The organism is Parabacteroides leei, from assembly GCF_023369805.1.
Lineage (GTDB): Bacteria > Bacteroidota > Bacteroidia > Bacteroidales > Tannerellaceae > Parabacteroides > Parabacteroides leei.
The window spans coordinates 807,402-975,538 of the sequence record NZ_JAMBQG010000001.1; the positions used below are offsets into that span (position 1 = coordinate 807,402).

121 protein-coding genes and 1 pseudogene (1 of these 122 only partly in view) are annotated in these 168,137 nt (G+C 45.5%); 97 read left to right on the forward strand and 25 right to left on the reverse strand.

From position 1 onward, the window contains the following. From traK to M1P97_RS03270, 11 genes are all read left to right on the forward strand, one after another. Positions 1–121: the 3' portion of a conjugative transposon protein TraK gene (gene traK / locus M1P97_RS03220; protein ID WP_221656207.1), read on the forward strand. 503 nt of this gene lie to the left of the window's left edge; the window shows 121 of its 624 coding nt (coding positions 504–624); the start codon falls outside the window, past its left edge; the stop codon is at positions 119–121. 4 nt (positions 122–125) lie between these two features. Continuing rightward, positions 126–428, forward strand: a complete 303-nt coding sequence (locus M1P97_RS03225; RefSeq protein WP_221656208.1) for a TraL conjugative transposon family protein — start codon at positions 126–128, stop codon at positions 426–428. Further along, entirely contained in the window at positions 403–1,737 is a 1,335-nt protein-coding gene (gene traM, locus M1P97_RS03230) for a conjugative transposon protein TraM (protein ID WP_221656209.1), read from the forward strand. The genes M1P97_RS03225 and traM overlap by 26 nt, the downstream gene beginning before the upstream one ends. Before the next feature lie 73 nt (positions 1,738–1,810). After that, positions 1,811–2,746, forward strand: a complete 936-nt coding sequence (gene traN, locus M1P97_RS03235) for a conjugative transposon protein TraN (protein ID WP_221656210.1) — start codon at positions 1,811–1,813, stop codon at positions 2,744–2,746. Between the two features lie 2 nt (positions 2,747–2,748). After that, the gene (locus M1P97_RS03240) at positions 2,749–3,333 is read left to right on the forward strand and encodes a conjugal transfer protein TraO (protein ID WP_225638097.1); all 585 of its coding nucleotides are present in this window, start codon (positions 2,749–2,751) and stop codon (positions 3,331–3,333) included. 13 nt (positions 3,334–3,346) lie between these two features. Beyond that, positions 3,347–3,799 (forward strand): DUF3872 domain-containing protein, encoded by a 453-nt coding sequence (locus M1P97_RS03245; protein WP_249388350.1) that lies wholly within the window; start codon positions 3,347–3,349, stop codon positions 3,797–3,799. Between the two features lie 62 nt (positions 3,800–3,861). Continuing rightward, a complete protein-coding gene (locus tag M1P97_RS03250; protein WP_221656213.1) occupies positions 3,862–4,455 on the forward strand; it encodes a M23 family metallopeptidase in 594 nt (197 codons plus the stop codon). 8 nt (positions 4,456–4,463) lie between these two features. After that, entirely contained in the window at positions 4,464–4,925 is a 462-nt protein-coding gene (locus tag M1P97_RS03255) for a PH domain-containing protein (RefSeq protein WP_221656214.1), read from the forward strand. A gap of 25 nt (positions 4,926–4,950) precedes the next feature. Then, the gene (locus M1P97_RS03260; protein WP_221656215.1) at positions 4,951–6,159 is read left to right on the forward strand and encodes a DUF6047 family protein; all 1,209 of its coding nucleotides are present in this window, start codon (positions 4,951–4,953) and stop codon (positions 6,157–6,159) included. Positions 6,160–6,538: 379 nt separating this feature from the next. Then, positions 6,539–6,964 carry a hypothetical protein gene (locus M1P97_RS03265; RefSeq protein ID WP_225638100.1) on the forward strand — a complete coding sequence of 142 codons (426 nt, stop codon included), beginning with the start codon at positions 6,539–6,541 and terminating at the stop codon, positions 6,962–6,964. Between the two features lie 91 nt (positions 6,965–7,055). Continuing rightward, positions 7,056–8,759, forward strand: a complete 1,704-nt coding sequence (locus M1P97_RS03270; RefSeq protein WP_221656216.1) for a hypothetical protein — start codon at positions 7,056–7,058, stop codon at positions 8,757–8,759. 21 nt (positions 8,760–8,780) lie between these two features. Here M1P97_RS03270 and M1P97_RS03275 read toward each other — a convergent pair whose 3' ends face one another. From M1P97_RS03275 to M1P97_RS03315, 9 genes are all read right to left on the reverse strand, one after another. Further along, complete coding sequence (locus M1P97_RS03275; protein ID WP_221656217.1) at positions 8,781–9,998, reverse strand: hypothetical protein; 1,218 nt, start codon at positions 9,996–9,998, stop codon at positions 8,781–8,783. 149 nt (positions 9,999–10,147) lie between these two features. Further along, positions 10,148–10,312 carry a hypothetical protein gene (locus M1P97_RS03280; protein ID WP_221656218.1) on the reverse strand — a complete coding sequence of 55 codons (165 nt, stop codon included), beginning with the start codon at positions 10,310–10,312 and terminating at the stop codon, positions 10,148–10,150. Positions 10,313–10,315: 3 nt separating this feature from the next. Continuing rightward, positions 10,316–10,795 carry a DUF7258 domain-containing protein gene (locus tag M1P97_RS03285; RefSeq protein ID WP_221656219.1) on the reverse strand — a complete coding sequence of 160 codons (480 nt, stop codon included), beginning with the start codon at positions 10,793–10,795 and terminating at the stop codon, positions 10,316–10,318. Between the two features lie 12 nt (positions 10,796–10,807). Then, positions 10,808–11,125, reverse strand: a complete 318-nt coding sequence (locus tag M1P97_RS03290) for a hypothetical protein (protein ID WP_221656220.1) — start codon at positions 11,123–11,125, stop codon at positions 10,808–10,810. A 39-nt stretch (positions 11,126–11,164) separates the two neighbouring features. Then, positions 11,165–11,836, reverse strand: a complete 672-nt coding sequence (locus tag M1P97_RS03295; protein WP_221656221.1) for a hypothetical protein — start codon at positions 11,834–11,836, stop codon at positions 11,165–11,167. 29 nt (positions 11,837–11,865) lie between these two features. Next, on the reverse strand, positions 11,866–13,161 hold the full coding sequence (locus M1P97_RS03300) for a PcfJ domain-containing protein (protein WP_221656222.1): 1,296 nt from the start codon (positions 13,159–13,161) through the stop codon (positions 11,866–11,868). A 4-nt stretch (positions 13,162–13,165) separates the two neighbouring features. After that, complete coding sequence (locus M1P97_RS03305) at positions 13,166–13,591, reverse strand: PcfK-like family protein (RefSeq protein ID WP_249388351.1); 426 nt, start codon at positions 13,589–13,591, stop codon at positions 13,166–13,168. 47 nt (positions 13,592–13,638) lie between these two features. Then, positions 13,639–14,268, reverse strand: a complete 630-nt coding sequence (locus tag M1P97_RS03310) for a hypothetical protein (RefSeq protein WP_221656590.1) — start codon at positions 14,266–14,268, stop codon at positions 13,639–13,641. Positions 14,269–14,287: 19 nt separating this feature from the next. Then, entirely contained in the window at positions 14,288–14,527 is a 240-nt protein-coding gene (locus M1P97_RS03315; protein ID WP_249388352.1) for a hypothetical protein, read from the reverse strand. A 453-nt stretch (positions 14,528–14,980) separates the two neighbouring features. Here M1P97_RS03315 and M1P97_RS03320 point away from each other — a divergent pair, with 453 nt between their 5' ends. Together M1P97_RS03320 and M1P97_RS03325 are read left to right on the forward strand one after the other, a co-directional pair. Continuing rightward, on the forward strand, positions 14,981–15,274 hold the full coding sequence (locus M1P97_RS03320) for a helix-turn-helix domain-containing protein (RefSeq protein ID WP_221656588.1): 294 nt from the start codon (positions 14,981–14,983) through the stop codon (positions 15,272–15,274). After that, positions 15,271–15,582: a helix-turn-helix domain-containing protein gene (locus tag M1P97_RS03325; protein ID WP_221656587.1), complete on the forward strand. Its 312-nt coding sequence runs from the start codon at positions 15,271–15,273 to the stop codon at positions 15,580–15,582. The genes M1P97_RS03320 and M1P97_RS03325 overlap by 4 nt, the downstream gene beginning before the upstream one ends. 56 nt (positions 15,583–15,638) lie before the next feature. Here the strand turns inward: M1P97_RS03325 and M1P97_RS03330 are convergent, their stop codons facing one another. Genes M1P97_RS03330 through M1P97_RS03340 form a run of 3 tightly spaced genes read right to left on the reverse strand, consistent with a single transcriptional unit; the run spans position 15,639 to position 18,582 of the window. Beyond that, positions 15,639–15,992 carry a protein-tyrosine kinase gene (locus M1P97_RS03330; RefSeq protein WP_221656586.1) on the reverse strand — a complete coding sequence of 118 codons (354 nt, stop codon included), beginning with the start codon at positions 15,990–15,992 and terminating at the stop codon, positions 15,639–15,641. A 2-nt stretch (positions 15,993–15,994) separates the two neighbouring features. Next, the gene (locus tag M1P97_RS03335) at positions 15,995–17,347 is read right to left on the reverse strand and encodes a site-specific integrase (protein WP_221656585.1); all 1,353 of its coding nucleotides are present in this window, start codon (positions 17,345–17,347) and stop codon (positions 15,995–15,997) included. Positions 17,348–17,358: 11 nt separating this feature from the next. Beyond that, positions 17,359–18,582: a site-specific integrase gene (locus M1P97_RS03340; protein WP_221656584.1), complete on the reverse strand. Its 1,224-nt coding sequence runs from the start codon at positions 18,580–18,582 to the stop codon at positions 17,359–17,361. Positions 18,583–18,985: 403 nt separating this feature from the next. Between M1P97_RS03340 and M1P97_RS03345 the strand changes: the two genes are divergently transcribed. The 5 genes from M1P97_RS03345 (at position 18,986) to M1P97_RS03365 (ending at position 22,239) form a co-directional block, all read left to right on the forward strand. After that, the gene (locus M1P97_RS03345) at positions 18,986–19,321 is read left to right on the forward strand and encodes an HU family DNA-binding protein (protein WP_317242255.1); all 336 of its coding nucleotides are present in this window, start codon (positions 18,986–18,988) and stop codon (positions 19,319–19,321) included. Between the two features lie 200 nt (positions 19,322–19,521). Further along, positions 19,522–19,692, forward strand: coding sequence for a hypothetical protein (locus M1P97_RS03350; protein WP_249388354.1), 171 nt, complete (start codon positions 19,522–19,524; stop codon positions 19,690–19,692). A gap of 37 nt (positions 19,693–19,729) precedes the next feature. Continuing rightward, positions 19,730–20,587 carry a hypothetical protein gene (locus tag M1P97_RS03355; RefSeq protein ID WP_249388355.1) on the forward strand — a complete coding sequence of 286 codons (858 nt, stop codon included), beginning with the start codon at positions 19,730–19,732 and terminating at the stop codon, positions 20,585–20,587. A gap of 145 nt (positions 20,588–20,732) precedes the next feature. After that, positions 20,733–21,524 carry a hypothetical protein gene (locus M1P97_RS03360; RefSeq protein WP_249388356.1) on the forward strand — a complete coding sequence of 264 codons (792 nt, stop codon included), beginning with the start codon at positions 20,733–20,735 and terminating at the stop codon, positions 21,522–21,524. A gap of 13 nt (positions 21,525–21,537) precedes the next feature. Next, positions 21,538–22,239 carry an Ig-like domain-containing protein gene (locus tag M1P97_RS03365; RefSeq protein ID WP_249388357.1) on the forward strand — a complete coding sequence of 234 codons (702 nt, stop codon included), beginning with the start codon at positions 21,538–21,540 and terminating at the stop codon, positions 22,237–22,239. A gap of 241 nt (positions 22,240–22,480) precedes the next feature. Here M1P97_RS03365 and M1P97_RS03370 read toward each other — a convergent pair whose 3' ends face one another. Beyond that, positions 22,481–23,356: an aldose 1-epimerase family protein gene (locus tag M1P97_RS03370; RefSeq protein ID WP_249388358.1), complete on the reverse strand. Its 876-nt coding sequence runs from the start codon at positions 23,354–23,356 to the stop codon at positions 22,481–22,483. A gap of 137 nt (positions 23,357–23,493) precedes the next feature. Between M1P97_RS03370 and porU the strand changes: the two genes are divergently transcribed. From porU to M1P97_RS03385, 3 genes are read left to right on the forward strand one after another with little or no spacing between them, the layout of a single operon-like run. After that, positions 23,494–26,982 carry a type IX secretion system sortase PorU gene (gene porU / locus M1P97_RS03375; protein WP_249388359.1) on the forward strand — a complete coding sequence of 1,163 codons (3,489 nt, stop codon included), beginning with the start codon at positions 23,494–23,496 and terminating at the stop codon, positions 26,980–26,982. Positions 26,983–27,015: 33 nt separating this feature from the next. Further along, positions 27,016–28,005, forward strand: a complete 990-nt coding sequence (gene mgrA, locus M1P97_RS03380) for an L-glyceraldehyde 3-phosphate reductase (RefSeq protein WP_249388360.1) — start codon at positions 27,016–27,018, stop codon at positions 28,003–28,005. Further along, the gene (locus tag M1P97_RS03385) at positions 28,002–30,875 is read left to right on the forward strand and encodes a PD-(D/E)XK nuclease family protein (RefSeq protein WP_249388361.1); all 2,874 of its coding nucleotides are present in this window, start codon (positions 28,002–28,004) and stop codon (positions 30,873–30,875) included. The genes mgrA and M1P97_RS03385 overlap by 4 nt, the downstream gene beginning before the upstream one ends. Here M1P97_RS03385 and M1P97_RS03390 read toward each other — a convergent pair whose 3' ends face one another. The 7 genes from M1P97_RS03390 to M1P97_RS03420 form a co-directional block, all read right to left on the reverse strand. After that, positions 30,876–31,592, reverse strand: a complete 717-nt coding sequence (locus tag M1P97_RS03390) for a porin family protein (RefSeq protein ID WP_195374257.1) — start codon at positions 31,590–31,592, stop codon at positions 30,876–30,878. 5 nt (positions 31,593–31,597) lie between these two features. Continuing rightward, entirely contained in the window at positions 31,598–32,164 is a 567-nt protein-coding gene (locus tag M1P97_RS03395) for a flavin reductase family protein (RefSeq protein ID WP_195374256.1), read from the reverse strand. A gap of 5 nt (positions 32,165–32,169) precedes the next feature. Beyond that, entirely contained in the window at positions 32,170–32,634 is a 465-nt protein-coding gene (gene pyrI, locus M1P97_RS03400; protein ID WP_129733176.1) for an aspartate carbamoyltransferase regulatory subunit, read from the reverse strand. Between the two features lie 14 nt (positions 32,635–32,648). Then, on the reverse strand, positions 32,649–33,563 hold the full coding sequence (pyrB, locus tag M1P97_RS03405; RefSeq protein WP_075557845.1) for an aspartate carbamoyltransferase: 915 nt from the start codon (positions 33,561–33,563) through the stop codon (positions 32,649–32,651). 68 nt (positions 33,564–33,631) lie between these two features. Next, on the reverse strand, positions 33,632–35,326 hold the full coding sequence (locus M1P97_RS03410; protein WP_249388362.1) for an alkaline phosphatase: 1,695 nt from the start codon (positions 35,324–35,326) through the stop codon (positions 33,632–33,634). Between the two features lie 20 nt (positions 35,327–35,346). Further along, the gene (locus M1P97_RS03415; protein WP_249388363.1) at positions 35,347–36,522 is read right to left on the reverse strand and encodes a M24 family metallopeptidase; all 1,176 of its coding nucleotides are present in this window, start codon (positions 36,520–36,522) and stop codon (positions 35,347–35,349) included. Positions 36,523–36,600: 78 nt separating this feature from the next. Then, positions 36,601–38,892 (reverse strand): ATP-binding cassette domain-containing protein, encoded by a 2,292-nt coding sequence (locus tag M1P97_RS03420; RefSeq protein WP_249388364.1) that lies wholly within the window; start codon positions 38,890–38,892, stop codon positions 36,601–36,603. Between the two features lie 100 nt (positions 38,893–38,992). Between M1P97_RS03420 and M1P97_RS03425 the strand changes: the two genes are divergently transcribed. Continuing rightward, on the forward strand, positions 38,993–39,472 hold the full coding sequence (locus M1P97_RS03425; RefSeq protein WP_195374253.1) for a DUF456 domain-containing protein: 480 nt from the start codon (positions 38,993–38,995) through the stop codon (positions 39,470–39,472). A gap of 43 nt (positions 39,473–39,515) precedes the next feature. Here M1P97_RS03425 and M1P97_RS03430 read toward each other — a convergent pair whose 3' ends face one another. Beyond that, positions 39,516–40,022 carry a bacterioferritin gene (locus tag M1P97_RS03430; RefSeq protein ID WP_129733180.1) on the reverse strand — a complete coding sequence of 169 codons (507 nt, stop codon included), beginning with the start codon at positions 40,020–40,022 and terminating at the stop codon, positions 39,516–39,518. A gap of 143 nt (positions 40,023–40,165) precedes the next feature. Here M1P97_RS03430 and M1P97_RS03435 point away from each other — a divergent pair, with 143 nt between their 5' ends. The 6 genes from M1P97_RS03435 (at position 40,166) to M1P97_RS03460 (ending at position 50,079) form a co-directional block, all read left to right on the forward strand. Beyond that, positions 40,166–40,507 carry a hypothetical protein gene (locus M1P97_RS03435; protein ID WP_249388365.1) on the forward strand — a complete coding sequence of 114 codons (342 nt, stop codon included), beginning with the start codon at positions 40,166–40,168 and terminating at the stop codon, positions 40,505–40,507. Positions 40,508–40,552: 45 nt separating this feature from the next. Beyond that, a complete protein-coding gene (locus M1P97_RS03440; protein WP_195374251.1) occupies positions 40,553–42,745 on the forward strand; it encodes a DUF4838 domain-containing protein in 2,193 nt (730 codons plus the stop codon). A gap of 191 nt (positions 42,746–42,936) precedes the next feature. Beyond that, the gene (locus tag M1P97_RS03445; RefSeq protein ID WP_249388366.1) at positions 42,937–44,658 is read left to right on the forward strand and encodes a phosphoethanolamine transferase; all 1,722 of its coding nucleotides are present in this window, start codon (positions 42,937–42,939) and stop codon (positions 44,656–44,658) included. A gap of 30 nt (positions 44,659–44,688) precedes the next feature. Then, on the forward strand, positions 44,689–47,190 hold the full coding sequence (locus M1P97_RS03450) for a hybrid sensor histidine kinase/response regulator (RefSeq protein ID WP_249388367.1): 2,502 nt from the start codon (positions 44,689–44,691) through the stop codon (positions 47,188–47,190). Positions 47,191–47,533: 343 nt separating this feature from the next. Beyond that, entirely contained in the window at positions 47,534–48,709 is a 1,176-nt protein-coding gene (locus M1P97_RS03455) for a DUF418 domain-containing protein (RefSeq protein ID WP_249388368.1), read from the forward strand. 50 nt (positions 48,710–48,759) lie between these two features. Next, entirely contained in the window at positions 48,760–50,079 is a 1,320-nt protein-coding gene (locus M1P97_RS03460) for a sigma-54-dependent transcriptional regulator (protein WP_249388369.1), read from the forward strand. Here the strand turns inward: M1P97_RS03460 and M1P97_RS03465 are convergent. Then, on the reverse strand, positions 50,076–50,540 hold the full coding sequence (locus tag M1P97_RS03465; protein ID WP_249388370.1) for a TspO/MBR family protein: 465 nt from the start codon (positions 50,538–50,540) through the stop codon (positions 50,076–50,078). The genes M1P97_RS03460 and M1P97_RS03465 overlap by 4 nt on opposite strands. 262 nt (positions 50,541–50,802) lie before the next feature. Here M1P97_RS03465 and M1P97_RS03470 point away from each other — a divergent pair, with 262 nt between their 5' ends. The 56 genes and pseudogenes from M1P97_RS03470 to M1P97_RS03745 all read left to right on the forward strand — a co-directional run bounded on the left by M1P97_RS03470 (position 50,803) and on the right by M1P97_RS03745 (position 146,713). Next, complete coding sequence (locus M1P97_RS03470) at positions 50,803–54,219, forward strand: glycoside hydrolase family 2 protein (RefSeq protein WP_249388371.1); 3,417 nt, start codon at positions 50,803–50,805, stop codon at positions 54,217–54,219. 661 nt (positions 54,220–54,880) lie between these two features. Further along, on the forward strand, positions 54,881–55,795 hold the full coding sequence (locus M1P97_RS03475) for a tyrosine-type recombinase/integrase (protein ID WP_249388372.1): 915 nt from the start codon (positions 54,881–54,883) through the stop codon (positions 55,793–55,795). A 472-nt stretch (positions 55,796–56,267) separates the two neighbouring features. Next, positions 56,268–57,680, forward strand: coding sequence for a DUF3575 domain-containing protein (locus tag M1P97_RS03480; protein ID WP_229058447.1), 1,413 nt, complete (start codon positions 56,268–56,270; stop codon positions 57,678–57,680). Between the two features lie 13 nt (positions 57,681–57,693). Continuing rightward, positions 57,694–58,608: a DUF5119 domain-containing protein gene (locus tag M1P97_RS03485; RefSeq protein WP_249388373.1), complete on the forward strand. Its 915-nt coding sequence runs from the start codon at positions 57,694–57,696 to the stop codon at positions 58,606–58,608. Positions 58,609–58,644: 36 nt separating this feature from the next. Next, on the forward strand, positions 58,645–59,568 hold the full coding sequence (locus tag M1P97_RS03490) for a fimbrillin family protein (protein ID WP_249388374.1): 924 nt from the start codon (positions 58,645–58,647) through the stop codon (positions 59,566–59,568). A 35-nt stretch (positions 59,569–59,603) separates the two neighbouring features. After that, positions 59,604–60,527 (forward strand): fimbrillin family protein, encoded by a 924-nt coding sequence (locus M1P97_RS03495; protein ID WP_249388375.1) that lies wholly within the window; start codon positions 59,604–59,606, stop codon positions 60,525–60,527. A gap of 32 nt (positions 60,528–60,559) precedes the next feature. Next, positions 60,560–61,540 (forward strand): fimbrillin family protein, encoded by a 981-nt coding sequence (locus M1P97_RS03500; protein WP_249388376.1) that lies wholly within the window; start codon positions 60,560–60,562, stop codon positions 61,538–61,540. 29 nt (positions 61,541–61,569) lie between these two features. Then, entirely contained in the window at positions 61,570–62,544 is a 975-nt protein-coding gene (locus tag M1P97_RS03505) for a fimbrillin family protein (protein WP_249388377.1), read from the forward strand. A 55-nt stretch (positions 62,545–62,599) separates the two neighbouring features. Beyond that, positions 62,600–64,024 (forward strand): fimbrillin family protein, encoded by a 1,425-nt coding sequence (locus tag M1P97_RS03510; protein ID WP_195372279.1) that lies wholly within the window; start codon positions 62,600–62,602, stop codon positions 64,022–64,024. 7 nt (positions 64,025–64,031) lie between these two features. Next, on the forward strand, positions 64,032–65,189 hold the full coding sequence (locus M1P97_RS03515) for a fimbrillin family protein (protein WP_249388378.1): 1,158 nt from the start codon (positions 64,032–64,034) through the stop codon (positions 65,187–65,189). A 12-nt stretch (positions 65,190–65,201) separates the two neighbouring features. Further along, positions 65,202–66,341 carry a fimbrillin family protein gene (locus M1P97_RS03520; RefSeq protein WP_249388379.1) on the forward strand — a complete coding sequence of 380 codons (1,140 nt, stop codon included), beginning with the start codon at positions 65,202–65,204 and terminating at the stop codon, positions 66,339–66,341. 71 nt (positions 66,342–66,412) lie between these two features. Further along, on the forward strand, positions 66,413–67,495 hold the full coding sequence (locus M1P97_RS03525; RefSeq protein ID WP_249388380.1) for a fimbrillin family protein: 1,083 nt from the start codon (positions 66,413–66,415) through the stop codon (positions 67,493–67,495). A 54-nt stretch (positions 67,496–67,549) separates the two neighbouring features. Continuing rightward, positions 67,550–68,632: a fimbrillin family protein gene (locus tag M1P97_RS03530; RefSeq protein WP_249388381.1), complete on the forward strand. Its 1,083-nt coding sequence runs from the start codon at positions 67,550–67,552 to the stop codon at positions 68,630–68,632. Positions 68,633–68,654: 22 nt separating this feature from the next. Then, entirely contained in the window at positions 68,655–69,671 is a 1,017-nt protein-coding gene (locus tag M1P97_RS03535) for a BF2992 family fimbrillin-A clan protein (RefSeq protein ID WP_249388382.1), read from the forward strand. A 28-nt stretch (positions 69,672–69,699) separates the two neighbouring features. After that, positions 69,700–70,878: an OmpA family protein gene (locus tag M1P97_RS03540; RefSeq protein WP_249388383.1), complete on the forward strand. Its 1,179-nt coding sequence runs from the start codon at positions 69,700–69,702 to the stop codon at positions 70,876–70,878. Between the two features lie 33 nt (positions 70,879–70,911). After that, positions 70,912–73,080 carry a BACON domain-containing protein gene (locus tag M1P97_RS03545; protein ID WP_249388384.1) on the forward strand — a complete coding sequence of 723 codons (2,169 nt, stop codon included), beginning with the start codon at positions 70,912–70,914 and terminating at the stop codon, positions 73,078–73,080. Between the two features lie 20 nt (positions 73,081–73,100). Further along, a complete protein-coding gene (locus tag M1P97_RS03550) occupies positions 73,101–75,218 on the forward strand; it encodes a DUF4906 domain-containing protein (protein ID WP_249388385.1) in 2,118 nt (705 codons plus the stop codon). Between the two features lie 9 nt (positions 75,219–75,227). Further along, the gene (locus M1P97_RS03555) at positions 75,228–77,528 is read left to right on the forward strand and encodes a BACON domain-containing protein (protein WP_249388386.1); all 2,301 of its coding nucleotides are present in this window, start codon (positions 75,228–75,230) and stop codon (positions 77,526–77,528) included. Between the two features lie 53 nt (positions 77,529–77,581). Next, the gene (locus M1P97_RS03560) at positions 77,582–77,857 is read left to right on the forward strand and encodes an HU family DNA-binding protein (protein WP_195372266.1); all 276 of its coding nucleotides are present in this window, start codon (positions 77,582–77,584) and stop codon (positions 77,855–77,857) included. 128 nt (positions 77,858–77,985) lie between these two features. Further along, positions 77,986–78,375 (forward strand): hypothetical protein, encoded by a 390-nt coding sequence (locus M1P97_RS03565; protein ID WP_249388387.1) that lies wholly within the window; start codon positions 77,986–77,988, stop codon positions 78,373–78,375. Positions 78,376–78,669: 294 nt separating this feature from the next. Then, a complete protein-coding gene (locus M1P97_RS03570) occupies positions 78,670–79,107 on the forward strand; it encodes an HU family DNA-binding protein (protein ID WP_195372265.1) in 438 nt (145 codons plus the stop codon). Between the two features lie 53 nt (positions 79,108–79,160). Next, the gene (locus tag M1P97_RS03575; RefSeq protein WP_195372264.1) at positions 79,161–79,376 is read left to right on the forward strand and encodes a hypothetical protein; all 216 of its coding nucleotides are present in this window, start codon (positions 79,161–79,163) and stop codon (positions 79,374–79,376) included. Next, positions 79,360–79,560, forward strand: a complete 201-nt coding sequence (locus tag M1P97_RS03580) for a hypothetical protein (RefSeq protein ID WP_229058444.1) — start codon at positions 79,360–79,362, stop codon at positions 79,558–79,560. The genes M1P97_RS03575 and M1P97_RS03580 overlap by 17 nt, the downstream gene beginning before the upstream one ends. Before the next feature lie 72 nt (positions 79,561–79,632). Beyond that, the gene (locus M1P97_RS03585; RefSeq protein ID WP_249388388.1) at positions 79,633–81,780 is read left to right on the forward strand and encodes a TIM-barrel domain-containing protein; all 2,148 of its coding nucleotides are present in this window, start codon (positions 79,633–79,635) and stop codon (positions 81,778–81,780) included. A gap of 55 nt (positions 81,781–81,835) precedes the next feature. Next, positions 81,836–85,000, forward strand: a complete 3,165-nt coding sequence (locus M1P97_RS03590; RefSeq protein WP_195372263.1) for a glycoside hydrolase family 2 protein — start codon at positions 81,836–81,838, stop codon at positions 84,998–85,000. 167 nt (positions 85,001–85,167) lie between these two features. Further along, positions 85,168–88,548, forward strand: a complete 3,381-nt coding sequence (locus M1P97_RS03595) for an endo-alpha-N-acetylgalactosaminidase family protein (RefSeq protein WP_249388389.1) — start codon at positions 85,168–85,170, stop codon at positions 88,546–88,548. A 21-nt stretch (positions 88,549–88,569) separates the two neighbouring features. Beyond that, on the forward strand, positions 88,570–90,864 hold the full coding sequence (locus tag M1P97_RS03600; RefSeq protein ID WP_249388390.1) for a glycosyl hydrolase family 95 catalytic domain-containing protein: 2,295 nt from the start codon (positions 88,570–88,572) through the stop codon (positions 90,862–90,864). Positions 90,865–91,065: 201 nt separating this feature from the next. Further along, positions 91,066–92,451, forward strand: a complete 1,386-nt coding sequence (locus M1P97_RS03605) for an alpha-L-fucosidase (protein WP_249388391.1) — start codon at positions 91,066–91,068, stop codon at positions 92,449–92,451. Between the two features lie 131 nt (positions 92,452–92,582). After that, on the forward strand, positions 92,583–94,925 hold the full coding sequence (locus M1P97_RS03610) for a glycoside hydrolase family 3 N-terminal domain-containing protein (RefSeq protein WP_249388392.1): 2,343 nt from the start codon (positions 92,583–92,585) through the stop codon (positions 94,923–94,925). 363 nt (positions 94,926–95,288) lie between these two features. Continuing rightward, positions 95,289–97,694 (forward strand): glycoside hydrolase family 95 protein, encoded by a 2,406-nt coding sequence (locus tag M1P97_RS03615; RefSeq protein WP_249388393.1) that lies wholly within the window; start codon positions 95,289–95,291, stop codon positions 97,692–97,694. 105 nt (positions 97,695–97,799) lie between these two features. Further along, positions 97,800–97,877: pseudogene (locus M1P97_RS03620) on the forward strand (RagB/SusD family nutrient uptake outer membrane protein); the annotation flags it as partial. A 394-nt stretch (positions 97,878–98,271) separates the two neighbouring features. Then, positions 98,272–101,457, forward strand: coding sequence for a SusC/RagA family TonB-linked outer membrane protein (locus M1P97_RS03625; RefSeq protein WP_249388394.1), 3,186 nt, complete (start codon positions 98,272–98,274; stop codon positions 101,455–101,457). A 19-nt stretch (positions 101,458–101,476) separates the two neighbouring features. Continuing rightward, entirely contained in the window at positions 101,477–103,471 is a 1,995-nt protein-coding gene (locus tag M1P97_RS03630) for a RagB/SusD family nutrient uptake outer membrane protein (protein ID WP_195372257.1), read from the forward strand. Between the two features lie 262 nt (positions 103,472–103,733). Further along, positions 103,734–106,643 carry a glycoside hydrolase family 2 TIM barrel-domain containing protein gene (locus M1P97_RS03635; protein WP_249388395.1) on the forward strand — a complete coding sequence of 970 codons (2,910 nt, stop codon included), beginning with the start codon at positions 103,734–103,736 and terminating at the stop codon, positions 106,641–106,643. 389 nt (positions 106,644–107,032) lie between these two features. Then, positions 107,033–109,255 (forward strand): alpha-N-acetylglucosaminidase, encoded by a 2,223-nt coding sequence (locus tag M1P97_RS03640; protein ID WP_195372255.1) that lies wholly within the window; start codon positions 107,033–107,035, stop codon positions 109,253–109,255. Then, positions 109,236–111,923, forward strand: coding sequence for a glycoside hydrolase domain-containing protein (locus M1P97_RS03645; protein WP_195372254.1), 2,688 nt, complete (start codon positions 109,236–109,238; stop codon positions 111,921–111,923). The genes M1P97_RS03640 and M1P97_RS03645 overlap by 20 nt, the downstream gene beginning before the upstream one ends. Before the next feature lie 143 nt (positions 111,924–112,066). Beyond that, on the forward strand, positions 112,067–112,930 hold the full coding sequence (locus M1P97_RS03650; RefSeq protein WP_195372253.1) for an AraC family transcriptional regulator: 864 nt from the start codon (positions 112,067–112,069) through the stop codon (positions 112,928–112,930). 144 nt (positions 112,931–113,074) lie between these two features. Then, positions 113,075–113,767: an RraA family protein gene (locus tag M1P97_RS03655; RefSeq protein ID WP_195372252.1), complete on the forward strand. Its 693-nt coding sequence runs from the start codon at positions 113,075–113,077 to the stop codon at positions 113,765–113,767. A gap of 16 nt (positions 113,768–113,783) precedes the next feature. Further along, entirely contained in the window at positions 113,784–114,953 is a 1,170-nt protein-coding gene (locus M1P97_RS03660) for a mandelate racemase/muconate lactonizing enzyme family protein (RefSeq protein WP_195372251.1), read from the forward strand. Positions 114,954–114,957: 4 nt separating this feature from the next. After that, the gene (locus M1P97_RS03665; RefSeq protein WP_195372250.1) at positions 114,958–115,749 is read left to right on the forward strand and encodes an SDR family NAD(P)-dependent oxidoreductase; all 792 of its coding nucleotides are present in this window, start codon (positions 114,958–114,960) and stop codon (positions 115,747–115,749) included. Between the two features lie 115 nt (positions 115,750–115,864). Then, positions 115,865–117,418, forward strand: coding sequence for a sodium/sugar symporter (locus tag M1P97_RS03670; RefSeq protein WP_195372249.1), 1,554 nt, complete (start codon positions 115,865–115,867; stop codon positions 117,416–117,418). Positions 117,419–117,437: 19 nt separating this feature from the next. Next, positions 117,438–120,416 (forward strand): glycoside hydrolase family 2 TIM barrel-domain containing protein, encoded by a 2,979-nt coding sequence (locus tag M1P97_RS03675; protein ID WP_249388396.1) that lies wholly within the window; start codon positions 117,438–117,440, stop codon positions 120,414–120,416. A gap of 169 nt (positions 120,417–120,585) precedes the next feature. After that, positions 120,586–121,884, forward strand: coding sequence for a GH36-type glycosyl hydrolase domain-containing protein (locus M1P97_RS03680; RefSeq protein ID WP_195372247.1), 1,299 nt, complete (start codon positions 120,586–120,588; stop codon positions 121,882–121,884). A gap of 4 nt (positions 121,885–121,888) precedes the next feature. Beyond that, a complete protein-coding gene (locus M1P97_RS03685) occupies positions 121,889–123,637 on the forward strand; it encodes a class I mannose-6-phosphate isomerase (RefSeq protein ID WP_249388397.1) in 1,749 nt (582 codons plus the stop codon). 62 nt (positions 123,638–123,699) lie between these two features. Then, on the forward strand, positions 123,700–124,791 hold the full coding sequence (locus M1P97_RS03690) for an ROK family protein (RefSeq protein ID WP_249388428.1): 1,092 nt from the start codon (positions 123,700–123,702) through the stop codon (positions 124,789–124,791). Between the two features lie 11 nt (positions 124,792–124,802). Further along, on the forward strand, positions 124,803–127,163 hold the full coding sequence (locus M1P97_RS03695) for a GH92 family glycosyl hydrolase (protein ID WP_249388398.1): 2,361 nt from the start codon (positions 124,803–124,805) through the stop codon (positions 127,161–127,163). Positions 127,164–127,326: 163 nt separating this feature from the next. Continuing rightward, the gene (locus M1P97_RS03700) at positions 127,327–128,472 is read left to right on the forward strand and encodes an MFS transporter (protein WP_249388399.1); all 1,146 of its coding nucleotides are present in this window, start codon (positions 127,327–127,329) and stop codon (positions 128,470–128,472) included. Between the two features lie 6 nt (positions 128,473–128,478). Then, complete coding sequence (locus tag M1P97_RS03705; protein ID WP_249388400.1) at positions 128,479–131,376, forward strand: glycoside hydrolase family 38 N-terminal domain-containing protein; 2,898 nt, start codon at positions 128,479–128,481, stop codon at positions 131,374–131,376. Between the two features lie 339 nt (positions 131,377–131,715). Beyond that, a complete protein-coding gene (locus tag M1P97_RS03710; protein WP_249388401.1) occupies positions 131,716–132,279 on the forward strand; it encodes an RNA polymerase sigma-70 factor in 564 nt (187 codons plus the stop codon). Between the two features lie 68 nt (positions 132,280–132,347). Further along, entirely contained in the window at positions 132,348–133,328 is a 981-nt protein-coding gene (locus M1P97_RS03715; RefSeq protein ID WP_195372241.1) for a FecR family protein, read from the forward strand. 192 nt (positions 133,329–133,520) lie between these two features. Further along, a complete protein-coding gene (locus M1P97_RS03720) occupies positions 133,521–136,895 on the forward strand; it encodes a TonB-dependent receptor (RefSeq protein ID WP_249388402.1) in 3,375 nt (1,124 codons plus the stop codon). 14 nt (positions 136,896–136,909) lie between these two features. After that, a complete protein-coding gene (locus M1P97_RS03725) occupies positions 136,910–138,838 on the forward strand; it encodes a RagB/SusD family nutrient uptake outer membrane protein (protein WP_195372239.1) in 1,929 nt (642 codons plus the stop codon). 19 nt (positions 138,839–138,857) lie between these two features. Then, entirely contained in the window at positions 138,858–139,583 is a 726-nt protein-coding gene (locus tag M1P97_RS03730) for a DUF3823 domain-containing protein (RefSeq protein ID WP_195372238.1), read from the forward strand. Between the two features lie 91 nt (positions 139,584–139,674). Continuing rightward, positions 139,675–141,915, forward strand: coding sequence for a hypothetical protein (locus M1P97_RS03735; protein WP_249388403.1), 2,241 nt, complete (start codon positions 139,675–139,677; stop codon positions 141,913–141,915). A gap of 160 nt (positions 141,916–142,075) precedes the next feature. Then, positions 142,076–144,424, forward strand: coding sequence for a GH92 family glycosyl hydrolase (locus tag M1P97_RS03740; protein ID WP_195372236.1), 2,349 nt, complete (start codon positions 142,076–142,078; stop codon positions 144,422–144,424). A gap of 12 nt (positions 144,425–144,436) precedes the next feature. Then, positions 144,437–146,713: a GH92 family glycosyl hydrolase gene (locus M1P97_RS03745; protein WP_249388404.1), complete on the forward strand. Its 2,277-nt coding sequence runs from the start codon at positions 144,437–144,439 to the stop codon at positions 146,711–146,713. Positions 146,714–146,796: 83 nt separating this feature from the next. Here the strand turns inward: M1P97_RS03745 and M1P97_RS03750 are convergent, their stop codons facing one another. Next, a complete protein-coding gene (locus M1P97_RS03750; protein ID WP_249388405.1) occupies positions 146,797–149,379 on the reverse strand; it encodes a hybrid sensor histidine kinase/response regulator in 2,583 nt (860 codons plus the stop codon). Positions 149,380–149,485: 106 nt separating this feature from the next. Beyond that, on the reverse strand, positions 149,486–150,808 hold the full coding sequence (locus M1P97_RS03755) for a Gfo/Idh/MocA family protein (protein ID WP_195372233.1): 1,323 nt from the start codon (positions 150,806–150,808) through the stop codon (positions 149,486–149,488). A gap of 86 nt (positions 150,809–150,894) precedes the next feature. Between M1P97_RS03755 and M1P97_RS03760 the strand changes: the two genes are divergently transcribed. Further along, complete coding sequence (locus M1P97_RS03760; protein ID WP_195372232.1) at positions 150,895–151,389, forward strand: UpxY family transcription antiterminator; 495 nt, start codon at positions 150,895–150,897, stop codon at positions 151,387–151,389. Positions 151,390–151,485: 96 nt separating this feature from the next. Here M1P97_RS03760 and M1P97_RS03765 read toward each other — a convergent pair whose 3' ends face one another. Next, positions 151,486–153,168, reverse strand: coding sequence for an AAA family ATPase (locus M1P97_RS03765; RefSeq protein ID WP_249388406.1), 1,683 nt, complete (start codon positions 153,166–153,168; stop codon positions 151,486–151,488). Between the two features lie 191 nt (positions 153,169–153,359). Here M1P97_RS03765 and M1P97_RS03770 point away from each other — a divergent pair, with 191 nt between their 5' ends. The 12 genes from M1P97_RS03770 to M1P97_RS03825 all read left to right on the forward strand — a co-directional run. Further along, positions 153,360–154,274 (forward strand): tyrosine-type recombinase/integrase, encoded by a 915-nt coding sequence (locus M1P97_RS03770; protein ID WP_249388407.1) that lies wholly within the window; start codon positions 153,360–153,362, stop codon positions 154,272–154,274. 500 nt (positions 154,275–154,774) lie between these two features. Continuing rightward, complete coding sequence (locus tag M1P97_RS03775) at positions 154,775–156,157, forward strand: DUF3575 domain-containing protein (protein WP_249388408.1); 1,383 nt, start codon at positions 154,775–154,777, stop codon at positions 156,155–156,157. 15 nt (positions 156,158–156,172) lie between these two features. Continuing rightward, a complete protein-coding gene (locus tag M1P97_RS03780) occupies positions 156,173–157,081 on the forward strand; it encodes a DUF5119 domain-containing protein (protein ID WP_249388409.1) in 909 nt (302 codons plus the stop codon). A 26-nt stretch (positions 157,082–157,107) separates the two neighbouring features. After that, positions 157,108–158,028: a fimbrillin family protein gene (locus M1P97_RS03785; RefSeq protein ID WP_195372228.1), complete on the forward strand. Its 921-nt coding sequence runs from the start codon at positions 157,108–157,110 to the stop codon at positions 158,026–158,028. 34 nt (positions 158,029–158,062) lie between these two features. Next, complete coding sequence (locus tag M1P97_RS03790) at positions 158,063–158,977, forward strand: fimbrillin family protein (protein ID WP_249388410.1); 915 nt, start codon at positions 158,063–158,065, stop codon at positions 158,975–158,977. 29 nt (positions 158,978–159,006) lie between these two features. Next, positions 159,007–159,957 carry a fimbrillin family protein gene (locus M1P97_RS03795; protein ID WP_249388411.1) on the forward strand — a complete coding sequence of 317 codons (951 nt, stop codon included), beginning with the start codon at positions 159,007–159,009 and terminating at the stop codon, positions 159,955–159,957. A gap of 21 nt (positions 159,958–159,978) precedes the next feature. Continuing rightward, positions 159,979–160,920: a fimbrillin family protein gene (locus M1P97_RS03800; protein WP_249388412.1), complete on the forward strand. Its 942-nt coding sequence runs from the start codon at positions 159,979–159,981 to the stop codon at positions 160,918–160,920. A 46-nt stretch (positions 160,921–160,966) separates the two neighbouring features. Next, positions 160,967–162,283: a fimbrillin family protein gene (locus M1P97_RS03805; protein WP_249388413.1), complete on the forward strand. Its 1,317-nt coding sequence runs from the start codon at positions 160,967–160,969 to the stop codon at positions 162,281–162,283. Between the two features lie 24 nt (positions 162,284–162,307). Continuing rightward, a complete protein-coding gene (locus M1P97_RS03810; protein ID WP_249388414.1) occupies positions 162,308–163,435 on the forward strand; it encodes a fimbrillin family protein in 1,128 nt (375 codons plus the stop codon). 70 nt (positions 163,436–163,505) lie between these two features. After that, positions 163,506–164,666, forward strand: a complete 1,161-nt coding sequence (locus M1P97_RS03815) for a BF2992 family fimbrillin-A clan protein (protein ID WP_249388415.1) — start codon at positions 163,506–163,508, stop codon at positions 164,664–164,666. 149 nt (positions 164,667–164,815) lie between these two features. Continuing rightward, positions 164,816–165,853, forward strand: a complete 1,038-nt coding sequence (locus tag M1P97_RS03820; protein ID WP_195372221.1) for a PDDEXK nuclease domain-containing protein — start codon at positions 164,816–164,818, stop codon at positions 165,851–165,853. Positions 165,854–166,002: 149 nt separating this feature from the next. After that, a partial coding sequence (locus tag M1P97_RS03825; RefSeq protein WP_249388416.1) for a BACON domain-containing protein occupies positions 166,003–168,137 on the forward strand: 2,135 nt, incomplete at its 3' end.

Consider the following 168,137-nt stretch of genomic DNA (forward strand, 5'->3'; position numbering starts at 1 on the left):
TTCGCTCGTCACCCGATGCAACCTGATTAATTCCGTCCGCTCGGATAACAACCCGCACGGGTTTACAATGGAAAAGTTTGAGATTGTCGAAAACCGCGATGTGCGGACATTAGCCAGGTAAGAGTATGGTACGCAAGAAAATAAAAGCCTTCGGGGAGTGGTTGGAAGACCACCTGAGGCGGCTGTGCGGGGAAATTACCCCGGACAAGCGGATAATAGTCATCCTGACGATGTTTCTGCTCTTTACGGGGCTTTCCCTCTACTTCACCATTTCCTCCATTTACCGCTTCGGTAAGGGGAAAGGGGAACGGATGCAAATTCAGCATATCGAGCGGCTGGAACTGGAACTCCGGCAGAAACAGAGCCAGTTGGACAGTGTAAAACAAATAAACGATTTTAATTATGAATACGACAGAGAAACAGAATAAGCCTGCGGCGGAGAAAGAGAAAAAACAGCTCACGCCCCAGCAAATACAGAAGCGGAAGAAAATGGTCATTTTCCCGCTGCTGTTCCTGCTGTTCACAGCTTCCATGTGGCTCATCTTCGCCCCATCCGGGGAGGACAAAGAGCAACAGCAGGAAGGTTTCAATACCGAACTGCCCACACCCAAACAGAACGGTATCGTGGGCGACAAGATCGACGCTTACACGCAGGAAGCCATGCAGAGTAAACAACAGGAAAAAATGCGGTCTTTGCAGGATTTCGCCTTCTCCCTGGGTGAAGATGAAACCGAAAGACAATCCGCATCGGCTTCCCAAACAGTGGAGTATTACGAGAAACCGGAACCCTCCGGAGGCGTTGACACCCGTGGTAACAACGCTTTCCGGTCTTCCGTCGCTGCATACGAGAATGTAAACAAGCAGCTGGGCAGTTTTTATGAGGAACCGGCCGCGAAGGAAGCGGACGAACAGGCCCGGCTGGCAATGGAGCAGCGCATCGGGGAACTGGAACGCCGGTTGGAGGAAGAACAGCAGCGCAAGTCCGCAGAGGAAGACCAACTGGCGATGATTGAGAAGTCCTACGCCATTGCCGCCCGGTATATGGGTAGCGGACAGCAAAACGCTGCTACCGATGCCCAGGCGGCGCAGGCCGCTGCCACTTCCGGCAATCGTAAGGCTGCCGTGCAGCCTGTTCGCCAGGTGCGCCGTAATGTGGTGTCATTGCTGGCGGCACCTATGCCCGATTCGGTTTTCATGCAGGAGTTTGTGAAGCCCCGTAATTGGGGATTCCACACGGCTGCCGGGAATGAGGATGTGAAGGAGAAAAACAGCATCCGGGCGTGTGTCTATCAGACGGTAACCATTACCGACGGTCAGGAGGTCGGGCTACGGCTGTTGGAACCGATGATGGCCGGAACGACCCTGATTCCCGCCAATACGGTGATAAACGGGTCGGCGCGGATCAGCGGTGAACGGATGGGTATTGCTGTCAGTGCCGTACAGTATGCCGGAAATGTGATACCCGTAGAACTGATGGTTTTCGACCTCGATGGCGGGGAGGGCATTTTCGTTCCCGGCTCGGAGGAAATTAATGCCGTCAAAGAGATAGCCGCCAATATGGGTTCGGGTATGGGAAGCAGCATCACCATTACGGACGATGCCGGTTCCCAGCTGCTGGCCGACCTGGGGCGAAGTGCCATACAGGGTGCATCGCAGTATGTCAGTAAGAAAATGCGGACGGTCAAGATAACCCTGAAAGCCGGTTATCAGGTATTGCTTCTTCCTCCCATGAAATAATAAGACCACTAAAAATTCAAAGTTAAATCCGGTTCCGGGCCTATCCACCCGGTGCCATAAAAAACAATCAAGTATGAAAAAGATTTTTTTAGCACTCGCTTTGGTTGGGTGCATCTTTACAGCCAACGCACAGGAAACCGAAAGCGTTACATTTTCCTCAAAGGGCGACTACTTCGACGGGCTGACCCGTCCGCTCACTTTCAACCGCATGATACCGCCCTACGCGCTGGAGGTTACGTTCTCCAAGACGGTGCATATCATTTTCCCGGCAGCCATCCGCTATGTGGATTTAGGCTCGGCAGATCTGCTGGCGGCGAAAGCCGACGGCACGGAAAACGTACTGAGGGTGAAAGCCGCCCTGCGGGATTTCAGCCGCGAGAGCAATCTGGCGGTCATCACCGAAGACGGTGCCTACTACACCTTTAATGTTCGCTATGCCGATGAACCCCGCAAGCTGTCTATCGAGATGACCGATTTTCTGCACGATGGTGAAGCTGTGAACCGCCCGAACAACGCGATGGAAATATATATGAAAGAACTCGGGCAGGAATCGCCCCTGCTGGTGAAACTGATTATGAGGTCGATTTATAAGAACAACAAACGGGAGATTAAGCATATTGGCTGCAAACGTTTCGGCATCCAGCACCTCTTAAAAGGCATTTACTCGCATAACGAGTTGCTCTATTTCCATACAGAATTGAAAAACTCGTCCAACGTGCCTTTCGACGTAGATCATATCACCTTTAAAATCGTGGATAAAAAGGTAGCCAAGCGCACCGCCATTCAGGAACAGGTAATCTGGCCGATCCGGGCACATAATTACATGATGATCGTGGGCGGCAAAAAGAGTGAACGCACGGTGTTCACCCTGCCCAAGTTCACGATACCGGACGATAAGCACCTGGTTGTGGAACTGTACGAAAAAGAAGGCGGGCGACACCAAACCTTTACGGTAGAAAACGCCGACCTGGTTCGTGCCAAAGTGATTAACGAACTAAAAGCGAGATAACAATGAGAAGGGCAGTATTATTTATAGCGGCGGCGTTGTGCTTTGTCTTTGCGGACAAGGCGCACGCCCAGCGTGCCCTGCCGGGGATGCGGGGACTGGAAATACGTGGCGGTATGGTGGATGGTTTTCACTCGTCCGGCAGCCGTAACGAATTGGGTTATTACTTCGGTGCCGGTATGGCGACCTACACGAAGAACGCCAATAAATGGGTGTTCGGCGCGGAGTACCTGAACCGGTATTATCCCTATAAGGATGGGCGCATCCCTGTGGTACAGTTTACAGGGGAAGGAGGCTACTACTATAAGTTTATGGCCGACGGCTCCAAAACCTTTTTCTTCTATCTGGGCGCTTCGGCGATGGCCGGATATGAAACGGTGAATTGGGGCGACAATCTATTGTATGACGGCTCTACGATACAGAATAAAGATAAGTTCCTGTACGGCGGAGCAATCACGCTTCAGGTCGATGTCTATCTGACCGATAAAGTGATCCTCTTACTGACGGGGCGGGAACGTATCCTATGGGGTACGACTACCGGCCATTTTCATACACAGTTCGGTATCGGGCTGAAATTTATGATACATTAAAAACAACTTTGCAATGAAAAAGATAGGTTTTAAAAAGATACTTGCACTGACGGCGTGGCTGGCGGCCATCATCCTGATGTTCGTTGCCTGTTCCGAAGACCTGGATGTAAAACAGGCATATACATTCGACCTGGAAACGATGCCGGTACAGAAAAAGATTACTGCCGGACAAACGGCGGAAATCCGCTGTACGCTGGTGCGGGAGGGGCAGTACAGCGATGTGAAATTCACAATCCGCTATTTTCAGTCCGACGGCAATGGGGAGCTTCGCATGGACGACGGGATGCTTTTTACCCCGAATGACCGCTATCCGCTCGACAGGACGGAGTTCAGGCTGTATTACACCTCGCTCGGTACGGATCAACAGACGATAGATGTCTATATTGAGGATAGCTTCGGGCAAGTAGCAAAAAAGACGTTCAGCTGGCAGAATGACAGCGGGGACGATGATGAAGACGGGGAATAAAACTCACAGCGCAGGCGGGCGTCCGGTATATACCGGATGCCTGCTTCACTGAAAACCTAATTATGAAATTCATCATAATGTCCATCATCGTTTTGATGCACCTGCCCGTATGGGGCCAGCCGGGTAAATCACCCAAGAGGGAACAGGCGGTCGAGCAATGCACGGAAACTGTTTACACGATAACAGGGTTTAAGCGGATAGCGGATTCGCTACAAATGTCCGTCGGAGAATTATCGGACTATCCCGTTATTTTTCCGGTGAAGAAACCGGTAATCTCATCGGGTTTCGGGATACGTAAACATCCTGTTTACAAGGTACGGATGTTCCACACGGGGATTGATATTACCCAAGTGAAAGGTACTCCGGTATATGCCACGGGGAACGGCGTCGTAACCCGGAAGGGGTATAATACAGGGTACGGATATTATATAGAAATCCGGCACGCATGCGGTTTCCGTTCGTTCTATGCCCACCTGAGTAAAACGATGGTAAATACGGGCGATCCGGTAAGTATCATGCAGCAGATTGGCTGTGTAGGCGATACCGGAGTAACAACGGGCAGCCACCTGCATTACGAAGTAAGGAAAGGTAAAGGTTTCCTGAATCCTGCCGGCTGGTGCTGCTGTCTGTTAGAATTGTTAAATAACGACTTATAAAAATCAACGTGAAATTCCTTGCAACCTATTTTCAACCGGGAGAGGAAATAATATACAGGGCCAGCATCCACTTTCTTCTCTTTTGGGAGCCGTTATGCCTGCTGGCTATCGGCGGGTTTATCCTCTACGGGGTTTCTTCCCCGGTAATGAAATGGCTCGGTATAACCGTGCTGTTCCTGGGATTGGTTTCACTGGTACAACGAATCTTTATTAAGATTGATTCCTTGTTCATTGTTACCAATTACCGGGTGATACTAAAAACGGGCGTTATCAGCCGCCGGGTACGGGAGCTGGTACATACAAAGGTAGAGGGGCTTATAGTTACGCAGAGCGTAGCGGGCAGGCTCTTTGGGTACGGCACGTTGCTCGTTACCACCGGAGGCGCAATCAATACTTACCATTTCGTTGCCGATCCGATGCGTTTCAAAATGGAAGTTAATTCCGCGATTGAAGCCTGCCGGAGCAGATAAAATAACAAACATTAATAAGTTAAAGATGAAAACACAAGAAAATAAGAATTTCGATCCTTACCGGATAATAAAACCGGGCGATCTTTATATGATGCTTTCCCCCGAAGGGAAAGTCAAGAGTGTGATGGAGGGTGACATCATGTATGAAAACTTCCATGAGTTCATATACGATGCAGTTTATTATCTCCAAAAAGGAAGGGACGCACCTTACCTGAATGATTTTTTCCTTCATTACCGCTTTAAGGACAGTAGGGATGTTCCATATTGGAAAAGGGGAGATAGTGATGAAGCACATCATCAAAGGGTATTTGATACGATAAAAGATCAGGGCTTGAAACCTCATCAGGCTATACGCTTGTATCCGGCCATGTATTGTTACGAAAACGGGTTAAACCCGTTGTTTCAGGAAAATTCGCAGAAAGAATTGGAAAAACAGCCTGCATACCAGCACGCCGTGTTAAGGTATTCCAATTTCGGGGAAAGGATGGACTACCCAACCTACCACGGGATTGAAACGGATAAAGGGGTGGTTCTGTTCGATGGGACACAGCAGGGTGAAGAGTTGCAACAGAAATATATTGATTTCCATGCTGCCAATTACTTTGATGCCCGGCTGGATATTACACTCCTCAATAAATTGGATGTAATCCCGGATGCGCAGCAGTTGGGCAAAGTGAATCCGGATCTGGGTGCGTTGTATGCCGATGGGCCGGAGCCTTTCGGGATGCTCCCGGCTTCCGCATATTGCGACAGGAACGATTTCAGGGCTGTGTGCGTCAATAATGAATATAACATGGCTCCGGAAAATGAGCAATTTATCCGGTTTGCCGGATTGGATGCCGATATTATTCCACTCCCAACCGATACCTATGATATAAGCGCCCTTTTGTGGTTGTCCGACCCGAAATGCCATGATCCGGAGATTGCAGATGATTTTCCGAATTTCTTTTCCTATCACGACCGTTTCGACCCGCTGGATGAGAGGTTCCGGGATGCACCGGATGAAGCTGGGCGCAATGAGGTGATGAATCAGGTCAGGAAATTGGCAGGGGAGATACTCAAAGAGGATTTTCCGAATATCCGAAAACAGAATACCCCGGCGGATAATAAACTGCAAACAGGGAAAACGGAAAAAGAGGAAATGATGCAAAAGAAAACACCACCGCCTAAAATTTCCACGCCGCCCAAAAAGCAGTTTACGCCACCCCAAAAGAAAGGTGGCCTGAAAATGTAGAGTTGGATGGTACTTGAAATGAAGTATTTTGGTTCAAAATACGCAGACCGGTATAGCCGGATAACACATAGGGTCAGGATTCTATGTAAAAACCGGAATTAATTCCTATCTTTGCAAATGGGTATCGGGTTATAATATCCAATACTCCGGAAGCGGGAAAGAACAGCATATAAGGGGCTTTAGAAAACAGCCAATTGACAAAAGTCCACCCAAGTATGATAGTTCTCTTTTGCCTTATTCGTGTATATGAGCAAAATCATATATCGAAAGGGCGTAAGATTACAGACTATCAGTGGACATGGGCGCTGGCTGTGCCTCTAAAGCCGATATGTCAGTAACTCTTGCGCCCGATTTCGTTTATTGATTTAGAGCTACGAATATGGAAACAACAGAAAAATTATCAGACAACATTTTCGGTGCGCTTACCCGCTCCGAAGTCGCGGAGAAATTGGCTCCGGCCATTCGCTTGCATGGCATTGAGGTGCAGAATGACTGCTTTGTATTTCCCGGTATTTCTCCCACGGTGGGCATATCCGAATCACAGTTGCCGGGGCCGGATGCTCCGGGAGTTATACGTTTTGAGGATATAGCTTCTATCACTCCTTTTAGCGCCCGTATCGAGGTTCTGTTATTTTCGGGAGAACTCTATACTTTTTCCATAACGGATACTGTCAGAACGCATATAAATACCTATAAAAGCGGTGCGACATCTGTTCCTCCTAAACATGAAACGACGGCGAAAGTTATTGCGGATAATATCTGGGATGGGCTGGAGAAAACGCTGTCTTCAGGGAAAGATAAATAAGCAAGTGCCGGTAACTTATTGAAAAACACCTGACAGAATATTTCGTCAGGTGTTTTTTTATGGGTATTTTTGCAGAAAATTATGCAGGCATATGAAACAGTTTATCAGATTAGAATATAGTGATTGTTTTCCAGAAAATCCACAAGAAATATCTAATTACTTACAAGGAATTTCTCGACATGACCTATTACGGCTATGTGCTTTGTTTCTTACTCGAAAAAGCGAGACTGTATATGACTATTTATCAAGTTATTTCACTAAAGAGAATAATGAATACATAAACCAGCTATGGAGAAACTTAGAAAATAGCAAGGATAATATTGATCATTATGCTATTACTAACATAGAAAGTTCTTTACGACTTTATGAATATGTTTTTGACAATATAAATGCAGTTGAGACTACATTGTCAGAGCCTGAAATAGAAATGAATGTATTTAAGGCTTATCTGTTGTTCAATGCACAAATAAATTCAGGGGATAATACAGCAAGTGAAAGCACAAAACATATTCAAGAAGGTAGAGCTAAGGCATTATTGTTAGCTCAAATGTTCCAATACTTTGATATTACAAATTATCGGTTTAGGCAGGAATTATATGTCCAGACAGTGAAAGCCATTTATCTTTATGAGTTTTTATCTTCAAATGAGAAGACACAGTTGTTATATGAAAAATATTTGGAATATTATAACTGTGCTGATTGGCAGGAATTTATGCAGTTTATGACTTCTTTTGCTTATATCTATTGGGGAAGAGATGATGACCAAACATATGTCAATTTGCTTGTTGATCCATCAGATAAGGAGTATGACAAAAAATGTGAGTTTATAGAAAAACTTGTTATAGATGCGGGTATAGAGGATATGGACTTCAGGATATTGCGAAGTCATCCTATTTATAAAGAAAGTAGAGGGAATTATTATTTTGTATATGGATATTTTCTGTTAGAACTAATATACAAAGGGGTATATTTCAAATTAAATGAGTTGAACGCTAAATTACCAAAGAACCAGCAAATAAAGGGATTTCGATCTTTTTATTGTGATTATTTTTCAGAGCAAACCCTCTTGTACAATGTTTTGAAAGATGTATATGGCAAAAAATATATTCAAATGCCAGGCGACTATATAAAAAATGAATTTGGTATTATTGCAGAGCCTGATTACTATATTCGTAACGGAAATAAAATCTTCCTATTTGAATCAAAAGATATACTTATCCCATCAGAAACTAAAGTTTCCAATGATTATGAAAATATTTCGAGCGAACTAAAGAAACGATTATACTATGAAGAAAAAAGGAATGGTGGAATTGATAATAAAGCAGTGCTTCAATTATTAAATAACACGCAAAAGATACTCAGAAAAACTGCGGAATGGGATCAAGGTTATAAAGAAAAAAATATCAGAATATACCCAATTATCATTCTACATGATAATATCTATAATTGTCCGGGTATAAATGATCTGGTGAGGATGTGGTTTGAGGAAGAGTTAGAAAAAATGAGAGAGGAATATGATGTTTCCCGTATAGAAAATATAACTATCATAAATATAGATGTATTTATAGTTTATAAAGACTTACTCCAAAAATCAGAAGGTTCTTTAGACAAGATGATTTCTTCTTATCACAAATATGTGTCCGAGGATATAGCGAAAAAAGCCCGTACACAAGAAGAGGCAATAAAGATGTATAAAGATCGAATAATATCCTTTGAGTATTATCTATCAACGAAGTACTCTCCCGATTACAAAAGAATGTTTATGCAGGTTGCTAAAACCTATATAAAAGAGTAATGATTGAAACGGTATTTGTTTTCATTTCATTTTATTAACTATTACATTCTTGATTATTTTACTATCGAAATAGTCCTTAATTGTAATAAGTTTGTCTGTTGTTATTCCAAGATCATACACAAATCTTTCTTCGATAAGCTCTGGAGCAGGATTAACAATTATTACTTCGGGCATCGTTATTCTTGATGAAAATGCTTTTTTGAAAAGTTCGCTACTTCTCAAATCCGTTTTTGGGAATGAATAACCAATTACAAAAATCTTATCCGCTTCAATGAGTTGTTTTTCCGCCTCATCCCATAGGTTAGTGAATAGATTCCCATAAAAATCATACTTTTTATCTCTTACTGGCGGAATAATCAATGGCATAGAGATTACACCTGAGTCATCAGATACCCCTTCTCTCATAAAAGGATTTTTAGGTCGCATCCTTGTTATTAGAAAACCTTTGGGTGCGGCACGTCCTTCTGTTTGCAAATTAGGAGGATAATATCCGTAAGAAAACGGTTCATATCCATCCATATATCTTCCAGCATAAGTTGAATATGGATTTTGGGTGCTTTCATAAACAAAAAAATTATCAGCACTAAGTGCTTGCATAGGGATTTCTTTTCCATTTTCAAAAGTAACATAGCTGGTTAGCCAGTTGCTTGACCCATGTAGTTTAAGCAATCTCGGCATCTGAATACTTTTGATGTTTGTGTTCATCCATTTATCACGATAAACTCCAAGCGGTTTAACGTAATAACCGGTATCGCAATTCCAGCTCGTAACTTCCATCAAAGCACGATCCATTAAAGTATCCCAGTTGAAAGTGATTATAGCATCGTCATTAGTAACCAATTTAGCTAAGTCCAAATGCGTTTGAGAAATTGGCCCATTTTGAATCTGGTTTATACCTGCAATAAATAAGAAAATAAGTTCATAATAAGCACCTAAGGTTACTTGCTCTTCGACTGACTTATTATTTTTATTGGCTTTTATAATATCATAAGCTTTTATTTGTATTTCTGAGTGCAAGTTCTCAATATCTTCATTAAAATCAAATAAATCAAGATGATCTAACCCATCACGCAAATTGAGATAATATAATAATTTAGTCTTTAATGCCCAAGGGTCAAAATTTATCGGCAACTTTGAATATGTAGAGAAAAAGTCATTTGCGATAGGCATACGTTGTCCCGTTGGGGATGAGTTATACGATTTTGAAGCACCGGCTCCTAATAAAAATACATTTTTCATATCGTGATGATTTTTAGAGCCAAAGATAAGCATAAATGACATGAGATGAATATTGTTACATCTTATTCTTTAGGGCTTTTTGTTACTTTTTCTCCCGCTCAGTTTCTGGCTCATGGAAAAAGTAACGGGCGGAAAAACCGCCCGTCCCGTTATTCGTTTCGTCCACAAAAAACCGGTACATACCATTGGTCGCTGTAATTCTCTCCCAGCAGACTGAAAAATCCGGTCAGTTTGCTGTCTTGGGCGTATTTTTTGGCTTCCAATATGGTCGGAAACTCGCCCAGCTTCCGAAAGCCGATAAATAGTTTATACATGGCTCAAATAGTATTTTCGATAGAAAGAATAGGGGTATTTTTGCGTAGCCATTCCTCAATATGCGCCATATTGTATTCAGAGGTGATTACTGCCATATCGTAGGCAACCAGCGTAAAACGACTGCTTTCATAGCTGTCTATCCATTCTTTCAGATTGACTGCGCCCCAACTCTTATAATCACGGGCAAACATCCTGTCAATTTCAGCTATGCTCTTTGTAAACCTTACCCGCAGGGTTTGGTATCTGTCGTCGATTATTTCAAGGTGGCGGAGTGACCCGAAGTCATCACACAGGCGGGCGAATGCCCAGCCGTCCTTGTAAGATTGGTTTCCCCATTGGTGGGGTTCGTCATAGCGTACCCTTACTTCCGCAGTATGTTCCCCGACCTTAATTTCCTCGATAGTTCCCGTTACCATAAGTCCCGTGAAGATGCACTTGCACCGTTTGCCGATTAATTCTTCGCTGACGTCTTTTGCTTTCATGTCCGTTGATTTTTAGATTAATATTGCTTTTGTCCTGTCCCTGTTTGCCCAAAATGCGCCATTACAGAAATAGGTATAGCCGTTGTACCAATTTGCCCGTCTTTTGATATTAGTGCCTTCCGGCGGTCGAATTTCGATGGAGGTGGTTTCCATGTTATGTCCGATAGTGATTATCAACTCGCAGTTGCGCCATATCTCAAAGTGGGTTCTGAAACCGTGCTTGCCCTCGACAAGCATTACAGCCTCTTTCACGGCATCCTGTACCTCCGAATCACATTCGGGAAGCGGTGTTATTTCCCTGCCCATATATCCGTTATATATAATTTTCATACTGTTAGTTGTTATGGGCGGCTGTCGCCGCCCCGATTTTTAGAGTTCGTTATCCAATAGCCTTTCCTCAATATCATCATAGATGTTGTTAAAACGGTCTTGGTATTCTTCATAAAAAGAGCCGTTTTCGTCACACATATCCTCACGGTCTTTACCGTATTCCTGTTCCAACTGCAAGTCTGCCAGTTCGCAGATGATTTCCATTTGCAGGGAGTGGGCATCGTCCGAATCAAGCGTTATAATGCCTTTGCGGTGTTTCCAATATTGGTGAATATTGTCTTTATCCGACCGCTGTATCTTGTTCCAAAACATCCGGTAATGGTAGTCTGTCGCCGTTTGGCTGTCTATGCCCGAAATGACGGCTTTGGTTTGGGTGGGCATATATTCCCACCATTGGTCGGCATCCTTGTACCATTGGTGTACATTACCGTGTAGCGAGTTGTCTTTTAATGCGTACACATTTTGAGTATGCAGGTAAGTTCCCACATTCCTTTTCCAACACAACCGCAACCAATCCTCATTGGTGAATTTTTCTAATTGGTTGTGTTTTTCAATGGCTTCGTCCACGTTGGCAACGTATATCAGTTTCCCTCTGTTATTCAGCGTATTTGCCAAATAGTAGGCGTACCTATCTGCATCGCAATGATGCAGGAAGTTCGTTCCCCTTACGGCATAGCCGTTTTCCGTTTTTACAATTCTACACTTTTTCATGTCGTTATAATTTATTGGTGATTACTGTCTTATGCTGCCAGCCTTCCTGCGATAAGCGGCATATTGCTGTTTACAAGGTTTACAATTTGCTCATGGTAGGGAGTAACGTTGTTACAGGCTCCACGGCATTGAATTACGCGCAGTTGGGATATGGAAACCTCTACGGTTTCGGTTTTCCTGCCGTCCACCATTGCCGAAAGTATCAGCGAATCCGCTTTTGAGTGGTAACTGCCTACGCAGTGGTGCATCGCTTTACCCTCTAAAATAATCTCTGCCACGCTCTCAAGCACTCGGACGGTGATTTGCCCATCGGTAAACAACAGTCCGAAAAACCGTGCTTTGGCTTTCAGGAATCCGGCTTCCTTTTCCCTGTTTTTGGCTATGATTTCTTGTTCCTCAATCTTCGCTTTTTTCTGCATATAGCGGTCATGTTCGGCACGGAGGTCTGACGGGCATACATACTTGGCGTTATGGAGGTCTTTGCCAAAAAAGCGCAGGAAATCAATATAATCGCACCATAATCCTGCATCTTTGATTTTGTAACCGTTGCGGATGCAGATACGGGCAGACGGCCAGTAACTATCCATCGGTCTTTTGCTTTTGTTCATTATCTCCGATAGCAGGCTTGTATATCCCGTTTTAAAGAGGGTTTCCGCACGGTTGTCGGATAGCAGGGTGCAAAACAGGTTCATCGGTCTTTGTCCGTAGAATCCCTTTTTATAGCCTGTTCGTTTGAGTTCGGGGATAAGTTTCTGACGGGGATAGATTACGCCCGTGGAAATCTGCTCATATACATTCACGTAAAATTTATTATTGGCGTTCTCGTTACGCAGTTCCAGCGGAGTGCCGAATATCCACGAATCTATGTAGCAATTACCCATTGTCTGCCGAAGCCGTGCGAATGTGCAATGCTTTTTTCCGCTTGGGTCAATCCACCGTTGCATCACCTCCGAATGGTCGTATTTGGCGGTTTCCCCGACCTTTGCCGAATAGAGGAACATGACGGTACGCAATACCTGATACCCCTTGTGTGCTGTGAAAATGGTCATATAGTAACGGCTTTCAAATTTCCGTTTCTTAGTCGTTTCTACCTTTAGCTTGGTATGGCAGTTCGGGCAATGGCAGTCCGTCAGAATGGAAACTAAATATCCTGCGCCCTGCCATGAATGACCGCACTCGGTACAGGTTATTACTCCTTTCTCGGTGCGGTGCCCGATAGGTTCGATAATATTCCTGTAACCCCATTCTATCTGCCTGTTAGTGAGTTTGGGCAAAGTCTTGCTTGCCTCTACCACTTGCTGTTGGAATTTATTTTGCGGTTTCATGGCTTCAGAAATTAAATAGATTGGGTATGTTGGCTTCGGGTTGCTTGGCTTTCGGCTTGCTCTTGCCCTGCTTCATCTTGGCGTAGGCTTCGTCCTGTGCTTTCTGAATAGCTTTTTGCCGTGCCTGTGCCTTTTCTTCCTCGGTCAGAACAATGGTGTGATTAACTACCACCTGACACGTTATCGGCTTACCCGCATCAATGTCTTCCTCATCGTAATAATGAAGTGCCATCGAATAGATTTCATCGTCCGTGAAGCCGTTTATACCGCTTTTCTGCACGGTGTTGAGTATGTAGTTCACGCACTCGTCTATGTTCTTTTTCGGGTTGGCGAATACGGGTGCGAACAGTTCATCTTCCTGCGCCCTCTGCTCCAGATAGTTCTGAATGGTCGCTTTGAAATAATCGGTTGCTTTATTTTCGGTTCTCATCGTCTTGGGATTTTGTGGGGCGGATTGGCTCCGCCCCATATTGATGACTATTTTATTTCAGTGAATTTTGTATAACCCTCCAATGCAATGTCAATTACCTGTTTTGTAAGGTCGTTGTAGTAGGTTGTCCCGCTGTGGATAATCCGGTGTATGATTTGAATTTCCTGCTCTGTCATTCGGGATTTATTGCCACAAAACGGGCATCGTGCAATCGTGGTTAATTGGTTGTCTACGATTCTCTGCTGTACGATTTCAAGTACAAAGTATCCCTTTACGTTTTGTAAGTCCTGAAAAGGCATTTCGTTTTTTTCGTCTCCCGGACAGGGAAAGTTCATGCCGAATGAATAGCCGGATGTATGTTCGTGGCGTATGTAGAAATTACTATGTCCTATTGACAATTCGCCCTCGTTAAACAGATACCGTGGAATTGCTATTTGAAACCCTCGCTCAAAATCTTCGTAACTTCCAAACAGTTCTTCGTGATTCTCATCCGGGAAGGGGAAGCGGTATCGGAAAGGGTACTTTGGATTGAGGTAATCCGCAGGTTGCAAATTTCCGGGTTGATACGTTGCCCTCGGCAGTTCCTTTTTCAGTTGGTCGTATGTGGTATAATAGAGGTTCTCGCAACAACCTAAACCAACGCTCCCGTACTTAATATGTCCAATGTTTTCGCTCATGGCTTTGAATTTTAATTGATTAGAAAATGTGAGTAATAAGGAAATAGAAAAAGCCAATCAGGCAGATAAGAGATACAAGGCAGGAAGCAATGCTTTTCAGGATATTCCAACAGAAAACCACGCCCAAAACCACCCATATAAAGTCCACCCCCCACAGGTAAAACCCTGCTACGGTCGCCACTATCTTTGCTCCCAATTTTATGCTGGATGGAAGGTTGATAGATTCTCGTTTCCAATTATTTTTTTCTGCTGTTCTCATAACGTCTGACTTTTTTTTTATGCCGTGACGGAGCCGGTGTGATGAGTTCTGTTTCAGAAGCATGGAAGATAAGGGGTTAGCACACGCAAATTTTTTGTGAGAAATACGCAACGTCGGAACGATGTCGGAAGATTTTTTGCCAAAAATTTTCGGGTGCGTGAACCCCTGATATATCTTCGCTTCTGGCAACAGAACTCATCATATTACAACCGGCTCTTTAAGGCATAAGAAAATGAGGAAGACGTTATATCAGAGAACAGTAGAAAAATTACGCACAGTGATTTTATACGGGAATTAAAATCACTGCGGACACTAAGCTATGGAAGTGATCGACTGTTTGGCTGCCCGAAGCCGACAGTATAAGGACAGAGGCATCCGCTAAAGAATGAAGCGGGAAATAGATGCTCCAGACTTCTTATATTTGCTTTCCGGGAATGGCCAAAATGTAGAAGTATGGAATTGATAAGCATAAGTGTAAAGGTTTTCAACGCATTGGCCGAGCGTATGAAAACAATCGAAGCGAAGGCCGAAACATTGTGCCGCAGGCAGGATGATCTGGGGCTGAAGAAATGGCTGGATCATCAGGAGGTTTGCCAGATTTTAGGAATCAGCAAACGCACCCTGCAATATTACAGGGAAAAAGGGTTGCTGCCGTGTAGTCAAATCCGGCATAAGATATTCTATAAGCCGGAAGATGTGCAGAAACTGCTGGAAATGTCGCACCATCCAATTATCGCAACGCCATGAACAGCTATTTAATAGACAAGCAGGAACCGTGCGTGGCCGACTTTTTCCGCCGTATGGAAAAGACAATTAAAATGCTCGATAAATTGGATAACGGCAACAGACGCACCTTTAACGGACAGCGTTTTCTGACCGATAAAGAGTTGTCGGATATTTTGAAGATCAGCCGCCGGACGTTACAGGAATACCGTTCCGCAGGCAGGATACCTTATTACCTGATTTGCGGAAAGGTGATTTACAAGGAATCGGAGATACAACAATTCCTGGAGGACGGACGAAAACAATGCCTCGATGAAATGGAATTACTCTAAACGAAAGAACGGCCCCAATCTGTGATGGAGCCGTTCTTTGTTTTGATAGGGCGGAGTTAATTCAGCATAGCCTCCATGCCCGGAATTTTCCAGATTACAAGCGGATTTACCGCCTGTTCGATTATCCACTGACGGTACTGTTCGGCTTTGAGGGATTTAAGCCGGAAAGCCAGTGCCGTTATCATTTCCAGATTATAGAGTGTTCTGCCGCCGCCGGCAGTAGCTTCATGGAAGCATACTTTTTCTTCTCTCAAAACTCCGTTTTTAAGTATCGAGCGGATATTGCTGTTTACGGCTGATACGAACACGCCGAAAAGGTCGGCGATCTGGTGCTGGGTAAGCCATACGGTTCCCTGCCGGGGGCGAATGGTTACACGCCCTTTTTCTATGGTAATTGATTCGTTATTCATATTTATAGATTGTTTGATTGTTCTACTTGCTTGTTTTTTCTTGCTCCGGGATAACGGATAGCCGCCCGGAGCGTTTCATCTTCGTACAAAGTAATCTTTTTTGATTGGGATGCGGTTCTTTTCCTGAGCTGTTTCATATCCTCGTCCACTTTCCGGTCGGTTACTTTGGCGTATATCTGCGTGGTAGTTATATTCTTATGTCCCATCATCCGGCTAACGGTTTCGATGGGAACACCCTGAGAGAGCGTGATATGCGTTCCGAAATTATGCCGGGCCTTGTGAAAGGTGATGTGGCCCGTACCGCATATCCCGGCGATCTCGCATAGCAGTTTGCCCATATAACCACGGCCGTAAACATGAAATATGTGCTTGTCTTTTTTCTGCGGGCGGTATTTCTCCATAATTTGCAGCGGGATTTCCAGCAGGCGGATACGGGAATCCGTGCCGGTCTTCTGCCTTTTAATCTCAATCCACAGGCTGCCGTCCGCTGCCTGTACGATATGCTCGTCGGACAGCCTGGTAAGGTCGGCGTGACACAATCCTGTGAATGTCGAAAAAACAAACATATCACGGGCAAGGCATAAATTAGGTCTGTTAAAGCGGTGCCGCATCAGTTTCTCCAGGTCTTCCAGTTTGAGGTGACGGCTCTTTAACGGCGGCAGTTCGGGAAAGAGCTTCATGTAGGGATCGCGCCGGAGCGTTCCCTGATTAAAAGCCCGCTTGGTGATCTTTTTGAAGTTATACAGATGCTGGTGAACCGTTTTCTGCTGTAATCCCCGGTCTGTCCTTAAAAAGAGGTCGTAAGCCTCGTAAAAGTTCAGGTCGAGGCTGCGCAGGCTTACATCATCGGCATCGTATTGTTTCCGTATGAAGGCAAGAAGGTGGTTATACGATACTACATATATGTCGTATGCTTCTTTCTTGCGATCAACACCTACGCGCTTTTTAAATTCCTCGTTATGTTCCTCAAATAGTTTCATCAGCGTAACAGGCTTTTGGGCTACGCCTTTGAGCGCATTTTTCACAAGTTCCGCCGTGACGAAACCCTGGCTTTCCAATATCCGGTTATAATGACCGTTAATCTTTCCGGTAAGCAGGCCGATAGCCTTGTTTACCTCCAGCGCGTTACGGCTCTTTCCGGCGGCCCTGCCTCCGCTTTCGCCTTCTCCGGGCTCCCAGATAGCGGGATTAACCGAAACTTTTGTCCCTATCTGTTCATTTTCACCGTCGATACTCAGGCGGCAAAGTAACTGGCACATACCATCCCTACGGATTTTAGTGCGGTTGATATAGAATAAAATCGCAAACGTACTGCGTTTTTTCTTTTTTGTATTTTCTTTATTTACTGTGTTCATAATCTTCAATTTTAAAGTGCAAATTTGAATCGCCCTGTAATCCTTTTTTCGAGTGCTTTCATATCCTCGTCGATCTTCTCGTTCGTGATTTTCGCGTAAATCTGTGTCGTCGAAATCTGGCTGTGCCCGAGCATACGGCTCACCGTTTCGATGGGAACGCCTTGCGAGAGCGTAATTTCGGAAGCGTAGGTATGGCGTCCGCAATGGAATGTCAGCCGGCGGTTGATACCGCAGGTGTGGGCAATAATTTTTAATTCCCTGTTTATTTCCGAATTACTGTACATGGGAATCAACCGGCCTCCGGCCGCAGTATCCCTGTATCGTTCAAGGATTTGCAGCGGGAGTTCGAGCAGGGGTATCTCGTAGTCCATCCCTGTTTTCTCCCGGCTCGTTTTTATCCAGACTACCTTATCCTCCGCTATGAAAATATCCTCGTTCGTCAGCTTCCGCATATCGCTGTACGGAATGCCGGTATAGCATGAAAAGAGGAACAGATCGCGGATAAGGTAATGTTTCGGGCAGGTAAGCGGGGTTGTCATTAGTTTATCCAACTCTTTGCGGATAAGGTATTTTTGCTTGTGCCTGGGGCGCTCCGGCTCATAGTCTGCAAAGGGATTCTTGGTGATGATACCTTCGACAATGGCGTTCCCGACAATCGTGTTCAGGCGGGTGGTAAGCAATATGATCGTACCCGGTGCCAGTCCGCAGTCTATTTTCAGATAGAGGTCGAATTTATCAATAAACGACCTGTCCAACGCCGTGAAAGGTATATCCGAAAGTTTGTATTTGACTTCCAGAAATTTGGTAAGGTGGGCCAGGGCGTGCCAGTAGCCTTTCTCTGAACCTTTTTTACGGTTTACACCGATACGCTTGTCGAAATTCTCATTATGGGTACGGAAATAATCGAGCAACGTTTCCTGACCGTATGCCATACCCAGCAGGAGGGTTTTTACGTTTTCCGCCGTTACTTTTTCGTTGACGGCTGACAGCTCTTTGTAATGGGAAAGGGCGGAGGCACGGATGGCATCCAGCCGTTGATTGATCTCGTTGGCGATCTGGCTTTTCCCTGTGGCACGGCCCGACTGCCACAGGGATAGCGGCACGTTCGTTTTGGTGCTGAATGTGGTTTCGGAGTATTTTCCGATACTCAGTATTGCCATAAGGGGACATCTGCCGTCCTCTTTGATTTCGTTCTTTTTCAGGTAGAACGACACCTTTAACTCTTGCTGTTTCATAACTCTAATCATTAATGCAAATTTACCTGATATAGAGCTATTTGAAGGTATGCAGTATTCCGCCGCAGGGAGAATAAAACTCATATTTCCTGTTCAAAAGGCATCTTTTCCTCTCTGCTGGAAAAAATTGCGTACCTTTGGACGGAACTAAGAGCAAAAACGAGTGTTCTTTGGGGGTCTGGGCTTTATTCGCCATGTTGCCGGAGGTATTTTACGCCATAAAAGGCAACTCAAAAAGGCAACGGACAAGTCAGAAATCTTTGGCTTAACCATGCTATATTCTGCTATTTTACTTCCGGGCAGAATGAAGCGAGATACGGCGAACATTTCTAATTTCCAGCCACTTACTTTATCCACTTAGTTTTGCCAAAGTTTTCGGAAGTTTCTTTATCTTTGTGAGCAAATCGCATTGATATCGGGTGTTAACAAAGGTATGGTTAGGGCAACCTTGTATGGGTTAGTTTCTTCCATGAAAACCTTCATTCAACAGGGACACACTGTGCAGGTGGAAGGATTTGGGAGTTTTATCCCGTCTTTTAATGCTAGGAGTAGCCTTGTTGAAAAGGATGCAAATGCTGAGTCTATCCGAAAGATGAAGTTGCGTTTTGTTCCGTGTGCGGAACTGCGTGAAATGATGGAGCGGGTGAGAATGGATTTCAATGACAAAGATAGTACTAACGATACTAACACATCAACTCCTCCTTCCGGAGGTGAAGATGACAGACCGGTAATCGAATAGTTCACGATGTTATTTTAAAAGTTACTCCTTGGGTCGATATTTTTCGACTCAGGGAGTTTTATTTTTTAGGGAAGCCTTGGGAATAAAGAAAAAGTCCATATCTTTGTCTTGTTCCCACGCCGATTTAATGGGTGGGAGCAGACATATATTTGAAAGGCGTTTATTGACGTCTTGTCTTCACCGTTTCAAACTTCGCAACTTTGAAAAATGTACAGGGAGACAGGGCAACGGTAGATGTCTGCGTAGGTTGTATCGTGATGTTTTGTGTGCCATTGGTACATGAATATTGTTACATACGTATCGGCGTGGGCTTCAACGTTGCTTATCCTTGTACATGGGCAATGCGAAGGCCTGAAACGGGGGATAAGTGACAGACGAATCCCGCGCTTTTTTTGTATATGCTGGTTTATGGGAAAAGGAAACTTTTTATTAACCTATTTAAATATAAATCAGATGAATACAAAAAAATTCATTATTCTATGTATGTGGCTAATGGCTACATGTTTAGTGCAGGCACAGATGCCGCAAGCAATCAGTTATCAAGCAGTAGCCCGCGATGCACAGGGTAAAGTCGTTGCCGGAAAACCAGTCGGCATCCAAGTAGAAATCCTGAAAGGTTCGCCCTCTGGTACTGTCGTTTTCTCTGAAATCCATAAACCAACGAGTAGCCAAACCGGAACCGTCAATCTTCTGATCGGTCAGGGAACAAGTAAAACCGGAACTTTTTCTTCTATCGATTGGGGAACAGGTACTTATTATTTACAATTAAGTATGGACTTGAATGGTGGAAGCAATTATGAAAAAGTTTCAACCACACAGATGTTGCCGGTACCGTATGCGTTGTATGCTCGTTATGCCGAAAGAGCAGGTATAGCTGAGAATGGTGGAAGTAGTGGTAGTTCTTCTGAAAATGTGAAATTTGTTTTGATAAAGGATGATGATAATGACGATGATAATTGGTTGCATAATATTTTGTTAGGGAATGAGGTAGAAGGTCACTCTTCTGATTCTTATCCATTTGAGTTAAATTTTAGTATTGTTTATTTGAATGGAATCAATCAAGAATTGAATGCTGTCATTGAAGGATTGTCAGATGAACTGATTCATTTAGATGGAACATCTCCTTCCTCTTCAATGGGACGATTCTGTAGTTTTAGAAGTGAATATAAGAGTATTTCGGAAGGTAAGTATGATCTCAAATTATTGATAAAGAATAAAGAGGGAGTGATAATAAAGGAGTATCCTTTTGTTTTAAATATGAAATAAATGTCTGTTATTATTTATAATATTATTTCCCCTATTTCCCCTTTAAATCCAAACTTTTGATGATATTTTTTATTTTCGGGAGGAAAATGGAGGAAGAGTTTAATTGTAAACACATAAGCAGATAATAATATAATCCGAACACAATATGAAAACATTATTTTTATTAGTAGTAAATCTTTTATTTACTACAGTCGCAGTTTTGCAGGCACAGGACAAGATGCCGCAAGCTGTTAGTTACCAGGCTGTGGTACGTGATGCACAGGGTAAAGTCGTTGCCGGAAAACCGGTCGGCATCCAAGTAGAAATCCTGAAAGGTTCGCCCTCTGGTACTGTCGTTTTCTCTGAAATCCATAAACCAACGAGTAGCCAAACCGGAACCGTCAATCTTCTGATCGGTCAGGGAACAAGTAAAACCGGAACTTTTTCTTCTATCGATTGGGGAACAGGTACTTATTATTTACAATTAAGTATGGACTTGAATGGTGGAAGCAATTATGAAAAAGTTTCAACCACACAGATGTTGCCGGTACCGTATGCGTTGTATGCTCGTTATGCAGAAAAAGCAGGTGTCACAGAGAATGGAGGGAGTGGAAATATAGGTAGTACAAACACAATTAAATTTACTTTTGTGGTAAATGATGATGATGTAGAAGAAGATCTTTATCCTTTATTTTCAGGTGAATTGATAAAAAGCAGCAATGATATACTCCTCAGATTTACTCTATTATATCTGGATGGAGTTGATCAGGAACTTACTGTTTCAATAGATGGCTTAACTCCCGAAAAGAATGAAGTTGGGAAATCGAGTTGTGTAGGACGTATGTTTTATTTGACTTATAATAATGTTTCTGACGGAAATTATATATTAGTTGTTCGTGATAAAAATAATAATATGGTAAAAGAATATCCTTTTACCTTTAAAATGTTAAATAAATAATACGAAATATGTTATGAGAAAATATCTGTTTTTATTTATAATATCATTTTCTCTGTTTTCCCTTCAAGGCCAAACTCTTGATGGCTACTTTTCTTTTCAGGGAGAAGAAACTGCTACATCAAACACCCAGTTGACAGCTATCGGTGGCCAACCCTTTGAAGGAACAACAGTTGAAGGGCCGTTATCTTATGGTTTTATTGAGGTGGTTTCCACTGCTAACGAATATACGAACGTCTTAGCTCTTTCTTTAGAAAAAGACCGGGTTTCTACGGAGGTTGGAGAACAGTTGCAGTTGAAGGCAGTCTTTTCTCCTTCAGAAGTGGATAACCCGATACTCAATTGGTATTCGTCAGACCTTTCGGTAGTAACAATAAAGGATGGGGTTATTTCCGCATTACAAAAAGGGAAAGCTATTGTGACGGTGGTTTCTGCGAACGGTGTTTTTACAGATCAGTGCGAGGTGACAGTCAAGTCTGATCCAACCTCAATAGAAAAGATGAATAGCGGTGATCGTGTTTACCCAACTATTACGAAGGATTATCTTTATTTGGATTTACAACAAGTACAGGTGATTTATATCATAAATGTAGCTGGACAAATCTGCGCGAAAATTCCGTGTCAGGTTGGACAGAATACTATCTCGATGCAGGTATATCCTGCGGGTATTTATTTTATCCGTATGGATAATGAAGTGGTAAAAGTCGTCAAACAGTAAAGACGTATGGTCTAATCATTCCAAACATGCTGCAAAAACAATGTTTTGCAGCATGTTTTTTTGTTAAACTATATTAAGTGAATGAGAAAAGCAAGTGAAATGTTATGCTGTATAACATAAAATCTCTATATTTGCACTGTGTTTTTCATGGTATTAGATTTAAGGTTAACAATGAAGATTGGCTGTCCGTGATGGATAGCCTTTTTTTTGCTCTATTAGACCAATCTGTCATCCGTTAAATTCAATGAATCTCCACCAGATAGCTTGCATTGAATGTCTCTCCCGGTTGTAGATGTTGCATCCAGTCTCTGTCCTTGTATTCACCGGTATAATTTACCCGATCGCAACGACCATACCAAGGTTCGATGCAGACAAAAGGTGCATTTTTCGCAGGTGGCGACCATAGGCCGACTACGGGGGCAGTGAAATAGACAGTGAGGTAGGAGCTACCATTCTGGTTGAGCAAATCGACTCGTTTCACCTGACTGTTTTCGAGTACCAAAGCATCTTTGTCGAAAGTCTGTGTATCCAGTGGCAACAGCCCTTCTTTATCCAATGGCAATGGATATTCCTGATTTCCTATGCAGCCTTTTTCCTGAATTAGTTTATACTTTAGTCTTTCTGTGCGGTCGAAGGCAAAGAAACCGCGTTTTTCACTGTTTTCATTATAACTGGGGTAATAGAATGCAGGATGTGCTCCGATTTGGAAGTGCAGTTCTTCGCTACCGATATTTTTCACAACCCATACGATTTCTATCTGATTACCGGCCAGGCGGTAACCGATTTCGAGATAGAACGGGAATGGGTATAGTTTTAGCGTGTCTTCATTTTCAGTCAGTTTAAAACGAAGTTCCGTTTCGGTTTCTTTTATCAGTTCGAAATCTTTGTCGCGGGCAAAACCATGTTGCGAAAGCGGATAAGTGATGCCATTGTGTCGGTATTCATTATTCCATAGACTGCCGACAATAGGGAACAAAACCGGTGAATGGCGTTTCCAGAATGCCGGATCGGCTTGCCAGAGATATTCTTTTCCTGTGGCGTTGGCGACAATGCTGCTTAACTCCGCACCGTGGGGAGATACCTGGATGGTTAGTAAGTCGTTTGATAATGTTTTCATATTCTGATAATTTTTGTATCGTTTTCAAGACAAGCAAAGTTAGTAAACTTCTTTTGGGAATTCCCGGCTGTTTTATAATAAAACAAAACGGGAAGCGTTAAAAGATCATTGAATAGTTGAAAAATATGGTATTACACATGAAAGGATTGTTAGCGAAAAGCTGTTTTGTCTGTCTGTTTTGTTTTTGCCTGTCGTTCTCTTTACCTGCAAAAGAGAGGTATACCCAAAACTCGGTATTAAGTAGTGGAAGCTGGGTGAAGATAGCGATCGATAAAGATGGAATCTACAAATTGACGGATGCCGAACTGAAGAATATGGGTTTTTCCGATCCTTCGAAAGTGGCTGTGTTCGGATATGGCGGTTGGCCGTTAGATGAAGATTTCTCGAAACCTCATATAGATGATCTGCCTGCTGTTCCGGTGTTAAGAAAAGACGGTTACTTGCTTTTTTATGGACGGGGAACCAGAAAGTGGGAGTATAAGAATGAACAGTATACCACCGGTCAAAGTGGAAGAAAGACCTTTGTTCATACAAATAATCCTTATTCTGAGTATGGATATTATTTTCTTACTTCTTCTCAGAATGTGAAAGAAATGGAGACCCTGAAATCTGAGTCGAAAGATGCAGTGGAAGGGTTTGATACTTTTGATGATTATCTTTTGCATGAAAAGGATTTGGTTTCTCTTAATACTTCGGGGCGTGACCTTTTTGGAGAATCGTTAATGTCACCGATATCGGTGCCTTTCAATAGTATTGAAGGTATAATACAGGAAGATGCTGTGGTGGAATGCCGGTTAATTGCCAGAGCAGATGTGGCTAAAAATTTTACTCTTTTGATAGGGGATGAAGATGTAGTGAAAGGAGCTGTACCAAGCGTAGGTTCAAATTTTTATCATCAGAAATTTGTTTCTTATATAAAAGCTAAGTCAGCCAAAGCGTATGGTTTTTGGACAGGAAAGAAAGACAAGAATTTTACTATCAAAGTAAACTATTCTGAAAGAAATAATAAAACAGCATTTCTGGATTACATTCGTGTACATCTGAAGAGAGAACTTCAAACTTATAATGAACCGACTTTTTTCCGTAATGTTTCGTCGATAGGACATAAGTCCCGTTTTACAATAAAGAATGCCAACTCAAATACGATTGTGTGGGATGTCACGGACGCATTAAATCCGAAAGTGATGGAGACGGAGTTGAGCGGAACGAATTTGTCATTTGTAATTCCTAAAGCAAATCAGCTAAGAGAGTTTGTTGTTATTCAGTTAGACAAAACGATCCCGTCTGTTTCTGCCAAAGAGGCACAGCAGGTGCTTAATCAGAATCTGCATGGATCTGAACAGGTCGATATGGTGATTATCTCCCCTTTGGCTTTTAAAAGTGAAGCGGAAAGATTGCAAAAAGCGCATGAAGAGAAAGATGGTTTGATTATCCGGATATTTACTCCGGAGGAGATCTATAATGAATTTTCAAGTGGAACACCGGATGCTACGGCTTATCGACGTCTGATGAAAATGTTTTACGACCGGAGTAAAGACAACATAAAAACTCCTAAATATCTTCTGCTTTTTGGGGACGGTTCGTTTGATAACCGGTTCCTGACGAAAGATTGGAAGGATGTGAATGAAAATGAAAGAAATAATATGTTGCTTACCTATCAAACGACCGAGTCATTGGATATGTATTCGTATCCGGCAGATGATTATTTCGGTTTTTTGGAAGATAATAGTGAAAATGCTATTTATAACTATAATAGTAATACGGATCAATACCCAACATCGACTGCTACATTGAATATTGGCATTGGACGTTTTCCGGTCCGTACCCGAAAACAAGCAACACAGGTTGTCGATAAGATTATTTCTTATATGAATAACTCAGATTTAGGCATGTGGAAGAATAATTTGTGCTTTATTGCCGATGATGGTAGTAATGCTGATAAATATGATACTGTTCATCAAGTCGATACGGAACAATTGACAATTACGTTGGAAGAGAATAAGAACTCCAAGGGATATATTGCTAATAAAATCTATTTCGATACCTTTAAAAAAGATCTGGGAGGTGGTGGCAAATATCCGGAAGTGGAAGAGAGGATTATGGAGAAACTGAGAAATGGTATGTTTCTCCTCAACTATGTTGGTCACGGAAATACGGAGAGCTTGAGTGACGAGTTGGTGATAAAGCATAACGATATTTTGAAATATACCTATAAGCATTTGCCTCTATGGATCACTGCGACCTGTGACTTTTGTCGTTTTGATGCTGTTGCAACCTCTGCCGGAGAGGATGTGTTTTTAAGGGAAAAGAGTGGAGGCATTGCTTTGTTTACTACTTCCCGTGTTGCTTTTACTGATATTAATAAGGCGATTAACAGCCAGTTTATGGATCTGTTATTTAGTAAGGAAAATAGTCCACATCTTACATTAGGCGATGTAATGAGACAAACAAAGTCGGAAAATTATTGGGGAAATGGTCGCAAACTAGGCTTCTGCTTGATCGGTGATCCGGCATTGAAGCTGTCTTATCCGAAGCATCGTGTTCAGGTTACGACAATTAACGGTTCGGCGATAGAAAAAGATACGGTTGTTTTTAATGCAAATGCTTGGGTGACCGTGGAGGGGAATATTATAGATACGAAAGGAAGTCTTGTATCCGATTTTAATGGAGAATTGCGTACAAAGATCCTGGATGGCTACCGAAGAGATTCCACATTGGGAAATAATCCTTATAAAAATAAGATCTATTATCATGATTACTTTAATACAGTTTTTGAAGGAGGCGGTTCTGTAAAAGACGGTAAGTTCAAATTCACCTTTAAAGTACCAAAGGACATTTCCTATTCAGCGAAAACTTGCGGCAAAATGAGTTTATACGCTTTTGACGAGACTTCGGGTGAGGATGCACAGGGTTATTTTAATAAATTCCTTGCCAATGGGACGAAAGATGATCCGGATAATGATACGCAAGGTCCTGAAATACGATCCTTGTTTCTGAATGATTCTACTTTTGTGAGTGGGAATCAGGTAAATAATACCCCTTATTTCTATGCAAAGCTCTGGGACAAAAGCGGTATAAATGTGACAGGTAGTAGTATCGGACATGATATAACACTCAATATCGATAATAATCCGGCGACGAACTATACGTTAAACCGGTACTATGAATTTGTTCCAGACTCGGAAAGAGAAGGCATTGTTCGGTTTGCTGTTCCGGCATTGAAACCGGGTTTACATGAAGCCGAATTTAAGGTTTGGGATATAATGAACAATCCTACGACTTATACTTTCCAATTCGAAGTAGTGGAAGGCTTGAAACCATTCCTCACCCGTCTGATTGCAACTCCGACCCCGGCCAAAGGTAACGTGAAGTTCCATCTTTCACACAACCGGCCTGAGACACAGATGAAGGTCGGCATCATGGTCTATGATATTAGCGGACGTTTGCACTGGAAGCATGAAGAAACAGGATCGTCCGAATTGTTCAAAGACTATGTGATCGATTGGGATTTGAGAAATAATGCAGGTTCGCATGTACGCCCCGGCATTTATTTATACCGTGCTGCTATCAGCACCAATCATTCGAAAGAAGCAACTGAGACGGAGAAAATGATTATTTTATGGTGATTTTATCTACATTTGTAGGAAATAAAACAAACCATGGAAAGTATATACAAGGCAAATGAAGACAGATACAACGGAATGATGTATCGTCGTTGCGGCCGTAGCGGGATACTGCTGCCGGCTATTTCACTGGGGTTATGGCATAACTTCGGAAGTGTGGACGTATTCAGCAACTTTATCAGGATCGCCCATACCGCTTTCGACAATGGGATCACCCATTTTGATTTGGCTAATAATTACGGACCCGTCTACGGATCGGCGGAAGAGAACTTCGGCAGGATATTGAAAAAAGGTCTCGGTGTCTATCGTGACGAGCTCCTTATCTCGACCAAAGCCGGTTACGATATGTGGCCCGGCCCGTATGGAAACTGGGGAAGCCGCAAATATCTGATGGCAAGTCTCGACCAGAGCCTGAAACGTATGGGCCTCGATTATGTGGATATTTTCTATTCACACCGCCCTGATCCGGAAACCCCTCTGGAAGAAACGATGGGGGCACTGGCCGATATCGTCCGTCAGGGGAAGGCCTTGTATGTCGGCATCTCGAATTATAATGCAGAGCAGACTGCGAAAGCCCTCGCGATATTGAAAGAACATCGTGTGCCCTGCCTGATCCACCAGGCGCGCTACTCCCTGTTCGACCGTTGGACAGAACCCGACCTGTTCCCTTTACTGAAAGAAGAAGGAGTCGGAATGATCGCCTTTTCACCTTTGGCACAAGGTCTGCTTACCAATAAATACCTGCATGGAATACCAGAAAACTCCAGGGCAGCCAAATCGACGGGACACTTGCAACGTGAGCAGGTAACGGAAGAAAAAATAAACAAGATCCGCCGGTTGAACGAGCTGGCGATGGAACGTGGGCAGACATTGGCGGAAATGGCTTTGGCCTGGTTGCTGAAAGACGACCGCGTAACCAGCGTACTTGTCGGAGCCAGTTCCGTGGATCAGTTGCTCGATAATCTGAAAGCATTGGAAAATATCAGTTTTACAGCGGAAGAGCAAGAAAGGATTGAAAGAATATGAAACCATTCTTATACCAGATAGCTTCTATCTTCTATCAGCAATACGGTGCGGAAGTCAGCAAGCTGGCTTTTGTGTTTCCCAACCGCCGAACGGGACTTTTCTTTCAGAAATATCTTTCGGAGGTAGCCGAGAAACCACTTTTCTCGCCAACCATCCTCACGATCAACGACCTGTTCGTGCAGCTAAGCGGTAAGCAGACAGCCGACCGTATCAATATGCTGTTCACGCTCTACGATATATATATCCGGCACAGCGGATCGACGGAGACGTTCGACGAGTTTCTCTATTGGGGCGAAATGCTGCTCAACGATTTCGACGATGTAGATAAGTATATGGCCGATGCCCGTATGCTCTTCACCAATGTAACCGACCTGCGGGAGATAGAGAATGATTTCAGTTTCCTCGACGAAGATCAGATTGCCGCCATCCGGACGTTCTGGTCTTCCTTCTATCCCAAAGGGGATACGCCCAACCAGGAAGAATTTCTTGCCGTATGGAAAATCCTGTACGACCTGTATAACGACCTGAAAACCGCCCTCGCCGCCGAAGGCAAAGGCTACGAAGGCATGATCTTCCGTGAGGTGGTCGAGCAGATGGAAAACAATAACTGTTGCGATCTGCCTTATACAAAGGTGGTCTTTGTAGGACTGAACGCCCTTTCTGCTGCAGAGGAACGTTTCCTCTTGCAGTTGCAGAAAAGAGAGATCGCCGATTTCTACTGGGATTATGCCTCTGCCAAAGTGACCGACCCCAATAACAAAGCCTCTTATTTCGTGGAGCGCAACCTCCGGAACTTCCCTTCGAAATATCCGCTTCCCAAAGAAGAAGAGGTAAACACAAATATCGAAGTGATCGGTATTCCTTCGGGTATCGGCCAGGCCAAACAGGTATATTCCTTATTGAACGAACTTTGCAAAGAAGATGAAATGAGCCCCGAGGAGGCATTGCGTACTGCTGTTATCCTGCCGGACGAACATTTGCTTATCCCTGTGCTCAATGCAATTCCCGAGCAAATCCGCCGTATCAATGTAACGATGGGGTATCCGCTGGCCGGTACGCCCGTGGCTTCACTGATGGAATATATTCTGGCACTGCAAAAGAATGTCCGTTACGTAGACCGGCAGCCGGTGTTTTATTTCCGTGATGTATTGCCTATACTGAATCACCGGTATATCAGTACCACGAACCCGGAGACCGTCTCTTCCCTGATCAGGGATATAGCCGAAAACAATAAGATATATATTACTACAGCCGATCTGGGTAAAACAGCTCTTCTTTCTGTCCTGTTCACGCCGGTAACGGATGTTGAAACCTTCTCCGATTACCTGATCGGCGTATTGCAGGAGTTGAATAAGGTAATGTATACCCTTTCCAACGAAGAGGATGAAGACGCCACCCAGCGGACCAATGATATCGAACAGGAATTTATCTTCCATTATTTCACGACAGTGAACCGTATGAAGGAGATCATGCAGGACACCGGTATTGAAATGAAGATCGACACCTATTTCCGCCTGCTGAAACGCGTGACCGATACGATCACGATCCCTTTCCGGGGTGAACCGCTTTCCGGCCTGCAGATCATGGGAGTACTGGAAACCCGTGCACTCGATTTCGACCGCCTGATCATCCTCTCTATGAATGAAGGGATCTTCCCGTTGCGGAAGGCGGCCAATTCGTTTATCCCGTATAACCTGCGCCGTGGGTTCGGATTACCTACCTACGAGCATCAGGACAGTGTTTGGGCTTATCACTTTTATCGCCTGATCTATCGGGCAAGCCATGTCAGCCTGTTATATGATACCCGGAGTAACGGATTGCAGACGGGGGAGGTGAGCCGTTTCGTTCATCAGCTACATTATCATTATGAACAGCCGATGCATGATAAATTGGTTGTCTATAATGTCTCGTCCGCTAAGACTCCGGCCTTACAGGTGCAAAAGACCGATGAGGTGATGGCGCGTCTGGCTGCATTCCGTAAGGGCGGTGTACGTGCCATTTCCGCCAGCGCCGTAAATACCTATCTGGATTGTCCGCTTAAGTTCTATTTCTCGGTCGTTGAAGGCATCCGTGAAGAAGAGGAGGTGAGCGAAACGATCGAAAGTAATGTCTTCGGTAGTATCCTGCACAAGGTGATGGAAGAATTATATGAACCTTTTTGTGGAAAGATGGTGACAGCCGATTTACTGAAAGCTATCAAAAAAGATACTCCGGTACTGACCGGCGCCATTGCACGTGCATTCGCTGAGGTCTTTTTCAAGACAGACGTGGTGCGTCCGCTGACTGGTCAAAACTTCCTGATCGGCGAGATGATCCGCAAGTATGTGGAAAAGATACTGGAGCGCGACAGCAAATTGACTCCGTTCAAATATATCGAATCCGAAAGAAAGATCAACTGCCTCTTTACCTTGAGCGACCGGTCGGAAATCCAGTTAAAGGGATTTATCGACCGTATCGACGAGGTACGGGATGCGATCCGTATCATCGACTACAAGAGCGGTAGCGGAACTTCTACGTTTACAACCGTAGAAAGCCTGTTCGATATGGAAGAGAAAGACCGGGCTAAAGCTGTGATGCAGGTCTTCATGTATTCTTTGATGTATGGTGAAGTCCCGGCAGGGAAAATACTTCAACCGGGAATCTATTATATGCGTACGCTTTTCTCGGACTCGTTCGATGCCGCTGTAAGCCGTCGTATAGAAAGAAACAGATCGGAACGGGTAACCGACTTTTCTGAATATTCGGCTGCTTTCGAAACCGGTTTGCGCGGTTGCCTGGATGAAATATTCGGCCGCGAGAAACCATTCGTGCAGACCCCGACAGAAAAAGCCTGTGCCTGGTGTCCTTTCAAGGATATATGCGGAAAATAATCAGAAAAGAAATCCCAGTGAGAAACTAATCATATTGGTACGCTTGTCGATCGAAATATTTCGTTCGACAGGCAATTGTGATGATTGGTCTTTGAAGTCGGATTCGATCTGGTTGATCCCGAACTCGTAGGTAAACTCAAAGAACAGACGCCAGATGCTTACGCCCAAGCCGGCGGCAATGCCTATGCCGAAAGGGGTATTGTCATTGATATATTCATTGGTAAGTTCGGAGAAGTGGGTCGTGTAGCGTAACTTATAATTGTATCTCAATTTTGGACCGACCATCATACTGAGAGCATACGGGCCCTCTTTCACCAGATAATATCCGATCATAACCGGAAGTTCCAAAGAAGTAGACTTGAGTTTAAGCTGGTCATTTCCGGAATTCTTGCCTGCTATGGTAGCGGTACTTTCTGTTTCCGGTAGTGAGAAAAAGATATCGCCTTCTGTCCGATACCAGGACAGATCGGGCTGGATAAAAAAACGGTCGATGTTGATCCTGCAAAAGATAGAAGCCTGGTAACCTACCTTATATTGTAACCGGATGTTCTCGGCTTCAACATCATCGATCCTGAGCGAGTTCACGATCGGGAAAGTTGAATTGACGCCGACTTTAGCTCCGAAATTAAAAGCTTTATCCTCGATCTGGATAAACTTTTGTGCCTGGACGGAGATACCGGCAAAAGACATAAACAACAGAAGGAAGATCTTTTTCATAATACTTATTTTTTCTTTTTCACCGACCAGCCGAACTTACCGACAAAGTCCCCCAGTCCGTAATATTTTCCATGCGAGTAGGCCAACAGGTCGGCACGTTGCATGTCGAATGCCCCTGTTTGCGGGTCCAGATACCGGTCGTCTGCCTGCACATTCAGTACGTCGGCGATAAACATATCGTGGCTGCCCAGGGCAATTACTTCTTTCACCCGGCATTCGATACAGAGAGGAGCCTCTTCTATGGTAGGACAATTGATCAGGGTCGCTTTGCCCGGTGTAAGTCCCATTTCCTCAAATTTATGATGGTCTTTTCCCGAGTTCACACCACACCAGTCGGTAGCATAAGCCAGTTCGCGTGTGGTCAGGTTGATAACAAATTCCATATTCTTTTTCAGAACAGGATAAGAGTGACGTTCGGGACGTACGGATATATAACACATGGGTGGATTGGTACAAATCGTGCCAACCCACGCCACAGTAATGATATTGTATTCTGAAGGTTCGCTACCACAACTAACCATTACTGCCGGTAATGGATAGATCATGGTACCGGGCTTCCAGTTCTGCTTCATATTATTTATTTAATAATGATATCTTCTTTGTTGATCTTACGTTCGCAATAATGACATTTGATCGTGCCTTTTTCCTTGTCGATTACCTCGAAACGACTTGGCATCGGTTCGTTATTGGTGATACATTTCGGATTGTTACATTTTACCAGTCCAACCAGTTCGTCCGGCAAAGTGACCGTTTTCTTTTCTACAACCTCGTAATCACGGATAATGTTCAGGATCACTTTAGGAGCGATCAGGGCGATACGGTTGATCTCATCTTCTTCAAAGAATTTATCGGAGATCTTGATCACACCTTTACAACCCATTTTATTGCTGTGGAAATTGTTTCCGATCGTGATTGTGTTATCCATATTTTCAAGTCCCAGTAACTTGGCTACTTTAAATAATTGGCTGGGGGGGATATGGTCGATAGCAGTTCCGTTCTCTAAAGCGGCTACCTGCAATTCTTTTTTCTTTTCTGCTGACATAACGATTATCAGAATTAAATATTGATACCTAAAACTTCACAAATAATAGCCTGGCGGGCAAACAATCCGTTGCGTGCCTGCTGGATGTAGTAGGCCTTCGGATTATCGTCTACATCATAGGCGATTTCGTTGACGCGGGGTAGCGGGTGAAGTATGCGAAGGTTTTCACGACTATTTTCCAGCATCTTGTTACGCAGGATATATACATTCTTAACCCGTTCGTATTCTTCCAAATCGGTGAAACGTTCGCGTTGTACGCGTGTCATGTAAAGAATATCTGTCTGGTTGATCACTTCTTCATCGAAGGTGGTATGTTCGTAATATTTGATACCGTGTTCGTCGCAGAAGTTCTTGTATTCGTCCGGCATGCGAAGTTCGTCCGGCGCCACGAAATGAAAAGTAGGATTGAAGTGCGACATGCCGACGATCAGTGAGTGTACCGTACGGCCGTATTTCAGGTCGCCTACCATCGTAATATTGAGATCGGTCAGTTTTCCTTGTGTCTTTTGGATCGAATAGAGATCGAGCATCGTCTGCGAGGGATGCTGGTTGGCTCCGTCTCCTGCATTGATGATTGGAATATCTGTTACTTCCGATGCGTAGCGGGCTGCCCCTTCCAGATGATGTCTCATGATGATGAGGTCTACATAGTTGCTTACCATCAGGATCGTATCTTTCAGCGTTTCGCCTTTTGAAGAGCTTGTGGTCGAAGCATCCTGAAATCCGACAACCCGTCCGCCCAGGCGGTTAACAGCTGTTTCAAAGCTCAATCGCGTACGGGTAGAAGGTTCAAAAAACAGGGTCGCAGCCACTTTCCCTTCCAGTAACTTTCGGTTCGGGTTCTCCTCAAACTTCCTGGCGTTATCCAGAATACGAAGAATGTCCTCTTTGGTACATTGATCGATAGAAACTAAACTTTTACTTTTCATTTTGTGTATAATCTTCTTTTATGCAAAAGTATAAAAAAAGCGGAGACTGAATAGCCTCCGCTTCGTTTTTATTTAAGATATTCAACCAGCTTTTCCGGAAGGTAGAATGTATTGTTCTTATCGACGTAGACAACGACTGAATTGAGCCGGATTTCTTCCTGGCCTTTTTTGCCGATTGTTATGATATTACTGAACGGTGTAATGTTCAATTGTTTCTTTTTATTCTTTACAACCAGTGTCGGTGAACCTTTTTCTTCTTTGGCCGGAATGATCTCGCATTTGTAGTCTTCGAACACTTCTGTATGGGGGGCGAAGTTCTCTGCTGTCAGTTCGTCCAATTTGTCGCGATCCATGCCGAACAGGGCGCACAGGTAGGCATTCAGTTCGATATTGGTATGCATACCGATCGGCAGGCTGGCTTTGTCGGGGTGGTAGGCTGCCAGGAAAACATCTTCACCGGTATGGCCGCCGGTTGTAAATCCGAAGCAGGTTTTTGATGTAAGCAGTTTCGACATGAAAGAGGTCAGCGAACCACTGTACAGTGATCCTTTACCTTCTGTTGCACGTTCGCTTTCAGGGATCGGGCTGTTTTTGTAGTCTTTGCAATGGTTCAGGGCGTCCAGTTCTTCGGCTGTCAGTTCAAATCCGGCATATTTGCGGAAGATGTTCTGTACTTCTGAATTAGGTTCGCTGTTTACTTTTTTAGCAAAACCTTCTGCTGTCAGTTTATAGAGGGAGAATTGATGGAACAACTGATCCTTTGTTAATTTGTCGTAGCCAGGGCAACTGTAGCTACCGATGCTGATGCCGCTGTTTCCGTGGTCTGGAACCATGATAACGGCTGTTTCACCATTCTGGCGGGCAAACTCGAGTGCAGCACCGCAGGCACGGTCGTAAGCCAGCATATCCGTAGCCATGCCGACAGGGTCGTTTGCGTGAGCGGCCCAGTCTACTTTGCTACCTTCTACCATCAGGAAGAAGCCTTCCGGATTTTTGGACAGCTTTTTGATGGCGATACGGGTCATTTCTTCCAATGAAGGCTGTTGAGCCGGGTCGCGGTCGAGGTCGTAAGCCATTTCGCGGTCAGCGAACAAAGCCCACATATTATTGCCGTTATAGTTGCGCATGCCGTTGATGTCGTTTTTGAATACACCGTATCCGTTACCTTTCAGATAGGCTTCACTTTCTTCCGGAAGGAGGGAAGCGCCGCCGCCGATCACTACGTTCAGATCGTTATGAGCCATCTGCGGAGCGATCCATTCGTATTTGCCACGGTTGTAGCTATGAGCGGAACAGTCTGCCGGAGTAGCGTGAGGAAATTCGCAGGTGAAAACAAGACCGGTCGATTTGCCTTGTGTCATTTTTGCGGCTTCCAATACAGTTGTAAGTGGCTGGAAAGCACGTTTGGGATCAGTAGGATAGATATCGTTGTTTCCGTCATTTTCCGGATAAGTAGATACATAACCGGTGCGGCTCGGATAACCTGTCATATAGCAGGAAGTAGTCGGAGCAGAGTCACCGATCGGAGCGTTCGAAGAGTGCGTACGTACAGTACCGCACAGATACGGGTCCAGATTCAGGTTGGGTTTGTCAGGGTTGGTGTACCATTGCAACCAGCGTGCCATAGAAACGGTAGCCAGTGAAGTTCCGTCCGGTATGAGAAGGATAATGTTCTTGACCGGTTTTACATTTTCTACATCTGCAGCTTTTGCCGGCATAATGATGAATGCCAGTAGAAGCAGAAAAGTAATCGTCTTTTTCATGTGCTTTTATTGTTTATTAATTAATGTAATTGAATGATCTCTTCTTCGAAATGAGTCAGTTTTTCGATGCCTGTATCCGTAACCAGAAAACTGTTTTCGATACCGACGGCTCCTACCCCCGGAATGACGAATTTAGGTTCGAGGGCGAATACCATATTCGGTTGCAGTTCTTCTTTGGAGCGGGGTGTCAGTACCGGAAGCTCGTTGATCTGGATGCCGATGCCGTGTCCGACAAATTTGGCTTGTTGTTTGGTCCCCATAAAGTTACCAGCAAATCCTTCTTTCCCTGCGATACCGGTTGCGATGTTATATAATTCCGAACAAACGACACCCGGACGGGCAACATTTTCTATTTCGTTTTGTATCGTTAATGAAGTCTGGTGCGCACGATAAGCCTCTTCCGTTAGTTTACCGACCGAGAAAACGCGGGTCATGTCGGTCATATAAGGCGTATAATTACCTGCCATATCCACCATGATGGCTGTCCCCTCTTTCAGGATCGTACCGTTGGCTCCGAGCGGGCAGGAAGCGTCCATGCCGCTGCCTCCCAGGGCGAAGTCGAAAGGAGAAGGGGCTTCGGCGTTCTCACCTGCCAGGATACTTCCCATAAAGATATCCATGTTGGCTCCGAAAGCGCGGAAGATTCCGATCGAACCGTTCTGGCGCATACGTCTTTCTATTTCATACTGAAATTCGAGATCTGTCATTCCCGGACGGAAACATTCGGTAACTTCCGAGTATGTCTTGGCGTGCTTTTCGGCAGAGATGCGGAACTGCGAGATTTCCCACGGCGTTTTGATCTCGCGCAAGGTTCTCATCAGGGCGGTCGCATTGCCTGTTTCTTTCGGGTTGAATATGGATTCCAGGCGGATATAATCGTTGTAGGTTAGCTCGTCGGCTTCCAGCAGCAACTTTTCCGGCATCTTAATGCCACGGGCGGCAAATATCTCGGCTATTTGTTCCGGCTTGCGGATATATTCGATGTGATCGTCATTCAATCCGTTCGGGCGTTTGACGAAAAACCAGGGAGCTCCTTCTGCGGGCAGATAGAAATATCCGCTGAAAATCCGTCCGGTTGTATAATACAGGTTAACATCTACACTAAGCAGGCAGGCATCTGCATGTTGTATTTGCATTGCCTGTTGTATACGACCCCATTTGAGTTGCAGGTCGTCGATCAGTTCTTTTTGTATCATCTCCAACTTTTATTTTTATGTGGCTTCAAAGGTATTAAAATCTACCGGGAAAAGGAAGATTCGGTTATTAAATCTTGATTAAGATTTCCTGTTTCCCGGCAATTCCGCTTTCAGATAATTAGCTGTAATGGAAGATGGGTAAGAGAGCATTTGCTGTGGTGTTCCTTGAAAAATAAGTTTTCCGCCCATTTCTCCGCCTCCCGGGCCCAATTCGATCACATAGTCGGCAGCTTTCAGTACATCCAGGTTGTGCTCTACCAGGAAGATCGTATTGCCTTGCTCTACCATGGAACCGAACAGCTCGATAATGTGCCGGATATCTTTCACATGCAGACCGTCGGTCGGCTCGTCCAGTACGTATATTTTGCCCCGGCTGTCGAGGTACGATGCCAGCTTTACACGTTGCAGTTCTCCTCCGGATAATGTAGAAAGGGATTGGTTCAGATGCAGATACCCCAATCCGACCTGCATGAGTGGCAGCAGCTTCTTTTCAATAATAGTCCCGGCAAAGCGGAGGGATGCTTTCCGCACGGTTAAATCCATGGCTTCGGCTATATTGATACCTTCCACTTCATATTGCAAGGCTTCCGGCGAGTAACGTAAACCACCGCATGCTTCACAAACCGTTTCTATCGCATCCATAAAAGCCATATCCGATACGATTACCCCTTTCCCTCCGCAGACAGGGCAACCGCCTTTCCCATTGAAAGAGAATGTGCTTAAGCCGGCACCACTCTTTTGTGCGAAAATCTTTCGGATGTCATCCGCTACTCCCAGATAGGTAGCAGGCGTCGAACGCAGGCTAATACCGATATTCTTCTGGCTGATATAGATAACCTCTTCCGGGCAGGCTTTACGGAAACATTCCATCAGGGAACTTTTTCCCGACCCGGCAACTCCGGCGATGACGCTCAGAACTCCCATCGGAAGTTTGATGGTCAGGTCTTTTAGGTTATGTTCGTTGGCATGTTCGAGTGTGAACCAGCCTGACGGTTGCCGGAGATTTTGCTTTAACGGTACTTTTTCGGCTATCATCTTTCCGGTCTGTGTGCCGCTTTTCAGCAAACCTTCGTAATCTCCTTCGTACAGGATATTGCCGCCATCCATTCCTGAACCCGGCCCCATGTCGACGATATGATCGGCTATTTGTATCATTTCCTTGTGATGTTCGACAAGAAGAACGGTGTTGCCGTGGTCGCGCAGTTTGCGGACAGATGCTTTCAATAGGTGAATGTCGTGGCTATGCAGTCCGACACTCGGTTCGTCCAGGATGTAAAGCATGTCGCACAGCGACGAGTTGATGTATTTGGCAATTTTGCACCGTTGCGCTTCCCCGCCCGAGAGAGTTCCCATGCTCCGGTCTAGTGTCAGGTAACTCAGTCCGATCTCTACCAACGCCGCTAGCCGTCCGCTGATAGATTGTTTTATATCGTAGGCGATAGGATCTTGTATGGTGTTTAACCATTCGATAATATCAGGGATGGCCATCCGGGTGACTTCGGCTATATTTTTCCCGTTGATGCGGCAAGACAATACGGTCTGGTTGAGGCGCGTCCCTCCGCAATCCGGACAGACTCCCATTGTCAGCATGGGGTCGAGCAGTTTCTGGTGAACCTTACCCTCCTCCGAATTGATAATGCTTCGGTACATACGGACAACGAGCCCCTCATATTTGGCTGTCTTGGGCCAGTTTGCCGGTGCGTTTTTCAGCTTGATACTTGGAGAATACAGGAATAGTTCCAACTCTTCCGGCGAGTAATCTTTTATTTTCTTGTCGAGGTCGAACAGCCCTGTATTGGCATAACGTATCCAGCGCCATTCACCGGGCTTGAATGCTACATAATTGATCACTCCGTCTTCATTCAGTGATTTGTTGAAATCGACCAACTTGTGTATATCCAACTCCCTGATCTCGCCGAGCCCGTCACACCGGGTACATCTGCCCTGCGGATGGTTGAAAGAAAAAGTGTCTGAATAGCCGACAAACGGTTTCCCGACACGTGAGAACAACAATCTCAATAAAGAGTAGGTATCCGTGTAAGTTCCAACGGTAGAACGTGCATTGGGCGCAGGTTTTCGCTGGTCGATTACGATGGCTACCGGCAGATGTTCTATCTTATCCACATGCGGACGTCCGTATTTGGGCAGATACTGCTGGACAAAGCTCGGAAAGGTCTCGTTCAGTTCCCTCCGTGATTTGGCGGCAATCGTATCGAGTACCAACGACGATTTCCCGGAGCCGGAGACTCCAGTGAAAATACTGATCTGTTTCTTCGGGATATTCAGTGAAACATGTTTCAGATTATTTTCGTGTGCACCTTCTATAATAATATATTCTTCTTCAGAACTGTTTATATCATTCGTCATCATCTGTATTCATTCTGTATCGACTCGCAAATATCGGGTGAAAAATCCTCACAACAAAATACTTTTCATATCTTTGACCGGATTCTGGTTTAATAAATTACGAATGGATATCTTTTTAATTGTTATTGGGGCTATTTGCCTGCTGGTCGGATTTGCCGGATGTTTTTTGCCGGTCTTACCGGGACCACCTTTGTCTTATCTGGGACTTCTGTTACTCCACTTTACGGACAAAGTACAGTTTACGGTTACGCAACTGGCCGTTTGGGGCGTTTTAGTTGTCGTTGTACAGTTGCTGGATTATATAACTCCGGTACTGGGTTCCAAATATGGCGGCGGCAGTAAATGGGGAAGCTGGGGGTGTGTGATCGGGACGATTGCCGGTATATTTATTTTTCCTCCCTGGGGCATCCTGTTCGGCCCGTTTGCAGGAGCCGTGATCGGCGAATTGCTAGGTGGCAAAAAGTCATTCGAAGCTTTTAAGGCGGGGATAGGTGCATTTGCCGGATTCCTGCTTAGTGTGGTTGCGAAGATATCGCTTTGCGGATATTTCGTCTACTGCTTTATAAAAGCACTGATTGTATAAATAAAGAGAGGTTCATTCAAACCTCTCTTTATTTTTTCTATAATTATTCGGCAGGAGTTCCACCGGAAGAAATGATCTTGCTGCGTTCGATTGACTGCAAAGCCAGATAATTCGCTCCGAAGTTTTCCATGTTTTCAATTTCTGTTTCGAACTGGTCCAGATGGCCTTCTTCTTCGATAACCAAGCCTTCGAAAACTTTCTTGGTGGCAGAGTCTGCATGTTGAGCACATTCGTTTGCCCATGCATTGTAATCGTCTACACTTCCGGTTTCCATCTGAGCTGCTTTTTCAAGCATTGCTTTTACATCGTGAATTTTTTCTACGGGGGCTGAACATTTCATTTCTACTTCACCTTTCAGGAACAGGATACGTTCTGCCAGACGTTCCACATGCATCATTTCTGTGATGGCTGTGCGTTTGAAAAGGCTTGACAACAGGTCGTATCCCATGTCATCCAAGCGAAAATGAAAATACATGTACTGGTTAACAGCTGTCATTTCATCGGCTACTGCTTTATTCAGCAGTTCAATACTTTTCTCTCTTTTAATCATAATGCGTTAATTTAAAATTCGATTATAATAAATTGCCCTTGTTTTAATGGCTGTAAAGTTAATAGATTTATTAATATTATTTAGAAAGGGGGGAAAGAATATTCGTTATCTTTGTATAGACAAAATCAATAAAAAAAGATAGAATGACAAAGATACAGGAATTTCTGGCTGCGTTGCCGGAAGACAAAAAGGCCTTATTCGTTCCGGTGTTCGGTAATGTGGACAAGTTTTATACTGTTGTATATCTCGTTACTCGTAACGAGCATATAACAGATCAGGAAAAACCGGAGCGTTATGAAGACCGCCTGCAGGTGATCCGGCAGGTAAAAAGTAAATTGGAAGCATTGGTTTCTTCTTATGGACTGGCCGGGGAAGAGATTGTAGCCGATATTGCCAGCGACTATTTTGAAGATTATGTAAATTACAAGGAACCGGAGTTCGATATCACGAACGAAGAGTTTATAGGCATCATACAAAAGCTGTAAATTCCGGTATTATAATACTTACTTATATTCTAAACAAATTCAATTATGAGAATCTTAAATCTATGTACATTATCTCTTTTATTGATAACGCCTTGCCTGAATGCCCAGGTGACGGTAGTAAAAGACAGTAAACCTGTTTCACGTATTCTGGTGGAAAAAGGCGGTGAGGTCGATAACGATGCCGCACTTCTTCTACAGGATTTTGTGAAACGGATAAGCGGTGCCACGTTGCCGGTATTCAACGATAAGACTCCCCGCAAAGGTGATATCGTGATCGGTGGAAAAGATGTGTCCGGCCTGACGGAAGACGGATTCCGTCTGCAGACCGATAATGGTATTGTATATATCAGTAGCGGTGGTGATAAAGGTTCCGTTTATGGAGTGGTCACTCTTTTGGAAGACTATCTGGGGGTTGCTTATTATGGAGCAAATGCTTATACGCTGACGGAAAATCCGACCGTCGTGATCCCGGAATTGAACAGGGCCGAGAATCCGGCATTCCGTTACCGCCAAAGCCAATGTTATGCGATACATGAAGATCCGGTTTATAAACAATGGTTTCGTTTCGAAGAACCTTCCGAAGTATTTGCCGGTGGCTTATGGGTGCATACTTTCGACCGGATCCTGCCATCCGATGAATACGGTACATCCCATCCGGAATATTATTCCTTCATTAATGGCGAACGCCGTCCCGGAAAAGCCAGCCAGTGGTGTCTGACCAATCCTGAAGTATTTGAACTGGTATCCTGGAAGGTCGATTCGATCTTTAAGGCCAACCCTGGAAAGAGTATGATCTCTATCAGTCAGAACGACGGTAACTATACGAATTGCAGTTGCCCGGAATGTAAAGCGCTGGACGAGCAGGAGGGAGGCCCTTCCGGCAGCCTGATCCATTTCCTGAATAAGCTGGCTGCCCGTTTTCCGGATAAGGAGTTTTCCACCTTGGCTTATCTGTATACTATGCATCCCCCAAAGCATGTTAAACCTTTGCCGAATGTCAATATTATGCTTTGTGATATCGATTGCGATCGCGAGGTTCCCCTTACCGATAATGCTTCGGGTCGGGATTTTATGAAGGCGATGGAAGGTTGGTCCGCCATCAGTAATAATATATTTGTATGGGATTATGGTATTAATTTTGACAATTACGTATCTCCGTTCCCGAATTTCCCGATCCTGCAAAAAAATATCCAACTGTTCAAGGAGCACCATGCAACCATGCACTTCTCGCAGATCGGAGGATCAAAAGGAGGCGATTTCCCGGAAATGCGTGCCTATATGGTCAGCAAGCTGATGTGGAACCCTTATCAGAATGCCGATTCATTGATGCGTGCGTTTATGGATGGCTATTACGGAGCGGCATCGCCTTATATTTACCAATATGAGAAATTGTTGGAAGGGGGACTGCTTGCCAGCAAACAACGTCTCTGGATATACGACTCTCCGGTTACACATAAAGATGGCATGTTGAATGCCAATTGCCGCAAGCGTTATAACCAATTGTTCGACCAGGCTGAACAGGCTGTGATGGCCGATCCTGTTTTGCTGAAACGTGTACAGATATCCCGTCTGCCTCTGCAATATGCGGAGTTGGAGATCGCGCGGGCCGAAGGCAATCACGATCTGAATGAGATCAAAGCCAAGCTGACCCTGTTTGATGAACGTACCCGCGAATTCGGGATACCGACATTGAATGAACGTAAAAACTCACCTGCCGATTATTGTCGGTTATATGCTGAACGCTATCTGCCCGGTAAAGAAAAGAACCTGGCAAAAGGAGCTAAGGTGATCTGGATACAGGAACCGACGGGTAAATATAAGGCTTTGGGAGAAACAGCTCTGACCGACGAGCTGTTTGGCGGTACAACTTTTGTGGAAAGTTGGGTAGGATGGGAAGGTATGGACGGTGCCTTTATTCTTGATTTGGGGAAGGATACCTTGTTCAGCTCGATAGAAAGCGATTTTCTCCACCAACTGGGACAATGGATATTGCTGCCTGAAAAAGTTACTTATTCAATCTCTTCCGACAACAATACCTGGCAGCCGTTCGGTGAGAAGAACTTGCCGGAAGACCGTTCCGTACAAGTGAAATTTGTCGGTGTGAAATGTGATAAACCTTCACCTGTATCCGGTCGGTATATAAAGGTCGAGATTGTAGGTACTAAAATATGTCCGTCCTGGCATTATGGTGTCGGATATCCGTCCTGGTTCTTCCTGGATGAGGTTACAGTACATTAAGTCAATGTATCTTTTATTAATCTTGGGATGAAACTTTATTGAAATATAGACTTAATATCAATGAAATAACTTTTTTTGTATCAGGTTAGCATGACTATGTGCTGAATAACACCTACTTTTGTGGTTCGCCCGGTGATTAATCCGGGCGGCAAATAAAAGAATAGTTGTTTTTTGGTATATACACTACATTGATGAGTTATTTTATAAAGTTGAGGGATTGGTTTACTTCCCAGAAGCACTTATTGTTTCTGTTTGCATTATTGTTTATCATTCCTAATTGTGTATTGTTTTTTACGGAGCCTTTGCCAATAACGGTGGGGATTGCTTCTTTAATTCTGCCGTATGCCTTTTGGGTGGCTTTGCTTCTGCTGGCGCGTAAACCAGGAATAGTAGTCTGGTGCCTGTTACCTAAAGTTATTCTGGATGGCGGCCAGCTGGTCCTTCTCCATCTTTTTGGTGAATCGGTCATTGCTGTGGATATGTTTTTGAACCTGACCAGTTCGACAGCCTCTGAAGCCAGCGAGCTACTGGGGAATATCTTTCTGGTCATTATAGGAGTCTTTTTCTTTTATACATTACCCACGCTATTATTGGCTACCTGGTCTATCCGGCTGAAAGAAAAGCTGACCGGTGATTTTCGCAGGAAATGGGCGATAAGGAGCCTCGCCGTTTTCGCATTGGGGATTATTCTGTGCCTGCTTGCTCCGATACAGGGACATAACGTCTCCTTGAAAGATGATTTTTATCCGGGAAATGCACTTTATAACCTTTTCTTCGCGATCAATAAAGCGGAGAAGAACAGCAACTACCATATTACTTCGGCCGATTTTACCTTTAATGCCACGAAGCCGGTACAGGCCGACGGCAAGCGGGAGATTTATGTATTGGTAGTGGGCGAAACTTCGCGTGCTATGGAATGGAGTTTATACGGTTACGAACGCAAAACGACTCCCCGGATGGAGAAGCTGGACGGGTTGGTGCACTTCACCGATGTTGTCACCCAATCTAATAATACACATAAGAGTGTTCCTATTATCCTGTCGGCTGCCAGTGCGGAGGACTACGGCGTTATTTACGACGAAAAAAGTATCGTAACCGCTTTTAAGGAAGCCGGTTTCCATACGGTTGTGATTGCCAATCAGAACCTCAATACTTCGATGATCGGTGCATTCTACCGCGAAGCCGATACCTTTATCGATATGAGCCAGTTCAAGACAGGATCTTCCTATCTGACATCTTTGCATGATGGCGCACTGCTTCCTTACCTGCAAAAAGAGTTGGATAAAACGGACGGTAATCTTTTCTTTGTGATCCATACATACGGGTCGCATTTCAATTATCATGAACGTTACCCGAAGGAATTTGCATTCTATACACCCGATAAGGCGGAGGGAATCCGTGCCGCTTACAAGACGCAGTTACGTAATGCATACGATAATTCGATCCATTATACCGACTATGTCCTGGGAGAGATCACCGATATGCTTGCTAAAACGAATGCCTGTGTGTCGATGCTTTACCTGAGTGATCACGGCGAAGATATTTTTGACGACAGCCGGGCCCGTTACTTGCATGCATCGCCCATTCCGACCTATTATCAGTTGCATATACCTTATATAATATGGTTTTCGGAAGCGTATCGTGCCGCCTACCCGGAGAAGTATCAAATAGCTATGTCCCATAGTACTTTACCTGTCAGCACGAACAGCGTGTTCCATACAGTGCTCGATATTGCCGGAGTGTGCACTCCGGTAGTCGATTCGACACTGGCTGTGTCGAATGCCGCCTTTACGGTCCGCGACCGCATGTACCTTGGAGATCATGACGATCCAGTTCCTTTCTGGAAGATCGGATTAAAGAATGCCGACTTTGTTATGTTGGATAAATGGGGTATTGTTTACGATAAAGATTGATATTCCGTTACAAACATTTATCTTTGTTCCGTGGCTGAACAAAGTGGACATATAACTCTCAAAGTGATCATAGGATATCTGCTATTGGTAACAATTGCAGTATGTTCGGTTATCTATATCTATCAGATCGTGGAACAGGTGGCAGGTGAAGAAGAACCTGACAGCAAAGCCCGTCAGAAAGTTTATCTTGTGACGAATACTTTATCTCTTCTTTACGAAAGCGAAGCGATGGGGCAACTTATTGGCATGCCTCAAAATGATGTAGCCCACTTTAACAGAACTCTGAATAAGGCGCATCGCAACATGGATTCTTTACGGGTACTGATTACAGATTCCGTCCAGTTGCTGAAGATCGACACGATCGATATGCTACTCAGGCGGAAACGACTGAATACAAAACGCTTGCTCGAAACATGGAAAGAAACTAATGTAGAACATTTGTATACGGTCAATATAGAAAAGGTCATAGCTGAACAGGATACGATTATCGAACAGAAGGAGATCAAAGAACATGTCGTTATCAAGCAGGATACTGTTTTATCTCCTAAGAAAACCAAAGGTTTTTTCCGTCGTCTGGCCGATGCTTTTTCACCGGGTAAGGCAGACACCAGTATTATTGTCAATACCACCCGCCAGGTCGTGACCGATACTTTGGTAACGGCCTACAATCCTTCCGATACAATTGTAAGTGTCCTGAAAAGCTTGCAGGACAGTGTAGCCGGACAACGTAAGTTACTGGTTGAACAGTTGCTCGACCGTGCGGCTAACCTACGTTATAATAATAGTGTCATAACCAGCAAAATCAACCAGATTCTGCGTGATATAGAAGAAGAGGAAGTGAATGTATCGATTGAGCGTATGCAGAACAAACAGGAACTGCTGCGTGATACATCCAGATCGATTGCCGGTATTGCCATTGTTGCGGTTGTTGTACTGATCATCTTCATATTCATGATCACGCGGGATATATCGAAAAGTAAGTACTACCGGATGCAGTTGGAAAAGGCCAAGCAATATGCGGAGGACCTGCTCCACAGCCGGGAGAAGATGATGCTGACGATCAGTCATGATATCCGTGCCCCGCTCTCGTCTATCATCGGTTATATAGACCTGTTGATGAGAAGGCATCCCGACGAAAGGCAGCAATATTATCTGGAAAACATGTCCGGATCGGCTGGGCATATCCTTTCTCTGGTGAACGACTTATTGGATTTCCATCGTCTTGAATCCGGACAGATGGAGATACAGCAGATACCATTTAGCGTGTCGACTTTGTTCAATGAGATCTATACCAGTTTCCGCCCGATAGCCGAAGCGAAGTCGCTGGAATTTGTCTTGAACCTGAAAGAGGAGGGTAGCGATAAGTTGTATGTCAGCGATCCTATCCGTATTCGCCAGGTGGTAGGCAACCTGCTGTCGAATGCCATCAAGTTTACCCGCGAAGGAAGGGTTGTGATGGTTGTCTCCGTCAATGTCCTTATCGGCAACAGCGCGCAGTTGAATGTGATTGTGAGCGATTCCGGTCCCGGTATCCCGGAGGAAGAGCAGGAGCGTATTTTTGGTGAATTTACCCGTCTCTCCGTAAGCGAAAAGGCGGAAGGGTTCGGTCTGGGGTTATCCATCACCCGAAAGATGACAGTCTTGATGGGTGGTTCTCTTTCGCTAAAGAGCATTGTCGGCAAAGGGTGTGATTTTACGATCGAGCTTCCGATGACCGTGGCAGATGTGCAGGTGCTTCCTGCTGCCGAAGAATCGGTAGCCAAACTTGTAACACCCGTATTTTCCGGACGCGATATTTACTGCCTGCTGGTGGACGACGACCCGTTGCAACTGGCCCTTACAGAAGAATATTTGCGCCAGAACCATGTGGAAGTGATAAGCTGTACCGATCCGTTTGCCGTAACCGGTTTATTGGAGAAAAATACGTTCGATGTTATTATTACGGATATACAGATGCCCGGAATGGATGGTTTCCAACTGCTTGCGCAGATACGTTCTTCCTATATGCAGGGGATGGATAAGATCCCGGTAATCGCCCTTTCTGCCAGTGTGGAAAATGAGCACGATCATTATCTGGAATCCGGTTTTACAGGCTTTTTGAACAAACCTTTTACGGCTCGCCAGCTGATTACGTTATTGAATAAGTTGCTTTCGACAAAAATAGAAGTGACGACAGAGTTTAAATTCGATTCGCTTACAGCGTTTGCCGGCGAAGACAAGGATGCGTCCAATTCCATATTATCTACTTTCATCTATGAGACAGGAAAGAGCAATGATTTGTTGGAAGCCAGTTTGAATGAAGGCAACCGGGAGCAATCGGCAAGACTTTCCCATAAAATGGTCCCGTTGTTTACCATGTTGGGAGCAACCTCCCTGGTCGAAAAGCTAAGATCGATAGAAAAAAATGCACAGTCCATGGCGGAGGAAGAGTGGAGAAACCAGCTTTCCGAAGTAATCGCCGAAATAAAAAATATCATAGCCCAGGCTACCAGCCTGATACAGACCTTCCCCCTGTGTCAAAACGGGGTATGAAATTGTGGATTTTTTCTACAATTGTGTCCTCTTTTCTACAACTATATTGTTTTAATATTCCTGTTTGTTAGAACATTTTATCTTCCTTTTCTGTTAAGTTATAAGAGTTTATGAAATCAACGAAGCTCTTTTGCAGACTTTGGCATGAATTTCGTACTCCTATTATCAGAATCGTAAGTGGACGTTTCTACATTTAAACCGTTTAAAGCAAAAAAGATTATTTCTGAGTATTCTATTAAGTCTGCAAAACAAAAAAAGCATCTGTTGGGGGTGCTTTTTTTGTTTGGTGTAAGTTTGTTTGCTAAATTTGCGCTCATTAATAAAAAAAGACCAATAGAATACCATGGAGGATGAAATGCCACTCAAGCCGGCACGCATTGAAGTAGTCGACGCACTACGAGGTTTTGCCGTTATGGCAATTATGTTTTTACATAATATCGAACATTTTAATTTCTACGAATTCCCGGAAGCTACTTCCGAGTTCATGAAGTCGCTAAACACGAATGTCTGGGATACGCTGTTTTTCCTTTTCAGCGGAAAAGCGTATGCGATCTTTTCCCTCTTATTCGGTTTTAGCTTTTTCATTCAATATAACAACCAGGCCAAAAAAGGAAAAGACTTCCGCTTGCGTTTCCTGTGGCGATTGTTCCTGCTTTTCCTGATCGGCTGTTTCAACGGTGCATTTTTCCCCGGAGATATCCTTGTCTTGTATGCTATAGTAGGTGTTGTTCTTATCCCGGTCTGCCGGTGGAGCGACAGGGCTGTATTGATAACGGCTATTATATTGATGCTTCAGCCTGTAGAGTGGGCAAAGTTTTTCTATGCGATGAATAATCCGGAGTATGTGGCTACGCCGGGGCAATGGCTGGTACATCATAAAAATATGTATCCCTTTCTGAGCCAGCCCGATTTCTGGGCAATGGTGAAGTCGAATCTGTGGGATGGACAGCTTTTCAGCCTGTTGTGGGGATGGAGCCATGGCCGTTTCTTCCAGACAGCTTCCCTTTTCCTTATAGGTATGTTGATCGGGCGTCGCCGGCTGTTTGTCCATTTATCGGAGAACCGTAAATTCTGGCTTCGTACGTTGCTGATCGGATTTGTTTGTTTTATTCCTCTTTATTATCTGACGGCTGCTTTACCGGAACTGTTAACAAATAAGAGTATGTTGTCTCCAATGAATACGATCGTTTCCTCTTTCCGTAATTTCTCATTCATGTGTGTACTGGTCGCCCTCTTTGTCTTCCTGTGGCAACGGGTATCCGGTCATAAAGTATTATCTATTCTGGTACCTTATGGAAAGATGAGTCTGACTAACTATTTGAGCCAGTCTGTTATAGGGACATTTATCTATTTCGGCTATGGCCTGTCGCTGTACAATGTGTTGGGAGTCGCAGCTAGTTTCGGAGTCGGCATCTTGCTGTTTGTCCTTCAACTGGGATTTTGTCATTGGTGGTTAAAGAATCATAAACAGGGGCCGTTCGAAGGGGCCTGGCGTAAAGCGACCTGGATTTGTTCCTGATTTATACTTAAAATATATATCTTTGCCTACGGTTTAAATATAATTTAAGTATGCCATCAGTTCTTATAGTTGAAGATGATATAACTTTTTCTTTGATGCTCACGACCTGGTTAGGGAAGAAAGGCTTTGAGGTTAAGGCATTAAGCTCGGTTTCGGAGGCAAAGCGCCAGATTGAGAGTGCCAGCTACGACCTGATCTTGTCGGATCTGCGTTTGCCGGACGGTGATGGGATCGACTTATTGAAATGGGTAAAGGAAAAATACAACTCTTTACCTCTGATCATGATGACGAGCTATGCGGAGATACAGACCGCTGTGCAGGCCATCAAATTGGGGGCATCCGATTATATAGCCAAGCCGCTGAATCCGGAAGAGTTGCTGGGTAAGATCCGTGAGGTAGTAAAAGCACCTGCGGCGGAACATCCGGTTGCAAAAAAATCATCGGAAGGAAACACTTATATTGAGGGACAGAGCCTTGCTGCCCGTCAGTTGTTCGATCATGTCCGTCTGGTAGCTCCGACGGATATGTCCGTACTAATCACCGGGGCGAGCGGAACAGGTAAAGAATATATAGCCCGCCGTATTCACGAATTAAGTAACCGTAGTAAAGCTTCGTTTATCGCTGTCGATTGCGGGGCGATTCCTAAAGATCTGGCGGCTTCAGAGTTTTTCGGTCATGTGAAGGGATCATTTACCGGCGCAATAGATAATAAGACCGGTGCTTTTGTTGCTGCTCATGGAGGAACGATCTTCCTGGATGAAATCGGTAACCTGACCTATGAGGTGCAGGTGCAGTTACTTCGTGCCTTGCAGGAGCGCAAGGTCAAACCGATCGGTAGTAATGAGGAGATCGCCATTAACGTCCGGTTGATTTCGGCCACGAACGAAAATCTTCGTACTGCTATTGAAAAAGGAGATTTCCGGGAAGACCTCTATCATCGTATCAATGAGTTTACCATCCGTATTCCGGATCTGAAAGAGCGGAAAGAAGATTTGTTGCTTTTTGCTAATAATTTCCTCGATCAGGCGAATGCGGAACTTCAGAAAGACATTATCGGTTTCGACGGCGAGACGATCCGTCTCTTCCAGTCGTATTCATGGCCGGGTAACCTGCGCCAGATGAAAAACGTCATCAAGTATGCTACCCTTTTGGCTACCGGCCGGTATATCACCCGCCGCGAACTTCCCGAAGAGTTGACGGAAGCTCCGGAGAGGGACATCCGTATCCTTCTGAAGGACGAAACCCACGAATGTGAATTGATCAAACGAGCCCTTCAGGAATCCAACAACAACAAAACCCGCGCCGCCCAACTGTTGGGCATAGACCGGAAGACGCTTTATAATAAGTTGAAGTTGTATAATTTGGATTAATTATACATCAGCACATACCCATTCAGATAGGTAGCGAATAGTAGCCATATTACATAGGGGATGAATAAAAGAGAGCTTACCTTGTTTACGGGGTAACTCTTTAGGGTGTAGTTGATAACGAATATATCGAGCAATAGGATGTTGATGAATCCGATAAGCGGATTCTGGAAATAGAAGAAGCCGATGCTCCATGTAAAGTTGAAGAACAACTGCATGATGAATACTTTCACAAAGAATTGCTTTTGTTCTATTGCTGAATTAATGATCAGTCCGATCGAGATGCCCATACATAAATAAATGATACTCCAGGCTATTGGAAAGACGATATTAGGAGGGGTGAGTGCCGGCTTGATTAAAGTCGGATACCAGTTCTTTATTGCGTCAGCCTGAAAGTAGCTGGCAGTAAGCCCTATAAAGAAACAAACCAGAATAGGGATAATGATGGATAATACTTTTCTCATGATCGTTTGCTTTTCTTATGGTATAACAAAGTGCGAAACCTCTTTGTTGTCGGAAAACATCTGGAAGGTTAAAGTAGAAAACAATCCTCCTGAAATAACTTTAACAGGCAGATATGAAGTTGTATCTGACAGAGGAAGTTCCGTTTTGTCTACTTTTCTTTTCTATTTGTTCCCTACGTTTTTTCAATCAGTTATCTTCTTATAAGAAAGGATTCACCGGAAGTTCGTAATATTGCAGTAGAATAAATTAAATGGAAACAGAATGAATAACCTTGAACGATCCAGGCATAGAAAGCCTGTTCTGAGTACTCTGATCTTGTTGCTTTGTATTGTAACGATGAGTGCCCAAACGACTAAGCTACACCAGGTAGCAACAAATAATTGTGGTGTGGACGGTAAACAGCCGTTTTTGGTAAAAGGCGATAACTATACGATGCCTGACGGGATAGACGGAAGCGTAGCGGCAAAGACCTGCAATTTCGGTGGAACCGTTGTCTATGCTTTCGACCGGATGGATATACAGGCGGATTATCAACTGGAAGTCGTTTATCTGGCTGACAGCGAACGCCGTCAACGGATCGTTGCCGATGGAAATGAGGTACAGGCTCCTGTTACCCTTGAAGCCGGAAAGGAACAACGTTATAAGATCGACCTGCCGAAGAAAGCATTTGCCTACGGTCAGCTGGTACTGATATTCGATGTATTGAAAGGGCCGAATGCTATTGTGTCGGAGTTGAACCTCTATTCTTCAAACCCGAAGAAACCGATCCCGTTCGAAGGTGAACAGAAAAAAGCTTTGGTAAATACCCAAACGTATGAAATAGACATGAATGTGAATGCGGAAGAGCATCTGCCTGTATATACTGCGATACCTTATAGTGTCCCGGGCGTGTATAATCCGGTACTTTCACTGAACGGTTCCTGGCTGTTCAACCCGGCCCCGAAGGCAGACTTTTATACCCGTAAGGCGGATGAAGACTGGAAGTCGATCGTGGTTCCCGGACAATGGTCGATGCAGGGTTTTGAAGTGGATTCTGCCGGCTTTGGCGGTTATCAGACAACGTTTACGTTGCCTGCAGACTGGAGTGGCAAACAGGTGAAACTGCGTTTCGACGGTGTATCCAGCGAATGCGTGGTCTGGTTAAATGGAAAAGAGATAGGAGCTCATATGGGAGGTATGACTGCGTTTGAACTGGATGCGACCGCCGCTTTGCAACAGGGCGAAAACAGATTAGCACTGAAAGTCCGTAGCGAATCGCTGGCCGATATGCTGGGTAGCCTGACGCAGTATGCCGCTCACCAGATCGGAGGGATAACCCGCAAGGTCACTCTTTTTGCCGTACCCGATATACATATTTCCGATCTGCGTATCGTGACCGACCTCGACGATCAGTATAAAGACGCAGAGTTAAAAGTTTACCTGGCCGTTACAAATGCCGGAAAGAAAACCGGTAAGGATGTGGCTGCACGCTTGTCTATCACCGGACTGCCCGTCGTACTGGATCAGGTAATTCCGCAACTGGCCCCGGGCGAAACCTGGACGGGTTGGCTGACAGGGAAGGTTAGTGACCCGCGGAAATGGGATAACGAACATCCTAATTTGTATACGATGAAAGTGGAACTGGGTTCTGCCGATGCTACAACGGAACAGATTGAGAAACGTTTTGGCTTCCGCGAAGTGGAAGTAAAAGGCAACCTGTTGCTCGTCAACGGAAAGGCTGTTAAACTGAGAGGTGTCTGCCACCACGAAGCCCATCCGCTGACCGGACGTGTACTGACCCCTGAGCTGGAACAGAAAGACGTGGAACTCTATCGCGCTGCAAACTGCAACTTTATCCGCACCTCGCATTATCCTCCCTGTGAAGAACTGTTGGAGTATTGCGACGAACTGGGAATGTTTGTCGAGGTGGAAGCTCCCGTTTGCTGGATAGGCCATCACGCCAATGAAACCTGGAAAGGACTCGATTATCAGGATAGTAAATATTATCCGTATGTATTGCAGTCGAATATGGAAACGATCCAGTTTTATCGCAATCATCCGTCTATTCTTTTCTGGTCGATGGCAAACGAATCTTACTGGAACAAGGAATTCGCACAGGTGGAAGTCTATGTAAAAAAGGCCGATCCCACTCGTCCGCATACTTTTCACGATCAGGCATACGGTGGTTTCAACAACCAGGGAAGCACGGCACCGATAGCGAATATCCATTATCCGGGCCCCAACGGTTATAAAGTCGCTGCCAAAAGCGAACGTCCGATGGTGTATGGCGAATATTGTCACTTGAATGTATATAACCGAAGTGAATTGGTGACAGACCCCGGTATACGTAGCGACTGGGCATTGGCATTGTCGCCGACATGGGATAATATGTATAAGACCCCTGGTGTATTGGGAGGTTCTATCTGGTCGGGCATCGATGATATATTCCAGTTACCGAACGGGGATGCCGTAGGATACGGCCCTTGGGGACCGATCGACGGCTGGCGTCGCCCGAAACCTGAATATTATGATATGAAGAAGATATACAGCCCGATCCGCGTGCATACGGAAAAACTATCTCCGGCCCGTGAACTGATTGTCGATTTGGAAAACCGGTATACTTATACCGATTTCAACGAGTTGAAGATCAACTGGAAGTATGGTGAGGAACAAGGTGTATCCTTTGCTTCGATCGCTCCCGGACAGTTGGGACGGATACAAATTCCGATAGAAACCCCGGATAAGGCAAACGAACTTTATCTGTCGTTTACAGACCCGCGTGGTTTCATAGCCGACGAATATATTATTCCGGTAGGTAAGCAGGTGCAAAACGAGTTACCCGAATTATTGCCGGTAGCCACTCAGTTGAAGAAAAGAGCCGATAAATATTATATTACCGGTAAGAACTTTACCTGTGAGGTGAGCCGTACAACCGGACAGGTCCTTTCTTTAAAACGCGGCAAACAGGAAATACTGAACGGTGGTCCGTGGTTAATGGCTCTGCCATTGAATGGTGGCGGTTGTTATCCGAATCATAATGCCAATACTCCTTTGTTTAACGATATTTGTACGGAATGGAATGTTGTTGAAATTGATGCGAAAAAAGTAGCTGATGATGTCGTTATTTCCGTAAAAGGCAGCTATAAAGAATTTGAAGGTAGCTATACCCTGCATATAAATGCAAGTGGGGAGCTTGCCGTAACGTATTCGTTCAATGCGTTGGCAGACGTCAATCCCCGCCAATGGGGGCTGGTTTTTGAGGCTCCTATTTCTTTTAATAAGACTTTCTGGCGGCGCGATGGGTTGTGGAGTGTATATCCGGAAGACCATATCAGTCGTCCGGTGGGAGAGGCCGACTTGTTTTATTCAGGCCTGCCGTCGCATATCGATCCGAGAGTAGAACCGGCCTGGTCGTGGAGTATGGATTATAATGAGCTGGGAAGTAACGATTTCCGTTCTACCCGCCGGAATATATGGTATGCCGGCCTTGTCTCCCCGGATGGAAATAAGGTGACTACTATTTCCAACGGACAGCAACACTGGCGTTCATGGTTAGAAAAAGACCGTATCCGTTTCCTTATTGCCGATTTTGTAACCGCCGGTAACGAAATGTTTCTGGACAGTTATTATGCCCCTTTCAGGAAACCCTTGAAAACGGGAGATAGGATTGAAGGAACGATAAGACTGCATGTGGAGTGATTATTGATTAGTCACGAAGTTCTATCAAATTGTCATTTTGTCAATAATCCCCTGATTTCTTGGCTCTGTACGTGAGCGTAGAGGTTAGGGGATTGTTATATCCGTCTGAGCCGGAGTTAAGAAATAGCGGATTGAGTATGTTTGTTGTTTTATAGTAACGTTTGGCAAGAGGGAGAAAAGATCATTGTAATGATTATCGGATGTGTGATAGTTAAGACGGCTAATCGGTTTCGATATGTCAGTCGGATAATGCCGGTTCGGAAAGGACTTCCAGCGTGTTGATTAGATGATTTTGTCGTTTCGGGAGGTTGTTTTTTGTGGTTCAGACCTTTTGGGGAGGCGTGTTAAAAAAATGATTACAATGATTTGCTGATTTTATTGTGATAAGTGTCGGGAGTCATTGCAATGGTTTATTCAAACTATTGTGATGATTTAAAAAATGATTGTGATGAATTTTAGGAAAGAATGAATTTGGGTGGAAAAAAGGCCATGTATAGAGCTTAAACGCCTTGTCGGAGGTGAATTACTGTTGCCTAAAATTATAAAATTAGGACTTTATGAAAGATAAAAGCCGTTTTTTGTTGTCTTTTTTGTAATCTGAGGTGAATAACTTTTATTCCCTGCAATTGTTATATCTTTGTTTTTTTTAATTTGAAATGATATGAAAAACAAAGTGTTTTGTGATGAAATGAAGCTGCAGGAAGAGGAAAAACGTTCTGAGGGTAACGAGAGCACGGCCGATCTGTATCGGGCTGTGCGGAACCATTTCAAAAGCTTTAATGGCGGTCGGGAACTCTCTTTGAAAGCAGTAACCCCTGTTATGGTACATAATTTTCAGGACTGGCTACGTAAGAAAGGGCTGCGGGTGAATAGTGTGAACAGCTATCTTAGCAATCTTCGTGCGATGTATAACCGTGCCTGTTTGGGTTGGAAAGGGCGGCCGAGCGAGTCACCGTTTGTGGGTATCTGTTTAAAGCGGGAGGATACGCAAAAGCGGGCCGTACCGGTCGACGTGATCAAAAATATCGCTTCGCTGGATTTGAAGGATGAGCCGGAGAAACAGTTGGCTGCCGATATGGCGTTGTTTTCTTTTATGGCTTGCGGTATGCCTTTTGTGGATATCGTGCATCTGACACAGGATAACCTGATTGAAGGCGGTAAAGTACTGTCGTATCGCCGTCAGAAAACGAATGTATTGATCCAGATGGAGGTTTCTCCGGGTATGCAGTTGCTGGTCGACCGTTACAGCCGTACCGATGCACCGTATCTTTTTCCCGTTTTGCAGGAAGGCGCCACGCACGAACAGTATAAATACTGTCTTGCGACCGAAAATCGTCACTTGGATCAGATTCGTCTCGAACTGGGATTGGTGGATCCGTTAACTACTTATGTCTTCCGCCATGCGTGGGCTTCTGAGGCTTACCACCGTGGAATACCGATTGCTATCATTAGCCAAGCCCTCGGACATTCTTCTGAAAAGATGACGAGTATTTATCTTACTGCTTTTGATGCTGATAAAGTAGGAGAGGCTAATAGTTTAGTAACCAGTGGTATAGAGGATATACTCCGAGCGTGAGAGATAACCTTATTTATGTAATAAGGTAAAATGCCCTTTTTCATCTCATATACAGTCCTTTAGATCATGTATAAATAATAAAATGTGATAAAAGACTCCACAAACATAGAAAGAATGCGAATGAAAAACAAGGAGTTGTTATTCTTTTGATAAAATAAACATATTTATTTAACATAAATTTGCATAATAGCCTGTTTTTAACTAATCCGATGGATATTTTCCTGTAGTGATACATGAGACGGGGTGGGGCTGCCATCTCTTTAATATCCATTGGGAAAAAAACATTTTCATTGCTGTCTGTTTTTCCCCGAAAAGACCTTTAAAAGACTTCAATCCTCTCTTATTTGTGACTTGAAAATGACAAAATCCCCTCTTTAAAGAAGTTGTTTTTTGCCTTAATTCCTTATTACATAAATAAGGGTAAGGGAAATAAGTAACAATGATAATTAAACTGAGTGGTAGTATGCATGATATGAAACAACGAAAATCCGGAAGGATAGTAAAGACTGTACTTTGTGTGTTTATACTTTGTAGCTTGTTTATGCCGGGAGCAAATGCCCAGACAACCAGATCTTATACGAAAGCGGAGTCGTTTCTGTTTTCTTTCGTTGAAGAGAAGGATCTGTTTCTGGTCGATTACGGTGATAATGCCTATTATCTTCAACATATGAATGAATCGCTGACAGCTTCCCGTACTAAACTGCTGGGAGGAGAATATCATCTGTTGATCGTAGCTCATGTAAGTTCGTATAATAATACTGACGAAACCGTAATCAATGAAGCTTCCCTTCGTGCCAGCCGTATACGGGCTTATCTTAAGTCAAAGCTGAATATCCCTCACGAATGTATTGCTTTCTATATAGACCGTAGTGGCGATTACCTAGACCAGGTGCATGTCTATCAGGTACATGCTCCGCTGCCGTGGTTTGCCAATCAGGAAATCAGCTGCAGTGAAAGCAGTTATCCGAATGCTGTTGCTGCTGCCGTGAACCGTTATGGAGCTGTGCCTTTTGTGAATCTATATTCGCGGGGTAGCTCTGGTGGTTATGAGCGTAAAGTTTACGTAATAACCGATCCGTTGTTCGATCGTTCCGAATTGGAAGATTACCGGCTGGCTACTGTAGAAACGGGGCAGGTCATAACAACGGCACGTCGGGTACAGAGAGAAATTGCCAGGCAAGATCCGCCGGAAGAAGAATCGTTTATAGAAGAAGAAGCTGCTCCGGTAGTTGTAAAACGAAAGTCAACCCCGGAAAAGAAAACGTTGCAAAAGACAAAGAAACCGGTGTCGGGTTTGATGGAGCAAGGACTGGCTATAAAGACAAATCTGCTTCCCTGGGCAACGGTGGCGCCTTCCATGTTATTGGGAGTAGGCGATGAACAAATAGTTACCGGGGCGTTTATGCCGAACCTGGAGGTGGAATATTATTTTGGCAGACGTTGGTCGGTGGCACTGGCCGGTATGTATGCAGACTTTGCATATAAAGATAAAACGAAAGATCATTGGGCGATATCGTCTGTTACTCTCTCTCCAAAGGTCTGGCCGTTGGCGGTCGACGAATATCGCTGGTTGAATACCGGGTTGTTCTTCCAATATGGAGATTTTGACGTAAGAGGAGATCTTATCAGTAAAGCTCCGGATAATTTGTATGGTCGTACGGGGCGGTTTATCTCATTGGGGGCGTCGGTGGGTTGCCTGATCCCGCTTGGTGCCGGTTTTTGTACGGAAGCGAGCCTGTCGGCCGGTTACCGCTCTGTTTATGATGGAAAGAAATACCGTTATGATAATGCAGATGCAAAGAACTATCTTGAAACGCGCTTTTCGTCTACAGGCTTTATGCTTGGTTTCAATATCAGTTTAGTATATCGTTTTCAAACCAGATAAGGAGAAAGCTAAGATGAAAAAACAGCAATATATAAAATGTATAAAGGTCGTGGCAATCGTATGTATAGTCCTTTTGCCGGCTTGTACTTATCGCCTGACCGACGAAGACTGGGCGAAGAATGGAAAAATCCGCTTGTCGCTGAACTGGCAGGATAAAGATCATCCCTCTGTTATGACTTATTATTTTTATAAAGACGGTGCAGATCGTCCGATCATTCGTCAGGGACAATCATCGGGGTACGAAGGGACGTTGCCTTCCGGCAACTATGGGATAGTGGTTTGTGCTGCGGATGATAAGAGTGTATTGCTTGAGATGAACAAAGGATATGAAAACTCCTGCGGAATAGCCCGTCAGGTATCTGCCATGAAATCATCGGATATACAGGTCGCACAACCCGGCTATTTGTACGGAACGGGGGATGAACTTTCCAACATAGGAGGGTTCAGGGCGGTAACAAAGGAACTGTTTCCGGTAAGCCTGGTCAGAATATTAGAACTTAATATTAAAATAACAGGTGGGGGAGAGGACCGGATAGAGAGTTTGACAGGCCTATTAACCGGGATTTCTTCTGAAATCCATATCCCTACCGGAAAACTCTTGTTTGACAAGCCGGCTTCCATGGCTTTTGGAACACAGCCGGGTGCAACAGGGGTTTACAACTCTTCCCTCAACCTGTTTGGAGTATCCGGAGTAGATGAAGGCAGCTATACCGATGTCGATATCTATCTTACACTGAAAACATCTGATGATAAGGAGATTACTTCGTTTACGAATATAACGGAAGTTATTAACGATGCTTTTGAAGCGACACTGGCTGTTCGTATTGTTCTCGATCTCGAAATAGCATACGATGAGATTAACGGTATGGTCGTTACCAACGTTGGCTGGAAAGAAGGGACAGGCGAAGTAGATGCTCCCGGCAATTGATAGGTAATAAAGAATATATATATAATGTATAGGGGAATGGATTTTAGATATGGGATGTTGCGTAGCATGATGTTGCTTTACCTGTTGGGGGGGGCGGCCGGATGCTCGGATGACAATGACTCCGGACAGGTGGATGTTAACCGGCCTGAAAGTAAAAAAGAGCTGATACTTCATTCTTATGCTGAAAGCTTGTCAGGAGAAGTATCGGTTTTTCCGGATTCCGTATTTTTTGTCAAAGGAAATGAATCAGGAAAATATCAGGAGATTTGGAAAGCATATATAGGAAAGAACGGTAGTACTGCCCTTACAAAGCCGAAGTATTATCCGGCTGATAACAGTTCTGTTTTTCTCCGCGGATTTGCTCCGGAAGGGAGGTTGACCGATCGTATGACTATTGCTTATCCAATGGACGGACAGCGGGATATTATTGCAACTGACGAACAACACGGTTGTCTGACAGATATGTTCTGGCAGGATACGAAATCCTTCGGATTTGTGCATTTGCTGACACAGCTTCGTTTCAGGTTACGTCTCGACGAAAAAGGAATAGCCGGAGGCTGGAAACTGCGTGAGATAGTCATTGATGGTGTAAAGCAGGTCGTTTCTTTGTCTTTGGCTGATAAGTCTTTGTCGTTCGGTGGAGATAACGGCTTGATAATGGCAGTGAACCGTCCCGGGGATATGCTTCAGAAGCTCGACACTGCCTGGACGGAGATACCGGAAACCGTTATGGTTCAGCCGGCGGTTCACCTTAGTATGACAATCACGTTGCAAGACAGCCTGGAAAACCGGAGACACTATAGGCAATTGCCGATTGTGTTTCATGAAGAAAATAACCGTTCCGCCCCCGGTACTTCTTATCTCCTGTCTGTCACGATCCGGACAGACGGCACTACCGCCTTATCCGCCTCCGTGGTAGAGTGGATAAAGGGGAATAACGGAATTGGCATTATAGACTGAACGGAACACTAGTATTAATTATTATAACAAAAAGTATGAAAAAAGTATCTATGTATGTGGCCTTTCTGGCTATTATGCTATCTGCCTGTTCATCCAATGACGGGGTGCCGGATAGTAATGAATCAGCGGAAATTAAGGTGGGTGCCACTGTTAGCGAGGCAATTACCAAAGCACCGGTAACTACCGGTGACAAGTTTACTGCCGCTATCACTGCTTTTGAAAGTTCTGGTTATCCTACCTGGACTGCACAACCGGCCTGGCAAAACACAATTACGTTGACTGCCAGTCAGGAGAGTACCGGGAATTGGGTTCCGTTGGATAATTCGAAGGTGTATCCGAATGGGGGAAATGTGTATATGGCTGCCTGGCATCCCAATATCCCTTCTGAGAATGGTCTCGTACGGTTTAATAAAACAGGTACGGAAGATGTGATGTATGGCGGAATCGTATATGGCAGCAAGCAAACTCCTGTCTCTTCTCCTTTCACTTTCGGTCATAAACTGACGCAACTTAATTTTCGTGTGCAGGCTACTACTGAGTTTCTACGCAATAACATCGATAAAGCCATCTCGAAAATAGAAATCATCGACGGGCAGTATCCTTCTTCGATGACGATTGCAGATGGAAAAATCGTTTATGAGGACAAATCGGTAAAACCGGAGGTGCCGGGGATTGCCCAATATGTGTTGACAACCAATCTGGAAGCCGTAGGATCCCCCTTGATGATCGGTCCGATGGATGCGCTGAAAATTAAAGTGTACTATGTTGATGGAACCGATAGCAACGAGATTTTGATTAATAATGTGGCTGATGGCAAAACTCCGCTGGAGGTGAAAGAAGGGTATGCCCATTCGATCAACCTGATATTTCAGGGACGGGATGAGATTGTGATCGTGGCAACCGGTTCTGTCAGTGACTGGAAAACCGGAGAAAGCGGCAATGGCACAATAATAAATTAATTACAGTAAATAATCTATAAATACTTGTTTTTATGAAAACGAATAACTTTTTGCTAATGGGTTTACTTGCCACTTTTTCGCTGGCAAGTTGCAGTAATGACGAAACAGAAGCCGGTACACCGGCAAGTGCAGCTATCGAGGTCAGCGCCGGATTGGCCGATGCAGCAACAAAAGCAGTAATCAACTCCGGATACGACAAGAAACTGGATGTCATGTTCGGCTATCTGGAAGGCACTGGTAGTAATTTTACGAAATGGTATAACGGGACTCGTATGGCCGGTGAAGGCAATCAACTCGTTACTTTCGGCGACGAGACATTGACGTATGCTTCTTATTCAAGTACCCAAACGAAAATGATCGGTATATATCCGCGTCCGGCAGTAAGCGGAAGCGTTTCTTCTCCGATCGATTACATTATCGACGGGGATATGGATCTGATGGCTACCGAATGTCAGACAGCCGATAAAGACAATCCTTTTAAACCCTTTATCTTCAATCATAAACTGGCACAGCTACAGGTCAAATGCGTAGGGTCGGCCGAAGCGATCAAGTCGTGGGGCGATATTAAATCGATTAAGGTGAACGACCAGCCTGTTAATCTTAAGTTGAACGTGCTTCCGGCTAATACTGAAGCAACTCTGGAAATCAACGGCACTGCATCGAAGCAGTCACTCTCTTTTTTCAACTGTCCGTCGAAGATTGTAACGGCAAAAGAAGAAAATCCCGTAATCGGCTATTGTATGATCTATCCGGAAGAAAATCTGGGTACGGTCTCTTCACCGATCACGTTGGATGTATTGACCGCTTATGATGGAACCAATCCGGATAGTCCCCGTCAGTTGAATGCGGCTAAAAAGATTACGATCAATAACATCCGTGAAGGCGTGAAAGAAGGATATGCCCATCTGATCACTTTGATCTTTTCGGCGCAGGGTGAGATTGTGATTGAAGCCGATATTGCACCCTGGAATCCGGGAAGCAGTACGAGTACGGTTGTTAAACCTGGTAATTGATATTGAAACTTTCAAATAAATAGTAGGAGATGAAGAATATATATCCGGCCTTTTTATTGTTGGCTGTCCTGTCTGTGTCGCAGGGGTGTTCAGATGGTCCCGGTCATGAGGTGCCGTCGAAAGCCTTACATCTGGAAGGGACGATCGGTACTTCCACCCGTGCGGTGATCAACTCCGGCTATGAAAAGGATCTGGATGTTTGTTTTGCCCGTAGCGACCAGGGGAGTTTGTGGCAGGAACTGCCCGCTGTGCGAAAGGGTGGAATAGGACGAACTCCTATTGTTTTTGCCGAGCCGCAGTTTTATCCCGACGATAACCGGGAAGTACGGTTAAACGGATATTATCCCGGTTCCGGATGGACAGGTGACGTGCCGGAACGGCCTGTCTATACCATAACTGACGGCTCGACGGATTTGATGGCAACCGGTTTGCTTAGCGGATCGTATTCAAAACCAATTACGACTTGCACGTTCCGCCATTTACTGACACAGTTGAAATTTGTCTGTTTCAGCGATCAGCCGGATATGTGGGGCGCGATTACGAAGATAGAAGTGGAAGATATTCACCGGCAACAGACTTTTACTTTGTCCGATAATATACCTGTTCTGTCTCCTGTGGAAAGTTCGGAAACATTTTCGTTATCCTCTATTTGTACGAGCGAAGGCAAGGCATTGGAGTTATATACCGGCTCTCCCGGTTCTATCCCGGAATCATTGACTGTACAAGACAGTATTCTGATACCTGCGCAAGCCGGAGGAACCGAACAATATCCGCTGACATTGCATATTACGACCCGGAAGGGAGGGATCGGAATAGAGAAACCGGGTGGCTACCGGCATACGGCCACCCTGGTATTCAAAAATGCGGCTACCGGCGAAAGTGGCGTGCAAGCCGGATTTTCGCACCGGGTGGAGATGTCTTTTACCAATAGCGAAATAGAAATAGTGACTGTTTCAGTCGATCCCTGGACCTCGGTTGAAATGGATGATCCTATTCCACTTTAAAAACAGCCTATTAATTAACAGGATTTCATTAGAGATCCACCTAATAAAAACAAAGATGAAAAATGAATTGACTTGGGTGGCCATGACCACCTTTTTGATGGCGGCAGCAAGTTGCTCGCAAAGTGAAATCGACAACCCTGTAGATCAGCCCGTCAGCAAGCCTGTGACACTGGGTGTCAATGTCGGAGTAAACAAAACGAAAGCAGCCGTAACCGGCACTGCGATTACGTTTGATGACAAAAACTATGCAAAAACGGCTTACGGTATTGGTATTGTTGTCACTAATGCGGAGATTTCCTCTTATTATGCAGCAACAACGGCCAATTTTGCGATCGGTTACGATTACACAAATCCGGGCTATGATATTTGCTTTATGGGAGATGCTACCGGTGCGAATTGGAAGGCTATAGATGTGGCTACAATTCCAACTAGTATTACTGCAGAAAAAGCAAAACCTTTTTATCTGGACAAGAACCCCGGAAAGATTTTTGCCTATTATCCTTATGATAAAGCAGCAACTGCCAGCCGTAAGAAGGCTACTATTGCTGACGGAGCGGTTACTTATCCGGTTACAGTTTCTGCCACAACTACAACTGCGATAGAAGGATCGGTTGCTAATGCCGCCAAATCGTTTACTACATCCTGGGTGGATAATAAGACCAAGAATCCGGTGAATATATCGACTGACGAAATCGATTATTTGTATTTCAGACCGGATGATGGTTATGGACGTTTGGTAAATAATGGTTCCAATCCTGGTGCCGATGGTGTTGTTACGGCTCCTGCCAATCCGAATAACACGGATGAAACGAATCCGGGCAATAGCATCGCATTGTCGATGAAGCATGCGCTTTCTATGGTGACATTCCGTTTGTACGATAAGGATCTGGTAGCGAAAGCTCCCACAGGAACAACTCCGAATGCTTCGACATTAGGTTCGGTTGCCTCTTTCAAAATCTCGAATGTAACACCAGGTAGCGGTGTATTCAAAGTAGGCGATGCAACAATGAAAATAAGTAATGACGATGCGACAGCAACGGATGTTATCGATACGGAGACTGCTACAGGAGAGGATCTTACCCGTACATTGAAAGATTATTATCTGATCAGAGCGCGTGCAACCGGTACTAAAGATCCGTTCGGAACTGCGGAAAAGGCGTCAAAAGTTACTTATCTATATGGTGCAGGTGAAGACGGTCGTACTGTAGCCAACTATATCAGTACATTGGTTTATCCGATCGCTGATCTGGCAGAAAATTCGGTAAAAGTGGAATTCCAGATTGCTGAGCCGGGTTCAAGTAATACATTCCCGTTGGAAGCTATTTTACCTGTACCTACGGATGCTGACGGCAATACCGGTTGGTTACCCAATAAAAACTACATCTATACTTTCAGTGTGTCTAAAAAAGGCCTGAGCGTTGTCGATGTGAAGGTGGCTGATTGGGAATCGGTTGAAGTAGATGATGTAATCGATTTATAATAGCTGAATGGATACGGTTAAGCAATTTTTAAAAAGGGGGATGGTCTTTTCTCTGTTTTCGGCAGTCTGTTGTTCATGCAGCATGCCGGAGGTGGAGGAGGGGCCGGACTCCTCCGGTAATCATCCCGGAGCAGAAGAAGTAAAGATGGAGGTTAATCTCGGATTTGTCGGGACAGAGGTTACCAGCCGTGCTATCTATGATGGTGTGGGAACTTCGGGAGCAAACAATATCGGTAAAGTTTATGTGTCGCTGGCTTCTTTTGCAGATGGGCAATATGCTACTTATGCAAATAGCAGTGTGTCGGCAACCTATACGGCAGCCGATAAAGAAGGAAGTACGTCGGGCGAATTAATCTGGAAGGCCGACAAGGATATTTACCTGAATAACAACAAAGCGGTCGTTTTCGGTTATGCGCCTTTGGAAGGATCGGATGCGTTATCGGGAGCTCCTTCGATAACAGATTCGGATGTGACGGTGGCAGGTCTGGTGATAAAAGCCAGTCAGACTTTCGATGCGACCGATGTGAAACGTAACACCTGTGACCAAACAGATTATTTGTTTTCGACGAATTCGAGTATTCGGGCTACTCCGGTGCAGGATACAGTTAGTAAAGCCGACAGGCAGACTACCTTATATATGCATCATGCATTGGCAAAAGTGTCGTTTAAAGTGAGGAAAGGAAAAGGACAACCGGCGATAGATGACAATGACTTTGTCAAAAAAATAAAGTTGTTTTCTACGGCAAATGATTTTCCGCAAGGTTCGGGAATGACGATGAGTCTGGTAAACGGAACGTTGACCGGCGGAACGCCTACCGATACCTTGTTTTTCTTAGCTGAAACAGGGAAAGGCAAGCAGTTGGCTGTGTATGATGAAACGGACGGTTTCAAAAACGTCGCTCAACAGGTATACGGACTGGTTGCTCCTCTGACAAAGGATGAGAAGGTTATGGCAATGGAACTCACTATCGGGCCCAACGATGCTACAACCGACAAAGACCGTATTTATAAAACCGGCAATGCTCAGACAAAACTGAAAGTGAACTGGGAGCGGGGTAAGGAATACATATATACTGTAACGATTTCCGATCAGGTGTTGGATGTAAACCTTGTACAAATAGTTGATTTTGAATCCGGCGGAGAAGAAGAGTTCCCGGTCGATTAAGTAATATAATGAATGAAAGGGAAAATGAAGGGAGTAAATAAAAAAATAAAGAAAACAGGCCTGGCTGTTGTCCTATTGGCTGCGCTGTGTGGATGCAACTCTGTTGAGATAGATACGGGAGGAACAACCGATCCGGTGGGTGGGGCTACCGGTATCCCGCTAAGTGTCAGTATGAATTTCAGTGGTGCGACCATCGCGACAAAGTCTGTTTACGACAAAGTCGGCAGTGAAGCCGGCCAACTGGGGGCTGTCGGGGTATTGGTAGCGGCTAAAAACAGCTCCGGCGAATTTGTGGCTTATACAACAAAGGATGCGGATTCGTATAAGCAATATAATATAAATATAGCTGATACGGATACCACCTGGAAGGCGACAAATCAGATTTATCTGAATAACAATGACGGGACTGTATATGCCTGGGCTCCGGTAACAGGTGAAGGGGCATTATCGGCCACTCCGGTTATAGCCACCGATAAATTGACTGCGACGGGAGTGAACGTGGTTGCCGCTCAGACTTTCGATGTGGTGAGCCAGTCGGCTTGCAGCCAGACAGACTATTTATATGCCACAAAATCAGCAACGGATGCAGCTCAACAAACCGTTAATAAAACGGACTTCAAAGCTAATTTATTTATGCATCATGCCCTGGCCAAAGTGAGTTTTAAAATCATGAAAGGGGAGAATGACCCGGCTCCGGATGAGAACGATTATGTAAAGAAGATCGAGCTTACCAGTAAAACCAACCGTTTTCTGACAGCTTCAGCCGGAACAATGAAACTGACGGACGGAACTTTGGATGGAACATCGGCTGTTGCTACGCTGACAATGTCGGCAGTTGCCGGAAAAGCGGCTCAGGCGGTTGAGTATGCAGAAACGTATGATGACATAACTGCCCAGGCTTACGGTTTGGTGGCTCCCCTGGCATCGGCCGATAAAGATTTGAGCGTGAAGGTGACACTCGGTTCGAATGATGCGAAAACGGACAAAGACAGGTCGTATCAGACAAAAACCGGCAATGAGGTGACTTTCCAATGGGAGAAAGGGAAAGAATATACATATACAATTAATATTTCGGATGTTGCGCTGGAAATCGTTTCTGTAAAAATTGTGGATTTCGGCACCGGAGGAACAACAAACTTACCGGTTCAGTAAGTTACATTCCGTTTAGGGCAGGCGGGGAGCGATACCCTTCCTGTTCACAAATAAAAAAAGAAGAAAATAATATGAAATATCCGGTAAACATATCTGTCGGGATTGTAGCATTATACGTCTTGTCCGGGTGCTCGGTGATGGAGACTGATGTTCTCGAACCGAATAAGGAGGAACGAGTGCCGTTGGCTGTGAATAACGTCGGGGTGTCGACCAAAAGTATTTATACCGGTATCGGTACCGGAGCGGGTGAGTTGCAGCGTATTGGTGTGGTGGTGACAAATTCTTCCGGTGATTATTATGATGATACGAATCAAACCCAGTTGTTTTATTATAACGGATCGACATGGGGTATGAAGAAAGACACGCTTTTCCTGGCTGACAGGAGCGGAACTGTGTATACAGCTTCCGTTCCTTCCGATAGTGAATCGTTTAATGTCTCGCTGACGGCAGGAGTACCGTCCCTGAGTGGTACAATTTCGGCCAACCAGACCTGTACGCCACCTGCTGACGATAAAACACCGCTTTCGGATGTCAGCCAGTATGACTACTTGTATGGAGTAGAGCCGGGCAAACCGGCTAGTCGTCCGTCTGTCTCACATAAGCAGAATACGGTTTCGTTGGAGATGCGCCATTTCCTGGCTAAGGTGAGTTTCAGGTTTATGAAAGCAAATGGCCAGCCGGTACCGGATGCAAATGATTTTGTGAAAAAGGTTATTCTGAAATCGACGGATGCCCCTTTGTTTCCGGCAGGTGGTACTTATAGCTTCAATTTGGGGAACGGAGTGGTGAGCGGTATTTCTTCCTTATCAGGCGAGTTGACGTTTGCCACAAAAACATTTCCCTCGGATCTGCGGCAGGTGGATGCTTATACTGCCGACTATGCCGGTTTGGCTGCTAAAATGTTCGGACTGGTCGCTCCCGTGTCGAATGTGAAAGGAACGATCAGTGTCTTGTTGGGGGCTAAGGATAATACAACCAACGATCGTATTTACCTGGCGGAGGTTTCTACTTTCACCTGGGAATCGGGTAACCATTATATCTATACGCTTCAGGTGACCGATGCAGGTTTGCTGGTCAGTAAGCCACAGGTAGTGGGATGGACGGAAACGACATATACTAAACCTGTCCAGCCCGACGGTGTAACTCCAAACTAACCGTAAACGAGTAAAAAAGAAACGGAAAACAAAAAATAATAAAACTATAATAATATGAAACAGATCATTTATAACGCATGTGCCTTACTGGCTGTTTGTTTGTCGGGTTGTTCGATGGTTGAAACAAATGAAATAGATAACGGGGGAGCCTTGGTTGCCTTGGGAGTAACGAATGCCAGCCTGGAAACAAAAAGTGTATATACGGATGTTAGTGCCGGAACAACCGGTAATGTATTGAATAAAATAGGAGTGGGCGTAACAAGGGAAAATAATGCTTCCTGGTATGATACAAACGCTGTCAAGCAACAGTTTACAGCAAAAGCCGGAACTCCTCTAACCTGGGAAGTTGTGGGTGATCCGCTCTATTTGAATGATACCGACGGAACCGTTTATGCCTGGGCGCCATCTACCCAAGAGGCTACATTGACTGCCGGTTCTGCCCCCAAACTGTCCGGTGTGACATTTGCGGCTGCGCAAACCTTCGATTTTACGGATCAGGGAGGGGTAACAGACTGGAATACGAGCGAGACGGATTATCTTTATTCCGATCCCGTTACCAAGATCAATAAAAATAACTCGTCGGCAGCGTTAAATATGAAGCATGCTTTATCGAAAGTCAGTTTCCGCGTGATGAAAGCAAAAGGATTTCCGGCTCCGGGCGATCGTGATTATGTGAAAGAGGTGAAACTGACGTTTAAAGCGGATGGGGGTAAAACGGGCTTTACCGGAAAAGGGGATATCGCACTGAATACCGGTAATCTGACGGCTAGTGACGAAGGTCGTCTGGCGACAGTTACACTCACCCCTAAAGAGATTACTGCCAGCAGGCAGGTGGCAGCTTATAAGGAAACCGGTTCCAATGCCGATTTCACATCGGTTCTTCCTCAGGCTTTTGCCTTGGTTGCCCCTTGTGGCTTGGCTGATAAGGGCAAGCTGGATGTCTCAGTCAAAGTCGGAACGAAAGATGAAGCCACTTATGACCGTACGTTTACTACCACCACTTCTACGGATTTAGACTGGGCGAAAGGCAACCATTACATTTATACGATCCTGTTGACGGAAAAGGCGTTGACCATTTCAAGTGTTACGCTTGTCGGTTGGACAGATAACCTGAAAGACCCGGTAGCTGCCGAATAATGCATAGAAAATAAGAATGAAAATGAAACATATAGGCAAGTGGATTATTTTGCTTTTTTCCGGGTTGATTTCCTGTACGGCAGGCGATGTAGTGGAACCGACCGGGCAGGAAAATGAATATGTGGAGCTCCATGTACAGGCACCTGCTGTGGGCAACAGGATAGATACCCGTGCCTCGGAAGAGAACCTGCCTGCCGGAGCGACAGTCCGTGTCGTTGCCTATCAACGCCCGTCCGGCAAGTTGAATGTTCCGGTAGATTACGCTGTTACCGCCCCGACCGCCCAGGCCACTTATGTGGTAAATGCGGATGGCACATTGACACAGTGCACGGTGGATGCCGACGGCAAAAAAACGGACGGTACGCCGGAGTTATTTTATGTTTATAAAGGAACTTATGACTTCTATGCAATTTCGCCTGCCCGTCCGCTAACGTTGGATGCTTCAAAGTATCAGGTACAAGGGCTGTCGAGGAATGAAGATGTGATGACCTCCATAGGAACGGGGATGCCGGTAACCGTATCGAATGCCACTGTTACGTTGGAAACGTTTGTGCGCAAATGTGCACGGGTGATATTCAAAGTAATACCGGCGGCAACAACGAAAATCGCATTAAAAAAATTAACAGCCAAGTCGGTTGAGCTGAGTTCAATGTCGGCAGCAACCGGTTCGATAGTGGCGGGAAAGCCGGAGGTGATCACACCGACGGCAGCGTCGACTGTTGTATTCTCAAACTTTGTTGCTGTGCCCATTAGTGATGATCCGAAAAAACTGGGCCTGACCCAGGCTACCAATCTGGTATTACCTAAAAGTAATGCGTCGATAGGAGTAAGGGTCACCCTCGACTATCAGGATGAGAATGATACGGCTGTTAAAGAAAAAACGTTGCAGGCAACGCTGGATGCAATGGCTTTTGAAGCAGGTAAGTCATATGTTGTTTCGCTGACGGTCGACAATAACTCTTCTGCTTTGAACTGGACTATATCGGATTGGAATACGAAAGTGGAAGAAACGGATGATAATATGGGAGGAGCAATATAATAACAAATCATTAGATAATAGAGAATAAATGGATAATAACGTAATTACAATATGGGTTGCCGCATTGGCTGTACTGACAGGCGGATGTTCTGCCGTACATACGGCTTCCGGGGAAAATAGGGATACCATTGCTGATAAACAGGTATCATTGGTGCGTGAACAAATTGTTGCACAGGTACAGGTAGATGCAGAAACTGTATACCGGCAGATGATCGAGTTTTTCCAGTTACCGGAAAAGTCAGATACGGCATCCGTACCGGAAGAAATCATCCGTTCGGAAGTGCGCAGGCTGGATGCTTCTCTATCCTTTAAACCGGGAAGTGTGGAATTAACCGCTTCTTATGGACAGAACAGTAAGGAACTGGCCGGGCTATGCAATGATCTGAATGCTCTTTTGGCAGACAGAAACGTCACATTGCAATCGGTTGAAGTCACAGGATATTCTTCTCCGGATGGCAATACATCGAAGAATGAGGAATTAGCGACAGGAAGGGCATTGCGTCTGTGCCGGTATTTAGGCAAGGAAATGCGTTTGCCGGAAAATATATTTGTAGTCAGACAGTCGCAGGAAGATTGGGACGGTTTAAAACGGGCTGTATCAGAGGCTCGTAAACCTTATGCGATGAGGGTCATGGCGCTTTTGGACAGCCTGTCACAGCCGGATGTCCGCCGGAAAGCCTTAGGCAGCCTGGATAAAGGGAAGGTTTGGAAAGATATGGAAAATACATTGTTTGCCGGCTTGCGCCGGATACAGGTGAATGTCGTTTATCAGCTAACGGAAACAGGACTGGTTGATTCAGAGGAAAATGCCACCTGTATTGATTTCGCTCATTTGTTGACTGCCTTTCAGAAAGAACCTGAACGTCTGACCCTCGATGAGTTATTGAGGGTGGCTTTGGCTTTCCGTCCCGGAACTGAGCAATACAGAGAGGTATATGAACTGGCCGCTTACCGTTTCCCTGATTGTGAAATTGCACAATTGAATGCTGGTGCAGCTGCTTTGAGTATGGCCGATACGGTAGCTACCCGCTACTTTCTGGACCGTGTGAAGAACAATCCGAAAGCATGGATCAACTTAGGTATTTTGTCGTTGATGGAAAACGATCCGGCAAGTGCGACGGATTGGTTTAAGAAGGCAATGCCTGAACGTCCCCGACAGGCTCGTTTGTGTCTGGGTATCTTGGATGGATTGAAAGGTAACTGGTAATACTGTTTGTCTGGCTATAAAAACGGAAAATACATGAATATGAAACTTTTTTTATTTGCATTCGTCCTGCTTTTATTCTCCGGGTGCTCCGGGGAAGAGATGGAAAATGGGGAACATGCGGCCGGTTTGAAAGATGTAAAAGTGAACTTAACCTTTGCAATATCTGACGGCGATTCGCTGGTTACCCGTAGTATCGCTTTTATGCCTGAAGGTAAAAAGAGCATGGCATCTGATACGGTGAGTGCTCTGACAAGGGCTTTGTCGGTGGATGAAAACCTGATAAGTACGTTATGGATAGGACAGTATGATCTTTCCGGCAATTTACTGGTGGCTCAATATCTGACAAATATCACCGGAAATCAGGTTAATTTCCAGTTGAAAGAATCACCTGAGTGTTCCCTTCGTTTTGTAGCCAATACCGGTGATTTGGGCCACATAAATAAACTTACTGATTTTAATGTAAAAAAAGTAACCTATACTGCCGGTAATACATGCCCTATGTTCGGATATTTAGACAATCAATATATTTCCATATCGTATAGCCCTTCCGTAACGATGGAGCGTATGCTGGCGCATATCCAGTTGGTTTATAAAATAGATGCAGGTTTTTCTTTTACCGTTAAGAGCGTATCGATTAAAAGTATTCCGGTTCAGATGCAATGTGTAGAGCCTGCCGGACAAATTAGCGGTATGACTTACCAGAATATAAGTGGGGCTGTTTCACAGAGTGGCGCTACGGTAGACTGGTATATTCCGGAAAATAAAGCGGGGGTAATTAAAAGTGGAGAGGCAGGCTTTGCTACTACCGATCGGGGAAAATGTGGTGGTACGACTGTGCCGAATGCTACTTATATTGAAATAGAGGGAGATGCGACCGTTAAAGGAGTCACTTATGCAGGCGTAGCTTTCCGAATGTATCCAGGAAATGATATAAACGATTATATGATAAAACGTAACTCTCCTTATAAAGTAAATCTGACATTGAGTGGAATCGATTTTTCTGATTCCCGTGTGTCGGTGTCGGTTCCCGATATTACGACTCCTAAGGCTATTGATGCAGCTAAAAATTCTGCAACCTCTATTCAGGTCACAGCCCGTCCCGGAGCAGATTGGTCGATCACGTTACCTGCCTGGTTGTCGGCATTGGTAGATGGAAATACGACGGGTGCCGGCGGTACGGTGAAGTATACCGGTCCGGCTTCTGTAGGGTTTACGGCGATAACTGCAAATCCGGGCTCTGCAGCGCGTAGCCAGGAATTTTCTTTTTCCGGAAAAACGGCTACCATCACTCAGAATGGTTCCGTTTTGAATGTATCTACTACTTCAATGAGTCTGGAGGCAAAAGCTACATCCGGTAATGTCGGTACTTTTACCGCAACAAAGGGGCTATCGTGGAACCTTACAAAAAACATGGATTGGCTGACGGTGAATCCTGTTTCCGGCACAGAAAATGCAACAGGGACTGCTCAGGCTATAACGTATAGTGCATCGCTTAATACAGGAAATGCTGCTCGTAGCGGGACGATCACGGTAAAGGCCGGTGATGGTCAGGGAACACTTTCAAAAACTATAAACGTGACTCAGGCGGCCTCTGTTTATACGGGTATTGCCGCTACGGTAGAACTGGCTTCAGCAGGAGAGACTAAGGCCTTTTTGTCAGGAACGGAAGGGTTGGCGTGGAAGGTGACTATTGCGTCTAATAATGGATTAACGATTTCACCAACAAGTGGGAAATTTCCTACTCAATTGTCAATCGGTGCAACGAAAAATCCCGGAACGGCAAAGCGTCTGGCTTCTATAACGGTAACGATACCGGATAAAAGTTATTCGCAGGTGGTTGCGGTATCACAGTATGGAACACCGCCGGCTGGAAGTACTGTCGGAACAATGCAAGTGTCTTCGTCTGGTACACAAGTCTCAAATTATAATTGGACTAATGCAAATAACTATTGTAATAATTTAGTATCAGAAAATTTTGATGATTGGCATTTGCCTAGTGATAGTGAAATGACAAATTTGTTTAATGCCGGACTTAAGAGTCCATATAATAATGCAAATAAGGATTATTTGTGGGGATCGAAGACTAGTGGTAATAATGCACACATTTATTCTTACAATAGAAAAATTGATAGTAACAACTCATGGAGTTGGATGTCAAAAAATAATAAATACAACGTACGTTGTGTTCGAACTGTTAAGTAATACTATTTTAATAAGTGAAAATGATGCAACAAGGAAAATATATAGTTAATCTGTTGATTCTTTTATCTATACCTGTCTTTGTATTAATGTTAGGTTGCGATAATGGTATAGAATCTAAATTAACAGCAGGGATGAAGGATGTGGATGTCTGTTTTAATTTCACTTTAGCGGGTGAAGTCACTCCTGTGACACGAAGTTTGGCGTTCACTTCAAAAGACGGTGAATTGGGCTCCGAGTCTTCAAAAATAACCTCTGGAATATCAGAAATGGCGACTAAAGCAACGGGCGTAGATGAAAGTTCGATAAAAACTCTTTGGCTGGGTCAGTATGATGCTTCGGGGAATTTGTTGATCGCTCATTATTTGACAGATGTAACAGGAAATGAGATTCAGGTTCAGTTGAAAGAGTCTCCTGACTGTTCGCTTCGTTTTGTCGGTAATGTCGGTGATTTGGGTGAGATAGCGACATTAACAGCATTCAATGAAACAAAGATCAATTACACAACGGGAACCGGAGGTCTAACCACCTCGGCAGGTTTACCGGTAAACCAAAGCTGTGCGATATTCGCACAGCTTGATGATCAGTATATATCAATGAATTATAAACAGTCAGTAGCATTAACGCGTATGGTAACAAAAATACAGTTGAATTATACAATAAAGTCCGGTTTCACATTTACGCTAAAGCAGTTGCATCTGCGTAGTGTTCCTACACAGATACAATGTAACGAACCTACCGGCCAGGTACCAGGTGTGGCGTATCAGAGTTTTACGGTAACTCCTCCATCGGATGCTAGTGGAACAGTCGAATGGTATATGCCTGAAAACAAAGCGGGTATTATAGCCAGCGGAAAAGACGGTTATGCAGCTTCTATGCGTGATAAGAAGGGAAGTACAGTCTCTGTACCGAATGCGACTTATATCGAATTGATAGGAGACGCGACAGTGAATGGGACTACCTATAAGGATGTCTCTTTCCGTATTTATCCCGGTAACGGTATCAATGATTATAATCTGAAACGGAATACTCCTTATGTCGTGAATCTGGCCCTAAGTGGTATCGACTTCTCTGATCCCCGTGTGTCGGTCACGGTTCCCGATATTGTAGCTCCGGCAGCTATAGATGCTGCGATTGACTCAACGACAACCCTACAGGTGACGACTCGTCCGGGGGTAGCTTGGGTAATCGCATTGCCAGACTGGTTGTCGGCAGTAGTGGATGGAAAAGAAAATGTACCTTCAAGTGGAATCCTCAATTATAAAGGTCCGGCAGAAGTCTTGTTTAAAGCTGTTTCAGCCAATCCGGACGCGAAAGACAGAAAGATATCTTTTGATATAGATGTTAATGGAATTGACAAAAATATTGAGGTGATTCAAGAAGCATCAGTGTTTACTGCTGCCGGTACGATTACAAAAATAACTAAAGAGGTAAATAGTAGTGCTGTCGGTTCGGTAACTGCTACTGCCGGTTTAAAATGGACTGTATCCTCTGAAACAAATAATGGTATCACTGTGAAACCAACTAGTGGCAGTGGTGATGCAGAACTTACGTTTACTGCTTCTGCTAATACTGGTGCTGAACGCTTAGATTCATTTATTGTGTCGGTAGTAGGGGCAGATCCGGTTCGTAAAGTTACGGTAAAAGCCATTCAAGAGGCGGGAACTAATGTGGTCACTATAAATAATGCAATAGTTGAAAGTTTGAAAAAAAATAATCCTCCCAATAGTAATCATTGTATATTTAATTATGACGGCGGAGTATCATCAGGATCAGAAGGCTCTGATCTGAACGGGAATTCTCAGACTCGTACGTTGACTAAGGAGTATATAGTTGAAGTCGAGAAGACTGAACGGGGATCAGTGGTTGCAAGTTATGCAGCTGCGGTTAAATATTGTAAGGATAAAAGCGGAGGATGGCGTGTACCTACTTTAATAGAACTGTATGCCATGTACGAAAATCAGACTACATTGATGAAAAATGGAGTAGCGGCATTCAAAAAGAACGACTATTGGAGCAGCTCTGTGCATAGAGGTGGTAATGAAAGGAGTATAAAAAATTTCTCAGATGGACATTACGACTATTGGAATGTAGTGAATACAGCTCGATATGTCCGTTGTGTCCGGGATAAAAACAATTAAAGCTTGAATATGGAAATAATATATTTAACAAAACGGTATTTGTCATTGTCATTAACATTAGCCTGTTTTTTATACATTGGTTGTACGGGCGATATGGAAAGAAATGTCGATAATGAGATTGGGTTGCGAGACGTGGATGTTCGTTTTACTTTTTCTTTGGTTGGAGAAGTTTCTCCTGTGACGCGTAGTATTGCATTCACCTCGGGGGAAGATGAATTGGGTTCGTCTTTTTCAGATTCTATCCCTGAGGTTTTACCTGTTAAAACTAAAGCCTCCGGTGTAGACGAAAGTACAGTAAAAACTCTTTGGCTTGGTCAGTATGATGCTTCGGGCAATTTGTTGATCGCTCATTATCTGACCGATATAACAGGAAACGAGGTTGAGGTTCAGTTGAAAGAATCTCTCAATAGTTCTCTTTGTTTTGTGGGGAATGCAGGTGATTTGGGAAAGATTCCAACATTAACAGCATTCAATGATACAAAGATAAATTATGGAACAGGAACAGGAGGTCTTACTACTTCGGCAGGTTTACCGGTAAACCAAAGCTGTGCGATATTCGCACAGCTTGATGATCAGTATATATCAATAAATTATAAACAGTCAGTAGCATTAACGCGTATGGTAACAAAAATACAGTTGAATTATACGATAAAGCCCGGTTTCACATTTACGCTAAAGCAGTTGTATCTGCGTAGTGTTCCTACACAGATGCAATGTAATGAACCTACCGGCCAGGTACCAGGTGTGGCGTATCAGAGTTTTACGGTAACTCCTTCATCGGATGCTAGTGGAACAGTCGAATGGTATATGCCTGAAAACAAAGCGGGTATTATAGCCAGCGGAAAAGACGGTTATGCAGCTTCTGCACGTGAGAAAAGAGGAAGTTCTGCTTCTGTGCCGCATGCTACTTATATCGAGCTTGTCGGGGATGCCACTGTAAATGGAACTACCTATAAGGATGTCTCTTTCCGTATTTATCCCGGTAACGGTATCAATGATTATAATCTGAAACGGAATACTCCTTATGTCGTGAATCTGACCTTGAACGGAATTGATTTGTCCGATCCTCGCGTGTCGGTCACGGTTCCTGATATGGTAGCTCCGGCTGATATAGATGCCGCGGTTAACTCGACAACAACCATTCAGGCTACCGCCCGTCCGGGAGCTGCGTGGACGATTACATTACCGGACTGGTTATCGGCATTAGTAGATGGGAAAACAAATGGTGCTGCGGGTGGAGCATTGAATTTTACCGGCCCTGCTCCGGTGAAGTTTACGGCAGTGACTGCAAATCCGAGTTCAACAGAACGTAGTCAAAGTTTTACAATAGCAGGAAAAAGCGTTACGGTAAAGCAAAAAGGTTCGGTTTTGTCGGCTACCTCTAAAAATAAGACGATAGGTCCTGAGGGTATTCCTCATTCGGACACCGAATATTCTTTTTCTGCCACAGAAGGTCTTTCATGGGCATTGTCTGAGGCTATTGACTGGTTGACTTTGACAGGTACTACTACCGGTGTAGTTTCAAGTGCTACTACTACGCCGACAGTTTCTTATACGGTAACTGTAAATCCCAATGCCTCGACCCGAACGGGATATCTATTTGTAAAAGTCGGGAATGCCATAAGTGGAACGGATGCTGCTCTTGAAAAGCAGATTGCTGCCATAACGCAACAACCGTCTAATATAACTGTGCCGGCTAATGGTGGAACAATACCGGCTGTGGGAGGGAACATTACTGTTTCTGGGATAACTGCAACTGAAGGGCTACAGTGGACTGTTACTAAAAAGTCCGGTTTTACAGATTTTTCTTTTTCCGGAATCGATGTAGCGAATGGAAAGTTTGTTGTAACAGCTAAGCAAAGTGCCACAGTTGCCCGGTCAGCAGTTTTTACACTTTCCGTAACAGGTGCTGAACCGGCTCGTACGTTCGATATTACGGTTTCGCAACCGAAGAATGGAAATAATTATGTACCGGGAACCACTTCTTTAATGGTCAGTAAAGCTCAGAGAGGACGTGGATGGTATTATAATCAAGGTACTGCAGCACCGACTTATTGCAATAATTTATCGGATTTAGGATATAGTGATTGGAGATTACCATCCAGAGCAGAGTTAACTGCAATCTATTATGGAAAAAGTGAAATAGGAAATGTTTCTTTGACTGGTAAGTTCTGGGGAGATGGTGGTGGTGGTGGAACCCCTTCTTATGCCCCTTATGTAAATATGGATACTGGGGCGGGCATCTCAGGGGGAAATAATAGTTGGAATGATAACTCTAATAATGTAGTATGTGTGCGAGGTACTTATTAGTAGGTGAAATGAATAAATAATTTATTCGAAACATAATTATAAAACGAATATATATGAATAAGAATGATTTAGTAAACAAATTGACCGGAAAGTTGGGGATTCCTCAATATATTTCACGGAAATACGTAAATGCCTTTGAAGAAATTATTTCAGATGCATTGAAACAGGATGATGCAATAATACTTCAGGGCTTTGGAACCTTTGAACCATGGAAACAGACCGAACGGCAAGGGCGTAATCCTCGTACCGGTGAAACTTGTATGATAAAACCGCGTACGAGTGTGAAGTTTAGACCCGGGAAGTTATTGTTGGAGAATCTAAATCCTTGATATACAAAGATAATTACAGTCCGGATACAGGGCTATTTATGTTACTATTCGATTAAAGAGGGGCTACAAAATGAGATTTTGTAGTGACCCTCTTTTTTATTTAAAATGAAACTAATCTTATTCTGCTTATGAAAAAAAGAAACAAGTTTGAGGCATTGTTTCCCAATGGAAAACTTCCTGATGTGGATGAATTTAATCGTAGTTTAGATGCCATGTCGGAAGACGGGAGAAAACGATTACGTGAGAAAATCTATAAGATTTCTTTTATAACCTGGTCGGTGTTGCCTGATTATCAGCGGAATTTTATAGAAGAAGTGATTATCCATGACCGACAGGCATATGCCGACTTTATGCAACAAAAAAACAGTGATGGGTCATATCCGGTATACACTTCGCTATCCTACCTTGTTTATTCGGATGCTTCATCTAATAGAAGCGGTAGAGCGTACCGCAAAAACATCATTGAGTCGCCTGGCTATGTCTGTGGTAATCTGCTTCGACTTTTCCGAAAAAATTAAAACCTTGAGTGAAAAAATCAGTAAAGAAAAGACTACTCCTGAAGACATATTGATATTATCCGGCAAAACAAAAATTAAGGATGACTACAACGGCTGATACTAAATAGTTTATAAAAGTTAAAACAGACCGTAGTAAAAAGCCGCTAAAAGTGGTGTTTAAAGTATTTTAAGATTGTAATACATTGAAGTATAGCGCTTTATTGGTTGGGATCGTTGCTTTTTTAACATATCTGGTTACCCATACCTTTGTATCGTTCCCCGGAGACAACTGCATAATCATTTAAAATTAAAGGTATGGCATTAAAATTCAGAAAGGTACAACGTAAGGTCCTGAGTGGCGACGACAAGGACAAAGTGAAAACCTATGCGGTAGCCAAATCATCGAGCTATTGCGATATGGAAAAATTGTGTGAATTGATATCCAGCCGTTCGGCGATGTCGAGTGCTGATGTGAAGGCAATTCTCGACTCACTAAATTGGGCGATGGGCTTGGAACTTCGTTCAGGAAGTATCGTGCAGGTGGGCGAATTCGGTAATTTCCGTTTTTCGCTCCGTTCAAAAGGTGCGGATACGGAAGAGGCATTTAATGCTTCTATGATTAAAAAAGCTCGTATTGTGTTTACGCCGGGTGCCAGCCTGCGCTGGACGAGCGAACTTGCGAAGTTTGAAGAAGACGATGTGAAGGTCTTAGAGAAAAAAGGGGAAGAGGACGATCGTCCTGTTATCGAGTGATTGAAAATAGAGAATTGAAAGTTGAAAATTAATTAGTTGGATAAGGGGAACGTATGAAAAAGAGACTGACAATTCAATTGGTAATGGCAATCCTGCTCGTATTGAGCGGGATTGTCCTTCTTTTCTCCGGTTTCTGGATAGCTCCGAAAGGGGAGATCCATAGTAGTGTATTGGTGGCATTCGGGGAAACTTGCACGTTTGCCGGAGCTTTGTTCGGAGTAGATTATTCGTATAAAATAAAATCGATTCAAGATGAAAAGAAGAATTAGCAGGGATTTTACCTGGGAAGAAATGACATATAGTCGGGTGGCTGTGGAAAATGGTTTGCGTAATATTCCTCCGGTAGAGGCCGAGATAGCGATGAAACATCTGGTAAAGCGTTTACTGCAACCATTACGTATTGCTTATGCATATTCGGTAGGAGGACTTCTTCGAAAGATTATCCATCTTTGACCATTGTTCGTCTATTTGTTATTCAGAATAAAAACTTTTATTTTGCATGCTAAATACGTATAAAACAATACCATGAGAAAACTTACCTTATTGTTAGCGGCTATTGGTTACGTGGCAGTAGCTTTTAGTCAATCGAATGTTACTTCAAAAGATTGGGGTACTAATGAATGTGCCGGAGTTTGGAAACTATCTGTTGGCAAACCTGAAAAAATCAACCTATTGAGTGAGCTTAATAATACCCCGAAGAGGGAGGCTCTCCAACAAATGCCGGAAGGCGTTTTACCTATTTCTCCCTCAGATGTGAAGGTCGAACTGAGAGATGGAAAAACCTATATCAGTTTCCCGCTGGAAAAAGGGGAGAAGATATTCGGCCTGGGACTCCATTTTAAAACTGTTGAGCAACGCGGTCGTATCATGCGCCTGCACATGGACCATTATGGCGACAAGGATGACGGCCGTACCCATGCCCCCGTCCCTTTCTTTGTCTCTTCCCGCGGATACGGTGTATTGATTAATTCAGCCCGTTATATCGATGTATGGGTGGGGACAGCCGTTCGTAAAGACAGCCCGAACGCACCCGAAGAAAAAGACCGTAATATGGATGCGGACTGGCCTTCGCAACCCTATTCGGATAATATAGAGATACTGGTTCCCGCTACCGGTGTCGAAATGTTGCTTTTTGCCGGTCCGACCATGTTGGATGCCGTGCGCCGGTATAATTTGTATAATGGAGGCGGTACGTTACCTCCGCGTTGGGGGCTGGGCTTCTGGCATCGTACCCCTACGCTTTTCTCCGATAAGGATGTGAAGAACGAGGTCGCTGAGTTTGAAAAAAGAGGATTTCCCCTTTCTGTGATCGGCCTTGAACCGGGATGGCATTCAAAGGCTTATCCCTGTACCTACGAATGGGACAAAAGCCGTTTCCCGGATGCTCCCGGATTTGTAAAAGAGATGCTGGATAAAGGAATCGAACTGAACCTGTGGATGAACCCGTATGTATCCAAACACAGTGAAGTGTACGACAAGATCAAACCTTATACCGGATCGCATACCGTATGGCTGGGTGAGGTACCCGATTACTCCATGCCGGAGGTACAACGTATCATGACCGGTCATTTCAAGAAACATCAGCTCGATATGGGTGTCAGCGGTTATAAAATGGACGAAAACGACGGCTACGACTTCTGGCTCTGGCCCGACGTGGCAACTTTCCCTTCCGGAATCCCGGCCGAACAGTTACGTAACCTTTACGGTTCCCTGATGCAATATGCGACGACAAAGATGTATCGCGAACAGAACAAACGTACGTATGGACAGGTTCGTGCTGCCAATGCCGGAACCAACTCATATCCCTATGTATTATATAACGACTATTACGATCATAAGGGTTTTATCACGGCATTGATAAACAGCTCTTTTATCGGCGTATTGTGGACGCCTGAGGTCCGTTCGTCAAAAACATCCGAAGAATGGCTACGCCGTATGCAGACCGTTTGTTTTTCTCCTATCGCACAGTTGAATGCGTGGGCAGACGGAACCAAACCTTGGACATTCCCGGATGTAGAGAAAGAGATTAAAGAAATATCCCTGCTTCGTATCCGGTTGATCCCTTATTTATATTCGACTTTTGCCGATTACGCTTTCTACGGGACACCTCCCGTACGTGCCATGAACTTGGAAGACGGTTATGCAGTGGAAACAGTAACGGAACAGGGAAAGCTGGATGCAACGGAGAATCCTTATGCAATGGCTATACGTCGTGAAGTAAAAGATCAGTTTATGGTGGGTGAAAATATTTTAGTTGCTCCGTTGTTTACCGGACAGAAGGAACGGAAAGTAATTCTTCCGAAAGGTAAATGGTATGATTTTTATACCGGAAAACTGGCAGGAGAGGGTGAAGTGATCACGGTGAAACCTACTGACTCAAACATACCGGTGTATGTAAAGGATGGCGGTATCATCCCGTTGTGGCCGGCTATGGCAAAATTCACCGACCAGAAATATCCGCTTGAAGTACGGCATTACGGGACGAAACCGGGTACTTATTCCCTTTACGATGATGATGGCAGTAGCTATGATTATGAAAAAGGAGCGTTTACCCGTATCGACCTAAGCGTTACAGTCGACAAGAAAGGCCGTAAGAAAGGAAAAGCAATTGTTCCGAAAGGCAAACAAATCTGGTCGTTTAGTGAATATAACTTCCGGTTTATGACTGAATAGAGAATGCTGGGATAGTGATAAACCTGACTGATGATATCTGAAATATAAATAATATATGAAGCTTACAAATTTTGTATCTATCGCATTACTTTTTTTAAGTCTGGACATTCCTACACAAGCGCAGGATGTAGAGTCTCTAAGCGGAACCTGGCAGTTCAGGCTCGATCCGGAAGACAAAGGATTGAAAGAAAACTGGCAGGGAACCTCTTTTACCGATCATATCACCTTGCCTGGCACGACCGATGAAGCCGGCTATGGAGAGAAGACTTCCGGGTCCGATTTCGGTATCCTGACGCGTGCCTGGAAATATTACGGCCCGGCATGGTATTCGAAAGAAATTGAAATTCCTTCCGAATGGAACGGAAAATACATCCGTATGGAACTGGAACGCGTCTTATGGGAATCGCGTCTCTTTCTGGATGGGAAGGAAGTATCTGTGCAGGATGCCCTGTCTACTCCCCACTGGCATGACTTGGGCTATCTGACACCCGGCAAACATCGGCTGACTATCCGTATTGATAACGATATGATTTATAATATTGGCGATAAAGGTCATGTCTATTCCGAGTATACACAAAGCATATGGAATGGGGCGGTCGGCCGTATCCGCCTGGTGGCATCCGAGCCGATACGCTTCTCGAATCCGCAGGTGTTTACCCGTACGACCAACGGCCCTTGTACGTTGCAGGTGAGGGATACGCTTATCAATGAATCCTCCCGGAAGGTTCCGGCCCGTATTACCTGGCAACTGACCGACAGGGAAGATGGTTCTGTGGTCTATACCCGAACCATTGAACAGCTTTTACAAAAAGGCCGGAATATCCTTGATTTCGAGGCTACTATGCCGGAGAACATCCGTTTTTGGAATGATATCACTCCTAATCTGTATGTCTTGAAGGTGACGCTGGAAGATAAGAAGAAACAGTTTGACAGCCGTGAAATAGAATTCGGTTTCCGCGAGGTATCCCATTCCAATTCAAAGATACTGGTGAACGGGAAGCCTGTCTTTCTACGTGGCAACCTCGACTGTGTACATTTCCCGCTGACAGGTTATCCGTCTTGCAAGGTGGAAGATTGGGAAAAGATTTTCCGTATCTATAAGGATTATGGGTTGAATCATGTACGTTTCCATTCCTGGTGCCCGCCCGAAGCCGCTTTCATTGCAGCTGACCGTCTCGGTATTTATATCCAGGCCGAAACCATTTGGATCGACTGGTGGATGTCTTCCGAGCAAAAAGACAGACCGGAAATGAATACGAAAGGGTATCCGCAGGGACTGGGTAAGAATCCTTCTGCCGACCGGTATGTGCAACAGGAATTAACGCGTATGATCGATGCCTACGGTAATCACCCGTCTTTCGTGATGCAGTGTATCGGAAATGAATTGGGTAATTCTGATTTTGAAGTAATGGAATCATGGATGAAACCATTGAAGGAAAAGGATTCACGCCGTCTGTATTCTGTGTCTACCGCCCGCAAGATTATGCCGGTCGATCAGTATATGGCTACTCATTATATCAACGGACTGGGAAGTGCCCGCGGATTGAAAGGCGGTGCTTCTACCTCTTGGGACTTTGAAGACGTTTATTCGAAATCGAATATCCCTGTGCTTTCCCATGAGATCGGACAATGGCCTGTCTACCCTCGGTGGAGTGAAATAAAGAAATATAAAGGGGTACTGAAAGCGCGTAACTTCGAAGAGTTCCGCGAGCAGGCACGTAAGAACAAGATCGAGGAACAGAATGAAGAGTTTGTCGCTGCATCCGGTGCACTCAACCAAATCATGTATAAGTATGAGATAGAATCGTTTTTGCGTACACCTTCCTGTGCCGGCATCCAACTGCTCAGCATGCAGGATTATCAGGGACAGGGAGAAGCGCTGGTCGGCTGGCTGGATGTCTTTTACGATAGTAAGGGCATAACTACACCCGAACAGTTCCGTTGTCATCATGACAGTACGGTTCCGTTGCTACGTATCCCGAAATATGTGTGGACAAATAACGAACCGTTTACTGCCGATCTTCAGTTGGCTCATTACGGATCGACGTGTCTGAGTGATGGCTTATACTGGAAGATTAAAGATGCGGAAGGCAATCTGGTCGCTTCCGGGCGTACGGCAAACCGCACGTTTCCTGCCGGTAGTTCGGATATAGCCGGTAAAATATCCTGTGACCTGTCTGCCGTGACAACAGCACAGAAGTTGGTTGTCGAGGTAGGTTTGCAAAACGATGCTATTGCCAATACCTGGAATATCTGGGTATTTCCGGCAAATGAAAAAGTAGAAACCGGTACGGTCTACGTCACCGACCGGATGGATGCCGACTGTCTGAAACGTCTGGAAAAAGGAGAAAAAGTTTTATTACAGGCTGCCGCTTTGGGTACCGAAGAGACCTGCGATAAGATTAGTTTCTATCCTTTATACTGGTCGCTGACCTTTTTCCCCGGCCAGGGAAAGAATACGATCGGTATGATTGTTCGCGACAAACATCCGCTCTTTGCCCGGTTCCCGACCGAATCGCATAGCGACTGGCAATGGCAGTCTATCTATAAAGATGCCCGTGCTTTCTACATAAACGACTATCCGGAGGAATATAAGCCGATCGCACAGCCTGTCGACGATTTCCATCGTAACAACAAACTGGCATCTATTTTCGAACTGAAAGTCGGTAAAGGAAAACTGCTGGTTTGCGGTTTTGACCTGAAAGACGAATCGAATCCGGTTGCCCGCCAGCTGAAAAGCAGTATCCTGCATTACATGAATTCAACTGATTTCAATCCGGCTTACGAGAGAGAGATAACCTCTCTACAAAAGATGCTGACCTATGTGGAACCGTTGAAGAGCACCGTTACCGGGGAGTTCGGCAATGCGTTGCTGTATATCGATTGTGCCGATAAGGATAAGACATTTGCCAAAAAGAAGACTACTTATCAGGTCTCTCCGGACTGGCAGGGGAAAGAGATGGAACTGACTATCCAGTGCCCTCCGGGAATAATCGGTTCCTTATATGTTTGTTTTGCCGACAAGGATAAGAAAGGACGTACAGGGCATCTTGTATTCGAAGGTCGTGAGTATGAATCTGACAAACAGGATCAGGAAGAGTCATGGGTGAAACTTCATATTATGCGTGAGGATTCGAACGACGGTATTCTTCGCTTTAAAGCAAAGGTGAAGAACGGACCGGATCTGGTTATCTCGAAAGTCGCTATTGTGGAGGAATAATCAGGAAAGTTATTTAGGCCGGTGTTTGCAAAATTGGTGATATATTTTGCAAAAAACGAGATTTTAGAAAAGAGAGTGGAAATATATGAGAAAAATATATTTCCACTCTTTATATTTGTATATTCAAGTCGATATACCATAAATAAGCACTGTAAATACTTAAGTAAATGAATAAAATTTTAACGATAGGGGCTTTCTGTCTGATCTCAGCAAGCTCTTTCGCTGTTCTGCAACCGGGAAAAGTGGTGAAAAACTCTTCCTCGATTTATTATTTAAAAAGTAACCTCGACAGTTTGGCTCTGATTGATGATTTCTCTGCTGTTAATAGTACGGTTGAATTCGACCTGTTGCCACAGAACTCGTCGGCGCAGGTTGGCGTATTATTACGTTATGTAAACGAAAACGATTGGGTATATGTAGGATGCGATAAGGCAACAGACCATTTTGGATTTGCTTTCTGGTATGTCGAAACACCAAACGGGAAGACCGAAATAGCCCGCGACATATCAAAGTTGTATGCACATCACCGCCGTCGTATCAAGGTGAACTGTATCGGACGTACGCTGACCGTATATGTAGATGGAGAACAGATCGCTCATAAATACATACCGGATCTTCCTCTTTTACCGGGACAGACCGGTTTCCGTGTGCACGACAAAGGGAACGTACAAATATCTAATGTGGTTTGCCGTAGTCTGACGGAGCCGAAGAGGGAAGCAGCCCAAAAGAAAAGTGGCTATACCTTGTCCTCTTCCCGGATGGACGTTCGGTTAACTAAAGATTTTCCATCGGTTCAGTCTTATCTCTGGAAGGAGAACCAATCCCAGCTCGGCGGTCAGCCGTTTGATGTGAAAGGCATCACGATAAATGGCGATTATTATTTGCCTAAAGTGACGAGTAGGGCGGAGGCCGGCCGGGTGTATTATACCTTGAAGGTAAAAGAAATAGGGGTTACACTGAATGTCTGTTGTGAAGTGACCGACAACGTACTTCAACTGTCCGTAACCGGAATAGAAGAAGATGGCGATGTTAAAGTGAAGACATTCGCTTTCCCGGATCATCATCTGGTATCTGTTGCGGCATCGACTCCCGAGGCCTGTTTGTCTATTGCCAATAATGTAAGTTCCGATATATTCTATCCGTTGAAGGATAAAGCGATAGACCATACCCATCAATACGGTTCCATCCTTTTGTTGAATTCAGATAAGTTGGTGGCAACTCTTGAAAGTAATTCGATCTATAATACCCGCCAGTTTTTATATCAGTCGGTGCAAACGGCAGGTTCTGTTGTAACCGGTATCTGGGGAAACGAATGGATTTACCGGGGGCATGCGGGAGAGGTTGTGGAGCTTCCTTATATAAAAGTAATCCTGTCAGACGATTGTAATCGGGATAACAAAGTCGACTGGCAGGACGGGGCGATGGCTTTGCAAAAAGTATATCCGGCTCCTTTCGGTGTGGATCGGGTGCAGAACTCGTATGCTACGATCACGATGAACTTTGCCAGTTGTGCTCAGTATCCGTTCCTTCGCCAGTTGGATAATATAAAGAAATTTTACCTGGCAACCGACGGTTTCGGACAGATGCTCGAACTGAAAGGCTATCAGAGTGAAGGACACGACAGTGGGCATCCTGATTACTCGGGTAGCTATAACGAACGCGCCGGCGGAAAGGACGAGCTGGCTTTTCTGGCAAAAGAAGCCCGGAAATACAATGCGCATATCGGTGTTCATATCAATCATAGCGAATCATATCCCGAAGCCAAAGCATTCAACGACCGGATCGTAACCGACATGCCGGCCTGGAGTTGGCTGGACCAGTCTTTCTTTATCAATAAGGAGGCCGATATGCTTGCGGGAACTTTTGCGAAGCGTCTGGAGCAACTCAAAGCAGATGTACCCGACCTCTCGTTTGTTTATCTCGATACCTATCGGGAATATCGTTGGCTGGCTTATCAGACGGCCAGATTGTTCAATCAAAACGGTTGGGCAATATGGACGGAAGATGCCGATGTATTTGATAAGGAAGCGGTTTGGATCCATTACAACCCAGAAGCCAAAAGTTTGATTCATCGCTTCGTACATCATCGGTATCGCGATGGATATGCCGAACATCCTGCTCTGTTAGGCGGTTACAGCCGTGGAGCAGAAATCGGATTTATGGGATGGCAGAAAGGGCGCGACTTTGATGGAGTGGTACGTAATTTCTTTACCAAACAATTGCCTTACCGCTATTTGATGCATTACCCGTTAATGCAACTCGATACCGTTCGTGCTGTCTTGGCAGACGGTTTGATCTCTTATAAAAGTGAGGAAGAGGGGACGGTGATTCGTAGAGACGGCCAGGTATTGATGTCAGGCGGAAGTGTGTTCATTCCCTGGAATCCTGCAACGGAAGAAAAGATTTATCATTATAACACGCAGGGAGGCAAGACATCCTGGCAACTTCCTGCTTCCTGGAAATCTGTTAGCAATGCATGGCTGTATCGTTTGGGAGACAACGGAAGGACGCTTGTCGCCAAACTTTCCGTACGTAACGGAGGCGTAGAGATAGAAGCATTGCCGGAGACAGGCTATGTATTATATAAGGAAGAGAAAAAAGAGTCCCAGGAAATGGAATGGAGTGCCGGAAGTCCGCTGAAAGACACCGGATTTGATAGCGGTTCGTTCGATCATTGGAAGGTAGGAGGAGATGCTACTGCCGTTTCGATGGAAAGAACAGAGTACGGTCAGCGTTATTTGTCGATGAAAGGAGCACCGGCAGCCAACGTGAGCCAGCAGGTCGATGGCCTGACTCCCGGACAGGAATATGTAGCCTCTGTATGGGTAAACGTTACCGGCCGGAAGAAAGCCATCTTGCATGTAGAGGCCGGCAACCTGCTGAATGAACAAACCTCGATTGAAGAAAGTAAGGTGTTTAATTATACCGACAATACGGATCGTTTTAAAACGACCTGGCAACGGTTGAAGTTGCCTTTCCGTGTGCCGTCCGGCAGTAATCGTGTGACGTTGTCTTTACGTGCCGATGCTTCTTGCGATACCTCGGCCGTGGCTTTTGATGATGTGCGTGTGATTGCCTATCAGTCGCCTCAGAAAAACGGTTACGATTACTTTGAAGATTTTGAGCATGTGGATGAAGGATGGGGACCGTTTATCCCTTGTCAACCAAGTGCTTTTACTACGCACCTGGCGGAGAAGCATGGTGTCTATACCGACAACACGATCAATGGCAACTGGTCGCTGGCCACCTGGCGTGAACGGAATGGTGAAGTGTACAGGACTTCTCCGGCGATGATCCGTTTTGTACCCGGAGAAACCTACGAAGTTGAGTTCGATTATAAAGTAGACCGTAGAGATGTCTATCAGGTTGTCGGAATCTCTCCCTCGCAAGCAGTGCCCGTCTTCTCTTATGATCTGAATCGTCCGGGGAAATGCCGGGTATGTTTTACTGTTCCGCAAAGTGACGGTTTTTATATTGCCGTCATGAAGCAGGGGGATGGTCTATTGGTGATCGATGATTTCGGTATCAAAGGGAAACTGATGAAATAGAATAATATTAACTTTATATTTATGATGAAAAACTTATTAGTAGTATCGAGTCTCTGGCTGTTGGTGGCCTGTACCGGTGGGAAGAGTAATTTGCCGGTTACTCCTTCCGAAAGTGATTTGCAATTCCCAAACCTGGCAACGACCTGGGATGAAGGGATGCCTCTGGGTAATGCAACTGTCGGCGCCTTAATCTGGCAGCGTGATTCGGCTTTGCGTCTGTCGCTGGACCGCACCGATCTGTGGGATCTTCGTCCGATGGATAGTATTTCCGGACCGAACAACCGTTTCGCATGGGTATGTGAGCAAGTGAAGAAAAAAGACTATCTCCCGGTTCAGCAGAAATATGATCATCCGTATGAGCAACAGCCTGCCCCGTCTAAAATACCGGGGGCTGCGCTGGAATTCTCATTGGAGCAACTGGGTTCGCCTTCCGATGTTCGTCTTTATCTGAATAATGCTCTTTGCGAAGCGACTTGGGAAAATGGTGCAACGATGAAAACATTTGTTCATGCAACCGAACCAGTCGGTTGGTTTGTATTCGAAAATCTGCCGGCGGCTATAGCCCCATCATTGATAGCCCCGAAATATAGTACGGGAGATACTAAAACAGGTGACTCTGTAGCCGGACAGGATTTGCGCCGTCTGGGCTATCAGCAAGGAACAATAAATGAAGAGACTAACCAGATCAGCTATCATCAGGAAGGTTGGAACGGCTTCTCGTATGATGTAAATGTTCGCTGGCAGCAAAAAGGAAATACGCTTTGTGGTGTTTGGAGCGTGACATCTTCTTTGGGGACAGATAAAGCAGTCGAAAAGACCCAGGAAGCAATGGCCCGTGGTATCGACTCCGATTATCAGGTTCATATGGACTTCTGGAAAAATTATTGGGTGCAGTCATCCATTACACTTCCTGATCCTGTTTTGCAGAAACAATATGATAATGAGATGTATAAGTTCGGTTCTGCCAGCCGTGAGAACTCTTATCCGATTTCTTTACAGGCTGTCTGGACAGCCGATAACGGGAAACTTCCACCCTGGAAAGGCGATTATCATCATGACCTGAACACGCAACTCAGTTATTGGCCGGCTTATACAGGTAACCATCTGACTGAAGGTCTGGGTTATCTGAATACGTTGTGGAACCAGCGGGATGTTTATAAAAAGTACACGAAGGAATATTTTGAAAAAGACGGTATGAATATCCCCGGGGTATGTACTTTGCAGGGCGTACCGATGGGAGGGTGGATACAGTATTCTATGTCGCAGACCGTCGGTGCTTGGCTGGCACAGCATTTCTATCTCCACTGGAAATATTCGGCAGACCGTGAATTCCTGAAAGACAGGGCTTATCCGTTCCTGAAGGATGTGGCTGTCTTCCTGGAACAAATATCCGTAGTCGATGCCAACGGTGTTCGTAAACTGGTAATGAGTTCCAGTCCTGAAATATTCGATAACTCGATCAATGCCTGGTTCAAGGATATGACCAATTACGATCTGGCCCTGATGAAGTTTGCTTTTGGTGCAGCCTCTGAACTGGCTGCCGAACTGAACTTGTCCGACGAGTCGTCTCACTGGAAAGAGCTGAATGATCAGTTGCCGGATCTCGACCTTGATAGAGAAGGTGCCCTGACCTTTGCCAAAGGATTCCCCTACGAGCAGTCTCACCGCCATTTCTCCCATGCCATGGCAATTCATCCGCTGGGATTGGTAGACTGGAGTCAGGGTGAGAAATCGCAGCATATCATCCAGGCAACTTTGAAGAAACTGAAAGAGTATACTCCCGATTACTGGACCGGTTATTCCTATAGTTGGTTCGGCAATATGAAAGCCCGTGCCTTTGATGGCGAAGGTGCTGCCGACGAACTGCGTACGTTTGCCGAATGCTTCTGCCTTCGTAACACGTTCCATGTGAATGGTGACCAGACAAAGAGTGGAAAATCAAAATTCACCTATCGTCCGTTCACATTGGAAGGTAATTTCGCTTTTGCTTCCGGTATTCAGGAAATGTTGCTTCAAAGCCATACCGGAATCGTCCGTGTGTTCCCGGCTATTCCTGCTACTTGGTCGGATGTATCGTTCGATAACCTGCGTGCTATGGGGGCTTTCCTTGTGTCTGCCGAAAAAAAAGAGGGCAAGATCGTAAAACTTCGCATCTATCCGGAACAAGGCGGTAAGTTGCGCATTGCTTTCCCTGCGGATGGCAGCGAAGTGTCCGTAACAGGGAATGAGGGTGATGTAACGAATGAAGATGGAGTTTATACGATTGAAACACGGAAAGGACAATGGATCGATATAAAGGAAAAGCAATCGCACTAAACGGTTCTTTAAAATAATTAGAGTTATTGATTGACAGATGCATGGGTCGGGGAGGTCCATGCATTTTTTTATTACATATTGTCATTGCTACATTTTGACATTTGGGATATTATCTGTAATATTGTACAGATTTTCTAATGCCATCTAAGGCTTGACTTAAACGAAAAATTAATATTGTACAATAATTAAAACGATGATTTTATGAAAATCCTGAAAACACTATTCGGCTGCCTGGCAGGAACCGTTTTGACTATGAATGTAAACGCCCAACAGGTACAAGGTTTTGTTCACGAACGTTCAACTGATTATGAGTGGCCTAAAGATCAAAAGGTTTTGGATAAACTGGATAAATGGCAAGATCAGAAATTCGGTGTTTTGTTCCATTGGGGACTATATTCTGTTCCCGGCATTGTAGAGTCGTGGTCCATCTGCTCCGAGGATGTAGACTGGATTTCCCGCAAGAAAGATATGACCTACGATGAATACAAGAAGTGGTATTACGGTTTGAAGGACTCTTTGAATCCGACACAGTTCGATCCGGCTAAATGGGCGGATATCATGCAGGATGCAGGAATGAAATATATGATCTTTACAACGAAGCATCACGATGGTTTCTGTATGTTCGATTCGAAGTTCACGGACTTCTCCATCGCGAACGGTCCTTTCGGTACTGATCCGAAAAAAGATGTGGCACGTCACGTGTTTGATGCTTTCCGCCAGAAAGATTTTATGATCGGATGTTATTTCTCTAAACCGGACTGGCATTGCGAATGGTTCTGGAATCCTTATTTTGCAACAGCCAACCGTCGTCAGAATTATAAAAAAGAAAATCATCCAGACTGGTGGAAAAACTATCAGGATTTCACTTATAACCAGATGAATGAACTGATGACTGATTATGGCAACTTCGATATCCTTTGGCTGGATGGCGGCTGGGTCACCGGTGATGATGTCAATCTGGATAAACTGTTGACAAAGGTGCGTACCTCCACACAACCGGGGTTGATCTCTGTCGACCGTACGATCCGCGGAAGAAATGAAAACTATCAGACTCCGGAACGCAGTATCCCCGAAACGCAGTTGAATAATCCGTGGGAAAGTTGCATCACGTTGAGTAATGACTGGGGCTGGGTTCCTGATGCTCCTTATAAGTCACCGACTAAAGTGATTGGTCTTTTGGCTGAGATTACGGCGAAGGGGGGATGTTTGTTATTAGGTGTAGGTCCGACTCCGCAGGGAACTATCGAAGATGCGGTGGCTGAACGTCTGCATGTTATCGGAGAATGGTTGAGAACGAACGGGAAAGCGATCTATAATACCCGTATCACTCCGGTTTATAATGATGGTAATGTTTGGTTTACTGCGGATAAAGACGGTAAGACCTTATATGCCGTTTATGCTTTGCCGGAAGGAGAGAACCTGCCTGAAACGATCGAATGGAGCGGAAATATCCCGACAGGCAAGATGAAAATGCTGAAAGGAAACAAGACCGTGAAATACATCAGCAAAGACGGTAAAGTAAAGGTTACTCTTCCGAAAGGATTAAAGAATGAACCGATAGCTTTACAGTTTACAGTTAAGAAATAATGGTTCACTTATAGAAAAAGGTGAAACCTGCCTGTTCCATTGTGACGGCGCCTGTAAGGGCGGTTCGCGAACCGCCCCTACAAACGCTACATTCAAAACTAATAATCTCTTAAATAAAACAATATAGTTATATGAGTAAAACAACATCTTTCATAATCGGCCTTATCGCATGTGCGGGACAGGCTATAGCTCAGCAGCCGTTATATAAACAGGCTACGGCACCTGTCGAGGATAGGGTAAAAGACCTGGTAGGACGTATGACCGTCGAAGAAAAAGTCGGTCAGCTATGCTGTCCGCTGGGGTGGGAAATGTATACCAAAACAAAAAATGGCGTAGTTGCCTCCGATCTTTATAAAGAACGGATGAAAGCAATGCCTATCGGTTCATTCTGGGCAGTTCTCCGTGCTGACCCCTGGACGCAAAAGACATTGGAGACTGGCTTGAACCCCGAACTATCGGCCAAAGCATTGAACGCATTACAGAAATATGCGGTAGAAGAAACCCGCTTGGGAATCCCTGTCTTATTTGCTGAAGAGTGTCCACACGGACACATGGCGATCGGTACTACTGTCTTTCCGACTTCCCTGTCACAGGCTAGTACCTGGAATGCAGAGTTAATGTACCGGATGGGGGAGGCGATTGCTTTGGAAGCACGTTCGCAAGGAGCTAACATCGGTTATGGTCCGGTACTGGATATTGCCCGCGAACCGCGTTGGTCGCGTATGGAAGAAACATTTGGTGAAGATCCTGTATTAACGACTATTCTGGGCGTTTCCTTTATGAAAGGTATGCAGGGCGAATCGCAGAATGACGGAAAACATCTATATTCTACTTTGAAACATTTTGCCGCTTACGGCATTCCTGAAGCCGGACATAACGGTGCACGTGCCAATGTCGGTATGCGCCAGCTTTTCTCCGATTATCTGCCTCCTTTCAAGAAAGCGGTGGAAGAAGGAGTGGGAACGATCATGACTTCCTACAACTCTATCGACGGCGTGCCTTGCACTTCTAATAAGTATTTATTGACCGATGTATTACGTGACCAGTGGGGATTTAAAGGATTTGTCTATTCGGATCTGACAAGTATCGAAGGAATTGTCGGAGCAAGGGTGGCAAAAGATAATAAGGAAGCCGCAGTCTTGGCTCTGAAAGCCGGTCTTGATATGGACCTGGGAGGAAATGCGTATGGCAAGAACTTAAAGAAAGCCTTTGAAGAGGGGGCCATCACAATGAATGATCTCGACAGGGCGGTAGCTAATGTGCTTCGTTTAAAGTTCCGTATGGGATTGTTCGAGAATCCGTATGTTTCTCCGGAACAGGCGAAGCAGTCGGTACGTTCGAAAGCACATAAGGAACTGGCTCGTGAGGTAGCCCGTGAAGGGATTGTCCTATTAAAGAACGATGGGATATTACCTTTGAAAAAAAATATCGGAAGCATCGCCGTTATCGGTCCGAATGCGGATATGATGTATAACCAGTTGGGCGACTACACGGCTCCTCAGGAACGTGAAGAGATTGTTACTGTTTTGGACGGCATACGGAAAGCTGTTTCTCCTTCCACGAAAGTTAATTATGTAAAAGGTTGTGCCATCCGTGACGTAACAGCAAGTAATATCCCGGCAGCAGTGGATGCAGCCCGTTCGGCAGATGTGGTCGTTTTGGTTGTGGGAGGTTCCAGTGCCCGTGATTTTAAGACAAAATATATAGGAACCGGTGCCGCTGATGTTTCTAACGACGGAAACCAGATCCTGTCGGACATGGATTGTGGCGAAGGATACGACCGCAGTACTTTACGTTTGCTGGGCGATCAGGAGAAGTTGCTGGAGGCAGTAGCTGCGACAGGTAAGCCCCTGGTAGTTGTCTATATTCAGGGACGTACCCTGAACATGAATCTGGCTTCGGAAAAAGCGCAGGCATTGCTTACGGCTTGGTATCCCGGTGAACAGGGTGGTACGGCTATTGCTGATGTATTATTTGGTGATTACAACCCCGCCGGACGTATGCCGGTATCCGTTCCCCGTAGCGAAGGCCAGTTACCTTTGTTCTATTCGCAGGGTAAACAACGTGCTTATGTGGAAGAAGAGGGAACACCTCTTTATGCCTTTGGTTATGGTTTGAGTTATACTAAATTCGATTACAGCCAGCTGGAAATGCAAAAAGGCAATGGAAAAGATGCCTTGCAAACAGTAAGTTGCACGGTAACCAATACTGGCGACCGTGATGGGGAAGAAGTTGTTCAGCTTTATATCTGCGACAAAGTCGCTTCTGTTTCCCAGGCTCCGATCTTGCTGAAGGCATTCAAACGCATCGCCTTAAAGAAGGGTGAAAGCAGAAAAGTAACATTTACATTAGGTGAAGAGGAACTGTCTCTTTATAATCAGGAAATGAAACAGGTAGTAGAACCCGGCGACTTCAAAGTAATGGTTGGAGCGGCTTCGGATGATATCCGGCTGAACGGAGAGTTTACATTATAATATTAAAAAACTGTTTTGAATGTTACTTTTCTCTTGAAAGAAAAGTAACCAAAAGTTCAAGGCTGCACCGGCTTCGCTGCTACGGGGAAAGACTACGCTTTAAAAATCCGAAACTCGCTTCGCCGGGGACAGCGAACGTAGGATGCGAAGTAGCGAACCAGGTGCAGCCTTGATCTTTTGGCTACTTTTGGATCAAAAGTTAGTTTAAAACTTGCTAAATTTTTACTCACCTTACTAAAAAGCCAGACGGACGGATTGTGCAAAATAAACGCCTTATTTTGTCAACATGACAATAATAGAGTCTTTTTACTTTTGTGAAAGAATTTTTTATAAAGTAATATAGTCTCTAATAAACAAGTAATCATGCATAATACGTGGAAAAAGTGGAATATTATTATTCCGATGGTAACCTTAGTCATCTCTTTCTCTTCGGGCTGTATAAGTTCGAATGATATGGAAGATAATACGATGAAGCTATGGTATAAAGCACCGGCAGACGCTTCTGTAAAAGATAATCCCCGGGAATGGGGCAACAATAAGAGCTGGGTAAAAGCATTACCGATTGGTAATGGTTATATGGGAGCGATGGTATTTGGTGATGTTTTTACCGAACGGGTACAGTTAAATAATAAAAAACTCTGGTCGGGGAGTCCACAGGACGGAGATAATCCGGAAGCCTTGCAAGCCCGGCCGGAAATACGTAAATTACTTTTAGCCGGGAAATATAAGGAGGCAGAAGCATTGGCCAGCCGTACGCAGATTTGCCGGGGAAAAGGCTCTACTTCCGGATCAGCAGCCGACAGTCCGTTCGGTTGTTTCCAGACATTAGGAGATCTCTATATTGATTTTGCCGATAAGTCTGAATATACAGAGTATTATCGGGAGCTGGATCTGGAACGGGCTATGGTGAATGTTTCATACAATGTAAACGGAAATAAGATAGAACGTTCTTATTTCGCAAGTTATCCGGATAATGTTATCGTTGTGAAAATTAAATCTGCCCAGAAAGGAAAACTGAACTTCTCTGTCAGGATGGACCGTCCGGAACGGTATGAGGTTGTTGAAGACCAAGGACAACTGGTTATGAGAGGAGCCATGAATGACGGATATGGAGGCGACGGAATGAAATATTGGGCACGCTTGGACGCTTCCCTGAAAGGAGGGGATAAGCAGATTGAAAACAATCAACTGACCATTCATAATGCCGACGAAGTAATTCTATATCTGACATCTGCAACAAACTATACGGGCTATCCTTCTTATCTGGACATTGCTTATGAGGAAAATACATCCGAGCTGTTGAAGAATGCTATGGCGCAATCTTATGACAAATTGCTGGATAATCACCTGAAGGATTATACAACCTATTATGACCGTGTATCCTTTAGCATTACTGAACATCTGAAAGATACTATACCTACCGATCTCCGGCTGGCGGAAGCAAGAAGCGGCAAGGAGGATTTGCATCTGCAGGAATTGTTATTCCAGTATGGCCGATATCTATTGATTTCTTCCTCCCGCGAAGGTTCTTTGCCTGCAAACTTACAAGGTGTTTGGGGTGAAAAAATACAAACAGCTTGGAATGGTGACTATCATATGAACATAAACCTTCAGATGAATTATTGGTTGTCACAGAGCACGAACCTGCCTGAAATGTTCATGCCTTTTGTTGATCTGCTGGAAGATATTCAGGTATCGGGCAAGAAGACAGCGCAGGTACATTATGGATCGGAAGGGTGGAGTACCCATACAATCGTTAATCCCTGGGGATTCACTTCTCCGGGAGAAGGTTTCGGTTGGGGTTCTCATGTCGCATCAGCCGGTTGGCTTTGTCAGAATCTTTGGGAGCACTATGCTTTTACCCGGGATAAGGAGTATCTGAAGCGCATTTATCCGATCCTTAAAAATACAACTCAATTTTACACAGACTGGCTTTATTGGGAGCCGGCCACCGCAAAATGGATTTCCATTCCTTCCACCTCTCCGGAGAATACCTTTATTTCACCAACCGGAGAAGGGGCTCATATCTGTGCCGGATCTGCACACGACCATCAGGTGATAGACGATCTGTTCCAGCATTATGTTACTGCATCAGAGGTTTTATCTGTTGATAATGAGTTGTTAGGGAAGGTTCGGGATATGTTGCCGAACCTGAAGAAAACGGAAATAGGTTCGGATGGACGTTTGATGGAATGGGATAAAGAATATGAAGAAGCAGAGCCGGGGCATAGACATATATCTCATTTATATGCATTGTTTCCCGCCAATCAAATCAATAGAAATACCCCTGAGTTATTTGCAGCAGCCCGCAAAACATTGGATCGCAGAATTGAATATATGCATGGTACTGTGGGATGGAGTATGGCTTGGATGACTTCTTTGGGTGCTCGTTTTTCTGATTCACAGCTAGCCTATTCTTCCGTAAAAAGATTGATACAAAACTGTGTATTGGATAATATGTTTACAATTGCACCGCCTTTCCAGATAGATGCCAATTTCGGTATCACTGCCGGTATTGCTGAAATGCTGATTCAAAGCCACGAAGGGAAAATCGTTTTATTACCGGCTTTACCAGAAGAGTGGAATTCAGGTTCTGTGAGAGGCTTGTGTGCCCGTGGTGGTTACGAAGTGGATATGGATTGGAAAGATGGAAAATTACTGAATGCTAAAATAAGATCGAAAGCGTTGGATGGTGATGTTATACTTATTTATGGTGGAAAAGATACAACAGTATTTTTAAGAAAAGGGGAAGAGAAAAAGTTATTTTGAGATTTACAATAATGTTAGGCAATATGAAAAAACAAATTTTTATAATATTGTTGTTTATAAAGCTGTCAATGCTGTTCGGGAGGGACGACGCGTACTTTTGAGAATCCGAAACATTATCTGTTTCCGATACCTCAAAGTGAAATTGATATAAACGGAAACCTTGAACAGAATCCGGGATATTGATGGTTTAATGGTTGATTTTGAGAACTGGTGAAACAGTTTCTCTATATGAGCCCCGAAAGTTTGATTGACGCTTTCGGGGTTTATTGTATAGTGGTTATCATAAATACAATATTATTGTTCCTATAACAAGAAGTTTTTTATCGAGTTCCTAATTTGATACATTTTTGAAGAATCCGTTCCGAATTTAAAAGGTTTTGTTTCAAATATAATACTAACTGATAATGAGATAGTAACTTCCTTTGTAATCGTGAATCTTTTACAAATAAAGTATTATGTAACGTGGTTTTATTAAACATTGTTATTATGGAAAACAAAAAAATGTGTGTGTGGAAACGAGGGGGATATTTGTTTCTTACAACTTTGTTAAGCACAAGTCCTTTCTCTAGTCATGTTTATGCTAGAACTGATCATGATCAGTTCAACTCGATCTCTGACCGAGTTGAACTATGGTCTAAGCCAGAAAAAAGAAAAAAAGATAACCGGGACGGTTGTCGATGAAACAGGTCTTCCTGTTATTGGAGCCAATGTAGTGCAAAAAGGTACTACTAATGGTAGTATAACGGATATAGACGGTCGTTTCTCTTTAAATGTTCCGGATGATGCAATTCTGGAAGTATCTTATATAGGTTACTTGGCGCAGTCTGTACCAGTAGGAAATAATTCTTCTTTTCAAATTACTCTCCGGGAAGATTCTCAGAAACTAGATGAGGTTGTGGTAGTTGGTTTTGGTACTCAGAAAAAGGTGAATTTGACAGGAGCCGTCTCCACTGTTTCCTCTGATGTCTTTGAAGGGCGTTCTGTGTCGAATGCTTCACAAGCCTTACAGGGAGCAATGCCGGGATTAAACATTCAGCAGACTCAAGGCTACCTGGATTCATCTCCTTCTATTAATATTCGTGGTGTCGGGACAATTGGTGAAGGATCTTCGGGGAGTCCGCTGGTATTGATCGACGGGATGGAAGGGGATATGAACCGTTTGAATCCTCAGGATATTGAAACAGTATCTGTATTGAAAGATGCTGCGGCATCATCTATTTATGGGTCTCGGGCACCTTTTGGTGTTATTCTGATAACAACGAAAAAAGGTAAAGCCGGCAAGATGTCTGTTAATTATAATAACTCTTTCCGTTGGAGTAAAGCCACAAACATGCCGCAGACAGTAGACTCTTATACTTTTGCCAATTATTTTAATGAAGCTGCGACGAATGCTGGAAAAGCAGGGCATTTCTCTCCTGAACGTTTACAAAAGATCAGAGATTTTATTGATGGCAAGCTGACTGGAGGAATCGACCCTGACCCGAACAATCCGTCCCGATGGGCTGACCTGTATGATAAAGGCTATGGAAATACAGACTGGATCAATATGATTTTTGATGATTCTGTGTTCTCTCACGAACATAACCTGAGTGTATCTGGTGGTAGTGAAAAAGTTCAGATGTATGCATCAGTAAATTATCTCGGACAAGATGGTTATATGCGTTTGAATCCAGAAAATAACCAGCGTGTGGCTACAAATCTAAAAGTAACATCGAAGTTAAATGATTATATAAGTATTAATTATAATATGAGGTTTAATCAGATCGATTATGAAAAACCGACTCATTTGACTGATGGCTTATTTTCAAATTTATCGCGTCAAAGCTGGCCTACTTTGATTGCATATGATCCGAATGGAAATTTATATGAATATGCGACTCATGCTTTACGGTTGCGTGATGGCGGGCGGACAACAAAGAAAACATATGAAACGACTCAACAGGTGAATATTGTTGTGGAACCGATCAAAGGATGGAAAATTATCGGTGATGTGAATTATCAATTATATAATGAACGGGTACATGCAGATATCCAGAAAGTTTATAATTACGATGTAAACGGTGAACCTTATCAATCTACGCTGGGTGGTGCCAATTCAAGTGTTTCAGAGAATTATAAAGGAACTAAATATTTGAATATAAATGCATATACCGAATACGTGAAGGAGTTGAGCGGGCATAACTTCAAAGTGATGGTTGGTATGCAGTCGGAGCAACTCTGGCAGGATGTGACAAGTGCCGGGCGTTTGGGTATTATTGTTCCCGGAACAAATGTAATAGATGCTACCTCAGGGAATGATTCAGACGGAAAGTCGGTTCCTCCCACGGTAGGCGGAGCATATGATAAATGGTCGACTGCAGGTTTCTTTGGACGTTTGAATTACGATTATAAAGGTCGCTATCTGATAGAAGGAAATTTACGTTATGATGGAACATCACGTTACCGTTCGGATCAACGTTGGCGCTGGTTCCCTTCTGTGTCTTTAGGGTGGAATATGGCAAATGAAGAGTTTTTTAGTTCATTGTCGGAATATATATCAACCTTTAAGTGGAGAGGTTCTTACGGATTATTGGGAAATCAAAATACAAAAGTTTGGTATCCGACTTATCTGACAATGCCTATCGGCTCATCTAACAGTGCATGGCTGATCAATGGAAATCAGCAAAATACTTCTTCTGCACCAGGTCTTATCAGTATGACGATGGGATGGGAAACAGTCAAAACTACTAATATTGGTTTTGATGCAAATGCTTTGAATAACAGGTTAGGATTAAGCCTTGAATGGTTTACGAGAAAAACCGAAGACATGATAGGCCCGGCTCCTGAAATGCCTGTGATTTTGGGTACAGCAGTTCCTAAAACGAATAATACGAGTTTACGTACAAATGGTTGGGAACTGAATGTGTCATGGCGTGACCGTTTGAAGAATGGACTAGGCTATAGAGTAGCTTTCAATTTATCGGATGCACGGACTGAAATTCTGGAATATCCTAACCATACAGGAACTGTTACAGGTTATTATTCCGGTAAAGACATGGGGGAGATATGGGGATTTGAGACTGTTGGCATAGCCAAGACCCAGGAAGAGATGGATGCTCATCTGGCCACTTTGCCTAATGGCGGACAGAATACGATGGGAAATAACTGGGCTGCCGGTGATATAATGTACCGCGATCTGAATGGTGACGGAAAGATCGACTGGGGGAATTCAACTTATGATGATCTGGGGGATATGAAGGTTATAGGTAACGAAACTCCCCGATATATGTTTGGCTTGAATCTGGGAATGGATTATAAAGGCTTTGATGTAAGTGTATTCTTCCAGGGAATTATGAAAAGGGATTATTTTACTGGTAGTTCAGACTTTTGGGGAGCTAGTTCCCTCTGGTCTTCTACTTTCTACGAACAACACATGGACTATTTCAGAGCAGATGAAAACCATCCGTTAGGTATGAACCTGAATGGATATTACCCGAGACCTCTGTTTGATTCCAGTAAAAATAAACATGCGCAGACACGTTATCTGATGAATGCAGCCTATATCCGCTTGAAAAATCTCAGTATTGGATATACGCTTCCACAAGCATTGGTAAATAAATGGAAACTACAGAACCTTCGGGTGTATGTAACCGGTGAAAACTTATGGACTGGAACCAGTTTGACTGATCTGTTCGATCCGGAAACATTGACTACAGATCCGGCAGGTATGATTAAATATCCTTTGTCGGCTGTCTATTCATTTGGATTGAGTATAACTTATTAATAATGGAAAATTCACAATCATGAAATATCAAGGAATAAAATATATAATCGGTGCTTTTTTCCTGGGCTGTACTTTAACGGCCTGTAATGATAATCTGGAAATTACACCTCCGTCTTCAATAATACCTGAAGATTATTTAACGGAAGAATCTCAGTTAGATTCTTATATAATTAACCGATATACAGCTTTACCTAATTCCGGTGGAGGTGTCGGTCTGGATAATGGAACGGATAATGAGGCTGGTATGAATTTTTCTTCCAGTTATACGGATGGCGACTGGAAAGTGGGGGAGACTGCCGGTGAATGGAACTTTGAGGAGATTTATCAGTTGAACTATTTTTTTGACAAGGTATTACCCTTGTATAAGAATGGAAAAATATCCGGTGTAAAGGAAAATATTGAACATTATATTGGAGAAGCTTATTTCCTTAGAGCAGTGGCTTATTATAATAAGCTGGTGTCATTGGGTGATTTTCCGATCGTACGCCATACGTTTGTAGACGATAGGCAACATCTGACAGAGGCATCCAAACGTATGCCGCGTAATGAAGTTGCCCGCTTCATTATTTCTGATCTGGATTCGGCTGCCATATTGATGAAGCCGACTGCTCCCGATGGACGCAAAAATCGTTTGTATAAAGATATTGCTTATCTGATGAAATCAAGAGTAGCCTTATTTGAAGGTACTTGGCTGAAATATTTTAAAGGTACGGCTTTTGTTCCGAACGGAGAAGGCTGGCCGGGGGCAAACAAAGAATACAACAAAGGTTACCAGTTTCCGTCAGGCAGTATTGACAATGAAGTCAAATGGTTTTTGGAGCAGGCTGTAGAAGCTTCGGATATTGTAGCTTCCAAATATCAGTTAACAACAAATTCCGGTGTGTTAATGCAGGGAGCGAGTGACACGAATCCCTATGTCGAAATGTTTAGCGCAATGGATATGTCCGGCTATAACGAAATTTTGCTTTGGAGAGACTTTGATAAAGGTAAAAACATTGTCAATAATCGGGCAGTAGATGCTGGGACAACTTGTACGGCTATCGGTTTGACCAGGGGAATGATTCAAAGTTATTTAATGAATGACGGCTTGCCTTATTATGCATCTTCACTCTATAAAGGGGATAATTCATCCCAAAACGTAGTTGAAAACCGGGACGATCGTATTCGCCTATTCCTGAAACAACCGGGCATGATCAATATCTGGTTGAACGTAGGGCAAGGAACGCATGGTGTTCCCGTTGAGCCTGCCTTACCGGACATTATAAATGGTGTGGGACAGTTGAGAAATAATACCGGTTATGTATCACGTAAATATTGGTATTGGGATCATCTCTATTGTAATAACTGGCAGGGTGAAACTGGTGTACACATTTTCCGTGCAGCAGAGGCTTATCTGAATTATATTGAAGCTTATTACGAATGTTATGGAAATCTGGATAGTAAAGCGGATCAATATTGGAAGACATTACGCCGTCGTGCCCATGTCAATGAAGATTATACTAAAACAATACAGGCCACTAATATGCAGAAAGAAGCAGAACTCGACTGGGCTGCTTATTCAGCCGGAAATATATTGAATGATGCTACATTGTTTAATATCCGCAGAGAAAGACGTAATGAATTTTTGAGTGAAGGTTTCCGTAGTCCTGATTTGAAACGCTGGCGTTCGATGGATCAATTAATGACGAAAAAGTATCATATTGAAGGATTTAAACTATGGAATACCGATCTTCCTGAGAAATATGCTATGGCTGGTTATAATCTGATTTATGATCAGGATCCGAATTCCAATGTATCGTCTCCATCAACCGGAAATTATTTACGTCCGTATGAAATTTTGAAGACAAACCGGGCATACGAAGGATATGGCTGGCATATGGCACACTATTTGAATCCGATTGCCATGCAACATTTTATGATCACTTCAACAGAAGACAGAGATACCTATTCCGATTCTCCGATCTATCAGAATCCATATTGGCCCGTAAAAGCTAATTATCCTGCTGAGAAGTAATCGTGAACCCTATACGAGTGAAAGCGAAGTATATGTTTATGGTAATTAGATGAGAACAAAGAGCCATTTTTCAACTTAATAGTAAGTTAAGAATGGCTCTTTTTCATTTATTATACCTGTAGTTCCGAATTTGATGCATTTATTGCAAATTAGTTCCGAATAAAAGTTTTATGTTTATACTATTATCAGGGCCGAAAAGAATAAATATCGTTAATTTGCAGATGTAAATTGTATTAATATCATTTAAACACAAAGTTCCTATATGAATGTAAGAAAACTTTTTTACTTACTGGTTTCGGCCATATGTCTGCAATCGGTTTGTGCAACAGATTTCGTTATTCCACGTCTTTCGCCTTTGCCTACAAGAGTAGAGAAGGAGAAGGTCTTGTTGGCGGGTGACTGGCAGTTCAACTCTTCTCCGGAAAAGAACTTTTGGGAGAAAGCGAAAGTGAATAACTGGAAGAATATCGAAGTTCCCGGCGAGTGGGTCATGCAAGGTTTTGAAGTAGAAAAAGGGAAAGCGGCCGGTTATTTCCGTACGTTTACAGTTCCTGCTTCCTGGGCCGGACAACGGATAAAACTACGTTGTAACGGGATATATAGTGATAGCCAGGTTTTTATAAATGGCAAAAAGGCCGGTTCTCATTTGGGAGGTTTTACTGCTTTCGAACTGGATGTGACAAATCTGGTGGAGACAGGTAAAGAAAATAGAATAGCGGTTTCAGTAATATCGGAGAGCCTTGCCGATTCAACATCGAGCGGGTCTCAGTATGCCGTTCATCCGTTGGGAGGTATTACACGCGATATCTATTTGTTTACATTACCGGAAGTGAATCTGGGTATGTTTCATGTTTCCACTTCATTTGATTCGACCTATACGGATGCGACTTTAAAGACAGAGGTAGAGATAATGAATGAATCTCCAGCTATGGCTAAAGGCTTGTCTCTTTCTTTTACTTTGAAGGATGCTAGTGGAAAAGATATTCCATTGAAACGAAATACAGTCCCTGTCGGTGCGATGACAGCCGGAAATACAGAAAAGGTGCAACTGTCATTTGATATTGCCGATCCCCATAAATGGGATTCCGAACATCCTTATCTGTATACTTTTACCTGCCGGTTAAAGGACGGAAAAGAGGTATTGCATGAAACTACCCGCCGTGTCGGTTTCCGCCAGGTGGAAGTGCGCGGTAACCAGATGTTTATTAACAACATGCCGGTAAAACTTCGCGGTGTATGCCATCATGAGGTTATGCCGTTGCGCGGGCGTTCTGTGAACGATGATATGTGGCGTAAGGATGTGGAGTTGTTCCGTCGCGGAAATGTGAATTATTTTCGTACTTCCCATTATCCGCCCGATGAGGCCTTGCTGGAAGCATGCGATGAACTGGGTATGCTGGTTGAAGTAGAAGCTCCTTTTTGTTGGGCACATAACACGAATGTGCCGGAGGAAATGCACGATGCCGTATTGGTTAATCAGCATGTCGAAATGGTAAACCTGAACCGTAGCCATCCTTCCGTCATTATGTGGTCAATGGGTAACGAATCATTGAAATATGATGGATATTTCAAAAAAGCATCGGGAATAGTCAAACAAATAGATCCGACCCGTCCCCGTATCTTCAGCCAATGGGGGCCGGATGCGGATAACGGTGAACTGGAAGTAACCAATCATCACTATCCGGGACCAACCGGGCCGGATAAATATCGCAACAGCAAACGTCCCGTCACCTTCGATGAGTTCTGCCACCTGAATGCTTACAACCGCCTGGAGCTGGCTGCCGATCCGGGACTGCGAACCATGTGGGGACCTTTATTGGATAAGATGTGGAACGATATGTATCATAGCCAGGGCGTTCTGGGAGGAGCTATCTGGGCAGGTATCGACGATACTTTCTTTTTGCCGGGCGAACGTGCCGTCGGTTACGGAACCTGGGGCCCGGTTGATGGCTGGCGTCGCGAAAAACCGGAGTACTGGAGCATGAAGAAGGCTTACAGTCCCGTAAAAATAGCGTTGAAAGGGAATATGACAGAAGACGGACTTGTTCGTTTCCATGTAGAGAACCGCCATAATTTCAGTAATCTGTCCGAATGTACGATTGAATGGAAAGCAGGAGGTAAAACCGGTAAGATTACAGCTGTTGTTGCTCCCCGTTCGGAAGGCGAACTGGAAGTGAAACTGCCGGAGTCTTTGCGTCAGGCAGAAACAATGGAGTTGACAGTAACCGGTGTACGTGGATTTGTTATCGATCGATATAACTTCCGCATCCTGCCGGAATGCGAACAGCCGATGCAACGTCTGACGGGAAAACTTTCCTGCCGGGAAAAAACGGACCGGATCGAGGTGGAATCTTTAGCCGGACATTTCACGATTGATAAACGTAACGGCTTGTTATCTGCTGATCGTAATGGAAAAGTCCTATTGCAACAGTCACCGTCATTAATGGTATTACCCCTGAACGGTGAAGGTGAAGGTATTCAGATGACAGGAAAAGACCAGAAGTTCACTCCGTTTAACCCGCTTTGTGAAAACTGGGTGGCACAGTCCGTCTCCTGCACATCGGGGGAAAAGGAGATCAGTGTCAGAGTAACCGGAGCATATAAGGAGGCTGAAGGTTCGTTTGAATATCGTTTCCATAATAACGGAGAAGTTGATTTCATTTACGATTTTACGATGCTCCGGGAAGTTTCACCGAGACAGACCGGATTGGTCTTTACTTTGCCGTCTTCCTTTACCCGCCTGGATTGGAAACGTAAAGGATATTGGAGTGTTTACCCCGAAGACCATATCGGTGCTTTGGAAGGAAAAGCGGAAGCCTTCAATGCTTCTTTGCCCTTGTCCGGTCTTGCCGGTCCTTCAAAATCGCCTTCGGTGTCATGGTCGCTCGATCAGACGGCAGCAGGTTCTAACCTCTTCCGTTCGACAAAAGAGAATGTCTACTCCGTAAACCTGAAGAATCAGGAAGGAGAAACACTTACGGTCATTTCCGACGGTTCACAGCATACCCGTTCATGGATAGACGGAGAGGCCATCCGTTTATTGGTAGCCGGCTACAATAATGCAGGCAAGGAAAACTTCCTGATTCCTCATGCTGAGAAAGAATACAGGCCTTTGCGGAAAGGGGACAAGGTAGAAGGTCAGATCCGGATTTCTTTTCATTCCGGAAGATAAAGACAGGAGCATTTTAAAGGTCAGGTCTTTTGAAATGTTAAGACAGGACTTTTGATGATAAAACAAGGGGCTTTTGAATTCAAAAGCCCCTTGTTTTTGTTTCTTTACAGATAGATATGAAATATCTAAATTCATTTTTTTTATGTCTTATATTAAAATGCCATGTTGTACGCTTGATTTAATGAGGAATCCAGCTCCCCGGCAGATAGGGTAACTTCATTTGTTGTTATTCGACGTTTGTTATTTTGCCGAGGCAAGGAAATTGTATGGTGGGGAGATACCCCTCCCGACAAACTGGTCGACCTTAACTAGGTAAGTTTATTTGTCTGAATTCATAGGGTAAACTGGCTTTATTTCGTCTAGTAAGAAATAATTTAAAGTTTTATACCATGAAAATTCTAAGTAAAGTATTCTTGCTTTTTTGTTTTTTATCTTTCATATCCTGTCAGAAAGATCCGCAGATACAGGCGGCTTACGACCTGATCGAACGTATCAGTCCTGGGTATGGTAAACAGTTTTGTCTGGAACTGATCGAGCCGGAGAACGGAAATGATGTCTATGAAGTGGCCGGAGAGAATGGCAAAGTGGTGTTGCGCGGTAACAATACCGTATCGTTGGCAACCGCCTATAACCAATACCTGAAATATCACTGTAAGGCCCATGTCTCCTGGTTCGGCGATCAGTTAAGTTTACCGGAGACATTGCCTGTTCCGACAGAGACAACACATCGGATTATTAATGGAAAGTATCGTGTCTATTTTAATTATTGTACGTTGAGCTATACCGGTGCCTGGTGGGATTGGCAGCGCTGGCAGCGGGAGATCGATTATATGGCTATGAACTCGATCAATACGCCTTTGTCGGTTGTCGGCCTGGAAGGCGTTTGGTATAATACACTGCTTCGTTTTGGTTTTACGGATGAGGAAGCACGTTCTTATCTGGTCGATCCTGCCCATTTTGCCTGGCAGTGGATGCCTAATATCGAGAGCTTTGGCGGACCGCTGCCAAAATCATGGATCGATTCGCATATTGCTTTGGGTAAACAAGTGGTAAATCGTCAGTTGGAATTGGGAATGACACCGGTGCAACAAGGTTTTTCCGGTGCTGTACCTCGTAAGATGATGGAGAAGTTTCCAGAGGCAAAAATACAAAAACAACCTGATTGGTACGGCTTTGAAGGTATCTGCCAGTTAGACCCACTCGACCCGCTGTTTACGGAACTGGGAAAAGCCTTTCTGGAAGAAGAACAGAAATTATATGGGACTTACGGGCTCTATGCGGCTGATCCTTTTCATGAAAGCCAACCGCCTGTGGATACTCCTGAATATCTGAATGCCGTAGGTTCTTCTATCCATCAATTGATGAAGGCTTTCGACCCGAATGCGCTGTGGGTGATGCAGGCCTGGAGCTTCCGTAAAGATATTGCTTCCGTCGTACCGAAACATGACCTGCTTGTATTGAGCCTGAACGGAGCGTTAGGGGGAGATGATCATTTCTGTGGCCATGATTTTGTAGCTGGTAACCTCCATAACTTCGGCGGACGTGTCAATCTTCACGGAGATCTGCCGCTGGTATCATCCAATCAGTTTATGAAAGCAAAGCAGGAAACGCCGAATGTGGTGGGATCCGGTTTGTTCATGGAGTCGATCGGACAGAATCCGGTGTTTTATGAATTGGCCTTTGAAATGCCGGTTCATCAAGATTCGGTGAAGCTGAAAGAATGGCTGGGTAAATATGCGGAACGTCGCTATGGAGCTTTTTCGGATGCTGCCTGCAAAGCTTGGGAATTATTATTGGCAGGCCCTTATTGCGCCGGGACGAACGGGGTCGAGTCCAGTTCGATCATCTGTGCCCGTCCTGCTGTGGATGTGAAAAAGTCGGGACCGAATGCAGGTTTTAATATTCCTTACGATCCGCAATCGTTGATAGAGGCCGAAGCCTGTCTATTGCAGGATGCGGAACAATTGAAAGGTTCCAAACCTTATCGTTTCGATATTGTAGATGTACAGCGTCAGGTCATGTCTAACCTGGGGCAGGAAATACATAAAAAAGCAGCCGAAGCATTCAGGAAAAAGGATAAAGAGGCGTTTGCATTACACTCCAGACGTTTCCTTGAGTTATTAAAAGATGTAGATATCTTGCTTCGTACGCGTACAGAGTTTAACTTTGACCAGTGGTTGACGGATGCCCGTGCTTGGGGAACAACTGATGAAGAACAAAATTTGTTTGAAAAGAATGCCTCTTCACTGGTGACTATCTGGGGGGGACAGGTCGATGTTCGTCAGTTCGATTATTCATGGCGCGAATGGACCGGTTTGATCGAGGGGTATTATCTGCAACGCTGGAAACAGTTCTATGATATGTTGCAGGGACATCTTGATAATGGAACGACTTATAGGGAGGAAGATGCAAAGATGGATTTAGGTCGCCAGGCTTTCCGTGCGAATGAGTTTTATGATTCGTTGGCTGACTGGGAATTGGCTTTCGTCAATCGTTCGGGTAAAGCCCGTACTCCGATAACGGAAGGAGACGAAGTCGTTATTGCCCGTCAGATGTTAGACAAATACAAACAATTAGCAAAAGAATACTACAATGTTGAGAAAACAAATTAAGTACCTGATGGTATATTCGCTTCTGACCCTGCCTTGTGTTATGCAGGCGCAGGATGATGTAACGAATGCTTTCGACGATTTGAAAAGACAGGGGACGGTAAACGAGCAAGACTCGGAAATGCGCCTTGTAGCCTCACCGGATGCAGTGAAGAAGTTGATACAGGAAAATCCGGTAGCCGGTTATTTTTGTTTTACGGAAGACCGGGAGCACGATATCCGTATGACGGATGCGATACCTTTGCGCTGGGTGGAGCGGACGGCCGATTCACGGACAAAATTCAGGGGTGATTGTCTTCCGGGCGAGTTCTATACCTGGCAGGTAGGAATCTTTGCTCCGTATAAGGACATGTCGAACCTGTCCGTCACCTTTTCTGACTGGAAGAATGAAAAAGGGAATAAGATACCGGCTTCCGCTTTCCGTTGCTTTAACCTGGGAGGAACCGATACGAACGGTAGGACTTTTAAAAAGACGGTAAATGTTCCTAAAGGAAATGTGCAGGCGTTATGGATCGGTTCCGATGTGCCTGTGACGGCAAGCGGTGTTTATAAAGGGACGGTTACAGTCAAAGCTGCCAATGCCAAACCGGTTGAGATCGCCTGCGAATTGACCGTGCAAGGTTCTCCCATTGCAAACCACGGAGATAATGAAGGTTGGCGTAAAACCCGCCTTCGCTGGCTGGATTCTTCCATCGGAAATGCCGATGAGCCCACGGCTCCGTATATTCCGGTTCAATTACGGAAGCAAACGATCTCTTGGCTGGGTGGGACGATGGAGTTGTCGAAAGAAGGGTTGCCTCAATCCCTTTCTACCCATTATGATCAGGGCAACCAATTGAACGACCAGAGCAATAACCCTGTTTTGGCCAGTGAAATGCGGTTCGTGATCGAAACGGAGAATGGCGAAGAAGTATTGAAGAGTGGTTCGCTGCGAATCACCGGACGGAATAATGCATTGGTAAATTGGACGGCCGGCCGTAAGAGCCGTCATTTCGAAGTACAGTGTTCCGGAAGCTTCGGCTTTGATGGGCTGGTCGATTATCGGATACAGGTAAAATCCCTGGGAGACGTAAAGGTGAAGGATATCCGTCTGGAAGTGCCTTACACAGCTTATGCCGCCAAATATATGATGGGCTTAGGCCATAAAGGCGGTTTGCGTCCGGATTCGGTGATCAACTGGCAATGGAACGTGGAGAAACATCAGGATAAGATCTGGATGGGAAATATAAATGCTGGTCTGAACTTCTGCTTTAAAGATGAAAACTATAACCGTCCTTTGGTAAATATTTATTATGGATTAGGTAAATTGAACCTGCCAGCTTCGTGGGGAAATGCGAATAAAGGCGGTATCGACATTCTGCCCGGCAAAGATGGTACAGTTCTGATGACAGCCTACAGCGGTGAACGCGATATGAAGAAAGGCGATGTCCTTCATTATAATTTCAATATGCTGGTTACTCCGGTGAAACCGCTTAACCTGCCGGAACTCGCCGAGAAGCGTTTCTTCCATTCCAACAGCGACGTGAGTGCCGGTTATATCCCTGCCGCTTTGGAAGCGGGAGCCAACATGATCAATGTACATCATAAGAAAGATATTTATCCGTTCATTAACTACCCGTATTATGATGAAGCCGTTCCGGATCTGAAGCGTTTTATCTCGGATGCACACAGTAAGGATTTGGATGTCCGGCTTTATTATACGACCCGTGAGTTGACGGTGAAGATACCTGAGTTATGGGCGTTGCGTAGCCTGGGCAGTGAAGTGATCCATGACGGTCCCGGAAAGGATGCCCGTACATTGATCCATCGCAATGGCCCTCACGAATGGTTGAACAAAAACCTGACGACTCATTTCATCCCGGCCTGGTATAACGCTTTTAAAGAAGGCAAATATGCTGGCGATATGGATATCTCGGTCATAACAACCCCTGATTCCCGTTGGAACAATTACTATCTGGCAGGCCTGGACTGGATGATAAAGAACCTGGGACTGGATGGTGTCTATATCGACGACAGTGCTTTGGATCATCAAACGCTGCAACGTGCCCGCCGTGTAATGGATGCCGACGGCAAACGCCGCCTGATCGATATCCATTCCTGGAATCACATGAACCAGTGGGCCGGCTATGCCAATTCGCTGCATCTTTATCTGGAGTTGCTGCCTTACGTAGACCGTACCTGGATCGGTGAAGGCTTCCCCGCAAATAATACATTGGATTTCTGGCTGGTGGAAATGTCCGGTATTCCTTTCGGATTGATGAGTGAAACGTTAGATGCCCGGAATGTGTTCCGTGGAATGATCTACGGTATGCTTCCCCGCCTGCCGTGGAGCGGGAATCCTGTTCCGCTCTGGCATCTTTGGGATGATTTCGGTATGAAGGATGCCGTGATGAGAGGCTATTGGGACGAACGTTGTCCGGTAAAAACGGATAATGCGAATATTCCGGCTACCGTTTACATCAACGGAGATAAAGCGCTTGTCGTACTGGCTAACTGGACTGATCTTCCCCAAACGGCAAAGATATCCCTGGACGAACAGTTACTGGGCTTCAAGCCGTCTTCCTATCTTTTGCCGGAAATCAGAAACACACAATGGGAAGGTAAGATGTCTTCCCTGACCCAGTGTGAGATTATGGGACGGGGCGGCATGATCATTTTACTGGAAAAATAAAAGAGTAAATGAGGTAATACCGTTTTGTATAAGTTAAAGGGCCGAATGATACCATTTCGGCCCTTCTTTTTTCTTGAAAGTGTAAAAATCGGCTCTCTCTTTTTCCATATCTTTGTTCCATACATGTAGAAAAAGAGAATACTATGAGTAATACAACAGAACAATCCCTCTGGGGACTCCTGGAAGGGATAACGGACAACCTGAAACATAAACGGCTGGCGGATGTATTTCGCTTTGTCTCTTTTCAGCCGTTTGAAACATTCGGACCACACCAGCATTTGCGTATCGAGATCAACTATGTGAAGAAGGGTAATTGTATTCTGCACCTCGAAAACGAAAGTATCAGCTTCAATGAGAACGAGATGATGATCGTCTGCTCGAATGTGGAGCATACCTTCGAAGCCGGTTCGGAAGGCACTACACTGATGCAATTGGAATTTCTGCCGGAAATATTCTCCCGTTTCAATCCGCATGCACAGGATGAGACAGGCGAGTTGACTCCCGTTACTATCTTCTCGGAGGAAAACCGCCTGATCAAGATCGTAAACAATGTTCGTATCATGCGGGCTGTTCAGCGTATCGTCAACGAGATGAATCTGAAAAATAAATACTATCAATATCTGGTGGTAATGTACTATGCGGAACTGCTTATTCTAATCTACCGCTATATGGATGAATCCTATCTGCCGATATGTACAAACGAATCGCTGAAAAAGGCAATTTCTTATATTCGTATGAATTATCAGTCGGAAGTGACGATCAGCGATGTGGCCGGGCAGACCGGAATAGGGGAGCGCTACTTGCGTAAACTGTTTGCTCAGTATCTCAATTTGTCTCCATTGGATTATCTGAATCAGATACGGATCAATAAGGCGATCGAATTGTTGCGTAATACAGAAATGTCGATCAAGGAGGTTTGTTTCACCTGCGGTTTTAAATCACCTCAGTATTTTTCGAGAGTTTTTAAACAGCAGATGGGAATTACTCCGAGGGAGGTTACGAAATAGTTTTCCGTTTTGTACACTTTTTCCCCTTAAAAGGTCCTACTTGCATACATTGAAGATCGGTTTTCCTATTCCCTTTTTGTATACTCCGGCTAACTTTGTGATCAGTAGAATGGAATATATGAATACTGATAAACTATAGTAAAAATGAAAGAATGGAAAGATGATAAAGCCCTGTTCTCTTTGATAAAAGAAGAGCTTTATACCGCAGTGATCGGTGACATTATGGATAAGATGGGATATACCCGTCAGTTTCTTCCCCCGCAGATACGTCCGCTTCGTGACGACATGCTGGTTGTCGGACGTGCAATGACAGTGCTGGAAGCAGATGTGTTGGAACATGGAAAAGAATGCGGGGAGAATCCTCTATTGAAACGTTCTTTCGGATTGATGCTCGAAGCGTTGGATGATCTGAAAGAAGATGAAGTCTATGTTTGTTCCGGTTCGTCTCCCTGTTACGCCTTGTGGGGCGAGTTGATGAGTGCCCGGGCTATGCAGTGCAAAGCAGCCGGTGCTGTGGTGAATGGTTATTCACGCGATACGAAAGGAATCCTGGCACTCGACTTCCCTTGCTTCTCTTACGGACCTTATGCACAAGACCAGGCACCGAGAGGAAAGGTGATAGATTATCGCGTGCCTATCGAAATGGATGGTGTGCGTATTAACGATGGCGATATGCTGATAGGAGATATAGACGGCGTATGCGTTGTTCCGCGCAGCATCGAAGAGGAAGTCTTTACCCGCGCATTGGAAAAAGCCCGTGGCGAACGGATGGTATTAAAGAAGATACAGGAAGGAATGAAGGCTCGCGATGCCTTCGATCAGTTTGGAATCATGTAATAAAATCAGATAGACAATGAAAATCACAGATGTTAAAGTATGGTTGGTACAAGGTATCAAATACAATTGGACGTTACTCAAAATATATACGGACGAAGGGTATACCGGAGTAGGTGAAGCTACAAACTGGCCGGGAAGCCCGATCGTTTTCGAAGCAGCCAAACATGTAGGGCAGCGCATCATCGGCCTTGATCCGATGAAGACGGATTTTATCTGGACGAAGCTCTATCGCGATCTTAACTGGATCGGTCCGTACGGTGCCAGCTTATGTGCTATCAGCGGTATCGACATGGCTTTGCTCGACCTGAAGGCAAAAGTGATGGGTGTCCCCTGCTATGAATTGTTGGGCGGTGCTTACCGGAAAGATATATTATTGTATGCGAACTACTGGTTTACCGGTGGCGGACATAATGCAAAAGATTATACTGAACAAGCATTACGGGTAAAAGAAGCCGGTTTTACCGGACTGAAGTTCGACCCGTTCGCACATACGAACTATTTCTACGGGGAAGACCTGGCTTCCAATCTGACTCTGACGGCAGAACAACAAGATCTGGCTTTCGACGTATCGAAGGCGGTACGTGATGCGGTGGGACCGGAGTTCGATATTATGATCGAGACGCATGCCATGCTGAATTACCGGGTGGCGGTGAAGATGGCCGAACGTCTGGCGAAGCTGGATATTACCTGGTATGAGGAACCTGCCGGACCGGAAAGTTCGCAGACCTTGCGTGCCATGCGTGAACGTATCCCTTCCGATGTCGCTATCTGCGTAGGTGAACGCCATTATACCCGCTTCGGTATCCGTTCTTTGTTGGAAAAACACGTGTGCGATGTCATCATGCCGGACATTACCCGTTGCGGCGGACCGTCTGAAATGAAGCGGATGGCAACGATGGCAGAGGCCTACAACGTCTTGATCGCTCCCCATAACCCGAACGGGCCTTTATCGACGCTTGCTTCTTCACATGTGTGTGCTGCAATTCCTAATTTCTTCCGTCAGGAATTTATGTTCAATGATGTTCCCTGGAGAGATACGGTGATCGATCATCCGATCGCTGAGATGGTGTACGACGGTCATCTGCACTTATCCGACCGTCCCGGTCTGGGAGTGGATCTCGTAGAAGAAGAGATGGAAAAACATCCGGGTATAACAACGAACGCTCCTGAAAACTTCTATATTTAAGCATATGAGTTTTACAATAGATTATAAAGATAAAGTAGTGCTTGTTACCGGCGTATCATCCGGTATCGGTCTGGGTACTGCCCGAGAGTTTGCCCGGGCAGGAGCTCATGTTGCCGGATGTGCTCGAAAAGCGGCGGAGGATCAATCGGCGGTCGCTTTCCGGGAGGCTGTCGAATCACAGGGAGTCCGGGCGCTGTATGTGCAGACCGATGTGACTTGTCCCGAACAATTGGAGCAACTGGTGGAGGAAACGATACGTACTTTCGGACGGTTGGATATTCTGGTTTCCAGTGCAGGAATGAATGTCTTTGAAGGGGCGGGAGGATGTACGGAAGAACGCTGGCAGTATAACCTTGATTTGAACCTGGCATCCCATTGGCGTTTATCGAAGTTATGCAAGCCCTACCTGGAGCAGAGTGGGGAAGGTGTTATCCTGCTGATGACCTCCAATCATGCTTTCGGAACGATTCCCGGATGCTTTCCGTATAGTGTGACAAAAACAGCGATCACCGGCCTGGTTCGTAACCTGGCGATCGAATGGGGACCGGCTATCCGTACGGTTGGTGTCGCTCCGGGCTTTATCGATACGGCAGGCAACGATACTTGGTTCGACTCTTTCCCGGATGCCCGGGAGGAACGGCAACGTACGATCAATCTGCATCCGGTCAAACGGATCGGGACAGTAGAGGAAGTGGGTGATCTCTGTGTCTATCTTGCATCGCCTATGGCACGTTTCATTAGTGGGACAACGATCCTGATGGACGGCGGCCGGTCGGCTCTGATGCAAGATGAATAGGGTTTTGCCATACTTGTGGCAGAACTCTGCCATGCCTTTGGCAGAGCTTTGCCACTGTAATGGCAGTGTTTTGCCAAAGGCATGGCAAAATAATTAGATAACGAATATTAATACCATGAACACAATAGATCTGATTGTTTTTATTGCTTACTGCGCCTTGATTCTTTTTGTCGGACTGTTTGTCTCACGAAAGAAAAAGGGAGAAGAACGGGATGCCGGCGATTATTTCCTTGCCGGACGCGGACTTGCCTGGTGGGCGATCGGTGCTTCGATCATCGCGTCAAACATCTCTGCCGAACAATTTGTCGGTATGTCCGGTTCCGGATATGCGATCGGGCTGGCAATGGCTACTTATGAATGGATTGCCGCATTGGGGTTGATCATCGTTGCCAAATACTTTATACCGATCTTTCTGGAGAAGAAGATATTCACGATGCCGCAGTTTCTGGAAGAACGTTTCGATAAACGGGTAAAAACGGTCATGGCTATCTTCTGGCTGGCTGTCTTTATCTTTATCAACCTGACTTCGATTCTCTATCTTGGAGCACTTACCATCGAAAAGGTGATGGGTGTCCCGCTGTTTTGGGGTGTGGTCGGGCTGGCTGCTTTTGCCGGCATATACTCTATCTACGGAGGTTTGAAGGCGGTAGCTTTGACTGATGTGGTCCAGGTTATCTTCCTCATTGGAGGCGGATTGATAACGACCTATATTGCTTTAGACTTGCTGGGAGCCGGTGAAGGAGTGTGGCAAGGCGTCACGAACCTGTATGCACAGGCTGGAGATAAGTTCCATCTGATCCTTGATAAGTCGCATCCGAGTTACAAAGACCTGCCCGGTATTTCTGTTATTATCGGGGGACTGTGGGTGGCAAACCTCTATTACTGGGGATGTAACCAATATATTATTCAACGTGCCCTGGCTGCCAAGTCGGTAGGAGAGGCGCAAAACGGGATGCTGTTCGCCGGATTTATCAAACTGCTGGTACCGTTGCTGGTAGTTATTCCCGGAATTGCAGCCTTTGCATTGAATGCTCCGCTGGAAAAGTCGGATGAGGCTTATCCCTGGCTGCTCAGCAACCTGCTTCCGGTAGGCGTGAAGGGTGTCGCTTTTGCGGCGCTGACGGCAGCGATTGTCAGTTCGCTGGCTTCGATGATGAACAGTATATCTACGATCTTTACGATGGACATTTATAAGTCTTTTTTCCGTAAGGAAGCCGGACAGCATGAGCTGGTGAAGACCGGAAGATGGGCTAGTTTCCTGTCGCTGCTGGTTGCCGTATTGATCGCTCCGATGTTGTCGGGACTGGATCAGGCTTTCCAGTATATTCAGGAATTTACAGGATTTATCAGTCCGGGTGCCTTGTCTATCTTCCTGGCCGGGTTCTTCTATAAACGAGCTACGGCAAACGGGGCGCTGGCGGCTGCTTTCGGATCGTTTGTATTCTCTACCTTGATGAAGTTTCTCTGTCCCGGTTTGCCGTGGATGGATCGTATGATGATCGTCTTCTTCCTCTGTTGTGGATTGATTGTCCTGCTGGGTAGTCGCAAGCCGATGGAGAATGTTTATACGACGCACCGGCCGGGGTTGTTCCATACGAGTCGCATGTTCAATATCATGTCACTGATCGTGATAGCTATATTGATAGCATTCTATTGGTTCTGGTGGTAATAATTAAAACAACATACATATGAATAAGACATTTCTTCTTAGTGCCTGTCTGTTTATGGGGCAGGGTTTATTGGCGGCCGATACTTCCGGGACATTGTCTCCGGAGTCGGCTTACCTGATCCCTTGCGAGATAAGCGGGGTGAACAACTCTTCGATATTATTGAGCGGTACATGGCAGTTCCGTTACGATGACAAAGGAAAGTGGAGTAACGTACAGGTTCCCGGCGAACTGGCTATGCAAGGCTACGCTATTAAACATGATACACCTTATCTGTATCGTAAATCGTTCACTCTTCCAGCCGATTATAAAGGGAAACGTACGATACTTCGTTTCGACGGCGTTTACAGTCATGCGCGCCTTTGGGTAAACGGCAAGGAGGTTCGCGAACATCATGGCGGTTTCACCCGTTGGGAAACCGATGTTACCGGGTTTGTACATCCCGGAAAGAAAAATGAGATACAGCTGGAGATCACCGACCGTATCGATGATATTTCTTATGCTTCCGGCTACGGACATCATCCGATCGGCGGTATTTTGCGCGACGTTACGGTTTTTGCCTTACCGGAAACCTGTCTTTACGATTTCTCGGCCGAAACTCATCTCGACACTCTTTATAAAGATGCCGTACTGAAAGTTTCTTATCAGGGTAAAACATCCGGTAATGCCGAAGTGGCTTACACGCTGACCGATCCTTCGGGCCGCAACGTTTCATTGCCGCAAGCAACTTTCCCGTTGAAGGAAAACGGAAATAGCAACGAGCTGTCCGTACGCAATCCCTTGAAATGGGATGCCGAACATCCGAACCTTTATACCCTGGCCGTATCCATCCGGGAGGGAGGCAAGGAACTGACCCGTTTCAGTAAACGGATCGGTTTCCGTGATGTGAAGATCGTAAAAGACCGTATGCTTGTAAACGGCCTTCCCGTTAAATTACGTGGAGCCTGCCGCCACGATATCCATCCCACGCTGGGACGTACCACGACTGCCGAACTCGACAGTCTCGATGCCATCCGTTTTAAACAATCGAATATGAACTTCGTGCGTACTTCGCACTATCCCCCTTCTGAAAAGTTCCTCGAGTATTGCGACCGGTTCGGTATCTACGTAGAGTGCGAAACGGCTGTTTGTTTTGTCGATACCTATCGTCAGAAGAACTATGCTCCGGGTAAGACACAAGACAGTGCCGAGTTTACCCCCCGCTATCTTTCCCAATGCCGTGAGATGGTAAAGTCGTTCCGTTCACACCCGTCCATCCTTTTTTGGTCGATCGGCAACGAAAGTGTCTACGGCAAGAACTTCCAGCTCTGTTGGGACTGGGTGAAGGCAACCGATACGACTCGCCCCGTTATCTTCAGTTATCCGGGGTCGGTAGGCGAGAAGAAGCCTATATATGATATTCTGAGCATGCATTATCAGGATGTGGATGGAAATCTGAACCAGTGGGGACGTGCCACCCGTAACTTCCAGGGACATGGTATCCCGGCTCTGTTCGACGAATGGGCACATCCGGCTTGCTATACCTATAAAACATTGCAGGACGATCCGAATATCCGCGAGTTCTGGGGTATCTCCCTCGATAAGATGTGGAGCGGCCTGTTCGATGCTCCCGGTGGTCTGGGCGGTGCTATCTGGGGATATATCGACGAAACATTTATGTTGCCCGAGCCTAAAAAGGGTACTTCCTTCTGGAAAGAATTTGCCCGTACCGCCAAACCCGAAGATTATCAGGGAAACTGTGTAGGTTACGGTGAATGGGGAATTGTAGATGTATGGCGCCGGGAGAAACCGGAGTTTTGGTCTACCAAGAAAGCCTATTCGCCCATCCGTCTGTTAACGGAACAGGTTAGCGACTTTACCACCGGAGAACGTTTGATCCTTCCAGTCTACAACCGTTTTGACCATACGAACCTCAATGAAGTAAAAGTCCGCTATACATATAATAATGGTGTAGAGAAAGAAGCCGTATCTCCTGTCGTCGAACCGCATCAGAAAGGCCTTCTGGTCATCCCGTCGGAAGACTGGAAAGCAGGTAGCGATTTACTTGTCAGCTTCCTTGATGCCGACAACGAACTTATCGATGCCTTTCTTGTTACGCTAGGACAGCCGGTAGTTGCTCTTCCGCAGCCAACTCATAAGGGAGCACTTCAGCTGGAAGAAACCTCCGATCGCTTCGTGGTGAAAGGTAACGGCTTTGAAATCCCCTTCAGCAAGGAAACCGGACTGATCGACAACGCCACCGTCGACGGTAAGACCCTTATCGAAAAAGGCCCCTTCCTGAATCTCGACATCAATCTGAACCATCTGACCGGAGCCGAAGTACGCAAGAGCGCAACCAAGTTCATTACCTCGGAGGCAGACTGGAAGAAGGAAAATATCACCTGTGAAAAGCGCGGCAGCAACATCCTTGTCTCCTTAACAGGCAGTTACCGGAACGTCCGTACCGACATCCGTATCCTCATCTCGTCGGAGGGGAAAATGGAAATCAACTACCTGACTGACGGGCAACCTAACGGCTTCCTGCGTGAAACCGGTCTCTCGTTCTACCTGCCCGAAACAATAGATCAATTGTCATGGAAACGTAAAGGCCACTGGAGTTATTACCCGGCCGGTGAATTTGCAGGTAACGAAGGCAGCACCTCCCTTTACAATCCTAATAAAGTAGCCTATGGAGCCCGTCCCGATCAACCCTGGGCCGATGATACCCACGACTACTATTATTGGGCCGACGCCGGAGCCAACTGTGACCGTCCGCTCACCCGGAAAGCCAAAGGCATGAAGGAAAACATCTACTTCTACACCCTTTCGCCAGCTACCGGAGACGGACTGTCCGTTATCTCCCCCGATGCGTCCGTAGCCTGCCGCTCCAATAAACGAGCCGACGGCCAGTTGATCCTCTATGTGAATAACCGCTGGGACTACCCTGAAATAGCTTGGGGTAACTATTGTAAAACTCTTGAAGCTACTCCCTGTTACGGTAAGATAGAGATCATTTTCTGATCCGGTATATAAATAGAAAGGTGAAAGTTAACCTTAGCCAAACATTCCGGCAAAGGTTAACTTTCACCTTTTTTATTTATAGTAAGATAGTATAAGACTTTCGCAATAAATGAAAGCATTTAATCCTTAGCAATAGAATATCTTTGCACCAAATAAGAATACAAATAATATGAAAAAGAAACACTTGTTACTAATGACCCTGTGCAGCGGTTTTATCGCCTGTGCAGGCCCCACTCCCACGCAACAATTAGCAAAAGAAATCCGTAACGACAATACACTACATGTAGTCGACAGTATGGCCCGTGCCGTGATACGTAGCGGTTTCAATGCCGGAAGCGGTTACTCCCAGATATGGGCACGCGATATGAACACATTTATAGAAGTAGCCTGTGAGGAAAGCAACCCTGCCGACCTTCGTAACGCTATCCTTCTTTTCTTTGCCCTTCAGCAACCCAACGATGAAATGATCGACGGCTACGTGTTAAAGACTGACTTCACCTGGGGTGATGACCACCCGTATTATTCGGAGGCAGCGCCCGACCATGTCGCATTCAAGAATACGGTCGAAACCGATCAGGAATCCTCATTGATCCATATCGTAGGAAAGTATATACGCAAGACCGGAGACACCTCTATTCTGAATGAAACGGTTGCCGGTCGTACCGTCTACCAACGCATGGTCGGAATGATCGACTATCTGATGAAAGAACGGTATAACGAGCAATACGGCCTTCTCTATGGTGCTATGACGGCAGACTGGGGAGACGTACAGCCCAACGACGACTTCGGTTGTGATATGAACGAACTGTCAGATCCGGCCATCGACGTATATGATAATGCCATGTTCATCATCGCTCTCAACTATATGGACGAGATAACTACCGATGAAGCCGATAAGCTCCGTTGGAAAGAACTCCGCCAGCATATTGCCGACAATGTACGTAAGCACCTCTGGGATGCGCAACGTCAGAAGTTCATTCCACATATCTATCCCGAAAAATCTCCGATACCCGAAGGTTTCAATGAATTGGACGTGCACTATCACGGAGGAACAGCCATTGCTATCGAAGCCGGACTTTTATCACCGGAAGAAATTGCAACCGTCAATGCACAGATGCTCGAGAACGTCCGCCTGTCAGGTATGCCGAGTATCGGCTTAACCCTATATCCAACTTATCCGGAAAACTTTTTCCGTGGAGGAATGTCGAAAGCCTATATCTATCAGAATGGTGGCGACTGGACCTGGTTCGGCGGTCGTATGATACAGCAGCTTATAGCCAACGGTATGGTAAAGGAAGCTTATGAAGAAGTACGTCCTATGATCGACCGGGTGATCAAAAACAAGGGTTTCTACGAATGGTACGGCATGGGTGGTGTACCCAGCGGTTCCGGTCATTTCAAAGGATCGGCAGGGGTACTGGCAAAAGCTATCGAGATGTTTAATGAATGGTCAGAAGAAAATAAATAAGATAATGAGAAAGAGTAATTATGATAAAACTCCCTCGACAACCGTCGGGGGCAGGCTCTGGAAAGGCTGGGAGTCTGTTTTAGATAAGTTGAAGGAAGTGTGCAACGGCCCTGAGTTGGCGCATAGAGTCGTTGTTGTAGAATGCTATCAGGGTATACATCCGGAAGAGCTAGCTAAACACCTGGCAGCATTGCGGCCTTCACTGATAATTCATTCGGAGAAATTCTTCAAAGGCGTAGAAGAGATCGAAACGATGACCTATCCTTATCTGACGGACGACCGCCTTTTCGGTCGCCGGGCAGCTTTCCGTTATCCCGACTTCCTGGATGAAACCCGGATGGAGGAGTGCCGCAAGGAGATATATGCGGCAAGCGGATTAGTTATTGTCTGGGGACCTGGTGCTGCCGAGTTGGTGGCCGAGCCGGATATTCTTATCTATGCCGATATGGCACGCTGGGAGATACAGCAACGTTTCCGTCGTAAGGAAATCGACGGGCTGGGCGTGAAGAACCGGGAAGAAGCTCCTTCCCTGCATTACAAACGTGGTTATTTTATCGATTGGAATGTATGTGATGAATTAAAGAAACGGTTACTTCCGAAGGTGGATTACTGGCTGGATACCCATATCCCCGGAATGCCTAAAATGATAACCGGCGAAACAATGCGTGCCGGACTGGAAAAGACGGCTCATCGTCCTTTCCGCGTGGTTCCCTTCTTCGACCCGGCTCCCTGGGGTGGACAGTGGATGAAAGAAGTATGCGACCTGGATAAGAGCCGGGATAATTTCGGCTGGTGTTTCGACTGTGTGCCGGAAGAGAACAGTCTTTATCTGAAAGTAGAAGGGGAGCTGTTCGAAATGGCTTCAAACAACCTCGTGTTCTATCAGACCCGTAACTTACTGGGAGCGCCGGTAGAAGCACGCTTCGGACAGGACTTTCCGATCCGTTTCGATTTTCTCGATACGATGGGAGGGGGTAATCTGAGTTTGCAGGTACATCCTACGACGCAATATATACGTGATACATTCGGTATCTATTATACCCAGGACGAAAGCTATTACCTGCTAGATGCCGGTGAAGGTGCCACCGTCTACCTCGGTTTGAAGGACGGTGTCGATCCTGATGAAATGATTGCTGCCCTGAATGAAGCGCAGGAGTCGGGTACCACTTTCGATACCGATAAATATGTCAACAAATGGCCTGCTAAGAAACACGATCATTTCCTGATACCGGCCGGAACGATCCACTGCTCCGGCTCCGAAGCGATGGTTCTGGAGATCAGTGCCACACCGAGTATCTTTACTTTCAAACTCTGGGACTGGGATCGACTGGGACTGGACGGAAAACCACGCCCTATCAATATCGCTCACGGCTCTCACGTGATCCAGTGGGAACGGCAAACCGAGTTCGTACACGACCAGCTGGTCAACCATTTCGAACCCCGTGCCGAGGGAGAAGACTGGCGTGAAGAACGTACCGGCTTGCATGAAAATGAGTTTATCGAAACCCGTCGCCATTGGTTTACCGGAAAGGTGCCGCACAATACGGGTGGGGGTGTCAACGTTCTGAATGTAGTGGAAGGTGACGAGTTGATCGTAGAAAGTCCGACGAATGCGTTCGAGCCTTTCATTGTCCATTATGCCGAAACGTTTATCGTTCCTGCCATCGTCGGCGATTATACGATTCGCCCATATGGTATTTCCGAAGGAAAGAACTGTGGAACGATAAAGGCGTATGTGAGGACAAAAGGGTGAATTAGAAAAATGTGCAACATGCAAATCTGACAAGAATCAAATATCAATTAAAACACATATATATAATGTATAGTAACGATAACCGAATAGTAATGACCCTCGACGCCGGAGGAACCAACCTGGTCTTCTCTGCCATCCGGGGTGGCGAGGAGATAGTGACACCTATCACCTTGCCCTCCTGTGCCTGCCACTTGGATCAATGCCTGGGGCAGCTCCTGACCGGCTTTACCCGTGTTTGTGAGCAGCTGCCGGAAGCCCCGGTAGCGATCAGTTTTGCCTTTCCCGGTCCGGCCGACTATCCCGCCGGGATTATCGGCGACCTGCCGAACTTTCCTTCTTTCCGTGGAGGAGTGGCCCTGGGCCCTTACCTGGAAGAAAAGTTCGGCATCCCTGTCTTCATCAATAACGATGGAGACTTATTTGCTTATGGCGAAGCGCTGACCGGCGCCTTGCCTGAGATCAACCGCCGCCTGGAAGAGGCCGGAAGTATCAAACGCTATAAGAACCTGCTCGGTGTCACGCTGGGTACAGGTTTTGGAGCGGGTGTCGTACTGAACGGTGATCTGCTGGTCGGTGACAATGCCGCCGGGGGCGATATCTGGTGCTTCCGCAATAAGAAATACCAACAGTATATTGTGGAAGAAAGTGTCAGCATCCGTGCCGTGCAACATATCTACCGGCTATTGTCGGGCGATGCTTCTCCCTTCACTCCCAAAGAGATCTTCGATATAGCCGAAGGTACGCATCCGGGTAACCGGGAAGCTGCCCGCGCTGCCTTTGCCGAACTGGGCGAAATGGCCGGTGATGCCCTGGCGCAAGCGATTACGCTGATCGACGGACTGATCGTTATTGGCGGAGGCCTGACCGGAGCCGCGAAGTATTTCATGCCGTCTCTTTTGGAGGAAATGAACAGCGAAACGGGGATGATGAACGGTAGCCGTTTCAGCCGCCTGCAAAGTAAAGCATTCAATCTGGATGACGCGGCAGAGTTCGAGCAGTTCGCCAAAGGAGCGGCCGTGAAGATCGCTGTTCCCGGTTCCGACCGTACTGTCAATTATGATCCGTTTAAACGGATCGGTGTGATTGTCAGCAAGCAGGGGGCAAGTCGTTCGGTGGCTCTCGGTGCTTATGTGTATGCATTAAATCATTTATAAACAAATACGCCATGAATAAACATAATCTATTTACTCCGGTTCTGGGTCTGCTGACCGGCTTGCTGGCTGTCAGCTGTTCGCCGGTGAAAGAGGAAGCAACCCCGGAGAACTTATCCCAATATGTAGAGCCGCGTATCGGAACGGCTCACTGCCGCTGGTTCCATTTTGCTCCCGGTGCGATGCCCTTTGGTATGGCAAAGCCGGGCCCTTCTACCAACGGACACTTGGGTAACAACTCCGGTTGGGAAGCTACGGGCTACGACTATCGCGATACTTCCATCGAAGGTTTTCCCTGCCTGCATGAATTTCAGGTGGGCGGCATTGTCCTGATGCCGACAAACGGGCCGTTGAAAACAATTGCCGGCCCTGTCGGCGACTCGACAGGGGTCGGTTACCGCTCCGCCTACGAGCATTCGGATGAGGTGGCTACTGCCGGTTACTACTCCGTTCTTCTGAAAGACTATGCAATCAAAGCTGAAATGACGGCTACCCCGCGTGTCGCCTTTCAGCGTTACACCTTTCCTGCCGGCGACGAAAGCCGTATCCTTTTCGATATAGGCCATCAGCAGGGGGAAAGCGGTCATGTGAAAGATGCTTTCGTGGCACTCAACGACGACGGAACCGTGGAAGGCTGGGTGGTTACCTTGCCGGAGTATGTAAAGAAATACCAGCCGGGAGCAACCGTTTCCATGTTCTTCTCCGCAGAGTTGGACAAGCAACCGGAAGCTTGCGGAACCTTTATCGGTGAAACGGTACAGGCGGGAGCAAAACAGGTGTCCGGCCCCGGCGCAGGTCTATATCTGACCTATAAAACAGGGGAAGGGGAAACTATCACCGCTAAGGTCGGCCTCTCGTACACCTCTGTCGAGAATGCCCGTTTGAACCGGGAGACGGAGGCCCGCACGCTTACTTTCGACCAGGCCGCCGCGGCTTCCGCGCAACAATGGGAAAACTATCTCGGACGTATCCGGGTAGAGACACCCGTAAAAGAGGATAAAGTGAAATTCTATACCGGTCTGTATCATGCTCTGCTGGGACGCGGACTGGTGAACGATGTGAATGGCGCCTATCCCCGCCATGATGGTTCGGTAGGCCGGATCCAACAGAAGGATGGCAAGCCTGTCCATAATTTCTATAATACGGATGCCGCCTGGGGAGCCCAGTGGAATCTTTCGCAGGTGTGGACACTGGCTTATCCCGAATATGCTTCCGATTACATCAGCAGCCATTTATTGGTCTATAAAGATGCCGGCTGGTTGGCAGACGGTATTGCCAACAGCCGTTACGTATCGGGTGTCGGCACGAACCTGCTGAGTACGATCCTGGCAGGCGCTTACCAATGCGGTATCCGCGACTTTGACGTAGACCTGGCTTATGAAGCATCCCTCAAGAATGAACTGGATGGCAACAACCGTCCTTTGGGAGCCGGAAAGACCGATACGGATAAGTTCGTCGAATATGGTTATGTACCCCATCTGGATAAAGGCGATGGACCGGACGAAGCGTTTATGTTCTCTGCTTCCCATACCCTGGAGTACTCTTATAGCGCCTGGGCCGTAGCCCAATGGGCAAAGAAACTCGGTAAGACGGAAGATTACGATAAACTGATGTGGTTATCCAAGGGCTGGGAACGTATCTACGACCCTTCGACTAATTTCGTACGTCCCAAGAAGGCCGACGGACAGTTTCTTGAAGACTTCAACCCGATGCAGGTCTGGCGCGGATTTCAGGAAGGCAACGCCTGGCAGTACACCTTCTATGTGCCGCATGATGCTCAGGGACTGGTCGGCAAGGTCGGTGCGGATGTTTTCAATCAACGTCTGGATAGTATCTTCACGGTTTCTCAGAAACTGATATTTAGCGGTGGTACGGAAGTTGGTGCCTTTGCCGGCCTGCAAACCCTGTATAACCATGGTAACCAGCCTTGCCTGCATATCTCCTGGCTGTTCAATGAAGCCGGTCGTCCTTCGCTCACCCAGAAATGGGTACGTGCCATCCTCGATGAGTTCTATGGTACGGACGGGATTCATGGCTACGGCTACGGACAGGATGAAGATCAGGGCCAGTTAGGTGCCTGGTATGTGATCGCTTCGCTGGGAATGTTCGACGTGAAAGGCTTGACGGACGCAACACCGTCTTTTGCTTTGGGCAGTCCGGTATTTGACAAGATAACCATTCGGCTCAACAACCAATATTATAAAGGAAAAGAGTTCGTTATCGAAGCAAAGAACAACAGTAAAGAAAACGTTTATGTGCAGCAATACCGCCTGAATGGCGAGATATATCCTGCCACTCGTATTCCTTTTGAAACAATCACCGCCGGAGGCCGCCTGGAAATGGATATGGGCAATCAGGCAACAGATACTTATTGAAAGCAGAAAAACTGTAAGAATGTTCCTCCGGCCGTTTTTTTAGTTTTCTCACAGTTTTCTTGCTTCGCTGTCTGATTTTGGAGGATTCTCACTGTGAGACGGTAGGTAATATTTGTTTTGGTTGTATTTTGCTATAAAATAACTTTGATTAATAACATGAATTATGAATAAACAAAATTCAAAAGCCATTTACCCCATCCTCTTCGGATTCTTTGTGATGGGCTTTGTGGATGTCGTAGGCATTGCGACAAACTATGTGAAAGTCGATTTTGGCTTGTCCGACACAATGGCCAACCTGATCCCGATGATGGTGTTCCTCTGGTTTGCCCTGTTCTCGATCCCGACAGGTATCCTGATGGGGAAAGCCGGGCGGCGCAATACCGTTGTGATAGCGTTGAGCGTGACTACCCTGGCTATGTTGCTGCCCCTGTTTCTTTACGATTTTGTTTCAGTCCTATTGGCTTTTGCTTTGCTGGGTATCGGTAATACAATCCTTCAGGTTTCGTTGAACCCGATGGTTGCCAATGTCGTCAACCCTGATCGAATCACCAGTGTCCTGACTCTGGGGCAGTTCATCAAGGCCATCTCTTCTTTCCTGGGACCGATCATAGCGGGAGCAGCCGCCTCTTTCTGGGGTGACTGGAAACTGATCTTTGCTGTCTATGCAGCGACGACACTTGTCTCTACCGTCTGGCTGATCTCTACCATTCCGGGAAAAGAAAAACTGGAAGAGGCGAAGGCTACTTTTGGCACGACGCTATCCCTTTTCAGCGATAAATACATTACCTCCCTGTTCCTGGGGATTCTCTTTATAGTCGGTATAGATGTCGGTCTGAACACGACCATTCCCAAGCTCCTGATGGACCGTACCGGCATGGCTCTTTCCGAAGCCGGATTGGGAACCAGCTTGTATTTTGCCGCCCGTACGATCGGTTCGTTTGCCGGTGCTTTCCTGCTGGCAAAAGTTTCGGCAAGCCGTTTCCTGAAATACAGCATGTTTGTCGCCATCGTGGCATTTATCCTGTTGCTGGCTGTCCCTGCTACATGGAGCATGTTCGTGATGATCGTTATCGTGGGGCTGGCTTGTGCGAATGTCTTCTCGATCATCTTCTCGTTTGCCCTTCAGCATAAACCGGAGCGGGCGAACGAAATATCGGCCCTGATGATCATGGGGGTATCCGGCGGTGCGCTGATCACTCCGCTGATGGGGATCGTGGCCGACGGTTTCGGGCAGGTTGCCGGATTATCCATCCTCCTGCTTTGTATCCTTTATATTTGTCTTATCTCTTTTGGAATCGATAAAAAATAGATGCTTATGAAAACATTAAAAACCTTGTTTCTGGCTGGATTGGCATTGTTCGCTATGTCGTCCTCCGTATGGAGTGCTTCGACAGCACCTCCGGCGATCGAAACCCACCTGTTCCCTGCCTTATACAAAACGGTGAAAGGCCCGGTGCAGAAAGTACGGGTAACCGTGAAGCATAGCGGTGCGCCTGTTTCTGCAACACTTACGTTGGGGAATCAGTCGCGGAAGGAAAAACTGAACGACGGTACTAACCAGTTCTTTTTTGAGATACCGGCTGTGCAGTCTGCCGTGCAACTGCCTCTGACGGTAACGGTTGGAAAAGAAAAAGAGTCTGCTCTGGTAAATGTGAAACCTGTCCGTCATTGGCAGATGAATATGGTACAGCATACCCATACGGATATCGGCTATACCCGTTCGCAAACCGAGATTCTGGCGGAGCACCTCCGCTACATCGACTATGCGCTCGACTATTGCGATGCAACCGACAATAACCCGGACTTCGCCAAGTTCCGCTGGACTTGCGAGATCGCCTGGGCTGTCAGCGAATACCTCAAATGCCGTCCCGCTGAACAGATCGCCCGCCTGAAACAACGTGTAAAGGAAGGACGTATCGAATTGGCTGCCATGTATCTAAATTTCGACGAACTGCCGGACGAACAGACTTTGGCCGCTTCCCTGTATCCCCTGAAACAATTCCGCGATGCCGGTTTGAAGGCGGAAGTCGCCATGCAAAACGATGTGAACGGTATCGGCTGGTGTTTCAGCGAGTTCTTTGCCGATGCCGGTGTGAAGTATGTCAATATGGGAACACACGGCCACCGTGCCCTGATCTGTTTCGATATCCCGACCGTCTTCTGGTGGCAGTCTCCTTCGGGTAAGAAGGTATTGACTTATCGTGCCGAACATTATAACCAGGGTAACTTCTTCGGCGTCCATACCGATAACTTCGAACAGTTTGAGGAACGTGTACTGAATTATCTGGGAGAGATGGAAGCGAAAAACTATCCGTACGACATCGTTGCCGCCCAGCACTCCGGTTATTTCACGGACAACTCACCCCCTTCGACAAAGAGTTGCGAGATGCTGATGAAATGGAACGAGAAATACGAATGGCCTAAACTCCGTACAGCTGTAGCCAGCGAGTTTATCAAAGAGGTAGAATCGAACTATGCCGATAAGATACAGACCATCCGTGGCGCATGGCCCGACTGGTGGACCGACGGTTTTGGTTCCGGAGCACGTGAAGCGGCTATTTCCCGTATCACCCATTCGGACATCATCGCCAATCAGGCAGGCCTTTCGTTTGCCGGTATGCTGGGAGCGAAACTACCGGCTCAGGTAGATAACCAGATTGACGATATCAACAAAGCCTTGCTCTTTTATGACGAACATACCTTTGGTTACAGCGAAAGCGTGCGTGATGCTTATTGCAAGGAGACTTGGGAGCAACGTTCCCTGAAACAATCGTATGCCTGGGAAGCTTACCGCCATTCCGGCCTGCTGGGAGAGGTGACGATGGGATTGCTGCAGTCTTTCGTGCCGAAAGCCGAATATCCGTCTGTTGCCGTTTTCAATACATTGAACTGGACGTATAGCGGCATTGCCAAAGTCTACATCGACCATCAGATATTACCCCGCGAGAAAGCATTCGAAATAACAGATGCCGCCGGTAATGTTATCCCGGCACAGCCGGCAGAAAGCCGTTCCGATGGAACTTACTGGTCTTTGTTCGTAAAAGATGTTCCTGCTTTGGGATATGCGCAATACTATATCAAGGTAAAAGACGAGCCTCGTCCGGAGATTGTATCTTCTGCCTCCTTGGAAAAGGCGCATGTGGAAAACAACTGGTATGCCATCGACTTCAATCCTCGTAAAGGAACCATCAGTAAATTGTTCGACAAAGAGCTGAATAAAGAGCTGACCACCCCGAATGCCGAATGGGAGATGGGTGAGTTTATCTATGAGATCATCGATAGCCGTCATCCGATGGAACAATACCGTGAACCTCAGTTCCTGCGTCGTCGTCCCGAACGTATCCGTTTCGAACGTTACGAGAAGGGGGCTATCTGGGATACCTTCCGTTTCCGTGGAGAAACTGTTGCCGGACGCGAACCGAATAACCTGATGGTGGAGTTCCGTGTGTTCAATGTCGATAAGAAGATCGAGATCGTTTACCGTTTGCGTAAGAAAGCGGTTACCGATCCGGAAGCGGTCTATATCTCCTTCCCGTTTGAAGTGAACCAGGGTAAGATCATGCTCGACGTGCCCGGTGGTACCATCGAAGCTGGTGTCGATCAGATCCCCGGATCATCGAACGACTGGTATACCGTTCAGAACTTTGCAACAGCACGTAACAACGAGTCGCAGGTCGTTATGGGAAGTCCGGAGATACCTCTGATGCAGTTCGGTGCCATCAATACCGGACGGTATAAAGCAGGTGCCGTTCCCCAATCCACCAATATGTATTCCTGGCCGATGAACAACTATTGGGTGACCAACTTCAACGCCGACCAGATGGGTGAATTGCAATGGAGCTACTTTATCAATTCAAGTAAAGACAACTCGGTAGGTTATGCCACCCGTTTTGCCTGGGAGAACCGTATCCCGTTCCTGACCCGCGTATTACCGGCAGGTGCGAAAGGTAACAAAGCGATTTCTCCGGCTTCCGTATTCAATATCGTTCCCGATAATATTCTATTGGTAAATATGAAACCTGTGGAAGGCGAAAATGCAGTCATGCTCCAGTTGCGTGAAATAGCAGGCAAGCCGGCAACGTTTGCCGTCACTTCCGATAAGGTGAAGTTTACCGCAGTAACCGTTTGCGATGTAGTAGGAGACCCGGTGAAAGGAACTTCCGAAGCGACATTCGCTCCCTGGGAAAATAAGTTTATAAAGCTTTCCTGGTAAGTCCCGGAATAGAACCGGATACCCCTTCGGACATCTGTCTAAAAAAAGACCGGTGTTTTGAAATGTAAAGACAGGACTTTTGTCATCAAAAGTCCTGTCTTTTGTTTTTAAAAGCTATATCTTTTTTTCAAAGGCGTTTTTATCCCTTGTAAGAGCGTGAAACAGTGTTAATCACGAACGTTGTAAAGGCATAAATGTAGATCTGTAAAATATTAACATCAATTTCAATAAATGAAATCTTTTAAATAAACATTCTTATTATGAAAGTATCTTTTATATCTTTGCTGCACTCGTTTTATGCAAATGACAGATATAATAATATAATCAAGATTGTACAAGATGCCGTTAAACAACACAAATACGTTAGCTCCGAGTATACGAAGTAATTTCGACCAGATTTATGTGACATATTATTTTCGTATGTATCGTTTTGCTAAGGAATATGTTCTGTTTGACGAAGATGCAGAAAATATTGTACAGGATGTATTCCTGTTGTTATGGGAAAAACGGGATGTGTTGGATATTCGTATAAGCCTGATTTCTTATCTTTTTAGTTTGGTGAAAAATAGATGTTTAGACTACTTAAGGCATCGTTTGGTCGTAGAAGAATACCAACAGGAATTTAAGGCGAAATTATCTTCTCTCGAATCATTGAATTATACCTTAACCTCTGAGGAGGATATCGAACGGATATTGACGGATGCAATCAATAAATTGCCTGAACGTTGCCGTGAAATCTTTTTGAAAAGCCGTATTGAAGGAAAGAAAAACCGTGAAATAGCCAAAGAACTGGACATCTCCGTCAGCACGGTTGAGAACCAAATGACCATCGCCTTGAAGAAACTGAAAATTGAACTGAAAGACTACCTACCTTTATTACTCTTTCTCATATTTGTTAAATAATATTTATTCCTTAGGTGGCTTTGGGGGGAAATAAATTCTTAAACGCTCTCCCTTATAAAAGTCGGAAAATGCATAGTTTAATTACTAAATATTTCAATAAGGATATAACGGCAGAGGAAAAAGCAGAGCTATTTTCTTTGATGCAAACAGATAAGGAATTGCATAAGGAGTTCGTGTTTATGCAGAACCTGTGTGCTTTATCGGCTTCATTACCCGTAGAAGACGATGAGGTGAAAGCTGTCGGTAAACTTATACAATTCAAAGAAGCTCATAAAAGAGAGAAAAAGAAGTTCGCTGGTCTGATCAGGCATCTGGTAGGATATGCGGCTGCTATCTGTATGGCTGTCATTTCAACTTGGGCAATAATGAACAATCGGCACGATAATGCAGTCGAAGAACAGCTTGCTTTCGAAGAGTTTTCGACTCCTCCCGGACAACGTGCCCAGGTAAAATTGCATGATGGTACAGTGGTATGGCTGAATGCTCGTTCCCGGTTGCGTTATCCCAATCGGTTTTCCGGTACGGAACGAAAGGTGGAATTGGATGGAGAAGCTTTCTTTGAGGTCTTCCGTAATGAAGAAGTCCCGTTTGTCGTTTCCACGGAAAAACTTGATATAAAAGTACTGGGAACCAAGTTTAATGTTTTTGCATATAAAGGAAACGATGAGTTTACAACAGCTCTGATTGAAGGTTCGGTCAAATTGTATCAATCGGACAATGAAGCGGTTGCCATGTACATGAGTCCGAATGATTATGCGGAACTGAAAGACGGAAGATTAGTGAAAAGTAAGATCAGCAGCACCGATTTCTTATTATGGAAAGAAGGTATTTATGCTTTCGATGATATTCCTTTCGGTGAGATAATAAAAAAACTGGAGCTTTATTATGATATTACAATAGAAATAAGGAACAAGAATCTGAATAATTATAAGTTTAGTGGTAAGTTCCGTCAGAGGGATGGCATAGAAAGCGTCCTGAAAACTTTACAGAAGATCTATTATTTTTCATTCGTTAAGGATGAGGAGTTGAATAAGATTACAATACGTTGAAGCAAATAGAAAGAGTCAAATATATGTATAACCTTTAAATCAGTAATTGCCTATGACGAATTGAGCTTTTTATATAAAAAGCGGTCGATGGATGTTCCCGCATCCATCGACCGCTGCTAACACTAAATAAATTAAGTATTAACAAGTAAACGAAGCAAAGTTATGAAAAAAGAACCGAAATTTCTAAGCATTATGAGAATTTCAGCCTTCCTTCTTTTCCTTTGCGTATTCTCTTCTTTTGCGGCAAAAACGAGTTCGCAAAATGCTCAAGTGAATATCAATGGAAGTAATTTAACGATCGGAAATTTGATCGATCAGATTGAAAAACAAACGGATTATCTGTTTGTGTACAGTAAAAATGAGGTCAATATAAATGAGGCCATTTCTGTGAAAACCGGTAAAAAAGCCGTTTCGCAGTACCTGAAAGAAGTATTTGACGGTTCAAATGTCAGATACACTTTTGAAAATGACTATATCGTATTGACAAAGAATGCGATGCTTCCTGTCGTACAACAGGGTAAAAAAGTATCTGGTATGGTTACGGATCAGTCAGGTGAGCCGATTATTGGGGCGAATGTGATGGTGAAGGGTACGACTAATGGGACTGTTACCGATATCGAGGGTAACTATTCATTGGAAGTGACGACTGGTACGACTCTATTGATTTCTTACATAGGCTATCTGACAAAAGAGTTGCCTGTGGGAAATCAGTCAATGATCAATGTCACATTGACCGAAGACACCCAGGCTTTGGATGAAGTGGTAGTTGTGGGATATGGTACTCAGAAGAAAGTAACACTGACCGGTGCTGTTTCTGCCATTAAAAGTGATGATATCATTACGACAAAGAATGAAAACGCGCAGAATATGCTGACTGGTAAGGTTCCGGGCGTACGTGTTGTTCAGAAATCTTCCGAACCGGGTTCTTTCAATAATACATTTGATATCCGTGGTATGGGTAACCCGTTAATCATTATTGATGGCGTGCCTCGTGATAATATGTCCCGTCTGGACGCAAATGATATTGAATCTCTCTCTGTCCTGAAAGATGCCTCTGCTGCCATCTATGGCGTACGTGCAGCAAACGGTGTCGTGTTGATTACCACAAAGAAAGGTAAAGAAGGATCCTTGGAATTGGAATATTCCGGAAATGTAGGTTGGCAGAATCCTACCGGCTCGCCAAAAAGTGCCAGTGCTGCCGACTGGATGGTATTGAAGAATGAAAAGGCTATGCATAATCTGGAAGGTGGTGTCCGTCCATATACGCAGGAACAAATTGATGCGTATCGTAATGGTGACATGCAGGGAACAGATTGGTGGGATGCCTGTATGCGTACGCTGGCACCTCAAACCCAACATACACTGAATGCTACAGGTGGTAATGAAAAGATCAACTTCTATATCAGTACAGGTTATTTGTATCAGGAATCATTCCTGAAAAGTAAAAGTTTGGATTACGACCGCTTCAATGTCCGTTCCAATATTACTAGTAAACTGACTGACCGACTGACTGTATCTTTGAATATGAGCGGTATTATGGATGAGAAGAATCAGCCATATCAGAATTCCGACTGGATTATCCGTGCTTTCCAGCGTGCTCCGGCTACACAACCGATCTATGCTAACAATAATCCGGAATATCTGATGAACGGATGGATTGAAGGTGACAATCCTGTAGCCATGATGGATGCAAACCAGGTCGGTTATAAGAAGTACAATAATAAATGGTTCCAGACTTCGGCTGATGCAACCTATGATGTTCCTTATATCGACGGACTGAAAGCGAAAGTAATGTTCAGCTATGACTATCAGATAGCAGACAATAGCCTTTATGAAAAGAGCTACAATCAGTACACTTATGATGAAGCTTCTGATACTTATATGGTTAATCCACGTGTTGGAACAAGTAAGTTCCGTCGTGAACATTACACCAAAGAGGCGTTACTTTATCAGGTTGCGTTAAACTATAATCGTATTTTCGATGAAAAGCATAATGTCAGCGGTTTGATTCTATTGGAAGGAAGTAAGAGAAATGGCGATAATTTCTTTGCACAAAGGGAACTGTCCCTTGCTTTAGACCAACTGTTTGCGGGTAACAGTGAAAATCAGGAGGCGAACATGAGTACCGGTTATGATGTTGATGATCCGGCAAGGCGCGATTTATATAAAGAAGCTAACCTGGGTTTGGTAGGTAAGTTCGGATACGATTATATGTCTAAATACCTGGCAGAGTTCAGCTTCCGCTATGATGGCTCTTCTAAATTCGGAACAGGCGGACAATGGGGATTCTTCCCTTCTGCCTCTGTAGGATGGCGTATCTCTGAAGAGAGTTTCTGGAAAGAATCCAAACTATCGTTCGTTAGCAATGCAAAACTGCGTGCTTCCTATGGTAAGATGGGAGACGACCGTGCTTCTAACTATCAGTTCGTAAACGGCTATCTGTATCCGGGTAATGGTTTTGACGGCCAGGGATCGAGTGGTACTGTATTTGACGGAACTTTTGTTTCCGGTGCTCAAAATAAAGGTATTACCAATCCGTATATCACCTGGTATATATCCAAAACATTGAACTTGGGTATTGATTTGGAAGCATGGAATGGCTTGTTAGGTATTTCTGCTGACTACTTTACCCGTGACAGAACAGGTTTGCTGGCGACAAGAAACTTGAGTCTTCCCGGTGTTGTTGGTGCTGATCTGCCTCAGGAAAACCTGAATGGAGACTTTACTCAAGGGGTGGAAGTGGAACTTAGCCATAGAAACAGAGTCGGTGAAGTGGGTTACAACCTGAAAGGTATTTTCTCTTTCACTCGTACAAAAACCACTTATCAGGAACGTGGCCGTGCCGGAAACTCGTATGAGAACTGGAGAAACAATGGGAACGACCGTTATAATGATATCAAATGGGGTAGAGGCGATGGCGGACGTTACGGTTCATACGATCAAATCCTGAACAGTTCGATTTATGCAGATAAGAATGTACTGCCCGGTGATTATATTTATCTGGATTGGGATGGTGACGGACAGATCACTGACCACGACGTACATCCGATCGGTTACAGCGGTCGCCCGATGATCAACTTCAGTTTGAATGTTGGTGCTGATTATAAAGGTTTCGACCTTAACCTGCTGTTTCAGGGAGCCGGTATGAGTTATGTAAGATATATCGAACAATTGCGCGAACCGATGTGGGGTAACGACCTTTCTAATGCACTTGACTATTTTATGGACAGATGGCATCCGGTGGATCCTACCGCAAATCCGTATGATCCATCTACTTCCTGGGTATCCGGTAAATACGGTTATACCGGGTCGATTGCAGACGAGAACTCCCGTTTCAACTTCCACAATGCAAGCTACCTCCGTTTAAAGAGTGCGGAAATTGGTTATACAATGCCACAAAGATGGGTATCTAAAGTTGGTATCAAAAATCTTCGCCTGTATGTGAATGCCTATAATCTGTTCACTATAAAAGGTGTGGAGATTGACCCGGAACATCCGGAAGATAGTTATGGCAATATGTATCCTCTGAACAGAACGTTTTCTGTCGGTGCAAATGTTAAATTTTAATCTGTTCTAAAGTTATGAAAGTATCAAAATATATATTATTACTGGCGTTGGCTTGTGGAATGCCTTCATGTATGGATCTGGATATCCCCCCCTTGAATATAGTTCAGAATGACGATGTTTTTGCTTCGGAGAATGGGGTGAAGAGTTATTTGTCAAGATTGTATAGTAATTCATTTATTGAAGATTTCCGCTATTCACATACACGTGGATTTAATAACTCCTATGCTTTTCAGTCAACTTTCGGTATGACAGGTGAGGCGTTAAACCGTGATATTGGTGGAGCGGCTACCGAGTCGAACCAGATATGGAACGATGCATACAAACTGATCCGTGAAATAAATTATTTCATGGAAACACTGCCTCAATATGCGGCAAACTTCTCGCAGGATCAGGTAGATACCTGGACCGGAGAAGCTTACTTCATGCGGGCTCTTACCTATCATGCGCTGGCAAAACGTTATGGTGGTGTCCCCATTGTAAATAAGGTGCTTAACTATCCGAGCGAATCGGTTGAGGATATGAAGATTCAGCGTTCTTCGGAAGAGGCTGTTTATGATCAAATGGAAAAAGACTTTGACGAGGCCTATCGGCTATTACCTGAAAGCAATCAGAAAGGTCGGGCAAATAAATATGTAGCTGCCGGTTTTAAATCGAGAGCGATGTTGTTTGCCGGTTCTATTGCAAAGTACAATGAGGTCGATAAAAGGGACAATAACGACAATAGCATTCGTGTTTGTGGTGTCCCTAAGGAAAAAGCCAGGGAATATTTTAAGAAGAGTTATGAAGCTGCTTTGTTATTGAAAGGTAAATATTCTCTGTATAAAGATGGCTGGAAGGCTGACGACAAGGAAGCACAATATCAGAACTATGTGGATATGTTCTTTGCAGAGAACAGCAGCGAGAATATTTTCATCCGTCAGTACAGCTATCCGGAGTCCGTACATGGTTATGATGCTTACAATATCCCGCGTCAGTTCCGTACAAACGGATGGACGGCTTCAACAAGTCCTACACTTAGTTTTGTTGAAATGTTCGGAGGTTATCCTAAAAACGAGAAAGGTCAGATCGATGTTTTTAATGCAGATGGAACCTATAAGCTGTTTGATAAAACGATGGATCTTTTCGCAGAGGCTGAACCTCGTTTAAGGGCAATTGTCATCCTGCCGGGAGATGATTTGAAAGGCGAACAGGTTGAGCTTTGGCGTGGTATTTATACGGGCGATGTAACAAATGGTATCCCTCGTTTGCAGAAAGACGATGATCCTGCCGAGAAATATGAGAATGATGCCAATTGCAAAGACTTATTTGTTAGTTCCCAGAGTGCCGACAACCAGACAGTCCACGTTTTACCAAATGGTGAAAAGATGAATGCCAGCGGTAGAAGCGGAAGTTTCTTTAACTCGGGTGAAGGTGCTATTGCCGGTTTTGTGGTTCGCAAATGGATCAATCCGGATATGCCTGCCGAGCTGGTGATGGAAAGACGTTCGGATCAATCCTGGCTGGAGCTGCGTTATGCGGAAATCCTGCTTAACCGTGCCGAAGCTGCTTACGAACTATATGAAGAAGGTGAAACCGGCGTAGATTACCTGCAAGATGCTTACGAATGTATCAATGAAGTTCGCGAACGGGCTGGTGCAACCTTATTGACCGGCAAGAATGAATTGACTAAAGAAGCAGTCCGCGTAGAAAGACGTAAAGAACTCAGCTTCGAGAACAAAGTCTGGTGGGATATGAGACGTTGGAGAACCGCTCATAAAGAACAAAACTCCACACGTTACAGATCTTTGTTTGCATTCTATGCAGAAAAAGCAAACAAATGGTTCTTTGATGCCAGACCGGACGATCAGAACAAACGCTTTACTTTCGACGAAAGATGGTATTACAATGAAGTTCCCAACGACGAAGTTACCAAGAGCGGCCTTACGCAGAATCCTGGTTATTAATTTAATATAGAGAAATAAAATGAAAAAGATAATATATTATTTTTCAACGGCTCTGTTGCTGCTAACGAGCAATGCATGTACTAAATTTGATAATTACGAAGAGCCTAAAGAAACCATCAAAGGGGTTGTAATTGATAAGAATACACAGAAACCCGTACAGACGGAAGTCGGTGAAGGGGGTGTTCGCATTAAACTGATGGAGTACAGCTGGAGCGAAAGTCCTACTCCTTACTATTTTGGTGGTATGCAGGAGGGAGATTTTAAGAATGAAAAGATCTTTGCCGGTGAATATGGTATTACTGTTATGGGAGCTTTCGTCCCGGTTCCGGAAGAAAGATATCAAGTAAAAGGTACGCTAGACCTGAAGCTGGAAGTCGAACCGTTCCTGAATGTCGATTGGGTGGGCGAACCCGTGATCAATGCAGATAAAACCGTAACAGTAAAGGCTACGATTAAACGGGGAACAACCAATCCGGATTATCAACAGAAAGTATCGGACGTTCGTTTCTTCGTTGTTGCCGGGGCTCCTTATGTGGGTGAAAATAATAAAGACGACCGTTACTCTGTCTATATCGACGGTGATAATGCCAGTGCAATGTTGGGAACAACGGTCACACTGACCACCAAGACTGCTTTACAGTCCGGCTTTACTTACCATTTCAGAGTTGGTGCCCGTATGGATAAGGAAATAGAAGGTAGCAGGCGTTATAATTATACGGAAATGATAACCATTCAAATCCCATAAGTAGACTAATGTAATTTTTTTAGGGCACCTTATCTGGATTATTCATACATTTAGGGTGCCCTTTTTATATCGAACAGTTAAATTTTAAATCATGAAGACAAATGTAAAAAAACTAGTATTGAGTTGTATGGCCTTTTCTTTGTTAACCACTTCCTGCCTGACCGGGCAAAGGGGAGAAAAGGGAGCGGAAGCGACTCCTGCCGAAAGACGGGAAAAGACCGCCTTTCAAACCGGTCAACCCTGGAAACCGACAACCGATGTGCGTGCCGATGTGGCTATCGTTTATGGAGTGGGAGGAAACCCTTCCGAAAAACGTTCCGGTCTTACTTTTGAACAACGTGTGCAAAGCTGGCGTGATAAAGGATATACCACTCATTTTATGACGGGAATCGCCTGGGGAGAATATCAGGATTATTTTACCGGTCAATGGGATGGTAAGTGGCATTTGGATGAAGGACAGGTAACGATGAAAGGGGATACGATTTGGCATGGCCATCTGGTCCCTTATATCGTTCCTTCAAAGAATTTCATCAAATACATGCAGGAACAACATATAAAGAGAGTGATCGATGCCGGTATCGATGCCATTTATCTGGAAGAACCTGAATTCTGGGCCCGTGGCGGTTACAGTGAAGCATTCAAAAGGGAATGGAAAGAGTATTACGGTTTCGACTGGCGTCCGCAACATGAATCGGCGGAGAATACTTATCTTTCCAATAAACTGAAATACCATCTGTATTACCGGGCATTGAACGAATGTTTCACTTATGCGAAGGAATACGGTAAAAGCAAAGGAATGGATGTGCGCTGTTACGTGCCTACCCATTCGCTGGTGAACTATTCCCAGTGGCAGATCGTAAGTCCGGAAGCAAGCCTGGCCTCTCTGCCTTGTGTGGATGGATATATCGCCCAGGTATGGACGGGAACATCCCGCGAACCGAACTACTTCAACGGGGTTGCTAAAGAACGCGTATTCGAAACCGCCTTCCTGGAATACGGTTGCATGGAATCGATGACAGCCCCGACCGGCCGTAAGGTATTCTTCCTGACCGACCCGATTGAAGACTGGCCTCGCGACTGGGCAGACTATAAGAAGAACTACCAGGCAACCTTTACAGCCAAGCTATTGTACCCAAACAATAATAACTACGAAGTAATGCCGTGGCCGGACCGTATTTATGAAGGTTTATATCGTAAAAGTGCCAACAGTGAAGAGAAAGCACGCATCCCGCGTTTCTACTCCACCCAAATGCAGGTCATGATCAATTCACTGAATAATATGCCTTTATCCGACAATAAGGTATCCGGATCTTCCGGTATCAGTGTTTTGATGGCCAACTCGTTGATGTTCCAGCGGGCACCCCAGCCGGTTGCCGGTCATGACGATCCGCAGTTATCTAACTTTTACGGCCAGGCCCTGCCTTTCCTGAAACGGGGAGTCCCTGTACATCTGTTGCATCTCGAGAATGTATCTTATCCGGAAACCTGGGAAAATACGAAAGTATTGTTGATGACTTATTCCAATATGAAACCTCTGGAAAAGGAAACACATAAGTATATTGCCGAATGGGTTAAAAACGGAGGAGTATTAGTATACAGCACACGCGATACGGACCCTTTCCAGTCGGTACAGGAATGGTGGAACCAGGATGCGGAAAAGTATAAAACACCTTCTCAGCACCTGTTCGGTTTGATGGGAATAGACAAAGACGCTAAAGAGGGCGAATATACTTATGGCAAAGGAACGGTTTTCGTTGTTCGCCAGGACCCGAAGGAGTTTGTCTTGAAAGCAGATGCCGACAAAGAGTTCGTGGCTACGGTGAAACGTTTGTATGAAGAAAAAGCCAATGCCGGCAATCTTCAGTTCAAGAATAATTTCTATCTGGAAAGAGGATATTATGATCTGGTATCCGTGTTGGATGAAGGAATGATTAGTAATGAACCATATATTATAAAAGGCAGACTGATCGATCTGTTTGATCCGGAGTTACCCGTTCTGAGCGAGAAGATAATAAATCCGGGTGAACAAGCCTATCTGGTCAATATCGACCGGGTGGAAAACCGGAACAAGCCACAGGTGTTATGCGGCGCAGCACGTGTGTATGACGAAAAAGTAAACAAAAATGCTTATTCGTTTGTTGCTAAAAGCCCGGTCAACACAACGAATGTGATGCGTGTCTTATTACCGCAGAAGCCGGAGAAGGTCACTGTCTCGGATGCTAAAGGGCAGACCCTTGCCGATGCGATCTATGCATGGGATGACGTGAGTCGAACCTGTCTGTTGAAATTCGAGAATGCTCCGGAAGGCATTCAGGTTTCTTTTGATTGGTAATAAAATGCCGGAAGTGAAGAAGTTTACTTCCGGCATTTCTTTAATAGATTCAAACGCAATTAATTTTAATTGTGTTCTTCTGCTATGAAATAGTGATTATCTTTGTGCTTATTAAAGATCAATGAATGTATTAGTAATTGAACCAAATATAAACTAAATCATGAAAAGAAAAAGTGTATGCGCTTTCGCTTTGGCCGCCATGTTGGCTTTTGTAGGAAAGCCCGCCATGGCGGCTTCAGGAAATGAAGCGTTTGATCCGGTAGAGTACGCACTGCCGTTGATGGGAACTCAATCGAGTTTCGAGCTGTCGACAGGAAATACGTATCCGGCCATTGCCCGTCCGTGGGGTATGAATTTCTGGACGCCCCAGACCGGTAAGATGGGGGACGGATGGCAGTATGTATATACCGCCAATAAAATCAGAGGGTTCAAACAGACTCATCAGCCGAGCCCGTGGATCAATGATTACGGACAGTTTGTTATTATGCCTGTCGTAGGCGCTCCCGAGTTTGACCAGGATAAACGTGCCAGCTGGTTCTCCCATAAGAGTGAGGTGGTAAAACCTTATTATTATAAAGCATATCTGGCAGATCACGATGTGATCACCGAGTTGACACCGACCGACCGTGCCGCTCTTTTCCGTTTCACTTTCCCGGAGAACGATCATTCTTATATCGTTGTCGATGCACTCGACAATGCTTCGTATATCAAGGTGATCCCCGAAGAAAACAAGATCATCGGTTATTCGACAAAGAACAGTGGGGGAGTACCCGAAAACTTCAAGAACTACTTTATCATAGAGTTCGACAAACCTTTCACTTATGAAGCTACTTTTGCCGACAACTCTTTGAAAGAAGGAGCGAAGGAACAGACCGACAAACATGTGGGAGCTGTGATCGGCTTCAAGACCCGTAAGGGCGAGATCGTTCATGCCAAGGTAGCCTCTTCATTCATCAGCTTCGACCAGGCTGCCGTGAATATGAAGGAACTGGGTAACGACTCTTTCGAAACATTAATGGCTAAAGGCAAACAAGCCTGGAACGATGTACTCGGTAAGATCGAGGTGGAAGGTGGTTCGTTGGACCAGTACCGCACATTCTATTCCTGCATGTACCGTGCCCTGCTTTTCCCCCGCAAATTCTACGAAATAGATGCAGCAGGCAATGTGGTTCACTACAGCCCGTATAACGGTGAAGTTTTGCCCGGCTATATGTTTACCGATACCGGTTTCTGGGACACCTTCCGTGCCCTGTTCCCATTCCTGAACCTGATGTTCCCGACTATGAACAAGGAAATGCAGGAAGGTCTGATCAATACATATAAAGAAAGCGGTTTCTTCCCGGAATGGGCAAGTCCCGGTCACCGTGGCTGTATGGTCGGCAACAACTCCGCCTCCGTCCTGGTAGACGCTTATATGAAAGGTGTGAAAGTAGACGACCTGGAAACCCTTTATAAAGGCTTGATCCACGGAACGGAAAACGTACATCCTACCGTTTCATCTACCGGCCGTCTGGGACATGAATACTATAATAAATTGGGTTATGTTCCCTACGATGTGAAGATCAACGAGAACGCAGCCCGTACGCTTGAATATGCCTACAACGACTGGTGTATCTACCAGATCGCCAAAGAACTGGGCCGTCCGAAAAAAGAACTCGAGCTGTACGCAAAACGTGCGATGAACTATAAGAACCTGTACGATAAGGAAAGCAAACTGATGCGCGGTAAGAACGCCGACGGTACATTCCAGTCTCCGTTCTCTCCGTTGAAATGGGGCGATGCCTTTACCGAAGGAAACAGCTGGCATTACACCTGGTCTGTCTTCCACGATCCGCAGGGACTAATAGATCTGATGGGTGGTAAAGATTCTTTCGTTATGATGCTCGACTCCGTATTTGCCGTTCCGCCGTTGTTCGACGACAGCTATTACGGACAGGTGATCCACGAGATCCGCGAAATGCAGATCATGAACATGGGTAACTATGCACACGGTAACCAGCCGATCCAGCACATGATCTATATGTACAATTATGCCGGACAACCCTGGAAAGCACAGTACTGGGTACGCGACGTGATGAACAAGATGTACACCCCGACCCCCGACGGTTATTGCGGTGACGAGGATAACGGACAGACTTCTGCCTGGTATGTATTCTCCGCTCTTGGTTTCTATCCGGTTGCACCGGGTACGACCCAGTATGTCTTGGGTGCTCCGTTGTTCAAGAAGGCTACTTTGCATTTCGAGAACGGAAAGAACCTGGTGATTAATGCTCCTGAAAACAGCGACAAGAACATCTATATCGAGTCGATGTCGTTCAACGGTGTGAACTATACCAAGAATTATCTCGACCATAACGAACTGCTGAAAGGCGGTGTTCTCGACATCAAGATGGGCGACAAACCCAACCTGAACAGAGGCGTTAACCCGGAAGACCTTCCTTATTCATTCTCTGTCGACGACGAGAACTTTAAGAAGCTGGTTCCGGCTGCAAAGTCAAAAAAGAAATAAACAGACAGGTATATGAACGTAAACAAGAAAATTAAAACAGGTGTGGCCCTATTGGCTTCCGTATTTCTGCTGGCCTCTTGTGCAGCCGGAGGCGATGTCTCCACACAGAAAAGCCCGGTAGATTATGTGAACCCTTATATGGGAAATATCAGCCACTTATTGGTGCCTACCTATCCGACGATACATTTACCTAACAGCATGCTCCGTGTTTATCCGGAGCGTGCCGACTTTACAGGCGACATGTTAAGCGGATTACCTATTATCGTGACCAGCCACCGCGGAAGTTCCGCCTTCAACCTGAGCCCGTATCAGGGAGAAGCGTCCGGACTGAAGCCGGTTATCAACTACAGCTACGATCATGAAAAGATCCGTCCGTACCGTTACGAGGTATATCTGGATGATAACAATATCGCTGTAGATTACGCTCCGTCTCACCAGAGTGCCGTGTATAATATCACCTTCGAAGGGGAAGGACCTGCCTATCTGGTATTCAACAGCCGCAACGGTCAGTTGAAGAGCGATGGCAAGAATATCAGCGGTTACCAGTTCGTAGACAAAAAGACAAAAGTCTATCTTTATGCCGAAACCGACATGGCTCCGCAGCAATGCGGTGTACTGGCTGACAACGCTGTGAAGTACGGGGAAACCTCCGTGGAAGGAAAAGACGCCGCACTGGTATTGGCTTACGGTAACGATGTCAAGCAACTGGGTGTTCGTTACGGTATCTCCTTTATCAGCGAAGAACAGGCAAAGAAGAACCTCGAACGTGAGATTGCCGCTTATGATGTCGACGTAGTAGCCAAGATCGCCCGCAACGACTGGAACGAAGCTCTCGGCAAGATACAGACACAAGGTGGAACCGACAACGATAGGGTCGTATTCTATACCTCTCTCTACCGTTGCTACGAACGTCCGGTCAACCTGAGCGAAGACGGCCGTTATTACAGCGCTTTCGATGGAAAGATACACGAAGACGGCGGCCGGCCGTTTTATACCGACGACTGGATCTGGGACACCTACCGTGCTACTCATCCGCTGCGTATCCTGATCGACAACGAGGAAGAAAGCAATATCATCAACTCCTTCTTATTGATGGCCGAACAGATGGGGACAAATTGGATGCCGACCTTCCCCGAAGTAACCGGCGACTCCCGCCGTATGAACTCCAACCATGCCGTAGCTACCGTGATCGATGCCTGGAGAAAAGGGGTACGCGGTTTCGACCTGGAGAAAGCCTATATCGCATCGAAGAAAGGTATCGAAGAAAAGACCTTGATTCCCTGGTCGGCTAAACCTGCCGGATGGTTGGATGATTTCTATAAGGAACATGGTTATATCCCGGCCTTAAGACCCGGCGAAAAAGAAACAGTAGAAAATGTATCTATCTGGGAAAAACGTCAGCCCGTAGCCGTTACATTAGGTACGGCTTACGACCAGTGGTGTCTTTCGCAGATCGCAGCCGAATTGGGTAAGGAAGACGAGGCAAAGCATTACTTGCGCGAATCGTACAACTACCGCAACCTGTTCAACCCCGACACCCGCTTCTTCCATCCGAAGGATAAAGACGGCAAATTTATCGAACCGATGGATTACCGTTACGACGGCGGTCTGGGTGCACGCGATTATTATGACGAAAACAATGGCTATATCTATCGTTGGGACGTACAGCATAACATCGGCGACCTGATCTCTATGATCGGTGGAGATAAGGTCTTCACTTCGGCTCTCGATTCTATGTTTAACGAACCCTTGGGTATGTCCAAATGGAGTTTTTATTCTTTCCTGCCTGACCATACCGGTAACGTGGGAATGTTCTCGATGGCGAACGAACCCAGTTTGCATATCCCGTATCTGTATAACTACGCCGGCCAGCCCTGGAAAACGCAGAAACGTATCCGTACGCTGCTCAACCAGTGGTTTCGCAACGACCTGATGGGTGTTCCGGGTGATGAAGACGGCGGCGGTATGTCTGCTTTCGTAGTATTCAGCCAGATGGGCTTTTATCCGGTCACTCCCGGTTCCCCTACCTATAATATAGGCAGCCCGGTATTTACCGATGTGAAGGTTGACCTGGGGAATGGCAATACGTTCGAGATCAAGGCGAACAATGCCTCCGAAAAGAATAAGTACGTGCAGTCGGCCAAGTTGAACGGTGAAGTACTGAACCAGCCCTGGTTCCGGCACAGCGATATCGCTCAGGGCGGTCTATTGGAATTGGAAATGGGCCCACGGGCTAATAAAGCATGGGGTACTGCAACGCCTCCGCCTTCTGCTGCTCCGATGCCGTAATAATAGGAATACAGGATAAATAAAAAGCCGGTTGATTTTTTTCAACCGGCTTTTTGTTGCTTTACCTATTCTTTTGTGTAGCCTTATCTATTATATAATCTATTGTGAACCAACTCCCTTAATTTATTAATATCGACCGGTTTGACCACATAATCCGTAAAACGGCATTCTCGGGCAATCTCTTTTTCCCTTTCAAAAGCAAACGCAGTCAGTGCGATGATCGGTATTGTCTCCGACAATTCACGGATGATACGGGTTGCCTGGAAGCCATCCATTACGGGCATTCTCAGGTCCATCAGGATCAGGTCCGGATCATATTTCCGGTACATGTCTACCGCTTCATCCCCGTTCCAGGCATGGTGTAGCTCATATATTTTCCCGAACAACGTTTGTAGCAGGAAATAGTTTTCGGGAACATCCTCGGCGATCAGTACCTTTTTCCTTTTGGAAACAGGCTTTTCGACTACGGGTGGAGGGAGAGGTGTTTCTTCTTCCTCCGGTAATTCATGTATATCTTTATTATCCGGTTCAAGCGGAAGCGTGAACCAGAAGGTAGAGCCTTCTCCCTGCACCGAATCTACCCCGATACTGCCCCCCAGGTTTTCCACGATCATTTTGCTGATCGTAAGGCCGAGTCCCGTACCCTGCTTAAAGTCGTTTATTTTGATAAAACGCTCGAAGATACGGCCCCGGTTCTCTTCGGCAATACCGATACCGGTATCGCTGACCCTTATTTTGAGAAAACTGTTCTTTCTGGCATAAGAAATGGTGATACTGCCTTTGGAAGTAAATTTGATTGCGTTGTTTATAAAGTTCGTAATCACCTGTATCACCCGCTGTGGATCTGTCTTGAGGATGACGGAAGGTAAATTGTCGTCGAACAGCAGTTTTACATCCGAAGTCATTTTGAGCGATTCTGCCTGGTGTATTTCGCGGCAAAGCTCTTTGATATCCGTTTGTGCTATGTTATACTGTAATGTGCCCGATTCTATTTTAGAGAAGTCCAGGATATCCCCGATCAGGTTGAGCAACAGGTTGTTGTTCTTATGGATAATATCCAGGTATGCCTGCCTGTCTTCCTTGTCTTCCGTTTCCGCTATCAGATCGGAAAAGCCTACGATAGCATTCAGGGGTGTACGTATTTCGTGGCTCATATTGGCCAGGAAAGCCGATTTAAGTTTGTCCGCCTCTTTTACCTTGATCAGTTCGATCTCTTTTTCACGTTGCTTGCTGATGTTGGAGGTGTAGCTTATTATTTTGCTGGGCGTACCATCTTCGTTCAGTTTGTAAGAACGAACATTCGAGTTGATCCAGTATGTTTTTCCGTCGAGGATACGGCGGTATACCGACGCATAACTGTTTATTTCACCGTTGAGCAGCCTTTTGAACTGTTGGTTGTATACCCTGTCGAAGTCTTCCGGGTGCAAAGTTCCGGCAAAATCCTCCATATAGTTCAGGTTCTCCCGGTTTAGATAGGATAGGAGCTTGTTATCTCCAATATTTTCACTCAGGCTGAAATCTACATTCAGCTTGTCGGAAGCCACATCATACTCCCAGATGATAGAGTCGCCGGTGTCGACAGCGACTTTCAGTTTGGTCAGATTGTACTGCGTCTGCTCCGCCTTGAGATAATTTTCCGTATCGTCGAATACGATATAGAAAAATCCGAATATGACGCCCTGTTTATCTTTCAGGACGACACCTTTTACCTGTAAATATTTGATATGATCTTTGACGGTTGTCCGGTAGTAGCCGGTTTCCGAAACAGCTTTGAAGTTATAAATCAGCGTGAAGGCAACATCTTCCCCTTTTTTCAGTTTGTCGTTTACCCATGCCGGGATGTTGGGATTATCGAAGGCGTTCAGCCCGATGGCCTGTTCGCGCGTGGTTCCGAATATCTCAAGATCCGCATTATTCAGGTCGAGCAGGTTGCCTTTCTCGTCATACAATTCCACTCCCCAGGGCAACTGGTCGAATATGATCTGGAATTTGGATTCGCTTTGCAGCACTTGCTTCATGGAGTACTCCATCATGCCCTGTGCATGTTCCCGTTCGATGGCTATGAAAACGATATCGGTCAGCATCCGCAGGTTTTCCACGTCTATGGCATTCCACGTGCGTTGGGCCTTCACGCAGTCCAGTCCGATAAATCCGCTGACTTTTCCCATATGGAAAACCGGAAGGACCAAGAGGGAGACAACATCCTGCAAATGTAGCAGATGTTGTTCAGCCGCAGCTTCCCGGGGCATTTTCTCCACATCGGGGATGATGACATCTTTACCTCCTTTTATCTGTTCGATCCACCAGGGGATATCTTCTGTCGACAACTGCCGCAACAAGTCTTCACGCATGGAGATCACCCCTTCGTGCGTCACCTCATGCGTGAAGTCTATCATACATCTTTTTTCATCGAATATACCTATGTATACGCGATCTACTTTGAAAAAGCGTAGGACAATAAGCAAAGCCTGGTCGATCGTTTCGTTTTGTTCCGACCTTAATAATAAGGACAGCACATCGGAAAGTGTTTTCCGTAATGCGATCATATCTATCAGCATCCGGCTCTTATATAAATCACCATCGTTAAAAGAAGAGCATTCTTTTTTCAAGATCTCAATTTCACGGATCAACTCTTCTCTTGAATAGTCTGCATATGCGCTGCTCATATTAGGTAAATGATATTTATATGTAATCGTATATTGTACAAATGTACATATAAATATTTATTACCAAAAGAATTTCAAGGCTTTCATGTGGAAAATGCTTGTTGTGTCATATTTGGGGCAATACCCAGGGAGCCCGGTAGTACGCTTTTGATAAAGCAGTTGCTTCATTATCACCTACAAACAGGCTGTTGGTATCGTCCCAGCGTACTTCGCGTTGCAAACGGCATGAAATATTTGCCAGGTGCGACATTTTGGCTACCCGTGCGCCGATGGCTATGTCGGCATGGGGTAATTCGCGACTTTTGATACAGTTCAGGAAATTCCCGACATGGTTGTACAACCCTTTACCTTCCCCTTTTTTGAACGGAACGGCTTCCATACGTGCTTCTTTTCCGGCAACGACAGGAATAACTTCCCAGCCTGCACGGGTGAGTACCAGTGTTCCGTTTTCTCCATAAAAAGCGAGTCCCTCTTTTTTGTCGAACGGGCCGTGGTTGATCCCGCAGGCATGATCCCAGATAATGTTGAAATCGTTGTAGGCGTAAGTTGCCATCAAGGTATCGGGAGTTTCCATCGCATCATCGGGATAGGCGAACTTGCCGCCACCGGAGAATACGCGGCTGGGCAGGTCGGCATTCATACCTTCGAGGGCATAATCCAATAGGTGCACGCCCCAGTCTGACATCAGGCCGCCGGCATAATCCCAGAAGAAGCGGAAATTATAATGGAAACGGTAGGTGTTGAACGGACGTTTCGGAGCCGGGCCCAGCCACATGTCGTAATCCACTCCGGCGGGAACAGGGCTGTCGGGAATGACGGGCAGGGTGGGTTTGCCATCTTGGTAAGCCCATACTTTTACCGTACGTATGCGGCCGATGTTACCGGCTTTCAGGTAATTGGCGGCCTCGTCCCAGTGAGGGTCGCTGCGTTGCCATTGGCCTACCTGTACAATGCGGTTGTATTTGCGGGCGGCTTTCTCCATCAGGTTACATTCTTCGATGGTGTTGGAAAGCGGCTTTTCTACATATACGTCTTTGCCTGCCTGGCAGGCGTATATGGTAGGCAGGCAATGCCAGTGGTCGGGAGTTCCGATGATCACTGCGTCTATATCTTTATTGTCTATGACCTTGCGCCAGTCTTTATATAAGTTAGGGACTTTCTTGCCGGTTGCTTTTTCAACATCGGCTGCCCGTTTGTTCAGCCATTCGTCGTCTATGTCGCAAAGGGCTACGCATTCTACTTCCGGATATTTCAGGAAATTGCTGAGATTGGAAAAACCCATCGAGCGGCATCCGATCAGGGCTACTTTTACTTTATTGCTGGGAGCCGTTTGTCCGTAAACAGCTCCGTACGCACTACCGAATAACGGCGATAAACCTAGTCCGGCAGCAGATAATGCGGACTTTTGTAAAAAATTTCTTCTATTCATGGTATTAAAATTATGTGTTCGCAAACAGCTTTGCAATAATACGAAAAATAGTTCTATATTTGTGCCCTGAATAAAAAAAAATGTCAATGATATCCCCTCAAGATACTAACTGGTATGTTTTATATACGGCTCCGCGTGCCGAAAAGCAGGTAAAAGAGCGAATCGACTTGTTAGGAGTAGAATGCTGGTTGCCTTTACATCGTACTCCGCGGGTATGGTCGGACCGTGTGAAGATAGTTGAGATACCTTTGTTCAGTTCGTATGTGTTTGTCAGGTGTACGGATGCAGTTTTGCGCGACTTATTGAAGGTATACGGCGTTATCCGGATTGTTTTTTATAACGGAAAACCGGCTATTGTCCGCCAGGTCGAAGTGGATGCTATCAAGGAGTTCCTGGAGCAGGCTGCCGAACATGAGCTTTGTCCGGGTGAGGAGGTAGAGATCCTTACCGGTGCGATGCGGCATGTATCGGGAAAGATAAAGAAGATAAAAAAGAACCACCTCATGCTCTTCCTGGAGCAACTGGGCGCAACAGTCTGTGTAAAGTTGACGGATGTGGCGCGGGTGAATAGGTTGAAATAACATCTAATCTTTACTCCCTGTGCAGCTAACAACAATTGGCTGCGCAGGGAATGACGAATGCCTGCGCGGGTAACTTTTATCTTTCGTCAAATGTTGTTATTCCACCGTCTTTATCCATACCCGTTTGCCATCGAATGTGATGGCCATTTTGAGTATATCGGTGACCCCTGCGGCATGCAGGGTAGCTGCGTATTGTTTGTCTTCGATCTGCCCAAGAGCGGAGTCGAGAACATCATCCACCGACTTGTCGAACATCGGGTCGTAGAGTTTCAGTTCCATGATAATGCCGCGTTTTTGGATATTACGCGGACGCATCAGGATATCGTAACGCCCCAGGCCCGACTCGCGGTTGCTATTTACCTCATACGCTCCCGAACTGACCAGCATACCGAGCAGGAATGCCTGGTAGACTTTCTCCGGATCGCGTCCGGAAGTATCATAATAGGAAAGCGTGTTAACCACAAAATCGTTCAGCAGCCGTTGGAAGATAGGCATATTGTTTTCATCCAGTGCTTGCAGCATCCGTTCGAGACGGTCGTTCTTCACCGGGCCATTGTTTATCCAACTGCGTATAATAGTAAAGAATACTGTTCTCACCTCCCGGTTGGGTACTTGCAGGGTATATTCCGTCAGATCCTCACTGTTGTTTTTCGGATCGGATGCTTTCAGGTAACCGCTGAAAAGCATGAACGACCAGATATTGGAGGGTTCTGCCAGCAGATCCGGAAACGCCAGTTTGTCGTTAACCACGCTGCGGATCGGGTCGCCTTGTATCAGGGCCTCCACACCGTCACGTATCTGTGCAGGCCCTTCGGCCAGCAAGTGGCGTAGCAGGACGTCTGAACCGGTGTTTACCCAGTAGGGAGCCAATACGCCGCCTTTATTAATATAAGATAATACCGACCAGGGGTTGTAAACCGTCTTGCCGCCGAACAGGTAGCCGTTATACCATTCTTTCACTTCTCTTTTATGGCTGCTGAGTGAATAATCGTCCAGCATCCGGTCTGTTTCCTCCTGCGTAAAACCAAAGGAGGTACACATCGGATGCTCCAGAATGGTATCTACATCTATATTATTCAGTCCGCTGAAAATCGATTCTTTGCTCACTCGGAGGATACCGGTGATAACGCCACGGAAGATATCCGTATTATCTTTGAACACCGCACTCATAAAGTTTCGCATGAAACCGATCATCCTGTCGTAGTAGCCTTTGTCGAAGGCTACGTGGATGGGACTATCGTATTCGTCGAGAAGTACGAGCGGGGGCATGCCCCAGTAATTGGTAAGCAATTCTGCCAACAAACTGATCGAACCGGCCAGCTCGTCGGGGGTTGCCTTACGGTTTTGCAGACGGATAAATTGATCCAGATAGTCTGTTTGCCGGATATGCTCCCGCAGATAATCGTGCCGGATATATTCTGTTTGCATTTCGCGGGCAAGCATTAACAACACTTCATCAAAAGTATCCGCCTTGCAGTCCTTGAGTGTGATGAATATCACGGGATATTTCCCCTGATACTTATCGAAGTCTTTCCATCCTTCGATGCTTTTCCCTTTAAAGAGCGGACGGTACACATTGCCTTCGGTCTTTTCGAAGAAGTAACGAAGTGTGGAAAGGTTAAGTGTCTTTCCGAAGCGGCGTGGGCGGGAAAGCAGGGTGATCAGGCTCCCGTCTTCTACTATCTGGCGGATAAAGTCTGTTTTATCCACATAATAGTACTCTTCACTGATCAACAGCTTGTAATCGCTGATACCTATCGGTAATTTCTTTCTGTCCATCACTTCTGTTTATTTTATGTATGAATACAAAGATAAAACAATTAATTGATGTGCCAATCAGGATAACGGTATAATATAACGTGGCCTTTGCCGGTCGCTATGATCTCCATCTCTGTTATCCGTGCGGGTAACTTTTATCTTTCGTCAAATGTTATATCTTTGCCCTCCAATAAAAAATAGAGGGAAAGAGTATGAAAAACAAAGATTTTAGAATTCAAATGTTTAAACAGGAGCAGGAAAAGCGCCAAGCCGGCGATGAGAGTACTGCCGACTTGTACCGTGCTGTGCGCAACCACTTTAATAACTTCAACCAAGGACGTGAACTGCCCTTGAAGCGTGTGACGGGTGAGATGGTGCGTGCCTTTGTAGAATGGCTGCGTGAAAAGGGGCTGCGTGTGAATAGCGTGAACAGTTATATCAGCAACCTGCGTGCCATGTATAACCGTGCGTGCCTGGGTTGGAAAAAGAAGCCTCAGGAGTCACCGTTCGCGGGTGTCCGTTTAAAGCGGGAGGAAACACGCAAACGTGCCGTATCGATCGGAGTGATCGAGAAGATTGCTTCGCTGGATCTGAAAAAGGAACCTGAAAAACAGCTGGCAGCCGACCTGTCGCTGTTTTCTTTTATGGCTTGCGGTATGCCTTTTGTCGATCTGGTTCATCTTACGCGGGAGAATATAATCGAAAACGGCAGGATTTTGTCGTACAACCGTCAGAAAACGGGTATACTGATCCAGATAGAGATAACAACGGGTATGCAGCATCTGATAGACCGCTACAGCCGTCCGGATGCGTTGTATCTTTTTCCGGTCTTGCCGGAGGATGCCTCGCACGAACAGTATAAATACTGCCTAAGCAAGCAAAATGATTATCTGAAAGAAATCTGCGTCATGTTGAATTTGCCGGAGACGTTGACCACGTATGTCTTTCGTCATGCCTGGGCTTCTGAGGCCTATCACCGTCATGTGCCGGTATCGATTATCAGCCAGGCTCTGGGGCATGCCTCGGAGAAAATGACGCATACGTATCTGACAGCTTTCAGTACGGATAAACTGGCGGAGGCTAATAGGCTGGTTTCCGGAGAGATAGGTGCTTTGGTGAGTCTGTAGTCGATACCCTTATTTATATAATAAGGTAGAATACCCTTTTTTCATCTTATATACAGAGACTTAGGCTATGTATAGTTTGTCATTTATGATGAAGTCCGATGCAAACATAGAAAGAATATATCGGATAAACAAGGTCTCCAGATGTATTTGTAAAAAATAGCACAATGATTTAACATAACTTTACTTATTTGCCTGCTTTGTAGCCTCACAACCTGATTTATCAGTCGTGTTGACATAAAGGGGGGCGGGACTGTCATCTTTTCATATCCGCCTGGAAAAAATTATACCCATTTCTGTTTATTTTTCCTTAGCAAGCCCTTAAAAAAGACATCAATCCTGCCTGATTTCCCTTTCCTAAAGGGAAAAAGACTCTCCTTAAAACGCCTGTTTCCTACCTTTCTACCTTATTATATAAATAAGGATGACAAGAGTTGGTAATAATGAAAATCAAAGTAAGTCGAAATATGCGTAATATGAAGCAGCAAATATGTAGAAGGATCATGGAGGCAACATTGGGTCTGTTTATACTTTGTGGGCAGTGTATGTTGCAGGCAAATGCTCAGACGACTTCTTATACGAAAGCGGAATTCTTTTTATTCTCTTTTAAAGAAGGTAGTGATATGTTTCTGGCTGACTATGGCGACAATGCTTACCAGTTGGAACGTATGGGACAGCAGTTACCTGTTTTTCGTAATCGCCTGTTGGGTGGAGATTGTCATTTGCTGATCGTCTCGCATGTGAGTGCTTACGACTCTAAAGAGGATGCCGTGATCAATGAGGCTTCGCTCCGTGCCGCCCGTATCCGTGCCTATCTTAAAACGCGTTTGGATATTCCGGGTGAATGCGTTGCGTTCTACATCGACCGCAGCGGTAATTACCGTGACCGGGTACATGTCTACCTGGTGGAATCTCCGCTGCCTTGGTTTGCCAATACGGATATTTGTTACAGTGAAAGCCGTTATCCGGTGGCTGTCAGGGCGGCTTTGGAAAAATACGGTGCATATCCTTTTGTGGATCTTTACCGTCGTGGTGAGGTAGGTGGCTATGACCGGGTGGTGTACCGTATCGACGATCCGCTGTTCGACCGTTCGGAGCTGGACGACTACCGGTTGGCTTCGGTTGTGGATATGCCGTCAGATAATCCTCGTTCGTCAACAATGGTGACAACCCATGAAAAGACACGGGTCGTCAGGAAGGAGATACCTGTCAATAAAATCCCGTCAGAAGATGTGGGGGCAAACGAAAGTGATCCGGTAACGGTTGTCGTCCGGCCGTCTGCTGCCCGCATGGCGGTAAGTCCTGTACACATGGCTGTCAAAACGAATCTGCTGCCCTGGTTTACTGTGGCTCCGTCCATCAGTTTAGGGACAGGAGATGTAAAACTGCAAAGGGGTTCGTTTATGCCGAATATAGAGGCAGAGTGTTATTTTGCTGAACGTTGGTCGGTGGTTGTGGCGGGTATGTATTCCGATTTTGCTTATAAAGATAAAACGCGCGACCGCTGGTCGGTGTCCGAATTTTCGGTCGAACCCCGTGTGTGGCCACTGGCTCCCGGCGAGTTCAGTTGGTTGAATACCGGCCTGTTCGTCGAATACGGTGATTTCGATGTACGGGGCAGCGAGATTGATCCCGACCCTGATGTGCTTTACGGCAGGACGGGTCGTTTCTGGACGGTAGGTGCTTCGATCGGTTGCCTGGTGCCTTTGGGGAAAGGTTTCTGCGCCGAGGCAAGTCTGCGGACGGGTTATCGTTCGGTCTTTGACGGTAAGAAATACCGTTACGATAAAATAGACGATACGAATTACCTGGAAAGCCGTTTCACATCGACGGGTTTTATGATTGGGCTGAAAGTCAGCCTGGTGTATCGTTTTCAAATCAGATAAGAAAAGGGTAGAAATATGAAAAAACAGAAAAAGGGTAAAATTAGGGGTTGGGCGGTATTTTTTGCAGGTGCCGTTGTCCTATCGTCGTGTGTCTACCATACGCCTGATGAGGATTGGGAGAAGAATGGAAAAGTGCGCCTGCATCTGGATTGGCAGACGCGTAGCGAATATCCGTCGGGCATGACTTATTATTTCTATAAAGACGGAATCGGGCATCCGGTAGTTCGTCGGGGAAGTGCTTCGGGTTACGAAGGTACCCTGCCGGCAGGACAATATAGGGTCGTGGTGTGCAATACCGATTGCGATAATGTCATACTTGATATGGATAACGGCTACGAACAGGCTTGCGGCAATGCGCGGCAGATGTCCGGGTTAAAATCGTCTACTGTCCATATTGCGTATCCCGGCAATTTATACGGTACGGGCTGCCGGCAGATTGATGTCGGAGGAGAACAGACCGTCGTGGAGGAGTTGTATCCGGTCAGCCTGGTCAAAACCCTGGAACTAAATATAAAAGTAACAGGAGGGGAGGATGTCCGGTCTGTAAACCTATCCGGCCGGTTGACAGGTGTTTCGTCGCAGGTACATATCCCGACCGGGAAAGCGTTGTTTGACACACCGGCTTTTATGTCATTTGAGCCGGAGCAGGCCGATCCGGGGGTGTATACCTCTTCCCTTAACCTGTTCGGTCTGTCAGGAGGAACAGCGGGAAGCGAACCGGTCGAACTTTACCTGACGCTCACATTGAAAGACGGGAAAGAGATCACTTCATTGACCAATATAACCGGAGAAGTGGGCGACGCATTCGAAACGAGTGTATCGGCCTATATCGTACTCGACCTGGAGGTCACCTATGATGAAGTAAATGGCGCAACGATAACGATCACAGGCTGGAAAGAAGGAATAGGGGAAGTCGGTAATTAGCAATAATTGAACTATTAAATATAACAATGAAGATAGAAAACAAACATACGCTACGATGGCCTTTGCCGCTATTGGCTTTCCTCCTGTGGGGGATGATGGCTGGCTGTTCGGACGGTGACGGTCGATTTCCGGTTGAGGACGGGCAAAAGTTGATGCTTCGTGCCTCTTCGGAACAGTTGGCGGGAGAGCTCTCTTTTTCCGATACGGTGTTTTTTGCCAAAGGCAATGAATCGGGAAAGTATACAGAGATATGGAAAGCTTACGTAAAGGCTGACGGGAGCACTGACCTGGCGGAACCGAAATATTATCCATCCGATGACAGCCGTGTTTATCTGCGCGGATTTGCTCCCGGAGGCAGGCCAAGTGATGACGGACAGATAGCCTGGTCGATCGACGGAAAACAGGATATTCTGGTAACCGGCGAACAAAACGGTTGCCTGACGGATATGTTTTGGCAGGAGGGGAAAGCGTTTGTATTCATCCATTTATTGACTCAGCTCCGTTTCCGTTTCCAGTGTGATACGGCGGGGAAGGAAAAGGGTTGGAAATTGTTCGGACTGTCTGTGGAAGGAGTACAAAGTGAAGCCGTTTTGTCACCGGCAAATAAAGGATTGTCTTTCTCCGGTGAAAAAGGAGCGGTAACCGTTCTCGACCGGACGGATGGCGGTGAACGGTTGCCATTGGATTCCGATTGGCTGGATGTCCCGGAGATGGTCATGATACAATCCGGAGTAACGGTCGGCCTGACGGTGGTATTGGAAGATCGCCGGGGTAACCTGACCCGCTTTGAAAATTTGCCGGTATCGTTTCACGAATCGGATGGTTATACGGTTCCGGGTACCTCTTACCTTTTATCTGTCATACTCCGTGCGGGAGGCAGTTACTCCCTGGCGGCACAGGTGTCAGAGTGGAAGAGAGGGAATAACGGAACGGGAATTATCGATTGAATATCTGTTTTTAATCATTTAATAAAAGGAAAATATGAGACAAGTTTGTATGTGTGCCGCTCTTTTGGCGGTAGTGGTATCCGGTTGTTCTTCTTCTGAGGAGGGAGCTCTTCAAACCGCAGAGATCAGGGTGGGAGCCACTGTGAGCGGAGCGATTACCAAAGCACCGGTAGTTACGGGTGATACGTTTACGGCCGCTATTACAGCTATTGAAGGGACCCAGCCGCCTGCATCATGGACGGCTGCTGTTGCCTGGCAGAACAGTATCACGTTGGTAGCGTCCGAAACGGCGACAGGAACTTCGGTTCCTTTGAATGTATCGAAAGTGTATCCGGCCGCAGGAAATGTATATATGGCAGCCTGGCATCCGGAAATCGCTTCCGTATCAGGGGTGGTGACCTTTCAGCAGACAGGAACGGAAGATGTGATGTATGGCGGTATTGTGAGTGGAAATAAAGATGTTCCCGCAGGTGCATTTACATTCACCCATACACTGACGCAGCTAAACTTCCAGGTGCAGGCTTCGGAGGGTTACCTGGGGGCGAATCCGGATAAGAAGATATCTAAAATAGAAGTCGTAGACGCTGCCTATCCGAAGACGATGACGATTGCCGATGGTGCCGTAACTTATGGGACTGCGGCTACCCTGGCTGTTCCGGGTCTTACTGCTCCTATCCAACTGACCAAAGAAGTGACGAAGGTCGGCGAGCCTTTTATGGTGAAGGCTCTCGATGGCGTGAAAGTAAAAGTGACCTATGAAGGTGGTACAACCAGTAAAGAAATTAATATCATAGACGCTTCTACCCAGGCAGGACTGAATGCCTTGGCCGGCAATTCGCATCTGGTGACCCTATCCTTTCTGAAAACAGGTGAAGTTGCGATTGAAGGCACGGCAACAGTCGCTCCCTGGCAGGTAGGCGCTTCCGGCAACGGGACGGTGACGGAGTAATAATTGATAATTTCTAACACTAGTATAATATGAGAACAAGTAAATTTTTAGTAATGAGTATGTTGGCTACGGCCTTTTTGTGCAGTTGTTCCAACGAAGAAGAACCGGCAATCGCCGGCCGGGGAGAAGCGATGCAGGTAAGTGCCGGTATCGGAGAGGCTACCCGTGCGGTGATCGATGCCGGTTATGGAAGCGACCTGGCCGTATCGTTTGCCCGGTTGGATAATCCGGTATCAAATACGGATTGGACTACACCGGCTATCGATGCCACCCGTCTTGGCGGTGACGGCAATACCTCCGTTACCTTTGCAACGGCACAGACGTATATGACGGCCAATGGGCAGTCGACTCTGATCGGTTATTATCCGCAAGCCGCCCTGAGTGGAAAAAACAACCCTACAGTTTCGTACACTATTACAGGCGACGAAGATATTATGGCAACAGAAGTGCAGACAGGTGCTGCGAACGCCAAGTTTACCCCGTTTACCTTTCAGCACCTGCTTACCCAGTTGCAATTCAAATGTTCCGGTTCGGCGGAAGCAGTTAAGAAATGGACGAAAGTTTCTTCTATTGCGGTAAAGAACGTTTATGAAACACTGTCGTTGTCGCTCGACAAAACGAGCGGTGCCACGCTGACGACAACCGGTTCGGCCAATACCGATCTGAATGTGATCGGTTGTCCGGCAGAGGTATCCGGCCCCGATGCTACCGATCCGCAGACCGGTTATCTGATGATTTATCCGGTAGCGGATATGGGTACGGAGTCTGCCGCTATCAATCTGGAAGTGAAGGCTACTTACGATGGAACTGAGAAAACATTGCAGGTTCCCATCACTAACATCAGCGGAGGAGCACAGAAAGGACAGTCGCACCTGATCACCCTCAATTTCACCATCGACGGTGAGATCACCATCGAAGCCGGCATTGCCGAATGGCAGCCGGGTAACGGAGGCAGTTCTACTATCACTCCCGGAATATAACCTTTTTTAGAATAGCAGGAGATGAAGAAAATAATAGTGATAGCCACCATCGCTTGCCTTCGGGCATTAACGGCCTGTTCAGACGGTAACGATCCTACTTTGCAGCCGGTTGCTGAAACGACGGTATGCCTGGAGGGAGCGATCGGTGTATCCACCCGTACAGTAATCGGCTCCGGCTATGAAAAGGATCTGGCAGTATGTTTTGCCCGGCAGGATGAAACAACCTCCGGTGTATATGGTACATGGAGTGTATGTGGAGCCGTTCGGAGCGGCGGTAGCGGCAACCGTCCGGTGTTGTTCGAAGAAGCGCAACTTTATCCGCCGGATGGAAGCAGTATCCGTATGCAGGGGTATTATCCGGCTGCCGGTGAAACCGATGTTGCGACAGGCCGGGCGATCTTTACGATAGACGGAATGACGGATGTGATGGCAACTGGCAACCTGTCGGGCAACGGCTTTGTGCCCCTCAAGACATGTACGTTCTACCATCTGCTGAGCCAGCTCGGACTGGTTTGCTACAGCGACCGTGCCGACCGGTGGGGAGAGATCATCCGGATAGAGGTGGCGGCTGTGCATACCCGGCAAGAATTGGAATGGCAGTCGGTATCGCCCGTACTGGCCGATGCCTCTTCTGGCGGAGATATAAAACCTATATCCGTACAGGAGATTGACGGACTTCCTCTTCCCCAGGTGGAGGAAGGCGGAGAGCTTCCCGAAGCGCAGGGGTATGTCCTGCTTCCCGCCACGTCGGCTCCGCTGCAATTGCATGTGACGACAACGAAGGACGGCAACGGCAATGCGGTGGAGACCCTTTCCCGTGTATCTGTTACCGTAGAGGGCGGCTTCCTGCCCGGCAAACGGCATGTCGTCTCCCTGTTTTTCACCGACGGACGGAAGATACAGGCTACAACGGTCGGTGTGGAGCGATGGGCGGATCAGGATGCCGGCGAAATACCGATTTAAGTAATAGAATAAGTTATAACTAGTATTTATATTAAAACGAACGAAAATGAAAAAGACAATGACAATGGGGGCTATGGCTATAGCCCTGCTGACAGCAGTAGGCTGTTCGGAGACAGAAACAGATTTAATTATCGACTCAGGCGATGGCGATCAGGTAGCCTTGGGTATCACACCTAATCTGAAAGTGGATGCCGGCACCAAAGCGGCTACCAAATCGGTGGTAAGCGGAGAGGCTCTTACTTACGATATCTCGAAATATGGCGAGGCCGATTATGCACCCGGATTAGGTGTCCTGATAACCAACAAAAATGCAAACGGCTGGTATACGCCTGATGGTACGGAATACACCGGCCACCATGTGTGGTATATGGGAACAGATAAAGGAGCCGGCTGGATTTCCATAAAGGAGAAAAAAAATACTTTTGCCGATACTAAGGAAGTCCCTTATTATCTGACCAAGGAAGTAGGAATGGTCTATGCTTATTATCCTTATGATGCTTCTATAACTACTAGTCTTTCAAGTATATCTGCAGAATCTGATCTGAAAATCCCGGTAACCATTCTGGCTAGCGGAACGATAGATGCTGCAACTAACAATGCGAAGAAATACTGGAAGGATGGTGCATGGGCAACTACTCCCAAAACCGACCTGTTAAACCTTTCTCTGGCAACGGAAAAAGATTACCTGTATTTTGCCGCTGAAAACGGTCGTTACGTAAACAACGGACGTACTGCCGGGCAAACGCCTGTCAAGCCGGAGGATGAACCGAAAAATACTGACGATGTCAATCCCGGTTATAAGATCAACCTGGATATGAAGCATGCCATGGCGATGGTCACTTTCCGTGTGTATGACGGTGGCAAACTGAGTGTGAATGATGTGAACTTCACGAAGTTCCAGATCAAAAATACGGATAGCAGTACAGATAAATTCTTCAAGATGGGTACTGCTTATATGTCGTTGGTCGACGGAACGATAACACCCAACTCACTGACAGACGGTGATATCAGCCGTACGATCACCAACTATACCCTGATGAGACAGGTGGAGAGCGGCGAAACGGAAAGTGCCCAGTCTTTTGTCGCTAACGGCAATACGGTGAATGCCAAGATCGTCTCCAAATCGGTCAGTGCCATCGTGTATCCGACCGCCGCTTTCGGCGATGACGACATCCAGGTGATCATAACCCTGAAAGAAGGATCTAATGCCGATATGGTATTTCCCGTTACCCTGCCTGCCAATGAATGGCAAGCCAACAACAACTACATCTATACGCTTTCTGCCGGCCGCAACAAGCTGACGGTTATGGATGTGACTGTTGAAGCCTGGAATGATAACGAACAGGACGAAATCCCTCTGTAATCATTTCCATTAAAAACTAAGCCCATGAAACAGTATCTATATACACTTTCCGTAGCCGTTTTCCTATCGCTGTGTGCTGCCTGTACACAGGCGGATATCGTTGTACCGACGGCCGGTGACGGTGAAGGAGGTGGCAACACGGAAAAGGGAACTCCTTTATCCGTAAAGAATCTGGGCTTGTCGGTAGAGATCGAATCGAGAAGTATCGTGACGGGCGGTCCTGTCGCTGATGCGACAAACCCTAATCCGTTGACTACGGTCGGGCTTTGTGTCACGAAACAGAGCAGCAGCGGTTCGGTGAGTGTCTATGCCAGCGGAAATAATACCCAGGTGTTCACTTACAATACGCAGGTCGATCCGGCTGTCTGGCAACTAGCGGAAGGGGAAGAACAGCTTCTTTTGTATTCGGATAAAGGAACGGTGTATGCTTTTTCACCGGTGGAGAAGAGCGTGTCGCTGTCAGGCAATCCGAAAGTACCTTTAATGAGTAGTATAAAGGTATTGGATAAGCAGAAGTTTTACTTCAGCGACGGCGGTAATCCGGTGGATGCTTCTACCGATGTACAGTGGGAGTCCGATCAGGATGATTACCTGTATTGCAAGGCTTCAACCGAGGTCGACCGGTGGAATCCGGAAGTGTCGCTCACGATGCATCATGCACTGGCGAAGGTCAGTTTCCGTATTCTGGAAGCGGATGGAGGTTCTGCTTTTGCGGGCAGCACTGTAAAGAAGGTCGTATTGAAAAGCAGCGCGGGTTTTAAAAAGTCTACTTCCGCCAAGTTAAGTCTGGAAACGGGCGAGTTGAGTGGCACGACGACTGCTGTAGATGAATTATGGTTCACGGCCGACGGAGATATGCGTGGTATAGGGACGAATGTCACCGATCCTAAAAAGGTGTCGGTACAGGCCTTCGGGCTGGTGATCCCTGTGACGGGCATAGCTGTCACGTTGGAGCTAACGCTCGATGATGGCCGTGTCTTTACGATGGCTCCTGGCGAAGGAAGCAGTACTCCCGGTACTTTTACCGCCAACTGGTTGAAGGGAAACAATTATATCTATAATATTCAGATGCTTCCGCAAGGCATCGAGATAGCGGATATACAAGTAGCCGGCTGGAATGAAGGTGGAAGCACCGACGTTCCGGTAGAATAGGTTGCCGTAAACAGGGCGGGCGGGGAGCGATACCCCTCCCGCTAACAATTAAGAATTGAAAATGAATAGAATGAAACGGAATCGAATACAGTTATATCTGATCAGGCTACTGGCCGGTGGTCTGCTGGCGGGGTGTACGGCAGGCCCGGTGGAGGAGATCGTGCCGGAAGAGAGCCGGCCGGTAGCAATCAGTTTCGGTAAACCCGACTTGGGCGTGCCTGAACTCCTGACCCGTGCGGGGGAGGAAGTTACTCCGTTGCCGACTCTTCTGCCTGAGGGAGCTACCGTGCGTATCGGTGCTTACTTTACCGGCTATGTGGGAGATAAGCCTCAGGAGGCCTCTTTTTCTACGACCGCCCCTTCGTTTGAAGCGACCTATGCGGTAGGAGCCGACGGCACTTTGATCCCCTGTTGTGTGGATGGAAACGGGAAAAAGATAGATGGCGAGGCCAAAGGGCTAACCGTGAGGGGAGGGGTATACGATTTCTATGCTGTCTCTCCGGCGCGTCCGCTACAGGAAGGGGACGACGGCTATTATAAAATAACCGGCCTTCCGCATAAGGAAGATGTGATGACCTCTTTTGTGCGGGGAGTAGCGGTGACGAAGGACTCCCGTCAGGTAACACTGGGAACGTTCAGCCGGAAATGTGCGCAGGTGGTCTTTAATGTGGCTCCCTCGCCGGATAATGCCCTTCCTTTCGAGAAGCTGTATGGAACCGACTTGGTGATCAAAAAGATTTCTTCTTCTGCTGCCGGCCTGATTGCCGGTAGCGACACCGGGATTTCTCCTACAGGGGGAGCTTCCGGGGTGGAAGCACAGGTCGTCTTTAGCGCAGATGAGTTTGAGCCTGTTGAGCCGGAATCTGATCCGGATGGTTGCGGCCTGAATAAAACCAAAGGTGTTGTCCTGCCTAAAAACAGCTTGCCTTTCGATGTGGAAATAACGGTGGTAAGGGATAATGAAACAGCGACGCTGAAAGCGACGATCGACAAGAATATCTCTTTCGACGAAGGTAAACGTTACATCTTCACCTTGGAGGTAAAGAACAATGAAAGCAGTTTGTTGATGAAGGTGCTGGAATGGAATGCAATCGCCTTTAGAGACGACAATGTGGGAGGCCCCGATAGCCCGTACCCCGATCCCGATATAAACGAAGGGATCGGAACGACGATAACGGTAGCCACCTGGAAAGTGATAAACTGGAACGATATGAATGTAGGTGGAGGTTGATGATCTCTTCTGATTGCAGGAAAAATTAAAAACCGAAGCGTTCTTTGACATGGTGGGGTTCAGATTAGGGAAAAAAGAGAATATTTTGTGTTAGATTTTCATTAGAATAGAGAAAAAAGTTATCTTTGCAGACAACAAAAACTGTAACTATGAATAATAACACAAACATTTCAGAAACAAAGGAATATTCCCTATTCCTTTATGAAGTTAAATCCCGTATTCGTTCTGCTCAATATGAAGCAATGAAAGCTGTCAATAAGGAAATGATATCTCTTTATTGGGAGTTAGGTCGGCGTATATATGAGCAACAAAATCAGTTGGGCTGGGGAAGATCTGTTGTTGAGAATCTTTCGAAAGATATTCAGAAAGAGTTTCCGGGGATTAAAGGGTTTGGTACTTCTAATCTTTGGGATATGGCCCGATTTTACAAAGAATATCAGGCTGATGCAATTCTCCAACCATTAGTTGGAGAAATTAGCTGGTCGAAGCATATTGTTATTATGACCAGGTGTAAGAATACACAGGAACGTCAATTTTATATTTTGGCTACCCGGAAGTATGGTTGGACGAAAGATTTACTTATCAATAAGATTGAGTTGCAGACCTTTGAAAAGTATTTACTTGGACAGACTAATTTTGATACGACATTGCCCGAAGAATTAAAGAATCAGGCAATACTGGCTGTAAAAGATGAATACTCGTGGGGATTCACCGGTTTGGAAAATGAATATTCAGAAGAGGAACTGGAGCAGTCTATTATTAAAAATATCAGGGCTTTCCTGATTGATTTCGGGGCAGATTTTTCATTTATTGGCAATCAATATCGGCTCATTGTAGACAATAGAGAATATTTTATTGATCTACTGCTTTATAACAGACGATTACAGGCAATGATCGCTGTGGAGTTAAAGATAGGTGAGTTTAAACCTGAGTACAAAGGAAAGATGGAGTTTTATTTGAATGTGTTGAATGATACCGTAAAACTTCCGCATGAGAATTCCTCTATCGGTATAATTATCTGTAAGTCTAAGAGTCGTATGATTGTCGAGTATGCTTTGAAAAATTCCAACTTACCTATCGGTGTGGCTACTTATGCTCTTTCATCCAAGTTGCCGGAAGCTTATCGGGAATATCTTCCGGATACGGATACTATTGCTAAAAAGCTAGAAACTTTAATGAATATGTAACGATTACATTTTATTATCCTGTAGTCTGAACCCCATCATCTGTCAAAAGAATGTTGGGGTTTTTTATTGGTGGAAATTAGCAAACTGATTATTTGTCAGAATTTAGATCTGACAATAGTTGAAACAAAATATATTAAAAACGAAATACAATGAAACGAGAAAGTAAAACAAGGCGCAAACCTTTAACGGGAATCGGACGGTTACGTATCGGCTTGTCGTTGGCGTGGTTGTTTGTGGTATTGCTTCTGTTGTTTGCCGGCAGTTGCACACAGACCGATGTGGAAGAGGATGTAATCCCGCCTCATGCTTTGAAGGATGTGGATGCGGGGTTTAACCTGAATGTGCTGGCTAACCGGACTCCCGTGACGCGTAGCATTACATTCACTCCCGCCGGTACGATCGAATCGGACACGCTGGCTGTCGGAGTAAAGGACTCGGTGCAGACCAAAGCCGCCACTGCATTGTCGGAAGCGCAGGAAAGCCAGATCGCCAGCTTGTGGGTGGGGCAGTATGATGCCACGACCGGTAAGCGTTTGTTTAACCAGTATATATCTTCCATGACCGGCACTACTGTCAACCTGAAACTGAAGCAGAGCCAGAATGGTAGTAAGAGTCATGTGTATTTCGTATCAAACGCAGGTGATCTGGGGGCAGTTGTCGATGAAACTACATTGAAGAAACAGACATTGCCATATGCATCATCGGGAACGGGCTTGCCTGATAATAACTTGTGTAAAATGGTGGGTAAATGGGAAGGTGAGGTTGTTGCCGGCGGTGTGAAAGATATTACCGTGGAGCTGACCCGTCTCCTTGCCAAGATCAGTTTTAGCTATTCGATGGGTGCTGATTTTGCTTTTACCCCTACATCGGTCACTTTGAAGAATGCTCCATCCGTTTCGCAGGTGGAGGCTCCGACAGGACAATTGACTGGTGTTGAATATAAAAACTATACCGGTACAGGCAGTAGTTCTGGTGCTACCGTTTACTGGTATTTGCCTGAAAATATGGCGGGTACGGTCAGCGGTGACAACGTCGTCGATTCCGAAAAGAAGAAGATCGGTCGTGGCGTAACGAATGCCACCTGTATCGAGTTGACCGGCAATGCCGTGCAGGGCGGTGTTACTTATAAAGATGTTACGTTCCGGTTTTATCCCGGTCGTAACGAGAATAATTATGATATCGAACGCAATTCGCATTATACGATGAATGTTACTTTGGTAGGTATAGACGTATCCGACGAGCGTATCACGGTTGGCGAGATACCGGATATCGAGGTCGATCCTACTGAAATGCCTGCCAAAAAAGGTGGTGAAAAAGAGATACAGATCACTGCCCGTCCGGGGCAGGAGTGGATATTCGATATGCCTGCGTGGTTGTCTGCGGTATTAAACGGAAAAGACATCCCTTCGGGTGCAACTATTACGCACCAGGGTCCTGCCAAGGTGGTCTTTAAGTCTGTGGAGGCTAATCCCAGAGCAGACAAGAGGTCTGTATCTTTTAACATTGAAGTGAATGGAGTTGATCAGGAAATAACGATCACCCAGAGCGGTTCGACGCTGACAAAAGGCAGTTCTGTTTCTTTGGCTGCAACTACCGGTTCTGAAGGCTCTTCTTCTTTTACGGCTACCGAGGGTTTGCGTTGGTCTGCTGCATTGAGCGGTGGCGAATGGCTGGCCTGGTCGGCTACTAATCCGGGTACATCTGGTAGTGAAGCACCGGCAGGTGCACAAGGATTACAAGTAAAGGCCGGCTCTGCTAATCCGTCTGCACAGGTGCGTACCGGTAAAATCACGGTGAAAGCCGGTGCTTCGGTGGGTGATGCTGCTTACACTGGGTTGAAGCAGGAGATAGCTGTTAGTCAGGCAGGTTCGACCGTTAATGGTTCGATTATTAACAGTATAGCTGCCAAAGGAGCGACCGGTGATGCTTCGTTTACAGCCACCGCAGGTTTAGCCTGGGCGTCGAGTATCACATCGGGCAACTGGATTACTATAAATACCGGTGGAGCGGGAACACCTACTACCGGAGCGGCTCAGACAATCAATTATACGGCTGCCGTTAACCCGTCTTCTGCTGCCCGGAGTGGAAAGATCACCGTCCGTGCGGGTGACACTTCTGCCGGGCCAACAGGTGATATCGTTCTGAACCAACTGGGTGCAACGTTGAAAGTAGATGCTGCCACCAAGACGGTAGCAGCAACAGCTTCAACAGATAACACTTCTACTTTTACCGCAACGTCCGGTTTGTCGTGGAATGTGGGCATCGTTTCTACCGACAACTGGTT

What these genes read in the sequence shown, in the direction of transcription:
- M1P97_RS03325 (WP_221656587.1), top strand. Translation starts at nt 15,271, where the DNA reads ATGAACAGCTATTTAATAGACAAGCAGGAACCGTGCGTGGCCGACTTT.
- M1P97_RS03435 (WP_249388365.1), top strand. Translation starts at nt 40,166, where the DNA reads ATGACAAAGATACAGGAATTTCTGGCTGCGTTGCCGGAAGACAAAAAG.
- M1P97_RS03395 (WP_195374256.1), bottom strand. Translation starts at nt 32,164, where the DNA reads ATGAAGCAGAACTGGAAGCCCGGTACCATGATCTATCCATTACCGGCA.
- M1P97_RS03540 (WP_249388383.1), top strand. Translation starts at nt 69,700, where the DNA reads ATGGATAATAACGTAATTACAATATGGGTTGCCGCATTGGCTGTACTG.
- traN (WP_221656210.1), top strand. Translation starts at nt 1,811, where the DNA reads ATGAAAAAGATTTTTTTAGCACTCGCTTTGGTTGGGTGCATCTTTACA.
- M1P97_RS03355 (WP_249388355.1), top strand. Translation starts at nt 19,730, where the DNA reads ATGGGAAAAGGAAACTTTTTATTAACCTATTTAAATATAAATCAGATG.
- M1P97_RS03385 (WP_249388361.1), top strand. Translation starts at nt 28,002, where the DNA reads ATGAAACCATTCTTATACCAGATAGCTTCTATCTTCTATCAGCAATAC.
- M1P97_RS03425 (WP_195374253.1), top strand. Translation starts at nt 38,993, where the DNA reads ATGGATATCTTTTTAATTGTTATTGGGGCTATTTGCCTGCTGGTCGGA.
- M1P97_RS03615 (WP_249388393.1), top strand. Translation starts at nt 95,289, where the DNA reads ATGCATAATACGTGGAAAAAGTGGAATATTATTATTCCGATGGTAACC.
- M1P97_RS03535 (WP_249388382.1), top strand. Translation starts at nt 68,655, where the DNA reads ATGAAACATATAGGCAAGTGGATTATTTTGCTTTTTTCCGGGTTGATT.
- M1P97_RS03730 (WP_195372238.1), top strand. Translation starts at nt 138,858, where the DNA reads ATGAAAAAGATAATATATTATTTTTCAACGGCTCTGTTGCTGCTAACG.
- M1P97_RS03275 (WP_221656217.1), bottom strand. Translation starts at nt 9,998, where the DNA reads ATGAAAAATGTATTTTTATTAGGAGCCGGTGCTTCAAAATCGTATAAC.
- M1P97_RS03530 (WP_249388381.1), top strand. Translation starts at nt 67,550, where the DNA reads ATGAAACAGATCATTTATAACGCATGTGCCTTACTGGCTGTTTGTTTG.
- M1P97_RS03490 (WP_249388374.1), top strand. Translation starts at nt 58,645, where the DNA reads ATGGATTTTAGATATGGGATGTTGCGTAGCATGATGTTGCTTTACCTG.
- M1P97_RS03250 (WP_221656213.1), top strand. Translation starts at nt 3,862, where the DNA reads ATGAAATTCATCATAATGTCCATCATCGTTTTGATGCACCTGCCCGTA.
- M1P97_RS03320 (WP_221656588.1), top strand. Translation starts at nt 14,981, where the DNA reads ATGGAATTGATAAGCATAAGTGTAAAGGTTTTCAACGCATTGGCCGAG.
- M1P97_RS03770 (WP_249388407.1), top strand. Translation starts at nt 153,360, where the DNA reads ATGAAAAACAAAGATTTTAGAATTCAAATGTTTAAACAGGAGCAGGAA.
- M1P97_RS03315 (WP_249388352.1), bottom strand. Translation starts at nt 14,527, where the DNA reads ATGAGAACAGCAGAAAAAAATAATTGGAAACGAGAATCTATCAACCTT.
- M1P97_RS03600 (WP_249388390.1), top strand. Translation starts at nt 88,570, where the DNA reads ATGATGAAAAACTTATTAGTAGTATCGAGTCTCTGGCTGTTGGTGGCC.
- M1P97_RS03500 (WP_249388376.1), top strand. Translation starts at nt 60,560, where the DNA reads ATGAAAACGAATAACTTTTTGCTAATGGGTTTACTTGCCACTTTTTCG.
- M1P97_RS03595 (WP_249388389.1), top strand. Translation starts at nt 85,168, where the DNA reads ATGAATAAAATTTTAACGATAGGGGCTTTCTGTCTGATCTCAGCAAGC.
- M1P97_RS03260 (WP_221656215.1), top strand. Translation starts at nt 4,951, where the DNA reads ATGAAAACACAAGAAAATAAGAATTTCGATCCTTACCGGATAATAAAA.
- M1P97_RS03340 (WP_221656584.1), bottom strand. Translation starts at nt 18,582, where the DNA reads ATGAAACAGCAAGAGTTAAAGGTGTCGTTCTACCTGAAAAAGAACGAA.
- M1P97_RS03550 (WP_249388385.1), top strand. Translation starts at nt 73,101, where the DNA reads ATGATGCAACAAGGAAAATATATAGTTAATCTGTTGATTCTTTTATCT.
- M1P97_RS03795 (WP_249388411.1), top strand. Translation starts at nt 159,007, where the DNA reads ATGAGAACAAGTAAATTTTTAGTAATGAGTATGTTGGCTACGGCCTTT.
- M1P97_RS03360 (WP_249388356.1), top strand. Translation starts at nt 20,733, where the DNA reads ATGAAAACATTATTTTTATTAGTAGTAAATCTTTTATTTACTACAGTC.
- M1P97_RS03755 (WP_195372233.1), bottom strand. Translation starts at nt 150,808, where the DNA reads ATGAATAGAAGAAATTTTTTACAAAAGTCCGCATTATCTGCTGCCGGA.
- M1P97_RS03655 (WP_195372252.1), top strand. Translation starts at nt 113,075, where the DNA reads ATGAAAGAATGGAAAGATGATAAAGCCCTGTTCTCTTTGATAAAAGAA.
- M1P97_RS03630 (WP_195372257.1), top strand. Translation starts at nt 101,477, where the DNA reads ATGAAATATCAAGGAATAAAATATATAATCGGTGCTTTTTTCCTGGGC.
- traM (WP_221656209.1), top strand. Translation starts at nt 403, where the DNA reads ATGAATACGACAGAGAAACAGAATAAGCCTGCGGCGGAGAAAGAGAAA.
- M1P97_RS03300 (WP_221656222.1), bottom strand. Translation starts at nt 13,161, where the DNA reads ATGAAACCGCAAAATAAATTCCAACAGCAAGTGGTAGAGGCAAGCAAG.
- M1P97_RS03470 (WP_249388371.1), top strand. Translation starts at nt 50,803, where the DNA reads ATGAATAACCTTGAACGATCCAGGCATAGAAAGCCTGTTCTGAGTACT.
- M1P97_RS03710 (WP_249388401.1), top strand. Translation starts at nt 131,716, where the DNA reads ATGCCGTTAAACAACACAAATACGTTAGCTCCGAGTATACGAAGTAAT.
- pyrI (WP_129733176.1), bottom strand. Translation starts at nt 32,634, where the DNA reads ATGTCAGCAGAAAAGAAAAAAGAATTGCAGGTAGCCGCTTTAGAGAAC.
- M1P97_RS03635 (WP_249388395.1), top strand. Translation starts at nt 103,734, where the DNA reads ATGAATGTAAGAAAACTTTTTTACTTACTGGTTTCGGCCATATGTCTG.
- M1P97_RS03515 (WP_249388378.1), top strand. Translation starts at nt 64,032, where the DNA reads ATGGATACGGTTAAGCAATTTTTAAAAAGGGGGATGGTCTTTTCTCTG.
- M1P97_RS03415 (WP_249388363.1), bottom strand. Translation starts at nt 36,522, where the DNA reads ATGATACAAAAAGAACTGATCGACGACCTGCAACTCAAATGGGGTCGT.
- M1P97_RS03680 (WP_195372247.1), top strand. Translation starts at nt 120,586, where the DNA reads ATGAAAAAGAAACACTTGTTACTAATGACCCTGTGCAGCGGTTTTATC.
- M1P97_RS03590 (WP_195372263.1), top strand. Translation starts at nt 81,836, where the DNA reads ATGAAGCTTACAAATTTTGTATCTATCGCATTACTTTTTTTAAGTCTG.
- M1P97_RS03505 (WP_249388377.1), top strand. Translation starts at nt 61,570, where the DNA reads ATGAAGAATATATATCCGGCCTTTTTATTGTTGGCTGTCCTGTCTGTG.
- M1P97_RS03610 (WP_249388392.1), top strand. Translation starts at nt 92,583, where the DNA reads ATGAGTAAAACAACATCTTTCATAATCGGCCTTATCGCATGTGCGGGA.
- M1P97_RS03665 (WP_195372250.1), top strand. Translation starts at nt 114,958, where the DNA reads ATGAGTTTTACAATAGATTATAAAGATAAAGTAGTGCTTGTTACCGGC.
- M1P97_RS03495 (WP_249388375.1), top strand. Translation starts at nt 59,604, where the DNA reads ATGAAAAAAGTATCTATGTATGTGGCCTTTCTGGCTATTATGCTATCT.
- M1P97_RS03685 (WP_249388397.1), top strand. Translation starts at nt 121,889, where the DNA reads ATGAGAAAGAGTAATTATGATAAAACTCCCTCGACAACCGTCGGGGGC.
- M1P97_RS03330 (WP_221656586.1), bottom strand. Translation starts at nt 15,992, where the DNA reads ATGAATAACGAATCAATTACCATAGAAAAAGGGCGTGTAACCATTCGC.
- M1P97_RS03270 (WP_221656216.1), top strand. Translation starts at nt 7,056, where the DNA reads ATGAAACAGTTTATCAGATTAGAATATAGTGATTGTTTTCCAGAAAAT.
- M1P97_RS03390 (WP_195374257.1), bottom strand. Translation starts at nt 31,592, where the DNA reads ATGAAAAAGATCTTCCTTCTGTTGTTTATGTCTTTTGCCGGTATCTCC.
- M1P97_RS03475 (WP_249388372.1), top strand. Translation starts at nt 54,881, where the DNA reads ATGAAAAACAAAGTGTTTTGTGATGAAATGAAGCTGCAGGAAGAGGAA.
- M1P97_RS03640 (WP_195372255.1), top strand. Translation starts at nt 107,033, where the DNA reads ATGAAAATTCTAAGTAAAGTATTCTTGCTTTTTTGTTTTTTATCTTTC.
- M1P97_RS03265 (WP_225638100.1), top strand. Translation starts at nt 6,539, where the DNA reads ATGGAAACAACAGAAAAATTATCAGACAACATTTTCGGTGCGCTTACC.
- M1P97_RS03790 (WP_249388410.1), top strand. Translation starts at nt 158,063, where the DNA reads ATGAGACAAGTTTGTATGTGTGCCGCTCTTTTGGCGGTAGTGGTATCC.
- M1P97_RS03605 (WP_249388391.1), top strand. Translation starts at nt 91,066, where the DNA reads ATGAAAATCCTGAAAACACTATTCGGCTGCCTGGCAGGAACCGTTTTG.
- M1P97_RS03700 (WP_249388399.1), top strand. Translation starts at nt 127,327, where the DNA reads ATGAATAAACAAAATTCAAAAGCCATTTACCCCATCCTCTTCGGATTC.
- M1P97_RS03365 (WP_249388357.1), top strand. Translation starts at nt 21,538, where the DNA reads ATGAGAAAATATCTGTTTTTATTTATAATATCATTTTCTCTGTTTTCC.
- M1P97_RS03510 (WP_195372279.1), top strand. Translation starts at nt 62,600, where the DNA reads ATGAAAAATGAATTGACTTGGGTGGCCATGACCACCTTTTTGATGGCG.
- M1P97_RS03695 (WP_249388398.1), top strand. Translation starts at nt 124,803, where the DNA reads ATGAATAAACATAATCTATTTACTCCGGTTCTGGGTCTGCTGACCGGC.
- M1P97_RS03785 (WP_195372228.1), top strand. Translation starts at nt 157,108, where the DNA reads ATGAAGATAGAAAACAAACATACGCTACGATGGCCTTTGCCGCTATTG.
- M1P97_RS03820 (WP_195372221.1), top strand. Translation starts at nt 164,816, where the DNA reads ATGAATAATAACACAAACATTTCAGAAACAAAGGAATATTCCCTATTC.
- M1P97_RS03410 (WP_249388362.1), bottom strand. Translation starts at nt 35,326, where the DNA reads ATGAAAAAGACGATTACTTTTCTGCTTCTACTGGCATTCATCATTATG.
- M1P97_RS03565 (WP_249388387.1), top strand. Translation starts at nt 77,986, where the DNA reads ATGAAAAAAAGAAACAAGTTTGAGGCATTGTTTCCCAATGGAAAACTT.
- M1P97_RS03765 (WP_249388406.1), bottom strand. Translation starts at nt 153,168, where the DNA reads ATGGACAGAAAGAAATTACCGATAGGTATCAGCGATTACAAGCTGTTG.
- M1P97_RS03670 (WP_195372249.1), top strand. Translation starts at nt 115,865, where the DNA reads ATGAACACAATAGATCTGATTGTTTTTATTGCTTACTGCGCCTTGATT.
- M1P97_RS03760 (WP_195372232.1), top strand. Translation starts at nt 150,895, where the DNA reads ATGATATCCCCTCAAGATACTAACTGGTATGTTTTATATACGGCTCCG.
- M1P97_RS03650 (WP_195372253.1), top strand. Translation starts at nt 112,067, where the DNA reads ATGAGTAATACAACAGAACAATCCCTCTGGGGACTCCTGGAAGGGATA.
- M1P97_RS03775 (WP_249388408.1), top strand. Translation starts at nt 154,775, where the DNA reads ATGGAGGCAACATTGGGTCTGTTTATACTTTGTGGGCAGTGTATGTTG.
- M1P97_RS03460 (WP_249388369.1), top strand. Translation starts at nt 48,760, where the DNA reads ATGCCATCAGTTCTTATAGTTGAAGATGATATAACTTTTTCTTTGATG.
- M1P97_RS03660 (WP_195372251.1), top strand. Translation starts at nt 113,784, where the DNA reads ATGAAAATCACAGATGTTAAAGTATGGTTGGTACAAGGTATCAAATAC.
- porU (WP_249388359.1), top strand. Translation starts at nt 23,494, where the DNA reads ATGAAAGGATTGTTAGCGAAAAGCTGTTTTGTCTGTCTGTTTTGTTTT.
- M1P97_RS03285 (WP_221656219.1), bottom strand. Translation starts at nt 10,795, where the DNA reads ATGAAAGCAAAAGACGTCAGCGAAGAATTAATCGGCAAACGGTGCAAG.
- M1P97_RS03575 (WP_195372264.1), top strand. Translation starts at nt 79,161, where the DNA reads ATGAAAAAGAGACTGACAATTCAATTGGTAATGGCAATCCTGCTCGTA.
- M1P97_RS03745 (WP_249388404.1), top strand. Translation starts at nt 144,437, where the DNA reads ATGAACGTAAACAAGAAAATTAAAACAGGTGTGGCCCTATTGGCTTCC.
- M1P97_RS03810 (WP_249388414.1), top strand. Translation starts at nt 162,308, where the DNA reads ATGAAACAGTATCTATATACACTTTCCGTAGCCGTTTTCCTATCGCTG.
- M1P97_RS03625 (WP_249388394.1), top strand. Translation starts at nt 98,272, where the DNA reads ATGCTAGAACTGATCATGATCAGTTCAACTCGATCTCTGACCGAGTTG.
- M1P97_RS03560 (WP_195372266.1), top strand. Translation starts at nt 77,582, where the DNA reads ATGAATAAGAATGATTTAGTAAACAAATTGACCGGAAAGTTGGGGATT.
- M1P97_RS03800 (WP_249388412.1), top strand. Translation starts at nt 159,979, where the DNA reads ATGAAGAAAATAATAGTGATAGCCACCATCGCTTGCCTTCGGGCATTA.
- M1P97_RS03485 (WP_249388373.1), top strand. Translation starts at nt 57,694, where the DNA reads ATGAAAAAACAGCAATATATAAAATGTATAAAGGTCGTGGCAATCGTA.
- M1P97_RS03430 (WP_129733180.1), bottom strand. Translation starts at nt 40,022, where the DNA reads ATGATTAAAAGAGAGAAAAGTATTGAACTGCTGAATAAAGCAGTAGCC.
- M1P97_RS03645 (WP_195372254.1), top strand. Translation starts at nt 109,236, where the DNA reads ATGTTGAGAAAACAAATTAAGTACCTGATGGTATATTCGCTTCTGACC.
- M1P97_RS03715 (WP_195372241.1), top strand. Translation starts at nt 132,348, where the DNA reads ATGCATAGTTTAATTACTAAATATTTCAATAAGGATATAACGGCAGAG.
- M1P97_RS03445 (WP_249388366.1), top strand. Translation starts at nt 42,937, where the DNA reads ATGAGTTATTTTATAAAGTTGAGGGATTGGTTTACTTCCCAGAAGCAC.
- M1P97_RS03585 (WP_249388388.1), top strand. Translation starts at nt 79,633, where the DNA reads ATGAGAAAACTTACCTTATTGTTAGCGGCTATTGGTTACGTGGCAGTA.
- M1P97_RS03545 (WP_249388384.1), top strand. Translation starts at nt 70,912, where the DNA reads ATGAATATGAAACTTTTTTTATTTGCATTCGTCCTGCTTTTATTCTCC.
- M1P97_RS03780 (WP_249388409.1), top strand. Translation starts at nt 156,173, where the DNA reads ATGAAAAAACAGAAAAAGGGTAAAATTAGGGGTTGGGCGGTATTTTTT.
- M1P97_RS03370 (WP_249388358.1), bottom strand. Translation starts at nt 23,356, where the DNA reads ATGAAAACATTATCAAACGACTTACTAACCATCCAGGTATCTCCCCAC.
- M1P97_RS03335 (WP_221656585.1), bottom strand. Translation starts at nt 17,347, where the DNA reads ATGAACACAGTAAATAAAGAAAATACAAAAAAGAAAAAACGCAGTACG.
- M1P97_RS03805 (WP_249388413.1), top strand. Translation starts at nt 160,967, where the DNA reads ATGAAAAAGACAATGACAATGGGGGCTATGGCTATAGCCCTGCTGACA.
- M1P97_RS03420 (WP_249388364.1), bottom strand. Translation starts at nt 38,892, where the DNA reads ATGATGACGAATGATATAAACAGTTCTGAAGAAGAATATATTATTATA.
- M1P97_RS03280 (WP_221656218.1), bottom strand. Translation starts at nt 10,312, where the DNA reads ATGTATAAACTATTTATCGGCTTTCGGAAGCTGGGCGAGTTTCCGACC.
- M1P97_RS03740 (WP_195372236.1), top strand. Translation starts at nt 142,076, where the DNA reads ATGAAAAGAAAAAGTGTATGCGCTTTCGCTTTGGCCGCCATGTTGGCT.
- M1P97_RS03815 (WP_249388415.1), top strand. Translation starts at nt 163,506, where the DNA reads ATGAAACGGAATCGAATACAGTTATATCTGATCAGGCTACTGGCCGGT.
- mgrA (WP_249388360.1), top strand. Translation starts at nt 27,016, where the DNA reads ATGGAAAGTATATACAAGGCAAATGAAGACAGATACAACGGAATGATG.
- M1P97_RS03440 (WP_195374251.1), top strand. Translation starts at nt 40,553, where the DNA reads ATGAGAATCTTAAATCTATGTACATTATCTCTTTTATTGATAACGCCT.
- M1P97_RS03455 (WP_249388368.1), top strand. Translation starts at nt 47,534, where the DNA reads ATGGAGGATGAAATGCCACTCAAGCCGGCACGCATTGAAGTAGTCGAC.
- pyrB (WP_075557845.1), bottom strand. Translation starts at nt 33,563, where the DNA reads ATGAAAAGTAAAAGTTTAGTTTCTATCGATCAATGTACCAAAGAGGAC.
- M1P97_RS03735 (WP_249388403.1), top strand. Translation starts at nt 139,675, where the DNA reads ATGAAGACAAATGTAAAAAAACTAGTATTGAGTTGTATGGCCTTTTCT.
- M1P97_RS03580 (WP_229058444.1), top strand. Translation starts at nt 79,360, where the DNA reads ATGAAAAGAAGAATTAGCAGGGATTTTACCTGGGAAGAAATGACATAT.
- M1P97_RS03520 (WP_249388379.1), top strand. Translation starts at nt 65,202, where the DNA reads ATGAAAGGGAAAATGAAGGGAGTAAATAAAAAAATAAAGAAAACAGGC.
- M1P97_RS03525 (WP_249388380.1), top strand. Translation starts at nt 66,413, where the DNA reads ATGAAATATCCGGTAAACATATCTGTCGGGATTGTAGCATTATACGTC.
- M1P97_RS03290 (WP_221656220.1), bottom strand. Translation starts at nt 11,125, where the DNA reads ATGAAAATTATATATAACGGATATATGGGCAGGGAAATAACACCGCTT.
- M1P97_RS03570 (WP_195372265.1), top strand. Translation starts at nt 78,670, where the DNA reads ATGGCATTAAAATTCAGAAAGGTACAACGTAAGGTCCTGAGTGGCGAC.
- M1P97_RS03720 (WP_249388402.1), top strand. Translation starts at nt 133,521, where the DNA reads ATGAGAATTTCAGCCTTCCTTCTTTTCCTTTGCGTATTCTCTTCTTTT.
- M1P97_RS03705 (WP_249388400.1), top strand. Translation starts at nt 128,479, where the DNA reads ATGAAAACATTAAAAACCTTGTTTCTGGCTGGATTGGCATTGTTCGCT.
- M1P97_RS03725 (WP_195372239.1), top strand. Translation starts at nt 136,910, where the DNA reads ATGAAAGTATCAAAATATATATTATTACTGGCGTTGGCTTGTGGAATG.
- M1P97_RS03555 (WP_249388386.1), top strand. Translation starts at nt 75,228, where the DNA reads ATGGAAATAATATATTTAACAAAACGGTATTTGTCATTGTCATTAACA.
- M1P97_RS03245 (WP_249388350.1), top strand. Translation starts at nt 3,347, where the DNA reads ATGAAAAAGATAGGTTTTAAAAAGATACTTGCACTGACGGCGTGGCTG.
- M1P97_RS03750 (WP_249388405.1), bottom strand. Translation starts at nt 149,379, where the DNA reads ATGAGCAGCGCATATGCAGACTATTCAAGAGAAGAGTTGATCCGTGAA.
- M1P97_RS03225 (WP_221656208.1), top strand. Translation starts at nt 126, where the DNA reads ATGGTACGCAAGAAAATAAAAGCCTTCGGGGAGTGGTTGGAAGACCAC.
- M1P97_RS03310 (WP_221656590.1), bottom strand. Translation starts at nt 14,268, where the DNA reads ATGAGCGAAAACATTGGACATATTAAGTACGGGAGCGTTGGTTTAGGT.
- M1P97_RS03675 (WP_249388396.1), top strand. Translation starts at nt 117,438, where the DNA reads ATGAATAAGACATTTCTTCTTAGTGCCTGTCTGTTTATGGGGCAGGGT.
- M1P97_RS03240 (WP_225638097.1), top strand. Translation starts at nt 2,749, where the DNA reads ATGAGAAGGGCAGTATTATTTATAGCGGCGGCGTTGTGCTTTGTCTTT.
- M1P97_RS03295 (WP_221656221.1), bottom strand. Translation starts at nt 11,836, where the DNA reads ATGAAAAAGTGTAGAATTGTAAAAACGGAAAACGGCTATGCCGTAAGG.
- M1P97_RS03305 (WP_249388351.1), bottom strand. Translation starts at nt 13,591, where the DNA reads ATGAGAACCGAAAATAAAGCAACCGATTATTTCAAAGCGACCATTCAG.
- M1P97_RS03465 (WP_249388370.1), bottom strand. Translation starts at nt 50,540, where the DNA reads ATGAGAAAAGTATTATCCATCATTATCCCTATTCTGGTTTGTTTCTTT.
- M1P97_RS03480 (WP_229058447.1), top strand. Translation starts at nt 56,268, where the DNA reads ATGAAACAACGAAAATCCGGAAGGATAGTAAAGACTGTACTTTGTGTG.